Here is a 226,409-nt window from a genome sequence, read left to right as displayed (position 1 = left end):
ACCTATGCCAACATCGTCCGCCTTGTCAGACAGGCTCAGGAAAGCAAGGCGCCGAGCGTTCGGATCGCCGACCGCTACGCGATCTGGTTCCTGCTGTTGACGCTGCTCATTGCTGGAGCGGCATGGTGGGCGACTGGGGATAGGATTCGGGCGCTCGCGGTGCTCGTGGTGGCCACTCCTTGCCCGCTCATCCTCGCTCTGCCGGTGGCGATCATCTCCGGCATGTCGCGGGCGGCCAAGCTCGGTGTACTCATGAAGAGCGGTGGCGCGCTCGAAGCGCTGGCCAAGGTCCGCACCGCCATCCTGGACAAGACCGGCACCCTGACCTTCGGCAGGGCCGAGATCACCGGCATCAGGACAGCCGACGGCTGGGCGGGCGAAGAGGTGTTGCGGCTCGCCGCTTCGCTCGACCAGGCGTCCAACCACGTCATCGCCGACGCGCTGGTCGTCGGCGCCCATCAACGCGGCCTGCACCTTTCGCCGCCGACCGAGGTCAGCGAAGTGGCGGGCACCGGGGTGTCGGGCACCGTCGACGGACACTCGGTCGTCGTCGGCGGTAGCCGCTTCGTGCGCGACAGGAGCCGGCGCAGCGACCCCTACGCGTTGCGCGAGGGCGTGCCCGAGGGCACGGCGGTGGTCGCCGTTGCGATCGATGGCGAGATCGCCGGGATCGTCATGCTGGCCGACCGGGTGCGGCCCGACGCCGCTTCGATGCTGCATGCATTGCGCGACAGCGGCGTCACCAGGGTGGTCCTGGCCTCCGGCGACCGGCAGGATGTGGTGACCGCGATCGGCAGGCAACTCGGCATCGCCGACGCCTTTGGCGAGCTCGATCCGCAGACGAAGGTCGATATCGTGAAGAAGGAGCGGGTGCAGGCGCCGGTCATGATGGTGGGAGACGGCGTGAACGATGCGCCGGCCCTGGCGAGCGCGGATGTCGGCGTCGCGATGGGCGCGCGGGGATCGGCCGCGTCCTCCGAAAGCGCCGACGTGGTTCTCCTGGTCGATCGCCTCGACACCCTGACCGCTGCCGTCCGGGCCGCGCACCGCACGCGGCGGATCGCCATGCAGAGCGTGCTCGTCGGCCTCGGTCTTTCCGTTGTCGCGATGGTCGTCGCCGCCTTCGGCTACCTGCCGCCGGTGGCGGGCGCACTTGCCCAGGAGGCGATCGATGTCGCGGTCATCCTCAATGCGTTGAGGGCGTTGCGATAGGTCCCGCGCTCCGATCCCCGTTCGAATGCTGGCGCTCCGGACTGCGCCGGTGTACCACCGTCCGCACGCGGCTGCCGCCGAAGCCGCAACATTGGGAGGGTGCCTGCCATGCCGAAGGACAAAGCCGAAACCGCCGCCGCGGAGCGTCCGCTCACCGGGCTCGACGTCGAGCCCGCGCCGCTTTCCGAAGCGATGACGCAGTATTACAGGAAGTGCGACGAGAAGCTCGGCTTCGTTCCCAATGTGCTGAAGGCCTATTCCTTCGACATGGCCAAGCTCGAGGCCTTCGTCCGTATGGTGGACGACCTGATGCTGGCGCCGTCCGGCCTGTCCAAGCTGGAACGCGAGATGATCGCGGTCGTGGTGTCCTCGGTGAACCACTGCCACTATTGCCTCGTCTCGCATGGGGCGGCCGTGCGCTATCATTCCGGCGATCCGCATCTCGCCGAGACGCTGGTCGCGAACTATCGGGCGGCCGCACTCACCGACCGGCAGCGCGCCATGCTGGACTTCGCCTGGAAGATCACCGAGCGCCCCGCCGAGATCGGCGACGAGGACCGCGAGGCTCTGCGCCGGGCGGGCTTCTCCGACCGCGACATCTGGGACGTCGTGCTCGTCGCCGGCTTCTTCAACATGTCCAACCGCGTGGCCAGCGGCGTCGCCATGGAACCGAACGTCGAATACTACGGCATGGCGCGCTGAAGCGGCGCCGGAACCACTTCGTCCGAGTTCAGGGAGGCATTGCCAGCCGTGACGCAAACCAAGTTCGAACGCATCTTCGGCGACACCAAGCCGGTCATTGCCATGGTCCATCTCGACCCGCTGCCGGGGGCGCCGCTCCACGACGCCGCGGCCGGCATCGACGGCATCGTCGATCGCGCCCGCAAGGACCTCGTTGCGCTGCAGGCGGCCGGTGTCGACGCGCTCATGTTCGGCAACGAGAACGACCGGCCCTATGAACTCAAGGTCGACGTCGCTTCGACCGCCGCCATGGGTTTCGTCATCGGCCGGCTGCGCAGCGAGATGACGGTGCCGTTCGGGGTCAACGTGCTCTGGGACCCCAAGGCGTCCGTCGCGCTCGCCGCGGCGACCGGCGCCGCCTTCATCCGCGAGATCCTCACCGGCAACTATGCCTCGGACATGGGGCCCTGGACGCCGAATGCCGGCGAGACCATGCGGTACCGCAACCATGTCGGGCGCCCAGACCTTGCTCTGTTCAACAACATCTCGGCCGAGTTCGCCTATTCGATCGACCGTCGCAGCCTGCCGGAACGCGCCCGCAGCGCGATCTTTTCCAGCCTGCCCGATGCCATCCTCGTCTCCGGCAACATTACGGGTGAAGCCGCGCCGCTGAGCGAGGTAGAGGCCGTCAAGAAGGTGAGCGGAAGTACCCCGGTGCTGGTCAACACCGGCGTGCGCCATGCAACGGTCGCCGACGTCTTTTCCGTCGCCGACGGCTGCATCGTGGGTTCCTCGCTCAAGGTCGACGGCAATACCTGGAACCCGGTCGATCCTGACCGCGCGGCGGAGTTCATGCGCCTGGCACGCGAGGCGCGGAAGTAGAGTATGTCTCCCTGATGTGGGAACGGGTTTCGGGACAAAGACATGCGTAAGAACAAATCCCCAAAGCGCGTAAAGCGAACCTGAAAGATCGCGACGCGCTTTGGGCGCGGGCTCAGGAGGCAGTGGCGGCTGCACGCCTGCGGCCGCCGCCGATGCCTGTCGCCAGCACCGCTCCGCCGATGATGAGCAAGGCCGCTGCCAGAAGCCGGACGGTAGCCGGTGCATTGCCCATCGCGACCAGCAGGGCGGTCGACAGCAGCGGCGCGAGATAGGACAGGGCGCCGAGCAGGGAAATGTGCCCGTGCTTCGTCGCATGATCCCAGGCGAGAAAGGCCAGGCCCGTCGGCCCGACGCCGAGCAGGACGATCGCCAGCCACTGTTCAGATGCCGGCGCGACCGTCGTCTCGAACAGGAGATGACAGGCGCCGCCGGCGACGGCCACCGCGCCGCAGACGCCGACGATCATGCCGCTCGGCGTCGCCCCGAAGCGTCGGTTGAACACGGAATAGGCCGACCAGAGCAGCGCGCACATCAGGGCCGCCGCATAACCCGACAGCGAGGCGTCGGCGGTGGCGGACGGCGCGCGTCCGAGTATGATCAGTGCGGTACCGCCGAGGCCGAGCAATGCTCCAGCGACGTGCCGCGCGGCCAGCCGCTCGCCGGGCAGAAGCGCGGCGAAAAGCACGATCAGCAGCGGCCACAGATAGGCGATCAGGCTGGCTTCGGCCGCAGGCGCCGCCTTCAGCGCGTAGAAATAGAGCGCGTGATAGCCGAAGATACCAAAGAAGGCGGTCATCCAGGGGGCGGCAGGCTGGCGCAGCTCGGCGAGGCTTCCACGAAATCCGAGCAGGACGATCCCGCTCAGGAAGGCGACGGCGAAGCTCAGCGCCAGCAATTCGAAAGGCGGTATGCCTGTCGTGAATACGGTGAGCGGAGCGAGCGCTGCCCAAAGCAGGATCGCGATGCCTCCGATGATCGTCGCCCGCCCTCTGCCGTCGCCCATTCCTTGTCTTCCCGATGTCCCGTAAAACAGGAGACCAATCTGCCCGAGGCGGGCAGGGACGGGATAGTCGAGAAGTCCGGAAGTCTATCCAGAGGCTCCGCGACCGCGCCGCAGCACGGCGGGCGTGACGCCGCGCGAGATGCGCAGCTTCCTGGTGAGCGCGCTCTGGTCGGCATGACCGGTCCTTACGGCGATCTCGGCGATCGGCAGCGACGTCGTGGTCAGGAGGCGGCAGGCCGCATCGAGCCGCAATTCCGCGAGCCGGCCATGCGGCGTATCGCCGGTTCTCTGGCGGAACAACTCGTGAAGCCGCGTCTCGCCCGCGCCCGCCGCGGCTGCGATGTCGGCGACGGTGATCGGTTGCTCCAGCTTCGCCCGCATGAAACGGATCGCCCGTTCGACAATCATGTCTGCGGCGGTGGCCGGCTCGGCTTGCGATGCGTTCAGCGTCTCGACGAGCAGCCCGCACCAGTGGCTTCGCGCGGCCGGGGTAACGATGTCGATCGTCGCCGCCAGATAGTCGATGAGGCTCTGCAGCGGCTGCGTGATGGTGAAGAAGGCGGTACGTCGAAAAAGCTCGGCCTCAGTCCAGAGGGCCGAGTTTCCATCGTCAGGGAGGTCCGCCACCACAAAACGTCCCGAGGGCGGCGCCTGGAAGGCATGCGTTGCATCGGTCGCGATGAAGGCGCCGCGCCCGGCCGCGACGAGACCGCCGCGGCCGTCGATCTCCATGTCCATGACGCCGGAGAGTGGCAGCACCACCTGATGGTAGTCGTGCCGATGCGATTGCACCTCACCGCTGTAGCTCCTGATATCGAGCCGTTCAGAATGCGGCGACATCATCTTTCTCCCGGGCGTCCTCGCCCTCTCGCCTCCGGTTTCCATCAACAGCGTGACGAACTCAAGGCAAAAAGGTCAAAGCGCCATCCGAAGCACGCGATAATCTTGCACTTCGATAAGTCGACAAGCGATCCATTCCCAGCCGAGCCGCCGGAAGACAACTTCCGCTTCGGCGGTGAGGGCATGGACCGCGCGGAAGCGCTGCTCCCGCGCCTTTTCGGCGGCATAGGCCACGAGCGCAGATGCGACGCCGCGCCGACGCGCATCCGGCGCGACCCAGAGCCCGCCGACCCATGGCGTCAGCGTCCACAATTCAGGGCGGGCAAGGCCGGCCCCCGGCAGGATCAGACCGACCGGGTCAGGCCGCCGTCGACGCGGATGTTCTGGCCGGTGATGTAGCCGGCTCCGTCCGATGCGAGAAAAGCGACGGTCGCGGCGATCTCCTTGCTGGTGCCGTAGCGCTTCATCGGCACGCTGTCGCGACGTTCTTCGGTTGCCGGAAGGCTGTCGATCCATCCCGGCAGGACGTTGTTCATGCGCACATTGTCTGCCGCATAGGTGTCGGCGAAGATCTTGGCGTAAGCGGCAAGGCCCGCGCGGAACACGGCCGAGGTCGGGAACATCGCGCTCGGCTCGAAAGCCCAGGCGGTCGAGATGTTGATGATGACGCCCGCCTTCTGCTTCTGCATGACCGGCGTGACCAGTCGCGTGGGGCGGACGACATTCATCAGATAGGTGTCCATGCCCCTGTGCCAGTCCTCGTCGCTGATCTCGATGATCTGGGCACGCGGGCCGTGACCGGCGCTGTTGACAAGGACGTCTATGCGATCCCAGCGCTGCAAAGCGCCATCGATGAGCCGCTTCAGGTCGTCGTTCGACTGGTTGGAGCCGGTCACGCCCAGGCCGCCGAGTTCCGCCGCCAGCGCCTCACCCTTGCCGGAGGACGACAGGACCGCGACCCTGAAGCCTTCAGCGGCGAGGCGTCTCGCCGCTGCGGCGCCCATGCCGCTGCCGCCTGCCGTGACGACCGCCACTTTTTCCACTGCCATAGCTCTCTCCTATGCTCATTTCGCGGGCGGCAGAGAATTCGCCTCCATCTCGCATTTTGCAAGCCGTCGAACAGTGGCAGAGCGTGCGACTTCATCGGCCAAAGTGTGTTCCACGTGGTCATCGCGGCCGTCCAGACCGGGATGGGCGTCGGTTGGCCGGCGCGCGGCTCAGCGCTCGATCCGGGTCGACAGGATGACCGACGACAGGGTCCGCTCCACGCCATCCAGGGCGCCGATCCGGTCGATGAGCTTGTCGAGGTCGGCGACCGACTGGGCCTCGACGATGACGATCATGTCGAAATTGCCGCTCACCGAATGCAATGTGCGAACGTCGCGGATGCGGCGCAGTTCCGCCTCGACCGAGGTCGACAGTTTCGGCAGCACCGTCACCAGCACATGGGCGCGCACCAGATTGGCTTCGTGCTCTGAAGAGAGCCTCACGCCGTAGCCGGTGATGACGCCGCGCCGTTCAAGCCTTTCGAGCCGGCTCTGCAACGTCGCCCGCGACACGCCGAGTCTCCTGGCGAGTTCGGTCGCCGGCATCCGCGCGTTCTCGCGCAACAAAGCGATCAGGGCCTGGTCGGCATCACTCAGCATTCTGTCGAATCCGATCGTCGAAATGCGCAAAATTTACCTTCTCTTTGCACAAACCGCCACTGCTATCCGTCATGGGCCGGGAGTAGTCTTCAGAAATTGAACAGGAATTCCGGGAGCGGTTCGGATGAAGGACGTCGTTGTTATTGGCGCGGGCAAGATCGGATCGGTCGTTTCGGACATGCTGGCCGGCAGCGGCGACTATCGTGTCGCCGTGGTCGACAATTCACAGGCCCAGCTCGATGCGCTTGAAGTCGGCGAAGGCGTCGCGACACACCAGGCGGAGATCTCCGAGCCCGGTGCGCTCGACGGCGTGCTGTCGGGCAAGTTCGCGGTGCTGAGTGCGGCACCCTTCCATTTGACCACCAGCATCGCCGAGGCGGCGGCCCGGTCCGGCGTGCACTATCTCGACCTGACCGAGGATGTGGCGAGCACGCGCCGCGCGAAGGAACTGGCCGTGACGGCGCAGTCGGCCTTCATCCCGCAATGCGGGCTGGCGCCGGGCTTCATCTCGATCGTGGCGAACGACCTCGCCAAGCGTTTCGACAGGCTGGAGAGCGTGCGCATGCGTGTCGGCGCGCTGCCGCAATATCCGTCCAATGCGCTCAACTACAATCTGACCTGGAGCACCGACGGGGTCATCAACGAATATTGCGAACCCTGCGAGGCGATCGTCGAGGGCGAGCTGGTCGAAGTGCCGCCGATGGAGGAGCGCGAGGAGTTCTCGCTCGACGGCATCACCTATGAAGCGTTCAACACCTCGGGCGGTCTCGGCACGCTCGCCGACACGCTCAAGGGCAAGGTGCGCACGCTGAACTACCGCACCATCCGCTATCCCGGCCATGCGGCGATCATGAAGGCCCTGCTCAACGACCTCGGCCTGCGCCACCGCCGCGAGGTGCTGAAGGACATTCTCGAGAACGCCGTTCCAGCGACCATGCAGGACGTGGTCGTGATCTTCGTGACGGTGAGCGGCTACAGGAACGGCCGCCTCCTGCAGGAGACCTACGCCAACAAGGTCTACAGCCGGCAGCTCGGCGCCCATCTGCGCAGCGCCATCCAGGTCACCACGGCTTCCGGCATCTGCGCCGTGCTCGATCTTTTAGCGGAAGGCCGTCTGCCGTCGCGCGGCTTCATCCGGCAGGAGGACATCGCCCTCGACGTTTTCCTGGCCAACCGTTTCGGCCGCAACTATGCGCTGTCCAATATGACTCATCTGGCCGCGTAGGCAGACCGCAGCAGCCTGATCCATGCCATGCCGGCGCCCTCGTGGCGCCGGTCTTGTTGCGCGCCAGTCGTGGCGTGCAGCGCCAGGACTGGCGCTTTTTGGACCGCTGCTCGATCATGCCGAAGATACCGAGAAACCCGCCGCCTTTGCACTTGCCTTGCCACACAAGGCATACATCATGCATATATATGGAAAGCATGGTATCGGATATGGCGGCGGACTGGTCTCCTTCGATCTCCAAGGCGGCAGGGCCGCTCTACCTCGCGATCGCCGATGCGCTGTCGGTCGACATCGCGGCCGGCCGACTGCCCGTGGGAACGAGGCTGCCGCCGCAGCGGACGCTCGCCGACCGGCTGGGCATCGACTTCACGACGGTGAGTCGCGCCTATGCGGAGGCTCGCAAGCGCGGCCTGGTCGAAGGACGCGTCGGCCAGGGAACCTATGTGCGCGCCCGCCGGCCCTCCCGGCCTGAGCCGTCTGCGGGGAGCGGGCTCATCGACATGAGCATGAACCTGCCGCCGCGCTTCGACGATGCCGTGCTGGCGGCCCGCATGTGGGATGATATCGCGGATCTCAAGACGGGCGACGGGCTCGGCCTCCTGATGCGTTACCAGGAGGCGGGGGGCTCCGTTCTCGACAAGGCCGCCGGGGCGGCCTGGCTGGCGCCGCGCCTGGGCGCCGTCGCTCCGGAGCGGCTGCTCGTCTGTCCCGGTGCGCAGGGCGCGCTGCTCGCCTTGCTCGGGTCGCTCGCCGGCCCTGGCGACACGGTCTGTGCCGATGGTCTCGCCTATCCCGGTTTCCTTGCGGTGGCGGATTATCTGCGCATTCGCGTCGTCGGTATCGAGATGGATGACGAAGGCCTCGTTCCTGAAGCCTTCGAGACGGCTTGCCGCCAGGCGGCGCCCAAGGTGCTCTATTGCAATCCGACACTGCACAACCCGACGACGTCGACCCTGTCGCTGGGCCGGCGCGAGCGCATCGTCGCGATCGCGCGCCGCCATCGGGTGGCAATTATCGAGGACGACGCCTATGGCGCGCTGCCGGCCGATCCGGTGCCGCCTCTGGCAGCGCTCGCTCCCGATCTGGCCTATCATGTCGCGGGCCTGGCGAAATCCGTGTCGCCGGCGCTGCGCGTCGCCTATCTGGTCCTGCCGGAGCCGGGAAAGACCGCGCCTCTGGCGGGTGCGATCCGCGCTACGGCCGGCATGGCCTCGCCGCTGACGGCGGCCGTCGCCACGCAGTGGATCGAGGACGGCACGGCGTTGGCGGTGCTCGACGCCATCCGGAAGGAGTCCCGGCAGAGGCAGAAGATCGCTTCCGGCATCCTGCCGGCCGAACTCGTCCGCGCCGATCCCGAAGGGTTCCATGCCTGGCTGGCCCTGCCGGGCCGCTGGAACCGCGGCGACTTCGCCTCGCGGCTCCGCTCGGCTGGCATTGGCGTCGTCACCAGCGACGCCTTCTCCGTCTCGGGCCCGGCGCCGGAAGCCGTCAGGTTGGGGCTCGGTGCCGCGCCCGACCAGCAGGCGCTGGCCGCAAGCCTGAGGGCCGTCGCCGACCTTCTGGCGCAGCCGCCCGGCCTGTCGTCCATGGTGGTCTGAACCGGGCGGGCCCCTCCTGTCCGCCGTGGCCTCAGACGGTGAGGCCGGCGAGGTTCATGAGCAGGCGGAAGACCAGGGCCACGGCGCCCAGCGCCAGCACGCTTGCCGTCCAGATCAGGATCAGCCAGCCGATCCGCTTCGGCCAGGAGGTCTCGGCCGGCGCCATCAGTGATAACCCTCGCCCGGCTTCACCTTGCCGCGGAACACGTAATAGGACCAGGCGGTGTAGGCGAGGATCACGGGGATGATGAACAGCGCGCCGACCAGCGCGAAGCCCATGCTTTGCAGCGGTGCCGCCGCCTCGCGGAGAGAAATGTCGGGCGGGACGATGTTGGGCCAGAGGCTGATGCCGAGCCCGCTATAGCCGAGGAAGAGCAGGAACAGCGCCAGCACGAAGGGCGCGACATGTGGATTGGCGTCGAGCACGCGCAGCATCGCCCAGCCGCTGGCCAGGACCAGCACCGGCACCGGCGAGAAGAGGACGATGTTGGGGAAGCTGAACCAGCGTTCCGCGATGTCGGGATGGGCAAAGGGCGTCCACAGGCTGACGACGCCGATGACGGCCAGGAGAGCGAGCGTCACCGGCCGTGCCAGCGCGACCATGCGCTGGTAGAGCGGACCTTCCGTCTTGATGATCAGCCAGGTGCAGCCGAGCAGGGCATAGGCGACGACGAGGCCGAGCCCGGTGAACAGGCTGAACGGCGTGATCCAGTCGAGCGCTCCTCCGGCATAGGCGCCGTCCTCGACCGGGAAACCGTTGAGGAAGGCGCCGAGCGACACACCCTGGAAGAAGGTCGCGACATAGGACCCGCCGGCGAAGGCCCGGTCCCAGAACGCCCTGTGGTGCGGGTCGGCCTTGAAGCGGAACTCGAAGGCCACCCCGCGCCAGATCAACCCCAGCAGCATCAGCACCAGCGGCAGATAGAGCGCGCTGAGGATGATCGAATAGGCGAGCGGGAAGGCCGCCATCAGGGCGGCCCCGCCCAGCACCAGCCAGGTCTCGTTGCCGTCCCACACGGGCGCGACGGTGTTGACCATCACGTCGCGTTGCTCGCGGTCGCGCACGAAGGGGAACAGGATACCGATGCCGAGATCGAACCCGTCCATCACCACATACATCATCAGGCCGAAGGCGATGATGACGGCCCAGACAACCGGAAGATCGATGCCCATGGCTAGAGCCCTTTCCTGTCTTCGTGAGCCGGAGCGAGGGGGTCCATCCGGCCATGCGCGGCCGACAACGGGCGGGCCGGCCGTCCGGCGAAGCCTTCGCCTTCGGCATGCTCCTCACCCTCATCTTCGGGTCCCTTGGCGACCAGCTTCAGCATGTAGCGCGTGCCGATGCCGAACACGATGAAGTAGACCACGATGAAGGCGACAAGCGTTGCGCTCATCGCCAGCGCGGAATGGTTCGACACCGCGTCGGCCGTGCGCATCACGCCATAGACGACCCAGGGCTGGCGGCCGATCTCGGTCGTGTACCATCCCGCGAGGATGGCGATCAGGCCGGCTGGTCCCATCCATGTCGCGAAGCGCAGGAAAAGCCTGGTGTCGAAAAGGCGGTCCCGCCAGCGAAGCCACAGGCCGAGCGCGCCAAGCAACAGCATGAGCAGGCCGAGCCCGACCATGATGCGGAAGCTCCAGAACACGACGGTCGAGTTCGGCCTGTCTTCGGGTGCGAACTCCTTGAGGCCCGGGAACTGGCCGTTCCACCGGTGGGTGAGGATCAGGCTGCCGAGATGCGGGATTTGCACCGCATAGCGCGTCTCCTCGGCCTCCATGTCGGGCCATCCGAAAAGGATGAGCGGAACCGCCTCCCCCGGCTTGTTCTCCCAATGGCCCTCGAGGGCTGCGATCTTGGCCGGCTGATGCTTGAGCGTGTTGAGGCCGTGCTGGTCGCCGATCAGGATCTGGACCGGCGCCGACACCAGCACCATCCACATCGCCATGGACAGCATGGTGCGCACGCGCCTGTTGTCGTTGCCGCGCAGCAGATGCCAGGCGCCCGCGGCGCCGACGAACAGCGCCGTAGAAAGATAGGCCGCAATCGTCATGTGGGCGAGGCGGTAGGGGAAGGAGGGGTTGAAGATCACCTCGATCCAGTTCACCGGCACGACCACGCCGTCGACGATCTCGAAGCCCTGCGGGGTCTGCATCCAGCTGTTGGAGGCAAGGATCCAGGTTGCCGAGATCAGCGTGCCGAGCGCCACCATGACGGTGGAGAAGAAATGCAGGCCCGGCCCGACCCGGTTCCAGCCGAACAGCATGACGCCCAGGAAGCCCGCCTCCAGGAAAAAAGCGGTCAGGACCTCATAGGCGAGCAGCGGCCCGGTCACGCTGCCGGCGAAGGCCGAGAAGTAACTCCAGTTGGTGCCGAACTGATAGGCCATCACCAGGCCGGACACGACGCCCATGGCGAAGTTCACGGCGAAGATCTTCGACCAGAAATGGTAGAGGTCGCGATAGACGCGGTCGCGCTTCCAGAGCCACAGGCCTTCCAGCACCGCGAGATAGCTCGCCAGTCCGATCGTGATGGCGGGGAATATGATGTGAAAGGAGATGGTGAAGCCGAACTGGATCCGGGCCAGTTCCAGGGCTGTCAGGCCGAACATCGGGGACCCCTCTCGCAGGCGCGATGGTCTGTCGCGCGTCTGTTGAACGATACCGAATATGCGCCGCCCGTTCGCTGGGGATGAGCGCGCCGTGAACAGTGCCCTATCTTGGCCGCCGAGTTGCGAAATGTCGACGCGCTTGCGCGCGATGATCGCAGCCCGAGGGGCGTCAGCTTGATCGGCGATTCCATACAACTCACCAATTCTGCGAAATTGACCGGAGTGTATGCAAATTATATGTCCACGGCCTCCGGTCGGCAAGAGTGGGTGCCCCGGACGGAATGTCGCGCCCCGGTTGCGGCTTCTCTCGCGCGGCGGGCGGATAGTCTCGCCGCTCCGGCGCGCCGCATAGGTGACAAGACCGCGCATCGTAAGCCTGACAACAGGCGGGAGCGGCCGCTGCAGGCGTATGAAGTGCCCGGATAAGGTGCAATTCTGGACGCCTCGCGACCGCCTTGCCGTCTCCGGTCTTCCCGATGAGGCAATTTGAAGCAAGCGGGTTTCCCGCCGTAACATGTCGGGGAACCGAAGAACTGGCCGGCTCCGCCTCCAGGGCTCGTTGCGCGTTGGCCGGCTGGTGGACGAGGGCAAGATGGCGCCGGAGATGATCTCGATCGTGAAGCGCAACAATTGCGGCAAGGCGCTGGACATTGCGCGCCAGGCTCGCGATATGCATGGCGGCAACGGCATCCAGATCGGCTACCACGTGATGCGGCACGCGCAGAACCTGGAGACGGTCAACATCTACGAAGGCACCCACGACGTGCACGCCCTCATCCTCGGCCGCGCCCAGACGGGATTGCAGGCGTTCTTCTGAGGCCGCGCGTCCTCGGCGCGCCAGCATTCAAGCCCGCCGCCCGACCTTCGGGCGGTCCATCGACGAAGCAAGGAAACGAGACGACATGACCTCCTTCTCCTATCCAGATACCCAGCTGCTGATCGACGGCGTGTGGCGCGCCGGTGCCGAAGGCAAGACGATCCCGGTCATCGACCCGGCGACCGGCGAGACCATCGGCACCGTCGCGCATGCGACCGGACCCGATCTCGACGCCGCGCTCGCGGCCGCCGAACGCGGCTTCCGGACATGGAGCGCCATGTCGGCCTTCGAGCGGTCCAAGATCATGCGCAAGGCAGCGGAGCTCCTGCGCGAGCGCCGCGACCGGATCGCCTGGACCATGACGCGCGAACAGGGCAAGCCGCTCGCCGAAGCGACGATGGAGACGCTCGGCGGCGCCGACACGATCGATTGGTTCGCCGAAGAAGCGCGCAGGACCTATGGCCGCCTCATCCCGGCGCGCGCCGCCGGCGTGACGCAGCTTGCCGTGAAGCGCCCGATCGGCCCGGTCGCGGCCTTCACGCCCTGGAACTTCCCGATCAACCAGGTGGTGCGCAAGCTCTCGGCGGCGCTCGCCGCCGGCTGCTCGATCATCGTCAAGGCACCGGAAGAGACCCCGGCCTCGCCGTCCGAGCTGATCCGCGCCTTCGCCGATGCCGGCGTGCCGGCCGGTGTGATCAACCTCGTCTACGGCGTGCCCGCCGAGATTTCGGAATATCTCGTCCCGCATCCGGTGATCCGCAAGATCTCCTTCACCGGCTCCACCCCGGTAGGCAAGCACCTCGCGTCGCTGGCCGGCCGGCACATGAAGCCCGCGACCATGGAACTCGGCGGCCATGCCCCGGCGATCGTTTTCGACGACGCCGATCTCGGCGCCGCGGTGAAGGTGCTGTCGGCCTCGAAATTCCGCAATGCCGGGCAGGTCTGCGTTTCTCCGACCCGCTTCCTCGTCCAGAACGGGTCGTTCGACGGCTTCGTTTCCGGCTTCACTGCCGCGGCACGCGCCATCAAGGTCGGCAACGGCCTGGAAGAGGGCGTGCAGATGGGGCCGCTCGCCAACGAGCGCCGCATCCCGGCGCTCGAGGCCCTCATCGGCGACGCCGTCGACCGCGGTGCGACGCTGGTGACGGGCGGCCGCCGCATCGGCAACAAGGGCAATTTCTTCGAGCCGACCGTGCTCACCAATGTCCCGACCGATGCGCGCGTCATGAACGAGGAGCCGTTCGGCCCGCTCGCCATCATCAACCGCTTCGACGGGCTGGAGGATGCGATCGAGGAGGCCAACCGCCTGCCGTTCGGCCTCGCCTCCTACGCCTTCGCCGGCTCGGCCGCCGTGTCGGAAGAGCTCGGCCGCCGCATCGAGGCCGGCATGACCACGATCAACCACAACGGCCTCGCTTTGCCTGAAGTGCCGTTCGGCGGCATGAAGGATTCCGGCTACGGCTCGGAAGGCGGCGCCGAGGCGATCGAGCCCTATCTGGTCTCGAAACTCGTCAGCACCATGCATCGCCTTTGATCTGATCGGTATCAAGCCGGCTAAATCAGGCGCTTCCGCCGCGCGGCAGGAGCGCCTTTTTCGCGAAGCCACGGTGGCTCACAGCGAGATGCTGATCCCGCCGTCGACATAAAGCGTGTGGCCGTTGGCGAAGCTCGACGGGGACCTCGCGCCAGCGCCTGGCCGGAGTGCGCTTGGTCAGCCAATCCCAGAACTCCGGATCGTCACGAGGGCCTGGTTGGTAAAGGTCACGCGTCCATTGGGATCGAATCTCTGGCCGGGTCAAAGTCCGCGCCGCCGCATGGCGTCGGCGCGTATCTCCGACGGCGTCGTGCCGTAGCGTCGGCGGAAGCAGCGGTTGAAGTGAGAGAGGTCGCAGAAACCCGCCTCATAGGCGATTGCCGATATCCGGCTGTCGCGCGGTTCGGCCTGACGCAGCAGGTCAAGCGCCAGTTCGAGGCGCCGCTCGAGCAGGTATTCCGAGTAAGTCACGCCCTCGGCCTCGAAAAGCCGTTGGATGTAGCGGGGTGTGACGCCGTGGCTTCGCGCAATTGCGCCGATGTTGAGGTCGGGATCGCGCAGGCGCGCCTCGATCTCCTTCTTGACCAGTTCCAGCCGCGCGGCGCGAATGCTGTGCTCGTTGCGGTCCGTGCCGCCTTTGACGAAGCCGCCGAGCACCAGCGCGATCAGTTCGTTGAGATGGTTGTTGGCGGCCTGGGCGAGGGCTTCGTTCTCCGGCGGATATTGCCGCAGGAGGTCCGAATATGCGGTGAAAAGGGCCATGCCCGGGGCGTCTCGTGGGATGTGATAAAAAGGGCTCATGTCGATGCGGGGGATGCGGTTGGCGAGGCCCGGCCATGCGACGGCGACCACCTTCACCTCGGTGGCCGGCAGCCGGAATTCCGAGTCGATGGCGTCGCTCACCAGGGTGAGATCGCCGGGCTCCGGCTTGATGGTCGGCTTCCCGGCGGCGGAGAACTCGTGCGTGGCGTCGTGGATCGTCAGGAGATAGCCCTCCCGGCCATCCGAGAGCAGGTCATGCGAGCGCATGCCGACGATCGGCGTGTAGCGGGCCGCCCCGACGACCGTCTGTCCGTGCAGCGTCAGCGCCGCAAGATCGATCCGGAAGTCGTCGTCGAGCGGTTTGAACCGCCGGCCGGCAACCCGCTGCGAGACGAACTCATGGATGAAAGCGAGCTTCTTTTGCCGAGGAAGGTCGCTGGAGGAGATGCGTTGCATGGACGTCCTGGACTTGCGGCTTGTCTTCCGCGGCGGCCTGTCTCTGAAGGGTGCCGGGGAATCGCGATCGCGAACTTTGATCGAGCAATGTATCCAACCTGTGTCGCCGCGTTCGCGGCCTTGAAACATGAATTACTTTAAGTCGAAAGGTTTTCGATCGGCACCCGTGCTCGGCGGGAGCCCAATGAATATTGAAATTCGAAGGTGAAGTGAAAAAACACTCCAAGAGAAAAATATAGTGGATTCAAAGCATGGTTAGGATAAGGTTGTGCAGCAGATCCGGGTCCATTGGCAGACTTGGGGGCCAGCTGAAGACAGGCAAGGTCCAGGGTCCTGTCCGATAGCCAGGCCGAGGCCATGGAGGCTGCGATGCGTCTTGTTGCGGTCGCGCTTGTCGTCCTGTTGCCGATGGCAACGGCCCGCGCGGACATTGTTCCGTCGGGCGAAAGCTGGACCGTGGTGCCCGAATTCGCCAAGGATGACGACGCACGCCTGTCGATCAGCGGCGCTGCCTGCGTCGCAGGGCATTGTCTCGCCGTAAATGACGAGAAGAAATACGCGCAATTCTTCGATCTCGGCCACGACACGATCGTGCCGACCGAGGTCATCAGGCTGCTTCCCGGCACAATCGGCGGCGTCGAGATGAAGGAGCTGGATGCCGAGGGCGCGGCCTATGTGCCGGCAACGGCAATGGATCCGAACGGCCATTTCTATGTTGTGGGATCCCATGGACTCGGGCGGCAGGGCGCGCTCCGGCTCTCCGCATTCTTCCTGGTGCGGTTTCCGGTCGATCCGCACAGCGGGCGCCCGACATTCCATTTCGACGACGACACGCCGGCCGCCGAAATCCAGCGAACCGATCTGTTGCGGGAGACCCTGAAGGCTGAATTCGCCGACCATGCGGAGAAGCCGCTCGACGAGAACGGCGTTACGATCGAGGGGATCGCATTCCTGAATGGCGACATGCTGCTCGGCCTGCGGGGACCTTCGATCGACGGCGAGGCTTTCGTGATGCGGGTGGCGGCCGCGGACCTGTTCGGAACCACGCCGCCGCCAGCGACCGTCGATCCGCTGCCGCTCGGCGATTGCGTCGGCATTCGCGATCTCGCCGCGGTCTCCGGTGGCGTTCTCGTCCTTGCAGGCCGAAGCGACGACGACAGAAACCCGACCTGCGAGGATCCGCCCTCGCCTTCGGTCTGGTTCTGGACCGGCAAGCCCGGCGAGGCACCGACCGCCCTCGGCGCCCTTCCGGGGCTCGGCCCCGACGACAAGGCGGAGGTTCTGCTGACGCTGCAGGATGAGGGACCTGCATATCGCTTCCTCGTCCTGTTCGACGGCAAGATGAATGGCGGCCCGATGGAATTCAGCGCCGACCCGCCTTGAATGTCGTCAGGTGCGGCGGCCTATCGGTAACCTGTCGCGTCCGCCGGCTTGCCCGCATCCTGGACCTCGACCACATAGCGCCAGGCGTCGGGCCGCGACCCGTCGAGATCCGTGAAGCCGTAGACCTGGGCCAGCCCGCCGCTGGACAGCGACTGGCCGTTCCACCGCGTCCGATCCGGATCGGCGGCGAGTGCTGCGACCGCGCGTCCGACGAAGCGCGGCGTTTCCGAGACCACGAAATGCGGAACCTTGGCGGTGGCATCGCGCCAGTTCTTCTCTTCGACGCCGTAATACCCCAGCATCATCTCCGAACGGAGCCAGCCGGGTGTGATCGATACCGAGGTCGCGCCATGCGGGGCGAGGTCCTTGGCATGCGCCCAGCCCATGCGGTTCACCGCAACCTTGGCAAGATCGTAGAAAGGCGAGAGGCGGTAGTGCTCTGCATTGTAGGCGGCGGTGCCGTCGGTCACCTCGACCAGCAGGCCGCCCGGCCGCTCGATCATCAGCGGCAATGCGTGATGCGCGGTGATCAGATGCGTGTCGATACCGAGCCGCAGCATCCTGAGTCCGTTCTCCAGATTGTGTTCCCAGACCGGCTTGTTCCATTCGAACAGCGTCTCGCCGCCCCAGATGTCGTTGACGAGGATGTCGAGCCGGTGCTGCTCGGCGCGGATGCGCGCGACCAGCTCACGCACCTCTTCGACGACAAGATGGTCGACACGGATCGCGATGCCCTTGCCGCCGGCCGCCGAGACGAGTTCGGCCGTCTCCTCGATCGTCTCGGGCCGGGCATATTCGGATTGCCGGTGGCGCGTCGTGCGACCGGTCACATAGACGGTGGCGCCGGCAGCACCCAACTCGACCGCGATGCCGCGTCCGGCGCCGCGGGTAGCACCCGCGACGAGAGCGATTTTTCCCTGCAGAGTCATCGGAATTCTCCTGGTTGAGCTCGCAAACAGGCTGGCGTCCGCCAGTCAGATCGGATATATAAATGATTATTCGGTTATAAATTGATGTCAAGATGCCCCGTCCGAAGACACTTCCCGACAGAGACGTCCTGGAGGCCGCGCTGAAGATCATTCATGGCGGCGGGCCTGAAGCGCTCACCTTCGCCAGCCTGGCCAAGGCCTGCGGCCTTTCCGCCGCCACGCTGGTCCAGCGCTTCGGCAGCAAGGAGGATCTGAAGCGCGCAGCGCTGTTGCATGCCTGGGACAAACTCGACGGCGAGACCGCCCGGCTTGCCACGGCGCTGTCGAAGACGCCGGCCGGCGCGGTCCGGCTGCTGGTCGGACTGTCGGGAAACTATGGCGGCATCGAGGCCTATGCCGAGGGCCTGCTGGTGCTTCGCGAGGACCTGCGCGATCCGGTCCTGCGGGCGCGCGGCGCGGCATGGAAGGCGGTCCTCACCGGGGCGCTCGACGACTGTTTCGCTGATATCCCTTCCGCCCCGTCAGACGTCGGCCTCATGATGGCCTCGGTATGGCAGGGATCCCTCTTGTGGTGGGGCTTCGATCCGAAGGTCGACGTTGCCGCCTTCGTCGAGGAGAGCCTCGATCGTTTCGTTGCGACCCTTGCCCTTTCGGAGCCCGCGACGGGAGCATAAGGTTCCCGCAGAACATCCTCACTGCTCATGGCTGATAGCGAGGCTTGCGCCGACCAAAGCGTCCAATGTCGCAGGTTGCGGAAGCAATCGTGGAAAAGCGCATCGAAAGCATTGTCCCTGGCGAACCAGCGGCCTTTGGAATCGGCCCGGAAATCGAGGATGGAGGGAATTCGCGCGACCTTTTCGGCGCTGTAGCGGGTCTTTCTCGCGGGATACATCGAAGATCTCCCGGCGCGTGGCGGCCGGCCGTCACCGGCCGCCCGCGGCATATCACTTCGTCGTGTAGCCGCCGTTGACCAGGATGGTCTGGCCGGTCATCCACCAGCCCTCCGACACCATGAAGCGGATATAGGGAACGATGTCCTCGATATCCGTGAGACCGGTCTTCGAGAAGTTCGACAGCGCGGCGGCCGTCTTGTGGTAGGCCACGGCGTCGGCGCCTTCGGCCGGATAGAAGAACGGCGTGTCCATCGGCCCAGGGCCGATCGCGGTCACCGATATGCCGCGCTCGCCGAATTCCTTGGAGGCGGCGCGGGTGAAATGCTCGACCGGTGCCTTGGTGCCGGCATAGGACGAATAGAAGGGCGTGAATGCGCCGAGCAGCGACGTCACCAGCGTGCAGATCTTGCCGTTGTCCCTGACGTGCCTGCCTGCCTGCTTGAGGAAGAAGAACGCAGCCTTGGCGTTCACCGCGCTCATCTCGTCATATTCGGCTTCGGATATGTCGACGATCGGCTTCTTCAGGACCTTGCCGACCGTGTTGATGGCGATGTCGGGCCGGCCGACGGCGGCGACGGCATCCGCAAACAGCTTCTCCATGGCGTCGGCGGTGGTGAGGTCGGCCTGGAAGGCGACACCTTCCGCGCCGGCGGATTTGATCGCGGCCACGGTCGCCTCGGCATCGGCTTTCGCGCCGGGGCTGTTGTAGTGGATCGCGATCGCCTTGGCGCCGTGTGCCGCGAGGTCGAGGGCGATAAGCCCGCCGAGATTCTTCGCGCCGCCGGCGATGATGACTGTCTTGCCCCTGATGCTGTGGTCGGCCATGGCCTCGGCTTCCTTTCGGGTGATGCGGCGGCGCCATGCAGCCGCTTCAATAAAGGAACGATACCGTCTAGGATTTCACGATAAAGCTGGCCAGTCGGACAGGACTTGTCAGTCTGGACGAACAATTGGAGGTCGTCTTGGACCGTATCGACCGGTTTCGCATCTTCACCCGCGTCATCGAATGCTCGAGTTTCACGCGCGCGGCCGACACGCTCGGGCTCCCCCGCTCCTCAGTGTCGGCTGCGGTGCAGGACCTCGAAGGCCGGGTCGGGACACGACTCCTCCACCGCACGACCCGCAAGGTCTCGCCGACGCAGGACGGCGCCGCCTTCTATGAGCGCTGCCAGCGACTGATCGAGGATGTCGAGGAGACCGAGAGCCTCTTCCGGCAGACGACTTCGCGGCCATCGGGCAAGCTGCGGGTGGATGTGCCGGGGCGCGTCGGCCGCCTGATCGTCGCTCCCGCCCTGTCGCAATTCCTCGACCGCTATCCGGAAATCGATATCGATCTCGGCCTCGGCGACCGGCCGGTCGATCTCGTCGAAGGCAGCGTGGATTGCGTACTGCGTGTGGGGCCGCTTGCCGATTCCGGGCTTATCGCGCGCACCATCGGCGAACTGCCGCTGATCAATGTCGCCAGCGCGGCCTATCTGGAGCGTCATGGCGTTCCGGAGCGCCCGACGGATCTGGACGCTCATTGGGCAGTCAACTACGCCTCGCCGGCGAGCGGGCGTGTCGAGCAGTGGGAGTGGCTCGAGAGCGGCATCCGGCGCTCGGTCCCGATGCGCGCCCGCGTCAGCGTCAACAGCGCGGAAGCCTATATCGCCTGCTGCCTGGCGGGCCTCGGCCTGATCCAGATTCCCGCCTATGACGTCAGGCGCCACCTCGAAGCCGGCGAACTCGTCGAGGTCATGCCCGCGTGGCGCGCGGCGTCGATGCCGATGACACTCCTCTACCCCCATCGCCGGCACCTTTCACGCCGGCTTCAGCTTTTCGCGGATTGGCTCGAGACCCTGATGAAGGCGGCCGTCCAGTGAGGGCCGTCGAGATCCGGGTGACGAAGAGCCGATCGGCTTTCGACGCAAGCGCCTGTTCGCGGCGACGAGGGCGGCCAGCATTTGAAGTGCGAAGCGCGCTCGGCACCGCAGGTGAGAATGCCAGGCAACAGCTCGCGAAGCTCGCCGATATCAGGACGCGCGAAGGCTATATGGCGGAGTATCGCGAGCCGAGGACGGCGAAGGCTGGCTGCTGATCGAAAATCACCGTCCGATCTGCGCGGCGGCCAGCGTCTGCCAGGGGTTTCTGCCGGTCGGAGCTCGCCATCTTCCGCGAAATGCTGGGGCCCGATTGCGCCATTGAACGGACGGAGCACATCATCCACGGCGCGCGTCGCTGCGCCTATCGCATCCGCTCCGAGATCGGCTGAGACCCGGCTTGCCGCGAGCGCGAACAACCACGCCTCGCCGACGCAAGCCGGTCCGGCATCAACGGAGGCCTGATTTCGCTCGGCCTGGCGTCGCAAAAGTGTGGAAGACGAAAAGGCTGGTTTCAATGGCTGCGGGCGAATATGCCTGACCGTACCGCCTGACCTTTCCGCCGACCACGCGGTCGTTCAGGCGATCGCGCGGAAACCAAACGCAAAGGACGCCCAATGAAACTCGGCTTCATCGGTACAGGCGCGCTGACATCCGCGATCGTCGCAGGCCTAAAATCCGTCGCGGACAATTCCGTCACAATTCTCCTGTCGCCTCGCAACGAAGAAATCGCCGCCGGCCTGGCGTCCCGCTATCCGGACGTGCGCGTCGCAACCGACAACCAGGCGGTCCTCGACGATTGCGATACCGTCATGCTCGCTGTCCGGCCCCAGATCGCGCATGCGGTGCTCCGGGAGTTGCGGTTCCGTCGCGGCCATCACGTCGTCAGCCTGATCGCCACGCTCTCCCGCGAGGACGTCGCGGCCCTGATCGCTCCCGCGGAGCATGTGACGAAGGCGCTTCCCATGCCCATGGTGGCGCACAGGCAGGGACCGACGATCGTTTTTCCGCCGGACCCGGCCGCAGCGAAACTGTTCGGCAGGCTGGGTAAGCTGATCGAGGTCGAGGACGCGGGCGAGTTCGACGCTCTCGCCGTCGCCACCGCGACATTTGCCAGCTACTTCAAATTTCTCGACACGATCCACGGATGGCTGGAGGGCCACGGCGTGGCGGACTCCAAGGCGCGGGATTATGTGGCCAGCCTTTTCAAAGCTTTGGCGCACGCCCCCGAAACCACACCGCATGCGGGCTTCATGGACCTGGCGGGAGAATATGCGACGCGCGGGGGCATCAACGAGCAGGTCCTGCGCGAACTCACGGCCCGGAACCTGTTCGATGCATTTGCGGAAAGCCTGGACGGGGTGCACAGGCGCATCTCGGGATGCTGAGTCGCATTGTTGCGGCCCGCGAGACAGGCGGCTACGGCGGCACTGGCTGGACCGACCGCTGCGGCCGCCGGGACGGATGGACGGCACATCGCAGTGGTGCGCCGCCGTCCGGCCTCGAGCTCAAGCGACCGCGACGCGTTCGATCCAGGCGAGCAATCCCGGTGCGCCCGGCGCCTTGACGATCATCGGGTGCCGCCCGCTCCGGGCGCCGGGAAACCGGGGGGGCCTTCATTCGTGAGACAGATCGTGACCTTCGCCAGCTGGATCGCCGGTGTCCGACCGGCGCGGCAGCCGAGGGGCTATCTCAGCAGTTTCAGAGAGCCGGTGAGCGATTTCACCCATTTGGCCGGGCCGGCAATGCCGAGCCCGTCGATCGCCTCTTCTTCGAGGTTCCGTCCAGGAAAGGTCGCCTCGTAGTCGGCGTAGTCATGGAGCGATCTTGCGAAAGACGGGAACGGAACGACCGCCCGCTCCTCTGGCCACGCGAGCGCCTTCAGCATCAGCGTCCTGATGGTGGCCGGATCGGCCTGGAGGATCGGGACGGGCCGATTCGAGCTGATGTCGATCGTGTTCTGCCTTTTGTCGGTCAGCCGGCAAGCTCCGAGCACCGGTAGCGCGGCGCCGATGCCTACCGAAATCGCCGCTACCGTGTTGGACAGGATACCAAGCGGAAGGTCGGGATTGACGACGACGGCGAGGCGGATGTCTTGAAGCATGGTGTTCCAGCTGACCCCGAATGTTTCCGGGGAAACTACATCCGATCATGGGGACAATCATACCTTTATCTCCCCATGAGACGGCTGGCGCGGTAGAGGTTTCCGAGAAGCAATGATCGTGAGGTAGAACATGCCGATTTCGCTGGAGCCCGCCGATATCCGCATTCTGACCGCGCTTCAACGGGACGGCCGTCTGACCAACCAGGCGCTCGCCGGCGAGGTGGGGCTTTCGACCTCCCCTTGCTGGCGGCGCGTCAGGCAGTTCGAGGAAAGCGGTGTCATCCAGAGTTACATGGCCGTTCTCGACCGCCGGAAGATAGGCCTCGGCGTCCTGGCGTTCATCAGGGTGAAGATCGACAGCCACAGCGAGACGGAAGCAGAGGCGTTTGCGCGCGATGTCATGGGTCTCGACGAAGTCGTCGCTTGCTACAGCATCGCGGGCGACGCCGACTTCCTCTTGCAGGTCGTCTCACGCGACCTCGACACCTATGCGGATTTCGCCATGAAGGTCGTCCGACGACTGCCGCGCATCAAGGAGATGCAGACGATCTTCGTGCTGAAGGAGGTCAAGCCGTTCCGAGGTTTTCCGATCGGGAACGCCGGCTGAAGGTCAGCATGCTGCCGCCTGCGCCTGCCGGTGGCAGGCGAAAACTGGTCCGGTTCGGCGCCTGGGGCTCTTGTTCCGTCGCTGTGGCACCGCCATATGAACCTGGCGAAACCACTCGACCGGCCTGAGGGATATCGCCTATGCCGGTAGTCAGGTATCGAAAGGAATCATACGAGGAAGGGGCCGAACGCGTGAACCAGCTTCGCCTGCAGCGGAGGCTAGCGGCCATTCTGATGGCCGACATTGTCGGCTACAGCCGCATGATGCGCGCTGATGAAGCCGCGACCTTGGCGCGGCTGACGCATCTGCAGCGCGACATCATCAACCCTCGCCTGCCCGAGTTCGGCGGCCGGCTCGTGAAGTCGACCGGGGACGGTTTTCTCGCCGAGTTCCACTCGGCCGTGGACGCGGTACAGTACGCCGTCGATGTACAGCGCGAGATCGCCGCGAATGGCGGCGGCCCGGACGGCGAGCGTATGTACCTTCGCATAGGCATCAATGTCGGCGACGTGGTGGTCGAGGGCGACGACCTCTTCGGCGACGGGGTGAATGTCGCGGCGCGCATCGAAGGCATTGCCCAGCCGGGCGGCATCTGCATCTCGGCGACCGTCTACGACCAGGTGAAAGACAAGCTCGACCTCGACTTCGAGGATGGCGGCCTGCGCGAGGTAAAGAACCTGGCCGAGCCGGTGAGAACCTTCAGCGTCCGTTTCGGCGAGCCTGCCACCGGTGGCGAAGCGGAAGTCGCCGTCCGGCCGGCACGGCAGGTAATCGCCGAAGCCCCGTCGATCGCCGTTCTGCCCTTCGACAACATGAGTGGAGACGCCGACCAGGACTACTTCTCCGACGGCATCACCGAGGACATCATCACGGATCTTTCAAAGATCTCTTCACTGATGGTGATCGCACGCAACTCCTCGTTCACTTACAAAGGCCGCGCCGTCGATGTGAAACAGGCAGCGCGCGAGCTCGGCGTGCGCCACGTGCTGGAAGGAAGCGTGCGCAAGGCCGGCAACAGGGTACGCGTCACTGCCCAGCTCATCGACGGGCGCACAGGCGCCCATGTCTGGGCCGAGCGCTACGACCGCGTGCTGGAGGACATCTTCGCGATACAGGACGAGATCACCATGAGCATCGTCGGCGAGCTGAAGGTGCGCCTCGACCTCAAGGAAAAGGATCGGCTGGGCAGCACGCCCTCCGCCAATGTCGAGGCTTACGACCTGGTGCTGCGTGGTCGGGAGATGATCATGAACAATCTCGACCGGGTGCACATGGAGACGGCAATGGCGATGTTCGAGCGCGCGCGCGAGATCGACCCGAGGTTCGTCTCCGCCCACGTCGGTCTCGCCTTCTCCAATATCATGGCCTACACCAATGGCTGGTCGGACAGCCCCGACGCCTCGATCGACTGCGCCCTCCAGATGGCCCGCCGGGCTGTCGAGCTCGACGCGAACGATCCGCTCGCCCGCCGGGCGCTTGCGGTGGCGCTGCTCTGGAAGCGCGATATGGAGGCCTGTTGCAAGGAGATAAACCGGGCAACGATGCTGGCGCCCAACGACGCGGAACTGCTGGCTACGCGCGGCAATATTCTGGTCTACATGCATGATCACGACGCCGCCGTCGAGAACCTGGAAAGGGCCGTGCGGCTCGATCCGCGCTATCCGGACATGTGGCTGCATTTCCTCGGCCACGCCTATTTCATGAAGCGCGACTACGAGACGGCGGCGCGTTATCTGCGTGAGCGCATACGGAGGCAGCCGAACACCGATCTTTCGCGCACCTTGCTCGCCTCGGCCTATGGTCATCTCGGCCGCATCGAGGAGGCCCGAAAGCTGTGGGAGGAAGTGCTGGCCGTCAACCCTGGATACTCGCTGGAACAAAAGGCGCGCGTTCTGCCCTACAAGAACCCCTCCGACTGGGACCACTTCGTCGAGGGCCTTGCCAAGGCCGGCCTGCCGAAATAGGCAGTGCCCGTCCGCGCGGATGCCTGCCTCCTGAAGCACGCTATCCACGACTGGATCGACGACCGTGCCGATTCAATTTTGAGGATCTGCCGTCGTCCGACGGCGCCGAGGCCAGGCAGTCGATCATCGAAGGTGTCCACCGCGCATCGACCAGCCGGACGAGAGCCGCGACTCCACCGCCAACGATATCGACGTGTCTGCACTGACGGCCGCCGGCGCGGGAAAGCCGAATTCCGGGGCCTTCGTGAATCGACCGGTTCCAGGCTGACCCGGATCGTACCGACGCAGATGCCAGTCACGGTGATAGAAGGAGTTTCCGGCCAAAGGCGAGTGCGCTAAGCGCGTCCGGCGTCGAGCACCGCCCGGAGCCGTGGGTCGTTCTGGCGGAGGCGTTCCTCGATCCATCGGGCCGTGCCGTGGTAGCTGTCCGAAAACAACTCGGAATGCCGGCTCCAGTCCATGAAGCCGATCGTGCTGGAAAGTTGCGGACAGACCACGACATCCTCTTCGCCGATGGCGATGTCGTGGGGCCGGTGTACCAGCATACTGGCGGCGATGACCTGAAGCATGCTGGGGACTTGAGGCATGCGGGCACGACGCAAAGGGTTCAGCAAGCCGATCGCCAGTTCGGAAGCTCCGGGGATGCGGTCATAGTCTATGTCGTATTTTTGCGGTGCACTCGCCCGCAGGTTCGCGATGACATTGGGTCCGGTCTTGAGCTCCCTCATCTGCTCCAGCGGCAGATTGTTCATGATGGCGCCGTCAACCAGCATATCGCCGTCAGCGGTGAAGAACGGGGGTAGGACACCCGGGATCGAGCCGGACGCCCGAACGGCATGCCAGAGCTTTCCACGACGGTGGATATGGGGCTCACGGCAGCTCAGATTGGTCGAAAGCGCAAAGAACGGCAGCCAAAGATCCTCGATCAGAACCTCACCATATTCTTCGCGAAGGGCCCGATCGAACGCTTTGTGATCCAGAAGCGCGAAATGCGGCAAGGTAAGACGGCGAAACGCTCGGCTCTTGATGAATATGTTGTGCGTGCCTCGATCAATCTGCTCGGCATCGAGCCCTTTTGCGAAGCCCGCCATCATCGCCGCTCCGGAGCTCGTCCCGCCGAGATATTCGAAGCGAGCACCCGCCTCGACGAAGGCCTTGTAGACGCCCAGATGGGCGCTGCCGAGGGCCCCACCCCCGGCCGCGACGAAGCCCCGTGCCTTGCCGGAAACAAATCGAACCAGGCGCTGGAAATCAGACCCGTCGTCAAGCGCAACATGATGATGGTGGCCAACATAGGGACGCTCATCGAGCCATGCGGAGGTACCGGAGACCGCTGCCGTGCGATGTTCGTGAATCAGGACCAGCCGCCCGGCGGATGGTGGATGGACCGATACAGCCAGTTCCTCGGACGGGTTCGGTCGGGGCGAGCAGGACGCGTCGGCAAGCAGGAGGACGCTATCCGCCTGGCGAATGCAGACACGGGTCCATTCACTTGGGTCTTCATCGGCGACATAGATGATGAACTCGGCTTCCGCCTCCAGTTCGTTCAACCAGTTGAGGATCGCCTGGTCGTCGAACGGAAGACCGGCGAACCGAGCGTGGATGTCAAGCCGGGAAACGAAGCGAGCGCGAGCGGTCAGGTCGAATGCTTGCTGCAGGCGCCGGATGAACAGCGGTGAGATGCGACTTCCACCGGCCGCAATGACGGCAAGTGTTCGGATCCTGGCAGGTTTCTTGATGGGCAGCGAACTCGGAAGGGTGGCAAACCGGCGCGCAAGAAATGTCGTGACCGCCGCTCTGAGGCTCGGCAGGGTCTCGGCCGCCTTCTCGAAATGATCGTGGCTGATTTCGAGGACGATCGAATCGCGCGCTGCAAGGACGGTGGCCGTGCGGGGTAGTCCTGCGAAGAAACCGACTTCACCGACCAGTTCACCCTGCGCGATCTCGGCGACCGCGCCGGTCGAGCCTCCTGTGTGTACCGTGAAGCGGCCGGACAGCACGATGAAGAACCTGTCCGATGCATCGCCTTCGCGAACCAGAATTTCGCCGCGTCTCAGGACCCGGCGGTCGGAGTCGGCAGCCAGGGCCTCGAGCGCCAGCAACGACGCCCGATCGAACATCAATGTCGCCGACAACAGCCTCGCTGCGAGAGAATCGACGAATGTCATCTGAGCCAATCCTCGGGACGCGTTTGCTCCTGCGCAATGGTAGCTTTTGAGACTGGTGTTTGCAGCCCTTCGTGATGATCGGCGGACTGGTCCAACGCGATGGAAAGCTCATGCGTGCCCTCGACAGGGCGCGTGCCATCACGGCAATCAAGCGGGATCGAGCAGGAGGATGCCGACGTCCGCTTCGAGGGAGGCTCCGCTCTTTGATTGGACGTCGCATTTTTGGGGTGCAGAGCGCGCTCCGCGCCCCTTCAAAGTCCCTCCGCAAAACCAGATTCCACTGCCCTGGCCGCTCAGGCCTATCTTGTGAAGTCAAATGGGCAATCAGCAGAGATCTGGCAGTCCATATTTCTCCGAGAACCCGAAACCCGCTCGGCAAGTCAAGAATCTGTGCTCTCATGAACGCGCTTCGGGCAAAATCGCTCTGACTTCTTCCAGCATTTTTTGGGTGTCGGCGGCCAGCAGTTCAGCCACCGTGATCGCGATGCGCGGCAGGGCGCGACGGGAGTTTATGGCAAGAGCGATGTTTTGCAGAAGGATGTTCTGGCCGGTCACCGGGATGGCTACGAGCCGGCCTTCGAGCAGTTCCTGCGCAGTGTCGAGTTCGGAGGTTAGGGCGACGTGGCTGCCCGACACCACGAGTTGCTTCAACAGTTGCAGGGAATTGGTGACCACAGGCGGACGATTTTCAGAAAACATCCAGCCGTGCCGGGCGTCCAGGATACGACGGATCGCAAGCGCCGGGCTCTGCACCACGATGGCATGATCGCGTACTTTCGCCAGGCTGATCTGCCGGTGCTCCGCCAGCGGGTGGCCCGGTGCAACAACACAGTGCAATGGCAGTTCCGCGCTCCAGATGACGTGAACGTCCCGCGGCACGCGCAGGTTGAATGTCAGCGCGACATCCGCATCACCTGCGTCAAGCGTGGAGACCGCGTCATCTGGCGTGGCGATCTCCACATCGATGCGGACTTTCGGATAGACCTCGGCGATGTGGTGCAAAAAGCGCGGGAGGACACCGTTCACCAGGCTGTCCATCGTGACGAGCCGGACATGGCCAAGATCGACGCCTTGCATCTGCTTGACGTCCGACCAGATGCGGTTCTCGTCCGCTTTCCAGCGGCGCGCCAGCACGATGAACATCTCGCCCACGGGCGAAAGGGACATGCCGGTCGCCATACGGTCGAAGAGCCGCACACCCAGCCGGTCCTCCAAGAGCTTGATCTGCCGGTCGATGGCCGAGGCGGCGATGCCGGTGGCGCGCGAAGCGGCCTGGATCGAGCCGTGCTCGGCAACCGCCTCGATATATTGCAAACCGCGCGGGACAATATGTAGCGACATGAGCGATCATTCTAAAAAGTAGAATGCACAGTTGTCGATAATGTCATGGAATGCAATGCAGCAATGCGGCTAGCGTAAATCAGGCATAGATGGAGACGGCCAGCTACCCGATGACGTCCACGCTCGACATCCTCAACACCGCACCCCGCACCGCCGCGCTCGCGATAATCGAGCCACTGGTAGAATGTTCGCCCTGGGTCGCTGCGGCAACTGTGGATCAGCGCCCTTTTGCCTGTGACGAGGCGCTGGCCAGGGCTCTGGTCGAAACGATCCTCCGCGCCGAACCCGGTCAACGGGTCGCGCTGTTCAATGCCCATCCTGAACTGGCAGGAAAGGAGGCGGCAGAAGGGCGGATGACTGAGGCTTCGACCGGCGAACAGGGACGCCTTGGCCTGCTGGCCCTGTCGGCCGCCGAAGCCTCGCGGTTGACCCGTCTGAACGCTGCCTACCGGGCCCGCTTCAGCCATCCGTTCATTATTGCACTGCACCGCGTGGAGAACCTGCGCTCGCTTTTCGCCACCTTCGAGAGCCGCCTCGCCGCTACGCCGCTTGAAGAGCACATCACCACACTGGCCGAGATCGCCTCGGTAATCCGATCCCGTGCCACCCGCGCTTTCGGGATAGGCGCGCAGACGCCCAAGAATCTCGCCGCCGCAACCTAGGAGTAGCCTGCCATGAGAATTCTGCTGCCTCTTGTCGCCTCAACCGCCATTGCCCTTACGGCCGTCATGGCCGAAGCGAAGGACACCATCCGCGTCGCCGGCAATTTCGCGACCGAACATTCATCTTCCCTCGCCATGGTGAAATTCGAGGAGGAGCTGGAACGCCTGTCGAACGGGGAGATCGACGTGAACATCTTTCCCGCGCAGCAACTGGGCGGGGCAGCAGAGAATGTCCAGGCCGTCAAGATCGGCACGATCGAACTGATGTGGGTAGGCACTGCCTATCTGACCCGCACCGTGCCCGAGCTGGAAATCGTCGGCCTGCCGTTTCAGTTCGAAAACAGAGAACAGGCCTTCGCTATCGTCGACGGGCCGGTTGGCGCCGCGCTTGACGCGAAAATGGCCGATGAAGGAATGACCCCGATGGGCTACATGGAGCTCGGCTTCCGCCAGCTCACCAACAATGTCCGCCCGATCGCGAAGATCGAGGACATCGAAGGTCTCAAGATCCGCCTTCAGCCGAACGAGACGCATCTCGCCACCTTCCGCGCGCTTGGTGCCAGCCCGGTCGCGATGGACGTCAAGGAGCTCTATTCCGCCCTTGAACAGGGCGTTATCGATGGCCAGGAGAACCCTTTCGCCATCATCAATGTCGCTGGCTACGCTGAAGTTCAGAAGCATGTCTCGAACACCGGGCATTTCTTCGATTTCATCTCCGTCGTCGCCAACAAGAAGTGGTTCGATGCTCTGGACGCCAACAGCCAGGCCATGGTGAAGGAAGCGATGGCGACCGCCGTGGCCTACCAGCGGGAACTGGCAGCGGAACAGGACGCAGCCGGCCTCGCGCAGCTGACCGGGAAGGGTATGACCTATACCGAGGTCTCGCCCGAACTGGCCGCCGCGCTGCGCGAAAAGACTGCGGATGTTGCAGCGGACACCAGATCCCGTCTCGACCCGGAGTTGGTGAAGCTACTCAAGGATGAGATCGCCCGGCTCGGCATGTGATCAGATGGCGCTCTACCGTCCCCTGACCGGACTGCTTGCGCGCGCCGACACCGGCGCGCGTCTCCTCGTTATCCTTGGCGCTGCGGCGATGGTGGTCGTGGTCTCCGCGCAGGTGGTCATGCGCTATGTCTTCAACGGTTCCTTCGACTGGGCCGACGAGGCCAGCCGCATCGCCTTCGTCTGGACCATCTTCCTCGCCATTCCGCTTGGAATCCGCGACGGCACGCATGTCGGGATCGAACTGTTGGTGGCGCGCTTCCCTGATGGTCTTCGCCGCTTCGTTGCCCGGCTGATGTGCGCTCTCGCAGCGGTGATGATGACGGTCGTTTTCTGGACGTCGATCATCGTGGCGCTGGCGACATGGTCAGAGCGGCTCGGCGCAATCAACATGACCTCGAGCGTCTTTTTCTTTCCCGTGATCCTTGGCGCGCTGCATGCGGCGCTGCATCTCGTCCATCTCGCCCTTTTCCCGGCGGAACCTCGCATATGAGCCTCTTCGTCATCGCCACTTTCCTGTTGCTTGCGTTCCTCGGCATGCCGCTCGCCTTTTCGCTCGGCGTCGCGGCGCTGGCGGGGCTGTGGCTGGCGGGTTTCGATCTGCTGGTACTGCCGCCCCGGCTGATGAACGCGGTCAATTCCTTCCCGCTCATGTCGATCCCACTCTTCATGATCGCGGGTGAACTGATGCTCAAGGGCGGGATTATGGACCGGCTCGTCGATTTCTCGAACGCCTTCATCGGACGGGTGCGCGGCGGGCTGGCGCAGGTCACGATCATTTCCGGAGCCGGGCTCGCCTCCGTTTCGGGCGCTGCCGTGGCGGATGCATCGGCGCTGTCGTCCACTCTCGTTCCATCCCTGAAAAAGCAATACGGTCTCGGCTTCTCGACCGGGATCGTCGCGGCAGCGGCAAATCTCGGGCCGATCATCCCGCCTTCCGGGGCGATGATCGTTTATGCCTTCATGGCAGGGTCAAGCGTTTCGGTCGGCGGCATGTTCATGTCCGGTGTGGTTCCGGGGCTAGTCCTTTTCGCCGCCTTCATGCTTCTGTGCTGGCTCATCGCGTGGCGACGGAACTATCCGCTGGCCGGTCGACCTATCACGCTGTCGAACATTCTGCGCGAGACGCAGCGCAGCTTCATCGTCTTCCTGATGCCGGTCTTCGTCATCGGCGGTATCATCGCCGGGGTGTTCACGCCAACCGAGGGCGCGGCGGTCGGCGTCTGCTACGCCCTCTTCCTCGGGTTTTTCGTCACGCGCAAACTCAAGTTCGCAGACCTTCCTGAAGTGCTCCTGAGTGCTGCGAAAACGTCTGCGCTCGTCGGCGCGATGATCGCGTTTGCCTCCACCGTGACCTTTCTGTTCACCATCGACCTCCTGCCGATGAAACTTGCGTCCTTGATGCAGGGAATTACGGACAGCCCATTCCTGTTTCTTTGCCTGATCGCGCTCATGTTGCTGGTGGTCGGCATGTTCCTGGAGTCGAACGCCGCCTACATCATGCTCGTGCCGCTCTTTCACCCGATTGCGTTACAATACGGGATCGATCCGTTGCATTTCGGCTTTCTCTTCGTACTGAACCTGGTGATCGGGATGCTGACTCCGCCTGTGGGCGTGGTGCTCTTCGTCGTCTGTGGTGTTACGGGCGTCAGGATGGGCGAGCTTGTCCGCGAAAGCTGGCCTTTCATCGCCACGATGTATGCGGTGCTGCTGCTGTGCATGATTTTCCCGGGGATCGTGACATGGCTGCCGGAAAGGCTCGGCTACTGATGCGGCTGCTGCTGCTCAACCCGAACACGACGTAGGCGCTGACCGACAGGCTTGCCGCCTCGGCCAGGTCCGTGCTGCCGCCGGACGTGGACTTGCTGCCCGTCACTGCGCGCGAAGGGTTCGCCTATATCTCGTCGCGCGCGGAGGCCGAGATCGCCGGCGCTGCGGTCCTGTCGATGCTCGCAGAGCGGATCGGCAGTTTCGACGCGGCCGTGATCGGCGCCTTCGGCGACCCCGGCCTCGGAGCGGCGCGGGAACTGTTCGACCTGCCGGTCACGGGCATGTCGGAGGCCGCAATGCTTGCCGCGCTGGCGCTCGGTCAGCGCTTCGCCTTCGTCACGTTTTCTCCCCGGCTCGCGCCTTGGTATGAGGAACAGGTGACACGGACTGGCATTGAACGCCGCTTCGCGGGAACCTTCACCCCGGACGCCGATTTCGGCTCCATCTCCGACGTGGCGCAGGATCTGAGGCGACCGCTGGCAGAAACATGCCGTCGCGCTGCCACCCGCGCCGATGTTGTCATCCTTGCTGGCGCCCCGATCGCGGGACTTGCCAGCGACATCATGGATGAGGTTCCCGCCGTGTTGCTGGACCCAATTCAGGCGGCGGCTCTGCAGGCGCTCGCCCTCCATCGGCTTCGCCCGCTGGGCGCGAATGCTGGCAGTTTCGCCCGCCCTCCGGCGAAAGAGAGCACTGGTTTGCCGGAACCGCTGTCCTCATGGATCGCCCGGAAGCCCTCGGAAAAAGGCAAAGAATAGTATCGCGCGCGTGGCTACGGGACTATCAGGTCGACAGGGCGCGTTGCCGGACCAATGACGGCCTTCACGGAGAATTGTGCCTTGGAGGCCTGCATTGGATCAAAACAGCAAGGCAGGGAGTTCCGCGGAAAGTCCGCTCTCCGCTTCGTGGAATTGGGCAGAGTTCCAGCGTTCGGCACGTGCTTCTCCACGACAAGACCTGAAGCGGCTTTAGCTGATACTGTAATCTTCGGGCGCGACGCTTGTCTCCGTCAAAGCCGTCGGGGTGGAGGCAAGACATGATTGCTCCTTCCATCCAATACTGCCGCTTCCCAGGGGTCAATAATCTGAGAGGTCATCTTGCAAGGGAGCGCGGCTGACCTTCCCTCTTGGGGTGCCGATGGGACCCGTTCAAACTTCGAGGATCACCCTTTCCTCAACGTAGCGCGAACCGGGCGGCGATAACTGCGCGGTGTCGGCCTTGGTGTTTAAGTGCAGGAGGTGGGCGCGGTGAGCGGCCTTGAGGATGGTTGATCGATAGCGGGACGGGTTGCTGTACTCGACGGATGCAAGAAGGCTCCGAACGTCCAAGGGACCGGGCACGCTGTACAGAACCGCCAGCGTCTTGTCCTGTGCGGACAACGGGGCGAGGACTCGCGTTAGGCCGCCCACACGCCAGAGGATTGACAGGCTTCGCTCAGTCAAGCTCGCGACCACTTGTGGGCGGCTATCTTGCCGATGGAGACTAGCGAATCCGCAACCGCCGGGGCTATCCGGGGCCCGCTGCTTTCTGTTTGACTCTGGCTCAAATCCCTGCGAGCTTCTTGTCTCATTCCTGAGACAAGAAGCTCGGTAGTCAAAAAAATTGCAACAGGCGTCCGAATCCCCGGTCCTCGTCGGCGTGGAAGCGCTGACAAAAATCTACCGAACGAGAGAGGGCACTGAGGTCGAAGCTCTCTCTCCAGTGACGTTGGACGTCCGCCGAGGCGAACTTATCAGCCTTATCGGCCCCTCGGGTTGCGGAAAGTCGACGCTGCTGCGGCTGCTGGCTGGGCTGGAGAAGCCGTCTGGTGGGCAGATCCGCTGGCGGGACGGCGCGCCTTCCCGGGGAACTGACATCGGCTTTGTATTCCAGGAGCCCGTGCTGCTGCCGTGGCTCAGTATTCAAGATAACGTACGTTTCCCTCTCGACGTGTTCAGCATCGCCAAGTCGGAGGCGAACGAGCGGGCGGCCTCAATGCTCGCCCTTGTCGGGTTAAAGGATTTCGGCAAGGCACTGCCCAAAGAACTGTCGGGCGGCATGCGCCAGAGGGCGTCGATCGCGCGCGCTCTGGTCTATCATCCGCGGCTCGTCCTCATGGATGAGCCATTCGGCGCCCTTGACCTCCTCACCCGTGATAGGATGAACGACGAACTGCTCCGCATAAAAACGGAAACTGCCGCGACAATCATTTTCGTGACACACTCGATCGACGAGGCCGTGTATCTTTCGGACCGCGTCGCCGTCATGTCGCCGCGCCCGGGCCGGATCAGTGCGCTGCATACGCTCGATTTCGGCGGAGCCAGGAACGAATCCGTCAAGGACTCCCCCGACTTTCATCGCTGGCTGTCCGTGCTGCGGCGTGAACTGAAATGAACAATCGTTCCCTCCGCGCGGTTTTCATGATTGCGACGCCGCTCATGCTGGTCGCCGTGTGGTGGGCCTATGTGCGCCTCTTCAAGATACCGCGTTTCGTGCTTCCACCTCCAGCGGAGGTTGGATCGGCCTTCGTGGCACTATTTCGCGACGGCGCGATCTGGCCGCATCTGACGCACACGCTGGGTATCATCCTGGCTGGATTCGCAATCGGATCGGGACTGGGCTTCGCGCTCGGTTTCATGCTGGGCAAGAGTCCACGCGTCGAAAGGATCATCGGCCCCTATCTCTTCGTCTTTCAGACGGCACCCAAGATCGCGCTGGCGCCTCTGTTCATTCTCTGGTTCGGGCTCGGACTAACGTCGCAGATCGTGCTGGTCGTGTCCCTGGTCTTCTTCCCCGTGATGGCCGGCACCATCCTCGGCCTGCGCTCGGTCCCCGCAAATTTCGGCTTCCTGGCGGAAGTCCTGCACCTGACGAGGCGTGACCGCCTCGTGCGCATCGAGCTGCCCTCCGCCGTGCCGGAGATCTTCGCTGGCCTCAAGGTCGGCGCGGTGCAGGCCACGATCGGCGCCATTCTGGCTGAATGGCTCTCAGGTGGCCAGGGACTCGGCTATCTCATGGTCTTCGCCGGCACCACATACAAGACGCCGATGCTCTTCGCGATGGTGCTGATCACCTCGTTGCTGGGTATCCTGATCTACCAGGCTCTGGCCGGCCTGGAGAAATGGCTGCTGTCATGGCGATGACCGACAGATCTGCGGAGTGGCCATGGCGCAGCGGCGTCCCGCCCCACCTGCCGCGCCCAGCCTTGATGCCGAAAGCGTTCCTGCTGCCGGGCGATCCCCGTCGTGTCGATTTTGCCGCGTCGGTGCTCCGCGACTTCGCCATCGTCGGCCAGAACCGGGAGTTTCGGCTGGGCTGCGGCTATTTCGGCGACGTGCTCATCGGAGTGTGCTCGACCGGTATCGGCGGGGCTTCCGCCGAAATCGCAACGGTCGAACTCGCCGCCATGGGAGCGACGATCTTGATCCGAACTGGTGGCTGCGGGGCGCTGGCCGACGACCTGTCGCTCGGGGATTTCCTCATCGCCGATGAGGCAGTCCGCAACAGCGGCGTCGCCGCCGTCTATGAGCCGGACAGGACCCGGCCGGTCCACGCCGATTCCTCCGTCAGCGAATGCTTGATGGACACATGTCGGTCTCTCGGGCTGAAGGGCCGCCGCGGCCGATGCCTTACCGCCGATGGCTACTATCGCGCGCAGGGCCGCCCGACAACCGCATCCGGTCGGGGAAAGCCGGCGTTGCTCGACAGCTTCGCGACAGCAGGTGCCGACGCCGTCGAAATGGAGGCCGAGGTGATCTTTGCAGTGGCATGCGCATGCGGCGTGCGTGCGGGCGCGATCCTGGCCGTTCACGCTCACAGGCGAAGCGACGGCTGGCTCGAAGACTACGAACCAACGCAACGCAACCTCCTACGCGCCGGCGCGCAAGCCGCTGCGGCCGTGGTCAAGACATCCGATCAATAAACAAATCGACAGAGGAGAATGCCATGAGAATTCATGCAAGACTCAAGGCCGCGCTGACCATTCCGCTCCTGATGCTGGCGCTTGTCGCTGGCGCCATCGTCGCCAAGGCGGATGACAAGGTGACCATACAGATCGACGGCGCGGCGGTGCCTTACTACCTGCCGCTCTACGTCGCCCAGAAGGAAGGCTACTTCAAGGAACAGGGACTGGAGGTCGAGTTTCTCTACGCAAACGCAGCGGACATCCTGAACAACGTCGCGGCCGGCAATGTCCAGTTCGGCTTTCCCAATGGCGACGCAGTCATCTCGGCTCGTGCCAACGGCATTCCAGTGAAGGTCGTCCATTCGACCTATCAGCGCGGCATCGGCGCGGTGCTGTTCAAGAATTCGAGCGGCATCAAGTCGCCCGCCGATCTGGTCGGCAAGAAGGTGGCTGTCACCAGCTACGGCAGCCCGAACTACATCCAGCTCCAGGTCATGTTGAGCCAGGCCGGCAAGTCCATCGACGACGTCAAGGTCGAGATCGTCGGCACCGGCGCGATTCTGGACGCGTTGAAGTCGGACCAAGTCGACGCCATCGTCTTCTCGATGCTGCGCTACTACGCGCTGAAGGCCGAAGGCGTGGATGTCGGCATGATTGCTTCGGACGATTTCCTGCCGAGCCACGGCAATGTGCTCGTCACGTCGGAAAGCTATCTCGCCTCCAATCCGCAGCAGGTGAAAGGCTTCATCGCCGCGCTCGACAAGGCGCTGAAGCATATCGTCGAGGGCGACGTCCAGAAGGACGTCCAGATGGCGATCGCCGATTACGCGCCGACTTTCGCGCCGCAGGAGAAGGTCGTGACTGAGATCATCAAGGAGGTCTTCATCAAGACGCTGTGGCAGAGCGAGGACACGCAGAAAAGCGGCTTCGGCTACGGCAATATCGCCGCGTGGCAGAAGACGATCGACATGGCCGCCGAATACAAGGCAATCCCCGAAGAGTTTCCCGCTGCCGACCTCGTAGTCGAGAAGCCGTCCGGGCTCTGAAGCCAATGGCGCTCCGGCCAGAGGCCGGAGCGCCCGGAGATGATCACTTTGCGCACGGCTGTTTCGCTTCTGGTCTTTATTGCGGCATGGTGGCTTGCCGTGGCGCTGTTCGGTGTGCCCGAATACCTTGTGCCGTCGCCGCCTACGCTTGCCTCCAAATTCTGGTTCCTGGCTACACAAGCCGGGCTGTTCGGTCACGTACCAGTCACGCTGATCGAGATCGTGGCCGGCTTTGTCATCGGAGCCGCGATCGGCATCGTCATGGCGGTGCTGTTCGTTCGTCTTCCGCTGCTCGAAATAGTCCTGGACCCGCTCATCATCTTCGTGCAGACGGCGCCGAAGATTGCCATCGCCCCACTTCTCCTGCTCTGGCTCGGGCTGGGGGCGACGCCGAAGGTGGTGCTGGTCGCAATCGTCGTCTTCTTTCCCGTGCTGTCCAATATGATCAGCGCCCTGCGTTCGATCGACCCCAATTTGCTGGCACTGGCAAAGATCCTGCGCATGAACGGATGGAGTCGCTTGTGGCGCATCGAGCTGCCACAGGCATTGCCACTGCTGTTCACCGGCATGAAAGTCGGGGTTACCTTGGCAGTTACTGCGGCGGTGATCGGGGAACTGATGGGCGCGCGAGCTGGCCTCGGCTACCTCCTGAGCCTCGGACAAGAGACAGCCGACATCGGTTTGGTGCTGGTCAGCGTTATCCTCCTGTCGCTGCTGGGTTACGCTCTGTTCCTGGCCGTCGACTATGCGGAGAGGAGGATGCTGCGGTGGCATGAAAGTGCGGCCGCCCGTGAACGTCTCGCGCTTGAGTGAAGCTGAGAGGAAACTTTGCAACCTGCCCCGATTTGCGCTAACTCCGTCTAAATAATGAGACAATGGCGATTTGGGAGGTGTGATGGCGAGCCAGTTCGAGGAAATCGGCCGACGGCTGAAGGCCTACCGGATGGGAAGGGGTCTCACAGCCGACGCGATCGCTGACGATTTGGGTATTTCGCGCGCGGCCGTGTACCGGATCGAGACCGGAGGGGTCGTCAAGATTGAAACGCTGGAGCGGCTGGCCGGCGTGCTGAACACCACGGTGGCCTCGCTGCTCGGGGCGGGGGTTGAGTATTACGCCAATCCGATCAGCTATTTCGAGCGCATGCGCCAGGTTGAAGCCGACGCGGATCAGGTTGTGGCGCATTTTCCGCCCTTGTCCTACCTGCTCACATCCGACGCGTTCTCCAGTTACCTGAAACGCACCTTGCTTGAATCCCTGCCGTCGCATCTCAGCGGCAAGGCCGCCGAGCGCGATATCGACACGATCATCTCCATCCTCGACGAACGCAAACAGTCGAGTCAGCAGCGGCGCCTCAGCGTGGTCAACTTTGTAAACCTGCTGGAGATCGAGCGCTGGCTGAAGCTCGGCATCGTCGGCCGGTTCGATTTGTCCGGCGCCGAATTGGCGGAGCGGCGCAAGGCGGCGCGCGACGAGGTCGAGCACCTGATAACCCTGATCGAAAGTGAGCCGATGGGAATTCAGATCGGCCTTATCGAGGAGGTGCTGCCCAACACGGCTTTTCAGCTCTTCCGAACCGCCGAGAAAACCTATCTCGGCGTCAGCCCGTTCCGGCTGGGCGGCGACCTGCCCAATATCCGCTCCGGCGTGGCGATGATGACGGCCGACGTCGAGCCGGTGCGCCTGTATGAGACACTTGTCGACGATCTCTGGCAACGCGCGCGCAAAGGTAAGGACGCGGCCGAGCTCCTGCATAAAGTGCTGGCACGGTCAGCGATAGCGCCCGCACCCAAGAAACGCGCGACTGCCGAGTGAGCGATAGGCGACGCGTCGCTTTTAGCCTTCCTTGCCGAATTCCGAGATGCCGCCATGCGCGGCGGACCATTTCGCCGGCTCGTTCAGGAATCGCTCCACCTCAGCCAAGACCTTTGGTTCGAAATGGCCGCTCGATTTCGCAACTTCTAGCACGTACCACCAGGTGGTGAGGTAGTGGAGATGAACGCCCAGTTCCTCCATCAACTCTCGGCTCTTGGGGAAAATGTCGTAGTAGAACAGCACGAAGCAATGGTCGACGTGGGCGCCAGCATTACGCAACGCTTGGCAGAAGTTGACCTTGCTGCGCCCGTCCGTGGCCAGATCCTCGACGAGCAGCGTCCGGGCGCCCGAGGCGATCTCGCCCTCGATCTGTGCGTTGCGGCCGAAACCCTTGGCCTTCTTTCGCACATACTGCATCGGCAGCATCAGACGATCGGAAATCCAAGCCGCGAAGGGGATGCCAGCGGTCTCGCCGCCTGCCACACAGTCGATTGATTCGTAGCCGATGTCGCGGACGATGGTTGCCGCGGCGAAGTCAATCAGCGACGACCTCAACCGCGGGTACGAAATGATCTTCCGGCAATCGATATAGACCGGGCTCGCCCAACCCGAAGTGAAGAAAAACGGCTTCTCGTCGTAGAAATGGACCGCCTTGATTTCGAGCAGCATCTTGGCGGCTTCCCTGGCGATCGTCTCCTTGTCGACGGGCGTGTAGAGGCTTGGCATCGGTCGTTCTCCACGGCTGTGCGTCGGCATTCACCGGCACGGTGTTGTCAGAGGTGGGCGCTTGTCGGGTGCAAACGGCCTCTTCTGTCTGCGATGCGGCCGTCCGTCAACGGTGATTTCATGAATTGCGACAAATCTCCACTGTGAGGAACGATATCAGAAATGATGTGATACGTAAAATTATCTAAAAAAAGAGACTACATATTGCAAATGAGATTTGGCTATGTCAGTTTCGCCTTTTTCGCGGTGGCTCCAGGATGCTCCAAAGGTCGGGACAGCAAGTCGAAACGGGAACTGTCAAGCAATGGCAGCCGAAGGCTGCGTCTGAGATCGCGACAGTCGTCGCAAACCAGGCGATCGCGGGCGATTATCGGCACCTCGCCCTGTCGTGCGGACCGCTCGCCGCCGGCGCGCAGCCGGGGCAGTTCTTCCAACTGCTCTGTCCGCAACCGCCGGGCGAAAAGCCGTTCCTGCGCCGCCCCATGAGCATATACGCGACAACTACGGCTCCCTGTCGGATCGAGTTTCTGTACAAGATTGCAGGAGCTGGGACACGCGGGCTGGAGACGCTCGACGTCGGGGATTCGATAGATGTCTTCGGCCCTCTCGGCGTAGGCTTCACCCTCGATCGGCAATGGCGCCACATCGTCGTCGTGGGGCGCGGCGCAGGCCTTGCCACGCTTGCTCCGCTGGCCCGCGCTGCCGCTGATGTGGGTATCCACGTGACGGCAGTTCTGAGTGCGCGCCGCCCGGATCTCCTGGTTTCGGTCGATCTGTTCCACAACTATGGAGCGGACGTCATCGGTGTTACGGACATGGAGGCGACCAGCGGTCCCGCCAATGTCGAGAAGATTCTGCGCGGGCTCATCTCCCGACAAGCCTGTGACGCCTTCTTCACTTGCGGCTCGTCGCGGCTGATGCGTGTCCAGCAGCGCCTTGCGGCCGAGTTCGGGATTCCTGGTCAGGTTGCACTGGAGCAGCAAATGGCTTGCGGGATCGGCCTTTGCTATTGCTGTGTACGCGACTTCAACGTCGAGGGCGAGATCCTGAGCCGGCGCGTCTGCTGGGATGGTCCCGTCTTTGACCTCGCGGAGGCGATGCCATGAGCGTCGACCTTTCCGTCAATGTTGGTTCGTTGCGCCTCCGAAACCCCGTCATGCCCGCGTCCGGCACCTTCGCCGAAGGCCTCGACCGAGTGATCGATTTCGACAGGTTGGGGGCGCTGGTCACCAAGACCATCACGCGCGAGGTCCGCGCCGGCAACCCGCTGCCGCGTGTGGTCGAGCAGCCGGATGGCATGATCAATTCGATCGGCATCCCATCCAAGGGATTGGATCACTTCGTCGAGCAAACACTTCCCCTCTATGCGCGCCATTCGACGCCTCTCGTGGTCAGCATCTCGGCACCGACGGTGGAGGGTTTCGCTTCGCTGGCAGAGGCGGTTTCGGTGCCGGGCGTCGCGGCGATTGAGGCCAACATATCCTGTCCCAATATCGAGGAGGACGGAAAGGCCTTCGCGATGAGTCCCGACTCGGCCGCACGTGTGACTGCGGCCCTGCGTCAGGCGACGACGTTGCCGGTTTGGGCGAAACTCACCCCCAACACCGGAGACATCGCTTCGGTGGCACGCGCCGCCGAAGACGCCGGCGCCGATGCCCTCGTCGTCGCCAACACCATCCTCGCTATGGCCGTTGACTTGGAGACGTTCAGGCCATGCCTTGGCAATATCATGGGCGGTCTTTCGGGGCCTGCGGTGAAGCCGATCATCCTTCGGCAAGTCTACCAGTGTGCGCGAGTGGCAAACATCCCGATCATCGGCTGCGGCGGTATTTCCAACGCGGAGGACGCGGTGGAATTCATGCTGGCCGGGGCGAGTGCCGTGCAGATTGGCACCGCGACCTTCATCCAGCCGGACGCGATGCTTCGCGTGATCGAGGGACTCGAGCAATTCTGCATGCACAGAGACATAGCGAGGATCAGCGATCTATCCGGAGCTCTGCTTGTGGAAGAGAGCGACGAGCCCGACATGGCATGGATGGAGCCCGCGCAATGATTGCAGCGGCGGCTCGCGATCCCGACTGCAGGCCAACCGAGCGCGATGAGGTGGCGGGCCTTTTCGACGCGCTCAGGCGGGCGGCATTCGATGGCGTCGGTATCAGTCGTCTCGCCTATACCGAAAAGGAATCCCAAGCCCTCGACATGATCGAGGCGGAGGCCCAGCGCATTGGTCTTCACACCGAGCGCGACGTTGCTGCCAACCTCGTTGCCACGCTTCCCGGTTTGGAAGACCATCTGCCCTTCATCGCCTGCGGCTCACATGTCGATTCGGTGCCGCAGGGCGGCAATTTCGACGGGGCCGCCGGCGTGATCGCGGCGCTCACCGTCATGCGCAGGCTGAAAGCGGTGAACGCGCCATTGCGCCGAACCATCAAGCTCTATGCGCTACGGGGCGAGGAGAGCGCCCGGTTCGGCAAGCCCTATCTCGGGTCAAGTTGTCTCTTTGGAAAGCTGACGCCATCCGACCTGGGCACCAAGGCCGAGAATGACGGTCGTCAGTTGCGCGACTGCATGCGCGGCGTCGGGATCGACGTCGACCGGATTGCGGCGCGCGAAGTCTTGCTTGACCCGAAATCAGTCGCTGCCTGGGTCGAACTCCATATCGAGCAGGGGCCGGTGCTCGCCGCGCGCAACCTCCCGATCGGCATCGTCACGGGCATTCGTGGGAACATCAGGCATCGCGCCGTCGAATGCATCGGCCAGGCAGGTCATTCCGGCGCCGTGCCAAGATGGCTGCGCCACGACGCGGTGTTCGGGATGTGCGAACTGATCACGCATCTCGATGCGCACTGGCGAACGCTGCTCGAGCGTGGGCACGACCTGGTCCTCACGTCGGGCATCGTCGCGACGGATGCGAAAGTGAATGCCATCGCCCGCATACCCGAACTTGTCCGTTTCGCCTTTGAGGTGCGCAGCCAGAGCAAGGCCACACTCGATGCGGCCTACGAACTCTTCCTGTCCGAATGTGCCGCCGTCTCGAAAGAGCGCGGAGTCACCTTCCGTTTCGACGAAAAGGTGGAGGCCGCCGGCGCGGCGATGGATAAGGAGTGGGTTGAGCGATTGACAGCGTCGGCAGCCAGCCTGCACTTGCCCTCGGAGGCGATTGCCAGCGGCGCGGGCCACGACGCCGCGGTATTCGCGAATGCAGGCGTTCCAAGCGCCATGATCTTCGTGCGCAACCAGAACGGCTCTCATAATCCGCGCGAAGCGATGGACCTGCCCGACCTGATTGCCGGGATCGATGTGATGCACGCCGCGATCCGAGAGGCGGCGATGCAATGAACACTGAAAAGATGTTTGGTCAGCTTGGAGCCAGCGCCGTTACGACCCTGACGATCAGACGTCCGGATGATTGGCACGTCCATCTGCGCGATGGCGACATGATGAAGGCGGTCCTGCCCTTCACGACGTCGCAGTTCGCCCGCGCCATCGTCATGCCAAATCTGACTCCGCCGATCACGACCGTGGCAGCCGCTCGGGCATACCGTGACCGCATCCTGGCCGCGCGACCGGAAGGGTCGGACTTCACGCCATTGATGACCTGCTATCTGACGGAAGAGACGTCCGCCGACGAGGTGGAAGCCGGGTTCCAAGAGGGCGTCTGGGTGGCGTGCAAGCTTTACCCGGTTGGCGCAACCACGAATTCCAGTCATGGGGTGACGGACCTCGCCCGGATCGGACCGGTGCTGGAGCGGATGGAGAGGATCGGAATGCCCGTTCTCATCCATGGCGAGGCGACAGACCCGGCGGTCGACATCTTCGACCGCGAGAGCTTCTTCATCGAGAACAGCCTGCAGCGACTCATCAAGCGACATCAGGGTCTCAAGATTGTCCTCGAGCACGTCACGACGGTGGAAGGCGTGGCCATTGTCCGCGAGAATGCGACCCGTATGGCGGCGACAATAACGCCCCACCACCTGGTGCTGAACCGCACGTCGCTCTTTCAAGGCGGCCTGCGACCCAATTTTTACTGCCTGCCAGTCGCCAAGCGCGAGCACCATCGCCAGGCACTGAGGCGCGCCGCGGTTTCCGGCGAACCTTGCTTCTTCCTTGGCACGGATTCGGCGCCGCACCTGCGGGAGGCCAAGCAGGCAGAGTGCTGTTCGGCCGGCATTTTCTGCGGGCCCACCGCTCTCCAGACCTATGCACAGGTCTTCGATGAAGAGGACTCCCTTTGCAGACTGGAATCCTTCGCGTCCTGCAACGGGCCAAGCTTTTACGGCCTGCCGGTCAACCACGATACGATCACGCTGCACCGACGGCGCGACCTCAGCGATCGCTCTCTACAGGTCGGAAGGAGTGAAGTCGCGAAGTTTCGTGGCGGTGAATGGCTGGCCTGGTCCATTGGAGAAGTCAGTGAGTGACGATCCGCAACTGGAAGGGATTGCAAAATGAACACCGAACGAGCCGCGGACGTTGAATGCGAAATCCGGTCGCAGCAGAAATTTTCGGATCTGTTGCAATGGTTGGAGATGCAGAAAGGCGGCGTTGCCACCTTCTACGAGTTCCAGCATAGATCTCTCGCGCTTCGATCCCAGGATGGCCAGCATGCAGGTCTTCTGAGACTGTTGGCTGACCTGGCCGGCCGCTTCGCCGACCTGTACGATGGAGAACCGCTGGATTTGTCCACCGCAAACCAGGCTGTGTACAGTCTTACCGGCTACGTTCGCGAAGCCACCCAACTCAAGCCCGGCGAAGCTGGAGAGCTATTGGAACTGATGAACAGAATCGGGCTCGCGGAACTCGTGCCGGCCGACTGATCGGATCGTCAGCTACCTTCCGAACGGGCGTTGACAGGGTCCTCAATATATGGATCATTTCTCAAAAATTAGACAATCATAAAGAGGGTGAACACAATGGTATCTAGAAGGACAATCCTGCAGTCGGGGACGCTGGCGGCCGCCGTGGCTATCATGCCGAAGGTCGCCTTCGGCCAGACTGCGAGGTATCCGGTCAAGGTCGCGCATCTCGAATCGCCGGCGCAACCGCGCCACAAGGGTCTGGAGAAAGTCGGGGCGCTGGTGAAGGAGCGCACAGGTGGCGAGGTCGAGTTCACACTCTACCCGCAGTCTCAGCTCGGCAATGCGCGCCAGATGATTGAGGGCACACAGTTCGGCGCCATCGAATGCACCGTCCAGCCGGCCGCCTTCCTCGGCGGTTTCAATCCGGTCGTGTCGGTCCTCGACGTTCCCTACCTCCTGCCAACCGATCGCGAAATGTCGCAGAAACTGCGCGAAGGCCCGTTCGGCCAGGCGCTGCTCAAGAGCTTCGAGAAGCGCGGACTGCACGCGCTCACCCAATGGCCCAACGGCCGCAAGAGCCTGACATCGAACAAGTCACTCGACAATCTGGTCGAACTGGCGGGCCAGAAGTTCCGGGTCATGGACTCCAAGATCCTTATCGATCAGTTCGCCGCCTTGGGCGCCACCGCCGTCGCCATCAATTTCGGCGAGCTCTACACCTCGCTACAGACCGGTTTGGTGGACGGCCAGGAAAACCCGCTCGATACCATCACCACCATGAAGTTCCATGAGGTCCAGAAGAACCTCGTGGTCACCGAGCATGGTGCGATGGAAGATTTCGTGCTGTTCAACCCGACCTGGTGGCAGGCGCTACCGGATGGCCATAAGGACGTCATCGCCAAGGCTTTCAACGAGGTTCGTCCCGAGGTCGAGAAGATGAAGGAAGAGTCGGCCAGCACCGCGCTTGAGGCCATCAAGGCAGCTGGTGTCAATGTGCGCGTCGCCAACGAGGCCGAGCGTGACAAGCTACGCGATGCAGCCGCGCCGAAGGCCCGCGATGCCTATATTGCGCTCGCCGGTGCGGAAGGCGAGGAAGTCCTCAAGATTTACGACGCCGAGTACAAGAAGTTCGCTGGATGATGGGCGCGCGCGTTGTCGCCGCCCTCAGGCGCGTGCAGGCCGTGCAGGGTGTCCTGCTCGGCCTGCTTATGTTGGCCACGACCTTCGGCTACGCGGGCAACGTCTTGGTGCGCGAGATCATGCCTTCACTCGCGCCGCGGCTGGCGTGGATTGACGAGATCTCCTTGTTCGGGCTGGTCTGGATCGTCTTCCTGGCGATCGGCTTGGCGCTCGAGGGCGGCCGCCACATCGGCATGCGCATGCTCCTCGACCGGATGCCGCCTCCCGCCCAGCGTGGTGTCAAGACACTCATCAACCTGCTCGGCCTGGTCTTCAGCATTTACATGGTCAAGGTGGGCTGGGAGATCACGCTCTTCGTAGCGCGTAGTGGTCAGGCAAGCCCGACCCTCGGCTTCTCGGTAGCTTGGCTTTACTGGGTTATGCCCGTCGGGTTCCTGCTGATGGCGGCGCAATATCTGGTCGAACTGTTCGGATGGTCGGACCGCTTCGCGCGCGAGATCGATCCCATGCATCACCTGTAGCGATTCCATGGTTGTCTTGCTCTTTTTTCTTGCGGCGATCCTTCTCGCGCTAGCCGCCGAGATCTTCCTGGTTCTCGGTATTCCGGCGGTCCTGACAAAGTTCCTGATGTACCCGATGATGCCCGATCTCATTATCGGGCAGCGGCTGGTTGGCGGCGTTGAGGTCGTCACGCTCCTGGCGATTCCCTTCTTCATCTTCGCCGCCGACTTGATGGCGCGAGGCCGCATGGCAGGGCAGCTTGCCGGCCTGTTCCGGGCCCTCGTCGGCCATCGCCAGGGCGGGCTCGGCCATTCCACGGTCGTTACCTGCATGGTATTCGGCGCCGCAGCCGGCTCGGCTCCCGCCACCGTGGCGGCGATGGGGCGCGTCGCCTACCCCGAACTGAGGCGTTCCGGCTTCAGCGAGCGATTCAGCCTGGGGCTCATCGCATCCAGCGCCGAATGTGCGCTGCTTATCCCGCCCTCCATCACCTTCGTCGTCTACAGCTGGCTGACCGGCACCTCCATTGCCTCGCTGTTCGCGGCCGGCATGATGATCGGCGTCGTTCTCGGCCTCGGCTTCATGGCGCTGGTCGCGTATACCGCCTGGCGCAAGGGTATCCCCGGCGTCGAGCGCGTTGGCTGGCGCGGCAGGTGGTCTGCCTTCGTCGACGCGTTGTGGGCACTTCTGATGCAAGCCATCATCCTCGTCGGAATCTTCAGCGGCATCTTCACCGCGACCGAGGCTGCGGCTGTTTCAGCAGTCTACGCGGTTATTGTGGAAGTCTTCATCTTCCGCTCGCTGTCCCTGCGCAAGGTCTTCTCGATCGCGCGTGACAGCGCTGTCTCGACCGGCGTGATCTTCATCCTGCTCGCGATGGGTGCGCTTCTCGCCTATTTCATCACACTTGCAGGGTTCGACCGCACATTGCTCGCGCTGATCCAGGACAACGACGTCAACTGGGTGGTGTTCATGCTTTGCGTGAACATCCTGTTTCTGGTCTGCGGCATGTTTCTCGATCCGAACTCGATCATGGTCATCTTCCTGCCGACGCTGTTTCCCGTTTCAACCGCTCTTGGAATCGACCCGATCCATTTTGGTATGATCGTAACGCTGAATGTCTGCACCGGGATGATAACGCCGCCGGTTGGACTGGACCTGGCTGTAACCTCAGCGACCCTCGGACGTCCGGTCGAACAGGTCGTTGCAGGAATCATGCCGTTCATCGCCGTCAACCTGCTGGTGCTTGTGCTAGTCAGCTATGTCCCATGGTTGTCGACATTCCTTCCAAATCTCCTGTTCTAGTGAGGACCGAGTGAGACCGTCAGCAATATTCCAAGGAGGTTCGGAAACAGGACAGCGGCCATCTCCACGAAGCTTTGCGGAACGATTTGTTGAACTGTCCCAGGAGCGCTCCCCCCTTTCTCTCGGACTCGATCCTTCCGAGGACCTCATCCGGCACTGGGGGCTCAACGACACGGTGGAGGGAATGCGCTGGTTCTGCGAAACGGTGTTCGATGCAGCGAGTGATCGCATCTCGGTCGTGAAACCACAGTGCGGCTTCTTCGAGCGTCTCGGCCCCGGCGGCATGGAGGTCATGGCGAGTTCCATCGCGCGTGCGAAGAGTCAAGGGTCTCTCGCCCTGATTGATTGCAAGCGAGGTGACTTCTCCAGAACCATGACGGGATATGCGAGCGCGATGCTCGGAGAAGATAGCGGCTTCGGCGGTGATGCAATGACGGTAACGGCTTACCTTGGCCTCGATGCGCTGCAACCGGTGTTCGACAGGGCGGTACATTGCGGTGCAGCGGTGTTTGTGGTGGTGCGCTCGTCAAATACGGATGGCCATTCCCTGCAGAAGGCCAGTCACGGCGACGGCCGAACCGTAGCGGAGACGCTCGCCGACTCCATCACCGCCATCAATGCAAGATCGGGCAAGACGGTCGGACATGTCGGCGCTGTCATTGGCGCGACGATCGATCCAGCGGACAATACCATCCTCGATCGCCTACCCCCCTCACTCGTCTTGGCGCCGGGGGTCGGTGCCCAAGGCGCCGAGATCGCGGATGTGAAAGCAAAATTCGGCAGTGCGATCCAAAGGACGATCCCATCGGTCTCGCGCGCGATCCTTAAACACGGGCCAAGCGTCGCTGGACTGAAGGAAGCGATCGACCGCTACAGAGATCAGGCCTGGGCGGCAGTCTGTTCAACTCCATAAAGCTGCCGGTCGGCTTGGGACGATGCGCGATTCCATTCCCGCCCTTCTGCGCGCGGAAAAGGCCACCAGTTCCTGCTGTATGGCGACTCGTGCTCGGGCGTGCCGCATGCCTTGCACGAACAGACCTTCGCCTCGGTGAACGCCGTCGTCAGGCGGCTACGTCCACGGCCCGAGTTCATTCTGTTTCCGGGCGATGAAATCATCGGTCTCGTACCGGATGCCGCTACCCTGCGGAAACAGTGGCGGCATTGGCTCGACACGGAAATGGGATGGCTTGATCGGACAAAGACCCCGATCTGGCACACCACCGGCAACCATACGACCTACGACACCATGAGCGGAGGCTGTGTTTCGTGAACTCCTCGGGCTTCCGGGCAACGGACCACCAGACCAGATCGGCCTCTCCTATTTCGTGCGGCGCGACGATCTTTTGATGGTCTTCGTCAACAGTTTTCGGCGGTTGGGGCCGCACACTTCGGATTAGTCTGCGGAGGCTGGCTAGGATATTGAAAAGATGGCGCACCCGACAGGATTCGAACCTGTGACCTCTGCCTTCGGAGGGCGCTCCATCGCTTTCGCCGTGGTACGCTGCGACATCCGAAACTACCACGAAATCAAGGATTTATGGATTCGTACACCGCCGACTGTATCCGTTTCTTGCCTTGAGCTTGACCCCGTTTGGTTGCATTATGGTTGCAACTGCCCAATCGCGAGAGAGACATGCCCAAGCTCACCAAACGCGCAATCGAGAGTTTTCGGCCGGATGGCGCCAAGACTGGAACCCTCTACTGGGACACCGAGCTTAGAGGGTTCGGCGTCAGGGTGTTCCCGTCCGGACGAAGGACATTTGTGGTCAAGTTCCGCACCCGCAGCGGACGCCAGCGGTGGCTGAGGATTGGCACCTATGGTCCGCTGACTGCAGAGCGGGCACGCGACCTCGCCAAGATCGAACTTGCCAAGGTCGTGGAAGGCAAGGATCCCGCGACGCTGCGGCATGAGCTGCGAAATGCGATGTCCGTCTCCCAACTCTGCGACCTCTATATGGAGGCAGCCACGGCTGGCTTGGTTCTGGGCCGCAAGGGCTTACCCAAGAAGAAAAGCACGTTGTCAACGGATCGATCCCGCATCGATGCACATATCAAGCCACTGCTGGGACAGCTCAAGGCTAAGGCAGTTACGCGAACAGACATAGAGTTGTTCAAGACAGGCGTCGTGACCGGAAAGAGCATCAGGGACGAGAAACTCGGGCCACGGCGCCGGTCGATCGTGAAAGGCGGCAAGGGTGCGCTAACGCGAACGTTGGGGCTGCTTGGCGCTATCTTCGCCTGGGGCATCGATCACGGGCATGTCGAGCAGAATCCCGTACGCGGGGTTCGCCGTTTTGCGGACGCGCAGAAGAAGGCACTCCTGACCGGCGATCAGTATCGTGCATTGGCAGATGCCCTTCGCACACTCGAGCAGAAGCGGGACCGCAACGGAGCACCCAGGCACAGCCACATTGGTATCGCCGCCATTCGCTTCATTGCGCTGAGCGGCGTCCGGCGTGGCGAATGTCAGCAGCTCAGGTGGGATGAAGTAGATGCTCTGGGAACTTGTCTCGCCCTCGGCGACACCAAGACCGGCGCATCGTTACGGCCGCTCAGCCGGGCTGCATTTGCAGTGATAGATGGTTTGGAGCCGATCTCAGACCATGTGTTCGCTGCTGGGCCTGAGCAAAAGGGTTACCAAGGGCTGCCTGGTCTTTGGGAGACGGTTCAGAAAACGGCACGCCTTTCGGCCGAGACCGCAGCAAAGCGTTGCGGCGAGAAGATCCCTGAGGCTGGCCCGCTTGACGCTGTGACCTTGCACAGCCTTCGCCACAGTTTTGCGGGTATTGCGGAGCAGCTCGGTGCAACACTCCCGACCATCGCTGCGATGCTGGGTCATCGGGTAAACGGGGTGACTGGTGGCTATATCCTGAAACGCGTGGACAGCCTGCTGATCGAGGCGGCGAACCGAGTGGGCGATCACATCGCAGCGCTGATGCGTGGCGAGGCGCCGTCCGCACAAGTGATACAGTTTCGCCCTAGAAGCAGGAGCGTGGGCCCGCTCGCCGAAACCAGCTTATCGAATGGAATTTCAAAATGAGGGGCAAGCCCGGAAGCGATATTCTGTCCTTGGTCCATAAGGTTGTGGCAGAGCTTCACAAAGCTGATCTGGTAGATGAGTCAACGATGCGCGAGTTTGATCTCATGTGTCTTCCGATAGCCAAGCGGCCAAACCTTGTGGGCGTGCGATCCTTGCGCCGACGTCGCCAGGACAGAAAGCGCTTAGTTTGACTGGTGTTAAGTTTACTAACCAGTATGACGCTAACTGACATATCTTCAAACTGGCGCTTGGTTTGAATATGCGCTAAAAAGCTCACCATGAGTGAGCAAAAAGCAGGAAAGCTGAAACAGCTCGAGCGCCTCCTCCCAGAGGGCCTGCTCGTGGACTCTGCTTGGCTTTCCGCTCGCGGCTACTCCACCTCCCTGCGCACCAAATATGTCTCCTCGGGCTGGCTCGAACAGCCGGCACGCCGGGTCTATCGACGACCGCGCGGACAGCTGAGCTGGCAGCAGGTTGTCATCTCGCTGCAGACGCTGCTCGGCCATCGCCTTGCCGTCGGTGGCCGGACGGCCCTCGAACTGCTGGGCTATGCCCATTACCTCTCGCAAGGCAGCTCTGAAATCCACCTTCACGGGCCGACGAAACCGCCGAACTGGCTCGCCACGCTGCCGCTTGGGGAGCGGTTTGTCTACCGCAACAGCGTGCCGCTCTTCGGGAGCGACCTTGAGGAGGTTACCTTCCCTCTCCTCGTTCCGGATCACGCCGGCAAGCAGGACGGTCGATCTGTCCAGGATGCCGGATTGCGCTCGCTTGCCTGGGGACAATGGGATTGGCCACTGACGGTTTCGGCACCTGAACGTGCAATCCTCGAGCTTCTCGACGAACTGCCAGATCATGAAAGCTTCCATCAGGTTGACGTGCTGATGGAGGGACTGAGCGACCTTGCTCCGCGGCGGCTGCAGAAGCTGCTTGTCCGCTGCCGAAGCGTGAAGGTGAAGCGTCTCTTCTTCTTCTTTGCCGATCGGCATCGCCACGCGTGGCTTAAGCACGTCGAACGTGCAGCGATCGACCTGGGTTCGGGCAAGCGCATGCTGGTCAAGGAAGGGAAGTTCGATCCCGCTTACCAGATCACCGTGCCGAAAGAGCTGGACGAGGCACGCTGATGGCTTTTGCTGATGCCTACCGCAACCAGGTCGCGCTCCTGATCCGCACGCTGCCTTCCGTCGCGGCGGAAGAGTGTTTCGCGATGAAGGGCGGCACGGCCATCAATCTCTTCATCCGCGACCTGCCTCGGCTCTCGGTGGATATCGACCTCACCTATCTGCCGGTTCAGGATCGCAGGACCTCGCTGACCGCAATCGATGTGGCGATGCTGCGCATCGCCGAGCGCATCACCGAAGTTGTCCGTGGCGCCCGCGTCGCACCTTCGCGCTCGCGCGAGAATGTCGTCACCAAGCTCGTCGTCCGCGGCGATGGCGCGCAGATCAAGATCGAGGTCACGCCGGTCCTGCGGGGCTGCGTGTTCGAGCCCGAGATGCGTCCGGTCTCACCCAGCGTCGAAGACGAGTTCGGTTTTGCGGAAATGCAGATCGTCTCCTTCCCTGATCTCTACGCCGGGAAGATCGTCGCCGCGCTCGACCGGCAGCATCCGCGCGACCTGTTCGGCGTGCGCGATCTCCTGGCGAACGAAGGTATCGACGAGGCGCTGCGCCTGGCCTTTCTCGTCTACCTCATCAGCCACGACCGCCCCATGGCCGAGGTGCTGACGGTTCGGCGCAAGGACATCAAGGCTGAGTTCGAGCGCGGCTTCGTCGGCATGACGCGGCAAGCGGTCGAACTCGACGATCTTCTGGCGGCTCGTGAAGCTCTGGTCAGCGAGATCGTCGGCTCGATGCCCGATGCTCACCGCCAATTTCTGTTGGCGTTCGAACAGGGCGCGCCCGATTGGTCCGCTATCGGCCTGGGTGCCGCCGCCGATCTGCCCGCCGTGCGATGGCGGCAACAGAATCTCGATGGCTTGGGTGCCGAGAAGCGCGGGACGTTGGTGAAACAGCTTGAAGAGGTCCTAGCCAGATAGGCGAAACGATGGCGGAGATGGCCGGTGACTGGACCGATGAGCAGAACGACGCGATCGTCGCGGACTACTTCGCAATGCTCGCCGACGACCTCGCCGAACGGCCCTACAACAAGGCCGAGCACAACCGGATGCTGCAGGCGGTGATCGGCCGGCCACGCGGTTCGATCGAATACAAGCACCAAAACATCAGCGCAGTGCTCAAGGGGCTTGGGGAGGACTGGATTCCCGGCTACAAGCCCGCCTTCAATTTCCAGATCTCACTCGTCGATGCGGTCGTGCGCTGGCTCGATCGACATCCGGACTGGCTCGCGCGGGTTGCGCGGGTCGGAATTGGCCCAGCGCCATCGACGCTTCAGGAGGAAGCGATCTTGTGGATCGGTCCGCCGCCGACGCACAGCAATGCGCCTCCCCCTGACGAGCTCGAGCAAATGACCGCCATCGCCCGGAAGTATGACGTCGCCGAGCGAGACGTCCGCAACCGGACGCTCGGTCGCGCCGGCGAGGAGCGTGTCCTCACCCATGAGCGCGCCAGCCTGCTCGCTGCCGGCCGGACCGATCTTGTAGAACGGGTCCGATGGGTCTCACATGTCGATGGCGACGGCGCTGGCTATGACATCCGGAGCTTCGATACGGACGGCAGTGATCGGCTGATCGAGGTGAAGACGACCAATGGCTGGGAGCGCACGCCGTTTCACATCACGCGCAACGAACTCGCTGTTGCTGAGGCGCATCGCAAGACTGGCGGCTCGTTGGACTATGGAATTTCTCCCGCGAGCCGCGGGCGTTCGAACCGCGGCCGCCGTCGGAGGCGCGTCATTGATGGCGGTCAGCTATCAGGCGAGCTTCTTATAGGTGGGCCGACTGCGGAGCGGCGGCTACGAGGCTTGGAATGCCAGAAGCGAATCTTAAGGCTCCCTGAGACATCGAAGTGACCCGACTCACCGCAGTCGTTCGGGTCTTTTGCAGGGCGCCCCGAAGAAGGCTACGGAGATGGTACCCGAATGCTCGACCCTACTAGAAGCTGGTCTCAGAGTGGCAGCGCCTTCCCAGCCTGCTCCGCCACCATATAGTCGGCGTACCAATCCGGCCAATTCTCGTCACGCTGCCCGCCCGTCCTCTTTTCGTGCTCGCCGTGCGCCTCCGCCGCACGCCGGAGTGCAGCTGCAAGGTCCGTCGACGAAGCGAATGTGGCGTTGTCGGCATCCACGCGTCCGGGTAAGCGTGCGGTGACCTCCTGGAAAAGCCAGCCGTTCCCATCGGGATCGCTGAACGAAGCCCAGGAGGCATAGCTCCGCCGGGTTGGTTCCGGACCGCTGACGCGGTTGTTGCCGGCATAGTGGTAGACCTCGCTTACCTCGACACTACGTCCGGCGAACTCGGCGCGCGCTGCTTCGATGTCCGAGACCACGAGGTACATGCCCGGTGTCACGCCCTGGCCGAAGATTATCGAGCACGGCGACCCCGGAGGCGTAAACTGCATGACCCGAAACCCATCGCCGGCGAAATCGGCATCGAGCCTCCAGCCGAGGCTGTCGTAGAAACGCTTGGCTAGGTCCACATCTGAGACGGGGATGACCACCACCTCCAGCTTCATGTCCACTCCTCGCTTGGTCGAGGTCCGAATCGCAGCTTCGCTGCCACCGGGAATGTCGTTCATCTTCCGTCTCCCAGGAATAGGTGGCGTTCGGTCGTGCTCGATAGACCGGTGTATGCAACTCCGGTCTATCTGTAGCGGCGTTCCACTGCCCCGTTCGTATCAGCTCGCTTGGCGAAGCTGGCGGAACCCGGCGCGCATGTCAGTGACGAGGAGCGCCGGCTGCTCCCACGCGGCGAAGTGCCCGCCCTTGTCGAGCTTGTTGTAGAAGATAAGCTTGGGGTAGGCCTGCTCGGCCCAGCTGCGCGGGGCCTGAAAAAGGTCGTCGGGGAAGGCGCTCACGGCAACCGGGATAGTGACGCCTTTGACATTGAAGAAGCCGAACCCGGCGCCCTCGGCGAGCCGCTCCCAGTAAAGACGGCCGGAGGAAACCCCCGTATTCGTCAGCCAGGTAAGCGTAATGTTGTCGAGGACATCGTCCCTTGTCAGGCCTTCGACCTGCCCGTCGAATGAGCGTGCGATGAGCTCCAGGCTACGCGCGTCGTGGTCGAGCAAATAGGCGGCCAGGCCGACCGGAGAATCCGCAATGCCATAAAGCGTCTGCGGGCGCAGCCCCATCTGGTATGCGTAGCCGACGCCCTTCGTATATACGAACTTCAACTGCTCGTAGGCATGCTGCTCTTCGGCGGACAGGCCGGACGGCGCAGGCGCGCCGGCCCCGGCAGCCTTGTCGATGTCAGGTGTGATCACGCCCGGCATGTTCGTGTGGATCCCGATCAGTTGCGGGGGCGCTTGTACGCCCATCGTGTCGGTGATGATCGCCCCCCAATCGCCGCCCTGGGCGACATATCTGTCGTACCCGAGGCGCTTCATCAGCACGTTCCAGGAGCTTGCGATGCGCTGGGGTCCCCAGCCTGTCGTCGTCGGCTTGCCCGAAAATCCGTAGCCGGGTATCGACGGGATCACCACGTCGAAGGCGTCCGACGCGCTGCCGCCATGAGCAGTGGGATCGACCAGCGGATCGATGATCTTCAGCTGCTCGATGACAGAGCCGGGCCATCCATGCGTGACGATCACCGGCAGCGCATTCTCATGCTTCGAGCGGACGTGGATGAAGTGGATATCCAGCCCGTCGATCTCGGTGATGAAGTTCGGATAGCTGTTAAGCCGTGCTTCGACTTTGCGCCAGTCGTATTCCGTCGCCCAGTACTGCGCGAGCTTCTGGATGGTTGCGAGCGGCACGCCCTGCGAGAAGTCCGTCACCGTTTCACGGTCGGGCAAGCGTGTAGCGGCGACGCGCCGGCGAAGCTCGTCGAGTTCTTCCTGCGGGATGTTGACTGTGAACGGGCGAATTGCGTCGCCGCTCGCCGCTACACTCAGCGTTCCGGGGAGCGTGCCGATGACTCCAGCGGCAGCTGTGGCTGCGAGCAGTTCGCGCCGTGTGGGGGATGATGCTCCTGACATGACGTCCTCCTCTGTCTACTTGATCGGTTTCGGATGCGTGGACAGAGTTCGACCGTCGACGGGACTAAATCCATTGCACAATGGTGCCGGCGATGCCGATACCTTTGTATCGGCGGCCCGGAGATCGTGGTGGCGGAGGCGCTGGCACGCCGGTGTAGCAAGCGCTGAAGGGATTCTCCGCGGCCGGCGCGAGGACGTCAGGTCATGCTAGCGGCTGGTGCGCTACCAGTGCCTAGAACGACTTGAAATACCGAGCCGCGCGGTGCGTTGGGCGAGACCCAGATCATACCGTCATGTGCTTCTACGATGGAACGGCAGATCGACAGGCCCATTCCCATGCCGCCGGATTTTGTCGTGAAGAGAGGATTGAACAGCTTCTGCCGGTGCTGCGCGTCTATGCCCGTGCCTGTATCGGATACCGAAATCATCGCACCGCCATCATCGCGCAGGCTGGAGCTGACGGTGAGGTCGCGCGGACCGTCCACTGTGGTCATGGCCTCGATCGCATTCGTGATCAGATTTAGAAGCACCTGCTGCACCTGAATTTGATCGCCCAACACCTGCAGCGGCTGCACGCCTGGCTCAACCCTGACGGATATCTGGTGGCGTTTCAGGTCGTCCTGGAGCAATTCGATAGCATCTTTGATGAGGTAGTTGATGTCGAATAGGGTTCTGACGCGATCATCCCTGCGAAAGTTCGCCCTGATGCTCTCGATCACTGCGGCCGCGCGATGCCCGTCGGCGGCGATCCTGGTGAACTCCGTTCTTGCCTTGTCCAGATCGGGATCAGCGCGATCAAGCCAGCGCAGCCCGGTTTCGGATCTCGTTATCATGGCGGCCAACGGCTGCTTGACCTCATGTGCAATCGTGGCGGCGACGGCGTCGCCTGTCATCAGTCGAGCTGCGCGCTCACGAAGCTGCGCATCGATGGCGCGCTGCAGTCTCATGCGCTCGTCCTGCAGCATGGCGTTCGATCGGGCGAGGCCCGCATAAAGACGAGCCATCTCGGTGATCAACACCACCATCACGACAGTGGCCGTCACAAGCTGGTAAAAACGGCCGGCATACCAGGCAAGATTGTAGCGGCCCGCGCTGAGCACGGAGGCGAGCGCCACCTCGAGGAGCAGCGCGCACAAGGCAACGACAAGCCACTGGTCGAGCAGAGAACGCTGGCGCGGCCACAGCAGCGATAGCGCGATACCGCCCAATGCCAGGATCACCATACCGCCAACGATGCGGCGAAATAGGCTGAGAGGACGAACGTCCACGAAGGTTATCGGTAGCAGTTCGTCATGCTGCGTCACGAACCAGAACAGAAGAATGACGAGGGCGAGAATACTCGCAACGCTTGTGCCGATGGCGCGTCCAGTGATGCGGACGTCCGCCGCGCGGCTGCTATCCTTGAGCAGGGCATAGCCGATGATGGCGAGGGGCAGCCCTGAATGCCAAAACCAGTAGAGCCATACCGCCGACTGTAATCCTGAACCGAGGACGCCGGTTGGCGTGAACGCACCGGGAAATGCCAGCGCATGTGCGACAACAATCAGCGCGCTGAACCAATAGCCGCTAGCGATCACCAGGAGCGCCCATTGGCGTAAGATATAGAACTGGGCGAACAGAAGGGCGGCGGTCACGCAGTCGCTGACAAACAAGGCGGCAGCAAGGGTCGGCACGAACGCATGGACTTCAGGCAAGCGGACGGCGGCAATGGGCCATGTGCCGAGAAGAATGATCAACAGGGCTATTAGAAAGGCACGCGCGATTCGGCGCTGACCAGGGGTTGGGGGAACGTTCGCCAGGACCTGCGGTTCGAGGGAGCGCGAGGCCGGCACAAAAGCTAAGCCCTGGCTTTCCGTCATTGGAGCAAGGTCCGTTACGGATATCCTAGCAAATTTCGTGAGAATGCGCGACAGATCGTGTGGTGACAAGCCGTCCGGAACAGGCCGAGGCGTTGTGTATGGTGGCGCGCCCGTCCCTGCCAATTCCGGCCGGCCGCTAAGGCCTCAGGGCCTTTTCCAGGCAGGTCATCAATTCGCGTGTTTTGAACGGCTTTCGAAGCAGGCAGATTGCGCCGCTTTCTGCCGCACGATCGTCGATCCCGGGTTCCGAGCGAGCGGTGACAAGTATCACGGGCATCTTTCGGCGGCGTCCGGCGAGCAGCCGGGCGAGATCAAGACCGCTCATGCCAGGCATGTGAACATCGGTAATGACGCAGTTGGAGGACGCATCCGCCTGCCCGGCCAGGAAGTCGTCCGCAGATGTGAATCCGCGCGCGGCATAACCGAGCGAACCAAGGCTGTCGATGAGAGCCGTGCGGAACGATTCGTCATCATCGACGACCGCGATCAGCAGCTCTCGTGACACATCGTCCTTTCCCTATTCGAGCCAGCGCGAACAGCAAGAATGGCAACTGTGGCATGCCTTGTCTCGATGAGAAACCTATACGGGAGTGTTATCGGTCGCCTACGGCCGCCGCCTGGGATTGATCGCATCAGCCATACGGACGAGGTCCGCCAGCGTCCTCGCGCCCATCTTGCGCATCGCCGCGCCGCGATGGATCTTGGCCGTGATCTCGCTGATGCCGAGGTCGCCGGCCACCTGCTTGTTCATCTTGCCTTCCGTAACCAGCAGCATCACCTGCTGCTCCCGCGCCGACAGAGTAGCAAACCGCTCGCGCATCTTCGAAACGTCGCCATCGATTGCGCGCCGTTGCCGGTCGCGCTCAATCGCCGCCAACACGGCGTCGAGCATATCCTGATCTTTGAATGGCTTCGGCAGGAAGTCCACAGCGCCGTGCTTCATGGCGCGAACCGACATGGGGATGTCGCCATATCCCGTCATCATCACGACGGGCAGCTGGATACCCATCTGCGACAGCTGCGCCTGGAAATCCAGCCCGTTGATATCAGGCAGGCGGATGTCAATGACAAGGCAGCCTGGAGCATCCGGAACCGCCGCGGTCAGGAAATCTTGTGCGGTTGCGTATGTCAGCGCCTCAATCCCGATCGACAGCAGCAGGGTTTGCAAAGCTTCCCGCATCGACGCGTCATCGTCGACCACATGGACAACGGCTTTTTGATCCGAGAGGAGCGGCATCGCGGCTGAACAGCATGTCAGAACTGCGGGTATTCATCAAACAAAAGTGTGACGCCGCGTGGCCGCTCATACCTTGATATAAGCGCCCCTTCCGATCGTTGGATAGCGAATCCGGCGTGGAAATCCCAGAATGATCCAGCAGTTGCTTGAAGAGGTCGACGCGCCGCCAGGCCATACCGCCACCCGGGCAAAGCTCGTCGTCCTACGCTCCCAGCCAGGTTACAGAATGCCGAACTCAGGAGCCTCGCCATGGATAGATTTTGCGAACTCAGGCAGGCCGTTGCCGCCGGCTTTCCATGCGCGCAACCAGCGGGAGATTCCAGAGCAAGGCCGTCCGCGCTGCCGGACACGCCTGTCGTATTCGTGGTCGACGACGACATGTCCGTGCGCGAGTCGCTGGGGTCGCTCATCCACTCTGCGGGCTGGCGCCCTGAAGTCTTTGGGTCCGCTCTGGCCTTCTTCTGTCACCCGCGACCTGATGTTCCCAACTGCCTGATCCTTGACGTCAACCTTCCGGACATTAGCGGGCTTGACCTGCAGAAGCTCATCGCTGTCGAGCGAGCCGATATGCCGATCATCTTCGTCACCGGATTCGGCGACGTGGCGATGACCGTCAAGGCGATGAAAGCGGGTGCTATCGAGTTTCTGTTGAAGCCGTTCCATACCGATGCACTGCTGGCTGCCGTCAGCGATGCGCTGGAACGGAGCAGGGTGGCGCTCGAACTACAACTGGAGATGCAAGCGCTACGCGGTCGTTATGCATCACTCAGCCGACGCGAGCAGGAGGTCATGGCAGGGGTGGTAGGCGGCCTGCTGAACAAGCAGGTCGGCTTCGAACTCGGCATCAGCGAAATTACCGTGAAAGCTCATCGAGGGCAGGTGATGCGCAAAATGAAGGCCCGCTCCCTTCCTGATCTGGTCAATATGGCAGCACGGCTCGGCCTGATTGGCACGTGAAGGTGATTCCGTGCAGCCATGTCCGGTTGTGTGAAGGGTTTCGCATGCCGGCCTGTCGCAGTGATGGCCGCGGCACCGGGGCCGCCTTCTGAAAGCCTTCACAAGGAGCGACCAGGCTGTTGGCACCAATCTACAGCAGGACGGTGACATTTACGCACGATGTCACGTTGGTTTCGGATCCCGGCCAACAGCGAATACTCAGTCGGCGCAGCTCAACTGGTTTTTCAATGTCCGCTCCGATACGTGGCCGCCGTCATGACCAGGACCTTGCCATTGAACCGAATTTGGCGATGAGGACGGCGAGCGTCGCAACGAAAAGTACATAAGCAACCACGGCCTGCCATGCGCCCATGGGCAAACCAATCATCAGCAGCGTATCGTTCCCGCCGGGAATAAGCAGCGCACCCAATCCCATAAGGATACCCGCAAGCGTTCTTCTGACTGCAATCTTGACTGTCGGCCATTTCAGCGTGAAGCGCCGCTTCATAAATCTTGCTGAAGAAAAGGTGCCCGCGAACATGCAGACAGAAATCACGGCGCCGGCGACAGGAATCGAAACGATCGATCCGATCGGTGCTGTGATCGAGAACCCAGGTTCGAAAATGGCCACCAGCGTAAAGGTGATCCCGATTGCTCCCATCGACAAGGTCAACCGCATGAAATTGGACTCGCTCCTTCGTGATACACCGAACCTCAGTGCCAGAACGGCCAACAATGCAAATGCGATGGGCGCCGGCCCAACCGGGAGCGAAGCACTTGTAGGCGGCTGATCCGGAACCAGGTCGAACAGAGATTCGGCGTAAAACACCGCAAGGATGCCGAGAAACGCGAATCCGAAGTCAATTTCGCCATTTCCTATATGCCCAACCGACCCGAACACGCATGCACCGTTCAGATACGTACCAAGCCCGAACAACATGGTTGCCGGAACCAGATAGATGAGTGGCAACCAACCTTGCGGCATCATCGGCGACGCTTTGAGGATTGCGTAGACGAGCGCCGCCAACAAGGCGCCCTCGACAAGCACGATGAATCGCGCCGGCCTCTTCTCCGAAACCAGTTCCCTCGTGGCAATGACGGTGCAAATCGATCCTTGGTTAAGCGCGAAGCCGAGGACAAATCCCAACACCCCAAGTAAAGCAACACCCGCCCAGGTATCCTTGCTTGCTTCCGCAAGGCTCGACCCTGATATGTTCACGAGGAGTTCGCTCATTTGGCAATCGCCCCCGATGAGTCTGCGGAGAAGCCGCGGACGAAGTCGATCACCTTGGCCGAAGACATTTCGCACGGCCGCAGGTGAACCTCGCCCGCCGGGGTACGATAGAGATTGAAGCTGACGATGTCGCGGCCCCCGAGTTCACGGGTGAACAGCCTGGTGCAGCCAGTCGACCGGTCGATGGTGACGCCATAGGCCGATCCGCCATAGCTGCCCCGTGAGAAGCCATTGGGAAGCTTTCCAAGGCTGTCGAGGAAAGCCGAGAGCTCGTCTGCCTTGGTCATCTCTGCCTTTTAACTCTTGCCTCTCCCTCGGCTGGTGTGCTTGTCGGCGAGGAATGTAACTTGGCCTACGGCAAACCTCTTGGCTGAATGCCTTCGCATCGGAGCCGGCCGCATCGACGAAGGACGACGGAATGTGTATCGGCTCCCCGTTCTTTACGGATGCAGACGAGCTTGCCGGCTATTCTGCCGCGGCCCGCCGAGGCAGCACCCAGTCCGAGCGTGGGTAGTGGCAACTGTAGCCGCCGGGATAGCGCTCCAGGTAGTCCTGGTGCTCCGGCTCCGCTTCCCAGAAGTCTCCCGCCGGCTCCACCTCGGTCACCACTCTGCCTGGCCACAATCCCGAAGCGTCCACATCCGCGATTGTATCTTCGGCTATCCGCCTCTGCTCATCGTCCGCGTAGTAGATCGCCGACCGGTAGGAACTTCCGTAGTCGTTGCCTTGTCGGTCTGTCGTGGTGGGATCATGAATCTGGAAGAAGTACTCCAGTATTCGACGATAGCTGATTTTCGATGGGTCGAAGATGATTTCTATGCCCTCGGCATGGTTGCCGTGATTGCGGTAGGTCGCGTTGGGCACGTCGCCGCCGGTATATCCGACGCGGGTGCGGACGACGCCCGGCAGCTTGCGGATCAGGCCCTGCATGCCCCAGAAGCAACCGCCCGCCAGAACAGCTTTCTCGGTCATTCTAGATCTCCCTTTACGAGGTTGAGGTAGGCGCCGTAGCCCTCGGCCTCCATTTCGTCGCGCGGAATGAAGCGCAACGCCGCGGAATTGATGCAGTAGCGCAACCCACCCTGGTCTTCGGGACCATCGGGAAAGAGATGGCCAAGGTGACTGTCGCCATGCACCGAGCGAACTTCGGTGCGGATCATACCATGCGAGTCGTCTCGCAGTTCGTTGACGTTTGCCGCCTCGATCGGTCTGGTGAAGCTCGGCCAGCCGGTTCCGGAGTCGAACTTGTCGGTCGAGGAAAACAGCGGTTCGCCGGAAACGACGTCGACATAAATGCCCGGTTCCTTGTTGTCATGATACTCCCCTGTGAAGGGGCGCTCGGTTCCATGCTCCTGGGTCACGCGATACTGCGCCGGCGTGAGCTTGCTGACCGCTTCCTTGGTCTTTGCGTATTTCATCACCTGCTCCACTATTTCGACGTTGGGTCCAAATTTCGCGGGACGTCACGGGGTTGCCAGGGCGGATGTTCAGCCCTTGCACAACAGATGTAACAACAGCTGCCACGATGCTATTGCACGAAGGTGTTGGCGATACTTTCGCATCGGCTTGCATGACCAGCGGGCGGTCCTGGTATCAAGGATGCACGGCAAATGCCGACCGGAGCAGCCATTGTCTGCAACCAAACATCCCCTCGGGGAGCAGCCTAGCGTTTGGAAGCACCAACTCGCGCTATGGTCAGGTCTTGGGTTCCGGAGGACAGAACCACCACAGCCGACATGCCGGGCCGCAGACGAACGAGGTCCGGTTGCCCTGGATCGAAGGTGATCTTGACCGGTATACGCTGGACGATGCGGGTGAAATTACCGGTCGCATTGTCGGGCGGCAGGAGCGCGAACTGCGCTCCGCTGGCCGGCGACAGGCTCTCGACGCGCCCCTTGAATTCTCTCCCGGGGAGGGCGTCGATCGAGATCGCCATACAGTCTCCAGCCCGTAGCCCCGCAATCTGCGTCTCCTTGAAATTGGCTATGACCCAGAAAATTCGAGGCACGACCGCAACCAGCAGGGTACCCGCGCGGACATATTGCCCGACCCTGGCCTGGCGTTCACTCACCCAACCGTCAGCGGGCGACCGCACGACCGTACTTTCAAGTTCGATCTCGGCCAGTTCAAGAGCCGCCGTCGCTGCGGCAATGTCGGCTTCGATCTGCGGGCGCTGAGTCTCGAGCACCTGCATCTGCTGCCGAGCCGCAGCCAGGTTTGCCTGGAATTCGGCGATCTTCGCGCGCGCCCGTAGATGGTCCGCTTCCGTTTGGTCGCTTATTGACTGCGAGGCCCAACCGCCTGTGGTCAGTTTGTGAACACGCGCGAAATCGCGCGCGGCGCGGTGGGCGTCGGCTTCGGCGCCTTGTAGGGCGGCGATTGCCTGTTCAATAACGGCGCGCTGCAGGTCCATCCGGCTGGTTAGATTGGCGAGCAAGGCGCGCTGCATTGCCACTCCGGCGGCAGCTTGGTCAACCCGAGCGCGATAGTCGCGGTCATCGATCCGGAACAGGATGTCCCCAGCTTTCACCGCCTGGTTATCACTCACGGCGACCTCGATGATGTAGCCGCCGACCTTCGGACTGATGGGTGTGACATCACCGCGTACGTAAGCATTGTCGGTCGACGTCGAACTGAGAACCATGAGCCATCGGCCCGGATGTAACGAAGTCGCCGCAGCGGCGAACACGGCTCCTGCTACGAGAAGACTGCTCAATCCGGCGCTTAGCAGCTTCATGGTTGCGCTCCTGCGCCACCGCTCGGCGGGCGCAAGGGTGGCGAGCGGCCGATCGCGACGGTCGCGATTGCACCGATCAACAACATAGCGACGACCAGAAGGAAGGCCTCATTGAACGCCAGGACCCACGCCTCGCGTCGTGCGGTCGAAGACAAGAGCGCGACCGCGCGGGCTGTCGTGCCGTTGTCGTCAACAAGCCGGTTCCCAAGTGCTCCCGCGACGGCCGTCAGACGATCAGCATCGATCGTGTGGTACAGTGACACATTCTCGGTAATGACGTTGGAGTGAAATTTTTCGCGCTCGGTGACGAAATGGGACACCACGCCGATACCGAGAGTGACGCCGCCGAGCGTCGTCGCGTTGAAAGTAAGGGAGGCTGTCGGAAGATCCGCGGGCTTCAGCAAGGACGTGCCGACGACCATGGCCGGCGTCAGGAACAGCAACTGGCCTACCGAGAAGACCACCAGCATCAGACGGAATTGCTCGGCGGCGACGAGAGCGGTGCTGCCCACCACCAACGCCGTCCCGATGGCGCAGAGCGAAAAACCGAGCCCCATGACTACGCGCATGTCGAGACGATGCATCAACTGCCAGACCAGCGGCAATGCGAGGAGCTGCGGGATTGCCGCCCAAAGCATCAGCTCGGCCACCTCCAAGGGCCGATAGCCTTGAACGACCGCAAGGAACTGTGGAACGAGATAGGAGGTCACGACCAGGCTGACGCGAAACACCAAATTGAGCGCGATCGGGATGCCGAATTTTCGTGTGACCAGCAGCCGGGGCGACATAATCGGCAGCGGTGAGAACCGCACCAGAAACGCGAACCCGACCCACGCTGCGATCGATGCTGCTGTGCCCCAGAAAATCATTTCGTTTTCGAACCAGAAACGCCGCGTACCCTGACTGAGCACGAGCATTAGCGTCGCCAGGGCAAGCGATAGCAGGATCACTGCGATCCAATCGGTCTTGAGGGCCGACCAATCCGGACGTTCCTGATGTGGCATCCAGGCATGGGCCGCGAGGGCCAGCGTCGCGCCGAGTCCGGCCTGGATCAGGAACAGCGTCTGCCAGCCAAAGTTGTCTTCGGCAAACCCCGCGACGACCGGCCCTAGTGAGCCAGGGAACAGAAGCACGAAAGAGAGCAACGTCACGCCGAACGGAAGCCGCGGCCCGCCCGCAACCATGAAGACGGCGACGAATGCCGCAGGACCGAAACCGCCGGCCACGAAACCCTGGATCGTGCGTAGAGCGACCATCACCCAGAGATCGGGCGCGGTGGCGCAAGCCAACGCAGCGATGGCGAAGATGGCGGCGCTCACCTCGAGGTATCGACCGATGCCAAGGAACTTGATGAGAGGGCCCGAGGCGACGATCCCCGCAAAACTGGCCATAGTGTAAACCGTCAAGACCCACGACGCCTCGTCGGACGTGGAAAACAGACCACCTTGGACGTCGGCGATATTGGTCGAGGCGAACTGCGCCGACAGGCTGATGAACAGTGACCCGGCAAGGCCGGTACCAAGAAACAGAATCTTGCTTGGTGTCAGCGCGTTCGGCGTCGTCATGACAGCCACTCTTCAAATTCGCAACGGATGGCGATCCGCAACGCTACTGCCTAGCCGCATGGAGTCTATTGTATGAAGGTGTCGCCAATACTTTGGGATTGGTTGATGCGTGCCGTCAATGAAGACCTCGGGCACCCCCGGGTTGGCCGGAAGCCGATATTTGCTTGCTACCTAGCAGCGGCTTCGTCGTTCGGTGAACGCCCAGCAGTCAAATCTCAATATTCCGCTGTCCCGCAAACAGCACCGGTCCGATAGTATCGCCGATACCATCGAACAATAGATTTGTCTCTGTTGAGAGCCGATTTCTGTACCGCACTCTAAGGAGACGGGTGGACTCAATTCCCTTCCCCGGTACCAATAGGAGATCAACCATGCCCCATAAGATCGCTGTTCAGGTGGGAAGCCTCCGCGCCGATTCGCTTAATCGGAAGATAGCCGACCAGCTTGTCCGGCTGCGACCCAATGACCTCAGCCTGGAGATTGTCGGGATCGCTGATCTGCCGTTCTACAATGAAGACATCGAGGAGAACACGCCGCCGGAGTCGCAGGAATTCCGCGAACGAATCAAAGCGGCAGACGCCGTTCTCTTCGTGACGCCAGAGTACAACCGGTCCGTTCCGGGGGCGCTCAAGAACGCAATTGACGTGGGCTCCCGTCCATATGGGGCGAGCGTGTGGAACGGAAAGCCAGGTGGGGTGATCACGGCTTCACCGGGAGCAATCGGAGGATTTGGCGCCAATCACCACCTCCGCCAGATGTTCGTTTTCCTCAACGTGCTGGTCATGAAGCAACCTGAAGCCTACTTGAGCCACGCAAGCGAAATGTTCGATGAGAGTGGCGCGCTGGCAGATGAGAGGGCTCGAGAATTTCTCACCAGTTTCCTCAACGCGTACGCCCAGTGGGTGACAGCGTGTCTTGGCCATGCGGATGTCCGCCAGAACCGTTTGAACTTACAGGCTACCCGCTCCATGGTCAGCGCCTGAGAGCGCTGGTGTGACCATGTCAGTTAGCATGTATCGAGCAGAAGATGTTTGCCTGTGCTCGTGCCGCCCGCGACCAGGATGTTGCGGCGATCGGCGACGGCCTCGCGCAGGATCTCGGCCTGCTCGGCCGTCATTGTGCCGGCCGCAACGTAGTCCTGCAGCGTGAAGACGGCGACGGCGGGTTTGCGGATCGCGAAGGCCGGCGCCGCCACCACCGGCGGCAGCAGGCCCTCGAACCGCTCTCCGTTTCCGGCAGCTCGGCCGAGACGCGGGGGGTCCCGGCGTGAACCTCGGCGCCGACATGATGCGCGACCAGGCGCACGATGCGCTCGCCGTCGGCGGCCGAGAGCCGCTCACACGTGTCGGACAATCCCTCGGACAGCCGGTCGATCCGAGACGGCCGTCGGGGTTGAGCATCACCTCGACGACGCTGGCGTCTCCGAGGAAACCGGCGATAGCGGGGCCGAGTGCGGTCCGCAGCATGCGGGCCCCGCGAAGTATCGCCTCAGATTTCTCGGAAGAAGCAGCCACGTCGTCCCCGTTCTTTGCGGAACCGCGTTAGGCCGTCCCTGGATCGGGGATGATTAAGAGAACCGGAAATCGGCCCTCGGCAACAGGTTGTTTTGATTGTCGTACAGTGGCGTACAAAGACAGGCGTTCGGCGGAATCTCCGAATACTTGGGTTGCCGCAATCAGTTACTTATTGCGCGTTGCGCGTGAGGTCCTGTCACGGGGGATCCCGCCAAGCCATGACCACGATATCGACGAGAAGTGGTTTCCAGACCCTGGATCGAAAGCAGAGGCTGCGGAATAAGGCCTACCAGGTCGGCAACAAAACCCTGCGAATATGGTGTTACGCGTCCGACCCGGTAAGCCGACGACTTAACTGCCGGCTACCAAAGTCCAGCACAAACATTCTTGCTCTCTCCACCGGGGCAGCTTTGCCTCGGCGCACTGTTGCCATACGCTTAGAGCAGCAACTACAGGGGGCCACCCTCACTGCGGAGACGGTGTTTCCGCCAGACGCAGCGCAGCCTCGACACCACCTTCCAGAATCTGCTCAGCCTGGGCAGTGTCAGGTACTGCTCGCGCGAGCTGAAGAGTTCCCACCATTAGGCCGAAGATAGCCGTCGCGCGGCGGACGCTTGTCGTTGAACTGGCATCCGGAAGCAGCGCGGCCAGCGTCGAAACGTAGCTCTGCAGCCCTTCCTCGTACGTCTGCCGAGTGGGCAGGACCTGGCGGGCGATTTCCGGGAGCAACGCCGCCGAGGGGCACCCCACTGCCGGATCTTCGAGGTGGGCGCGGTTCAGGTACCTCCAAATGGCGCCTTCGAGGTCCAGACCCTTCCGTTGATCCTCATCCAGGCTATGTTGCTGGTTGGCGAGCGCGCTCGCCAGCGCCTCGCGAACGAGCGCCTCCTTGGACTCGAAGTGGGGATAGAATGCCCCGTTGGTCAGGCCGGCCTCGGCCATGATCCCCGCAATCCCAGCGGCCGAGACGCCGCCTCGGCGGAAGCACTTCGATGCTACATCGATTATGTGCTGTTGTGTCGCCGCCTTATGACCTTTTTCGAAACGCATCGTTCTATCAACTCCGCCGATATGCCGCCGCCGTCAGGTTGCAGCTGCTTCCAACAAGGCTTGGAGGTCGCGATCAAGCTGCTGGGCCACGACATTGACCTCATCGTTACCAAACTGGCCAAAAACCGAAGCTGGTCGATCATATTCAAACCCAACACCGCCATCGCCGTCCTCGCGCAGCAGAACGCGGATGGGCGCATAGAGTCCCGCCGACAGTTGATGGCGGGTCATCTTGGATGCGGTGAGCGGATTCCCGATATCGTACTGGATGGATCGGCGCGTCTGCCCAGCAATCGCCAGCAGCGCCCCATGGTCACGCTGGCCGAAAATGGTGAGTGGCGAACTTGCCTCCAACTCTCGAAGCGCGCGCGTGCTTTCACCGTATCGCAGGAGAGTGAAGATCCCGTCGTCGATGCGGGGGGCCAAGGTCGCGAGCTTGGCTCGAACGTCCTTGAAAGGCTTTGTCGAGCGGATGGTCACGTGCTCGACCGTAATGGCACGCGTTGAGTAAAGTGCATTAGCCATCTGTTGATCCTCTATCGGTTGTCGTTGTTTGCAGGTGGCCCCTTCGCCATGCGAAGGGCCCACGGCGTCAGATCGCGGTCGGCTTGGTGCCCAAGACGTCCTCAATCCGGCGGGCAAGGTCCAAAAGCGCCCGGTCGCTTCCTAAGGGGGCGTCCAGCTCAAGGCCGATCGGAAGGCCCGCGCGGGATAGGCCCACAGGAAGGCTGATACCCGGCAGCCCCACGTTGCTCGCCGACACGGTGTGGTTCGCCAAGCCGAGGTAGCTGACTTCCTGCCCCGCGATATGGACGGTCGCCTGCTCCTCAATCAAAGGCGCCGTGCAGGGCGTGGTCGGTTGCAGAATGACCTGCGCACCATGAGAGACGAAGGCCTTATTGAGACGGCGTTGGATTTCCGGCCGGCTCACGTTGAGCGCCGTCTGATAGGCCTCTGCCGAGGTAGCGCCTGCACCGCCCGGCAGTACGGTGTGCCCCCACGCCTGACGAAGTTGGGGCTTCAAGCCCTCGTAAATCGTCTCGAACGTGGTCGGAATGTCGTGGCGGCGAAGGAATTCCGAGATCGCACCCATCGTCTCATGAGCGAAGATGCCCCATGTCGCGGTTTGGATGAGACCATTGAAATCGTCGCCAAGGTCTACCTCAACGACCTCGGCGCCGGCGTCCTGCAGCCGCCGAACTACGTCGCGGAAGCGGGTCTCGACTTCCGAGTCCACCAGATCCAGAAACTGCCGAGGCGCAAAGGCCAGTCGGACTCCCTTCAGGTCGTAGCCGCCGTCGGAGATTTCCGCAGCCTGTTCACCAGTCACGACCTTATCCAGAAGAATGCAGTCCTCGACGCTTCGGGCGAACGCGCCCGTCGTGTCGAGCGTGTGGGAGATCGGCGCAACGCCGTCACGCGGCCACCGTCCGGTAGTTGGCTTGAATCCCACGACGCCACAGAACGATGCGGGCACCCGGATCGAGCCGACCGTATCCCCACCCAAGGAGGCGGGTACAATCCCGGCGGCCACGGATGCGGCAGAGCCGCTCGAAGAGCCGCCTGTTACGCGATCGCGGGCGTGCGGGTTCTTCACTTGCCCGTAACGCTCATTATGGCCGGTCAGCCCGTAGGACATCTCCACCAGATTGTTCTTGCCGAAGACGAGGGCACCCGCCTCTTTGATTGCGCGGACGGCGTCTGCATCTTCCTGCGGAATAAAGTGAGCCAGGTTATCGAGACCAAAGCTCGTGGGTAGCCCTTTCGTCAGATAGCTGTCCTTCACCCCGAGGGGCACGCCCAGAAGCGGCGCCTCTGCCCCGGCCGCGCGCGCTTTGTCCCTGTCTCTCGCGTCCGCAAGCACGGTGGCCTCGTCGATGGTGATAAAGGCATTCAGGTCGGCAAGCGCTCGGGCGCGCCGCAGGAGCGCCGTAACGTAGACCTCCGACGTGATGTCGCCGTTACGAACTGCGGTTGCAGCGGCTGCGAGCCCAAGCGAACTGGGGTCGGCGGTTTCTCGCAATACGGTGCGGTGTGAAGTGGTGGTCGTGTCGTGCATGAGATCCTCGCAAAAACATTTGGGAGCCGGCATCTCTGGAGAAAGCCCGTCGCATCGGCTTCTTCCCACGAAGGTTCGCAACGCTACCGCCGAGCCGAACGGAGTCTATTGTCTGAAGGTGTCGCCGATACTTTGGGATTGGATGGAACAGTTCGGCAATGCAGATCGCGCAGAGAGGCGCGCTCTCAGCTTAACCAGAAGCCAACGTAGCAGCCTTCGTTTTCTCGTTCGATGAACACGAGTGGCATCAGCTGCTCACGGACCAACCGATCCAAAGGTATCGCCGATACCATCGGGCTATAGATTTTGTCTTCGCTGCGAATGATTCCTTCCGCGGACGATTTGCTTTCAGCGGGAGATCAACCATGTCCCATAAGATCGCTGTTCTGGTGGGAAGCCTGGAAGCCTTCGCGCCGGCTCGCTCAATCGAAAGATAGCCGAGGTACTCGTCCGGACGGCACCCAATGACCTCAGCCTGGAGATTGTCGGGATCGGTGATCTGCCGCTCTACAATGAGATCTCGACGAGAATGCGCCACGGGCGTGTCAGGCGTTTCGCGAGCGGATCAAAGCGTCAGATGCTATCCTGTTCGTGACGCCCGAGTACAACCGGTCGATCCCGGGAGCGCTCAAGAACGCAATTACGTGGGCTCCCGCCCCGAAGGGGCCAGCGTTTGGGACGGAAAACCGGGAGCGGTGATCACGGCTCACCAGGCGCAATCGGCGGGTTTGGCGCCAATCATCACCTGCGCCAGACGTTCGTTTTCCTCAATGTCTTGATCATTCAACAGCCTGAAGCCTACTTGGGCCGCGCAGACGAGATTTTCGATGAGAATGGCGCCCTGACGAGTGAGAAAACTCGCAAATTTCTCGCAAATTTCATCGACGCCTATGCACAGTGGGTGGCGGCGTGTCTTAGCCATGCCGACCTCAGCCGGATACACCTTAATTCGCCGGCTGACCGATCCCTTGTCAGTGCTTGAGCGCTGGTAGGTGATGTCGGCGCGTGGTTCGCGCAGGGGTGCAGTTTCCGATCGGATCGATCGGCACGATGTGAACCAGACTGTCTCTCATGCAATGGCTGAAATCGTCAGGCGGCAATCCGCCGGATTCCGGGACGGACAAGTCCGTCGCGAAATCCGTCCAGCCGCCTGCTCAGCCTATTTGCTTTTCGAAGCGTGGCTTTACTTGTTCTTCCAATACAAAGGTATCGCCGATACCAACGTGCAATAGATTTGCTTCGCCTGACGTCGATCTAATACCCGCATCCCAGTGAGTTCCGGGAATGCTGAAGAGGACGTCATGTCAGCAATGTCGCTAACGCCTACTCGACGCGAACTGCTCGCCGCCGCAACGGCCGCCGGAGCGCTCGGGCTGCTCCCGCAGACGCTGCGTGCCGCAGCCGGGGGCGACGCGATCCGCCCCTTTACGCTCGCCATCCCCCAACAGGAGCTCGATGAGCTCCGCCGGCGCATTGGGGCGACACGCTGGCCCAGCAAAGAACTCGTCAACGATCGGTCGCAGGGCGTGCAGCTCGCGACGATCAAGGAACTCGCGCGCTACTGGGCGACCGAATACGACTGGCGCAGGTGCGAAGCACGACTGAACGCCCTGCCGCAGTTCACGACCGAGATTGACGGAGTGGATGTTCACTTCCTTCACGTCAGATCCGGGCATGAGAACGCGTTGCCGCTGATCATGACACACGGCTGGCCCGGCTCGGTGATCGAGCTCCTCGAGACTGTCGGTCTCCTGACCGACCCGACCTCGCACGGTGGCGTTCCCCAGGACGCGTTCCACCTGGTGCTACCTTCCTTGCCTGGCTATGGCTTCTCCGGCGAAGCGACCGACCTCGGCTGGGACTCCGATCGCATCGCACGCGCATGGGCAGTGCTGATGGAACGTCTCGGCTACCGGCGCTATGTGGCCCAAGGCGGCGATGTGGGTGCCAGTGTCACGGACGCCATGGGCCGCCAAGCACCCGAGGGGCTGCTCGGCATTCATCTCAACCTGCTCACCGGGGCGGTGGGGTTCAAGGACCAACTGCCGGCGGCGTCCCCGGAGGAACGCGCGGCACACGATGCGCTCAACGAATTCGCGATGGACGGCTTCGGTTATTTCCTGGAGCAATCCACCCGGCCGCAAACGATTGGTTACTCCCTGCTGGATTCACCCATCGGGTTAGCGGCCTGGTTGCTCGACCACGATACGGACAGCTACTACAAGATCTCCCGCGCTTTCCTCGACCATGAGCCGGTGGGCAATCTCACCCGAGACAACATCGTCGACAACATCACGCTGTACTGGCTGACGGGCACCGGCGCCTCGGCCGCCCGGTGGTACTGGGAACTCGGACGGTCTTTGACCGCAGCCCGTGCGGCCGGGCTGGCTCGCCCGCCGGTCTCCGTTCCCGTGGGTTTCACGACTTTTCCCGGCGAGATCTGGGCCGCCCCGCGAAGCTGGGTCGAGACGGTCTACCCCGGCCTCAAATACTTCAACGAGGTCGACAAAGGCGGCCACTTTGCGGCCTGGGAGGAACCGCAGCTCTTCTCGACCGAACTGCGCGCTGCCTTCAGGTCGGTCCGGCCGGCAGGCTGATCACCAACCCTCAAGGACGAAAGGATACCCGGATGAAGACGATTCGATCGATGGCCGTCGGCCTAGCGGCATTGTTCGCCGGAAGCGGTTTGGCGTTGGACATGGGGCAAGCGCACCAGACCGCAGTGAAGCGCACCGGTCTGCTGCCGCACGAGGCGAACGCCGCATCCATGCTGCGGATGGTCGGGGCCACTCAGGGTACGGTTCCCGGCGAAACCGTCACCGTCGCCGCGGATGAGCCAATTCCGCACCTGCCAGGAACGCGCCTGGTCACCCATATCGTCGACTACGCGCCTGGGGTGAGCTCGGCCGCGCACCATCACCCCCACTCGGCGTTCATCTACGCTTACGTCGTCTCGGGCGCGATCCGGAGCCAGGTCGGTGATGAGCCTGCCCGCGTCTACCGGGCGGGCGAGGCGTGGTTCGAGAAGCCCGGTTCCTATCATCGGGTGAGCGCCAACGCGAGCAACACTGAACCGGCGCGCCTGCTTGCCGTGCTCATCGTCGATGGACCCGACGAGCAGCTGGTGATCCCCGACGCTGACTGAAGAACCGGATGGAAGGACACGAAACGTCATGTCGCAGCGGATGAACTACTACGCGGCCTCACCCGCCGGGATGAAGGCGCTCGGCGCCGTCTACGCACATGTACGCCAGTCAGGGCTGCCCTCGCGGCTGGTCGATCTCGTATTTCTGCGCGTGTCGCAGATCAACGGATGCGCCTATTGCATCGACTCGCATTCGCGCGACCTTCTCAAGGCCGGATTGCCGTTCGAGCACCTCGTCCTTGTCGCCGTATGGCCAGAGGCCGGCGGCATATTCGACGAGCGGGAGAAGGCGGCGCTCGCGTGGGCGGAAGTCGTGACGCGCCTCGGCGACCGAGGTGTCCCGGATGATGCTTACGAAGCTGTAGCCGCGGCCTTTGGCGAGAAGCAGCTGGTCGACCTGACCATCGCGATCAGCCTGATGAACGCCTACAACCGAGTGGCGATCAGCTTCCGTGCGACACCCATGGCGCTCGCCTCGCTTGCACCCGCAGCATGACTGCCGAGAACCAAGTGAAACGAAGCGGATCATCGCGGTAGCGGCACTGATCGTCGCGGGCGCTTTGGCACGGCAGGCAGGGCAGGCGCAGTTCGCAGGATTTTGTGTGCGTTGGCACTGACGGTCGTCGGCGAATCCCAACTTTGCTCAAAGGAGAGAATGCAATGACTATGCTCCTCAAGACGTTTGGCGGCATCGCAGCAGGCGCCGCGCTCGCAACCGGCGCCCTCGCGCAAGACGTTACCCCTACGGCGAAAGAGATCCGTGGCCCGTCACCGTACGTCGCCGTCGAGAACGAGCCCGCACCCAAGCTGATCGTTGACCCTCCGCTTCCCGAAGGGCTCGCGCAAGGCGTCTTCTGGGCCCAGTACCGTGTGGAGAACCTTCGCATCGTGCCGGTGTTCGGTCCGGGCGCCCTCTCGGTATCACCGCGCGTCGGACACCTGCACGTCATTGTTGATGACCTGCCCTGGTGGTGGGCGGACGCAAGTGACAACAACACGATCGACATCGCAGGGCTGCCGCCCGGCGAGCACAAGGTAACCATCGCTTTAGTAGACCCCAACCACAACGTCATTCCCGGACAGGTGGTGATTTTGCCCTTCACCGTGCCTGCTTCCGCGCCAACGCGACATGTTCACGTTGCGAAATAACCCCACTCTGAAACCATTCAACATCAAAGGAGATCGAAAATGAGCGGTACAACTGAGTTGGCACGCAGCGAGGCTGCGAGCGACCCAAAGACCAGGGCGGTGGATATGAAGTTCGAGTTCGTCGTCATCCCTGTCTCGGACGTCGATCGTGCCAAGCGTTTTTACGGCGGCTTGGGATGGAGGCTTGACGCCGACTTCGCCTCCGGTGACGACTGGCGCGTTATCCAGTTCACGCCGCCCGGCTCCGGCAGCTCGGTGCTTTTTGGCAAGAACGTCACCGCCGCGGCGCCCGGCTCCGCCCAGGGACTATACCTCGTTGTCTCTGATATCGAAGCCGCCCGCAACGATCTGCTTGGTCGCGGCGTTGAGGTCAGCCAGGTGTTTCACAATGCCGGAGACGTGTTTGTGGGCACCGACGAGCCCTACCTGTTGGGGCAGCGCCGGCTTAGAGGTCTCGAACCCGATCGTCTCAGCTACCGCTCGTTCATCTCGTTCAGCGATCCAGACGGCAACGGCTGGCTAGTGCAAGAGGTCACAGTGCGGCTGCCCGGACGTATTGACATGGATGTGACGACTTTCACCTCGCCGTCGGAGCTCGCAAGCGCGATGCGACGCGCGTCAGAGGCTCACGGCGAGCACGAGAAGCGGAACGGCGGCCAGCGGGACGAGAACTGGCCGGATTGGTACGCCAAGTACATGGTGGCGGAGCAGGCCGGCAAGGAGCTGCCGTTGTGAGCAGCGGCCAAGGCGTGATCACCACTCTGTGGTGGTGGTCGCGTCTCCTTGAACCTGGTCCGAACCGGATATCGAACGAGCGGCCGGAGTGCGTAGCGCTCCGACCGCTTCTGTGACTCCGGGCATGTCGATTATCCCGTCGCCGACAAAAGGCCGGCGCTGCGCTCCACCGACCCGTTCACGTGCGGAGCGGGAACCGCCTTGGGATTCCCAGATTTGATCGCTTAGTTTGCCCCGACGGCAAGCACGATTTTTCCCTTCTGCCGAGGCCGTACGCCTTCGAGCACTAAATGGGCATCGCGTGCATCCGCGAGGGGTAGGACTGCACCCACACGAGTTTTCAGCTTTCCATCGTCGACCAGGCCTGCGATCTCCGCGAGATGTTGGCTTGTGACGTTGACCAGAAAGAAGGCTGCTTCGACGCCATGGTACTGCGCAAGGCGCTGATCAGGACGGGACACCGCCGAAATCAGCTTGCCGCCTCGCCGGAGGACCTGAAACGAACGCTCTTGTGTCCCGCCACCGACCAGATCGATGACCGCGTCTGCGTCGCGGACCATCTCCTCGAAGCGCTGGGTCCGGAAGTCGATCACTGTGCTCGCGCCGAGCCCCTGCACGTAGGCGATATCCTCCGTTGCCGCGGTCGCGAAGGTTCTCAGACCTGCGCGACGGGCCAGCTGAACAGCATAAGCTCCAACGTTTCCCGCCGCCCCGTGAATGAGCACTGTTTGGCCAGCTTCCAGTTGGGCTTGATCAAACAACCCCTGCCAGGCCGTCACGGCAATGACAGGAACAGAGGCGGCTTCAATGTGGGTCAGCGAGCTTGGCTTCTTAGAGACCATCGCTGCGGAAGCTACAGCATACTCGGCATAGGCTCCGATAAACCGGGGATTCGTAACACCATAAACCTGATCCCCTGGGCGCAGGTCAGAAACCCCAGGCCCCACGGCGATAACTTCACCTGACAGATCAGACCCCAAAGTAAGGGGGAGCGGTTGCGGCAAGACACTCTTTCCGGCTCTGATCCAGCCGTCCCATGGACCGACGCCAGCGGCTTCGACTTTGACAAGAACCTCGCCGGGACCAGGGTTGGGTCGAGGGACCTGCTCGAACCTCATAACGTCTGGGGGTCCAAACTCATGCACGCGCCAAGCCATCATCGACGGATGCGCCCGGTCCTCATTGGCTTCATGAACGCTGCTGCTAGGGGTCATCTTTTGCTCCTTGGGCCAACGAAAGGGTATTCGTAGAGGTCCTCGCCGGCGCGCCCGCCTTGGCAGACTCGTCGCCTCAATTCTCTGAACCGAACTGCGTCGAGCCCATCTGGGCACAAGAGAATGCAGCAGATGTCGTGTTCGCGCGATGGTACGATAGTGTCGTCGATACTTTAGTATCGGTAAGAAACATCCGGTAGGTTCTCGCCGATCGAACAATACAAAAGTATCGCCAACACCATCGTGCAATAGATTTGGTTCCGCAGCCGGTCGATCGTGTGTGCCTGACGGGCGAGATGCCAACGTGCGGGCCGCAGCCGGCCCGGCCTCACCTCGCCAATTTTTGCAGATGCGCAGCACCCGTGGATGACAGGGTCAACAAGCCACGAGGCAAGGAGCGGACGCCATGACCTTCGCCATCAAAATCAACGGTCAAATGCATCGCGTTGATGTCGACGACGACACTCCGCTGTTGTGGGTGCTGCGCGACGTGCTTGGCATGACAGGTACGAAATTCGGTTGCGGCGCGGCGCTCTGCGGTGCCTGCACAGTTCATGTCGACGGCGTCGCCACCCGTTCCTGCGTCACGCCGATCGATAGCGTCGGAACCTCAGAGATCACGACCATCGAGGCGATCAGCGAAACAGCGGAGGGGAAAGCCCTGCAGCAGGCTTGGCTCGACCTCGAAGTAGTGCAGTGCGGCTATTGCCAGTCCGGCCAGATCATGTCGGCGACGGCGCTGCTCCAGGAAACACCGAAGCCGACCGACGCCGAGATCGGCAGCGCTATGTCCGGCAATGTCTGCCGATGCGGCACGTATCAGCGCATCCGCGCCGCGATCCATCGCGCTGCAGCCTGACGGAGGACACGCAAATGCCACACGATCTGCCCGTGGTCCTCGACCGGCGCAGTTTCCTCAAGGTCGGAGCGGCAGTCGGCGGTGGGCTTGCTCTTTTCGTTGCCCTGCCGCCGGCGCTGCGCACCGCTCGGGCGGCCGAAGCCTCGACACCCGCGTTCGCGCCTAATGCCTTCATCCACATCGACCGCCAGGGCGTCGTCACCTTCGTGATGCCCATGGTCGAGATGGGTCAGGGAACCTACACGTCGCTGCCCATGTTGCTTGCGGAGGAGTTGGAGGTCGGCCTCGACCAAGTCCGACTGGAGCATGCACCCGCCGACGATGCGCTCTATTTTAACAACCTGCTCGTCGTCCAGCGGACGGGGCTCTCTTCATCGATCCGTTCCGCGTGGACGCAGCTGCGCCAAGCCGGCGCGGTTGGCCGCACTCTGCTGATCACGGCTGCTGCCAAGCGCTGGGACGTCGATCCTGCGACCTGTCGTGCCAGGCTGGGCGTCGTTTCCGACGCCAGCGCCACGCGCAGCCTGGCCTACGGCGAGCTCGTCGATGACGCCTCCGCCCTGCCGGTGCCGGCACCCGACGGCGTGCAACTCAAAGACCCCAAGGACTTCGTTCTCATCGGGACTCCCGCGAAGCGGCTGGACACGCCGGACAAGGTGAGAGGCAAGGCCAACTACGGCATCGATGTCAGGCTGCCGGGCATGGGAATCGCGGCAATCGCCATCTCGCCCGTCTTCGGCGGCAAGCCGAAAGCCGTCGATGAGGCAGCGGCGCGCGCGATCAAGGGTGTGCGCCAGGTGGTACGCATCGAGAATGCCGTCGCCGTCGTCGCCGATCATCTCGGCGCCGCCAAAAAGGGGCTGGAAGCGGCGGCGATCGAGTGGGACGACGGCCCGAACGCGGCGGTCAGCAGCGCCGACATCGTCCGCCAGCTCGAAGAGGCGTCGCAGCGGCCGGGTGCGGTCGCCCGCCATGAGGGCGACGTCGACAAAGGGTTTGCCGCAGCGGCGCAGCGGATCGATGCCACCTATCAGATGCCCTTCCTTGCACACGCGACCATGGAGCCGATGAATTGCACCGCTCATGTCACAAAGGATGGCTGCGACGTCTGGGTGGGCACGCAAGCAATGCACGAGATGCATGCCGCCGCAGCCGAGCTGACCGGCCTGCCGAAGGAAGCGGTCACGATCCACAATCATCTGCTCGGCGGCGGTTTCGGCCGTCGGCTCGAGGTCGACGGCCCGGTGCTCGCGATCAAGGTCGCGCAGCAGGTGGAGGGGCCGGTGAAGGTCGTGTGGAGCCGCGAGGAGGACATCCAGCACGACATGTACCGGCCCTATTATTACGACCGACTCTCGGCGGGACTGGACTCGAGTGGCAGGCCCGTCGCCTGGACGCATCGCGTCTGCGGCTCGTCTGTCTCAGCGCGTTACGTGCCGGCATTCTTCCAGAACGGCGTCGACGTCGATGCAGTGGAGGGATCGGCGGAGCCGCCCTATGCCTTGCCCAACATCCATGTCGACTATGTTCGAGTCGAGCCGCCTGGTGTCCCGACTGCGTTCTGGCGCGGCGTCGGAGTGACCCACAGCATCTTTGTCGTCGAGAGCTTCATCGACGAATTGGCCGCGGCGGCGAAGCAGGACCCTGTCGCCTATCGCAAAGCGTTGCTCGGCCACAATCCGCGTGCCCTCGGCGTTTTGACGCTCGCGGCGGAGAAGGCCGGCTGGGGCAAGCCCTTACCGGCCGGTCGCGGGCGCGGCGTCTCGCTCTTGGTCGGCTTCGGCAGCTATCTCGCCCAGGTGGCGGAGGTCGAGGTCAGCGACGGGTCGGTGCGCGTCCACCGCATCGTCTGCGCCGTCGATTGCGGCATGGTCGTCAACCCGGACACGGTCGCGCAGCAGATCGAGGGCGGCACGATCTTCGGCCTGACCGCCGCGCTGCACGGCGCCATCACGATCAAGGACGGCCGGGTCGAACAGAGCAACTTCGATAGCTACCCGCCGATGCGCATCGACGAGGTTCCTGTGGTCGAGACTCACCTGGTGAAGAGCACTGAGGCCCCGGGCGGCATCGGTGAGCCACCGACAGCGGTCGTAGCGCCTGCGGTAACGAATGCGATCTTCGCCGCGACCGGCAAGCGCATCCGCACTTTGCCGATCGACACGAACCTGACGAGGTCCGGATGATTGAGTCGCAGCCCGTGCGAGGTTCGCGATCGAATAGGCGCCGCACGCCTAAGCGATCGCGCGGGCTCAGGCGGCTGCGGACGAGGCAGCCGGTTTCCCGACCGACAAGGTCGTCGTCCACAATCACCTGGCCGGGTGCCTTCGACAGGTGGCTGGAGACGGACGGCGCCTTGAAGCAGGCCGAATGAACGAGGATGCGAGAGCAAAGGGAGTATCGTGATGGTCACACGCGGCTTTGTACGCAGGCTGGTCAATCCTGAACAGTCGACCCGTCTTCCACCGGGTCAACATGTCGTCTCGGACTTCCCGGTCTTGTCAGCAGGACCAACGCCCCGGATCAGCACCGAAGATTGGACATTCACCCTGAAAGTCGGGCCACGCACGGTGGCGAAGTGGAACTGGGCGGAGTTCAACGCTCTGCCGCAGACCAAAATGACCCGAGATATCCATTGCGTGACGACCTGGTCGAAGTTCAACACATTCTGGGAAGGCGTGCTGATCGACGATCTTCTTGCAGCGGCCAATCTGGAGGCGCCGACCGCCTACACGCTTGCGCATTCGTACGATGGCTACTCCACGAACGTGCCATCGGCCGATCTCCTCGCGGGCAAGGCGATGGTGGCAACCAGGTACGCCGGCCAGCCGATCACGGCTGAACATGGTGGACCGGCGCGGCTGCTGGTGCCGCATCTCTATTTCTGGAAATCCGCAAAATGGGTGAATGCGCTCCAGTTCGCCGAGCGCGATCAGCTCGGTTTCTGGGAGTTGCGCGGCTATCACCACTACGGCGACCCTTGGCGCGAACAGCGCTACACGAACGATTGACCCACCTATGACCTGGCAGAACGCAATCATCACGCGTATCGAGAGGCTGTCGCCGCGCGTGAAAAGCTTCCTCTTCCGCCTTCCGGAACCCATGTCGTTCCGGCCTGGTCAACACGTTTTGCTGCGGCTGACGGCGCCGGACGGCTATCGCGCCCAACGCAGCTACTCGATCGCTTCTGCGCCCGGGACTGGTAGAGCAGGAGAGCTCGAACTCGCGATCGAAAGGTTCGATGACGGCGAGGTCTCACCCTTCATGCATGATGCTGCGCAGGTGGGCGATGAAATCGAGATAGGCGGCCCGATCGGTGGACACTTTGTCTGGACCCCCGAGGACGGCGGCCCGGTGCTTTTCCTTGGCGGCGGCTCGGGTGTGGCACCCTTCATGTCGATGCTGCGCCACCGGGCAGCGATCGGGTCACGGGATCCGGTAGCACTGGTGTTCTCAGCGCGATCGCGCGAAGAGCTCCTGTTCTTCGACGAACTGTCGGAGTTGGCGGTCTCCGGCAATAGCTTCTGCCTGATGGTGACGCTGACGCGGGAGGCCGGCGCGCACTCATTCCGGGCCGGACGCATTGATGCCGAATTCATTGCCGGCATCGTGACGGCCATGAAGATGCCGGTTCGCCAAGTGCTGATCTGCGGTTCGAACCCGTTCGTGGAGACGGCGGCCGAGGGAACAATCGCGGCCGGAATAGACCCGGCCATCATCAAGACCGAACGCTACGGCGCGGCCGACGTGCAAGCGGAGGGGCACCGCTTGCCGGCCGTAAAGTGCCAACCACGGAGACCGCTATGACCGGATCATCCAATTTCGATTTGATGCCGACCCGCTACGTCGCGGTACTGAGCCCGGTTGGCGCCCTCATCGGTACGCTGGACGGCGCGGCGCAGATCCTCGGAGGCGTGTCATGAACAATAGCTTCGACGCCATCATCATCGGCGCCGGGCAAGCCGGACCTTCCCTCGCCGGGCGCCTGACAGCGGCCGGCATGAAGGTCGCGCTGATCGAACGGAAGTTCTTCGGTGGGACCTGCGTCAACACCGGCTGCATGCCCACGAAGGCCATGGTCGCGAGCGCGTATGCGGCCCATCTCGCGCGGCGCGCCGGCGACTACGGCGTCGCGGTTGGAGGCGAGATCGCAATTGATATGAAGAAGGTCCACGCGCGCGCAGCCAAAGTAACGCTCGATGCCCGTTCGGGTCTCGAGAGCTGGCTGACCGGCATGGAGAACTGCACCGTCATCCGCGGCCACGCCCGGTTTATCGACGGGCACACGGTTGAGGTCGGAGGCGACGTGCTCTCTGCGCCGAGGATCTTCATCAATGTCGGCGGCCGGGCGGCAAGACCGAACATGCCCGGCATCGAACAAGTTAATGTCCTCGACAATGCCGACATGGTCGCACTCGACCAGGTGCCGAGCCACCTTGTCGTGATCGGCGGCAGCTATGTTGGGCTCGAGTTCGCACAGATGTTCCGCCGTTTTGGCGCCGAAGTAACCGTCGTGGAAAAAGGGCCCCGCCTGGTCTCGCGCGAGGACGACGATGTCTCCGCCTCGATCAAGGACATTCTCGAGCGCGAAGGTATTGCGATCAGGCTCGACGCCGAATGCATAAGCTTCGCGCCCGAAGGCGAGTACATCCGCGTCGGCCTTCACTGCGCGCGCGAGCCCCGCGACGTGGTCGGCAGCCACGTGCTCCTCGCGGTTGGGCGCCGCCCCAACACCGATGACCTAGGTCTCGATGAAGCAGGAATCGCGTGGGACGCCCGCGGCTTCATCACGGTCGACGACCATCTCACAACCAATGTCGAAGGTGTCTTCGCGCTAGGCGAATGCAACGGCCGCGGTGCCTTCACCCACACGGCCTACAACGATTTCGAGATCGTTGCCGCAAATCTGCTCGACGGGGGGCGCCGTAAGGTCAGCGACCGCGTACCAGGCTACGCGCTCTACATCGACCCGCCGCTGGGACGCACCGGTATGAGCGAAGCGGAAGCGCGGAGTGCCGGCCTGCCAGTCCTCGTCGGCACGCGGCCGATGACGCGTGTCGGGCGCGCTGTCGAAAAAGGCGAAACGCTTGGATTCATGAAGGTGGTCGCTAATGCCGAAACGGGCAATATCCTCGGCGCCGCGATCCTCGGGCCGGGTGGCGACGAGGCCATTCACGGCATACTCGACGCCATCAACGCCAGCACGCCATATCGCGACCTGCAGTGGGCGGTGCCGATCCACCCGACGGTCTCTGAGCTCATTCCAACCGTGATCGGTTCGATGCGGCAGAGTGGTTAGGCGAACACAACGCCGAGATGCAACCGCGTCACGACCCGAACGAGCGAAGCTCCATGCTCTCCGAGATGTTTGCGCCGCGCCGGGGCGGCGTCCGATGCGGCGTGCATCCTTCGATAATCCTCAAATCCGCTCGCAGAAGGATACCCGAAGCCGGCTGTGAATGGGACGATCAGCACCAGCTCCGTCATGGCGCGAGTCGGCCCGATGCGGCAGCCGGCTCTCAGGTGCTGCGTCGTTCGGTTATGAGGCGCGCGCCGCGATCGAATGTGACATAGGCCCAGGCCCAATCGAGGAAGACGACGATGCGGTTGCGGAAGCCGACCAGGAACCACAAGTGGGCAAACGTCCACAGCAGCCAGGCGATGAACCCGCTCAGCCTGATCCAGCCGAAGTCTGCAACGGCCGCCTAGCGGCCGATGGTGGCAAGATTGCCGTAGTCGACGTAGCGGAACGGTTTTGTCGGCTAGCCGCGCCTTGATGAGCCGGGCGACGTACTTGCCCATCTGTTTGGTCGCGGCCGCTACGCCCGGCACCGGCTTGCCGCCATCGCCCTTCACCAGCGCCGTGTCGCCGATGACAAAAATCTCGGGATCGCCGGACAGGCTGAGATCGTCACCCACGATGACGCGGCCCGCCCGGTGGGCTTCTGCGTTGAGCCACTTCGCTCCACGCGAGGCCTGCACGCCCGCAGCCCACAGGATGCAGGCCGAGGCGATGGTGTGCCCGTCGGCGAGCACGACGCCATTCTCGTTGCATTGCGTGACCGCATGGCCAAGCCGCACTTCGACGCCGAGTTTTTCCAGCTGTCTCTTTGCAGAGGCGGACAGGTCTTCTGGAAAGGCCGCAAGCAAACGCGGCCCAGCTTCGACCAGGATGATACGGGCGGTGGACGAATCGATATGGCGAAAGTCCCCAACTATTGCCTTGCGCGCCAGTTCGACGATGGCTCCGGCGAGTTCGACACCGGTCGGCCCGCCACCGACGATTACGAAGGTGAGCAGCTTCTTGCGTAGGGCCTGTGATCAGTTGAGGAGAATGACGGCTGCGGCGAGGTGTATGGCGCCGAGGAAGTTGGTTGCGCGCTTGTCGTAGCGGGTTGCGATGGCACGGTACTGTTTGAGCTTTGCGAAGAAGTTCTCGGTGAGATGCCTGGCCTTGTAGAGCTCTGTGTCGTAGCGGCGTGGTTGTTTTCGGTTTGATCGCGGCGGAATGACGATCTCGACACCGGCGCTTTGAAGCAGATCGAGCACACGGTGGCGTCGCCGATCGTCTTCAGGCCGGGCGCCACCTGCTCCCATTCGTCATGGCCGAAATAGGCGTGGCGGGCGCCGGTCGCGATGACGAGGTAGTCGTACGGAATCCGGCGGTTGACGATGATCACCAGGCGCGACGCGGTGTCGATGTCCTCGACTTTGTCCATCAGCACTGTCGCGTTGCTCTGTCGCTTGAGGATGTGACGGATCGGCATGGCGATCTGCGCCGGCGACAGCCCGGCCGCCGCCACCTGGTAGAGCAGAGGCTGGAACAGGTAGTAGTTGCGGCGGTCGATCACTGTCACGTCGACGTCGGCTTTTCTGAGGCCGATCGCAGCGTGGGACTGTAAGGAATTCTGTGCGCGAGGCCCGTTTTCGTCACCGACCGACGAACCGTTCGCCGAAGACAATGGCGAATTGGGTCTTGGCCTCGAACCACTCGCGCGGCGGTCGTTTCCATTCCTCGGCCGCGTGGTTCAGAACCAGATATAGCAGCTTCATGGCGGCGTCGTCATTGGGGAAATGGCCCCGGGTTCGGACGGCGCGCCGCAGCTTGGAGTTGAGCGCCTCGATGGCGTTTGTGGTGTAGATGATGCGGCGCACGCCCTCAGGGAAAGCAAAGAACGGAATGACCTGTTGCCAATTGCGCCGCCAGCTCTGGGCGATCGCCGGGTAGCGCTGGCCCCAGTGACCGGCCTCGAACGCCTCCAGGGCCTGCAGGCCGGCCTCGGCGTCCATGGCCCGGTAGATCGCCCTGAGCGCCGGCACGACCGCCTTGCGGTCCTTCCACGACACGAACTCCAGGGAATGGCGGATCAGGTGCACAATGCAGGTCTGCACCACGGTCTGGGGAAAGACGGCGTTGATCGCCTCGGGAAAGCCCTTCAGCCCGTCGACGACGGCGATCAGGACGTCGCCGACGCCGCGGTTCTTCAACTCGTTCATGACGCGCAGCCAGAACTTGGCGCCCTCGGTCTGTTCGATCCAGATGCCCATGACCTCCTTGGTGCCGTCGGGCAGGATGCCGAGCGCGATGTAGACCGCCTTGTTGCGCACGAAGCCCTCGTCGCGGATCTTGACCCGAATGGCATCGAAGAAGACGACGGGATAGACCGCGTCCAGCGGCCGGTTCTGCCATTCGGCGACCTCCTCCAGCACCGCGTCGGTGACCGCCGAGATCAGGTCCGGCGAGACCTCGATGCCGTAGAGCTCCTCCAGATGGCCGCGGATCTCGCGCACCGTCATGCCGCGCGCATACATCGAGATGATCTTGTCGTCGAAGTCGGGAAACCGCCGCTGGTACTTGGCGACCAGCTTCGGATCAAAGGTGCCGGCCCGGTCGCGCGGGATCGCCAGCGTCATCTGTGACGTCCCCGTCAGCACCGTCTTCTTCGAATGCCCGTTGCGGCGATTGGCGTTGCCGTCGGCACCTTCGTCCGCCAGGTGCTCGTCGAGCTCGGCGTTCAGAATGCGCTCCGAAAGCGCCTTCTTCAGGTCGTCGAGCAGACCATCCTTGGCAAACAAATCCCTCGGATCACGACCGGCAAGCAGCTGATCCAGCAGTTCTTTCTCGATAGCCATGTGATGATTCTCTCCTTTCCATCATCATGGCCTCACGCACAAAATTTTCGACACTCCCTCGCAGCGTTGGTGTCGCCGAAGCCGGCGCCGATGATGACGACACGCGGCCTGCGCGCCGGAGCGACTTGCCCAGCACTCATGGCTTGCCCGACCACTGTCGCTCCCACTTCATCGATTGCCGCAACATCGCTCAACCCCGACGGAACGAGCGTCCGGCCAGATAGTCGAACAAAATGAGATTACGCCAGCGCCGCGCGCCGGCACGGAAACGCAAAACGCTGTTGCCAGCCGTGAGGTGAGGACCCGGAGTTTCATGGCACGACCTTCTGATCGATCGTCAACGTGAGCCGACAACGGAAGATGGCATCACGGGCAGCCATAAGTCGATCGCAGTGCCGTGATATGGGGTGCTGGTGATCGACAGCCCACCGCCTTGACTTTCCATAAGTTGGCACACCATCGCCAGGCCGAGCCCTGTTCCGTGACTTTTGGTCGAGAAGTAGGGCGCCCCCGCACTTCGCAGCGTCGCGGGGCTCATGCCGATACCCGTATCGGCAACCGACAAGCGGATCATCGGTTCGCGCGACTGGGAACTGCTACCGGACCGTCGACCAATGGCGGCGGCGATGACAACCTCCCCGCCGTCCGGCATCGCATCGCGGGCGTTGAGCACCAGATTGAGCAATGCCCGCTCCATAAGCTGGCGGTCGATAAAGGCAGGTGGAAGACCGTCGGCAACATCGAGCCGAATGATGATAGGCGCAGGCAACACGCTTGCCAGGACCGGCTCCAGGGACTCGAGGAGCTGGCTGATATCCACCATTGCTGGCTCGATTTTCTGGGGAGTAGCAAAATCGAGCAGCTGCCGTGCCAGTGTTTTGGCGCGGAACGCGCAGAATATCGCGCCGTCGATGCGTTTGAGCTGCGTTGGCGAGCCGACCTTCTGACTTTGCAGCTCCTCCATGATCGTGACGATCGGGGTCAGAAAATTGTTGAAATCGTGGACGATCGAGGCGAGCAGCACTCTCGGATCGGTGCCCGGCAGCGCTTTAGCGTTCTCGTCCATGCCGCGATACCGGGACGTCAGGGGCCGTTGTTCGATCATGTCCTCTCTCCATCGGAGGTGGCCGGACGAACGGGCAAGCGCAAGGTCACGATTGTGCCGATGCCTGGCTCACTTTCGATGTAAAGGCGTCCTCCTGCCTCCTCCGCGAAATGCGTGACCATCGGCAAGCCAAGGCCGCCCAGCCCGGTCGTCTTTGTAGTGAAGAAGGGATCGATGGCCCGCAGCAGTGTATCGGTCGCCATGCCGAACCCGCTGTCGGTTACAAGCACCTCAATCTCCGTCGCGATGTGGCCCTCATAGATGGCGGCAGCGACGAGCGAGATCACGCCGCCCCCCGGCATTGCGTCGCGTGCATTGAACAGCAGGTTCATGATAGCGCTTTGCAGGCCTGCACGACTGCATATCAAGAGCGGCAGGTCCGGGCTGGCCCGCAGATCGAAACGGATCTTGGGCTCCCAGGTGCCTTTGACGAGAACCTCGATCTCGGTCAGGCAGGCCGGGACGCTGAATGCCTCGACCGTGTCGCCATCGAGAGCCAGGGGCATGGTCTGCTTGGCGAGAATCGAGCTGGCTTGTGCAGGTTTCATCATGGACGCGATCCGAGAGGTAGCAACACGGCTCGGGATCGAGCCGTTGCGAGAATCAGAACCCACGCGGCGGTACAAACAGGCAGACGGTGTGCCCGTCATCTGCCCCGGCCACCGAACACCAATGAAACACGCCATCGGGACTGCTTTTGATGCGGCTGTCCGAATAGGTAATCACCTCCCCCGTACCCTTGATTACGTAGCCTTGCGGCCGCTCACCGATGGCATTGTCCGCGACTTCACGGCAATCGTAGCCCGAGCAACAGGAGAAGGGATAAGACCATCCCTGCGGCTGCACAGCGGTTGGCAAGGCATCATGCGCACTCGCATACGGTGCCATGAGGAGCACGCGTGCGCCGACCACAAAGGCGATGCCCAGGACCAGCAGTATGCCTAGGAAGCCCTTGCTGCGCGCGGGTTTGCGACCGTTCTCGACGACGCATCTGGCATGGCAGCGGCAGAACGGATGAAGGCTACAGTCAACTGCTTGCTTCGGTTTCATATCAGAGCTCCTGGACTGGCAGGATTTCGCTCCCGCGATCGCCAAACGCCGCCTGCGAGCTGTGGAAATTCAGCTTATGCAGACACCAAAACGGTACGCTGCCCGCTGCCCTTACCTCGCTGAGGCACCGTCTTGTCATCGACGGTCGGCGCGCGATGTCGGCAATGCGCGTCTCGCATCGACCATGACCATCCGGCGCGCGTAGGCGGGTCCGGGTCCGCGCATGTAGTGGAGCTCCGGCCGGTAGTGGGGCGCGACGAATTCACGAAACGCTGATAGAAGCTGTGCAACGAGAAACAAGTGCTTCATGACGCGATTCCTTTCCATTAAGCCACGCGTGCGTGACGGGATGTCATGGACAGGTTCGATCAAGTGCGGTGGCAAATCTATTGTACGATGGTGTCGTCAATACTTTTGGATCGGATTGCGCAGATAACGCTGCGCAAGCTGATGGCATCGTCGATACTTTTGTATTGGTTAGCCTGAGATAGTGCTTCGTTCGCCGAAGCGCGTAAGCGCCAGAACTGCCGTTCGCTGGAGACCGACCATGGGGATGAGTTGGACGCGGCGCATCCCCGAGCTAGTGAGCGATGCTGAGCTTTGCCGCCATGTTCACTAAGTCGGGGAGAGAGCGAGCCTTCATCTTACGCATCACCTGGCCTCGGTGTGCCTTCACGGTGATCTCGCTGATACCGAGCTCGAAGCCGACCTGCTTGTTCAGCAGACCGGAGACCACCAGCGTCATCACTTCGTGCTCCCGACGGCTGAGTGATGCGTAGCGATCCCGCAGCGCGTGGATTTCAGAGTCTTGGGCAAGCAAATTCCTGCTGCGATCCAGCGCCTGCCCGATGGCGGTCAGCAGCACCTCGTCGCTGAAGGGCTTCATCAGGAACTCGACAGCGCCAGCCTTCATCGCCTTCACCGTCATCGGTACATCGCCGTAGCCTGTGACGAAGATGATCGGCATATCAGTCCGCTCGACGGAGACGAACCGCTGCAAATCGAGCCCGCTCAGATCCGGAAGATTGACGTCGAGGACCAGACAGTTCGGAACCAGCGCTCGCGGACACGAGAGGAATTCCTGGGCCGACTCGAACGTATTCGGTTGCCAGCCGGCGGACCGGATCAGCAATTCGAGAGACTCGCGCACGGAAACATCGTCGTCGACGACGAAGACGACAGGTGTTTCGTCCGACATGAATGCCAACCTCGCTTTATCGCCAGGTGCAGTCGCCAGATCTGTATTCATCGCTCCTACCTCCACGGGATGGCCACAAAGTGGCGTGACGCCTAAGGCGGCCCACTGAGCGCTGAGCTGAGGGCCTCCTGAAGGTCCGCATCGCTGAACGGCTTGAAGAGGCATTCCACCGCGCCCTGCTCGAGCAAACGCGGCCGCACATTGTCGTCCCGGTGCGCAGTGATGAAGATGATCGGTATTGGAAGACCCCGACGCTCGAGTTCCTGCTGCAGGTCGGGGCCTGACATCCCTGGCATGGAGACGTCGAGGATCAGGCATCTGGTCCTGCCGACAATATCGGACCCCAAAAACTCTTCTGCCGACGCGAAAGCCTCGGCGTGGAATCCGAATGCCTTGAGCAGGTCGGGCAGCGACTCGCGCACGGACTCGTCGTCATCGACAACCGACACGAGTGGAAGTGTAATATTCATGAAATCCCCGCTGAACTCTGGGCATTGCTGGCGACCGGCGCGTGCTGGGTGCTCGCGCCGTGGAGAGCCTTCTCATCCCCGGAATAGGCAGGAATGGAAAACGAGAACGTCACACCTGGGCCATCATTTGTTTGCCCCCATAGGCGCCCGCGATGGCTCTCGATGATGGAGCGGCTGATGGACAGCCCTATCCCCATCCCATCGCTTTTGGTCGTGTAGAACGCCTCAAAGAGTCGCTCTGTGCCGTCGGGTCCGAAACCGAGACCGGTGTCCTGCACGCTCAGGCGCACATGATCATCTTTGTCCTGTTCGGTCCTGATCAACAGCCGCCTCGGTCGGTCACCGACGCCGCTCATCGCATCCACGCCATTGCGCAGAAGGTTCATGAAGACCTGCTGGAGCTGAATGCGGTCGCCGCCGACAAGTGGAAGCCCGTCTGCCAGTTCGGTGCGCACAATCACGCCGCTTCGCTGAAGGTCACCCCAGGACAGGGCTATTACCTCTCGGGCTGCCTCGTTCAAATCGATCGGCTCAATGCTTGCGGTCCTCTTGCTGAAAAGCGTACGCAGACGCGCAATCACGTCGGCCGCACGGTTGCCGTCGCGGATCGTGCGCCGCGCGGTCTCCCTGGCTACGTCAATGTTCGGCGGATCCGCGGCCAGCATGCGCAGGCATGTGCTGGCATTGGTGATGATGCCTGACAGTGGTTGGTTGACTTCGTGCGCGATCGACGCCGTCAACGCGCCGAGGCTAGTGACCCTGGTGACGTGGGCGAGGTCGGAACGGGCCTTGCTGAGTGCCTCTTCGGCGAGCCGGCGTTGTGAGATGTCGAGAACGGCACCGATATACTCCATTTGGCCCGGATCGCCTCTAGCCCGATGCGCGATCAGGTGCAGGTGCTTGATTGAGTTGTCGGGCAGGACGATCCGATGCTGGTATTCGAAATCACTTTCCCCACGCGTCGCCCGTTCGATCATATCTGCCATCAAAGGCATGTCTTCAGGATGAACCCGGCTGGCGATCAGTTCGAGCGTCACGAGGACGCCCGGATCAAACTGGAAGATGCGATAGAGTTGCTCGGACCACGTGATCTCGCCCGTCGCGACATGCCAGGAAAAATTGCCCATCCGCGCGAGATGCTGGCCTTCGGCAAGAAATGCCTCACTGCGCCTGAGCGCTGCCTCAGTTCGCGAACGTTCGATGGCGATGCTAGCGAGGTGCGTCGCATGGGCAATGAGACTTTGATGCAGCGGCGACGGGCTTGCGGGCTGGCGCTGATAGAGGCAAAGGGTGGCAAGGACGCGTCCATCCTTTGCATAAATCGGCGTGCTCCAGACCGATCTCAGCCCGTGCTCCAGAACATGGGTTCGGACAGAGGAGTCCCGCCAGCGTAGGTCCGTATCAATATCTTCCGCAACCACCTGTACCTTCTGACGGACCGCTAACGCGCAGGGCAATGCGTCGCCGCTAAGGGAGAGCCCCGCAATCGGGTCGGTGTAACTGGCAGGAAGCGAAGGCGCCACGCTGTATTCGATGGTCGGGCCGCTCCAATCGATCGGGTGGACATCACAATAGCAGCCGGGGCCAGCCTCTTCGACCATCTTGCACAGGGCGCTGAGAACATCACGAAGCGGGCTGCCGGACGCTATCATCTCCAGCAGTTGCTTCTCGCGAGCGAGATTTGTCTCGGCGCGCTTGCGGTCGTCGATATCGGTATTGACCCCATACCATTTGACGATGTTCCCTGATGCATCTCGCAATGGACTAGCGCGGAACAGAAGCCACCGATACTCGCCGTCGAACCGGCGAAGCCGCGCTTCTGCCTCTCCCGGCTTTTCCGAGGCCATGATGGCCTGCCACGTGGCTGTCAGCTCACTCAGGTCTTCCGGATAAACGGTCCCCGCCCAGCCCCAACCCTGCGCCTGCTCGGCGCTGAGACCGACATACTCGAGGTAGTGCTGACTGAGAAATTCGGCTGAGCCGTCAGGATGAGCCGTCCACGCCAGCGCAGGAATCGTGTCGATGGTCAGCTTGAAATTGCGCTCGCTCTCGCGGAGCGCTTGCTCGGCGCGCTTTCGGTCGTCTATGTCGATACTGACTCCGTACCATTTCACGATGTTCGCGGCTTCGTCGCACAGCGGATTGGCACGAATTAGAAACCATCGGTAAATGCCGTCGAAACGGCGAAGGCGGGCCTCCGCTTCCCCCGATTTTCCGGATGCTAGAATGGTCTCCCACTTAGCAGTAAGTCCGTCCACGTCATCTGGGTGGACTGCTGCGGTCAGGTCCCAGTACTCGGACAGCGCAGTTGTCGGTACCCAATCCTTTTCTTGGCCGATAGAGAGACCCACATAGTGAAGATAGTGCTGGTTGAAGAATTCGGCGGAGCCATCTGGGCACGCAGACCATGCCAGCACGGGAATCGTGTTGATGATCTCGTTGAGGTTACGTTCGCGTGCCGTGAGAGCCTCTTCGGCGCGCTTGCGCTCGTCGATATCGGACATCAGACAATACCAGCGAACGATGTTCGCCGCGGCGTCCCGCACCGCATCGCCTCGAACCTGGAACCAGCGATAGACCCCGTCGAAGCGCCGAAGCCGCGTTTCGCAGTCGATCGGAAGGCCAGTGTCGAGGGAACGCTTCAAGGTATCACTGTAACGAACAAGATCGTCGGGATGGACCGTGCCGTTGCTGGCCCAGTTTGCGAACTCCTCCTGGGTTTGGCCCAGATACGCGAGGAACTGCTTGTTTAGGGCTTCGACTTCTCCCCGGGCTCCAAACACAGCGATCTGGCCCGGAATGGTGTCGACGATCAGGCGCAACTGGCGCTCGCTCTCATGCAGCGCCCGCTCCGCGCGTTTGCGGTCGTCGACGTCAATGAAGAGACCGTACCAGCGCACGATACGTCCGTTCGCATCCTTGAGCGGACGTACCCGAGACTCAAACCAGCGGTAGACACCATCGGAGCGTCGATTGCGGGTTTCGTTCTTGACGGGCTGCCCTGACGCCATCGCTTGCGCAAAGATCTCGACCGCGCGCGGAAGATCGTCGGGATGGATCGAATCCCCCGACGCCCAGTTTTGCAACTCCTCAAGCGTTGCACCGTAATACTCGCGGAGCCGATGGTTCACGAATTCCACCTCACCGTTGGGCGAAAAGATCGCGACCTGGCCGGGAATGCTGTCGACAATCAGCCGCGCCTCGCGCTCACTCGCAAGCAGCGCTTCTTCGGCGCGCTTTCTCTCGTCGATGTCGATGAGCAGATTGTACCAGCGAACAATGCGGCCGTCGGTGTCCCTTAGAGGAAATCCACGAGACTGAAACCACCGGTAGACGCCATCGAATCGTCGAGCGCGGACTTCGTCCTCGAAGGGTTCACCCGACGCGATCGATCGCGTGAAGGACTCGACGGCACGCGATAGATCCTCCGGGTGAGTCATGTCGCTGGTCGCCCAGCGCCTCAACTCCTCAAGCGGCTTGCCGAAGAATTCGACGATCTGACGGTTGACGAATTCGAGTTCGCCATCAGGCGTAAATGCAGCGACCATGCCGGGGATGCTGTCCACGATCGAGCGAGCGTAACGCTCGCTCGCGCTGAGCGCCTCCTCAGCCCGCTTGCGATCATCGATGTCGACAAGCAAGTGAAGCCAGCGGAGGATGTCGCCTTGCGAATCCCGCAGAGGCATGCCGAGAACATTGTACCAGCGATAAACGCCATCGGCGCGGCGATGGCGGCTCTCGACGTTGTACGTACTGCCCTTCTGGTGCGCCTCGAGTTGTGCGGCGATCGTTTGCTCCAGGTCATCCGGATGGACGACGTCTGAGGCCTTCCAGCCTTTCAGTTCCTCGAGAGACTTGCCGAAGTAGTCGAGTGTCAGTTGATTGAGGCCCTCGACCTCGCCTGACGGTGTCGTCACGGCGACCGGAATCGGAATGCTGTCGACGATCAGCTGAAAGTCGAGCTCGCGTTGACGCAGGGTCTCCTGAGTTCGGCGAAGATCGTCGACGTCCATGCCGACCCCGCACCATTTGACGATCTGTCCGATGTCGTCGCGCATCGGACTGAAGTGGACGCGAAACCAACGATACTCTCCGTCGAAGCGTCGTACGCGTGCATCCATCTCGCCGGGCTCGCCTGACGCCAAGATCGACCGCCACAGTTCGAGCAACTTGGGCAAATCGTCCGCGCTGACGACGGCCTGCCACTCCCAGCCATGGGCTTCGTCGACGCTGAGACCGGTGTAGTCGGACCAGCGTCGGTTGACGAAATCGATGCGCCCGTCGGGCGCTGCGGTCCACATCATGGCCGGCAGCGCATCGAAGGCGCGGCCGAAATAGCTTTCCATGGCCATACTTTCGCGTGGGCGTGCGCGCGAGCATGCGCTGGGTCGATGCAGAGGTCTATTATGCCTTGGTGTCGGTTTCACCCGACCCAACCGGGCCGCTCACTGCCTAATGAAATCGACAGCACCCTGGACCCGGTCCTATCAGCCAAGCGCCCAATCCGCTCCATCGGCACCGCATTGTTATCGCCGCAGCCACGCTCAAAGGCGCGAAAACGACTTCGTCACCTTTGCACATCGGAGGACTCTGTATAGACCGTCCTTAGTCGGAACGCGCGTCGACACGGCTGCTTCGCCGGATTTGCAAGACCGATAATCACGCGCGTATATATCGTAGAGCATCAGTTTATCTACACGTGCCGAGTGGTGGCGAAGAATGGATCGACGCTCCGATTGAAGGACTCTACCAACCGCCTCACCCGACATTTGCGACACGTTGTGCCGCTCGAGTGCTGCCGCATCACCGGCGAGAATACCCGTTGCAACAAGTACAGCTATCCGGCTCATTGATGCCTTTCCTTCCTGATGCGCTTCGCCGCCGCAGGGGGCATATACAAGCGCCCTGCTCGCCACCGGTGGGGGTCACTTGCTCGTAAACATCTTTGGCACGGGTAAATTCCACTCGTTCCGCCAGCGTGCCGACCAAAGACATGCGTAGAACGCTATGCTGAGAGCGCGCGTGCCGTCGACTGCATGAAGGCCGTGAAGGACCGATACCTCGGCATAGGATTCCCCACACGCGGGTGGACCGCCGACGGTCAAGAGGCATGCCGATGTTCGCCGCGCGAGGCAGCGCCTTCGACGCTCGCGCCAGATCACCCCCTGCGCGCAGCGGGTCTGCCATAGACCTTCGTATTGCCTGACCGACGCTTCCGCTCGATAGCCGCGTGGGTGGATGCGGCGCAATTTCCTGCGCAGAAGCCGGATGGCCTTCCATGAGTACGTGCCAATCCATGGGAGCCAGCGGCGGAGGTGGCCGATACGGCCTTGGCAAGGCGGTCAGCAGGAGACGGACATGAATCTGAACATCACCTCACATCCCTCGGTCAAGCACTGCGCCGACACGGTGAACGCGAGGTACATCCACGGTAGACCGGAGCATGAACTGGTTCCGTCGCGCTACGCGCTCAAGGTCGGCTCGATCGACGTGACGGTGGTCAGCGATGGGGTGCTATCGTTGCCGGGCGCGATGCTGGGCCACAACGCCGACCCGGCTGACCGTGCGGCCTGGCTGGAGGACAAGTTCCTGCCGCCGGACGTGCTCGAGTGGGCGCTGAACGTGGTCCTGGTGCGCAGCGGCGACCGGACCATACTCGTCGACGCCGGGATGGGGATGGAGTTCCCGGACTTGAAGCGGGCCGGGCAGTTGATCCGTCGGCTGGAGGACGCCGGCATCGATCTCTCGTCCGTTACCGACGTGGTGCTGACCCACCTGCACATGGACCACGTCGGCGGTCTGCTCGTCGACGGGGTGAGGGAGCAGCTGCGTCCTGACCTGCGGATCCACGTGGCTGACGCCGAGGCCAAGTTCTGGGAGGCACCCGATTTCTCCCGCGTCTCCATGCCGCCGGGATTCCCGGATGCGCTGCGGCGGACGGGCAAGCGCTTCTTGGAGGAGTACCACGGCCAGATGCGGACCTTCGAGAACGAGTATGAGGTGGCGCCGGGAGTGCTCGTCCAACGCACCGGCGGCCACACCCCCGGGCACAGTGTGGTCCGGCTGGCGTCCGGCGGCGGCCGGCTGACCTTCGCCGGCGACGCCGTGTTCCAGGTCGGCTTCGACCACCCCGACTGGTACAACGGCTTCGAACACGACCCCGAGGAGGCGGCCCGCGTCCGCGTCCGTCTTCTGCGGGAGCTGGCGGCGAACCGCGAGTCGCTGGTGGCCACGCACCTGTCGTTTCCGTCCGTCTGCCATGTGGCCGCCGACGGCGACGTCTTTCGCTGGGTGCCGGGCCCCTGGGAATACTGACCGCCTGTTTTGGTTAGGGCCGTCGAGGAAACGCGCCATGATCGTCTGTTCGTGCAATGTGTTGAGCGATCGGGATGTCTGCTCCGTCGTCGAGGCGGAGCAGCCGCGCTCAATCAGCCAAATCTATGGCTGTCTCGGCTGCAGCGCCAGATGCGGCGGTTGCGCGCGCACCATCCGCCGTCTCATGGACGAGGCGCTCGGCAGCACCCGCGCGTCATCCTGCGGCGGTTGCGCCCGCTCCTCGCAATCCTGACTCTGCCGCCAGCGGCGACAGCCATGCTGACAGGTTCGCTCGCGGGACGGCCTGGCCGATCTACCCGCGCAACGGCATCAGTCGGCCGGGAAGCCCGGCCGAGGACCAGAGGCAATGCGATGAGCGGTGGACATTCTACCTATGTTCCCAGGACCAGGATCGGACACTGGTTCGATGCCCGACTGCCGGTGCTGCGTCTGGTGCATGATCAGTTCATCGTCTATCCGGTTCCGCGCAACCTGAACTACGCCTATTCGTTCGGGGGCATCCTGTCGATGATGCTGGCGGCGCAGATCGTGACCGGAGTGGTGCTTGCCATGCACTACGCGGCCGACACGACGCTGGCCTTCCAATCGGTCGACAAGATCATGCGCGACGTGAATTCGGGCTGGCTGCTGCGCTACCTGCATTCGAACGGCGCATCGTTTTTCTTCATCGCGGTCTACATCCATGTGTCGCGCGGCCTCTATTACGGCTCCTACAAGGCGCCCCGTGAATTGCTGTGGGTTCTCGGCTGCATCAATCTTCTGTTGATGATGGCGACGGCGTTCATCGGCTTTGAGCCGACCCTTCGGCTGGCGATCGAGCGGGCCGTCGACGCGCCTTCTCTCATCGAGGAATGCACCGGCCGGGCAGTGGTCCAAGCAGATCTTTTTTGAAGTCAGAACAGGAGAATGACATGAAAATCGTCGTTATTGGTGGCACCGGCCTCATCGGATCCAAGACCGTCGCAAGGCTGAGCGTGAAGGGCCACGACGTATTGGCGGCGTCGCCGAATTCGGGTGTCAACACGATCACCGGCGAAGGACTTGCAGAGGCTCTGTCGGGAGCGCAGGTCGTCATCGACCTGGCAAATTCTCCGTCATTTGAAGACAAGGCCGTTCTGGAGTTCTTCGAGACCTCCGGCCGGAACCTGCTCGCCGCGGGCAAGGCGGCCGGCGTGAAGCACCACATCGCGCTCTCGATCGTGGGCGCCGAGCGCCTGCCTAAGAGCGGCTACATGCGCGCCAAGATGGCCCAGGAAAAGCTGATCCGGGACTCCGCCATCCCTTACACCATCGTTCACTCAACGCAGTTCTTCGAATTCCTGGGTGGCATCGCCCAGGGCGGAACGGTGGGCGACATTGCAACGGTTTCGTCCGCGTATTTTCAGCCGATCGCTTCCGACGACGTTGCAGACATCATGGCCGACGTAGCCCTCTCCCAGCCGATTAACGGCGTGATGGAGATCGGCGGCCCCGAGCCCTTCCGCATGAACGAGCTGGTCGCGCGTTTTCTGCAGCTCGCCAACGATCCCAGGAGGGTGATCGGCGATCCTCATGCGCTCTATTTCGGGACCGAGCTAGACGACCGCTCGCTTGTCCCGGGCGCGGGCGCCCGCATCGGTTCGAGGTCGTTCAAAGACTGGTTCGACCACGCCTCGCCCCGGCGAAGCGGTGTTGCGGCGTAACGGCACCGTCTGAAGAGAACTCGAAAGGGATTAAACGATGAACCGCAAGCTGCCCTTCGCGCCACCGGCAAGTCGCCGAGCCGTTCTCCTCGGCGCCGTCGCCGCGAGCGTCGCAACTGGATTGCCCAAATTTACGCTCGCGCAAGAGGCAGCCGACCAAGAGCCCAACTTCCGTAGCTCACAGCAAGGATCAAGCAACATGAGCACCATTACCACCAAGGACGGCACCGAGATCTACTACAAGGACTGGGGTCCGAAGGACGCCCAACCGATCGTCTTCCATCATGGCTGGCCGCTCAGCGCCGACGACTGGGACACGCAGATGCTATTCTTCGTCGGCAAGGGGTATCGCACCATCGCCCATGACCGGCGTGGACACGGCCGTTCCGCACAGGTGAGCGGCGGTCACGACATGGATCGCTATGCCGCCGATGTGGCGGCGGTGGTCGAGCATCTCGGTCTGAGGGACGCGATCCATATCGGCCACTCGACCGGCGGCGGCGAAGCCACTCATTACGTCGCCCGCCACGGCAACGGACGCACGGCGAAGCTCGTCCTCATCGGAGCAGTGCCGCCGATCATGGTGAAGACGCCTGCCAATTCTGGCGGCCTGCCCCTCGAAGTGTTCGATGGCTTGCGCAAATCACTCGCCGGCAATCGAGCGCAGTTCTATTTCGATTTCGCGAGCGGTCCCTTTTACGGCTTCAATCGACCCGGCGCGAAGCCAATTTCGGGCGTCATCCAGAACTGGTGGCGGCAGGCCATGATGGGAAGCGCCAAGGCGCAGTATGATGGCATCAAGGCCTTCTCGGAGACCGACTTCACCGAAGACCTCAAGGTTATCGACGTTCCGACGCTCGTGATGCACGGCGACGACGACCAGATCGTCCCGATCGCGGACTCCGCATTGCTTTCGTCAAGGATCCTCAAGCGCGCGACACTGAAGGTCTACGAGAAATTCCCGCACGGCATGTGCACTACGCATGCCGATACAGTGAATCCCGACTTGCTCGCATTCATCAGGTCATAGGCTCGCGCTGCCTCCCAAGCGAGAGCCCGATCGCCGGTCGTTCCCCTCGGCCGGCGATCACCCCGTAAACCAAGCCGCAAGAAATGGAGCTAAACGATGCAAAGGACCATCCTCAGTGCCACCGCCCTCCTGGCCCTCATAGCCACGGGAGCGGTTGCCGACGATCAGAAACACGCCACAGCCGAACAGCCTTTCAAGAACGTGAAGTTGGTCTACGACCATCCGCTTCCCAACGTTCCGGGCAAGAGCATGAGGGGCGTGCTCGTCGATTACGAGCCTGGCAGCAGTTCGCCTGCACACCTCCACCCCGAGTCGGCCTTCATTTATGCCACTGTTCTCGAAGGCGCGATCAAGAGCCAGGTCAATGACGGGCCGGTGACCACTTATCGCGCCGGCGAAAGCTGGTCGGAGTACCCCGGCGATCGCCACAGGGTCAGCCAGAATGCCAGCGAGACCGAGCCCGCACGGCTGCTGGCAGTGTTCGTCGTCGATACCGACGATACAGATCTCGTGCTGCCCTTCGAAGAGTAAGGTCGTGATTTATCGTCCTTTCGAAACGGGAAGCCGCCGCCGAAGCACTGAAGAGCCCGGCGGCACGACAGCAACCGAGGACGGTCGCAATGCTGATCGACAAACTGCATGCCCTCACGTCGTCGCGCCTGGCCGTGATCGACGTCAATGCAACGGTGCAGGCGGCCGCCCTTTCGCTTTCCAGGCCTGGCATAGGCCTCGTCGTGGTGTGCAATGCCGGCGGAGGAGCGGAAGGCGTGCTCAGCAAATCCGACCTCGTGCGCCATCTCACCGGTCCGACGCCGTCGACGCCGCCGGTGTCCGGCCTGATGAGCAGATCCATCATCTCGTGCAGTCCGCAGGACGATGTCCATGGCGTATGGCAGACCATGGCCGCGCGAAGCCTGCAGAACATTCCGGTGATCGACGGCGGCGCCAGGCCTCTCGGCATACTGGACATACGAGACGCGATGAAGGCGCTGTTTGAGCAGGAGGAAATGCAGGAGCGGATGCTCTTCAATTATGTCACCGGCGTCGGCTACCGCTAGCCGCTTGGCCTGTCGCGATGCCGCGCCTGCTCCAGGCATATCCCTGAAAAGGATCGTGAACGTGAAACTATATTACAGCCCGCTGGCGTGCAGTCTGGCCGATCACATCGCCTTGCTCGAGGCGGGCATGCCATTCGAGCGGGTGAGCGTCAACCTGAAGACGAAGCAGACGGCTTCGGGCGGCGATTTCAACGATGTGACGCGGAAAGGTTATGTTCCGGCGCTGGTGCTGGACAGCGGAGAAGTCCTCACCGAGAACATCGCCGTCCTCGATTGGCTTGCCACGGAGTATCCGGCGCTCGGTGTTCCAGGAAACCTTGGCCGCACGCGCGTGCTGGAAGCGCTGGCTTTCATCTCGACCGAGGTGCACCGCAGCTTCAAGCCGATGTGGCATGCGAGCAGCGAAACCCAAAAGGCACAGGCAAGAGCGACGATTTCCAAGCTGCTGGACATTCTTTCGGGCGATCTTGCGGGCGACTACCTGTTTGGCGCAACACCGAGCGTAGCCGATTTCTACCTTTTCGTGATGCTGCTGTGGGCTGAGCGCTTCGATGTCTCCGTTCCGGCGCCACTGGTTGCTCTGCGTCAGCGCATGGCGAACCGTCCGGCCGTGCAGCAAGCAATGCGGCACGAAGGGCTGATTACGGCAAATGACCGGCAAGCATCCACCGTCGCATAACGAAACGACGGCATCTTCGTCGGCCGTCTTCGGCCGTTCCGATCGATCCGACGCCGATGGGAGCGGCCGAGTGGCCGACGAAACGACGCCGGCATCCGAGATCCTGTGCCAGGACGTGCAACTCGGCGAGGCGTTGGAACTGACCTTCCCTGCGAGCGATCCGATCGCGGTGTTCGTTCCCGAGCGTTCGCGACACACCCATCAATCCTACAATTTGTCAGCCCGAAAGCTGCACAGGAGCGAAATCATGTCCACACTGGATAACAAGGTCGTCATCATCACCGGCGGAAGCTCCGGCATCGGCCGGGCCGCGGCGCTGGGCTTTGCCGTGCAAGGTGCGAAGGTCCTCGTCACCGGACGCCGCGCGGCAATTCTGGACGAAATGGTCGCCGGGCACCCGAACGTCACGGGCCTCGTCGCAGATGCCGCGGAGCCCGCGGATGCCGCGCGCACCATCGCGACGGCGATCGACACATGGGGCCGCCTCGACGTGCTGGTGAACAATGCCGGTGCCGGCGCTCTCCTGCCTCTCGCCGATGCAACCGCCGAGCAGATCACCAAGATTTTCGGAGTGAATGTCGTCGGCCCGAGCCTGCTGGCGGCGGCTGCCCTGCCGCATCTGCGCGCCGCGAAGGGAGCAATCGTCAACATATCGAGCACGTTCGGCCACAAGCCCGGGGCCGGGCTTTCTCACTACGCAGCTAGCAAGGCGGCGCTGGAGCACCTGACGCGCTGCTGGGCGCTGGAACTCGCGCCTCTCGGGGTGCGCGTCAACGCGGTTGCCGCCGGCCCGACCGAATCCGGTGCGCTGACGGGCATGATGGGGCTCTCCCCGGAACATGCCGCGGTGATCGAGGAAGCCGAGCGCGAGCAGATACCGCTCAAGCGGCGCGGCGTTCCCAACGACGTCGCCAGGTGGATCATCCATCTCGCCGATCCGGCGTCGGACTGGGTGACCGGCCAGGTGATCGCCGTCGACGGAGGCCTTGGCCTCACGTGAGCGCCTCGACCGGCTGCACACCTCTAGCCAGATCAGATCTCTTGCTCGACTTGGCCGAAACGGCCGGCTCGGCCGTTTCGGCCTTCACCGGCGGCGCGCCGCTCGTCAGGCGCGCCGAGCCCAATTGGACGACGCGGGGATCTGCTCATGCCGCAGTCCTGGCCCCGCCGACCTCGCGCATCGGCGCCGGCAGCGTCTCCCATGCCCGGATCAACTCACCGATGGAAGCCGCCTCCATCTTGCGCATGACGTTGCCGCGGTGCAGCTTAACTGTCACCTCGCTGATGCCGAGATCGAAAGCGATCTGCTTGTTGAGGCGCCCCCGCGCAACCTGACAAAGAACCTCCCGCTCGCGTGGCGTCAGCGTCTCAAGGCGTTCGATGTTGCGCTTGACGACCGCTGATGCAGCCCGCCGCGCTGCATCCATGGCGACACCCTCAATTACGGCGTCAAGCAGCGTCTGATCCCGCACCGGCTTCGTGAGGAAGTCCACCGCACCAGCCTTCATCGCCTGCACGGTCATCGGGATGTCGCCATGCCCGGTCAGGAAGATGACCGGCTTGGGATTGCCCGTTTGAGACAGATGACGCTGCAGGTCGAGGCCGCTCGCTCCCGGCATGCGCACGTCGAGGATCAGGCAACCGGGGCTGTCCAAGATGTCGGCGTCGAGCAATTCGCGGGTTGAGGCAAAACACGTCGGCTCGAAGCCCGCCGACAGGATCAACTCGGACAGCGCCTCCCGAACGGACGCGTCGTCATCGACAATGATGACGAGCGGCTGCTCCATCTCACTCCTCCGCTGCGGTGAAAGCGGCGCCGATCTCCGCTGGAGCGGCTGGTCAATTCTCATGATTACCCTCCATTTTCTCGGTTGCGTAAGGCATCTCCCACGGCCGCAAGCAGGGCCTGGGCATCGAAGGGCTTGCGGAAAAACCCGCTGATGCCCTGTGCGCGGTGCTGATCCGCTATCTCGTGGCGGCCAGTGATCAGGAACACCGGCAGCTCTGGACGCGCCTTCTTCACCACGTCACGAAGTTCAAGGCCGTTCATGCCAGGCATCCCTATGTCGGTGATGAGCACGTCCACGCCGGACAGCCCACTGCTGAGCAGCGACCCCGCCGACGAGAAGCTGCGGGCCATATAGCCTGCGGACTCCAGGAGCTCCGCGAGCGACTCGAGCAGTCTTGGATCGTCATCTACGACTGCCACGACAGATCTTTGCTTGCTCATGCTCAGTTCCCTCCCGCTCGGCGCGAGTGGGTGATCGGTATTTGCAGTCTCTCCGCGATACGCACGAGATCGGCGAGCGATGCCGCTTCCATTTTCTGCATCACGTTCCTTCTATGAATTTCCAGTGTGACTTCGCTGATCCCCAGTTCGGCGGCGGCCTGCTTGTTGAGCAGACCACTCACCACCAGTGGAAGCACCTCGCGTTCGCGCGGCGTCAGCTCGAGATAGCGTTCCCTCAAAACACCAAGGTCGGCGCGCTCTGATCGCTTTTCCCGATCCTGGGCGATCGCCGCTTCGATTGCGGCCATCAGATCCGCATCACTGGAAGGCTTGGTCAGGAAATCCACGGCGCCGTGCTTGATCGCCCGCACGGATGACGGGATGTCGCCATGCCCAGTCAAGAAAACGATCGGCGGATGATCGCCCTGCGCGATCTGCGTCTGCAGATCAAGGCCGTTGATATCCGGCAATTCGACGTCGAGGATGAGGCAGGCAGGGACGTCCGGCTTGTCCGCGCGGACATAGTCGCCGGCCGATCCGAACGTCATGGCGCGCATGCCGTGCGAGGCGAGCAGCTCACTGAGCGCCTCCCGGATACGCGCATCGTCATCGACGATGAAGACGATATGGTCGCCCCTCGTCATGCCGTCGCTTTCGCGTCAACGGGCAACGTGAAGACGAACGTTGCGCCATGTGGTTCGTTCATCTCCGCCCATAGCCGTCCGCCGTGTGACTCGACGATCGAACGGCAGATCGCCAGCCCCATCCCCATGCCGTGCTCTTTCGTCGTGAAGAACGGCTCGAATATCCTGTCGGGAAACTCGACGCCCGGGCCGCGATCGCTGATTTCGGTCTGGACCACATCCCCTATGCGGCGCACCCGCATCCCAAGAACTCTGTCGCCCGCAACAGACTCCATCGCATCCATGCCGTTCCGAATGAGATTGATCAGAACCTGCTGAATCTGAACACGATCCAACGCGACAGGCGGAAGGTTGTTTTCGAGATCAACGTCTACGCGAACGCGCCGCCGCACCGCCTCCTCAGCGATGAGGTTGCGCGCTTCGGCAATGATGCCAGGCAGCGACGTGCTGTTCTTCGATTCCACGGATTGTCTGAATAAAGCGCGGATGCGGCTGACGACGTCTGCCGCCGAGTTGGCGTCCCGGATGATGCGCTCGGCCGTGATCTTCGCACGCTCGACGTTTGGAGGCTCGGCCGACAGCCAGCGGTGGCATGCGTTTGAGTTGGCCACGATCGCGGCCAGTGGCTGGTTCACCTCGTGCGCGATCGAAGCCGAGAGCTCCGCAAGACTTGCAGCCTGAGCCGCTCGTGCGAGCTTGTCGGAGGCTTGCCGCAGCGCCTCCTGCGCGTGCACCTCGTCGTCGACGTCCAGATTGACGCCGTACCATTGGACGATGTCGCCGTCTTCGTTCCGCAGCGGCTCGGCCCTCCCCTCGATCCAGCGGTACACCCCATCGTGTCGACGCTGCCGATAGCGCATAGCGAACGGTTCGCCCCTACTAAAGCTATGCTTCAAAGCCCGGTGGACAGCAGGCCTATCGTCGGGGTGGACGAGGACGCGCACGGATCGGTCCATGCGCGTCTCCCCCGGAACGTCGAATTCCTCCTGCTGAAAGCCATGAAAGTCCGTGAGGCGCTTGTTGGCGTAGATTGGCTCGCCGGCGGGAGTCGCGAGGAAGATCAACACGGGCACTGTGTCGATGACCTGCTGGAGGCTCCGCTCGCTCCGCCGAAGCGCCTCCTGCGCGCGCACCTCATCGTCGATGTCGATAGCGACCGCATACCATTGCACAATAGCTCCGCCTTCACCGCGCAGGGGCTCGGCACGGCCCTGCATCCAACGATATACGCCGTCCGAACGACGCAGGCGATACGTCAGGGAAAAGCTCTCGCCCGTGACGAGGCAGCGGCTGAGTTCGTCCCCGAATGCTGTTGCGTCGTCCGGATGGATAACGGCCGCAATAGCGGCCGCTAGCCGGCTCACGCCCGGCTTGTCCGTCTCCGCTACGTCCAGGCCGAGAAAATCGCTCAAGACCTTATTGAAGAAGGTCGGCTCGCCGTCGGGCGCCAGACGCGAGATAGCGACCGGTACCACGTCGACGAGTTGCGCAAGTTCCCGCTCCCTCTGCCGCAGGGCTTCTTCGGCGTGCACCCGATCGTCGACATCGTGCGAGAGGCCGTACCATTGGACGATGCGCCCGCTCTCGTCGCGCAGTGGCTCCGCGCTGCCATCTACCCAGCGATACACGCCGTCTGCACGCCGCAAGCGATACCTCATGGAGAAGCGCTCGCCGGTAGCGATGCTGCGGTTGAGCGCTTTCGCCACGCCGGCCGCGTCATCGGGATGGGTGACGGTCTCTATAATGGCCGCCAGTCGGCTCGTGTCCGGTTTGTCCGCACCGGCTATGTCCAGGCCGAAAAAGTCGATCAGGCGCTTGTTGAAGAAGTTCGGCTCGCCTTCGGGAGAGAGCCGCCAGAGGTAGCTCGGAACCATGTCCACCAGCTGCGAGAGCTCCCGTTCCCGGTCGCGGAGCGCTTCTTGCGCGCGCACCATGTCGTCTACGTCGAAGTTCACACCGTTCCATCGCACAATCTTGCCATCGCCATCACGCATTGCGGTGGCGTGTGTTTGGACCCACCGATACACGCCGTCGAACCGCAACTCGCGATGCCTGGCCATGAACGGCTCGCCCGTGGCCAAGCTTTGGGCGAACGGAGTTTTCACCAGTTCCAGGTCGTCGGGGTGGATCACCGCGGCGAGAATGCTGGAGAGCCGCGCGTTGTCGGGCTCGTCTTTTGCGTCCATGTTGAAGCCGTAGAACTCGCGCAACTGCTTGCTGAAGTAAAACGGCTCGCCACCCGGTGTCGTGCACCAGATGCGTGCGGGGAGCGTTTCAACGAGGTCGCGTAGCGAGCGCTCGCTTTTGCGCAGCGCCTCCTGCGCGCGCACTTCTTCGTCGATGTCGAGAGACACGCCGTACCATTGCGCAATCGCTCCGGCTTGATCGCGCCAGGGTTCCACCCTGCACTCCGCCCAGCGAAAGGCGCCATCCTTTTCGCGCCAACGAAACCGCATCGCGGAACCGCCGCCTGTTTCGAAACAATTCTGTAGCGTTTGCTGCACCTGGGGAGCGTCTTCGGGATGGATCAGCTCCTGCAGCAACTCTTCGATGCGGGGCTCCTCGATGGCTCCGAAATTGGCGATAACGGAGCGGAAATGGTCTTGGTATCGCTTGTTGAAGTAGACCGGTCCGCCCGTAGGCGTCGCGCTCCAGATGCGGACCGGCACGGCGTCGATCATCTGCTGAAGTTGCCGCTCACTCCGCCGGAGTGCCTCTTCGGCGTGCACCTGATCGTCGACGTCGTGACAGAGACCGAACCACTGGACAAGGCGTCCGTCCTGATCGCGCAAGGGCTCGGCGCGGCTCGACATCCAGCGGTAGACCCCGTCTTCCCGGCGCAAGCGATACAGCAGCGCAAAGACCTCGCCGGTGGCTAGGGAATGGCGGAGCGTGTCCGAGAACGCAATCCTGTCGTCCGGATGGACGCCGGCCTCTATCATCGCCGTCAAACGGCTCGTGCCTGGCTTGATCGTATCCGCCAGGTCCATACCGAGAAAATCGACCATGCGCTTGTTGAAGAAGATCGGCTCGCCGTCGGGCGCGAGACGCCAGACGTGGCTCGGAACCATATCGACAAGTTGCGAGAGCTCCCGCTCGCGGTCGCGCGATGTGACCAGCGCCAACTGACGTTGCCGGGATATAGCCGCCACGATGAGCGCCGAAGATGCCGAGATGGCCAGGAAAAGCTGCAGCATGACCTGCCTTTCCCTCTGGGACTCGGGATCGCCGACAAACTGGCTGTCACCGGATATTGTAAGCGCCATCGTGATCAGGGCGAGGAGCGTCAAAGCGACGGCGGCGCCTCTGAACTCAAAGCGCGCCGCGGCCCAAAGAAGGGGCGGCATGATGATGTAGGGGGTGGGCAGATAGACGTCGCTCAAGGAAAGCGCGGCGACCCCCAGGAAGATCAGACCCAGGACGCCGGCCTCCACCCGCTGCGCGGGAGAGAGTTGGGTTTTGCTGCGCCAATACTGGATCACGACCAATGTCGGTGGCGCTACGAGCAGGATTCCGGTGGCGTCTCCAATCCAAAACAGCGGCCACACCGATCTGAAGGTTTGCGATTCCACGCCAAACCACGCAAGCGTCGCGCTTCCGACCGTCGCGCTGATGAGCGGCGCAGCTCCAGCGCCCAGTACGACGAACGCGAGGACTTCCTGCAAAGTTTCAAGCCGAACCGGGCGCCCGCATGCCCGGTTCACAAGCGTTGCGCCGACAGCCGCGCCAAGGGCGTTGCCCACATAGATCAGAAAGCCCGCAGGCAGCGGACTGTGGAACCAAACGAATTGCGCGAACATCTCCGCCAGGCAGCCCGCCAATATCCACCACGGCCAACTGTAAGGAGAGGTGAGGATGAGCGTCGCGATGAAAACGCCGCCCGGAGGCCAAATGGAAACCGTTATTCCGGGGACGATTGCGAGCGCCTGGGCGAACCCGCAGCCCAAGACATATGCCGCAAAAAATAGCCCTAAATTAAGGAATTGCGGGCGGTGCGACCAGACGGACATCATCGGCTCCTCCTGCTTGGCAAAGAAGGGCTGGGGACTGCCAGTGCTTGATGTAGCACTTCTCCTCGATGTCTGGGCCGGCAAACTCATACCCGCACCCTAGTCCCACCACGCCGCAGCCGCAGCCTATGGAAATCCATGAGGCGCTGCTCCGAGGCGTACCCAGCCTAGCCTTCAGGATGATGCTGCCTAGACCAGGCGAGCGGCGACATGGCCCCTCGCATCATGGCTCGAGCCGGCGCGTCCGAGCATGATTTGCGCGCGATAAACCACCTTCAAGGAGACACTTATGAACATCGCCGCCAAGCCTCAGGCGCAGGCCGGAACCCCGAATGGGCCTCGCATCAACTGGGCCGAGCAATCTCCGGAACTCGTGAAGAAGTTCACCGGGGTTGCCATGGCACTCCGTGCAAGCTCGATCGAGGAATCCATCCTCAATCTTGTCGATATTCGTGCTTCGCAGCTCAACGGTTGCTCCTTCTGCCTCGACATGCATGTCAAGCAGGCCAAGATGCACGGTGAGCGCGAACTGCGCCTCTACCACTTGGCGGCGTGGAGGGACTCGACCCTGTTCACCCCGCGCGAGCGCGCCGCACTCGCATGGACGGAGGTCTTGACCAAGCTGCCGGACCAGGGCGTTGCGGACGAGATCTATGAGCGTGTCCGCACGCAGCTGTCGGAGAAGGAGATCTCCGACCTCAGCTTCGCTGTCATGGTCATCAACGCGTGGAACCGCCTCAACGTCGGCTTCAAGACCGTGCCGGGTTCCGCCGACGCAATGTATGGCCTGGACAAGGCGGGGCTCAATTAACCCCCTATCGATCGGCAGCGCGGCTCTCGCCGTGTCGCCGCGACTCCCTGGCGGTGCCCCTGCGACCCGCCGGGAAGCGCTTTCGAGATGCAGGCGTATCGTTCAGTCGCTTCGGCCGGCTTCCGCCGTCTTTGCCGCCCGCTCCCTTACCCATCTCATGGCAATCCGGGAACTCACCCTTGGCCGACAGGCATCCGCGACCTGGCGGCGACACACATCCAGGACATTTGTCAGGCTGGCGCCTGCGTGTCTTCCACTTGCCTCTGACTCCTGTCGACGAGGACATTCGAGGCTAAGGTTGGAGAGGGCCAGTTCGGGGCCATGTCGGGCGTCGTCGCGATCACCATCGGGACTGCGTTTAGCTCCAGGGACGGCTGTTCTGTACGCTTTCTCATGTATCGCGAGAGGCCGATCTTGATCGCGACCAGCACGGGCGCGGCGATCACAAACAGCAGCGCGACAGCGTTGAACGCGGAGTCGAAGGCGATCACTGTGGACTGACTCGCGACAGCTCTGCCCAGCAGGCTGGTCGCTGCCCGGCCGGCTGCCACGGGATCCATTCCTTTTGCCGCGAGCATGGCTGTCGTCGCCGCCAGACGCTCGCTGACCGCGGGAATGCCTGCGCTGACGTTTGCGCCGAGCACCGTGACGTTGGCGGCAACGTTATTATCGATCAGTGTCTGGAGTCCGGCGACTCCCATAAGACCGCCAAGCTGGCGACCCGTATTGAAGAGGCCTATGCCTGATGCGAGGTTTTGGTCATTGAGCTTGCCGAACGCGATGAGGGTGATCGACAGGAACAGGAAGCCGAGGCCGAGACCACGCAACAGAATGGCCGGCATCATGTCGTCCGCGCCGCTCTCGATCGTCGAGCCGGACAGCATCCACATCGCAGCCATGATCATCAGGATTCCAAAGGGCACAGTGGCGATCGGAGGAACACGAGGGACCTGCATAAGGAAAGCAACGATGAGAAGCGCACCGATGAAAAGCGCGCCGCTCGGCAACAGGAGAAGGCCGGCGTCGGTTGGGGTGAATGCAAGGACGGATACGGCGAACGACGGGATCAGGAACGCGCTCCCGAACAAGGCGGCGCCGGCGACAAAACTGACGATGAACGCGAAGGAGAAATCCTCCGACCCGAACAAAGTGAAATCCAGCAGGCCTTGGCCTTTGGCCATCGCCTGTTGGCCGAGAAACGCCAGCAGCGCGGCCGTGCCGATCACTGTCAGCCACAGGATGCGGGATTCCTCGAACCAGTCCCACCGGCTGCCTTGGCTGAACACATAGGTGAAGCAGAAAAGTGTGGTGGAGACGAGCGAGAAGCCGATCCAGTCGAACCGGCGGCGTGCGACATTGATGGGCGCCGAATAGCCCGCGAGCAGCAGAAGTCCGGCCGCCGCCAACGACACCGGGACGACGCTGAAGAAGATCCAGGTCCACGACTGGCTGTCGAGAAGCCACCCCTGAAGGGCGGGGGCGATCGTCGCGGGGGCAACCACCGAGCCGATTGCGAACAGGGCCTGAAGGATCGGTTGATACCGTCGCGAATAAGCTAGAAAAATGATGGCCTGCCCCGCCACGAGCAGGATGCCTCCGGAGAAGCCTTGCATCAAGCGGAGCACGACGAGCAGGTCCAATCGAGCCGTGATGGCAGCAATGGCGCAGGCAGCGCCCATGACCAGAGTCGAGCCGATGATCAGCCTTCGCGGGTTGATGCGGTTCATCAGCCAGGCAGCGGCCATGAACCCAATCAGCTTCGGAGCGGTATATCCGACATCCAGCCAGGCGAACTCATCGGACGTTGCATAAGTGTCGCCGATGATATCGCCTCGCCCGAGCGACAGGACCGTGCTGGCGATCGCCTCCGTCAGAGCGGCGAGCACTATGCCCGCGACGAGAAGAACCCCTGCCGCAGGTTCCTTGTGAGTCGGCATTGCAACGAGGGCGACGGTCATGACCCGGTCCCTCGATCATTTCCGACACTCATGTCGGCAAGATGGAATCCACGGTTCTTATGTCCTATGTGGAGGCCGCCATTGAGCAGGCTGTCGGCAAGCGAATAAAGTTCGACCGGCTCGAAAAATCCTGTGAGTTCATGGCGGCCGATCGCCATCGCCATTTTAGTATCGAGAAGCTTGGCAAATCGCTCGGACATCAGGATCGAATGCCTGGTCGCGCTGCATACGGTCTGAATCCGGCTAACAAGATTGACGTCAGGCCCTATCATCGTGAAATCGAGCCGCTGGCCTGAACCGATGTTGCCGTAGCCGACTTCTCCGTAGTGCAGCGCGATGCCGGCGTGCAATTCAGCGTCGGGCGGCTTGAACCGGACCAAGCCGTCCTGGGCACTTAGCGCACCTTGCAAAGCCGCAGCGCAGGATGCAGCAGGACTGTCGTGATGAAAAAAGGCTAGCGCCGCATCGCCCATGAATTTGATTACTTCACCGCCTGCCTGGGTGATTGCCGGCACAACCAGATCGAAGTAGGCGTTTAGCAGCTCGAGGACACGCCCTCCGGGCAGTCGGTTGGACAGCTCGGTGAACCCGCGCAGATCACAGAGCATCAACCCGGCCTCGATCGTTTCGAATTCGCCGCGGCGGATGTGGCCCGCCATGACGCGCCGCGCAGTTGTCGCGCCGACATAGGTATTGAGCAGTGTCAGCTCGACTCTCCTAAGAGTCAGGATCTCGCAGGCATTGCGCAAAGCTGGAACGATCCGGCTCAGAACTGCCTGCTCAGATGCGGTGAAGCCGGTTTGTCGCCTGGTCGAGAACGATGCGGCACTGACCAGGCCGTCGGCATTGCGCAAAGGAACAATGGCGAATTCCACGAGATCGCGTCCCTGGAAAAGATCGGTATGGACCCACGGCGGGTCGGCGGAGCCGTCAAGCCGCACGACCAGTGGCTCCCGCGACTCCATGACATGCCGCAACGGGCTCCCGGCGAAGCCTGGTGAGACCTCGATGCCGTGTTCCCTGCTGCGGACTTCCACGGCTTCGTCGGGTGCCCACAATACGCTGCGGCCAAATACTTCCGGGTGAAGCGTTCTTAGGTGGAGCGTCAGTCGGTCAATCGGCAGGCCGGCCGCGCGGAGGCGCTGTCCAAGTCCCGCAGCGAGACCGGCGTCATCGAGATCGTGGCATTCATCCCCCGCCAGCCATTCGATCAGTTCGACCGCGGCAGCCGAATGGCCGCCGGGGCCGTCGCCGGCCGTGGGGCGTGTTCCAGATTTGCCGCATCCTGCAATCATTGTTCCGTCCCTTCGCCTTGGCACGTCCATGGCGCTGGCCGCGATGCTAGCGTGGTAATTCCATTGAGCCGCCGCTCCTGTCATCTATATCGACACGTGCGGACAAGCCTGGGACGAGGCGGCCGTGCAGTGGATTGCCGACCAGCCGGATCTTGACGGGAACGCGCTGGACGACGCGAACGAAGTTCCCTGTCGCATTGTCCGCGGGGAGCAGGCTGAAGGCGGACCCGCTGCCTGGCGAAAAGCTGTCCACAACGCCCTCAACAGTCTCGTCTGGGAAGCCGTCGATTGTAACATGCACACGCTGACCGGCCCGGATACGTTCGATCTGGGTTTCTTTGAAGTTCGCCACGACCCACAGGTCATTGACCGGAACGATATCCAGCAAGGAGGCGCCGGGCGCCACAAGCCGGCCGATGCGAACCTGGCGGTTGCCGATAACGCCGCCGATCGGCGCACGTACTACGGTGTTGTCGAGGTCGATTTGAGCGATCTCTTCTGCGGCCCTTGCTTGCGCCACCGCGGCTACCGCGGCTTCCCGCTGGGCGTCGAGAACGGCGATGCGCTGCCGTTGCGCCTCGAGCGCTGCCGATGCCGCCGCTACGGCCGCCTCGGCCCTCGACCGCGTGGCGTCGCTTTCATCGACTTGGGCCTGACTCACTGCGTTGGTGCGAATAAGTTCGCGGCGGCGGTCGGACGCCTTTGTCGCGAGGTTCAGTTCGGCCTCGGCCGAACGCCTCTGGGCTTCGGCCTGCCTGATGAGGGCATGCTGAAGCTGGATTTCGGCATCGACATTGCCGAGGCGCGCTTGGGCGGCTTCGACGTTGGCCACCGCTTGCGCCAGCCGCGCGCGATAGTCCCGGTCGTCGATCCGAAACAGGACGTCACCGGCTTGGACGGCCTGGTTGTCCCGAACCTCTACCGCAGTGACGTAGCCAGCAATCTTTGGCGCAAGCCCGGTCACGTCCCCGCGAACATAGGCGTTGTCGGTCGAGGTTTTGTCCGAACGGGCCCAAGCCCATCCCGCACCAAGGACGATCACGGCTGAGAGGCACAGCAACAATCCGATCGTCTTTTTCCTGCTATGTTGCGGCATGACGGCCTCCGGTAATAGGCGTTACCATTGACGTTTATGGTAATGATTGTTACCAGTCAAGAGATGCGATGGAGTGAATGAATGGCTGCGGCTGCAAGGACCACGCGGCGCAACGGCCGCCGGGAGGCTCTTCTTCAGGCGGCTGCCGAGGTCTTCTTCGAACAAGGCTACGCCGCGACGAGCATCGACGCGATCATCGAACGCGCCGGCGGGTCGAAACGCAACATTTACAATGAGTTCGGCAATAAGGAGGGCCTGTTCTCCGCAATCGTCAAGGAAAGTGCAAACAAGGTGCTGTCGCCCCTGGTGATTGAGGAAATAGAAGGGCACGATCTGCGGGCGACACTGACGGCGTTCGGCCGGCATTCCATGGACGCCTACATGTCGCCCACCTTGATCGGAATCTACCGAATTGCCATTACCGAAGCCAACCGCTTCCCCGACCTCGTGAAGTCGTTCTACGAACAGGGGCCGGGGCGCACCACGATCCGGCTCGCCGAGGTGCTCGAAGCCGCCAGGGAACAGGGGGAAATCCAGGCGGACGATTGCTTGCGCCTGGCCGGGCACTTTGTAGGCATGACCCGCGACAACCTTCATCTGCAGGTCGTTCTCGGCCTCCGGCCACCGCCATCGGACGAAGAAGCGCAGGAGGCGGTCGCTTCCGCCGTGGAAACTTTTCTGAACGGCGTTCGACGCGGCCAGAAGTAGAAGGGCAATCGTTGCCGTCAGAATCGAACCGTTTGTGCCGCGTTCGACCGGCAGGCCTCGACGTTGACATGCCTCCCGGGCCTCATGAATGCTCCGCCTCACATCGTCAATGATCCGCCTCACATCGTCGGCGCAGACGTTGTCGCGCCTCATCAGAAGCTGAACGATAGGATCGTCCAGCATCTCTTCGAGTGTTGGTTCAGGACTCACAGGATCCATGATCTCTTCCCTTGCCGGCTCGGGCTTGCGGGGTGGGTTCTCACCTGTAACCCGCCGAAGCATCTGAAAGGACGGTCGCAGAAACAGCTCACGCGCCCGTCCCCTAGTGCTTGGCCTTCGATGGCATTACCCGGCGTCGGACTTGGTGCTCGAGAGCATCTGCGCCTTGCTGCCGCTCGAAAGCTGGATGATGGCGATCGTCGCGACGCAAAGCCCAGCCAGGACGTGCGTCCACATCGCCGCCTGCGCCGATCCGAAGCCGAGCAGGAACGGGGCGGCTACCGCCCAGCATCCCAGGGCGAGATTGGACCACTCGGCCCAGGCTCCATAGCGATAAAGCGCCACGGCGGAGCAGCAGGCAATCAGCACGCCGACGATCCCCGCATTCCAGGCCGCGGCAGGCAGCTTGGCGAACGCGAAGGCAGCACAGGCCAGACCTGCGCCCAGAACGAGGTTGGTCCACTCCAACCCCTTGCTCGGTAGTTCATTTGTCATCTTTGTCTCCTTCTCCAGTCCGGCTCCGTACCCACGCCGTCAATGGCTGGGTGGCCGGGTGCGAGGAGAATGAGGCGGTCCCGCGCGACAGCCTATTCTACGCAGGCATCTGTCAGACGATCCTAAGGTCTAGTTCGGCTGAGCGCGGTGCTGGTGAAGAATATCGAAGCGCTTGGGGTCATAGCGTTCTTGGGCGTAGGGAATCCGCCTTTTCTTACTGTCGAGCATGCCCCTGCCGAGCGGAACCCGACTCAGGATGCCCGATCACAGCCGCCGGTCGGCGAATACAGGTCGGTCTTTCCACAGGTTTCCAGCCAGGAAACCGGCGTAGCCGAGGTCATAGACGGCGCGCATATAGCTGGCGTTGAAAGGATCGAGCATTGAGTAAGGGACTTCAGCGTCTATGGTGGCCAGATGGAAACGTGCCCCGGTCAGCTTGGCGTAATTGTACAGGATTGCCAACTCGCTCTGCGTCTGGGACTTGAGGAGGATGGTGTATGCCCTTGCGATCACAGACAAGGTGCTGTTCCGCGTGGTAGCGAACTCCGGTATGAGCGCGTTGTTTACGATCACATGGAAATCGACACTCTGGCGCTCGCTCGGCACGAGAGGATTCGTGCTTGCCAGAATTGCCTGTGGAAGTATCAAGACTTGCGACGTCGACCCTCCATCGGAATGCATTTCCTGGAAGCGACGCCCTCCTGACTCGGCCTCGATCATGACCGCTGGATAAACGCCCGGAATGCTCGCGGACGCGACCATAACGTCCTGGAACAGCTTCAGGGCGTCTGGTTGGCCGCTATTGGCGATGGCGCCCATGTTCCACACGACGGCACGTTGGGTGTCGAGGTTGGTCGTGAGGATCAGGAGGCGACGGCCCTTGCGATGTAGGGCGGCAACCTGCTGCAGGATCGCGGGTGTGATGAGGTCCTCGACCATCCGCCTCATTGGCGTTGATCTCAGCAAGCTCGATCCAAGCAACCCCACGGGAAATTTGGTTGCGACAAGGTCGTCGGCGACGCCGCTCGTAAAGAGATGGACCAGCGTATCGTCATGAGCCGATCCGAGGAACGCGAACGGCGCGATCAGGGCGCCAGTGCTTACGCCGGTGACCACATCGAATTGCGGGCGGGTTCCGGCAGCGCTCCACGCCGAAAGCACGCCGACGCCGAAGGCGCCTCCCGCACCACCGCCGGAGATCATGAGGACATCGAGGCCATCCGGCTCGGTTGCCGGCGTCCAGTCGCGAACGCCTCCCGCTGCGATCCGAGCGTCGCGATATATCCGGATCTCGCCATAGCCGGGGATAGAAGCCCTCTCTGCTTCTGCAGCGTCAAGCGGTATGTCCGTGGCGGCGATCCGACTGTCGCAACCCCGGAACCAAACGAATGTCGCAACCAGTGCCGCCAGCCCAACGAGCACCGATACTTTCAACGGACGCAAACTGAATCTCCAACGTGCTTGGCTTCGTGAACGCCGGAGTAAGTTCGCTCTGCCTGATGGCCGCGGATCTCCGACGTCTCGGTCGAACGCCTGGCTTCCGGTGAATGAGACTCGATCTTCATCAGGCAAGCCATGACGCCGGCAGCACGACACGCCCAACGTATCACGCGTATGGCGTGCTCATCGCTCGGTGATGAGCCGCATGGAGCAGGCTATCTGGAAAGCGCGGTTGTAGTCGATTAATTCAAGGATGATGGCGGGCCATACCGCGGTATAGGTGGTCTGCTGCAGTGACGTCGGGAGACCGCAGTTCTATCCGCTGTAATGATGGCTCCGTGCGCGTTTCCATCGTCTGAAGGGCACGCCTGACCCCCGACAATTCCAACCCGCCAGACTGCACCACGAAGCAGGCGCCGAGCGCGAGGAGATGGAGTGCCAACGCGGCTTTCATGGCTAGTTCAATCGTGAAGGCCCGCAGCCTAGTAACCCTTCGGGGGAACGAAGAGGCAGATGGTCCTGCTGTCGTCGGCCCCGGCCACCGAGCACCAGTGATAGACACCGTCTGGGGAATTCTTCACCCGGCCGTCTCTATAGGCGACGACCTCGCCGGTCCCGTTGATGACGTAGCCTTCCGGTCGCTCGCTGATGGCCTTGTCGCTGACCCGGCGGCAGTCGATGCCGGAGCAGCACGAGTGCGGGTAGCTCCAGCCCAATGGCTTGGCGGTTGTGGGCAGCGCCTCATGTGCACTGACCGGGCGCGAGAGCAGAATCAGCGCGAAGAACACGGCGGCAAGGGAAGCGCGGTGGAACGGCATTGCGGTCGAATTGCGCATTGTTTCCTCCATGGAGGCCTTAGCCAGTACAGAGGAGAATGCGCCAAGCCGCGGCGCTACCCTATTCTTCAGGGGTCTTTGTGATGCTCTGCACAAGTACAGGACACTTGCGCTTGGCGCTTGTGAAACCAGTCAGGATAGGCACTGTACAGCGGCTTCTGGCGCAGTAGCCGATTGCTGTGATGGCGGTGCGCCACTTTGAAAGCGGCGGAGTCCGGGGAGATTGGAACCCGCGGTCCGCACACCTATACCGAGGTCCAGGTCAGCTAATCAAATCGCCAGATCCGATCACCCTTTGTAGTGTTGCGTTGCCCGCCGCGACACAGATACGCAAGACCGGACGTACAGATTACGAAGTGACGGGCATAACCGGCCATCGATAAGTTCCGGCAACCTCGCGTGAGGCGCGGGCCTGGTTGACGTGTGACAGAAGCGCGGCTGATACTGACTGCGTGAGCGCGGCCAGTTCGTGTCAGCTTATGAGCGCTTTTCAAAAGTCCCAACTCTATGATTCAATAGAGAAAAGCTAGGATTGATTCGGCTATGTCTCGTCGTAACTTGGCGCAACCTTCACTCGCCGATGCATTGGTGCGTGACGTGAGCAGGGGTAACAAGTTTCTGGAAGAAGTGCAGAAGTTGATCGATTGGTCGGCTTTCGAGGTGCTGTTCCGGGAAATCCATAACGATGCTCTGGGGGCGCCCGGCTACCCGCCGATAGCAATGTTCAAGATTGCGCTCTTGCAGCAATGGTACGGCCTGTCCGATCCGGCGGCGGAAGAAGCGGTGGCCGACCGGCTGTCGTTCCGCCGCTTCTGTGGGTTTCCGCTCGATCAAAAGACACCGGACCACATGTCGATCTGGCGCTTCCGCCAGAGGCTGGTCGAACTGGCGCTTCAAGATAAGCTGCTTGCCGAATTGAACCGGCAGTTGGAAGGGCGCGGTCTTCTGGTAAGGCGCGGCACGCTGGTTGACGCCACCATCATCTCGGCGGCGGTGGCCAGGCCCGACTACGAGAAGGGCCAGGTGTCGGCGCGCGATCCGGATGCAGGCTTCACGCACAAGCACGGCAAGACCTATTTCGGCTACAAGGCCCATCTCGCCGGCGACGCGGAGAGCGGGCTGATACGCCAGGCGGAGATGAGCTCGGCCGATCTGCATGACAGCCAGATGGGCGCTGTGCTCATTCAAGGTGACGAAGAGGCCTATTACGCCGACAAGGCCTATGACAGTCAGGCGCTGCGCGACGAACTGGCGGATCGAGGCATCAAGGACCGGATTGCCTACAAGGCCAAGCGGGGCAAGCAGCAGCCGAATTGGCAGAAGTGGATGAACAAGGTCGCCGCCAGCGTGCGGGCCGGCATCGAGCGGACCAACGCGACGATGAAGAACTGGTACGGCATGGCCCGGGTTCGCTATCTCGGCCTGGCGCGCAACCACTGCCATCTGCAGCTTGTCGCCTGCGCGATAAATGCCAAACGGGCGCTCGTTCTCGTCAAGGCCGGCACGGCCTGAGGGGAAGGCTGCGTCCAAAATCAGGAAATCGAGGGCAAAATCGGGAGCAAGTGAGCAGAAACTGAGCCGATAGGCTGGAGAAAGTTGCGCGGATCGGCGGCGACGGGCCGCTGATGCCCGCCACATACGGGCGAAGAACGTCTAAGGGCGGGACGCCCCAACTTTAGAAAAGCACTCCTTATCTCCCCGAGGCGAGAGTCATGGGCGTGACAACTTCAGGAATCGCAGACAGTCCCATAACAATTTTGGTCGACGATGATGCAACGGTCCGTGACGCTCTGGAGGAGTTGCTGAATTCGGTCGGCATTGAGACGATGTCGTTTTCTTCGGGCCAGGAACTATTGGACGCCAAACTGCCGGACCGCCCAGGCTGCCTCGTTCTCGATGTGCGAATGCCGGGTTTGAGCGGCCTCGATCTTCAGAATCTCCTTGCAACCAAAGGCATACTAACGCCGATCGTATTCTTGACGGGTCATGGCGACATCGCCATGAGCGTCCAGGCGATGAAGGCGGGGGCAGTGGATTTCCTGACCAAGCCGGTGCGCGACCAGACGTTCCTTGACGCGGTGTCAACCGCTATCGCCAACGACGTCGAGCAAAGAGCGGCATCAACCGTATCGCGCAAGAACCTGGCCCTTTATGAGACCCTTACACCCCGCGAGCGGGATGTGCTGAGGCTTGTCGTCTCCGGTGCGATGAACAAGCAGATTGCATTGGATCTCGGCATCAGTGAGATCACCGTAAAGCTCCATCGGAGCAACATGATGAAGAAGATGAACGCAACGTCCATCACCCATCTCTTCAACGTGTGGCAGTCGCTTCCAGTCGAGAGCCGCTGAGCGGCTTCGGGAGAGGACAAACTTACAATCACGCGTTGGGGCTCCGAAACTGACTCGGACAGCGGCCGCGAGTGAATCGGACGCGGAGGGCGCCTCGAGAGGTCTGAAATGGAGCTGACGTCAACGAGACAGCGCCGCGCCGCGGCATCGGTGATCGGCGCTGCGAGCGTCTTGCTGGCACTATTGGTCAATGAGCCGTACGTTCTGCTGGTCGCCGTCGCAGTCATATGCATCTGCATCGGCTGGGAGGCCGGCTTGGTGGCCGTTGCCGCGGCCGGTCTGCTTTCATCAGTGATCCTGCTTCCGCAGGAGTCAGGGGCGACGAGCGGGGCGGTCCGGTTGGCCGTATTTGTCGTCGCGGCATTGGCCCTGTGGTTCGTGATAAAGATTTTCAGGACCATGAGCTTCTATAGCCGGGTCTACCGTGATGCCGGACCCAGTATTGCCGATATTCCAGGCCTCGGATGGTCGGCCTCACCGGATGGCCGCCTTCGCGCACTCAATCCCGCGGCGCTCGAATATATGGGTGTGACGTCCGACGAGATGCGCAGGATCATGGATGGCGGTGATTATCATTGGACGCAGTTTATCCATCCTGACGATGTCGAGGCGAGCATGGCGCGATGGCGTCACAGCCTGCAGACGGGCGAGCCTGTGATCGACGAGCATCGTGTGCGAAGATTCGACGGAACGTATCGATGGTTTCGCGACACCGGGATTGCCTCGCGCGATGAGCACGGAAGGATAACCGGTTGGTATGGCCATACGGCGGATATCGACGATCAGAAGAAGGCCGAAGCTGCGTTGCGTGAGCGTGAGCGCGAGCTGCGTTTGCTGGTCGATACAGTTCCCACCATGATCTGGCTGATGACGCCGGCGGGACTGCCGTACTATTTCAACAAACGGTTTGTCGACTGGGCGGGCATCGACTCGGCTAAGGAACAACCGCGAGGCACGCGGCAATTTGCCTCGCATGTGGAATTGTTCCATCCCGATGACCGGGCAGCCGTCAAGGCTGTGTTCGAGAAGTCCTTTGCCCGTGGAGAGCCACTCCAGCACAAGGGTCGACTGTGCCGGAAGGATGGCGAATATCGGTGGATTGATTCGCGCTTCGAACCGCTACGCGACGAAGACGGCACCATCCTTCGCTGGTACGTCGTCAACTTCGACATCGACGACGAGGTCCGCGCCCAAGAATCCCTGCGTCTGGCGGACGAACGGCTCGCGCGCGCCTTGCGCGCCGCCAGCTTGTCCGAACTTTCGGTGTCCATTGCGCACGAACTCAACCAGCCGCTTCAGGCGGTCGTGGCCAACGCCGGCGCCTTCCAAAGATGGCTGAACGCCGATCCGCCAAACTTCAATCACGCCAGCCGGGTCGCCCAAAAAATCATCAGAAACGCCGACGCGGCGGCGCAGGTGATCAGCCGCATCCGGGCGCTGTTCAGCAAGACCGAGGGCGAACCGCACGCGATCGATTTGAACGCTGTGGTCCGCGAAGTGTGTGATCTCCTGGGTGACAGGCTCGTATCGAGCAGCGTCAAGCTTGACCTTCAACTCGATCCCGGCCTTCCTGCCACGGCTGCCGATCACGTTCAGATGGAGCAGGTCGTCCTCAACCTCGTCCGCAACGGCATCGAAGCGGTGCAGGACGTCAGCATCGATGCGCGAAGCCTGCGGATCGTGTCGCGTCAAAATGACGGTACAGTCGAGGTCGAAGTGCGAGACAGCGGCCGTGGGTTCAGCGATCCGGAACGGATTTTCGAGGCGTTCTACACAACCAAGCTGGAAGGAATGGGAATGGGTCTGGCAATCTGCCACTCGATTGTCGAGGCACACCGCGGACGGCTTTGGGCGGAAAATGTCGAGACAGGGGGCGCATCCATAACCTTCAGCCTGCCCATCCGCGCTGCCGATTCGACCAAGACATCCACCGGCGCGACAATAAGCGCCTGAATGAGCGCCTTCAGAGGTTGATCCGGGAATCGGCCATCGACTGCGCGATCTCAATGAGTGTGTTGACCAGGATGTACAGGGTTCCGAAAACGATGGCGACGCCTAGCACTGCCGGTAGATCGGCGCTGGCAAAGGCCTGGAGCGTATAAAGACCCAGACCAGGCCACCCGAAAACGCGCTCGACAACAAGCAAATTGCCGAAGAGAAGGCGCACCTGCAGGCTAAGCATCGACAGTGGGGCCGTGGCCGCGTTGCGTAATCCGTGGCGCAACAGTACCTTGGTCTCGCTGAGACCTTTGCCACGAGCGGTCCGGATATATGTCTGCCTCATCACCTCGTGAAGCGCACCGTTCAGGCTTCGCCCGACAGCGATGCCGATTGGCAACGCCAGCGCAAGTGCCGGCAAGATCATGTGCAGCAGGGCGTCGACGCTGACTTCGGGCCGGCCGACCAGTATTCCGTCGATGACGTTGAGTCCCGTAGGGCCCGCGAAGTCGCGGTAGGCAAGTCGACCCGCTCCGGGAAACCAATCGAGCCGGAACCAGAAAAAGTAGGCGAGAAGCAAGGCCGACAGAAAAATCGGCGTGGAGCCCACTCCCACCATGGCGAGCCTTATGCCGCCCGATCCCGGAATCAGGAACTGAAGCGCCGCCATGACGCCGGCGAGCGCCACCCCCAAAGCGATCGCCGCCAATCCGAGCTCAAGCGTAGCGGGAAGGTACTGCCGTACATCATCAGACACCGGCTGCCGGGTCCTCACCGATGTACCCAGATCTCCATGCGCGAGGCGCAATAAAAAGCGCCCATATTGAACGACAGCCGGATCCTCCAATCCGAGTTGCTCGCGCATCGCTTCGACCGTGTCCAGTGGAGCGTTCGGCCCGGCAATGGCCCGTGCTGGATCGGCGGGGATAATGCTTTGGAGGCCGAAAACGATGAAGCTCATCACGAAAAGAACGACGACGGCGCCGACGATGCTTTTGGCGAGATATGCCAGCATCTACGCTCCCCTCAGCGCGGCACGAATGCCGTCACCCGCAAGGTTGGCGAGGAGGCAGAGGAGAAAGATGATCGCGGCCGGCAGGATCGGCAGCCACCAGTGGACGGTGAGACTGTCGAGGGTGCGCGCCGTCATCGCTCCGAGTTCAGGCGCCGGCGCAGGCAGTCCAAGGCCAAGAAACGACATCAGTGACATCGTCATGATGACGTTGGCGACATCCAGCGACGCCCCGATGAGCAGGGCCGGGACCACACCCGGCAACAGATAGCGCAGCAGCAGGCGCGGACCGCGGACGCCAGCGATACGCGCCGCCTCGACATGAGGACGGGCCTTGAGCCGGCGAATTTCATCACGGGATATACGCGCGTACCACATCCACCAGACAACGGCGAGCGCGATCATCGTGTTCACGAGCCCCGGGCCAAGCGAAGCCACGACAGCGAGCGCGATAAGCGTTCCTGGAAGGACCATGAACAAGTCGACGATCCGCTCGATGACCAGATCGACCTTGCCGCCCGCGAGGCCAGAAACCAGTCCGACCAGAGAGCCCACAATGAGACTGAAACCGATAATGGCAAGCCCCGGCAGCCACGTATATTGAACGCCGAGGATAACGCGCGAGAACAGATCGCGGCCGATCTCGTCGGTGCCGAACCAATGTCCGGCCGAAGGCGGCAGGTAGGCCCCGCCGACGCGTAGTTGTGGGTCGAACGGCGTGATCCAGGGCCCCAGCGCGGCCACGATGGTGACAACAGGCACGCCGACAATGCCGACGCTACCAAGCCAGCCGGCACGCCGGAAGAAATCGCGCCAGTTGAACCGGGGCCGCGCAGGCACCGTGTCCGGCCTGCCGGTCATGGTCCGCCTCCCGCCTGCAGGCTCGGCATCGCCGCGATGAGAGACCGCGTGTAGGCGGATTGTGGCGCGGCAATGATGGCATCCGGATCGGCAATCTCGACCAGCTCGCCGCCCTTCAGCACCGCGACACGGTCGGCGATGATCCTGGCGGCCGCCAGGTCGTGCGTGACGAACAGCATCGCCATGTCGAGCCGCCGCCGAAGGTCGCTAAGAAGGTTCAAGGTGGTGGCCGCCAACGACACGTCCATGGCGCTGATAGGCTCATCGCAGAGCAGCAGCCCTGGGGGGACGATTACCGCGCGTGCCAAGACGGCGCGCTGGCACTGCCCGACCGATATCTCGGCCGGCAGCGCGTCCATCAGGACCGGATCGAGTCCGACCAATTTCATTGCCTCTCCGACGCGACGGCGGCCGTAGTCACTGTCCAGCGAAACGGCCCGCAGGCGCTCGCCGATCTGCTCGCCGATAGTGAGCCACGGCGTCAGCGCCGCCACGGGGTCTTGAAACACGACTTGCGGAGGAAGCCTGTCGAACCGGGTGACAGTGCCGCTCTCGGGCACCACGAGCCCGGCAGCAATCCTCAGAAGGGTAGACTTGCCGGCGCCACTCTCGCCCACTAGTGCTACGCACTCGCCAAGCTTGATCGAGAGGTTCACCGACCTGAGAACGGGCTGCGGTTGACGCCGACCCCAAAACGATCGGGTGCCTATCGGATATGTTTTTCCGATGTTGGAGAGCCTCAAGGCGGCGGTCTCCTGGATCGCCTGGGCCGGCCATGGTGTCGCATCGGCGCGCTGCGCCGAGAGAGACGGGGTCTGTTCGTGGTGAAGGCAGGCGACTGCGCCATCGTGGACGGAGGCAGGCGCCAGCGGTGGGCGGATCGCCATGCAATCCGGCTGGGCGATCGGGCAACGCGTCGCATAGGCGCAGGCGTTCTCGATATTGATGGAGGGCCCGCGCTCGGGCAGGAGCGTGGCAAGCGGGCGCCGTCGATCGGAGTCCAGATCGAATCGAGCGGAGAGCAGGCCGGCGGAATAGGGATGCGCGGCATTGCGCGCCACGTCCCGTATGCGGCCCATTTCGACGATGCGTCCGGCGTAGAGGACCAGGACGCGCTCGGCCAGCGAGGCCGCCACACTCAGATCGTGCGTGACGAACAGGATTGCCGTCTGCTGATCGCGGGCGAGATCGCGCAACAGGTCGAGGATCTGCGCCTGCATGGTGACGTCGAGCGCGGTGGTCGGTTCATCGGCGATGAGCAGCTTCGGTCTTGCCATCATCGCCATGGCGATCAGCACACGCTGACGCTGCCCTCCCGACAGGCGATGGGGAAGCCCATCGGCGATGCGGTCCGGGTCGGGCAGGCCGGTTCGGCTGAGCCATTCTTCGATCGATCCCCCATTGGATTCCCGCATCTGGCGGCGGATCGTCATCGTGGGGTTGAGCGCGCCCATCGGATCTTGCGGGATGGCGCGGACGAGGTCGCGGCGGGCCGACTGCCAAGTGCGCCTTCGCGCGCCGACGAGCTCGATCCCCGCCAGCCGGATCGAGCCCGTGATCTGCGGCAGGTATTCGCGCGGCAGCAGCCCCTGAAGCGTCAGCCCGATGCTTGTCTTGCCGGAGCCGCTTTCGCCGACCAGCGCGATGATCTCGCCGGGAAACATGTCGAAGCTGATGCAGTCGAGGACGCGGGAAGGACGGCCTTCGCGGCTGAGAATGACCGAGAGGTCTTTGACGGCGAGGACTGACTCGGTCACGGGCTCGGACATTCGGTACGAAAGGCTGATCATCTGCGGTACGAGCCTGACCTGCTTCCGAAATGGAACCGGATGGCCGGAGTTCAGGGTCCCCGGCGAACGGTGGCGAAGTCGATATTGCCGGGCGGGTTCACGGGGCGGAGTCCCAGGTCCTTCAGACCCTTGGCGTGGACGACTACGTCGTTGACGTCGACAAGCGGGACGATGATGCCGGCATCGAAATACATCTGCCCCGCCCTCTCATAGAGAGCGTCGCGTTCCTTGACGTCGGTCGCCTGCCCGGCCTGGTCCACGATGGCGTCGGCCTCCGGCAGCGCCCGGCCAAAAAAATTGAGGGGAGCGCCTTTTGTGAAGAACGCCTTGGCCTGGCTATCCGGGTGAGCGGCGTCCGGGCCCGCGATCGTGAGTAGCAAGTCGGGAGGGTTCGGGTCATCCTTCAACGTGTAAGCAGCGCCGGAGGGCAGCACGTAAGCCGTCGCCTTTACGCCGATCGACGCCAGTTGCGCTATCATCAGGTCGGCGATACGGGCGTAGCTCGGGGCCGCGCTATGCAGGCCAATGACCAGATTGACCGGGCCATGTCTGGCGATCGCGGCTTTCGCTGCCTCGAAGTCGGTCGGGAACCGGATCGGATTGACCGGATCGAGCATCACCTTCGGATAAACCGACTTCGAGAGGCTTGCGAACTCTCCAAAGGCGTCCTTGACCCACAGCGCCGGGTTGATCGCTGTCAAAACGGCCTTGCGGACCTCCGCGTCGTCGAGCGGCGAGTTCGGCTTAACGAACAGATGGTACGGTATCATGCTCGGGGCGGCGGTGATCTCGAGACCGCCCGGCAGGCTGGTGAGTTGCGAGAATGGATAGTTGAGCGGCACGGCATCGATCACACCCGCCTGCAATTGAAGGATCTGCTGGCTGATGTCGGGCACGACCGAAATCAGGATCTGCCGGAAGAACGGTCTGTCACCCCAATAGTCGTCGTTGCGTTCGAGCACATAGCGCTGACCGCGTTTGAATTCAGCCAGTTTGAATGGACCCGTGCCGACCGCGTGCTCATTGAGCCAGGTCGTTGCGAAGTCCCCGTTGTCATGCTCGGCGAGCGCTACCGGACTGATGATCTTAGGCCCCCATGGACTGGAAAGGGCATCCAGAAGCGAAGGCTGAGGATGGCCCAACCTCAGCACAACCGTCGAATCGTCGGGCGCCCTCATGTCCCTGACGTTGGCTAGGGTGTAGCTCTGGTTAAGCCCACGATCGCGGCGGCGTTCGAAGGAATTTATGACCGCCGCCGCATTGAATGGCGTGCCATCATGGAACTTGACGCCGTCGACCAGGTGGAAGGTGTAAGTCAGCCCGTCGTCGGAGATCTCCCAGCTCCTGGCGAGCCGACCAACGATCCTGGTCGAACCCGGCTCGTATTCGACGAGACCCTCGTAGACGTTGTTCATAGCGCTTATCGCGCCGGTCTCGAATCCGTTGTCCGGATCGAAAGTGCCGATATCGGCCACGTAAGGTATGCGCAGCACCTCTTGCGCATAGACCGGCGCAATCCAGACCAGCAAACCGAGAACGAGTCCCAGGATGCCCAGTCCGAAGCTGTGCTTGTAAGGTCGTTGGGTCCGGTACGCGAAAATCTGCATCAAGGATTCCCCGCTGGCCTGGTACTCACTAGCGACCGCAGGAAGGCCACCCGCAGTCATTTCTTGGCCAACGAGGCATTTCACACTCTTGTCCAAACCCAGCGCCCCACCGAATGCCGTCAAGATCGTCTTGCAGCGCTCGGTATCGGTGCGGAAACCCAGACATTCTTGCCACGATACCTCAGCCCACAAATGGCGGTCTATGAGCATCAAGCAGAGGTCACCCTATTCTCAGGGTATAGATCGTGGCGCCGCCGAACAGGTATGTGGACGCTTGCAGGCGCGCATTCTCCGATATCCGGCTGTCAAGGCGGACGCGGTCGCGCTCATCCGCGACAGAGTGGAGGCAGGCGATCCCCATCGCCAACTCGTCGAAGTAAAACGGCCCTTCCTGGTGAATATCGGATATCCAGCAGGTCTCTCGATGATTGTCCGAAAATGACCCGCTTGCGGCGCAGGGGGCCTAGCCGTCGCATCCGACCGCGCTGAGCGTCCTACAGGGAGGTCATAGTACCCCATACTTCGGCATCGTCCAACCGATCCTACCGTTTGATAGGCTGGCGCTCCGGGTTCCACGAACATTTGCCTGCATCGGAAGGCGGCCCTTGCCGGATTGGCAGGTGAGGTGCGTCAGCCACCCTTGCCCTGAACCTTCCGACCACCCGGAGGCCGTCGATGAGCACCGTCTCGTTCCTCAACATCGGCATGCACGGCTACATTAACCCGACGCTCCCGGTCGTGGCAGAGCTCGCCCGGCGTGGTCACACGGTGACCTATCACACCTCCCCTGCGTTCGCGGCCCAGATTGAGGCCGCTGGTGCGAAGGTCCACCTCTACTCCGGGGGCGACCTGCCCCTGCCGGATCCGCCGATCCCCCTCGCGATGCTGGAAGAGCTCGCGCGGACAGCCCTCGGCCTGCTGCCCGGCGTGCTCTCGGACCTCAGCGGCACCCGGCCCGACCTGATCGTGCATGGGGCAGCCTGTCCATGGGGCGCGGTGGCCGCGCGGGAGCTCGGTGTGCCGGCGGCGGCCACGTTCACCACGTTCGCGTTCAACAGGCAGGTGCCCAGCCCTACCGGCATCTCCCGCGAGTTAGTGGCCGCTGCGGCGGCCCGTCCTCGCATCGGCTGGGGGTACGTCCGTGCGCGCTGGGCCCTGCACCGCCGCTACGACACCGGCGAGCTGCCCCTGACGGACCTGATGAACGCGCGCGAGCCGTTGAACCTGGTCTTCACCTCCCGCGCGTTCCAGCCTGGAGCCGACGCGTTCGACCCCTCGTACCGGTTCGTCGGGGCGAGCGTCGGTTCCCGCCTGATCGATCCGGGATTCGACGCCGTCCGGCTGGAAGAGCCCGTGCTATACGCGTCGCTGGGCACGGTGTTCGATGCAGGGCCCGCTCTGCTGCGGACCTTCGCCACTGCGCTGGCACCGCTGGGCGGCACTGTTGTCGTCTCGACCGGACATACTGAACCGGCAGACTTGGGTCCGCTGCCGGCCAACGTGCTGGCCCGCCGATCCGTGCCGCAGCTACAGGTGCTGGATCGGGCGGCTCTCTTCGTCACGCACGGCGGCATGAACAGTATCAACGAGGCGATGCGGGCCGGGGTGCCGACGCTCGTCGTGCCACAGGGCGCGGACCAGCCGCTGGTGGCCCGGCGGGTCGTCGAGCTCGGTGCCGGCCTCGCGCTCCGTACGGACGACGCCACTGCTGAGACGGTGCACACGCTCGCCCGGAGTCTGCTGGACGAGCCGCGCTTCCGGGAGGCGGCAGCCGCACAGCGCGCCGCACAGCATCAGGCCGGCGGCGCCCGGCGTGCCGCCGACGAGCTCGAGCGGTACCTCAACGACGCGCCTGGTGGCACCGCGACCGATCGAGCACGAGGGCGCTGAACCGTGTCGACGACCGTCGTCGTCCTGCTGGTCCTCGCCGGGCTGTCCGAGAGTGCCGGGCGCGTGCTGCCCCTCGCGGCGCGCAGACCCAAGCTGTCCCCGCGGCTCGTGGCCGGGCTGATGGTGACCGGCACCGTCGTCGAGGGTACGGTGATCGCGCTGTGGCCCCTCGCCGCGTGGATCGTCGCCGACCTGGTCCAGCCGGTCGTGGCGTCTGACGCGGCCCCGCTGCCCGGCACGACCGGGCTGGCTTGGACACCCTCCTTGGTCGCCCCGCTGCTCCTGGCCGCCGTCCTCGCGTTCCCGCTCCTCGGCCCGTTCCTGCACATCCTGCTTGTGGCCGGTGTCGGGGCTGGGCTGGCCGGCCCGCTCGCCACGGCGTCGGGACTGGGCTGGTGGACGGCGGCCGGGTGCATCGCCGTCGCGGGGGTCGGACTCGCGGCCACGGTCGATCTGGTCCGACGGCTGATCGCCAGGATCATCGCCGGCGCGCGGGAGCCGGAGGTGATTGCGTGAGCGAGCTCATCCTGCTCGTCGTCCTCCTGGCGCTCGGCCCGTTCCTGCTCGCCGAGGGCTTGCTCGCCCGCTACGAGCTCATGGTCTACACCATTGGCCGGCGCGCACCGGCCGCCACGCTCCCACCGGAGGTGCCCTACGCCAGGGGTGCCGATCCAGGGCGACCGCCAGACGCGTACGTGGTCTACCTGGACGGGATCGGCAAGCGCCGCTTCACCGATACGCGCGACGGCGGCCAGCTCGTCAAGGCTGTCATCGCCGGAGCACCGGAGTTGCGCGTACTGAGCCAGGTCCAGCCCTACTCGCCCCTGGCGGACCCGCTCGTAGGGCGCCCGATGTGGGACTGGCTCCGGCGGCACGTCGGCATCACGCTGTTTCTGCACAACGGCATGCAGACCTTTGTGGCCGCCGACCGCCGGTACCGCCTACTGTACAACCGGGCAGTGGGCGCCCAGATCGCCGACCAGCTACGGCTCGCAGGCTACGAGCCCGCCAGCGGCATACCGGTCGTCCTGCTCTGCTACAGCGGTGGCGCCCAGGTGGCCACCGGCGCGGTCGAGGAGCTGTTCACCCAGCTCCGCGCTCCGCTGTGGCTGATTACCCTCGGCGGTTTCCACAACGGCGCCAACGACCTCTCGCATGCGCTCCATCTTTACCGGCTCACCAGCGCGAACGACTGGATCGAGCGGGTAGGCATCGGACTCTTCCCTCAGCGCTGGCGCCTGTTTCGGCGCAGCGCTTGGAACCGGGCCCTGGACGCCGGGAAGATCACGGTGCACTCGCTCGACCCGGCAGCCCACGTCGGACCGCAGAGCTACATCAGCCCGACGGCGCGGCTCGCCGACGGGCGCAGCTATCTCGACCGCACCACCGAGACCGTGATCGAGATCATCCGGCGCGACTGCAAACGGCACTGCACCTGTGGACGCAGATCGTGGGCAAGTATCGCCTCGCGCACACGCCTTGGGTGAACCACCCCTGGCACGCCACACTCTACGTGACGCCGCGCGGCCTGGGTGCTGCGGACCAGCGCTGATCCGAAGGCGACCTCATGATGTTTCTGCAATCGACCTATGAGGCGGCTGCGGAGACGGCGAAGTGGGACCGGCAGGCGCTTGAATGCGGCGTCGGCGTACCGCGTGAGTTGCATGTCTAGCAGGTGGAGCGTCGATCAAGTCTCGTGGTCCCTCGTCGCTTCCAATGAAAAGTCGCAGCGCCGTTGCAATGGGGCGGGCCGAAGAATCCGGCGCGCAGCCTGTACAGATAACCGTTTGATTCTAAATAGATTTTGGCGCACCCGACAGGATTCGAACCTGTGACCTCTGCCTTCGGAGGGCAGCACTCTATCCAGCTGAGCTACGGGTGCCCGGCCGAAGCAGATGAGCGCTTCGGCGCGCGACCGGGCGAGCCCGATCACGCGCTTCATAGCCGATGCGTTCGCAGGCTTCAACGGTGAAATGGCGATAGCGCCGCACGTGGGTGCGCCGATGCGTTTCGGTCTGTTCGGGCGAGCGTCATCGCCTTATGTTCTTCGAGGACAGTGGAAGGAACGATCCCCATGGATATCAAGCGTTGCGGTTCGCGGCCGTCGGCGAAGCCGTCGCCGGACTATTTCACCGGTGCGGTGCGGCAGGATCCGCTTATCGAGACGCCGGAACCGGCGCGGCTGCGCGCCGTCAGTGTCACTTTCGAGCCGGGTGCGCGGACCGCATGGCACACCCATCCGCTTGGCCAGAGCCTTGTCGTCACGTCCGGCTGCGGCTGGGCGCAGTCCTGGGGCGGCCCCGTCAAGGAGATCCGCGCCGGCGACGTGGTCTGGTTCGGACCCGGTGAAAAGCACTGGCACGGCGCGGGCGCCACGACGGCGATGACCCATATCGCGCTCCAGGAAGCGCTGGACGGCAAGGCGGTCGATTGGCTGGAGCACGTCTCGGACGAGCAGTATACAGCGCCTCGGTAAGGGATCGGACACGGAGATGGATACCGGTCTCGGCGAAAACACGATACCTGGAGCACACAAAGAGGCAGCGCCGTTGCCGGCGGCACGCCGGCCGGTCTAGGGGGCTGCCCGAGTTTGCCCGACATGTTCACGCTCGAGCGCGTCGAAACCGCCGGCCAGGAGGTGAAGAAAAGCCGTTTCCGCGCGGTCGCCGGCCCGGTGTCGAGCGAAGACGAAGCGCGAGACTTCGTCGCGCGCCACGCCGAGGCCGCGGCGAACCACAATTGCTGGGCGTGGCGTGTCGGCCAGAACTGTCGCTTCTTCGACGACGGCGAGCCGAGCGGCACTGCTGGCAAGCCGATCCTGCAGGTGATCGACGGCCAGGCCCTCGATCGCGTCGCCGTCTTGGTGACGCGCTGGTTCGGCGGCATATTGCTCGGCAGCGGCGGGCTGGTGCGGGCCTATGGCGGAACGGCGGGCCTTTGCCTCAGATCGGCGACCAAGTTGCCCCTCGTCGCCACCGTCAAGGCCAAGGTAGGCTGCGGCTTCGGCGATCTGGCAACGGTCAAGGCGCGGCTTTCCGCCGTGCCGGGCGTCGCAGTCGTCGAAACGCATTTCGTCGCCGCCGGTGCGGACCTGGTGCTGTCGCTTCCCGAGGCGGAAGCCGAAGCGATCCTGCGGCAGGTCGCCGACCTCACCAGCGGCCGCGCATCGACATCGGTGCTGCCCTGACCGTCTTCCAATCCCCGGTCGGATCGGCATAGATGCCCGCCGACGAAAGCAGGAGGGCAGTGGCATGAGCACACGCAGGACCATCGTTCCGGAGGCCTTGAAGGGTGTCTATGAGGGTTGGCACTTCGCGCCGGCCGTGGCCTCCAGGGGCATGGTCTATTGCTCCGGCATCATCGGCACAAGCGTCGACGGCGAGGCGCCGGGCAAGGCGGCGCTCGAAGGCGCGCGCTCGACGACGGCGGCTCCCGATGCGGGCATCGCGGCGCTGCGCGCGGTGCGTGACCCCGAGGCGCAGTTCGCCACCGCCTTCGAGGCGCTGGCCGCGATCCTGGCCGAGGCCGGCGCGGGCCTGGGCGACATCGTCGAGATCACCACCTATCACGTCGACATCGGCCGTCACATGGAGGCCTTCGTCCGCGTCAAGGACCGCTATCTGAAGGAACCTTATCCCGCGTGGACCGCGATCGGCGTCGCCGAACTCGTGGTGCCCGGCGGCCTGATGGAGATCCGCGCCATCGCGGCCCTGCCGGAATAGATGGGCCCCGGATTTGTCCCGCTGCCCGCTTCCGTCAGCTGCTTGCTGCCGGCAGGTAACGCTGGATCAGCTCCTCGACATGGTCGTTGCGGCTCCTGGCGGTGTCGCCGCCCATGACCACGATGATCAGCCGGCGTCCGCCGTCGTTCACCGAAGTGACGATGTTGAAGCCCGACGCCCTGACATAGCCGGTCTTGATGCCGTCGACGCCGCGCACCCTTCCGATCAGGTCATTATGGCCGCGTATGGTCCTGCCGCGGAAGACGAAGTCCTGCTCGCCGAAATAATGATAGTGATGGGGGAAGCGCTGGCGCAGCGCCATGCCGAGCACGGCCATGTCGCGCGCCGTCGTGCGCTGGTCGCCGTCGGGCAGTCCCGACGCATTGCGGAACACGGTGGCGCGCATGCCGATGACGCGTGCCTTGGCCGTCATCGTCGCCGCGAAGGCGTCCTCGGTGCCGCCGAGATATTCGGCCACCGCCACCGCGACGTCGTTGGCCGATTTGGTGGCGAGCGCATGGATCGCCGATTGGACGTCGATCGTCTCACCGCGCCGGAATCCGATCTTGCTCGGCGGCTGCGAGCGCGCATGGTCGGAGACCGGGATCTCCGTCGTCTTCGAAACCCGGCCCGCGTCGATCGCCTCGAACAGGAGGTAGAGCGTCATCATCTTGGTGAGCGATGCCGGAAAGCGCGGTTCCTCTGCTCCCGACTGATAGAGCATGCGCCCGTTCCTGGCGTCCACCACGATCGCCGCATAACGCGTCGAAGAAAGCGGGGTCGGCTCGATCGGCTCCAGCTCGGTCGTCGTGCAGCCGGCGACGGCAAGGGCAAGAAACAGGAAGACGGCTGCCCGGCGGGTGAGAGGATTGTGAAGCGCGCTCGGCAAGGATGCTACCCGAATGCTTGAAGGTCGTAGTCTGCTTATACGCGGCAACTTTCGCGAAGCTATCGCGACATCGGCGGAATTTTGCTCTCCGGACGTGAAGAAAGTGTTTTTCCCGTGAATAACCCGCACTCGGCCTCGTGCATCTCGGCAATGGGAGGAGCGACCGGTGTCATGACCGGGCGGCAACCGATGCGCCGGGACTTTGCCAACGGTCGACAATATCGACCGTTGGAGCGCGCAACTGCGTGGCCCGCGCCCGTTGGCGCGAAAGCCAAGCGGCCCGGAGGGGCCGCGCCGGCGATTGAGGCCACCGACACCACAGCGTGTCGCGTGGAATAGGATTCAAGCGACACGCTGTATTTCTTGATTTATCGCATGTCTTTTTCCCGAAACCGGTATCCCCTTTCGGGAGACATGCTTTATTTGTCGACGCCGCCCCAGATCGCCTCCGCCGTCCGCACGACCAGGTCGAGCTTGCGCTTCTGGTCGTCCTCGCTGATCTTGTTGCCTTCCTCGGTCGAGGCGAAGCCGCATTGCGGAGCGATGCCGAGTTGGCCGATGTCGGCGAATTGCGAGGCGGCGTCAAACTTCCGCTTGAGATCGTCGAGCTTCTCGAGTTCGCCGGACTTGGTCGTGATGAAGCCCGGCAACACCCGCTTCCTGCCCTTGGGCAGCAGCCTCAGCGGCTCCAGCCCCCCGGCCCGCTCGCTGTCATACTCCATGAAATAGACGTCGATCCCGGTTTCGTTGAACACCGCGTCGGCCGCGGGATCGTAGGCGCCCTCCGCCACCCAGGTCGACTGGAAGTTGCCGCGGCACATATGCATGGCGATCAGCATGTCGTCGGGCCGCGCGGCGATCGCATCGTGCATCACCCTGGCATATTTCGAGATCAGCCAGTCCGGGTCGGTGCCTTCAGCCGCCTTCTGCGCGCGGATCTTCGGGTCGCACAGATAGGCGAAGAAGATGTCGTCCATCTGCAGGTAGCGGCATCCCGCGTCATAGAAGGCCTTCACCGCCTTGGCATAGGTTTTCGCCAGGTCGTCGAACAGGATCTCGACGTCGCGATATTCCTTCGGATGGATGTCGTCCTTGGCCGTCCGGAAATGGCAGCAGCTTGGCCCCGGTATCGATATCTTCGGCGTCACATCGGTCACCGAGGCGAGATACTTGTAGTGGTCGAGCATCGGATGATCATCGGGGAAATCGAGCCAGCCGGTGATGGTGGGGAAGATCGGCCGAAGCTTTGCCCCGTGGAACTGCACACCCTCGTCGCGCTCGACAAGCTCGAAGCCGGTCAGCGCTCCCATGAAGTCATAGTGCCAGAAGGAGCGCCGCATTTCACCGTCGGTGACGGCGAGCAGGCCGGCATTCTGCTGCATGCGTACCGTTTCACGGATGGCCTCGTCTTCGACCGCCGAGAGCTCTTCCCGGTCAATCGATTTGTCCTCGAAGAAGCGCTTGCGCGCCTGCTTCACCCTTTCCGGGCGCAACAGGCTGCCGACATGGTCTGCGCGGTAGGGCGGCTTGGCGGTCGTGGCGCTCGGCATCGGCGTTCTCCTCCGGTCGTGTCCGTCTCGCTGTCCAGCCGTTTCGTACGGCGGCCGGGCTTGTGCTGATTTACCCTATCCGCCCGAAAGCCGGTACCGCTTTCGGGGACGGAAGAGGTTACATCCATATGGAACGCTTCAGCCGTCGAGCACCTCGCGGATCTTCCTCGCGAGCTGCTCGATGCTGAACGGCTTGGCGATGAAGTTGACGCCGTGGTCGAGCAGCCCGTTATGAGAAACGGCATTGCGGGCGAAACCCGTCGTAAACAGGGTCTTGAGTCCGGGATGAGCGGCAAGGGCCTGGTCGGCCAGCTTGCGGCCGCTCACGCCGGGCATGACGATGTCGGTGAACAGCAGCGAGACCGCCGGATGCGTCTCCAGCTTGCGTAGCGCCTCGGCCGCGCTTCCCGCCTGGATCACGCGGTAGCCGAGCTCGCGCAGCGCCTCCACCGTCACGGTGCGCACGCGCTCATCGTCCTCCACGACCAGGATCGTCTCGCTCGGCTTGCGGGCGGGTTCGGCTTTGTCGTCCTTGGGTTCGGCCTCTTCGTTGTCGCCGAAGTGTCGCGGCAGGTAGATCTTGACCGTGGTGCCCTGGCCAGGCTCCGAATAAATCGCGACATGGCCGCGCGACTGCTTGACGAACCCGAATATCTGGCTCAGTCCGAGCCCCGTTCCCTTGCCGGCCGTTTTGGTTGTGAAGAACGGATCGAAGGCCTTGGCCACGATGTCGGGCGGCATGCCGCTGCCCGTGTCCGTGACAGCAACCAGCACATATTGGCCCGCCGGCACTTCGGAATGATGCGAGGCATAAAGCTGGTCGAGGAATATGTTTGCCGTCTCGATGGTCAGCTTGCCGCCATCGGGCATGGCGTCGCGCGCATTGACGGCGAGGTTGAGCAAGGCGTTCTCCAGCTGGCTGGCGTCGACATGCGTCTTCCACAGGCCGCCTGCGAGCACGGTCTCGATCAGGATGCTTTCGCCGAGCGCCCTTCGCAGCAGGTCCGACATACCGGCGACGAGGCGGTTGGCGTCGATCGTCCGAGGCGCGAGCGGCTGCTGGCGCGAAAAGGCGAGCAGCCGCGCGGTCAGATTGGCCGCGCGGTCTGCCCCATCGACGGCGGCATCCAGAAACTTGCCGATATCGGTGTCGCCTCGCGCCAGCTTGCGCTGGATCAGGTTCAGAGCACTGACGATGATGGCCAGCATGTTGTTGAAGTCGTGGGCGATGCCGCCGGTGAGCTGGCCGACCGCCTCGATCTTCTGCATCTGGCGGACCCGCGCCTCCGCCTCCTCCCGCGTCGCGATCTCGTCCGACAGCAGCTTGTTGGCCGCCGTCAATTCGGCATGAGCGGTGACGATCTCGCGGATGCGCCGGCGCGACTGGACCACGCTGAACACGCCGAGGCCAAGCACGGCGAATACCGCGGCGATCGAAGCGTAGCGCAGCCAGTCGGCGATGCGCCCGGCGTCGGCGATGCGCGCCTGCAGCAGGGCATTCTCGTCCTGCCGCATCTCGGCGATCACGACCCGTATCTCGTCCATCAGCACCTTGCCGCGATTGCTGCGCACAAGCGCCAGGGCGCCTGCGGCGTCGCTCGCATTGTAGCGCTCGATCGTCTCGGCGAGTTCGGCCAGCCTGCCGTGAACGGCGTCCGACAGCATCGCTGCCTGGGAAGCGCGTTTGGGGTCGCGGGCCGCGAGTTGCCGGATCGCCTCGATCTCGGCCGGCAGTTCCTGGACCGCACGGGTATAGGGCAGGAGATAGGCGCCCTCGTTGGTGAGCAGGAAGCCCCGTTGGGCGGACTCCGCGTCCTGGATCAGCGACAAGGTCTGCACGATGCGCCGCTCGAATTCGAAGGCCTGGCGCACCGCCGCATTGTCATGCCGCTGGCGCTGGATCAGCAGCCCTTGCGCAGCGATGATGGCGGCAAGGATGATGAAGCCGGCCATCAGCGGAAGCAACTGCACCCGCAATATGCCCTTGATGCGCTCTAACATGCGACGGGACCACCTCAGTCACGACGGAAAACATAGTCATATGGATGCCGACCGGAAGGCAAGGACGTTGACGGGGTCGATTTCCGTGGTCTGCCGTCCGGACTTGCCTTATTAAACCCGGAGGCCGACCGTGCTTGCGAGGAGCCCGCATGTCAGAGATCGCCCATGTCGCTGCGACGCTTTTCCGGAAGGCGGCCGGTTCGAAGCGGTTCATTGTTGCGATCGCCGGCCCGCCCGGCGCCGGCAAGTCGACGGTCTCCGAGCAGCTTGCGGCACTCCTGCCCGAGAACACGGCCATGGTCGTGCCGATGGACGGCTTCCACTACGACAATTTGGTCCTGGAGCAGCTCGGGCTCAGCCATCGCAAGGGCGCGCCCGAGACCTTCGACCTCTCCGGATTCGAGGCCCTTTTGAAGCGCATCCGCGGCGGCGAGCCCGACATCGCCATACCCATCTTCGACCGCAGCGCGGAATTGTCGCGGGCGGCCGCGGCGCTGATCGGGCGCGACAGGAAGTTCATCCTGGTCGAAGGCAACTATCTGCTGCTCGACGAGCCGCCCTGGAACGGCCTCGCCCCGCTCTTCGACTTCACCATCTTCCTCGACGTGCCGCGCGAAGAACTTGAACAGCGGCTGCTGCAGCGCTGGCGGGATCACGGCCGCTCCGACAAGGACGGGAGCGACTGGGTCGCCTCCAACGACATGCCCAATGTCGACCGCGTGCTGGGCAGCAGAAGGGCGCCCGATCTCGTGCTTTGACAGCCGGCTACAGGGTGTGGCGTGGAGAAGGGTTCACGCGACACACCGCAGATGTTGGTTTGATTTGGCGCATGTCCTTTTCCCGATACCGCTGCACTCTCTTGCGTGGGCATGCTCTGGCCCGCGATCTCGGTATCGGCAAAACACCGTCGTAGGCATTGAGCATCGTAACAGGGCAGGCGTTTAACACGCGCTTTGCCGCCGCAGACATTTAACCGGTTGACGATCCCGATCAATGGTGATTGATTGTTGACAATCGATTACCGACAAAAGGGAAGTGTCGTGAGCGAACCTGCTCGGGGTTTTATCCGCATCCCGAAAGCGACCTTTCGCGCGCATATCGTCGATGGGCTTCGCAGCGCTATCCTGAGGGGTGAAATCCAGCCCGGTGCTCAAGTCACGGAGTCGAGCCTTGCAGAGCAATTCGGCGTCAGCCGCGGACCTTTGAGAGAGGCCATGCGTCAGCTCATCGACGAGGGCTTGCTTGTCACCATCCCTTATACGGGGACGCATGTGGTCGAACTGTCAGTCGAGGACATTCGCGAAATCTATTCGATGCGCGTGAATCTGGAAATTTTTGCTTTCGAGATTGTCTGGGACCGGCGCGACCGGTCCTTTCGCGAAGGTCTCCAGGCCCGTCACGCCGCGCTGACACGCTGCATCGATTTCGAGGACGATGTGGCAAGCATCGACGCCGAGCTTCAGCTCCACGGCTTCGTCTACGAGGCTTCCGGGCACAAGATTCTCCTCAAGACCTGGGAAAGCATCCGAGGGCGGCTGCAGCTCTATTGGGCGGCGCATCACCGGGCGCATGGTATTCGCGGGCCCCGGCGCGAGGGGCACGACAGCTATGTCGAAAATGCGCTCGGCGACGACCTCGAAGCCATGCGTGCCGAAATCAGAAAGCATATGGCGCGTGGCGGCCAGCAAACCGAAGATTTTCTGCTCGGATTGGCATCGAAAGCTCCGGAACAATCACATCTTCGCATCGGAGCGTCGGAATGACGGCTATTGGTCATCCCGCACTTTCCATTCTGATGATCGGGTGCGGCAACATGGGGGCGGCGATTGCGAACGGCGCGGTCGCGCATATGCCGGCGATCGATATCACCGCCGTCGATCCCGACGTCGAAAGGGCCCGGCAACTTCTTTCCTCGCAGGCTCCGGTCGAGGTGCTCGCGGATTTCGAGGGGCTGAACGATCGGAATTTCGATGTTTGTATCCTGTCGGTCAAACCCCAGCATGCCGAGGCCGCACTTCAAGCGGCACGGACAAATCTCCGCGATGCGCTGGTCATCTCGATTGCGGCCGGGGTTCTGCTTGCGAGATTGCGAGCCGCCACCCCCGGCCTCCGTCGCTTTGTGCGAGTGATGCCCAATCTGCCGGCCTTGGCGGCGTCTGCCATGAGTGTTGGCTTTGCCGACCAGGACGCTGTTTCCGAAAGGGATCGGCAAGTTGTGGAAGATGTGTTCGGCGCGGTCGGGACGTTCTGCTGGCTGGCGAGCGAAAACGAGATCGATCTTGCGACAGGCGTGACGGGAAGCGGGCCTGGCTACGTATTCGCTTTCACGGAATACCTTCAGCGCGCCGCCGAGCAGATGGGTTTTCCCGGCGACGTGGCACAGCAGTTTGCGCGTCAGACCGTTATCGGCGCCGCGCGTCTCCTCGAGCAGGATCCGCGCACTGCTCGTGATCTGAAAGTTGCTGTGACAAGCCCGGGCGGGACCACCGCCGCGGGGCTTGCAGTTCTGGAAACTCCTGGAGCGCTCCCCACGCTCCTTGTCGAGACAACGGCCGCTGCTGCCGGCAGGGCCGCCCAACTCGCAAACGTCCCACAATAAGAGCCGAAAAGGCCGTCAACCCGGCTACGAACCTCAGAGGAATAGACCCTATGAAAACGACGCGTAGAGCTTTTATTGCCATTTCCGCTGCTGGGCTCGCCTGCATGACTATGCCCGCGCTCGCCCAGGAGGGCTCCACGCTTGATCGTATCAAGCAAGACAAACAGCTTCGGATCGGCGTCACCTCGGCAGAACCGTGGTTCTTCAAGGACCCAATGACGGAAAAGTGGACCGGCGTTGGCGTTGCGATGGGCGAAAAGCTTGCGGCAGACCTCGGCGCCACCCTCGTTCCGGTGGAGACGACCTGGGCCAATGCCGTCGCAGCCCTGCAGGCCAATCAGATCGACCTGATGTTCGTCCTCGATCCCACGGAAGAGCGAAAGAAGGCAATCGATTTCCCGGAGGCACCACTGTTCTACTATGCCATGGGCGCCTTGGTCGCGGCAGATTCTGAGATAAGAAAGTGGGAAGACGTCGACAAGGCGGGCACCCGCATCGGCGTCACGCTCGGCACCTCGCTCGACAAGAACATCACTGCGATGGTGAAGAACGCCGAAATCAGCCGTTTCTCCAACAACGACGAGGCGATCGCGGCGTTCGCGTCCAGACGAGTCGATGTCGTGGTGCAGTTTCACCCGGCATTGGTTGTTCAGTATTCCCGCCTCAAGCTTGGCAAGGTGATCCTGCCTTCCCCCGTCAATCCAGTGCCGACCAGTGCCGGCTTGCGCAAGGAAACCAACCCTGCCTTCCGCGATTGGGTGAGCGAACATTTCGCCACGCTCTATAAGGACGGCGTTCCGGATCAGATTTTCGGGGCCTACCTCAAGTCGAAGAATATCGATCCGACCGGCATTCCGGGGCTCGTCAAAGAGGCTTGGAAGTAAATTCCTTGCCCGCAGGAGGGCGCTTCGCGCGTCCTCCTGCGCACTTCACATCTCTGACGCAAGGATGGTCGCCGGTAAAACCAGCGCGATTACGGCTTTGCATGCGCAAAGGGCTCGCTTCGCATGAACTATCAGTGGGATTTTTCCGGTGTCTGGTCCAGGTGGGACATACTGTTGGTCGGTCTCGTCAACACGATAAAAATTGCCGGCATTTCGATTTTTCTTGGCGTCATCGTTGGTTTGGTCCTGGCTTTCCTCAAGCTTTCGCTGAAAAAATACCTTTCGGTTCCGGCGACTGCCTTTGTCGAGTTCTATAGGAATACACCTCCGATCATTCACTTCTTTTGGTTCTACTACGCGTTGCCCGTACTGGTCAATGTCAGCCTCGACCCGTTCGTAGCGGCGGTCATGGCTCTCTCCACCCAGTCGGGTGCGTTCTATGCGGAAGTCTTCCGTGGCGGGATCGTCTCGATCGAGAAAGGGCAATGGGAAGGCGCGCGGTCGCTCGGAATGCGGCACTCGCAGATGATGCGGCGTATCATCCTGCCTCAAGCAATGACCCGAATGTTCGCCCCCTTCGTAGAGCGCTCTTTCGAGCTGACGAAGACAACCGCGCTTGCATCGACACTCGCCTATGCCGACCTTCTCTATCAGGCAATGCTCGTCAACAGCGAGACCTTCCGGCCTCTCGAAGTCTATACGACGATCGCCGTGATGTACGTCATCCTGCTTGTTGCAGCCAGCACGCTTGCTCGCGTCGCCGAAGCACGCCTGACGGCCTATCGCTGAGGAGCACGAGAATGGACTATCAATTTGATTTCGGACTCGTCCTCCAAAGCATGCCGGTCCTTTTTCGTGGGCTGCTCGTAACTGTTGAATTGTGGGTGCCGAGCATCCTGATTGGACTGACGGCGGGGTTCTTCCTTTCGCTCGCAAGGCTGTCGAAGAGTCCGGCCCTGCATGTGCCGAGCTTGTTGTACATTGAGCTTTTCCGCGACACACCCGTCCTGATCCAGCTCATCTGGTTCTTCTACGCCTTCCCTATCGTCATCGGGGTTCAGCTCTCGCCGTTCACTGCCGCATTGCTTGGGCTGGCGCTCAACACATCGGCCTATTCAGCAGAGATATTCAGGGGCGGCATCCAGTCCATCGCCCAAGGCCAGTGGGAGGGTGCGCGCGCGCTCGGTATGCGTCAGTCGAAGATCTTGCGACGCATCATTCTGCCGCAGGTGTTCAAGCGGATGCTGCCGGCCTTCACGAACCGAGCCATCGAGGTCGCAAAGATGTCCTCGCTCGCTTCGGTCCTCTCCGTGCATGAACTGATGTATCAGGGGCGCCTTCTCAGTTCGACCTACTACCGCCCGCTCGAAATCCTGACGGCGGTCGCCGTCATCTATTTCGTCCTTATTTATCCCGGTACTTGGCTGTCCGCGCGCCTTGAAAAGCGCCTTGCGGCGAAGGCTTAGTGCCGGCCCAGGGAGATACTGCAATGAATGAGCCCGTTCTTGGTGTCTCGAACCTGCACAAGTGGTTTGGAGATCTACATGTCCTCAAGGGGATCGACTTTTCCGTTGGGGCAGGAGAGCGCGTTGCCATAATCGGTGGCAGTGGCTCCGGCAAAAGCACCTTCCTTCGCTGCCTGAACTTCATGGAAATGCCGACCCGCGGCACCATCGCTCTGGACGGAAAGGAAATCGGCAAGCCGCAAGGTAAGGACGGTGCGCGCCGTTATCCCGAAGCCGAACTCTGCACAGTCCGCGAGCGCGTCGGCATGGTGTTCCAGCAGTTTAACCTTTTCCCGCACATGACCGTTCTGGAAAATGCCATGGAAGGCCTCGTGACCGTCAAGGGCATGAAACGTGAGGCCGCCCGTGACAGGGCCGTAAAGGAACTGGAAAAGGTCGGCCTCGGCGACAAGCTGGACGCCTATCCCGGCCGCCTGTCCGGTGGCCAACAGCAGCGCGTCGCAATCGCGCGATCGCTGGCGATGGAGCCGGAGATCCTGCTGTTCGACGAGCCCACCTCGTCGCTCGACCCGGAACTTGTCGGGGAAGTACTGCGCGTCATCCGGCAACTGGCGGAAGAAGGTCGGACGATGCTGCTGGTTACGCACGAACTTGGATTTGCATACCACTTTGCGACGAAGGTCATCTTTCTGGCGAATGGGGTCTTTCACGAAGTCGGCACCCCAGATGAGGTTCTGAAGCATCCGAAGCAGGAACGCACCCGCGCATTCCTCAATCGCTTCACCGAATTTTCCTTCTGAGCTCGCTAAACCAAAAGATTTGAATACTGAGGAAACATCAAAATGAACGCAGTCGCTGCAAGCAATACGAGCTCGCAAGGATATGTCCCAGACAGCCGAAATGACGATGTACTGATCTATGTGAACGGAGAGTTCTTCAAACGGGATGAAGCGAAAGTCTCTGTCTTCGATGCTGGTTTCGTGCTTGGCGACGGGGTGTGGGAAGGCGTCCGCCTCGTCGGTGGCAAGATCATCGCCCTCGATGAGCACCTGGACCGGCTCTACGAGGGAGCGAATTCGATTCAGCTCGATATCGGCATGAACCGCGAGGAACTGACGGCGGCGCTGCGGCACACCTTCGAGAAGAACGCCATGACTGATGGGGCGCATGCCCGCGTGATGGTCACGCGCGGGAAGAAGAAGACACCGAACCAGGACCCGCGTTTCGCGTTGGGCCAAGCCACCATCGTCATCGTAGCGGAATTCAAGATTCCGAAGCCGGAGTCCAAGACGAACGGCCTCTCGCTCCTGACCTCCACGATACGGTGCAGCACGCCCGATGTCTTCGATCTCCGTCTGAATTCCCATAGTCGGCTGAACTTCATCCACGCCCTCATTCAGGCAATCAACGCCGGCGCTGACGAAGCGCTGATGCTGGATCCTCACGGCTTTGTTGCCAGCTGCAATTCAACGAACTTCTTCATCGTTCGCGGAGAAGAACTCTGGACGTCGACCGGGCGGTTCAACTTCAATGGCATTACGCGCAAGAAGGTGATCAAGCTCTACGCGGATGCTGGTTATGTCGTACGCCAGCAGGATTTCACTTTGGCGGAGGTCTATGGGGCCTCCGAAGCCTTCGTCACGGGCACGCTTGGCGGGATCACGCCGGTTACGCGGATCGATGGGCGCAGGGTGGGCAACGGACAACTAGGGCCGGTGACCCGGCGGATCGCCGATCTCTATGCGGCATATATCGCGAGTTGAGAGCAGGAGCCGTTTGAATGGTCGCGCTCGGCCGTTCCGGAGGCGGGTTGCGGCGGACAGGTTTTGCTCCCCGGTCACGCGGCCGTCGCCGAAGGGGCGGCGGCCTGCCAGTCGCGCAAGGTTTCGGCGTAGAGCCGGGCGGTATCGGCCAGTTCGGCGTCGGACGACTTGCCGGCGCGGTAGACCAGGAAGGGTTCGGCCCAGCGCAGCCGGCAACGATGAGCCGCGGCGCGCAACGGACTGAGCAACTCGGCCAAGGGAAAAAGGTTCTGCCCGGCCGGCGAATAGGCCTCCGGCACATTGCTGGCGGTGGCGGCGATCAGGATTGGCCGGCCTTCGAGGCGGCTGCCTTCGGTCTCGTGGAAGACGTAGTACATGCGTCAGGACGACATCCATCCATGCCTTCAGAAGCGGCGGCGTCGAGTACCACTGCACGGGGAACTGCAGCACGATCCGGTCGGCCGAGAGCAGCCTTTCGGCCTCCATGGCACCGCCGTCATTCGACTTAGCAACGCATTGCCGGACGATGTCCGTGCGCCAGATATTGGAGTAGTCCCAGTCCGACCGGGCCCTTTGGAACATGAAGCCGGCAGTCGTCGAAGACCTTCCCGCGCGAGCGCTCTCGTCCTCCGAGTTCGCCACCACCATGTCGCATTTCCACCGTGCGGAGATCGGCCGCATGGCGGGTTGGCGCGACCGGCTCGACAGGACGACCAACTGGGCGATCACGGTGGTGGCGGCGATGTTATCGGTGTCGCTGTCGACGCCGAACGCCCATCACGGCGTGCTGCTCTTCGCCATGCTGCTCATCCTGCTTCTGTTGTGGATCGAGGCGAGGCGTTATCGTTTCTTCGACGTCTATCGTTTCCGCGTTCGCCAGTTCGAGCGCCATTATTTTGCCCAGATCGTCGCTCCGCAGCCGAATTTCGCGTCGGATTGGCAGTTGATCCTGGGCGAAAGCCTGCGCGCCCCGCAGTTCCTGATCTCCCATCGGGCCGCATTCGCGCGTCGGTTGCGGCGGAACTACATCTACATGTTCCTGATCCTGTTTCTCGCCTGGGTGGTCAAGCTCTCGACGCCGAGCCTGCAGGCCGGGACGGCCGATACCGGCTTCGTGCAATCGCTACGCGGCGCCATCTCGGCCGCGGCGCTCGGACCTCTGCCGGGCTGGCTGGTCGTCGGGATGGTGGCCTTCTTCTTCGCCGGGCTGTTCGGTGTCGCCTTCCTGACCCAGGCTCACGATGGCGAGTTCGCCTACGGCGACGCGCATGTGTGAAAGCGCGACTGAGTGGCCCACGCCCGGCGGCGGCTGACTTCGCGTGGATGCGTCGGCATCCCCGCCTGGGTGTGTCGACTACCAGGTAAGCTGGTATGACCGGCTCAGAACGGCCCGAACATCTCCGCCGCCTCGGCAGCCGTGTAGTAGCCCAGCGACACGTCGCGGCGCACCAGCTCGCGGTCGCGAAGATGCGGGTCGCCGTAGCCGCCGCCGCCGGGCGTGCCGACCTTGACCCGGTCGCCGGCCTTGAGCGGAATGTCCTGCTCCTTGGAGAGATGGGGCGGGGTATGCGCCTGGCCGTCGCGGAACACCGTGACCATGTTGACCGCCCCATCGCCCCCGCCGCACGCGCCCTGCGGGCCGAAGCGGCCGTGATCCATGACGAAGGAGGCGCGTGCCTCGCCGCGCAGCAGTTCGACCTCGTAGGAAAGGCCGAAGCCGCCGCGATGCCGGCCGGCACCGCCGGAGCCCTCGCGCAGCGCATAATGGCGATAGAGCACCGGATAGGTCTGCTCCATCACCTCGACCGGGGGCGATTTCGAGATACCGATGGTCGAGCAGCCGTTGGAGAGCCCGTCATGCCGGGAATTCCCGCCATAGCCGCCGCCCGAGATCTGGTACATGACGAAGTCGCGGCGACGCGCCGGATCATGTCCGCCGAGCGCGAAATTGCCGCTGGACCCGGCCGGCGCGGCGGTCACCTTGTCCGGCAGGGCCTGCACCATGGCGGCAAACACCGCTTCGGCGATACGCTGTGATACCTCGGCGGCGCAGCCGGAGACCGGCCGCGGATAGCGCGCGTCGAGGAAGGTGCCTTCCGGCCGTTTCACGACAAGGGGTTCGAAGGCGCCCGCGCTGATCGGAACGTCGGGAAAGATGTGGCGCATGGCCAGATAGACCGACGACAGGGTCGTGGCGATGACGCTGTTCATCGGCCCGGCGCAGGGCGGGCTCGAACCGGCGAAGTCGAAGACCAGTTGCTCGCCCGTCTTTTCGACGGCGAGCGCGATGGTCAGCGGCTGGTCGACGACGCCGTCGGAATCGACATGGGCCTTCGCGCGATAGACCCCGTCGGCGATGCCGCGGATATGGGCCCTCATCTGCGCGGCGGCGCGCCGGCGCAATTCCGCGATCGCCGCGGAAACGGTTTCGTCGCCATAGCGGTCGAGAATGGCCGAGAGACGCTCCTGGCCTACCAGCAGGGCCGCGGCCTGCGCCTTGATGTCGCCGATGCGCTGGTCGGCCACCCGGATGTTGGAAGTGATGATGGCGAAGATCTCCGGGTCCATCGCACCCTTCTTGAACAGCTTCACCGGCGGAAGGCGCAAGCCTTCCTGTTCGACCGCCGTCGCCGAAGCGGAGAAGCCGCCGGGCACGGCGCCGCCGATATCGGGCCAATGGCCGGTATTGGAGAGCCAGCAATAGATCGCGCCATCGCGATAGACGGGCATGACGAAACGCACATCCATCAGATGCGTGCCGCCGAGATAGGGGTCGTTGACGATGTAGATGTCGCCTTCTTCGGGCGGCAGGCAGCGTCCCTCCCGGATCATGTCGATGAGCGTCCGCGTGGAATGCTGCATCACCCCGACGAAGACAGGCAGGCCCTGCGCGCCCTGCGCGATCAGCGACCCGTCGACGGCCGAATAGATGCCGTCGGAGCGGTCGTTGGCTTCGGCTATCACAGGCGAGAAGGCCGCCCTGGAAAAGGTCAGGTCCATCTCGTCGCAGACCTGCTGCAGCGAGGCCTGGATGACGGAAAGCGTGATGGCGTCGAGTTCGGCCATGCCTATGCCGCCGGGTCTGATGGTTGGTGCCGGCTTCGCGGGTGAGGGGGCAACACGGGTTCATCCAGGGCCATGCTTCAGCCTTTCCCGATCTCGATGAGGATGTTGCCGTCGGCGTCGGAACTCGCCCGGTCGGACGGTTCGATGACCGTGGTGGCGTCGAGCTGTTCGAGGATCGCCGGGCCGGCGACCAGGGCGTCGAGCGGCAGTTTCTCGCGATCATAGACCGGCGTGTCATGCCAGCCGCCGTCGAACCAGACCGGGCGGCGCCCGCGCAGCGCCCCGGCGATAGTCGTCGCCCGGCCTCCGGGATCGATCAGCGCCGAGAGGTCGACGTCGGGCCGCACGCCTGACACCGACGTGTTGAGATTGACGAGGTTCGCCCTGATCTCCGGCAACGCCACCTTGAAGCGGGCGAAGTAGGCCTTCTCGAACAGGTCCTGGAGAACGGCGCGGCTGACGGCGGCCGAAGGTAGCGGTACGTTGAGGATATGGGTCTGGCCGACGAACTGCATGTCGGCCGAATGGGCGTAGCGGATCGTGCTCGGCCGGACCGCCTCCTTGGCGATCAGCGCTGCGCCGTCCGCACGGTGTTGTTCCAGCACGGCCGTGGCTTCGGCCTCGTCGAGGGTAGCGACCGGCCGGTTCAGCGTGTTGACGAAATCGTGCCTGAGATCGGCCACCACGCAGCCCAGCGCGTTGGTGATCCCCGGCCGCGCCGGCACCAGCACCTTCGGCAGGCCGAGCTCGCGGGCGAGCGCCGTTGCGTGCAGCGGCCCTGCGCCGCCAAAGGCGAAGAGCACGAAATCGCGCGGATCGTGGCCGCGCGAGACCGACACCATGCGGATCGCCCCGGCCATCTTCATATTGGCGAGCCGCAAGGCCGCGCCCGCCGCGGCCACGCCGTCGAGGCCGGTGGCGCGGCCGATGCGTTCGGCGAAGATGTCCCGCACCTGGTCGACCCCGACCGGCACGTCGACGGCGAGCAGCCTGGCCGGATCGAGGCGGCCGAGCACGAGATTGGCGTCGGTGATGGTAGGCTCGGTGCCGCCGCGCCCGTAGCAGATCGGCCCGGGCACCGCGCCCGCGCTTTCGGGTCCGATCTGTATCAGGCCCGACGCGTCGACGCGCGCGATCGAGCCGCCGCCGGCGCCGACGGTGTGAACGTCTACCATCGGCACATGGATCGGCATGGCATATTCTATCTCGGTCTCGTTGGAGACGGAGGGCTGCGCGTTGCGGATCAGCGCCACGTCGGTGGACGTCCCGCCCATATCGTAGGTCACGAGATCGCAAAGGCCGGCCCGGCGGCCCGTATAGGCGGCCGCAATCACCCCGGACGCCGGTCCGGACATGACGGTCTTGGCTGCCTCCCGTGCCACGAAGCGGGCGGAGATCATGCCGCCATTGCCGTTCATGATCAGGAAGTCTCTGATATAGCCGCGCGTTTCGAGCTCGCGCCGCAGCCGCTCGACGTAGCGTTCCAGGATCGGCTGGACAGAGGCGTTGACGGCGGCGGTGACGCCCCGCTCGAATTCGCGCGCCTCCGACAGAAGCGCATGGCCGGTCGTGACATAGCTGTTCGGCCAGATCTCCGCGGCGACCTCGGCGGCGCGCCGCTCATGAGCGGGGTTGGCATAAGAATGCAGGAAGTGGATGACGAGCGCCTCGCAACCTTCCGCGAGCAGCCTTTGCACGGCTGCACGCACGCCGGCCTCGTCGAGCGGCGTTCGTATGGCGCCGGAGGCTAGGACCCGTTCGTCGACTTCGAGTCTGAGATTGCGCGGAATGACAGGCACGAAGACGCCGGTCATGCCATAGGGCTGCGGCCGGGTGCGCCGGCCAAGCTCGATGATGTCGCGGAAGCCGCGTGTGGTGATCATGCCCGTCCGGGCCAGCCGGCGTTCCAGGACGGCATTGGTGGTGGTCGTGGTGCCGTGGACGATGAGGTCGATCCGGTCGACAGGCGGTCCTGCCTCGGCCAGCGCCGAGACGACGCCGAAAGCCTGGTTGGCGGGCGTGGTCGGCGTCTTGGCGATCCGCACCTTGCCGCCGTCGCGCCCGTCGATCAGGATCAGGTCGGTAAACGTGCCGCCGACATCGATGCCGGCCACGACACCGCCGTCTCCTGCGCGATCGTTCTCCGCCATGCGCGAAACCCGAAATGCCGAGCCTAAGGATACGTCACTGATTGGAAAGGTGTTTCCTGTCCCGATCTTGACGCGATATTCATTTGTATACTAATAACTTTACCTGACAAGTACTCCCTCGCTTCCAAGCTGTCAGCCAGGCGCGCCGGATGAACGCTTCCGCGTGCTGTGGTCCGCTCGGGCGAAAATTGCCACCGAAAGGTTCGGATTCGATGCAGCCCGCAGCCACCGCCCTGAAGACGACGGACGCCGAGGTCAGGCAGTTCCCGATCCCGGCCAACGTCCATGCCGAGACGGTCGTGTCGGTCAAGCACTACACCGACCGGCTCTTTTCCTTCCGTATCACGCGGCCGCAGTCCTTCCGCTTCCGTTCGGGCGAGTTCGTGATGATCGGCCTGCCCAATGCCGAGAAGCCGGTTTTCCGCGCCTATTCCATTGCCAGCCCGGCCTGGGACGACGAGATCGAGTTCTTCTCGATCAAGGTTCCGGACGGTCCGCTGACCTCGGAGCTGCAGAAGATCCAGCCGGGCGACACCGTTCTGATGCGCCAGAAGGCGACGGGCACGCTTGTTGTCGATGCGCTGACCCCGGGCAAGCGCCTGTTCATGATCTCGACCGGAACCGGCATCGCGCCCTTCGCCAGCCTTGTGCGCGATCCCGACACATATGAGAAGTTCGAAGAGGTCATCCTCACCCATACCTGCCGCGACCATGCCGAACTGCGTTACGGCGAGGAACTGTTCGACCAGGCCGCCAACGACCCGCTGATCGGCGAGGTCGCCGCTGGGCGCCTGACGCACTACTGCACGACCACCCGCGAGATCTCGCCGCGCATGGGCCGCATCACCAGGCTCATCGAAAACGGCAAGCTCTATGCGGATCTCGGCATTCCGCCGCTCGACCCTGCGACCGACCGCGTCATGATCTGCGGCTCCATGTCGATGCTGAAGGACGTCAAGGAACTGGTCGAGAGCCTCGGCTTCACCGAAGGCTCGCTCAACCATCCGGCCGAGTTCGTCGTCGAACGCGCCTTCGTCGGCTGAAATTTTCGCATCGGCCGGAGCCTGGGGAAACCCAACCCGGCATGTCGGCAGTCGAGCTGGTCATTTGCGCGCCCTGATCGGATGGGTTCGTGCCGGTCGTCCCGAGTCGTTTTTTCTCCATCCAGCTTCCTCGGGACTCGTGAAGCGGCGCCTCGCGGGCTATCCTCCCTTCGCTGCAGCGGTCGACCACGCCGCATGAGCGCAGGAGGAAAGTGCGCATGAGCACCAGGATTCGCGAAGCCGAGATCGGGACGGCGACGGTTACGCCGCTGCCGCTGGTGGCGGCCAATGTGCCCGATGTCTCCAGCCATGGCATCGCCCGCAACCCGGGCATGCCGCTCGACCTCGGTTTCCTTGAGGCGATGCGCTACGTCAACCGCAGCGCGCTGGAGCGGCGCGTCGCCAGCATGACCAAGAGGCGCAGCATCAAGGCCGACAACCAGGCTGCCTGGCTGTTGCGCGCCATCGCGCTGATGGACCTGACAACGCTCAACAGCAACGACACCGACGAGCGCGTGCGCCGGCTCTGCGCCAAGGCTCTCAATCCGCTCCGGCCTGATATCGCCGAGGGGCTGGGGGTCGCGGAGGCGAAGATCCGACCGGCCGCGGTCTGCGTCTATCACCCGTTCGTCGCGACCGCCGTCGACGCCTTGAAGGGCTCCGGCGTCCATGTCGCCGCTGTGTCCACGGCCTTTCCACATGGCCTCGCGCCGCTGTCGACCAGGCTCCAGGAGATCGAGGCCTCGGTGAAGGATGGGGCCGACGAGATCGACGTCGTCATCCCGCGCGGGTTGGTCTATGGGGCCAGATGGCAAGAGCTCTACGACGAGATCGTCGCCATGCGGGCGGCCTGCGGGGAAGCGCATCTCAAGGTGATCCTCGGCACCGGCGACCTGTCGACGCTGCGGAACGTGACGCTGGCCTCCATGGTGGCGATGATGGCGGGCGCCGATTTCATCAAGACCTCGACAGGCAAGGAAAGCGTCAACGCCACGCTGCCCGTAGGCCTCGCCATGGTTCGCGCGATCCGCGCCTATTTCGAGGCGACGGGCTATCTCATCGGCTTCAAGCCGGCCGGCGGCATCTCCACCGCCAAGAGCGCGCTCGACTGGCTGGTGCTGATGAAAGAGGAACTCGGCCGGCCGTGGCTGGAGCCGGAGCTTTTCCGCTTCGGCGCGTCGAGCCTGCTCACCGACATAGAACGCCAGCTGGAACATCACCTCACCGGCCATTACTCGGCCGGTCACCGCCACGCCATGGCGTGACCGCCGACAAGTCTCGGAGCTCTCCTAGCGTGCGTGCCCCCTCACCCGGCCTCCGCTTCGCTCGGCCACCCTCTCCCCAAGGGGAGAGGAGATCGTGGACCGCCACGGCCAGTCGTCATCCCAGCCGGCTGAAGCGTCAACGTCCGAAAACCTCCTCTCCCCTCGGGGAGAGGGTGGCCGAGCGAAGCGGAGGCCGGGTGAGCGGGCGCCACCGCGCGGAAGTTGGCTACGGATTCATTGCTGGACCCTGCAGGTTGCCAAAACGGAATTTCCCCTTTCTCGGGAGACACCCATCATGAACATCCTCGAACGCTACAACGCCATGGACTACGGCCCGGCGCCGGAAGCACGCAACGAGGCCGATGCCTGGCTCGCCGGCAGGGATTTTTCCAGAGCGCTCTTCATCGGCGGCGTCTGGGCGGCGGCCGCCGGCGGCAGGACCTTCGACGTGACAGAGCCGTCATCGGGCAAGCTCCTGGCCAAGGTCGCCGATGCGGGCACTGCCGACATCGACGCGGCGGTTGCCGCCGCAACCAAGGCGCTGCCGAAATGGCAGGCCTCTTCCGGCTTTGCCCGCGCCAAGGTGCTCTACGCCGTCGGCCGCGCCATGCAGCGCCATCAGCGCCTGCTCGCGGTGCTGGAATCGATCGACAACGGCAAGCCGATCCGCGAGAGCCGCGATATCGACGTGCCGCTGGCAATCCGCCACTTCATCCATCACGCGGGCTGGGCGCAGTCGCTCGACCGCGAATTCCCCGGCCACAAGGCGGCGGGCGTGGTCGGCCAGATCATCCCCTGGAACTTCCCGCTGCTGATGCTGGCCTGGAAGATTGCGCCGGCGCTGGCTGCCGGCTGCACCGTGGTGCTGAAGCCGGCCGAGTTCACGCCGCTGACGGCGATCCTCTTTGCCGAGATCTGCGAGCGCGCCGGCGTGCCGAAGGGCGTGGTCAACATCGTCCAGGGCGGCCCTGAGGCGGGCGCGGCGATCGTCAACCATTCCGGCATCGACAAGATCGCCTTCACCGGCTCGTCCGAGGTCGGCAAGATCATCCGCAAGGCGACGGCCGGATCGGGCAAGAAGCTGTCGCTGGAACTCGGCGGCAAGTCGGCCTTCGTCGTGTTCGAGGACGCCGATCTCGACAGCGCCGTGGAAGGGCTGGTCGACGGCATCTGGTTCAATCAGGGCCAGGTCTGCTGCGCCGGCTCGCGCCTGCTCGTGCAGGAAGGCGTCGCCGAAGCCTTCCTCGCCAAAGTCAAGACGCGCATGGCGCGCCTGATTGTCGGCAGCCCGCTCGACAAGAACACCGATATCGGGCCGCTGGTCGACCAGACGCAGCTCGACCGGGTCCGTGGGCTCGTGGCCGAAGGCGCCAGACAGGGTGCGGTGTGCTGGCAGCCCGATGCCCGACTGCCGGAGACGGGCTATTTCCATCTGCCGACGCTGGCGACCGGTGTGTCGCCCGCCAACATCCTCGCCCAGGAAGAAGTGTTCGGCCCGGTGCTCGCCGCCATGACCTTCCGCAACACGAAGGAGGCGGTCGAACTCGCCAACAACACGCGTTACGGCCTCGCCGCCTCGGTGTGGAGCGAGAACATCAATCTGGCGCTGCATGTCGCGCCGCAGCTCAAGGCCGGCGTCGTCTGGGTCAACGGCACCAACATGTTCGATGCCGCCTGCGGCTTCGGCGGCTATCGCGAGAGCGGCTTCGGCCGAGAAGGCGGGCGCGAAGGCATGTATGAATATCTCGTGTCGAAGCTGCCTTTCGGCGCCGTGATCAGGCCGGCGGCAGCAAACGTGGCCATTGCCGAACGCCCCGAGGCCGAAGCGCCCGCGATCGACCGCACGGCCAAGCTGTTCATCGGCGGCAAGCAGGTCCGTCCCGACGGCAACTATTCGCTGGCGGTGGCGGACCGGAAGGGGCGTTTCGTCGGCGATGTCGGCCTCGGCAACCGCAAGGACATACGCGACGCCGTCACGGCCGCGCGCGCGGCCACCAGGAGCTGGGGCGAGGCGACGGCCTTCAACCGCAGCCAGGTGCTCTATTTCCTCGCCGAGAACCTGTCGATCCGCGCCGAGGAGTTCGCCGGCCGCATCGCCGTGCTCACGGGAGTATCCGCCAAGGCCGCACGGGCGGAGGTCGAGGCTTCGATCGAGCGTCTGTTCGACTATGCCGGCCAGGCCGACAAGTTCGAGGGCCGGGTCCATCAGCCGCCCGCTCGCGCCGTCGCGCTGGCGCTGCACGAGCCGGTCGGCGTCGTCGGCATCGTGGCGGGTGACGACATGCCCCTGCTCGGGCTGGTGTCCCTGGCGGGAGCGGCGCTCGCCATGGGCAACGCGGTCGTCGCAGTGCCGTCTCAGAGATATCCGCTGATCGCCACCGACCTCTACCAGGTCATCGAATATTCCGACCTGCCGGCAGGCGCCATCAACATCGTGACGGGCCGCTCGGCGGAGCTCGCGGGCGTGCTGGCCAAGCACGACGATGTCGACGGCCTGTGGATCGTGGCCGATGCCGAAACCTGCGCGAAGGCGGAGGCCGATTCGACCGGCAATCTGAAGCGGGTCTGGACCACGAACGGCCGCTCGCTCGACTGGTACGCGATGGGGAGCGAAACGCTGCTCCGCCGCGCCATCGAGGTGAAGAACGTCTGGGTGCCCTACGGCGATTGAGCGAAGTGGGATGACATCCGCATGTGAGACGCGTCGTTGACGCGGCCGGCGCGGAAATCTAGGAATGCGCGGGCATTGGAGCGCCGCGCTTTCTTGGAACGTGCAAGGAACGTTCCAGGATTCGTGTCGATGCGCATTGCTTCGCGAAGATCGATCGTGGGGCCGACGCGGTAGGGAGAGAGCATGTCCGGTTCTTTGGAAGGCAAGACAGTCGTCGTGACGGCGGCTGCTCAGGGCATCGGCCGGGCCTCGGCCCTGGCATTCGCGCGGGCCGGCGCCAAGGTGGTCGCGACCGACGTCAATCTGGTGCTGCTGCGCGAGCTCGACGGCGAATCCGGCATCGTCACGGCCAAGCTCGACGTGCTGAAGGATGCCGACGTCGAGGCCTTCTTCAAGGAGATCGGGCCGGTCGATGTCCTGTTCAACTGCGCCGGCTTCGTTCATGCCGGCACGATCCTCGACATGAAGGACGCCGAACTCGACTTCGCCCTCGATCTCAATGTGCGCTCGATGGTCCGCACCATCCGCGCCGTGCTGCCCGGCATGCTCGAGCGCGGCGGCGGCTCGATCATCAACATGTCGTCGCTGGCCGGTTCCATCAAGGGCGTGCCCAACCGTTTCGCCTATGGCCTGACCAAGGCGGCCGTCGTCGGCCTGACCAAGGCGGTCGCCGCCGATTTCGTCGGCAAGGGCATACGCTGCAACGCGATCTGCCCCGGCACCGTGGAGAGCCCGTCGCTCGAGGACCGCATGCGTGCCCAGGGCGACTATGACGCCGCGCGCGCCGCCTTCATCGCGCGCCAGCCCATGGGCCGGCTCGGCACCCCTGAGGAGATCGCCGACCTGGCGGTCTATCTCGCCGGCGCCACCTACACGACCGGCCAGACCTACAATATCGACGGCGGCTGGTCGATCTGACCTGACATCACGGAGAAGCTCTCATGAAATTGCTGCGTTATGGCGAGCCGGGCAACGAGCGCCCGGGTCTGATCGATGCCGACGGTGTGATCCGCGATCTTTCGGAGCATGTCCCCGATTTTGCCGGAGCCGCCCTCGACCCGGCTACGCTGGCGAGGCTCGCCGCGCTCGACCCGAAGGCGCTGCCCGCCATTGCCGGCACGCCGCGTCTCGGGCCTTGCGTCTCCGGCACGGGCAAGTTCATCTGCATCGGGCTCAACTATTCCGACCACGCGGCCGAGACCGGCGCGACGGTCCCGCCGGAGCCGATCATCTTCATGAAGGCAACCTCTGCGATCGTCGGCCCCGACGACGACGTGCTCATTCCGCGCGGCTCCGAAAAGACCGACTGGGAAGTCGAGCTCGGAGTCGTCATCGGCAAGACGGCAAAATATGTGAGCGAAGCCGATGCGCTCGATTACGTCGCCGGCTATTGCGTGGTGAACGACGTTTCCGAACGTGCCTTTCAGACCGAGCGCTCGGGCCAGTGGACCAAGGGCAAGTCCTGCGACAGCTTCGGACCGACCGGCCCCTGGCTGGTGACGAAGGACGAGGTTCCCGACCCGCAGGACCTGAAGATGTGGCTGAAGGTCAACGGCGAGACTGTGCAGGACGGCTCGACCAGGACGATGGTTTATGGCGTCGCCTTCCTGGTCTCCTATCTCAGCCGGTTCATGAGCCTGAGACCGGGCGACATCATCTCCACCGGCACCCCGCCCGGCGTCGGTATGGGCATGAAGCCGCCGCGCTACCTGAAGGCGGGCGACGTGATCGAGCTCGGCATAGAAGGCCTGGGCACGCAGAAGCAGAACGTCCGGCCGGACGCCTGACCGGCGCCGCGACGGCTTATTCGTCGACCGCCGACGCTGACCCACATCTGCCTGCCCGTCCTCCGCAGCTGCTGCGGAGGACGGGCAGGCAGATGAGGGGCCCAGCCCGGCGCAACAGAGGACAGGGTCAGGGATCGCCTGTCCCCGGCCCGACACCATCGACGGCGGGAGCGCCCGCTCTTTCACTTCATCGTCCTGCCGTCGGCGTCGAAGCGATAAGTACGCGCCGGATCGGGCGTGACGAACAGCGTCGCGCCCGGTTCGGCATCGTAGACGCCGAAGATGCGCACCGTCAGCAGTCCGGCCTTCTCGCAGTCGAGATAGAGATTGGTGTCGGCGCCGAGATGCTCGGCATGGATCACGGTGCCCTTCCACGCACCTGACGCAGTGTCGACCGTCAGATGTTCAGGGCGCACGCCGATGGTCCTCGCCGTCTCGCCGAGCCGGGCGCCGTCGATGAAGTTCATCTTCGGCGAGCCGATGAAGCCGGCGACGAAGTCGTTGGCCGGGGAATTATAGAGCTCCATCGGCGCGCCGACCTGCTCGATGCGGCCGGCATTCAGAACCACGATCTTGTCGGCCAGCGTCATCGCCTCGACCTGGTCGTGGGTGACGTAGATCATCGTCGCCGACAGGCGCCGGTGAAGCTGGGCTATCTCGAGGCGTGTGTTGACGCGGAGCGCGGCATCGAGGTTGGACAGGGGCTCGTCGAACAGGAAGAGCTTGGGCTCGCGCACCACCGCGCGGCCGATCGCGACACGCTGGCGCTGGCCGCCGGAAAGTTCGGCCGGCCGCCGTTCCAGATAGGGCTCCAGCGACAGCATGGCCGACGCTGCCTTGATGCGCGTGTCTATCTCCGCCGCCGGCGCGCCCGCCTGCTTGAGGCCGAGGCCCATATTGTTCCTGACCGTCAGATGCGGATAGAGCGCATAGGTCTGGAACACCATGGCTATGCCGCGCTTGGCCGGCGGCGTGGCGTTCACCGCCTGGCCGTCGATACGCACATGGCCCGAGGTCGCGTCCTCAAGCCCGGCGACGATCCTGAGCAGGGTCGATTTTCCGCAACCCGACGGGCCGACGAAGACGACGAACTCGCCGTCGGCGACATCAAGATCGATGCCTTTCAGCACGTCGACCTGGCCGAACGACTTCTTCACATTCTCGAGCTTGAGTGAACCCACAACCTGTTCCTTTGGGCTAGAGCTTGATCGGGCGGCCGCTGCGCACGCTTTCGTCGGCGGCCAGGCAGACGGCGAGCGAACGCACCGCATCGTCCATATGCCGGCTAAGGTCGATGTCCTCGCGGATCGCTTTCAGCAGGAACGCCTGCTCGCGGTCGCACAGATCCTGGTGGCCCGGCTCGCCTTCCATGGACAGGTCCCGGTCGGGCACCGCGAAGCGGCCGTCAGTGCCGGTCGCGGCCTGATGGACGCGGATCACCGAGGTCTTGGTGTGCATGTCGATGTCGTCGGACTTGCCGCCGTCCTCCATCACGATCGACACACAGCCCCTGGGCGAAATGACGTCCTTCACGAAAAAGGCGGTCTCCGACATCATCGGCCCCCAGCCCGCCTCGTACCAGCCGACGGAGCCGTCGTCGAACAGCACCTGGAGGTGGCCGTAATTGTACATGCCGTCATCGATCTCGTCGGTGAGCCGCACGCCCATGCCGCGCACCTCGACCGGCGTACCGTCGGTGATCTGGCACATGACGTCGAGATAGTGCACGCCGCAGTCGACGATCGGCGAGGTCGTCTTCATGAGCTGCCTGTGCGTGGCCCAGGTCGCGCCGCTCGACTGCTGGTTCAGGTTCATGCGGAACACATAGGGACCGCCGAGCTTGCGGGCTTCCTCGATCAGCCGGATCCAGGAGGGATGGTGGCGCAATATGTAGCCGATCACCAGCTTGCGGCCGTTGGCCTTTGCCGCCGCGACCACGCGGCGGGCGTCGGCGACCGTCGTCGCCAGCGGCTTCTCCACGAAGACGTGGCAGCCTGCCTCCAGTGCCGCCACCGCATAGTCGGCATGGCTGTCGGAATAGGTGTTGATCGATGCGACGTCGGGCTTTTCCTCGCGCAGCGCTTCCGCGAAGGACAAGCGGCGGCGATAGGCTTGCAGCGCCTCGGGCAGCGCGATTTCCGTGCGGTTGACGAGAGCCGCGATCTCGAAGCCGGGATTGGCATGATAGGCGAGCGCGTGGCCGCGGCCCATATTGCCCAACCCGGCCACAATGACGCGCAAGGGTTTGGCGGAATTCACTTGACTGCCCCCGAAGTGATGCCGCGGATCAACTGCCGCGAAAAGACGAGATAGAGGATGAGCACCGGCAGGATGGCGAGCGACAGGGCCGCCAGCACCGCGTTCCAGTTGGTCACGAACTGGCCGATGAAGATCTGGGCGCCGAGCGTGACGGTCTTGGTGGCTTCGGCGGGCGCCAGGATCAGCGGGAACCAAAGGTCGTTCCAGATCGGGATCATGGTGAACACGGCGACCGTTGCCATCGCCGGCCGCACCAGGGGCAGCACCAGTCGGAAGAAGATCGTGTATTCCGACAGGCCGTCGATGCGGCCGGCGTTCTTGAGGTCGGCCGACACCGACTTCATGAATTCCGACAGGATGAAGATGCACAACGGCAGGCCCTGCGCCGTGTAGACCAGGATGAGGGCCGTCAGCGTGTTGACCAGGCCGCTCGCCACCATGAGCTGCAGGATCGCGACCGTTCCGAGCCGGATCGGGATCATGATGCCCAGCGCCAGATAGAGCCCCATCAGAGTGTTGCCCCGGAAATTGTATTCCGACAGCGCGAAGGCGGCCATGGCGCCGAACAGAAGCACGAGGAACAGCGATACCACGGTGACGATCAGGCTGTTCTGGAAATAGAGAACGAAGTCGCCCTGCGCCATCACGGTCGTGTAGCCGACGAGATCGAAGGTTTCCGGGGTCGGGAAGGACAGCGGCGAGCGGAAGATCGCGTTGCGCGACTTGAACGAGTTGATGACGATGACGACGACCGGGAACAGCGCGATCACCGTATAGGCGATCAGCACGGCATGGGCCGCGAAGCTGCGCGAAAGGGAGGAGCGGGCCTGGCTCATCGTTCGCCTCTTAGAACTGGTACCGACGCAGCCGCGTCTGGATGGCGAAGAGATAGATGCAGACGCCGGCGAGGATGATGAAGAACATCATGGAGGCGATGGTCGAGCCCATATTGGGGTCGCCGATCTGCAGTTGGAAACCGAAGAAGGTGCGGTAGAGGAAGGTGCCGAGGATGTCGGTCGAGAAGTTCGGCCCCGCCAGCGCGCCCTGCGCGGAGTAGATCAGGTCGAAGGCGTTGAAATTGCCGACGAAGGTCAGGATCGAGATGATGCCGATCGACGGCAGGATCAGCGGCAGCTTGATTTTCCAGAATTGCGCCATGCCGGTGACGCCGTCGCATTCCGCCGCCTCGATCACCTCGTCGGGAATGGACAGCATGGCCGCATAGATCAGCATCATCGGTATGCCGATGAACTGCCAGACGGAGATCAGGCTCAGCGTGGTCAGCGCATATTCCTCCTTGCCGAGCCACGGCGAGAACAGGCTCTTCAGGCCGACGAGGTCGAGCAGGTTGGGCGCGACGCCCCAAAGCGGCGAGAGGATAAGCTTCCACGCGAAGCCGACGATGACGAAGGAGAGGATGGTCGGGATGAAGATCGCGGTGCGGTAGAAGGCGGCGAAGCGCAGCCTAGGGCTGGACAGAAGCGCGGCCAGCATGACGCCGATCGGGTTCTGAACCACCATATGGATGATGAAGAACCAGAAATTGTTGGCGAGTGCGTTCCAGAAGCTCCTCGACAGCGTCGGGTCGGTGAACAGCCGCCGGAAATTTTCGAGGCCGACGAAGATCTGGGTCTGCGCCTCGGCCCTGAACAGCGAAAGCTGGAGTGTGCCGAACAGCGGCAGGATCATGATCGCCGTATAGATGAGCACGGCTGGCGCGAGGAACACGCCGATGTGCCATCGAACGGGTCGCCTTGCTGTCGTCTCCGCCGTCATTGCTGCTTTCCCTTGCTGCCGATGGCTCTGCCGCGCAAATGGCTGCGACGAAGGGACCGGCGACTTTCTCCATCGGGATGGAGCGCCGAGCCCGGTTCCGAGCCGGAAAAGGAGGTGCGCGCCATCATGCAGCCTCGCATTGGCCGGCCGTTCCGGCGCGCCCCGCTCTCGCCGGGCGCGCCGCGATGCACGGTGCTTACTTAGCCGGCTTGAACCAGGCGTCCAGGCCGTCCTGGAGCTTTTTGGCCGCGACTTCGGGCGTGTCGGTGCCGTTGATCACATTGGCCGATTCCACCCAGGTCTCGTTTTCGAGATTGGGCGTGCCGCGCGACAGGATCTGGTAAGTCGAGCGGATCGTCGGCTTGCACTTCTCGCGCCAGGAGACGAATTCCTGGGCCAGCGGGTCCTCCATCTTCACCGGCTCCGACGACAGGCTGAAGAAGCCCGGCAGCGCATTGGCGTAGATGGTGGCGAACTCGGGCGAGGCGACCCAGGACAGGAAGGTCTTGGCCGCTTCGGCGTTCGCGCTCTTCGGATTGAGGCCGATGGCGATGTCGTTGTGGTCGGAGATGTAGCAGGTGTCGCCGGCATTCTTCACCGGCGGCGGGAACGCGCCCATCTTGAACTGCGCCTGGGTGTTGAAGACGCTGATTTCCCACGAGCCGGCCGGATAGATCGCGGCGCGGCCGAGCGTGAACAGGTTCTGGCTGTCCGGGTAGCTCTGCGCCTCGAATCCGTCGCCCAGATAGGGCTTCCACTTGGCCAGCGTCGCGAAGGGCTCGACCCATTGCGGGTCCGTCAGCTTCTGCTCGCCCTTGATCAGCGCCAGACGGCCTTCCTCGCCCTTCCAGTAGTTCGGCCCGATATTCTGGTAGCCCATGGTCGCGGCTTCCCAGAGGTCCTTGGTGCCCATGGCCATCGGGACATAGGTGCCGTCGGCCTTGATCTTGTCGAGCGCCGCGAAGAACTCCTCTTCGGTGGTCGGCACGGCGATGCCGAGCTTGTCGAAGGCTTCCATGTTGTAGATGAAGCCGTGGATGACCGAGGCCATCGGCACGCAGAAGGTCGCCTTGCCGTCGTCGGTCTGCCAGGCCGACTTGGCCACATCGGTGAAGTTCTCCATGCCTGGAAGGCTGGTCAGGTCGGCGAGATGGCCCTTCTTGTAGAGTTCGAGCGAGGCGTCGAACGGACGGCAGGTGATGAGGTCGCCGGCCGAGCCCGCATCCAGCTTGGCATTGAGCGCGGCATTGTACTCGGTCGGCGCGGAGGGCGCGAATGTGACCTTGATGCCGGGGTGCTTGGCCTCGAAGGCCGGGATCAGCTTCTCCTGCCAGATGGTGAGGTCGTCATTGCGCCAACTTTCGATCGTGAGCGTGGCGTCCTGCGCGGCGGCCATGCCGGCTGAGCCGAGAATGGTCGTGCCGAGCAGAAGGGCCGTCAATGCTTGTCTGGTCATGGTCATGCTCCCTGTTTGACCTTTTCTATCTGCGTCCGTGCCGAGAGCGGGTGCCCGCTCCGAAGCTGCACTCCGGGCGACGGGCCTTCCCGGCATCCGCCTGATGCCGGCCGTTCCCTGTGCCGACGGCGGAACCCCTTGCGGGGCGCGTCTCGGCGCGAAGATGGAAAATCGTTTGCGGCGCCTTGCAATCGGGCCCGGCTGCGTTTCCATGCGGCAGCCGTCGACGCTTCGGTCCTCCGATGTTCCTCCTTGACCAGGAACAATACCAAAAAAATACCACTTGTCCAGCGGCGCAAGTGGATATTGTCACAAAGGCGCAGCGATGTCTTTATAACATACTGAAAATGCTACATAAAAACTGAACCGATGGCGAGGGATGAAATTCACCCTTGGCTATTGGTATTTTACTGGTATTATTCCGGCAGGAGGACGCGAGACAGTGGACATGGTGCTCGGCATAGATGGCGGCGGCACGAGTTGCCGGGCGGCGCTGGCGGACGCGGCGGGAGCGGTGCTCGGCCGCGGCAGGAGCGGTCCGGCCAACATCATGTCCGACCTCGAAGGCGCGCGAAAGAACATCGTCGAGGCGGCGAGGCTGGCTTTCGTCGACGCCGGCCGCGATCCTGCCCTCATCCCGACCGTCGGCGCCGTGCTCGGGCTCGCCGGAACCAATGTCGGCGGCTACAAGCAGCAACTGCTCGACGTCCTGCCCTTCCGCGAGAGCCTGGTCGAAAGCGATGCGCTGATCGCGCTCAACGGCGCGCTGGGCGACCATGACGGCGCGATCGCCATCATCGGCACCGGCTCCATCTTCATGTCGCGCAAGGGCGAGCGCCTGCAGACCATCGGCGGCTGGGGTTTCCTGCTGGGCGACCATGCCAGCGGAGCGCGCATCGGCCGCAGCCTTCTCCAGGAGACGCTGCTCGCCCACGACGACATCCGTCCGGGTTCGAAGCTGACGCGCGCCATGATGGAGCGTTTCGAGGGCGATCCCCGCGCCATCGTCAAATTCGGCGCCGTCTCGAAACCCGGAGACTTCGGCACCTTCGCGCCGATGGTCTTCGAATTCGCCGCGCAGGGTGATCCTGTCGCCCTGCGCCTCGTCGGCCGTGCCGCCAACGATATCGAAGAGGCGGTCGCCGCCCTGAAGCTTGCCGACGGGGACCGGCTCTGCCTGCTCGGCGGCCTCGCCGGCCTCTATGTCCCGCATCTTTCCGAAAAGTATCGTGCCATGCTGCGGCCGCCCTTGCAGGACGCGCTCGGCGGCGCCGTGGCCATGGCCGCCCGCCTGTTCGGCGGCGCCGGGACGGTGGCCAATGGATGATGCGGCCCAGGCGCTCTTTTCCGGGCTGAAGGAAGCAGGCCCGGCGGGCGCGCCGCTCTATCTGAAGCTCAAACGTTCGATCGAGGAGGCCGTGCGTCGGGGCGTCATCGGACCCGGCGATGCGCTGCCTTCCGAACGCGACATCGCGGTCAGGGCCGACGTCTCGCGGGTGACGGTGCGCAAGGCGGTGCAGGACCTCGTCAAGGCCGGCATCCTCGTCCAGCGTCACGGTTCCGGTACTTTCGTCGCGCCGCGCCTGGAGCGGGTCGAACAGTCGCTTTCGGGGCTGACCTCCTTCTCCGAGGACATGGCGCGCCGCGGCTGGACGGCGCGTTCGGAATGGCTCGACCGGGGCATCTATCCGCCTTCGCCGGAGGAGATGATGGTGCTCGGCCTGTCGTCGCGCGAACTCGTCGCCCGCATCGCCCGGCTCAGAATCGCCAACGACACGCCGCTCGCCATCGAGCGGGCGTCGCTCTCCGCTTCGGTCCTGCCCGACCCCGGCCTGATCGGCGCCTCGCTCTACGCGGTTCTCGAACGGACCGGCAACCGCCCGGTGCGCGCCGTGCAGCGCATTTCGGCCGCCAATCTGGCCGGGGCCGACGCCGCCATATTGGAGGTCGCGCCGGGCTCGGCCGGGCTCAACATCGAGCGCGTCTCCTATCTGTCCACCGGCAAGGTGATCGAATTCACCCGCTCGCTCTATCGCGGCGACGCCTATGATTTTGTGGCCGAGCTCAGGCTCGGCGAACCCGAAGAAGCGGCAGGAGGCCGACCATGACGCCCACGCATATGCGCCGAGAAATCGAGGAGATCCCGGAGGCCGTCGCTCGCCTGCTCGATGGCGGCGAGGCGGTGCTCGCGGCGGCGGGGCGCGACATCCGCGAGCGCGATCCGCGCTTCGTCGTCACCGTGGCGCGCGGCTCTTCCGACCACGCGGCCTCCTTCATGAAATATGCGGTGGAACTCACCGCCGGCCTGCCGGTCGCCTCGGTCGGGCCTTCCGTGACCTCGATCTATGGCGTGCGCCTCAAGCTCGCGGGCTCGGCCTGCCTGGCGATTTCGCAGTCGGGCAAGAGCCCCGACATCGTGGCCATGGCCGAGGAGGCCAGGCGCGGCGGGGCGCTGACGATCGCGATCACCAATACGCCGGATTCGCCGCTCACCCATGGGGCCGACCACGCCATCGACATATTGGCCGGCGCCGAACGCAGCGTCGCCGCGACCAAAACCTTCGTGAATTCGGCGGTTGCCGGGCTCGCTTTGATGGCGCATGCGACCGCCGACGAGGCGCTGCTCTCCGCGTTGCGGCAATTGCCGGAGCATTTCCGCGCCGCCATCGGCTGCGACTGGATGAAGATCGCGGCAGCACTCGACGGCACGAATTCGCTGTTCATCATCGGGCGCGGGCCGTCCATGGCCATCGCCAACGAGGCGGCGCTCAAGCTCAAGGAAACCTGCGCCATGCATGCCGAATCCTACAGCGCCGCAGAGGTCATGCACGGGCCGCTGGCGCTGGTGAAGCCGGGCTTTCCGGTGCTGGCACTGGCCGCGCGCGACCGATCCGAGCCGTCCATGGCCGAGGCCGCCGATCATCTGGTCGGCAAGGGAGCGACGGTTTTCACCACCACCGCGTTGGCCAGGGCCGCGGCACCGCTTCCCTTCGCCTCGACCGGCCATCCGATGACCGATCCCCTGGCGCTCGTCGTCAGCTTCTACGCCTTCGTCGAGGCCTTCGCCCGGCACAGGGGGCTCAACCCGGACCAGCCGCCCAATCTGCGCAAGGTGACGGAGACACTGTGACCATGATCCACGCAATCAAGGCCGCCGCGATCTTCGACGGCGAGAGCTGGCACGACGATGCGGTGCTCGTTCACCGTGACGGCATCGTGGATGCCGTGGTACCTGCGGCCGATCTGCCGGGTTCGGCCGACGTGGTCGAACTCGACGGCATGCTGGTCCCGGGCTTCGTCGATTTGCAGGTGAACGGCGGCGGCGGCGTGATGCTGAACGACCGCCAGGACGTCGAGACCATCCGTACCATCTGCACGGCCCATGCCCGCTTCGGCACCACAGCGCTGCTGCCGACGCTGATCACCGACACGCCCGAGGTCACGCGCGCCGCGGTGGAAGCGGGCGCCGGGGCCCTGGCCGCTCGCGTCCCGGGTTTCCTCGGACTTCACCTTGAAGGCCCGCATCTCTCGCTCAGCCGCAAGGGCGCGCATGATCCAATGCTGATCCGCCCGATGCTCGATGCGGACGAGGCGGCGCTGATCGCGGCGCATGAAAAGGTACCTGTGCTGCTGACCACGGTGGCGCCGGAGTCGGTGGAGCCCGCGCGCATCGCCAGGCTGGCGCAGGCTGGCATCGTGGTCAGTCTGGGCCACAGCGACACGAGCTACGGCAGGGCGGTCGCCTGTGCCGAGGCGGGCGCCTCCATGGCGACCCATCTGTTCAATGCAATGAGCCAGATCGGCAACCGCGAGCCCGGCCTCGTCGGCGCGGCGATCGATGCCGGCGCCTTCAGCGCCGGGCTGATCGCCGATGGCATCCATGTCGACGCCGCCACCATTCGCATTGCCGTCAAGGCCAAAAATGGGCCAGGCCATATCTTCCTGGTCACCGATGCCATGGCGACCATCGGCACGGAGATGGCCTCCTTCACGCTGAACGGCCGCAGGATCACCCGCTCGGGGGGGAAGCTGACCCTCGACGACGGCACGCTTGCCGGCGCCGATCTCGATATGATCTCGGCCGTGCGCTTCATGCATCGCACGATCGGCCTCGAACTCGGGGAAGCATTGCGCATGGCCTCGCTCTATCCGGCACGGGCCATGAAAGTCGATGCCTCCCACGGCCGCTTCGTGAACGGCGCGCGCGCCGACATCGTGCATCTCACGGATGGCCTCGACATCGGCAATGTCTGGATCGGCGGCGAGAAAGTGTTCGCCGCCTGATCGGAACTGGAGCAATTCCAGTAAAGTGCGTAGCGATTTTGCGTCCGGAATTGCGTGAAAACATTGGAGCAATTCCAGCAAAGTGCGCAGCGGTTTTGCGTCCGGAATTGCGTGAAAACATTGGAGCAATTCCAGCAAAGTGCGCAGCGGTTTTGCGTCCGGAATTGCGTGAAAACAAGGAGATAAGCATTTCCGCGATTCGGAGAAGCCCGGAGAAAAGCGGAATTGCTCTGGTCAGGCGATCCTGCCGACCGCGAGGTCGGCAGCGTTGCGGATCGCATCGATATTCTTGCGGTAGGCCTCGACGCTGCTACCCTTGAAGACGGCGGCACCCGCGACCAGAACGTCGGCGCCCGCCGCGGCCACCAGCGGCGCCGTTTCGGGCGTCACGCCGCCGTCGATCTCTATGCGGATCGGACGGCCGCCGATCAGCGCCTTCACACGCCTCACCTTCTCCACGACCGCGGGAATGAAGACCTGGCCGCCGAAGCCGGGATTGACGGTCATGATCAGCACAAGGTCGAGCCGGTCCAGCACATATTCGATGGCGCTTTCGGGCGTCGACGGATTGAGCGACACGCCGGCCTTCTTGCCGAGATTGCGGATCGCCTGCAGCGAGCGGTCGAGATGCGGCCCGGCCTCGGCATGGATGGTCATGCCGTCGCAGCCCGCCTCGGCGAAGGCGGCGAGATAGGGATCGGCGGGCGCGATCATCAGATGGCAGTCGAAGAACTTGTCGGTCCGCCCGCGGATCGCCTTGATGACGGCAGGGCCGAAGGTGATGTTCGGCACGAAATGCCCGTCCATCACATCGAGATGGATCCAGTCGGCACCTGCGGCCGCCACCGCCTCGACCTCGTCGCCGAGCCTGGAGAAGTCGGCGGCGAGCACCGAGGGCGCCATAAGGGTTCTTGCGCTCATGTATCGATCCTCGCGGTTTCGTCGAGGACGCCCTAATGCCTTGGCTTCGGATTGTCGAGTGCGCTTTCATTGGGTGATCATTGGGTGCACCTCGTGTGGTGTTGCCGCACTGCAACATGGCCGGACCGATCATCGGCGACCCTCGGTCCGTTGTTGCGGCAAGGCAGCGAATGTCACACAACCGTTATGCGGCGATTCTACGCCGCCCGGTGGATGCGGTGACTCCCAAGAACCGTGTTTGCATGAGGGCAGGGCCCTTGCCCGTCTCGATGGAGACGGGTGCTGGCTCAGAACGGGTTTGTGCCCGGGGCCAAGAACAACAAGCTGGAGCTACTTTAATGAAACTGAAAAGCCTTCTTCTCGGCTCGGCCGCGGCGATGGTCGCGGTGACCGGTGCCCGTGCCGCCGACGCAGTGGTCGTGGCCGAACCCGAGCCGGTCGAATATGTGCGCGTCTGCGACACCTTCGGCACGGGCTACTTCTATATCCCCGGTACCGAGACCTGCCTGAGGATTTCCGGTTATGTCCGCTACAGGGTCGGCGCGACCAACGACGATGGCTTCGACTTCGACGCGGAAGGCAATCCGGTGGGCGACACGCCCAACTTCAACGGGTTCATCGGCGGCGGCTGGAACAAGAGCACGCGCGCCCGCGTGAATTTCGACGCCCGCTCGCAGACCGAGTGGGGCACGCTGCAGGCCTTCATCCGCTTCCAGGCGGACTGGGGACAGGCCAGTGTGACCCGCAATCCGTTCGCCGATGGTCCGGTTTCCACCGATCAGGCGTGGCTGTCGCTGGGCGGCTTCCGCGCAGGCTACACCCAATCGGCCTGGGCCGAGACGATCCACGGCGTGACCAATGGCGGCTCCTTCTCCGACGGCGCCCTCTGGTACGGCGACCAGCAGCGTCACCTGCTCCAGTACAACTTCGGCGGCGACACCGGCCTGTTCGCTGTGGCCTCGCTCGAAGACGACGCGCTGCAAGGTAATGGCTATGTTCCGGACGCCGTCGGCGTCATCGGTTATCAGCAGGGCTGGGGCGCCGTCTGGGCGCGCGTCGGCTATGACAATTCCATCGATCCTGAAATCGATGGCGATGATGACGCCGGCTTCGGCGCGCAGCTTGCCACGCAGATCAACATCCCCAACACGCAGAATGCGATCCGCCTGATGGGCTGGTACGCCAATAACGACACTGTCTATGGCACCCAGAGCCCTTATGCCGGGGTCAGTGGTGGCAACGGCGCAGCCGAGTGGTCGGTTCTGGCGGCCTACAATCATACGTTCACCGAGAAGTTCAGTGCTTCGACCGGTTTCCAGTACTTCAACAACTTCTATGAGGCGTACAGCGACGTGAAGACGGGCCTCGACGGCTACAGCGCGGACCTGTCGTTCGTCTACGAGCCGGTTCAGAACTTCGAAATCCGCAACGAATGGAACTACGACAAGGTCGACGGTCTCGACGGCTCGGTTTCCGGCTGGATGTGGTTCCTGCGCCGTTTCTGATTTCGGCGGCCTGACCAGACAATTTCGGACCCGGCGGCTCTGTCCGCCGGGTTTTTTCTTGGGTGCGCCAGGCATGGGCGCACTCTTGCGGGTGAAAGTCCCCGCCGTGACGATGCGGCCGGGACCGACGATAGAGACCTTGTATCGCGCGGTGTGAAAGCGTATATACGGCGGCGTATGTACGAGAGGTTGCCATGCCGCATATCGCCAAGGTCTTCCAGTCCGGCAACTCTCAGGCCGTCAGGCTGCCGAAGGATTTCCGCTTCACGGTCGATGAGGTCGAGGTCTCGCGCGAGGGCGACGCTGTGATCCTGCGCCCGAGGCCGGACGCCTCCCGCCCTTGGGCCTCCCTGCGCGCGGCCGTCGAGCGCGGTTTCAGTGCCGACTTCATGGCCGAGGGCCGGGAACAGCCCGAGGTACAGAAGCGTCCCGATCTCGACCAGGCGTTTCGATGACGAACTGGCTTCTCGATACCAACGCGGTCATCGCCCTTGTAACGCGCCGCTCGGAAGCCCTGATGCGCCGGGTCGAATCCACCGAACCCGGCGCGCTCGCCGTCTCCTCGATCGTCGCCCATGAACTCTGCTTCGGCGCCTATCGTAGCCAGAAGGTGGACTTCAATCTCGAAACGCTCCGTCTGCTCTTCGCCGACATCGTGATCCTCGACCTCGACCGCGAGGACGCGCGGGCCGCCGGCGAGATCAGGGCTGACCTCGCAAGGCGGGGCACGCCGATCGGCCCCCATGACGTCCTGATCGCCGGCCAGGCGCTTGCGCGCGGCATGCCGCTCGTCACCAACAATACCGCCGGGTTCGCGCGTATAGCCGGATTGCGGCTGGAAGACTGGACCAGGGGCTGACATGCATAGTGAAGTCGTTCCCGGCATCCGTCCCACCCACCATCACAGCTTCGGGCGCTTCGCCTTCTCTCCGTACCAGCCGCCGACCGCTTTCTCATAGGCCATGCCGGCGCGGAACACGTCCTCGTCGCAATAGGTGCGGCCGATGATCTGGATGCCCGTCGGCACTCCGCTCCTGGCGTGCCCCGACGGCAGCGACAGCACCGGACAGCGGCTCATCGTGTTGAAAGGGGTGGTCATCACCCAGCCGAGCATCGGGTCCACGACCTTGCCGTTGATCTTCACTTCTTCCTTCGTCTGGTCGAAGTCGGCCGAGACCGCCGGCAGCGCCGTGGTCGGGCAGATCAGCACGTTGTATTTCTCGAGCAGCGGCCCGAGCGTCAGATACATCCTGCCGGCCACTTCCAGGCTGTTGACGAAGTCGGTCGCCTTGGATCGGGCGCCTTCCTCGGCGAAACGCCTCGCATAGCTCGTCATCTGGTCGCCGTGCTCGGGCAGCATCTTCGACAGGAAGGCGCCGAACAGGTGCTGAAGATAAGCTTGCCCGGCTTCGAGCACCTCCGGGCCCCAGCCGAGATCGACTTCCTCGACCTCCGCGCCGAGCGACCGGAACACGTCGAGCGCCTTCCTCGTGTTCTTCACCACTTCCGGGTCGACCTCGAATGCGCCGAGCGTCATCGAATAGGCGATCTTCCAGCCTTTGATCGGCCGGAACTTGGTCGGCAGCGTCAGCTTGGGGCGCAGCGACGCGATGTCGAGCGGGCTGGGACCGGTCATGACGTTCTGCAACAGGATCGCATCCTCGACCGTGCGCGCCAGCGGTCCCGTATGACAGTAGAAGTCGAGGTTGAAGGGCGGGTCGTCGGGGTTGCGGCCGTAAGGCGGCTTGTAGCCGACGACGCCGCAGGTCGATGCGGGGATGCGGATCGAGCCTCCAATGTCGGAGCCGGTGGCGATGGGCGACGTTCCCGCGGCGAGCGAGGCGCCGGCGCCGCCCGACGAGCCGCCCGGCGTGAACTTGGTGTTCCACGGATTGCGGGTCACACCCCAAAGCCGCGACCAGGTGAAACCCGCGCAGGAGAATTCCGGCGTCGCGGTGCGCGCATGCACGATGCCGCCAGCCTGGATGATCCGTTCGTTCATCGTCGAGGTGTGTTCAGCAATGTAGTCCTTCATGATCAGCGAGCCGCCGGTCGTCGGCTTGCCCTTGATGTAGCTCTCATCCTTGATGCCGACCGGCAGGCCCTCGAGCGCGCCGGTCTTCTTGCCCTTGGCGTATTTCGCCTCGGCCTTGCGCGCGAGGCCCATCGCCTCGTCGAAATGGGTATTGGTGAAGGCGTTCACCGTCTCCCTGGTCGCTTCGGCGCGGCGGATCACCGCTTCCATCAGTTCCACGGGGGAGAGCTTCCTTGCCTTGAAACGCTTGAGAGCCTCGCTTGCTGGCATGTAGCAAAGGTCGAGATCGGACATGACGAAACTCCGGCGGCGCCTGCGATCGCCCGGCACCGGCTCTTGTTGCTGGAATCGGTGTGCGAAAAGAGAAGACCCGGGGGTTGCCCGCCGGGTCGCCGTTGGCGCTACTTCAGGAGGTCGGTCCAGATCTTGGTGTAGAGCGCCTGCACGTCGGGCGGGCAGGCGAGGTTGAACTGACCCTGCTCGGCGAATTCGACCGGGATGTTGACCTCGGGAGCCGTCTTCATGTCCTCGGGCATATAGGCTTCCGAGCCCGTGATGCCGTTGGCGTAGCGGGCGAAGGACGAGATCATCGCGGCGTTCTCGGGGTCCATGATGAAGTTCATGAACAGCTTGGCGTTTTCGACGTTCTTGGCGTCCTTGAGGATGGAGACGTTGTCCATCCAGATCGGATAGCCTTCCTTCGGATAGCCGTACACGATCTTGTCGTTCTGCAGGCGGGCTCGGAAAGAAGCGCCGTTCCAGTTGACACCTGCCGCGATGTCGCCCTTGCCGTAGCGGTCGACATTGCCGTAGTCCATGGACAGCCATTTCGGCTTGGCCGCGACCAGCAGGTCGCGTGTTTTCTTCAGGACCTCCTTGTCGCCGGTGCAGGGCTCGCCGCCGGCGAATTTGATGGCGAGATGCATCACATCGCTCATCTCGGGCACGACATTGACCTTGCCGACAAGCTCGGCCGGCGGGTCCATGAAGATCGCCGACGTGTTCGGATCGCCCGAATAGACGGAGGTGTTGACCGTCACGCCGGTCGTGCCCCACTGCCACGGCACCGAATAGTGGCGACCCGGATCGAAGGGCACGTCGACCCATTTCGGGTCCATGTTCTTGAAGTTCTCCATCTGGTCGGGACGGGCCTCGAGCAGCAGCCCTTCGTCGATCCAGACATTCATCACCGAGGCCGACGGCACGACGATGTCGAAGCCGTGGCCGCCCTGGCGGACCTTGGCGAGCGCGGTGTCGTTGGAATCGTAGTCGGTGATCGAGACCTTGACCTTGTAAGTGTCTTCGAACTTCTTGATCAGTTCGGGGCTGGTGTAGTTGCCCCAGTTGTAGATGTTGAGCTCACCCTCGGCTTTCGCCACGCCCATCGACGCCATCAGCGACAGCCCGACGGCCGTCGCGGTCAGTTTCCAGTGCATGCTTTCGACTCCCATTTTGGGGACCGGCTGCTTCGAGCTCAGGTCCGCTTCCTGCTGACGAAGAAGAAGATTGTGACGATACCGACCGACAGCAGCAGGAATACTGTCGAGATCGCATTGATTTCCGGCGTCACGATGCGCCGGAGCTGGCCGAGCATGTAGGTCGGCAGCGTGTCCTGTCCGCCCGACTTGACGAATTCGGTGATCACCACGTCGTCGAGCGAGACGACGAAGGCGAGCATCAGTCCGGCGAGGATTCCCGGCCAGAGAAGTGGCAGGGTCACATGGCGGAAAGTCTTCCATCCCGTCGCGTAGAGGTCGGCCGCGGCCGTCTCCAGCGACAGGTCCATGCTTTCGAGACGGGCACGGATCGGCAGATAGGCGAAGGGAATGCAGAAGGCGCTGTGCGCGGCGATCAGATAGCCGAGGCCCGAATAGCCTGTCGCCACCTTGATTCGCGAGAAGAACACCAGCAGCGCGACGGCAGTGACGATCTCAGGCACCATCAGCGGCTGGTTGATGAAGGCATATTTGAAAGTCAGGCCACGATAGGGCTTGGTCCGGGTCGTGGCGAGCGCTGCCATGGTCGCCGCGATCGTCGCCAGGACCGCCGCGGCGGTGGCGATCTGGAACGAGCGGATCGATGCGTCGATCACCTGCGTATTGTTCCAGGCCGATTGGAACCAGCGCAGCGAGAAGCCTTTCCAGATGGCGACGGAATCGTTGTCGTTGAAGGCGTAGACGACGAGCGTCGCGATCGGCAAATAGAGCAGGAAGAAGCAGATCATCGCGACGGTCGCGAAGCCGGTCTGCCGGCGGACGTCGAAGGTGGCGCGCTTAGTGACCATGGCCCGTTCCCGACTTGCTGGCATTGCGGACATAGAACAGGAGCGTAATCATCACGATCGCCATCAGCGTGATCGAGAGCGACGCCCCGAGCGGCCAGTTTCGGCCTTGTCCGAACTGGAGTTCGATCAGATTGCCGATCATCAGATTGGTGCCGCCCCCCATGACGCGCGGCGTCACATAGGCGCCGAGCGAGGGGATGAACACCAGGATCGAGCCGGCGATGATACCCGGCTTGACCAGCGGCACGATGATCTTGCGCAGCACTTGGAAGCGCGTCGCATAGAGGTCGTAGCCCGCCTCGACGAGACGGAAATCGATCTTCTCCATGCTGGCGTAGAGCGGCAGCACCATCAGTGGCAGGAAGACATAGGTCATGCCCACCAGCACTGCAAAGTCGGTGTACATGAACTGGATCGGCTGATCGATGATGCCGAGCAGCCTGAGCACGGAGTTTATCAGCCCCTCGTTGCGCAGCACTTCCATCATCGCGAAGGTGCGGATGAGCAGGTTCGTCCAGAACGGGATCGTGATCAGGAACAGCCAGATCTCGCGCCGGCCCTCGGGCCGCGTGGCGATGAAATAGGCGGTGGGGAAGCCGAAGATCAGCGTCAGCACCGTCGTCATCAGCGACAGCACCGCCGAGCGCGTGAAGATCGACATATTGGCCTTGGCGATCGACAGCGTGTCGTCGAAGATGTCGCGCTCGAACAGCACGCTCGTCCAGGCGTCGGTCGAGAATTCCCACTTCACGTCGCCATAGTTGCCCGGCGCGAGGAAGGAATAGACGAGCACGATGAAAAGCGGCCCGATCCCTGCGAAGAAGATGATGAGCAGCGCCGGGGCCGACAGCAGCCAGCGCCGCCTGATGTCCTCGCGTTCCGCCTTTTCGGCAATCTCTCGAGCGGTCGCCACGATCTAGTCCCGCAGAACCTGCGCGGCTTCGTCGCCAATGACGATGCCGGCGCGTTCGCCCTGCTCGAAGCCGCAGGAGGCGCTGCGGCTGTTCTGCTGGCGCACCGTGAACAGGCCGCCGTCGTCGAGCCGCACATGGATATGGGTGTCGGTGCCGAAATAGACGATATTCTCCACCGTTCCGGCGAGGTCGCCCTGACCCTTCACTGCCCTGGCATGCTCGGGCCGCACCACGATCGTGGCCTCGGCATGGGGCTTGAAGCCTTCCGCGATGGTGGCCGGGATGGTCGCGCCCGACTTGAGCCTGACGGTCGCCTTGCCGTCCGCGACGTCGCCGACCGATGCGGTCAGGAAATTGGTCTCGCCGATGAAGTCGGCGACGAAGCGCTCGGCCGGCTTGTCGTAGATATCCCAGGGAGAGCCGACCTGCAGGATCTTTCCTGATGACATCACCGCGATGCGGTCGGACATCGTCAGGGCCTCTTCCTGGTCGTGGGTGACGAAGATGAAGGTAATGCCGGTCTCGTGCTGCAGGCGTTTCAGCTCGATCTGCATCTCCTTGCGCAGCTTGTAGTCGAGCGCCGACAGCGGCTCGTCGAGCAGCAGCACCCTGGGCTGCGGCGCGAGCGCGCGGGCCAGCGCCACGCGCTGCTGCTGGCCGCCCGAGATCTGGCTCGTGCGCCGCTTGGCGAGCGCTTCCATCTTGACCAGCCTCAGCATCTCGGCGACGCGGGCGTCGATCTCGGCCCTGGGCTTGCCCAGCATCTGCAGTCCGAAGCCGATATTCTCGGCCACGGTCATATGCGGGAAGAGCGCATAGTTCTGGAACACCGTATTGACCGGCCGCTTGTAGGGGGGCAGCGGCGCGATGTCCTGGCCGTAGAGCAGAATCCCGCCGTCCGTCGGGAAGTCGAAGCCGGCGATGAGCCTGAGCAGGGTCGTCTTTCCGCACCCCGAAGGGCCGAGCAGGGTGAAGAATTCGTTTTCACGGATGGAGACGGAAACATTGGCGAGCGCCGCGACCTGGGCGTCTCCCGTTCCGAAAATCTTGCTTACTCCGTGGACTTCAATCGCATTCCGATCCGGTCTATCCGGCACGATCAGCCTCGCTGTTGGCCCCGCTCTTTTCGGCGGGGTTTTTCCCCGTTTTCATGTGACCACATGGCCGGTTGCTTGGCAACAGGGCAATTGAATCACAGTTCAAGATGCTGTTCCCGCAGGATTTTTACGCCTGGTAGGTCACCTTGCCACCGCAGATCGTGGTGACCGGGCGGACCGTATGGAGCTCTTCGGGATCGGTCTTTTCGAGGTCGCCCGAAAGGATCAAAAGGTCGGCCAGATAGCCCGGCCGCAACCTGCCCTTGCGGTCTTCCCGAAACTCGGCATAGGCGCCTTCGACCGTGTAGCCCGCGAGCGCCTCGTGCAGCGAGAAGCTCTGGTCCGGGTCGGTCTCGGCCCAGCGCTTGCGGGTGACCGCGGCCTGGATCCCCGCAATCGGGTCGATGGGCGAGACCGGCCAGTCGGAGGCGAAGACGACCCGGGCGCCGGCATTCTTCAGCGTGCGCCACGCGTAGGCGAGTGGCCAGCGCTTGCGGCCGATGCGAGACACCGTCGGCTCCAGCGGCAGGCCCATCGAGCCGGGTGGGTGTGGAGGCTGCATGGAGGCCAGAACGCCGAGCTTCGCCAGGCGCGGTATGTCGGCTTCGGTGATCACTTCGATATGCTCGATGCGATGGCGGCTGTCGCGCCTGCCGTTCTTCTTCTGTGCGGCCTCGTAGCCGTCGAGCACGGAACGTACGGCGCCGTCGCCGATCGCGTGCACGGCGATCTGCAGGCCGCGCCGGTCGGCCTCGATCGCCGCCGCATTGAATTGCTCTTGGGTGAAGAGCGGCTCGCCGACCCAGTCCGGCCGGTCGGCATAGGGCTCGACCATGACGGCCGTCCAGCTGTCAAGCACGCCGTCCATGAAGACCTTGACCATGCCGGACGATAGCCATTCGGAGCGGTAGCGCTCGGCCATCAGCGAGGCCTTCTCCAGCGCGTCGGGCGTCATGAAATTCTTGTAGTGGAACGGGATCTGCACCCGGCACAGAAGCCCGCCTTCGGCCTCGATCTCGGACAGCAACTCGAGCTGATGCAGGTTGCCGTCCATGTTCTGGATCGAGGTGATGCCATGTCTGGCGCACCATTCCAGGCCGCGTCGCATGATCGCGCGGTCGGAAGCCTGTTCCTCAGGCGTCGGCTTGGGATCCGGCTCGCCGCCGGTCGCCAGGCCGAGCCTCACGCGGCCCTCGCCGGTCAGGTCGATCAGCGGGCCGAAGGCCTCGCCCTCGCGCAACTCGCCCGCGGCCAACCCGTCGGCGTCCATGACGATCTCGTTGCCCGGGCCAAGCTGCTTGCCGTGCAGCAGGCCGCCCAGTTCCAGCGCCCTGGTGTTCGCCCACACCGTGTGGTGATCCGGCGCCGACATCATGAAGGGCCTGTCGGGCAGGATGCGGTCGAGGTGGTGGCGGGTGACGCGCTCGGTGTCGGAAAGGATCGTGTAGTCGGCGCCCTGCGCCTGCAGGATCTTCTTGTCCGGCCGGCCGGCCGCGTAGTCGCGCACCGCCTTGGCCAGCGCGTCGAAACCATGCACCCCGGCGAGTTGGAGATGGTCGAGCTCGGCCCCGCCGCCGAAGAGGTGCATATGCGCCTCGATGAAGCCCGGCACGACGGATGCGCCGCCGGCGTCGATGATGCGTGTGCCTTGGCCCTTGCGTTCGAGGACTGTGGCCCGGTCCCCAACCGCCATGATCTCACCGCCCTTGATCGCGATCGCTGCGGCGTGGGGGGTGTCGGGATCCATCGTCAGAATGCTTGCGTTCTCGACGATAAGATCGGCCGTTTGCGGCATCATGGTCCTCCGATTGCCTCCTGAGGCTAGCAGAGTATTGGCGTCTGGCAAGCGGGAGAATGTTATACAGAATAACTATATTCCCCACCCTCTTGGCCTCGGGCGGACTCTCTGCCACAAAGCGCGACGATCCGAGGATGCGTGGGCAGAGGAAGCGAGCCGGTACCGATGAAGACGATCTTTTCACCTTTGCATGCCGGGCACTCCGGCCAGACGGAACTGGTGGCCGGAGCCATCGTGCCGGGTTTCGAGAAGCCCTCGCGCGCAGAAATCATCAAGGCGCGGGTCGAAGCGGTGAAGCTCGGGCCGATCGCCGAACCGGAACCGCACGACCTGTCGGCGGCCAAGCGCGTGCATGACGCCGCCTATATCGACTTCCTGCCGACGGTCTGGCCGGAATGGGAAGCGTCAGGGCGCGGTGGCTCGGCTATGCCCTTCACTTGGCCGACGCGCGGGCTGCGCGGCGACGTCGTGCCGAAGACGATCGAGGCCAAGCTGGGGTTCTACTCCTTCGACGCGGGCGCGCCCTTCGTCAGGGGCACCTGGGATGCCATCAAGTCGTCCTGCGACACCGCGCTCACCGCTGCGCGGCTGGTGAAGGAAGGGCAGCGCGCGGCCTTCGCGCTCTGCCGCCCGCCCGGCCACCACGCGGGCAGCGCCTTCATGGGCGGCTATTGCTTCATCAACAACGCCGCCGTCGCGGCCCAGTGGTTCCGCGACCAGGGGGCGTCGCGCGTCTCCATCCTCGACGTCGACTACCACCACGGCAACGGCACGCAGGAGATCTTCTATTCGCGTCCCGACGTCCAGGTCATCAATCTCCATGGCGACCCGATGACGGAGTACCCCTTCTTCCTTGGTCATGCCGACGAGAAGGGCGCGGGTCCGGGCGAGGGCTTCAACATCAACTACCCGATGCCCTTCGGCACGACCTTCGAGGCCTGGAATGCCTCGCTGGAAGATGCCTGCCGCAAGCTCGCCGCCTATGCCCCCGATGTGGTCGTCGTCTCGCTCGGCGTAGACACTTTCGAGAAGGATCCGATCAGCCATTTCAAGCTGGTGAGCGAAGACTATCCAAGGATCGGCGGCCGCATCGCCAGGCTTGGTCTGCCGACGCTCTTCGTCATGGAGGGCGGTTACGCGGTCGACGAGATCGGCGTCAACGCGGTCGGCGTGCTGACCGGCTTCGAGGAGGGCTGACATGACGAACGAGGTCACGCTTGCTGTCGTGCAGTTCGCCTGCAGCGACGACGCAGCCGAGAACGTCATCACGGCGACGCGGCTGGTGCGCGGAGCGGCCGGCCGCGGTGCCAATATCGTGCTGGTGCAGGAACTGTTCGAGGGCCTGTATTTCTGCCAGGAGGAGTCGCCCGCCCATTTCGTCCGGGCGCGGCCGTTGGACGACGACCACCCGACGCTCTCGACCATGCGCCGGCTGGCGGCAGAACTCGGCGTCGTCATTCCCGTCTCGCTGTTCGAGGCCCGCAACCAGGCCTATTTCAATTCGCTCGCCATGGTGGACGATGCCGGCGCGGTGCTCGGCATCTACCGCAAGTCGCACATTCCCGACGGCCCGGGCTATTCGGAGAAGTTCTATTTCAATCCCGGCGACACCGGCTTCCGGGTGTGGGAGACCCGCTTCGGAACGATCGGCGTGGGCATCTGCTGGGACCAGTGGTTCCCGGAAGCGGCACGCGCGATGGCGCTGATGGGAGCGGAATTCCTGCTCTATCCGACGGCGATCGGTTCGGAGCCGGGCCGGCCGGACTTCGATTCCATGGAGCACTGGCGCATCACGATGCGCGGCCATGCCGGCGCCAACCTGATGCCGGTCGCAGCGGCCAACCGCATCGGCACCGAACATGTCGGGGGAAAGGAGCAGAGCTACTATGGCTCGTCCTTCATCGCCGGTCCGTCGGGAGAACTGGTCGCCTCGGCTGGCCGCGAGGGCGAGGCGGTGCTGACCGCCGGCTTCGATCGTGCGAAGCTGCGCGCCGACCGTGCCGCATGGGGCCTGTTCCGGGACCGTCGCCCGGAGCTCTACGGCGCATTGGCGACCCTGGACGGGACGGACCCGCGATAGGGCCCGTCAGAAGCGAAAAACCATTCCGAGAATCGGGCCCTGTTGCACGACATCGAAGACAAAATCGTCGCTGCTGTAGTCGACGCCCAACGCCCGATAGCCCGCCACGGCTGAAATCCGGTCGTTGAAACGGTAGCCGATCGCGCCTGCGACATCCCAGTCGACATCGGCCCCGCCGGCGCCGACATACCCCCATCCGGTCAGATAGACATTCGACGTGATCGAGTAGTTTCCGCGAAGGCCGGCGACGGCATCCGCCCAGGTCGCGCTGTCGCTTCGCGAGACACCGTCGAGAATTCCGCCGCTGAGGGAGATTTCCGTGCTCGCCGACCATATCCGTACGCCGCCGATGATATCGAGGCGTGCCGAGGCGTTGTCGACGATCGAATAACCGGCGCCGACAAGGCCGGCGAACGTCTCGGACGTCACTTCCGCGCTCGTCGCGAGAATGCCTAGCGGCGTCCCCTTGCTGCCGGACAGTTTCGTGTACATCACGTCACCGAAGATGCTGTAGGGACCATAGCGCGCCTCACCGATCGCCATGGCGCCGAATTTGAGATGATCGAAGATCTCGGCGAAATCGGCATCCACATGGACCGGCGGAAGCCCGAACGAGGCGACGTCGCCGGACAGCCCGGCCGCCCAGAAATAGGGGGCGACCGCGAACGTCCACCCGCTTTCAGTCGTGATTTGCTCTGCCGCGGGAGCCACAGGCGAAACCATGTCCGCAGCCAGGACGTTGCCGGCGAACAGCACGCTACCGACAGAGGCTACGACAGTCGCAGCTACCGATTTCATGCTACCCCTCCAGGTATTATGTCTTCTTTCTCCAGTCGCCAGCGGCGCCATTAATCATGATCATGGCCGAACTCTTTGATTCCTTCAAATGTTTTCCCTCTTTGACTGACTTGTCTTCCTATGCCGCCTGCTGTTCCGATCCTGGCTCGGCAAGGGGCAATGTCGGCAGGTGACAGTTGCCCAAGGCGCTTGCATTGCCCCGACGCAGTGACGATAGTCACGGCATGATGCCGCCCGGTCGATCGGCTGGGCGTGACGTTGGGGGGCTTCACGATGCCGAAGCGGTCGATGGTCGGACTGGGCGGTGTGGCGCTGGTCGTCGCGATCATGCTCGGCGGGACGGCGACGGCGGACGATCAGCCCTCCCCCGAAGATCTCAGGATCGCGCAAAGCCTGGCGACCATGCTGCAATCGGCGCGTGCGGTGATCTCCGCGCATCAGGCAGAAATCAACGATCCGTCCAGGGGCGATAAAGGGCTTACGAGCCGCGCCGTGCTTGACCAGGCGCTGGAGAATTACCGCAGCCGTGCCGGCGTCGATCCGCTGGCCATCGATCCCGCGACCTATGAGGGCCGGCTTCTCAGGGCGCAGATGGATGCCGTCGTCGAGGTGATGGACGCCAATCAGGCGACGATCAATGCAGAGGGCGTCGGCTTCAAGGGATTCATTCCCGCGACCTTCGCGCGGCTGGTCAACGAGGCGTTCGGCCGGCGCGTCGGCACGGAGGCCGCCATCAAGGTGACCGCTCCGCCTGAACTCGTCCGCAACCGCCAGTCGCGGCCGGACGCATGGGAGATCGCGGCGATCCGCAGCTATCTAGAGCAGGCCGACTGGCCGACGGGACAGACCTATGCCGCGGCCGACGCCGGCAAGGTCAGGGTGATGGTGCCGGAATATTATGCGCCGTCCTGCCTGAGCTGCCATGGCGAGCCCAAGGGCGAACTCGACATCACCGGCTACCCCAAGGAAGGAGCCCATGAAGGCGATCTCGGCGGCATCATCAGCATCACGCTGACGCCGCAATGAGCGGGGCAGTTGGCATGAGCGGGTGGCTGCGGCGTTTTTCCATCCGAACGCGGCTTGTCCTGCTGGCGGTCGTCCTGCTGCTTGCCATGAGCATCAGCAGCCTCTTCGTCCGCTGGGCGCTGCACAACGCCAGGGTGACAGCCGAGACTGCCAGCCACATCGGTGCGGTCGTCGAGGTCGCATCGGGCGTGCGTTCGGCCTTCAACGATCTGCGCTACTGGCAGACCGATCTGGCCGTCAGCCTGCTGGCCCTGACCGAAGCCCGGGTCGGGGAGGCGCGGACCAGACTCGGCGAGCAGATCGCCCTGCTCGAGCAGACCGAGCCCGACGCGGCCCGCACGATCCGGGAAGAGGCTGCGCGCTTCGACGACCTCGCCAGCCAGGCCGTCGACGCCTACACCGACAACAACAGGGTGATCGGCAACACGCTGTTCGCGCAGGCGCGGCAACATGGCGTCGTCGTCGACCAGCGTCTCTCCGAGGTGCTCTCCGGGCTGCGCGGCAAGGCGAGGGCGGCGCGCGCGAACACCATCCGCCAGTTTTCTCGTGCCGCCAATGTGTCGCTCGGTTTGACGCTCGCCGCCATCCTGGCCGGCGCAATCCTCACGATCGTGATCCTGCGCTCCATCCTGAAACCGCTCGGCGGGATCGTCGGTGCGGTCCGCGGCCTGACGCAGGGCGATACCGGCGTGGCCATTCCTGCCGGCGCGGGCGATGAACTCGGGCGTGTCGGCGAAGCGCTTTTCCTGCTGAGGGACAGCATGGCCGAACGCGATCGGCTGACCCGCGAGGGCGAGCGCCAGCGCAAGACTTTGTCCGACGCCATCGAAAGCATCGCCGAGGGTTTTGCCCTCTACGGGCCGGACGATCGGTTGCTCGTCACCAATGAGCGTTTTCGCGCCATGCATCCGAGCCATGTCGACCAGGCCGCCCGCCAGGCGAATTTCGCCGAGGTCATAGAGACCGCCGGCCGTCACGTTATCCGCACCGAGGTAAGTCCGGAGCAATGGATCGCCGAGCGGCTGAAGAGCCACGGCCATAGCTCGAGCCGCGTCGCCCAATTCCGGGACGGGCGCTGGATGCAGATCAGCGAGCGGCAGACGCATGAAGGCGGATTCACCGTCGTCTACACCGACATCACCGAGCTGCGCCGCCGCGAGGAGGCGCTGGAGGCGGCGCGCGACGAGGCCCAGCGCGCCACGCAGGTGAAGTCCGAGTTCTTGGCGAATATGAGCCACGAGCTGAGGACCCCGCTCAATGCCATCATCGGCTATGCGCAGATCCTGCAGGAGGACGTGCAGGACGCCGGCCAGAAGGATTTCCTGCCCGATCTGAAGAAGATCGAAACGGCCGGCAACCATCTGCTGGGGCTCATCAACGATATCCTCGATCTGTCCAAGATCGAGGCCGGGCGCATGGAGGTCTACAACGAGACCTTCGACGTGGCCGGACTGGTTGGCGAAGTCGAAATGCTGGTGCGGCCGCTGGCCGCGCGCAACGACAACAGCCTCGTCGTCAGATGTCCCGATGACATCGGCGCGATCGAGTCCGACATCACCAAGGTCAAGCAGACCCTGCTCAACCTTCTCAGCAACGCGTCCAAATTCACCCAGCAGGGGACGGTCGAGCTAGCCGTCGAGCGCTGCGTCATGGACGGCGCACCGATGCTGGCCTTCGCCGTCTCCGACACCGGCATCGGCATGAACGAGGAGCAACTCGGCCGGCTGTTCCAGGCCTTTTCGCAGGCCGACAATTCGACCACCCGCAAGTTCGGCGGCACCGGGCTCGGGCTCGCCATCAGCCGCAGCTTCGCCAAAATGCTCGGCGGCGATCTGACCGTGACCAGCAGACCTGGCGAGGGATCGCGATTCCTGTTCACCCTGCCCGCCTCGACGGCTGCTCCCGAGCCTTCAGCCGCGGGCTCGCCCCAGGCCGACGCAGCCGAAAGCGCATCGCGGCCTGTCGTGCTCGTCGTCGACGACGATGCCTCGGCGCTCCACATCATCGGCGCGCATCTTACCCGTGACGGTTACAAGGTCATCTATGCAAACAGCGGGGCCGAGGCGCTGGAACAGGCCCGCGCCCACCGCCCGGCAGCGATCACGCTCGACATCATGATGCCTCAGATGGACGGCTGGTCGGTGCTGGTGGAACTCAAGAAGGACCCTGATCTCGCCGACATTCCCGTCGTGATCGTCAGCATCAGCAACGAGAAGGCTCTGGGCTTCAGCCTCGGCGCCGCCGGCATGCTGGCGAAGCCGGTCGATAGGGGCGAGCTGAGCGACTTCGTGGGCCGCGTGACGCGGTCGCATGCCTCTGGAACCGTGCTGGTGGTCGAGGACGATTCGGCGACCCGCCAGCTCATGGAGCGCGCCATCGAGAAGCTCGGCTACGGCGCGGCACTGACCGGCAACGGCAAGGAAGGCATCGATTGGCTCTGTATCAATTCGATCCCGATCGCCATACTGCTTGATCTGCAGATGCCGGAGATGAACGGCTTCGAGTTCCTTACCCGGCTAAGGAACGATGAACGCTGGAAATCCATTCCCGTACTCGTCGTTACCGCGCAGCAGCTTTCCGTCTCGGAGCGCCAGCTGCTGATGGAGCGCACGGAGCAGATCATCGCCAAGGGCGCCGGCAGCTATCTGGAACTGTCCCAGGCATTACGCAACGTACTCGCCACCCACGAGCCGAGGAACTAGAGGAGCCGGCCATGGCGCGCATTCTGCTGGTCGAGGACAACGAGATGAACCGCGATATGCTCTCGCGACGCCTGACGCGCAGCGGTCACGAGGTCCTGATCGCCGAGGATGGAGAGCAGGCGGTGGCGATGACATCAGGCGAGAACCCAGACATCGTCCTGATGGACATCGGTCTGCCGGGGATCGACGGCTGGGAAGCCACGCGACGCATCCGCGCGGAGGAGACCACCGTGCCCATTGTCGCATTGACCGCGCATGCCATGAGCGGTGAGCGCGAACGCGCTTTGGCCGCCGGCTGCGACGACTTCGACACCAAGCCCGTCGACCTGCCGCGCCTGCTCAGCAAGATCGATGCCTTGCTGGCGAAGCAGCGATGACCCGGCCTCGTTGCCAGCCTCCGAAGCGCCGCTGAGGAATTGTCCTTTATCCTGACCCTCGGCGCCGCCCCTCATACGCCTGCCGGCCCCTTCTCCCCGTAAACGGGGAGACGACCGACTGCCACTATCGCAGCCCTCGTTCTGCAGCGTGGAGATTGGCGAAAGCATGGGAGACAGCGGTCTTCTCCCCGCTTGCGGGGAGAAGGTGGCGGCAGCCGGATGAGGGGCGGCACCAACGGTCAGTTGTTTTCGCTCAGCTGAGAAGAGCATATCGGCCTGATCCAAATTCAAGCAAGCCGGCGAAGCGCGAGCATGGTGATGTCGTCGAATTGCGGGGCGTCGCCGGCGAAGGCACGGGCTTGATCCACGACATGGCGGATCAGCTCTTCCGCCGGCCGGCCGGCGGCGACGCCAACCTCGACAAGCATCCGTTCGGTGCCGAAACTGTCCATGGCGCCGTTCTGCATGTCGGCGACGCCGTCCGATGTGAGCACGAGACTGTCGCCGACATCTATTGCGAGGCTGTGGTCTGTGAAGGTCATGCCGTCGATCACGCCCAGCGCCGGCTCCGGGGGATTGGCGATCTCCGCCACGCCGCCGCTGCCAGCGAGCAGCGGAAAGAGGTGGCCGGCGTTGCAATAGCTGAGTGCGCCGGTCGGCACGTCGAGGAAGCCGATGAACAGCGTCACGAACTTCGAATGCGGATTGTTCTTGCAGAGCTCGTCATTGACCAGGGCGGCGATCTCGGAGGGTCGGGGGTCCCGGCCCGCAATCGCCTGGAACTGCAGGGTTCCAGCCCGCAGCAGGCTGCGGGTGCGGGCCATGAACAGGGCCGCGGCCGTTCCCTTGCCGGCGACGTCTCCGAGCGCGATGCAGAGCAGGCCAGGCCGGATCTCAAAGACGTCGTAGAGGTCGCCGCCCACCTCGAAGGCCGGATCGATCAGCGCATCGATGTCGATCACGGCGGGATCGACCGGGAACTCGGTCGGCAGCATGGCCTGCTGCTGCAGCCAGGCCTCCGCCATCTCGCGTTCGAGGCGGACGAGCTGTGCCTTGTTCTCCGCGCGCAGGAACTTCTTCTCCAGCACCGCCTTGACGCGGGCCGTCAGCAGCGCCGGGTTGAACGGTTTCGGCAGATAGTCCTCCGCGCCGAGTTCGATGCAGCGCGCCACAGTATCGATCTCCGAGGCGGCCGATATCATCACCACGGGCGTGTCCTCCAGCCGGCCTTCGGCCTGCATCGCCTGCAGCACCTCGACGCCATTCATGCGCGGCATCATCACGTCGAGAAGGACGAGATCGAAGGATTTCCCGCGCAACGCGTCGAGCGCGTCGATGCCGTCGGCCGCCTCCGTCACGTTGGTGAGCGACAGCCGTCTCAGCCGACGGATGAGCACGTCGCGATTGTCGGCATTGTCGTCGACGACGAGGATCTGCGCTGCCGAAAGGTCCACGGCACTGCCCGAACGTTGTTCTGCCCAAGCCGTAACAGATTCTCCCCGCGAGGCAATCTCGGGCAGGCACGCTACATCTTCCGGAGCCGCCGGAAAGACCGATTGACAGCCGCATGACGGCCCGTTAAAAGGTGCTTGAAATGAATATCGCATGATGAAATTTATTTCAACAGCGCGGAGGAGGAGGTCCACGCGCAGCAACCGGGAGGAACCCATGGGCATGAAAGCACTGATGTTGGGTCTGGCCGCGGGCGTGTCGCTGATGGCCGCGACGGCTCAGGCCGAGGAAAGCAACTTTCGCTGCAAGGATGGCGAGACCTACTACATGAACGTCATGGTGTCGGGCGTGGAATACTGGTTCCCCGTCTACGAGATGTTCAAGCAGGCGGCCCAGTCACTGGGCTGCAAGACGGCCTATACCGGCACGCCGGAATATGACGTCAACAAGCAGATCGCGAGCTTCGACCAGGTTCTTGCCAGACAGCCGGCCGGCATCCTCGTCCACCCGATGAATTCCGATCCCTTCATCGAGCCGATCAACCGCGCGGTCGATTCCGGCGTGCCGGTCGTCACCTTCGCCGCCGACTCGCCCAACAGCAAGCGCATCTCCTATGTCACCTCCGACAATGGGCGCGAAGGCGCTTATGCCGCCGACGTGATCGCCGAGGCGCTGGGCGGCAAGGGCGAGTACGGCATCCTGGAGAATCCTGGCCAGGACAATCACGACAAGCGAGTCGCGGCCTTTGTCGGCCGGATGGAAGAGAAGTACCCAGACATGAAGCTGGCGGCCCGGGCTGCCTCGAACCAGGATCCGACCAAGGCCTACAACGCCGTGCTGTCGATGGCGCAGGCGCATCCGAACCTCGGCGCCCTGTTCATGCCCGAGGCCAATTCGGCCCTCGGCGCGGCCCAGGCCGCGCAGGAGCTCGGCGGCAAGATCAAGATCATGAATGCCGACGTGAACGGCAAGATCCTCGACATGATCAAGGCCGGCCAGGTCTTCGGCGCCATCAATCCGAACCAGGGCATGCAGGGCTTCATGGGCTTCATGCTGCTGTTCATGGCGGCCCATCCAGATCTCATCGATCCGATGAACGACTACAAGCGCGCCGGTTTCAATCCGATGGGCCTGCCCGTCGTCGACAACGGCTTCGCCGTCGTCACCAAGGACAATGCCGACGACTTCTACTGGGACGCCTATCTGAAGCGTCGCGGCACCAAGGGAATAGAGGAATAGCCTCCGCCCTTCGCCTAGAGCAATTCCAGCAGAAGTGCGCAACGGTTTTTGCGTCCGGAATTGCGTAAAAACAAAGAGTTAGAGCATTTCCGCGATTCGAAGAGGAGTGGAAATACTCCAAGCGGGACGGCTGAGTTCGTCCCGCCGTCTGACACCTCTAGATCGGTGAAGTTCGATGCAGGAAGCGCTTTCCCTGGAGGTCAGGGGCGTGAGCAAGGCCTATGGCGCGATCCAGGCCCTCAGCGACGTCAGCTTTTCGCTGCGCAAGGGCGAGGTCCATGCCATTGCCGGCGAGAACGGCGCCGGCAAATCCACGCTGATGAACATCATCGACGGGATCGTGCGGCCCGATCGCGGCGACATCCTGCTCGGTGGCGTCAAGGTCGTCATCTCCTCGCCCGAGCGCGCCCAGGCGCTCGGCATAGGCTTCGTCCATCAGGAGATCGCTCTGTGCGGCGACATCTCGGTGTCCGAGAACATCTTCATGGCCGCCACCAACCGGCGTCGCGCCTTGTTCATGAATTTCGCCGAGATTCGCGACAAGGCGCGCGCCGTGCTCGCCACGCTGGGCGACATCGATCCCGACCTTCTCGTAGGCGACCTGTCGATCTCGGAGCAGCAGATCGTCGAGATCGCCAAGGCGCTGACGCTCGACTGCAGCATACTGATCCTAGACGAGCCTACCGCAGCACTCACCGAACGCGAGGCCGCAAAGCTCTTCGCCATCATGGCGGGGCTCAAGCGGCAAGGCATCAGCATCATCTATATCAGCCATCGCATGGCCGAGATCTTCGCCCATTGCGACCGCGTCACGGTGTTGCGCGACGGCCGTTTCGTCTGCACGGAAGAGATCGCCGACATGACGCCTCAGACGGTCGTGGCGCGCATGGTCGGCCGCCATCTCGACGCGCTCTATCCCGCCAAGAATCCCGGAAGCGCCGAAGCCGGGGTGCTGATGTCGGTCGAAGGCCTGGGCGACGGGCAGCGTTTCCACGAGGTGAGCTTCGCGCTGCGGCGTGGCGAAATCCTCGGCGTCGCCGGCCTGATCGGCGCCGGCCGCACGGAGATCGCGCTTGGTATCTGCGGCCTGGGTCCGCGGACATCCGGGCGTGTCCTGCTCGACGGCGACGACGTCACCCCTGACGGCTATCACGAGAGCATCGCCAACGGCATCGTCTATCTGTCCGAGGACCGCAAGGGCACGGGCCTCTTCCTCGATCTGCCGATCGCGGCCAACGTCTCAGCGCTCGATGTCGATCAGGTCTCCACTGCCTACGGTTTCATCGACCGGGCCGCCGAACTGCGGCAGGCGGGAGGCCTTGCCGATTCGCTGCGGCTGAAGCGCAGCGGCCTCGACGCCGCCGTGTCCAGCCTGAGCGGCGGCAACCAGCAGAAGGTGGCGATCGCCAAGATGCTTTCGGTCGCGCCGCGGGTCATCCTGCTCGACGAGCCGACGCGCGGCGTCGATGTCGGCGCCAAGGCCGACATCCACCGCATCCTGCGCGATCTGGCGGCCAAGGGTACCGGCATCGTCGCCATCTCGTCCGAGCTGCCCGAGCTGATCGGCCTCTGCGACCGGGTGGTCGTCATTCGCGAGGGCAGGCTCGTCGGCGAAGTCGCCGGAGAGGACATGACCGAGGAGAACATCCTCGGGCTCGCTTCGGGACTCGCCCCATTTCCTGGGAGGAGGATATGAGCGCCGTGAACGAAACGACTGCACGCAACGCCGGCAAGCCCGCGGCCGAAGCATTGTCCGGAGGCTGGCTTCGAGGCCTCGGCAACATGCGCGAGTTCGGCCTCCTTCTCATCATCCTCGCGCTCTGCGTGGTGATGAGCTTCGCTTCGCCCTACTTCCTGACCTGGACGAATTTCCGGGCCATGCTCCTGTCCTTCTCGATCGAGGGCATCGTCGTGGTCGGCATGACGGTGCTGCTGATCGTCGGGGCGATCGACCTCTCGGTCGGCTCGGTTGTCTGCTTCGCCATGGTGATCGGCGGCTATTTCTTCCTGCTCGGCCTCGACCCCTGGTCGGCCAGCCTGATCGCCATTGCCGCCTCGGCCGGCATCGGCGTACTGATGGCGCTGTGCGTGACGCGGATCGGGCTGCATTCCTTCATCGTATCGCTGGCCTTCATGGTCATCGTGCGGGGCCTGTGCCTGGCCATAACAGGCGGCACGCCGCTGTCGCTGTTCTCTTTGCCGCCGAGCTTCAAGTTCATCGGACAGGGCACGCTTTACGGCATTCCCTTCGTCATCATCATCTTCGTGGTCGTGGTGGCGGCGTTCGATCTCTTGTTGCGCAAGGCGACGCTGTTCCGCCGCGTCTTCTACACAGGCTCCAATGAACGCGCCGCCGCCTATTCCGGCATCCGCACGCAGCGGGTGAAGGCCCTCTGCATCGTTCTCTGCTCGACGCTGGCGGGAGTGGCTGGCGTCATCTACATGGCCCGTTTCGGCGCCGCCACGCCGACCTTCGGCATGGGCATGGAGCTCAACATCATCGCTGCCGCCGTCATCGGCGGCGCCAGCCTGAACGGCGGCTCGGGCAGCATCCTCGGCGCCATCCTCGGCATCGCGCTGCTCTCCGTCGTGTCGAGCTCGCTGATCCTGCTCGACGTCTCTCCCTACTGGCAGGACACGATCCGGGGCTTGATCCTGCTTGGCGCGGTGTCGTTTGATCACGTCCTTCACAAGCGCAAGGCCGCGGCCAGGGGCCGTGGCGGCAAGTAAACAGGAGCCTGAGGGATGGCCGCGCTCAGCCAGATCGACGACTACGAGCGGATCCGCAAGATCCACAGGGTGCTGGTCATGCACTACGTGGAGGGCCTCAGCCAGGCGGAGATCGCCAGGAAGACCGGGCTTTCACATCCGACCGTGAATCGCCTGGTCAAGGAAGGCCATGAGCGTGGTTTCGTCGAGATCACGGTGAAGTCGCCGTTCCAGTCGCTCTTCGATCTCGAGAAGCGGCTGGTCGAGGCCGGATCGCTGCGCGAGGCCCTGGTCGTACCTTCGGCGAGCGAGCAGGAGGAGGTCAATCTGCGCGCCGTCGGCAAGTCGGTCGCCGACTATCTGCTCGCCACGCTGAAGGACGGCGACACGATCTGCGTTTCCGGCGGCCTCGGCGTCAGTGCCGTGGTCGAGGCGCTCGCCCCGTCGCGTGCCTATGATGTGACCGTGGTGCCGGCGACAGGCGGCGTACAGGGCAAGCATTTCATCGACGTCAATCATGTGGCCGCACAGTTCGCGTCGAAGCTCCAGGGCAAAGCGTTCCAGATCCACGCCCCGATCTTCGCCGCGTCGCGGGAGGAGCGCGACGTGCTGCTCTCCCTCCAGTCGGTGCGCGAGGTTCTGGCGCGGGCGCGCGACGCGGCAATCGCCCTGGTCGGCATCGGCTCCGTCCTGTCGGAAAAATCCACCTATTTCAGCCTGGGGCCCTCGGCGCCGGCCGACCCCGATGGCCTGGCGCGCAGCGGCGCCGCCGGCGAACTCGTCGCCCATCTCATCGGCGCGGACGGGGCCTTGAGCGACTACGGCCTCAACCAGCGCGTCGTCGGGCTGACGCTCGACGAGTTCCGTTCGATCCCCCTGTCGATCGGCATCTCGGCCGGCGCGCGCAAGGTCGAACCAATCGCCAGCGTGCTGCGCGGCGGGTTCCTCGACGTGCTGGCGACAGACGAAAGAACGGGCACGCGCGTGCTCGAAAGCCTGAAAGGATAGATCGATGGTCAATCTGATGCCCGTCCGCCCCATGGGCAATTCCCGGATCGATGCCGGCGTCATCGGGCTCGGCACCTGGGCCATGGGCGGCTGGATGTGGGGCGGCACCGACGAGGCCGAAGCGGTCGCGGCCATCCGCGCGTCGATCGACCAGGGTGTCTCCTTGATCGACACCGCGCCGGCCTATGGTCTCGGGAAGTCGGAAGAACTGGTCGGCGAGGCGATATCAGGCAGGCGCGACGAAGTGGTGCTGGCCACCAAATGCGGGCTGGTCTGGCACACCGACAAGGGCAACCATTTCTTCGACGAGCACGGGCAGCGTGTCCATCGTTATCTCGGTCGGGAATCGATCTTCTTCGAGGTCGAGCAGAGTCTGAAGCGGCTGCGCACCGACTACATCGACCTCTACATCACCCATTGGCAGGACCCGACGACCTCCGTCTCCGAAACAATGGACGCGCTGCTCGACCTCAAGCAGCAGGGCAAGATCCGCGCGACCGGCGTCAGCAATGTCAGCCCGGACGAACTGGAGGCCTACGTCGCCGCCGGGCCGGTCGACGCGATACAGGAACGCTACAGCATGCTCGACCGCGAGATCGAAGCGACATTGCTGCCGATATGCCGGCGCCACGGCATCGCGACGCTCAGCTATTCGTCGCTGGCGCTCGGGCTGCTGTCCGGCAGGATCGCGCCCGGTCGGGTCTTTTCCGGCGACGACCAGCGCAACGACAATCCCCGCTTCGCGCCGGAGAATCTGGAGCGCGTCGCCGCCTTCATCGCCGCGATCGAGCCGCTCGCCGCGGCCAGGCAGGCCACACCGGCGCAGGTGGTGATCGCCTGGACGATCGCACAGCCCGGCATCACCTATGCCCTGTGCGGCGCACGCAATCCTGGCCAGGCGACGGAGAACGCCCGAGCCGGGACACTCTCGCTCTCGGATAGCGAACTGGCCGAGATCGACCAGGCGATCGCCGCTCACCTTGCCGGCATCGGCGCCTGAAACAGAGCCCCACTCATGAGCCAGACACGCGCCCGCAGGCTGGAGAAGCTGCGCCGCAAACCGGCGGTCGCCGTCCTCGTCGTGGGCGGCGGCGTCAACGGTATCAGCACCTATCGCGAACTGGCCCTGCAGGGCATCGACGTGCTGCTCGTCGAGAACAGGGATTTCATGAGCGGTGCGAGCGCCGCTCCGTCCCGCATGATCCATGGCGGGCTGCGCTATATGGAGAACGGCGAATTCGGGCTGGTGAAGGAATCGTTGCTCGAGCGCAACCGGCTGCTGTGCAACGCGCCGCACTATGTGTCGCCGCTGCCGACGCTCATCCCGCTCGGCGATCATTTGTCGGGCATCGTTCCGGCCGTGAAACGGTTCTTCGGCGGCAAGGCGCCATCAGGCGCGCGCGGCTCGCTGATCGTCAAGCTCGGCCTGACGCTCTACGATCTCTATTCGGGCCGCCAGGCCGGCATGCCGCGCCATCGATTTTTCGGGCGACGCGCCATGCGCGCCGAGGTGCCCGATCTCGCCGCCGGCATTGCCTGCGCCGCACTCTATCATGACGCCCGGATCAGCTATGCCGAAAGGCTGGGGGTGGAGATGATATTGGATGTCGAACAGCGTTGCCCCGAAGCCCTGGCGCTCAATCACCTCGGTTTCGACGGGATCGAGGATGGCAGAGCCCTGCTGTCGGATCGGTTGACCGGCGAGCGCTTCGTCATCGCTCCCGGCGTCGTCGTCAACGCGACGGGCGCCTGGGTCGATATCACCAACGGCAAGATCTCCTCGGGTGCTCCGCGGTTGATCGGCGGCACCAAGGGCTCGCATCTGGTGATCGAGAATGCCGAGCTGCTGGCCGCGCTCGGCGACAGGATGGTCTATTTCGTCAACCACGACGGCCGCGTCTGCATCCTCTTCGCCCATCTCGGCAATGTGCTTGCGGGCTCCACCGATATCAGCGTCGAGACGCCGGAAGGCGTGCGCTGCGAGCCGGAGGAGGTGGACTATATTCTGGGCTCCATCCGTGAGGTCTTTCCCGGCATCCGGATCGATCGGGAGGAGATCGTCTTCCGTTTCGCCGGCGTGCGTCCGCTGCCGTCCAGCACGGCAGGCGTCAATGCCGAGATCTCCAGGGACCATCGGTGCGAATGGCTGCGGCCCGAGGGCGCCGTGCCGGTACTCAATCTCGTCGGCGGCAAATGGACGACCTTCCGCGCCTTCGGTGCCGAGGCCGCCGACCTCGTCCTGTCGCGTCTCGGGCTCGGCCGCACCGTCTCGACGGAGGCGATGCCGATCGGCGGCGGAGACGGTTTTCCCCGCGACCCATCGGCAAGGGCGGAATGGGTGCGCACCCACGCTTCCGACAGAGGCCTCGCCGAAAGCCGGGTGGCGCTGCTCCTGTCGCGCTACGGCACCCGCGCCGCCGGCCTGCTCGCCCGGCTCGACGCGGCGCGGGACCAGCCGCTCGTTTCCCTGCCGTCCTTCAGCCGCCAGGAGATCGAATGGCTGGCCGAGGAGGAGCATGTCGCCACGCTGGCCGATCTGGTTCTGCGCCGCATGGCGATCGCCTTCACGGGGGAGCTTTCGCTCGATGCGCTGCACGAACTGGCTTCCATATCGGGCGCCTTGCTGCAATGGGATGCCGACCGGATCGAGCGCGAGGTCGCGTCGTTGCTCGAGCATCTCGAATCCGTGAACAGCCTCGACGCCGCGATACTTGCGCGGCGCACCAACCATCCGGAGGAGACCCATGTATCAAAGCAAGAAAGTCCGCATGAACCGCCTGTTCGGCAACGGCAGGTGTCTTGATGTCGCGATAGACCATGGCGTCTGCAACGAGCCGTCCTTCATGGACGGGTTGGAGGATATGGAGAAGGTCGTTGCCTTGCTGGCAGCCGCCGGCCCGGACGCGATCCAGATGAACTACGGCCAGTCCGATCTGTTGCAGAACCTGCCCGGTAGGGAGAAGCCGGCTCTGGTGATGCGGCTCGATATGGGCAACCCGTACAACCGTTTCAGGCACCGCGACATGTGGGCTGTGCTGCAGAATGCGAGCGACCCCATCGCGCCGGCATTGCGCATGGACGCGGCCTGCGTGGTGGTCAACCTGTTCATGCTGCCCGACGAGCCCGGCCTCTTCAAGCAATGCGTCGAGAACATCGCGCGTGTTGGACAGGATTGCGAGAAATTCGGCATGCCGCTGATGATCGAACCTCTGGTCATGCAGCCCAACAGCGAGCGCGGCGGCTATCTCGTCGACGGCGATGCCGAGAAGATCGTGACCCTGGTTCGGCTCGCCCGCGAACTTGGCGCCGATATCGTCAAGGCCGATCCGACCTCCGACCCTGCCGATTTCCACCGCGTGGTCCAGGCTGCGCGCTGCCCCGTTCTCGTGCGCGGCGGCGGCAAGGCCGACCTGCGCCAGGTGTTCGCCAATTCCTACGCATTGATGCGGCAGGGCGCGCACGGCATGGTCTACGGGCGCAACATCTATCAGCACGACAATCCCGCCCGCGTGGTCAAGGCATTGATGGCGATGATCCATGACGGCGTCGACGATGCCGAGGCGTGGCGGATCTACGAGGCCAGCGGTCGATGAAATCGGGCGCTGGAGCGCGCGACTGCGCGCCGCGCCTGTTGGCGCGAAAGCAACCGCATCGGCCCGAAAATCGTGTTCGATTTTCGGAAAGCACGATGCGTCGACCGAAAGTCTTAGAGCGTCCTTGCGCGTCCATATGGACGCGCGGCGCTCTAAACGGCCCGGATGGTCCGCGCCGGCGACTGAGGTCGCCCGGATGCGCCAGCATCCGGGCCTGCAAACAGGAGAGCGCGGCATGAGCCGCTATCTTCTCGGCATCGATGCCGGCAATACCGTCGTCAAGGCGGTGCTGTTCGACCTCGACGGCAATGTGCTGGCCGCCTCGGCGCGCGACGGCCGCTCAAACCGCCCGCAGCCCGGGCATGTCGAGCGCGACATCGCCGAGTTCTGGCGCAACGCCGCCGAGGTGATCGCCGACTGCCTGCGCCAGTCCGGGGTCACCGGGCACGACGTCGCGGCGATCGGCACGGCCGGCCACGGCAACGGCCTCTATATGCTCGATCGCGACGATCGCCCGCTGATCGGCATCCAGTCGCTCGACACCCGCGCCGTCGATTTGGCGGCCGAAATGCGTGGCGGGGAGCTGGGCGACCGGCTTTATCCGCTCTGCCTGCAGAAGCCGTGGCCGGCGCAGACCGCGACCTTGCTCGCCTGGGTCAGGCTCCATCGACCCGAACTCTACGAGCGTGCGGGCACGGTCTTCCTGTGCAAGGACGCCATGACCTTCATGCTCACAGGCAACAAGGTTTCCGACTATTCCGACATAACCGGCTGCGGCCTGCTGCGGTTGCCCGAGCGCGGCTATGATACGGAGCTGCTCGAAGCTTATGGCCTGGCCGATGCCATGCGGCTCCTGCCGCCGCTGGTCGAGTCCGACGCGGTCGCCGGCAAGGTAAGCGCCGAAGCCGCGGCCACGACCGGCCTTGCCGAGGGCACGCCGGTCGCGGGCGGGCTTTTCGACGTCGTCGCGAGCATGATCGGCGCCGGCTCCCACGCCGTCGGCGAAGCGGCGATCGTGGCGGGCACCTGGAGCATCAACCAGGTCGTGCTCGAACGCCCCCTCGTCGACGATCGCATCTTCCACGCCTCGACCTGGCGACCGGACCGCTACGTATCGATCGAATCCAGCGCGACGTCGGCCGTCAACCTCGAATGGTTCGTGCGCGAGATCTCCGGCGCCCATGACGCCGACGCCTTCGAGGCCTGCAACGCCTTGGTCGCATCGGTACGCCCCGGCCCTGATCTTCCGCTTTTCCAGCCTTTCCTCTACGGTTCGGCGACGCAGCCGGACGCGCGCGGGGCCTTTCTCGGCCTCGCAGGGTGGCACGGCAAGGCGGAACTGCTCTATGCGCTCTATGAGGGTGTCGTGTTCGAACATCGCCGGCATATCGACAGGCTGAGGGCTGCGGGCGCGACCTTCGACACGGCATCGCTGTCGGGCGGTGGGTCGCGTAGCGAGGTCTGGTGCCGGATGTTCGCCGACATCATCGGCGTGCCGGTCACTGTCGCCGACTGCAGCGAGACGGGCGCGCTCGGCGCTGCCGTGGTCGCCGGCGTGGCCGGTGGCCTTTTCCCCGATATAGAGCATGGCATCGGCCGCATGGTCCGTATCAGCCGCAGCTACGCTCCGAACCCGGGCGCGGCTCGCCTGGCGGATGCCCGCTACCGGCTTCATTGCGAGCTTGCCGAAACGATGCCGGCCCGATGGCAGCGCTACAGGCGGGAGACTTCAGCATCGTGACCGGCAGGCTTGATCTTGGCAGTTACGACTATGTCGTCGTCGGGGCGGGTTCCGGCGGCTGCGTGCTCGCCAACCGGCTGAGCGCCGACCCACGCAAGCGCGTGCTGCTTCTCGAGGCCGGCGGCTCCGACAACTACCACTGGATCCACATCCCGGTCGGCTATCTCTATTGCATGGGCAATCCGCGCACCGATTGGGGGTATCGGACGGCATCGGAGGCCGGGCTGAACGGCCGGGCGCTCGCCTATCCGCGCGGCAAGGTGCTGGGCGGCTGCTCGTCGATCAACGGCATGATCTATATGCGCGGCCAGGCGGCCGACTACGATCACTGGCGCCAGCTCGGCAACCCCGGATGGGGCTGGGACGACGTGTTGCCCCTGTTCCTCAAGTCCGAGGACCATCACGCGCTGTCCGGTCCGTTCCACGGCCAGGGCGGCGAGTTGCGGGTCGAGCGCCAGCGTCTTTCCTGGCCGGTCCTCGACGCCGTGCGCGAGGCGGCCGAGGAACTCGGTGTGCCGAAGGTCGACGACTTCAATTCCGGCGACAATGAGGGATCTTCCTATTTCGAGGTGAACCAGAAGGCCGGCATCCGGTTCAGCGCCGCGCGCGCTTTCCTGAAGCCGGTGCGGCACCGGAAGAACCTGCGCGTGCTGACCGGCGCGCTTGCCGAACGCATCGTCTTCTCGCAGAACCGCGCCACCGGGCTGGAATTGAGGCTCGACGGCCGGCCGGCCCGCGCCAGCGTGGAAGGCGAGCTGCTGCTCGCAGCCGGCGCCATCGGTACGCCGCAGATCCTCCAGCTCTCCGGCGTCGGGCCCGGAGGGCTCCTGCAGGAGCACGGCATTCCAGTCGTCCACGAGCTCGACGGCGTTGGCGAGAACCTGCAGGACCATCTCCAGATCCGGACTGCCTTCCGCATATCGGGGGCCAGGACGTTGAACGAGCGCCAGGCAACGCTGGCGGGCAAGGCCGGCATCGCTCTCGAATATGCCCTGTGGCGCTCCGGCCCGATGTCGATGGCGCCGAGCCAGCTCGGCATCTTCATGCGCTCCAATCCGCGCTTTGCCACGCCCAACATCGAGTTCCACGTCCAGCCCTTGTCGCTGGAGCGTTTCGGCGAGCCGCTCGACAGCTTTCCGGCCATCACCGTCTCGGTCTGCAATCTTCGGCCGCAATCGCGCGGCCACGTCCGTATCGCCTCGCCGGACCCGGAGGCGCATCCCGCCATCGCGCCGAACTACCTGTCGACGGGCGAGGATCGCGAGGCGGCGGTCGATTCGATCCTGGCCGCGCGCCGGCTGATGGCCACCAACCGCATGGGGGCTTTCGATCCCCGCGAGTTCAAGCCGGGCCCGGCGGTCGATACACCTGAGGAACTCGTCCGCGCGGCCGGCGACATCGCCACCACGATCTTCCATCCGGTCGGCACCGCAAAAATGGGCCGGGACGCCAAGGCCGTGGTCGACCCCGAGCTCAAGGTGCGCGGCGTCTCCGGCCTGCGCATCGCCGATGCCTCGGTCATGCCGACCATCGTCTCGGGCAACACCCACGCCCCCGTCGTGATGATCGCGGAACGCGCGGCGCAGCTTGTTGCGGGGGCTTGAAGCGGACGGCCCCGTGGCCTCTTGTATCCGCCTGCGTCACACTCTCCCCGCTCGCGGCCAGGGTACGCACACGTCGCGAAGGTACCCTAATCCGAGCGCGCTTTCGCGAGGCCACCTTTTCCCACAAGGGGAGAAGGCCGGAGCCCGGTTTAGCCGGCTCTGCAAATCACCGGCGCCCGTGATTGGCCGAGACGTTGCGGAAGCCTTCCCTTCTCCCCTTGTGGGAGAAGGTGGCCTCGCCCGCCAGGGCGAGGTCGGATGAGGGGTACTTCCACGATGTGGGCTTGCCCTGGCCGCAAGCGGCGAGAGAAGGTGCCGGCAGGCGGATGAGGCGGCGCCGACGTTGCAGGAGACGGTGAGTCAGTCTGTCATAGCAGGCTCTTCAGATCCGCCGCGAGGTCGGCCGCCATAACCTTCGGCACCGACAGGCCCCTGTCGAAGAGACGCCGCGCCACCATGTGGTCGGCCGCGCTGTTGATGCTTTCCACCGCGACCAGTTGCTCGCCGCGATAGAGGAACAGCGAGAATTTTCCGCTGCCGGGGTCGCCGCGTGTCACCACTTCCTCGTCCCCGGTGGCGATGCCGGCGATCTGCAGCCGCTGCGTGCCCTGGTTGGACCAGAACCAGGGGGCGGCGCGATAGGGGGCATCCTCTCCGGTCAGGCGCGCAGCGATGTGCTTGCCCTGGTCGACGGCGTTCTGCACCGATTCCAACCGCGCCAGACCGCCCGTGAAGGCGTTCGGATAGATGGCGCAGTCGCCGAAGGCGGAGATCGCAGGATCTGATGTCAGGAGGCGGTCGCTGGTGACGATGCCGTTGTCCACGGCGAGTCCGGCTTCGGCGGCGAGTTCGGTGTTGGGCACGACGCCCGCGGCCACCAGGAGCGCGCTTGTCTCCAGCGTCTCGCCGCTCGACAGCGCTACCTCATGGCCGTGTTTCGAGCGTTGGATGCCGCGCACCAGCGTCTCGAAATGCAGCCTTGTGCCCAGCCCTTCGTGGAAGAAACGGAAATGGGCGGACATCTGCCTGGACAGGACACGGCCCATCAGCCTCGGCGTCGCCTCGATCACGTCGACGGCAATATCGCGGGCGCGCAACAGGGCAGCGACCTCGAGACCGATGAAGCCGCCGCCGATGACGGTGACATGGCGGAGCTCGCCGAGCTTGGCGTTCAGGCCGCGGGCGTCGGCCAGTGTCCTGAGTTCGAGCATGGAACGGTGTTCGAGGCCCGGGATCGGCGGAATCCGGTTGCGTGCGCCGGTCGCAAGCGCCAGATGATCGTAGGCAAGCCGCTCTCCACCCGCCAGCACCAGCTCGCGATTGGCGCGATCGATGCTCTCGGCGCGGATGCCGAGGCGCAGCGCAATGTCCTTCTCGGCGTAGAATGCCTCGCCCTTGAGCGGCAGGCCCGTATCGTCCGGTTTCTTCAGGAACTCCTTGGAGAGCGGCGGCCGCTGATAGGGCAGGAAGGGCTCGTCGCCGACGATGGTCACGGCGCCCTCGAAGCCACGCTGGCGCAGCGCCGCTGCCAGCTCCACGCCCCCATGGCCGCTGCCGGCGATCACCACACGCCTCAATCCGCTCATCGCGGAAACCTCGGGTCGGCTTTGTCGGCAAGGGTCATGACGTCGTCGGTCGCTGGCATGCACTGGCGGGTATCGCGATCCTACCCCCCGGCGAGGTGCGGGAGTTGGTCGCTGGGCGGCATATAGTGTCGGGCTCGGCAATGCCGCAAGGCGCTGGCCGAAGCCGCTGTTGCGGCTTGGAGCAATGATCTTCGTCCCGACCGGTGTCGCTCTACCCCTTGCGCGGTCGTCCGCGCTGCTTCAGGGGCGCCAGGGAGACAACGTCGTCGTCGGGCTCGCTGTCGTCGAACTTGAATTCGACATAGCCGAGCTTGGTCTCGAGTTCCTCCAGCAGACTTTGCAACTGATGGAGTTTCTCGCGGCCCATGGCCCGCTTGATCTGCCCGTAGATGACCTCGCAATCGGGAGTGAGCAGTTGGACCAGGCGCCGGCCTCGCTCCGTCAGCCGGACCTGCATGCACCGCATGTCGCGCGGATCGGTCTCCCGCTCGACGTAACCGCGCTGTTCCAGTTCGCGCACGATCCGCGAGAGAGACGGCACCAGCAGCGCCGTAACCCGCGACAGTTCTGTGAGTTCGATGTCGGCCAGTTCGTCGACGGTGCGCAACACGCGGAACTGCGGCTCGGTCAGGCCGTGGCGGCGCAACAGGTTGCGGAACGGCATCATGATGCTCTCCCGCGCACGCACCAGGGCGAGCGGGAGCACATTGACGATGCTTTTCCTCCCTTTGCGGGCCGCTTCCAGCGGCTCTGGTTTTTTCAGGTTTCCCATCCGCGAACGAGCCCCGTCCGGCGTAGTCTCCTTCATCTTTCATCCCATAGGGGTCGGGACGATTCAATGCGCTTTTTCTTGGATCATCCGGCCGCTTGCCGCTCCCGGCGGGCATTGCCGATGCGGGACAGGATGAAGGCCGCCACGAAGGCGGCGCTCATCAGGAGCACGATGGTCGGCGCGGGCGCCGAATCGATGAAGAAGCTCAGATACACCCCGAGGAACGACGCAACGACCGCGACGGCGATCGACATCAGCATCATGCGTTCGAAACGCGTCGTGAGCAGATAGGCGATCGCGCCGGGGCCGATCAGCATGGCAATCGCCAGGATGATGCCGACGGCCTTCAGCGCGCCGACGATCGTCAGCGATAGGATCGCGAGCAGGCCGTAGTGGAGCAGCCGCACCGGCAGGCCGATCGCCTGGGCGTGCTGGGGATCGAAGGCATGCAGCAGAAGGTCGCGCCGGAAGATGCCGACCGAGCCGAGCACGAAGGCGGCGATCACGCCGCTTTCGAGCACGTCGCCCCAACTCACGCCCAGCATGTCGCCGAACAATATGTGGTCGAGATGAACCTCGGTCTGGATCTTGGTGTAGAGCACCAGCCCGAGACCGAACATGCCGGAAAAGACGATGCCCATGACCGTGTCTTCCTTGACCCGGCTGTTCTCCTTGAGAAAACCCGTGGTGAGCGCGCAGGTCATGCCGGCCGCGAAGGCGCCGATTGCGAGCGGCAGGCCGACGATATAGGCGAGCACGACGCCGGGCAGCACGGCATGGCTGATGGCGTCGCCCATCAGCGACCAGCCCTTGAGAACGAGGAAGCATGAGAGCAGCGCCATCGGGGCCGCGACGAGGATCGCAATGACGAAGGCCTGCTGCATGAAGCCGAACTGGAAGGGCAGGAGAAGCGTGTCGTTCATGACGCAACTCCCCTGCAAGCCCGCAGCAACGGGGTGGGATCGATCGCCATCACAGGCCCTCCTGCAGCGCCTGCCGGGCCCTGCGACGGGCTGCCAGCATGCCGTGCTTGGGCGCAAAGGCGAAGACGACCAGGAAGATCAGCGTCTGCAGGACGACGATGATGCCGCCCGTGGCGCCGTCGAGGAAATAGCTGGCATAGGCGCCGGCGAAGCTCGTCGCCGTGCCGATGGCCACGCTCACCGCGATCAGGCGCGGAAACCGGTCGGTCAGGAGATAGGCGGTCGCTCCCGGCGTCACGACCATCGCGATCACGAGGAAGGCGCCGACCGTCTGCAGGGCAGCCACCGTGCAGGCCGAGAGCAGGGTGAAGAACAGCACCCTCAACCGGTCGGGATTGAGGCCGATGGAGCGGGCATGGTTCTCGTCGAAGAAGGTCACCATAAGGTCGCGCCAGCGCAGGAGCAGGACCGCCAGCGATACGCCGGCGATGATGACGAGTTGGACCGTGTCCTCGGTCGTGATGGCGAGGATGTTGCCGAGCACGATCGTCTGGATGTTCACAGCGGTCGGCGACAGCGACACCATGAACAGGCCGAGGCCGAAGAAGGAAGTGAAGATCAGGCCGATGATGGCATCTTCCTTGAGTTTGGTCCGCTGGTTGAGGAAGAGCATCGCACCTGCCGCCAGGCCGCCGGAGAGGAAGGCGCCGAAGGCGAAGGGCAGGCCCAGCATATAGGCGCCGGCCACGCCGGGCACGATCGAGTGCGAGAGCGCGTCGCCGATCAGCGACCAGCCCTTGAGCATCAGATAGGCGGACAGGAAGGCGCAAACGCCGCCGACGAGCGCCGAGACCCACATGGCGTTGACCATGTAGCCGTAGGAGAAGGGCTCGATGAGAGTGGCGATCATTTGCGCGGACCTCCGTTCTGTCCTTCGCCATTGTCGCCATAGATCACGAAGGGCCGCTCGTCGTCGGTCAGGACGGTGACCTTCCTGGTGTCGGCATCGGCATGAAGTTCGGCGCCGCCGAGGATGAACTGGCGCAGGACCCCGCCGAAGGCCTGTTCCAGATTGGCCTGGGTGAAGACTTCGCTCGTCGGACCTGCCGCCAGGACCGTGCGGTTGATCAGCACGGCACGATCGCAGAAGCGCGGCACGCTGCCGAGATTGTGGGTCGAGACGAGCATGATGCGGCCTTCCGCCCGCAGCGCCTGCAACAATGCGATGATCGCCTCCTCGGTGCGCACGTCGACGCCGGTGAAGGGCTCGTCGAGAAGGATGACTTGCCCTTCCTGGGCGAGCGCCCGGGCGAGGAAGACGCGCTTCTTCTGGCCGCCCGACAATTCGCCGATCTGCCGCTTGCGATAGGCGCTCATGCCGACACGCTCCAGCGCCGCGTCGACCTTCTCCCGATCTGTCGCCCGCGGGATGCGCAGCAAATTCATATGGCCGTAGCGGCCCATCATCACGACGTCCTCGACCAGGACAGGGAAGTTCCAGTCGACATCCTCGGCCTGCGGCACATAGGCGACGGCATTGCGCTTCAGCGCCGTCGCCGCCGGGGCGCCGAACATCGAGACGGAGCCGGCGGCGAGCGGCACGAAGCCCATGATCGACTTGAAAAGGGTGGACTTGCCGCTGCCGTTGACGCCGACGAGCGCGGTGATGGAGCCGCGCGGAATGGAAAAGCTGGCGTTGCGCACAGCAGTGTGACCGTTGCGGTAGGTGACGGTGATGCCGTCGACCGAAAGGCCGTCTGCCTTGGCTCGCGCGCTGCCGGCGCTGGCTGGGGGAGAGTTCATTCCGTCAAGCCCTTGGCGATGGTTTCCGTGGTGACGCGCAACAGGTCGAGATAGGTCGGAACCGGGCCGTCGGCGTCGCTCAGCGAATCAACATAGAGCACGCCGCCATATTTGGCGCCCGTTTCCCGGGCCACTTGCTTGGCCGGATCCGCCGAAATCGTGCTTTCGCTGAAGACGGCGGGGATGTTGTTGGCCCGCACCACGTCGATCACCTTGCGTACCTGCTGCGGCGTGCCCTGCTGGTCGGCGTTGATGGGCCACAGATAGAGCTCCTTCAGGCCGAAATCATGGGCGAGATAGCTGAAGGCGCCTTCGCTGGACACCAGCCAGCGCCGCTCGGCCGGGATCGCCGACAGCCGGGCGCGGATCGGCTCCACCGTCGCCTTGATCTTCTCGGCATAGGCGGCCGCGTTGCGGTCGTAGGTCGCGGCGTTCTCGGGGTCGTGCTCGACGAGCGCCTTGCGGATGTTCTCGACATAGATGAGCGCCGCCTCGGGCGACATCCAGGCATGCGGGTTGGGCTTGCCCGTATAGGGGCCCTCCGCAATGCCGATGGGCTGAACGCCCTCGGACACGACTACGCCTGGCACATCCTTGAGGTTCTGGAAGAATTTCTGGAACCACTGCTCCAGGTTCAGTCCGTTCCACAGGATCAGTCCGGCGTCCTGCGCGCGGATAAGGTCGCCCGGCGTCGGCTGGTAGTTGTGGATCTCGGCATTGGGTTTGGTGATGGATTCGACGTCGGCCGCGTCGCCTGCGACGTTGCGCGCCATGTCGGCGATGATGGTGAAGGTCGTCACCACCTTCAGCTTCTCGCTCTTGCTCGCCTCGCCGGAGCAGGCCGCGAGGGTAAACGCGAATAGCAGGGCCAGGGCGGCACGGAACGCCTTCATGATCACTCCTGTGGCATAAGTGAGGGCCGGCGCGGATCGCGCCGTTGCCGCCAAGAGATAGAGGCTGCGTTGCGGCCTGTCAATGCAATTGCAAATCGTTTGCAACAAAGTCCGGCAAAATGCGTGGAAATGGTCGTCATGGGGAGGGCATTCTTTGCAACTGGTTGTCATCTGGCGCATAATCCAGCCATGACGACAGTGACTCGCAAGCCCGACTACGAGAAGGAACTGCGGCGCGCCGGCGTACGCATCACGCGCCCCCGCCGCATCATCCTCGGCATCCTGACCGAGTCCGACGGCCACCCCGATGCGCTCGAGATTTTCCAGTGTGCGGCGGCCCTCGACAGCAGCATCTCGCTCTCGACGGTCTACCGCACGATGAAGCTGCTGGAGGGCATGGGTGCCATCCATCGCCACGCCTTCGAAGGCGGCCCCTCTCGCTTCGAGCAGGCCGGCGGCGATCATCACGACCATCTGATCGATATCGAGACCGGCGACGTGATCGAGTTCAAATCGGACAGGATCGAGCAGCTCCAGGACGAGATCGCAAAAGCGCTCGGTTACGACATCGTCCATCACAGGCTCGAGCTCTACGGCCGCAAGCGTCGCGCAGGCTGAGCCGATCTCCGGAACGCAGCGGATTTCCTGGTATCCGATGTCGAAGGCATGTCACCTGGCGGTACCTCTCAGATCCCGTTCTTCGAGGCGAGCGCAACAAAGACCAGGCCGACATAGGTGAGTTGGTGCAAGCACTGGTCTGCCCCATGCAGCGCCCAGTATGCAGCCGAATCGGGTCCGGCACCGCTGCGTCCCGACAGCCCGTCCTTGGTATGGTCGGTCGCGTAGTGGACCGTGAATTCCGCGGCACAGAGCAGGAGGATCGCACCGGGTTCGAGCCCCGCGATGAGGAAGGCCGGCAGCGAGCCGAAGGCATGCAGGCCCGCGTGAGCGTAGCCGCCGAAGCAGCGCATGTCGCCCTTGCCTCGCCGGATCCAGCCCGGCTGGAGCAGATAGTCTGCGACGAAATGCTTGAGCTGGAAGCAAAGAAGCATTGCGAGCGTCACAGTCGTCATTTGCATGATCATCCTCCGTGGCCGCGTGGTTGTTCAGGTCGCGAGCGTGTGTATCTGGACGGGGACTGCCTTGCCCCGGACATTCGTTATGCCGAGCGGCTGCGCGAGGATCTCTCCGCCGGTGCGCGCAAGGGTCATGTCGCTGAGGACGATTTCGACACCGTGTTCCTTGGCGACCCCGACCAGCCGGCTTGCGAGATTGACCGTGTCGCCGATCGCCGTATAGCTCAGCCGCTCTGCCGATCCGATATTGCCGACCAGTGCGGTGCCGGTGTTGATACCGATCCGCACCCGTATGTCGGAGCGGTCAGGCGAGACGGGGGGGAGAGCATGCATGGCCGCCCGGATCGCAGCGGCCGCGCGGCATGCCCGGATAGCGTGATCAGGCACGGCTGTCGGTGCGTTCCAGATCGCCATCACGGCGTCGCCGATGAACTTGTCGACCGTGCCGCCCTCCGAGTGGATAGCCTCCACGGCAAGCGTCAGGAAATTGGTCAGATGCGGCTGGACGGCCGGCCCGAGCCGCTCGGTGAGTTCGGTGAAGCCCGGCAGATCGGCAAACATCACCGTCACTTCCGCGAACTTGCCGCCGGGCGCCGGTTCGAGGCCGGCCGCGACAAGAGGCCGGACGACATCAAGCGGCATATATTTCGCGAAGGCCGACAGTCCACCTGCCATGCGCTTCATCGCCAGTGAGAAATCATTGAGTTCGGCGAGGAAGGTCGGATCGTGACGCACCTGGTCGAGCGCGAACCGTTCGATCTGGCGGAGCTGAAGCGCAAGCTGGCGGACTGGCCTGGCAAAAAGCAGATTTGAAAAGAGAACAGCCGTTATCGCTGCAAGCACGACCAGCCCGGCGACCACGAGCACCACCCGGCGCGTGTTGCGGTCGATCTCTTCGGCGAATGCGGAGCGCGGTATCGCGGTGAGAAGCCGCCATCGTTCGAAGGGCAGCGCGAAGGACGAGACATAGACCGGACCGACATCGCCGCTGTCGACCAGGGTGCGGAATTCGTTCCCTTTTGCCATCGAAATCGCGGCGCCTACTGCGGCCGCAAGGGCATCGCCCTTTGGAAAGTCACGGAGATGCGCCGGCATGGGGTCAGCGGACGCATCCGAGGCGGCAATTACCTTGTCGCCGCTGCCCAGCACGAACGTCTTGCCATGGCCCGACGCCCGCAGGCCGCTCAGCATCGCGGATAGATCGGCAAAGCTCACCGCCACCATGACGACGCCCTGGTACTTGCCATAGAGCTCGACCCGCTTCGAGACGACCACCGATGGCTCAAAGCCGTTGGGCAAGATATCGATCATGCTCCAGACAGCTTGCGACGACTTCATGGCCTGCCGATACCAGGGCGCGCCGAGCGCAACGTAAGCGCTCTCGCCATGGATGCGCTCCTCGAACATCACGTCGCCGGGAATGGGCCGATAGATGTCGCGGCGCAGCGGGCGCGGCTTGCCCGGCTGCCCTACGCCGATTTCGACCATCTCGATCCTGTCGCCGGGTGCGGCGTGGGAGCCGAAGAACCGTCCGTCCGGAAAGCCGAAGCCGATCCAGCCGATCGCCGGCTGTTCACGCAACAGCGACAGGAAGAGGAACTCCCGTTTCACTTCGTCATCGGCCTTGATCGCTCCCTGGAACAGGATCGACCGGATGATCTCTGCCGTGCCGGCCACGAGCGCCAGCGTCGATGCCAATTCGGCGCGGACGGAATCGGCGCTCTGAGCATCGAGACTGGCAACGATCTTCTCGACATTGCGGGTGGCCGTGCGCTGCCAGATGAGATGCACGGATGCCGCCGTCGACATGACCGCGACGAGAAGGAGTGCGGTCATCGCCCGGCCAAGCGCGATGCGCGGCAGGCGGGGCCTAACGCTCGCGGCGTCCGGTGATGAGGCGTGCGCTGCGGTCAAATGTTGCATAGGCCCAGGCCCAGTCGAGGAAGACGACGATGCGGTTGCGGAAGCCGACCAGAAACCACAGATGCGCGAGGCTCCACAGCAGCCATGCAGGCAAACCGCCGAGCTTGACGCGACCGAGATCCGCGACCGCGGCCCTACGGCCGATGGTGGCCAGATTGCCGTAGTCGGCGTAGCGGAAAGGTGCGACCGCCTCTCCCGACAGACGAGCCTCGATCAGGCTGGCCACATAGCGCCCCATCTGTTTCGCGGCAGGGGCAACACCCGGGACCGGACGACCGTCCCTGCCCTTCACTGCGGCCGTGTCGCCGATGACATAGACGCCTTCGCGGCCAGGCACATGAAGGCGTTCGTCGACAATGACGCGACCGGCGCGATCGGACGGGACGCCCAGCCATTTCGCGGCGCGCGAGGCCATGACGCCGGCCGCCCACAGGATGCAGACGGAAGCGATATGCCGCCCGTCGGCCAGCATGACGCCGTTGTCGTCGCATTCGGTAACGGCAGCCCCGAGCCTGACCTCGACGCCAAGCTTTTCGAGCTGGCGCCTCGCGGAATCCGAGAGCGTCTCTGGAAATGCAGTGAGCAGCCGCTTGTCGGCCTCGACGAGCACTACCCTTGCGGTCGAGGAATCGATGTTGCGAAAGTCTCGAACGATCGCGTTGCGTGCCAGTTCGACGATGGCGCCGGCAAGTTCCACGCCGGTCGGCCCACCGCCTACTACCACGAAGGTCAGGAGTTTTTGACGCAGTGCCGCATCCTCGGTCGCTTCCGCCCTTTCGAAAGCGGTCAGGATACGGCCGCGAATTTCGGTTGCGTCGGCAATGGTCTTGAGACCGGGCGCGGCCTCTTCCCACGCGTCGTGACCGAAATAGGCGTGCCGCGCTCCTGTGGCGACGACCAGATAGTCGTAGGGCATGCGCCTGTTGGTGGTCCGCACGGTCCGCGTGGTGGTGTCGATGCCTTCCACCTTTTCCATAAGGACAGTGGCGTTCTTCTGACCGGCGAGGATGCGCCGGATCGGCGTGGCGATCTGCGCCGGCGACAGGGCGGCTGTCGCCACCTGATAGAGCAGCGGCTGGAACAGATGGTGGTTGCGCCGGTCGACGACGGTCACGTCGACCGGCGCATTGCGCAATCCGATCGCCGCATTGAGACCGCCAAAGCCGGCACCAAGTATGACGACCTGCGGCCGGCGAACCGCAGGCGTGCCTGCTTTCTCTTGCTGACCTTCGCGTTCCGTCACGGTTATCGCCGCCGCTTCGATGGATTGCCGCAGCATCGTCATGCTCCGCGATGGAAATAGCTTGCGGCCAGGTGGTCCAGGGACAGAGCGCCCGCGCCTCGGGCCAGAACGAGCAGCAACACCGAGCTCCACATCAGATGTTCGGCCCAATGTCCCGGGAAGACGAAGATCTGGATCACCGCGACGACACCCAGCAGCATCAGTGCGCCGACACGCGAGAACAACCCGAGGAAAAGCAGCGCGGCGCCGGTGATTTCAGCAAGCGTCGCAAGCGGGGCCGCGATCGCCGGATCGATCAGCGGCAGATTGTACTCCAAGGCGAAAAGCTGCAGCGTCACCGGCCAGGAAGCGATCTTGGTCTGCGCCGACTGCCAGAAGACGTGAGCCACCGCGATGCGGCCGGCCAGTTGAACGAGCGAGAGCGGCAAGCGGTCGGCCATCCTCAACAGACTGCGGTAGCGTCCGATAAGGCCGCCCTCTCGGGGCATCGACATTTCCTGCGACATCGTCATGGAACTCTCCGTTGGTTGCTAACAGGCGTGCGTCATGCGCACTTCGGTCACCAGCCCCTCGCCGAACAGGCCCACAAGGGTGCCGAGGAGATCGAACATCGGGTCGTGCCGGAGGGCTCGGGATACCGCCTTCTCCAGGCCAAGACCGGTCTTCAGCGAATGGCGGAAGGCGAGCTGGGCGGGACTCAGGGCAGCGAAGCGCACATTGTCGCCATGCCTCCAGAGCGCGATGCGCTCGATGCCGCGCTGCCAGCATCCAGCCTCGATCGGATTGCCACCGTCCTGGTGCGCGGACCAGATCGACAGCACCGGCCAATGCGAGATGACGAGACGCAAGGACGGCTGCAGGGTCAGTTCCGGGATTGAGCCCGAACCGTCGAGAGCCGCCAGGCTCAAAGGCGGCAGCGATGCCGCGTCGAGCGCTTCCGCGATCGCCCATTCGAGCCGCGCCGTTTCCGCGACGAAGGGCATTTCGGCCAGTCCCTTGAAGGTCCTGAGAAAATTCGGGAAGCCGGAGCCGAAGCGGACGAGCCTCGGCTCGGAAGGCGGACTCCGGCGAATGAACTCGCTTGCGGCATAGCGGAAGAAGCGCTCGTCGATCATGCGCACGGTGACGGGGAACACCGCCATCAGCGTCGCCGTCAGCGACGTGCGCGCATTGTTTTCATAGATACCCAAGCGTCTCAATGGACTGGCGCGGCCCGCCGAAACCAAGGACGAGAGGCTGAGCTGCGGCTTGCCGAGGACAGCCCGCGCGACGGTTTTCTGAAGGTGTTCAAGCGGCAACATGGCGCTTTGTCCATGCGTGGTGGTCTCCAGCCGGGCGTGCAGGTTTGATCGCGTCGAAAGCGGCAAGCACCGGCATCCGGCCCCGCGGGGCTTCGCGTTCGAACGGAAGGACTTTCCCCTGGATGGATGTCCCCGTTTGCCCGCCAGGTGCGAAGGCATCCCGCCGCTTGCGGAAGGCGATCATGGCGGCGAGCATGTCTGCCCACATGGCCTCGCCGAGCAGCACGTCGAGAGCCGGCACATCGGTATCCCATTCGATGAGCGTCGGGCGCGGGCCGAATTTCTCGATCGCGCCGGCGTAAAGCGACCAGACAGCTGGGGGGACGCGCGAGCCATGGTCGTCGATCAGTACGGTGTCATCGCCAACGTCGTTTGTGGCGTGGCCGGCGAGATGGACTTCGCCGATCGCCTCGGCCGGCAGCACATTGATGAATTCGGCGGCGTCGAAACCAAGGTTATGTGCGGAAACGTAGACGTTGTTGACGTCGAGCAGCAGACCGCAGCCGGTGCGTTTGACGAGTTCGGCCAGGAACTCGGCTTCGGTCATCGTCGACCCGCTGAACTCGATATAGGCGGAAAGGTTCTCGATCAGGATCCGGCGCTTCAGCTTGTCCTGCACCTGCTCGACATTGCGCGAGACGATCGCAAGCGCCGCCTTGTCGTAACGGAGCGGCAGGAGATCGTTCAGATAGGCGCCATCGGCCACGCTCCAGGCGAGATGTTCGGACACGAGGTCCGGCTCGAAGCGCACGCAGACCCTGCGCAGGCGCTCCAGATGCTCGAGGTCCAGGCCGGAGGCGCTGCCGAGCGACAAGCCGACGCCATGGACCGAAAGCGGGTAGATCCGGCGAAGCGTTTCGAGCGCAGTGACTGCGGCTGAATCGCCCATGTAGTTCTCGGCATGAACCTCCAGCCAGCCGGCCGATGGGCGGCGCGAGAGCATTTCGGCGATATGCGCCGAGCGAAGACCGATGCCCGCTGCTTGTGGGATCGGAAGGGTCGGAAGCGTGTCGGGCATCGGTCGTCTCCATGGTTGGAGTGAGGGGTCGGATCAGGCCTTGGGCTCGGTGCTGCCGCTGGCAAGCTTTGCGCAGGTGCCGGCGGGCACGTAGATCCACGCGTCGGACTGATTGTCGGCGGTCGAGGTCCCGGCGCAGGAATGCGTAGCCGTCTGGCAGTCGTTCTGGCCGGCCTTGACGACGCCGTAACACTTCTCGAACGAGTACTCCGGCTGGCTCGCCGGTCCGGCGAAGGCTGCGGCTGCGGCGAGCGTGGTAGCCGCAGCGAGGGCCGAGCCGATGAGCGATTTGGTGGCGATCATGATTTTCCGTCTCCTGGGTCTTGGCTTGGGTTTGGGGTCCTGGTTTGGGTCGGACCGGCGTCTCCGCCTGTCCGCATTCACTCTCCCCGATCGCGGCCGCCGACTGAAATGCTCTCTCAGCATGGTTTCGATAGGCGCGCCCTATGCACGACGGCGGCAAAAAAAAGCCCTCCGGCAAGGCGCGCCGGAGGGCATTCGGCAGCAATCCAGGATTATGGATTCTGCCCGCGGGGAGCGTGTTCAGAGATAGCGGTCGCGGATATCCACGGTCGAACGTTGTCCGATCTGGTCGTAGTTGGCTTCAAGCCATTCCTCGGCGCGCTCGCGGCCGCGGTCGCGCAGGTCCGTTAGCAAGCCCCAATCCGCATTGAGCTTGCTTGAAACGCCAAGCTTCTTCATCGTTTCATCGTCCGAGATGCCATGGACGAAGACTCGCTTGAGGTCGAGCGTCTTGCCGGCTTCGGAATCGATCAGCTGGGTGACGAAGGCGATTGCCCGCATTTCCCTGAGAAGTGACGAATTGAAGCTTATCTCGTTGATACGATTGAGGATATCCATCGCGGAGCGTGGTAGCTCGGCGCGCTCGATCGGGTTGATGTGCACGATCAGCACATCAGGCGTCTCGCAGGAGTAGATCAGCGGAAAGATCGCCGGATTGCCCATGTAGCCGCCATCCCAATAGGCCTCGCCATCGATCTCGACGGCCTGGAACAGGAACGGCAGGCATGCCGATGCCATGATCGCGTCGACCGATAGCTCGTCGTTTGAGAATACCTTGACCTTGCCCGTCCGCACATTGGTCGCGCAGATGTGCAGCTTCAGCGGGCAGCGCGACATGCGGACCGCCTCGAGGTCGATCGACTGTTCGAGAACGCTCTTCAGCGGATTGAAATTCAGCGGGTTGAACTGGTAGGGCGACATCAACCGCGTCACCAGGTCGAGCATCAGGAACGCTGGCGAATATTCGAGTGAACGCGAACCGGTCATCCGGTCGAGAAGGCTCGGCTGCAAAGGACTGAAGGCCGCTGCGTGGCTGACGCGGCGCCAGAAATTCGCAAGCGCCTTCTGGGCGCCGCGCCGTCCGCCTTCGGCAAGCCCGTAGGCGAGCACCGCCGCGTTCATGGCGCCGGCGCTGGTGGCGACCACCCCTTCCAAGGTGAGATTCTCCTCTTCCAGCAGCCGGTCGATAACGCCCCAGGTAAAGGCGCCATGCGCTCCTCCGCCCTGGAGGGCGAGGTTGATCGTCCGCGGGCTGCGCGGCGCCCTTGCCGTTCCTGAATCGGTCCGGTTGCGGGCGAACTTCACAACGTCGGCATGGGTATTCATGCTTGCCTCCTCAGGACGCCATTCTGGATGTTTGCCGCGAGCGTGCTCAATGTGCGGTCCAGCCACCATCGACCGGCAGCGCGGTGCCGGTCATGGAAGCTGCGCAGTCGCTGCACAGGAAGACGGTGAGCGCGCCCATCTCTTCCACAGTCGCAAAGCGTCGGGTCGGCTGGTTCTTCAGGAACACGTCACGGATGACGGCATCGCGGGCGACGTTGTGGGACCTCGCCTGGTCCTCGATCTGCTTCTCGACAAGCGGCGTCCACACATAGCCCGGGCAGATCGCGTTCGAAGTCACTCCATACTCGGCGCCTTCCAACGCGACGACCTTGGTCAACCCCACCATGCCGTGCTTCGCAGCGACATAGGCTGCCTTGAAGGGCGAGGCGATCAGGCCGTGTGCGGATGCAACATTGATGATGCGACCGTATCCGCGGCTCTTCATCGGCTCGAACGTGGCCTGGATCAGATGGAACGCGGATGACAGATTGATTGCCAGGATCGAGTCCCATTTGGCGGCCGGAAATTCGCTGATCGGCGCCACATGCTGAATGCCGGCATTGTTGACGACGATGTCGACCTGGCCGAAGCGGGCAACGGCGCGTTCGACCATCATGCGGATCGCATCGCTGCTCGACATGTCGGCGTTGTCATAGGCGACGTCGACGTCGTTTTCATCGGCGATCGCCGCACGCTGGGTTTCGATTTGGGCCGGATCGCCGAAGCCGTTCAGCATCACCGCCGCGCCGTTCTGCGCAAGGGCCTGCGCTATCCCGAGTCCAATGCCGCTGGTCGAGCCGGTTACGATCGCGGTCCTGCCTTCAAGCGGACGTCGCGAGGCCAAGTTTGCTTCCGGTTTGCTGATGTTGAGCATTTGCGGTCTCCGTTGACGCGCCGCGACATGCGGCCGATCTGCGGAGAACACTGGGTCATGCCCGCTCAACAATAAAATGCCGGTGTGCTATCGAATTCATAGCCGGATGGCATTGGCTCAGCGGGATAGGACCGGGTTAGAGGACGGGCATGGACATCCATCACATCCGATATTTCCTTGCCGTGTGTGAGACCCGCAACTTCACGCGGGCAGCGGAGAAGTGCAACGTGACGCAGCCGGCGCTGAGCCGCGCGATCCAGCAACTCGAAGACGAGGTCGGCGGCCTTTTGTTTCGCCGCGAACGCAACCTCACCCACATCACAGATCTCGGCGCGCTGTTGCGGCCCCGGTTCCAGCAGGTCCTCGATGAGCTGACGGGTGTGCGTCAGGAAGCTTCCCGCTTCCTGTGCCTGAAGGACGCGCATCTCAAGGTCGGCATCATGTGCACGATCGGGCCGCGCCGCTTCACCGGCCTGCTCACCGACTTCAACATGCGTCACAAGGGCATTCAGCTGCAACTCGTCGAAGGCGTGCCAAGCCGGCTCTCGCAATTGCTCGAGGAAGGCGAGATCGATGTCGCGATCATGTCGTCGAGCGAGAAGTTTCCGGAACGCTTTGACGTCACGCCGTTGTTTCGAGAACGTTTCGTCCTGGCGTTTCCAGCAGGCCACAGGCTGGCGAAGCACGACGCCGTGCCGATCAGCGCCATCGACGGCGAGATCTACCTGAAACGGGTCAATTGCGAGTATTGGGACCACCTGTCCGAGATTTGTGTCACTCAGGGGGTGCGGCTGCGCATTTCCTATTCGAGTGAGCGTGAAGATTGGATCCAGAACATGGTAGCCGGCGGCCTCGGCATTTGTTTCATCCCCGAATACAGCGCGGTCATCCCCGGCCTGCAGGTGCGCCCTGTCAGTGAGCCCGAAGTGACGCGGGAAGTTTGTCTGGTGACCGTCGCGGGCCGCCGCTTCTCGCCTGCGGTATCGACCTTCGTCGGCGCGGTGAAATCCTACGGCTGGGCGGAAGGCGCGTCGCCGGTCTCCATGCGTCGCTCGGCGGCATAGATCAGGAAATCCATCGATTGCAAAAGAAGTCGGACTGCAATTCATGCGGTCCGGCTGAATCACGTTTACCGATGGCGCCATAGCCTCGGGCTATCAAATCGAGAATCACGCGGCATTTCTCTTCGCCGTCGCAGCCGGCCAATCTCCACATCACGCCCGCATGAATTCACGTCACCGGGCTGGACAAAGGAGAAACCGCAAATGTCTTTGAAAGCCATCCCGTACCGCATGCCGCTCAACCTCCCGCTGGCATTCGGGCTGCTCGCCGCGGCGGCCGCCTTCTACGCCTCGCCCAGCCACGCCGGACAGTGCCCGGCCGATCAGGTCGCCACCAACGCCGCGCAGTCGATGCCGAACCAGCCGGAGGGCGTCACCGACGAGGTTATCAGTTCGATCGACCTCTCGTCGAAGGGCGATGCCTGGAAGGGCAATATGTTCAGGCTGCGCAAGCTCGTTGTTCAGCCTGGCGGAGTCGTGCCGTGGCACGAGCACACGGTCCGTCCCGCTAACATCCTCGTCATCGAGGGCGCGATCACCGAGTACAGCAACAGCTGCAGCGTGCCGATCGAACACAAGGCAGGCGAAGCAACGGCGGAATTCGGCCAGCTCTCGCACTGGTGGAAGAACAACGGTCCGGTGCCGGCCGTGCTCTATTCCGCCGACATCCTGCCACCTGCAACGGATGACCACGGCGCGATGTGATCGGGCTGATGCCAGCGGTCGATGACATCGACCGCCGGAGCGCGACCGCGTGGGCCAAGCCCGTTGGCGCGATAGCCATGCGGCACGGAGCGGCGCCGGCGGTCGAGGCCGGGTGGATGCTCAGCATCCACCCCACTGGACGCGTCGGCATCCGGTGCCACTGGTATGAGCGGTCCCATTGCTGACCACCACCACCTTCACTCGATGTTCCCGGTCCCGTCGGGAACGCCGGGCCACGCGGAGGCGCGTTCCAATGACCAGTTCCGACGGCACCTTTCCCATCAGATTCCGCATGGTTGCGGCAGACAGCCTGCGCTTCGGCATCATCGCGCTCATCGCCTTCCTGACGCTGGTCGACCTGTTCGCCGCGCAAGCGATTCTGCCCTCGCTGGTCGTGAAATTCGACGTCAGCCGGGCGACGATGGGCGTCGCGGTCAATGCCAGCACCTTCGGCATGGCGATTGCCGGCGTCGCCGTCGCGCTGTTCGGTCGCAATATCGACCGGCGCAACGGTATCTGGATCACCCTTGTGCTGCTTGCGATCCCGACCACGCTGCTTTCGGTGACCGATGACATAGCGACATTCGCCTTGTTGCGCGTCGCGCAGGGCCTCTGCATGTCGACGGCATTCACGCTGACGGTTGCTTACCTCGCCGAGCATTATTCTGCCGGCCAGACGACCGCCGCGCTTGCCGCTTACGTGACCGGCAATGTCGCCAGCAACTTCTTCGGCCGCATCCTTTCGGCGGCCGTCGCCGACAGCTTCGGGATCTCTGCCAACTTCCTGACCTTCGCGGTCCTCAACATTACAGGCGCCTTGCTCGTCTGGCTGACACTCAAGAAGACCGGGCGCATGATGCAGGCCGAGGCCGGCAGGGAACCCGCGGGCCAAGCCTGGAGGGTTCAATTCCTGAATAACGAACTAAGGAACTGCTTCGCAATCGGCTTCCTTATTCTGTTCGTCTTCATCGGCACCTTCACCTATGTGAACTTCCAGTTGAGTGCTGCCCCGATCAGCCTGTCGCCAATGGCGCTCGGACTGGTCTATTTCGTGTTCCTGCCCTCGATGCTGACAACGCCGCTCGCCGGCCGCGTGGCCAGGGGGTTCGGTCCAGGCCGCGGCATCGGCATTACGTTGGGGATCGCAATCGCCGGGCTCCTTGCGCTGATCAGCTCAAACCTTCCGGTCGTGCTGGCAGGCATGACGCTGATTGCCGTCGGCACGTTCCTGGGCCAGGCAATCGCGACCGGTCATGTCAGCCGCGTGGCCGCCTCCGACAAGGCGGCAGCCAGCGGGACTTACCTTGCTTCGTACTATTCAGGAGGTCTGGTGGGCAGTTTCGTTCTCGGCCAGGCGTATGACAGGCTCGGCTGGACGGCTTGCGTCATTATCCTCGTCATGGCGCTGATTGCGGCGATGACGCTTGCTCGCGCCCTGACCACGCCGCGGAACTGACCCTGCTTCCGCCAGGAAGCCGGACCCCTTGGGCGGTCGCGTCGCCGAGACGATCTCGTGCTGCATCACCAGCAAAGCCAACGGCCGACAGGATCGACCGTCGGAGCGCGCGACCGCGTGCCGCGCCCCTTGGCACGAAAGGCCAGGCGGCCCGAATAGGCCGCGCCGGCGGCTGAGACAAGGTGGATGCGTGAGCATTCACCAGGCCAGGTTGCGTCAGCATTCAGGCGCGGCGAGATGGGCCATAAGCGCCGCTCATCAACTCAGGCAGCAAACGGCATTATCAATCCGCCGCGACCGCCGGCATGCTTCTCCCAGCCTTGTCACTCGACGGGCCTCACCCATGGAGAAAGAGAAATGATCACCTTAGTCAAATCGATACTGGCCGCGACGGCCGGGGTGGCGCTGGTGTTCCCGGCGAATGCCGACACCGTTTCCGACGGAGTCGTCACCGTCAGAAGCAGCTATTCGGTTGCCGAGACGGTGTCACGGATCGAGAAGGATGTCGTCAAGAAGGGCATCATGTTCTTCGGCGTGATCGACCAGGCGAAGCTCGGAAACGCCGCCGGCAACATCGTCCAGCCGTCACGGCTCGTCATGTTCGGCAACCCGGCACTCGGCACGACCTTCATAACCGCGAACCCCAAGGCCGGACTCGACTGGCCGGTACGTGTCGTCGTCTACCAGGAGCCCGACGGCTCGGTCTACGCGGCCTACACCGACTTCGACTACATCGCCAGGCGCCACGGAATTGAAAACCGCGCAAAGGAATTCAAGATGGCGACCGAGGTAATCCAGTCGATCACGTCCAGCATCAGGAAGTGAGGGAAACCGATCGATCGAAGGTCCGCTAGGGGTCGATCCACTGCAGACCTTCAATCACGGGCGCGGCGTCGAGCGCGATGCCCGGGCAGACTGAAAGTCGTCATACAAATCATGAACGCTGAGGTTTGACATAGTATCTATTCAGCTCTAGAAAACTGAAATGCCTCCGGGGAGGGAGGCGATGTGGGGGGAGATCGCATGCCGTTGGATGACGATCGCCTGTTCCCGACCGATCCGTCGGTCCGTTCGCTCGCCCGCGCTTTGTTCGCGGAGATCCGCGATCTGCCGATCGTCAGTCCGCATGGCCATACCGACCCGCGCTGGTATGCCGAGAACGAGCGTTTTCCCGATCCTGCCCGGCTGCTGATCGTCCCCGACCACTATATTTTCCGCATGCTCTTCAGCCAGGGCCTGCCGCTGGAGCGCCTCGGCATCCCGCGGAGCGATGGTGGCCCGGTCGAGACCGACGGGCGCAAGATCTGGCGTCTTTTCGCCGAGCATTTCCACCTGTTCCGCGGTACGCCGACGAAGCTCTGGCTGGAACACACTTTCGAGACGCTGTTCGGCCTCGACGCGCCGCTTTCCGCCAGGACGGCGGACCTCTTCTACGACCGGATCGACGAATGTCTCGCGCAGGACGATTTCCGCCCGCGCGCGCTGTTCGAGCGGTTCGACATCGAAGTCATCGCCACGACCGAAGGGGCGCTCGATGATCTGCGCTGGCATCGGGCGATCGGCCAGTCCGGCTGGGGTGGGCGGGTGATCACCACCTACCGTCCCGATTCCGTCGTCGATCCCGATTTTGACGGCTTTGCCGCCAATCTCGATGCCTTCGGCGAGATCACCGGCTGCGACACCGGCACGTGGAAAGGCTATCTCGACGCCCATCGCACGCGCCGCGCCTTCTTCAGGCAGCACGGCGCGACGGCGAGCGACCACGGCCATCCGACCGCCGATACGGCGGACCTCTCTGCGGTCGATGCCGAAGCCCTCTATGTGCGGGTCCGGGCCGGCGGCGCCGGGCCGGCTGAGCGCAACCTGTTCCGCGCGCAGATGCTGACCGAGATGGCGAAGATGAGCCTGGACGACGGGCTTGTCATGCAGATCCATCCCGGATCCCGCCGCAACCATTCGCCCGACATGCTCGCCCGCTTCGGCCGCGACAAAGGCTTCGACATCCCCGGCCGCACCGACTATGTCGCCGCGCTGAAGCCCATGCTCGACGCGGTCGGTCTCGAGCCGGGGTTCACGATCATCCTGTTCACCCTGGACGAGACCTCCTACGCACGCGAACTCGCGCCGCTCGCCGGCGTCTATCCCTGCCTGCGGCTCGGGCCGGCCTGGTGGTTCTTCGACAGTCCGGAAGGCATGCGCCGTTTCCGCGAGCTGACGACCGAGACGGCCGGCTTCTACAACACCGTCGGCTTCAACGACGACACCCGCGCCTTTCCGTCGATCCCCGCCCGCCACGACGTCGCGCGCCGGGTCGACTGCGCCTATCTCGCCGAACTTGTGCTCACCGGCCGCCTCCGGGAGGAGGAGGCGGCCGAGCTTGCCGGTGAGCTCGCTTATGGTCTCGCCAAGCGCGCTTACCGACTTTGACCGAGGAGACCGAAATCAGGGAACAGAGGGAGGAAACCATGAACCTGATCCGGAAATTGGCTGCCGCGGCGTTTTCGATGGCGCTTGCCGGCGGTGCGGCGATCGCACAGGAAGTCACGTTGAGATCGTCCGATACGCACCCGGACGGCTATCCGACCGTGGAGGCGGTCAAATATCTCGGTGAACTCGTCAAGGAGCGGACCGGCGGCCGCATCGGCGTCGAGGTCTATCATTCGGCCCAGCTCGGCGAGGAGAAGGACACGATCGAGCAGACCCGCGCCGGTGTCATCGATATGAACCGCGTTTCGCTCGGACCGTTCAACAACATCGTCGAGGAAACCCAGGCAGTCTCGCTGCCCTACATCTTCAAGTCGATCGACCACATGCACAAGGTCATGGACGGGCCGATCGGCGACGACATCCTCAAGGCCTTCGAGGCTCACGACCTGGTCGGCCTGGCATTCTACGATTCCGGCTCGCGTTCCTTTTACAATTCGAAGAAACCCATCAAGTCGATCGACGACCTGAAGGGCATGAAGCTCAGGGTCATCCAGTCCGATGTCTTCGTCGCCATGGTCAATGCGCTTGGCGCCAATGCGGTGCCCATGCCCTACGGCGAGGTCTACTCGGCCATCCAGACCGGCGTCATCGACGGCGCCGAGAACAACTGGCCGAGCTACGAATCCTCGAAGCATTACGAGGTGGCGAAAAACTATACGCTCGACCAGCACCTGATCGTGCCCGAAGTGCTGGTCATGTCGAAGACCTCCTGGGACAAGCTCTCGCCCGAGGATCAGGCGATTATCCGCGCCGCCGCCAAGGAGAGCGTGGGCAAGATGCGCGAACTCTGGACCGCGCGCGAGGCGGAATCGGAAAAGACGGTGCGCGCGGCCGGATCCGAGGTCGTCGTCGAGATCGACAAGCAGCCCTTCATCGACGCGATGAAGCCGGTCTACGAGCAGTTCGTGAAGAGCGACAAGCTGAAGGACCTCGTGTCGCGGATCCAGGCGACCGATTGACGGCGTGGAGCGTCGCGCGCCGCACCGGGCACGCGACGCAAACCATAGTCTGCAACGATCGAATCCGAGGTTATCGATGCGCGCAACCTTGCCGCAGATCGCACGTTTCCTGACGTTCCTGTCGACGCTGGCCTTATGGCTGGCGGGCTTCGGCCTCGTTCTCATGACCGGCTTCGTCGCGTGGCAGGTCTGGGGCCGCTACGTCCTCAACGCAAGCCCGAGCTGGACCGAGCCTGCCTCCGTCATGCTGATGAGCTGGTTCATCTTCCTGGGCTCCGCCGTCGGTGTGCGCGACAACTTCCATCTCGGCTTCGACGTGCTGCTCTATGCTATGCCCCGGGCGCGAGGGGTGTTGCGGACGATCTCCGACGTCATGGTGCTGGCTTTCGGCATCGGCATGGTGGTCTATGGCGCCAAGCTCGTCGCCCTCACCTGGGATTCGACCATGCCGGCGCTCGGGCTGCCCGGCGGCTTCGACTATGTGCCGATCGTCGTGGGCGGAGCGCTCGTCTCGTTGTTTTCCCTGGAGCGTATGGCGCTCCGTTTCTCGGGCGCTCCGGTCGATGCTGAAATAGATGCCGCAGCCGAAGGAGCCGCGTGATGGAGCTCTGGATCCTCTTCGGCGTCTTCACCCTGCTCATGCTGATCGGCACGCCGATCGCGTTTTGTCTCGGCGTCGCCAGCTTCGCTACGGTGCTTTACATGGGGTTGCCGCCGCTTGTGGTCTTCCAACGCATGAATTCGGGCATGAACGCCTTCTCGCTCATCGCCGTGCCCTTCTTCATCTATGCCGGCGACCTGATGGTGCGCGGCGGCATCGCCCAGCGCATCGTGGCCTTTGCCGGCGCGCTGGTCGGGCATCTGCGTGGCGGGCTCGGCCAGGTCAACATAGCGGCATCGACGATGTTCGGCGGCATCTCCGGCTCGGCCGTGGCCGAGGCAGCGGCCGTCGGCGGGCTGATGATCCCGCAGATGAAGGCGCGCGGCTACGGCGCCGGCTACGCCGTCAACGTCACGTCGATGGCCGCGCTGATCGCGCTGCTCCTGCCGCCGTCGCACAATATGATCATCTATTCGATCTCGGCGGGCGGCAAGATCTCGATCGCGGACCTGTTCACGGCCGGCATTGTCCCGGGACTGCTTTTCGCGGCGTCGCTGATGGTCACCGCCTATTTCGTCGCCCGCGCCCGCGGCTATCCGACCGAGCCGTTTCCCGGCCTGTCGACAGCCCTGCGCCTGGGCGCGGTCGCCGTGCCCGGCCTGCTCCTGATCGCGATCATCTTCGGCGGGGTGCGTTCCGGCGTCTTCACGGCCACGGAAAGCTCCTGCATGGCCGTCATCTACGCGCTGCTGGTCACCATCTTCGTCTATCGCCAGATGAGCTGGCGCCATTTCGTCGATTCGACGCTGGGTGCGGTGAAGACAACCTCGATGGTGCTCTTGATCATCGGCACGGCGGCGGCGTTCTCCTGGCTTCTGGCCTTCCTGAAGGTTCCGGCCGCCTTGATCGCGGCACTCAACGCCGTCTCCGAGGATCCGCTGACGATTCTGCTTCTGCTCAACCTCTTGATGCTGTTCCTGGGCACCTTCATGGATATGGGGCCGATGATCATCATCACCACGCCGATCTTCCTGCCGGTCGTGCAGGCCTACGGCATCGACCCTGTTCATTTTGGGGTCATCATGATCCTCAATCTCGGCATTGGGCTGAATACGCCGCCGGTCGGCTCCGTCCAGTTCGTCGCCTGCGCGGTCGGCAAGATCTCGGTCTGGGAGGCGATGCGCTCGATATGGCCGTTCTACGGCGCCGGCGTGCTCGTGCTCCTGCTGGTGACCTATGTCCCGGCGATATCGCTTTGGCTGCCGTCGATGTTCAAGTGACTCCCGGGGAAAGGCGAACAGACATGAAACCGGAAGAACTGGCGCTCGATAGCGATGTTCAGAGACGCCCCAAGCTCGCAGACCGGCTGGTCGAAACGCTCAGGCGTCAGATCGCGTCGGGCCAGCTGTCGCCCGGCAGCAAGCTGCCGACCGAACATCAACTGAGCGGCGAGTTCGGCGTCAGCAGGACCGTGGTGCGCGAGGCGGTGACGCGCCTCGCGGCCGACGGGCTCGTCGTTCCTCGCCAGGGTGCCGGCGTATTCGTCAACGACAACGCCCCACTGGCCCTGGAGAGCCTGGTCGCGGATCTGAGCGGCAAGGTCTCGCTCGTGCTCAACGTGCTCGAAGTGCGCATGGCGATCGAGATCGAGTCGGCCGCGCTCGCCGCGCAACGCCGGTCGCCTTCGCAGATGGCGGAGATCAATGAAGCCTTCGGCGATTTCGAGAACCTGTTGCAGCGGCGCGAGCCGACAGGCGCCGCCGACTTTGCCTTCCATCGTGCGATCGCCCAGGCTACCAACAATCCCTTCTACGTCGAGATACTCGACGTGCTCGGCCGGCGCACGATCCCGCGCGATCTGGTCACGTCGTTCTCCTCCGGGCTGCTCCAGTCCGAGGAATACCAGGCCAGGCTTCAGTCCGAGCATCGGGCCATCATGGACGCGATATCGGAGAGCGACCCGGGTGCCGCGCGTGACGCCATGCGCCGCCATCTCTCGGCCAGCCAGAAACGCTATCACGGACTGCTGCAGAGCGGCGGCGATCTCGAGCGGCTGTTCCCGGGCAAGCTTTGAGCGCGCGACAGGATACGATGGAGAGCAACGGCATGATGCTTGTGGAGACGCGCCACGCGATCGATCCGAAGACAGCCAAGGCGTTCGACACGGCCGGACTGCGCGCGGCATTCCTGGTCGAGACGCTTTTTGTGCCTGGCGAGATCAGGCTTACCTATTCTCATCTCGACCGGCTGATCGTCGGCGGCGCGATGCCCGCTGCAGGCGCCATCGATCTTCGGCAGGTCAGGCAAGCCGGCACGCCGGATCTGCTCGACCGCCGGGAAATGACGGTCGTCAATGTCGGCGGCGAGGGCAGCGTGACGGCAGGCGGGCGATCCTACCCGCTGAGCCATCGCGACATGCTCTATCTGGGCAAGGGTTCCGGGCCGGTGCGCTTCGCGAGCGTCGACGGGCGGAAGCCGGCAAAGTTCTATCTGCTCAGCGCCCCGGCCCACAAGGAGATCCCGCCGCGGCTCATCCGCATCGGCGACGCCCGGCGGCTCGACCTCGGCGAGCGCGCCACCGCCAACGAGCGTTCGATCCACCAGTTCGTCCACCCCGACGTGATGGAATCCTGCCAGCTCGTCGTCGGCATGACCGTGCTGGCCGAAGGTTCCGTCTGGAACACCATGCCATGCCATGTCCACGATCGTCGCTCGGAGGCGTATCTTTATTTCGGCCTGCCCGAGCAGGGCCGCGTCTTCCATTTCATGGGCGAGCCGGAGGAGACCCGCCATCTCGTGGTGGCCAACGAACAGGCGGTTCTGTCTCCGGGCTGGTCGGTCCACAGCGGGGCTGGCACGTCCAGCTACAGTTTCATCTGGGCGATGGCTGGCGACAATGTCGACTATGCCGATGTCGACATGGTGCCGATGGAGGACCTGCGATGACCGGCTTCGGGCGCGGATGATGCCAATGGTCGATTTATCGACCATTGAAGCGCGCGACGGCGTGGCCCACGCCTGCAGAGCGCCGCGCGTCTACTTGGACGCGCAAAGGACGGTCTGCCACTATTAGTTATGCATCGTGCCTTCCGAAAATCGAGTTCGATTTCGGGCCGATGCGGTAGCGCGAAGCCAAGCGGCCCGGATGGGCCGCGCCGGCGATTGAGGCCGGGGCGGATGCGCAGCGTCCACCCGGATGGCAGAGAGGAGCAGATGATGGCGAGCCCCATTTTCGTGAAACCTTCCGAACACGACTGGACGCCGGCCGAGCCCGGCATACGCAGGCGCCTGCTCGCCCATGACGACCGAATGATGTTGGTCGAGGTCGCCTTCGAAAAGGGCGCTGTCGGTTCGCTCCATTCCCACCCGCATGTTCAGGCGAGTTATGTGGCCGAAGGCGCCTTCGAGGTGACGATCGGCGCCGAGACGACGACCCTCGATGCTGGCCAGAGCTTCATCGTGCCTTCCGGCGTGGTGCACGGATGCAAGGCCTTGGCCCATGGGCGGCTGATCGACTGCTTCACCCCTGCGCGGCTCGAATTCCTGTCCTGACGTCAGGTTGACGAATGGCGGCCGGCGGTCGATCATCGCCGCCCACGTCAGACCTGCCACGCGATCCGAAGGAAAAGACAATGGAAAACAAAGCCGATATCGGTTTGATCGGCCTTGGCGTCATGGGTTCCAATCTCGCGCTCAATATCGCGGAAAAGGGTCACCGGGTCGCCGTATTCAACCGCACGACGTCGCGCACCGATGCCTTCTATGGGCAGGCGGGCAGCCTCAAGGAGAGGATCGTGCCGTGCCATACGATCGAGGCGCTGGCCGAGGCGATCCGGCCGCCGCGGCCGGTCATCGTCATGGTGCAGGCGGGCCAGGCGGTCGACGGGCAGATCGCGCTGCTGCGCAGCGTTCTTTCGGCGCGCGATATCGTCATCGACGCAGGCAACGCCAATTTCCGCGACACGATGCGACGCTTCGCCGAGTTGAAGGATTCCGGCCTTACCTTCATCGGCATGGGGGTCTCGGGCGGCGAGGAAGGCGCGCGCCACGGGCCGTCGATCATGGTCGGCGGAACAGAGGAATCCTGGCGTCGGGTCGAGGACGTGCTCACCGCCATCTCGGCGAAATATGAAGGCGAACCCTGCGCGGCGTGGCTGGGCACCGACGGCGCCGGCCACTTCGTCAAGACCATCCACAACGGCATCGAATATGCCGACATGCAGATGATCGCCGAGATCTACGGCATGCTGCGCGACGGGCTCGGCCTGTCGGCCAAGGAGATCGCGCCAGTCTTCGACGACTGGAATCGTGGCCGGCTGAATTCTTACCTGATCGAGATCACCGCGACTGTTCTGGCCGCCGATGACCCCGGGACGGGGTCGCCCGTCGTCGACATCATCCTCGACCGCGCCGGGCAGAAGGGTACCGGCAAATGGTCCGTCATCGAGGCGCAGACGCTCGGTGTGCCGGCGACGGCCATCGAGGCGGCTGTTGCGGCACGCGTGCTTTCGGCCATGAAAGGCGAGCGAACGGCTGCGGAGGCTGTCTTCGGCGTGCCTGCGACGCGGCTCGCCGGCGATCGGAAGGCGCTACTTGCCGATCTCGAGCTTGCGCTTTTTGCCGGCAAGATAGCGGCCTATGCGCAGGGCTTCGCCGTGATGGACGCGGCCTCGAAGGAGTTCGGCTGGAACCTCCCGCTGCCGACCATCGCGAAGATCTGGCGGGCCGGCTGCATCATCCGTTCCCAGTTCCTCGGCCGCATCGCGGAAGCCTTCGGAACCAGCGACTCGGCCGCCAATCTGCTCATGGCGCCGGCCTTCGTGGAGATGATGAAAGAGGCGCACCCGTCGCTGCGCCGCATCGTGGCACAAGCCGTTGAGGCCGGTCTGCCGGTTCCGGCGCTGTCTTCGGCGCTCGCCTATTTCGACGGCTACCGCCAGGGACGCGGCACGTCGAACCTGATCCAGGCCCAGCGCGACTTCTTCGGCGCGCATGGCTTCGAGCGTGTCGACGCCGAAGGGGCCTTTCACGGGCCGTGGGGAAGCGGAGGTTGATGCGCCTCTCTGCGTACTTGCTGCGTGATATGAAGACGCATTCGGGAGCGCTAGGGCATATATGGAAATCTCTCGGCAAGACACGACTGAACACCATCTCGGGAAATCTGACGGGCAGAGGCATCTGGCGCAGATCGTCGAGCGAGTAGCCGCATGGGTCGGCAGCGAGGAACAAGCCATTGCTTGGTATCAGGCCGTGCCATTGGCTCCCTTCGGTGGTCGAACTGCCGAACTGTTGGTCGAGCACGGCAAGGCCAACGCGGTACATGAATATCTGGATCATCTCGCCAACGGTGGCTTTGCGTGAAGCCTGCCGTCACCTGCCGGATCAACACATCCGTATAATCTCGTCCTGGCCGTGCAAAACGGCGACGGACCCCGAAATACGCCATTAGCTAGTCCGATTGATCTTGATTTGATTTTGACCCGTCGCCGCGCCTCTGCCCCGAGGCAGCGCCGCACCATCGGTCGAAGATTGGGCCTATTGCTGGTCGATCGCGCGCGTGCTCGCCCGCACCACCAGTTCGACGTCGAGCACCCTGGTGCGGGCCGGCGTCTCCAGCCCGGCCTTGCCCTCGCCGATGCGTGAGATCAGCGCGGCTGCGGCGGTTTCGCCGATGTCGTTGCGCGGCTGATGGACCGTCGTCAGCGCCGGGATGAACTGCTCGGCGATGTCGATGTCGTCGAAACCGACGACCGAGACATCCGCCGGCACCGAGACGCCATGGCGGTGAAGCTCGGCGATGAAGCCGCAGGCCATCTCGTCGTTGGAAGAGGTGACCGCGGTGGGGCGCTCGGCGAGCGCCAGCCAGGCCCGGCCGGCCTGTGCTCCCGCGGCCAGCGAGAAGTCGCCGTCGAAGACCCAGTCCGGCCGCAGCGCGAGTCCGAGCTTGGCCAGGGCGGCTTCCGTGCCACGCCGTCGCTCATGGGTCAGCACATTGTCCCGGGGTCCCAATATGTGACCGATCCGGCGATGGCCGAGCTGGTGGAGATGGCGGACGGCGAGTGCTGCTCCCCCGGAATTGTCGCATCGCACCGAGGGCAGCCCCGCATTGTCGTTCCACTCGCAGCAGAAGACGACCGGCGGCGTGGCGCGGCCGGGGCGCGAGAAGAAATCCGCCGACAGCGATCCGTCGAGGACGATCATGCCGTCGGCGCGGTTGTTGTGCAGATATTCGCCGAGCCGGTCCGCGCCCGCATGCGGCTGGCGCGTATCCGCGATCAGCACGTTGAGCCCCGCCTTCGACGCCGTCGCCTCGATGCCGGCAAGGATCTTCGAGAAGAACGGATTGCCGAGGTTGGGCACCAGGACGACCACCGCGCCGGTCTGCTTGCGCCTCAGATTGCGCGCCGTCTGGTTGACGGCATAGCCGGTCCGCTCGATCGCCTCGATCACCTGGCGGCGGGTGTCCTCCGACACCCGCTCGGGCGCCGACAGCGCACGGCTCACCGTAGCCGTCGACACTTTGGCCGCGCGCGCCACGTCCTGGATCGTGGGAAAAGCCTTGTTCACAAGCGGGGCTCGGCGGCGTCGGGCTTGCTAAGGCTCTGCAGCGATTTCACGCCCGCGCCCCCGATGCTTGAGGTGACCGCGCGCGCCAGTTCGAAACCGGCCAGCCGGACGTCCTCGTTGACGACATGGAGCGCCGGGCGGAACAGCTGCAGCAGCCGCGAGGTCTGCTTCGACACGATGTCCACCTCGCGTCCGAGCGCCAGCCCGGCATCCTCCAGCCCGGCGACCAGGGCGAAGGTGGCTCCGCCGCCGCCGCTGACGATGCCGTCCGGCGGCACGGCGCGGCGCATCAGCGCCACGGTGCGCTCGCGGATCTCGTCGATGGAATGGTCGACGGTCACGCCAGTCAGCGGGATCTCGGACAGGCCGCACTCCATGAGCGCGTCGAGAAAGCCTTCGCGCATATGGTGATGGTAGCTCAGCGAGGAGGGCGGCGCGAGCAGCGCGATGCGCTTGCGGCCGAGCTTGTGAAGCTTGCGCACCGCGGCAGCCGCGAAGGCGGCATTGTCGAAATCATGGAACGGGTGGTCGATGCCCATCGCGGTGCGGCCATGCGTTGCGAAAGGCATGCCGCGCTCGACCATGTAGCGCACCCTGGGGTCGTCCGGCTGGGTTCGCGAGATGATGATGCCGTCGGCCGAGCCGGTCTCGACGATGTAGCGGACTGGTTCGAGCGGATCGTTGCTGCGCGAATAGGGGGTGACGATCAGGTGGTATGGCGTGCCTGCGAGGAACTCGGAGATGCCATAGATGATGTCGGACACGAAGCCGCCGATCTGCTCTTCCGTGTTGAGCACCAGGCTGATGACGTTGGTCTTGCCGGTGCGCAGGCGCACGCCGGCCCGGTTTGGCCGGTAGCCGATCTGCTTGGCCACGAGTTGCACCCGCCGACGGGTCTCGGCGCCGATCTCAGGTGCATCCTTCAGCGCACGCGAGACGGTAGTGACGCCAAGTCCCGTCATGAAGGCGAGCGTCTTCAGCGTCGGTCGCCCGCCTTCAGCTGGCGCCTCCGCTCCTATATCGTCCTGCCGGAGCCGTCGGTTCATGAGTGTCGCTTAGCGATGGTCCTGCGAATCCGCAATAGATCGGACAATGCATCGGGAGAACAATCCGATGCAATAGCCTGTAACGTTTCAGATTGTGATCGCGTCACGGCGAGACACCGTCAGGCGTCACAGGATGCTGGAGCTGACATAGGAGACCCCCCTGGATTTCGACCGCGAATTTCATGCTGCGCTGCCCGCATCCATGTTGCAACGCAGCGTTTCTTGGTGCCTTTTCTTCGAGCCTCGAAAAAAAACCTGACGAGGACCCTGACAAGGGTTGCGTGGGCTGGACATTTCGCCTACACAAAATCTGTAACGTTTCAGATAGGGAGGAACGTCTATGCGTTATAGAATGACGGCTCTTGCCGCGGCGGTCGCCATGCCTTTCGCCGTTCCGGCCGGCGCCACGGATCTCGAGGTCACGCATTGGTGGACGTCGGGCGGCGAAGCAGCCGCCGTCGCCGAACTCGCCAAGGCTTTCGACGCGACAGGCAACAAATGGGTCGATGGCGCCGTCGCCGGCGGCGGCAATACTGCCCGTCCAATCATGATCAGCCGCATCACCGGCGGTGACCCGATGGGCGCGACCCAGTTCAACCACGGCCGTCAGACCGAAGAACTGATCCAAGCGGGACTGCTGCGAGACCTCACCGATCTCGCCAACAAGGAAGGCTGGGCCAACCTCGTCCAACCCAAGAGCCTGCTCGATAGCTGCACCGTTGACGGCAAGATCTATTGCGCGCCTGTGAATATCCATTCCTGGGAGTGGCTGTGGCTTTCGAACAAGGCCTTCGAGGATGCCGGAGTGCCGGTGCCCAAGAACTGGGATGAGTTCGTCGCGGCTGCGCCGGCGCTCGAAAAGGCCGGCAAGATCCCGCTCGCCATCGGCGGTCAGCCCTGGCAGTCGGGAGGCGCGCTGCGCGTTCTTATGGTCGCGATCGGCGGACCGGACGTTTACCAGAAGGTCTATGGCGACAAGGATGCCGAAGTGGCCGCGGGCCCGGAAGTGGCCAAGGTTTTCGCGGCTGCCGACAATGCGCGCAAGATGGCCGCCAAGTCGAATGTGCAGGACTGGAATCAGGCAACCAATCTGGTGATCACCGGCCAGGCGGGCGGGCAGATCATGGGTGATTGGGCGCAGGGCGAGTTCCAGGTCGCCGGCCAGGTCGCTGGCAAGGATTATACCTGCCTGCCGGGCTTGGGCATGCACGAGGTCATCTCGACCGGCGGCGATGCCTTCTATTTCCCCAAGCTCGCGGATGAGGGGAAGTCGAAGGCGCAGGAGGCGCTCGCTTCGGCCCTGCTCGATCCGAAGACGCAGGTCGCGTTCAACCTCAAGAAGGGGTCTCTGCCGATCAGGGGTGACATTGACCTGGGGGCCGCGAATGACTGCATGAAGAAAGGTCTGGCCATCCTGGCCAAAGGCGGCACCATTCCGTCCGGCGAGCAACTCATGAGCCAGGACTCACTCAACCAGATCAATGATCTGTTCGTGGAGTTCTTCAATACGCCCAGCATGACGCCTGAAGCCGCACAGAAGCGGTTCGCTGAGATCGTCGGCACCGCGGACTGAGCAAGCATAAGAACGACGGAACTCGCCAGCTTCATCGTCGCGGGGCTGGCGAGTTCGGGATTTCGTGACCTTTCTGCGGAGGCAGCCAGTGGCGGAAGATCCGACTGGACGACCAAGCCAGCTTTTCCGGAACCTGAACTCAAAAATCGCCTCGATTCCAATGATACTGACGGCGGTCGTTATCTTCGTCGGCGGGACAATCTGGACGGTCTTCTACTCCTTTACCAATTCCAAGCTGCTGCCGCGGCTCACTTTCGTGGGCCTCGACCAGTATGAGCGGCTTTGGTCGACGCCGCGATGGCTCGTCTCGATCCAGAACCTGTTCGTCTACGGCATTTGCACGTTGGTCTTTTCGCTGGTCGTCGGCTTCATCCTGGCCGCTCTGCTCGACCAGAAGATTCGCTTCGAGAATACCTTCCGGACCATTTTCCTCTATCCTTTCGCCCTTTCCTTCATCGTCACCGGCCTCATCTGGCAGTGGCTGCTGAACCCCGAGTTCGGCATTCAGGGCGTGGTTCGCCGCCTCGGCTGGGAGAGCTTCACCTTCGATCCTCTCTACAATCCTGACATCGTCATCTACGGCGTCCTGATTGCCGGACTGTGGCAAGGCACCGGCCTGGTCATGTGCCTGATGCTGGCCGGCCTGCGCGGTATCGACGAGGACATCTGGAAGGCCGCCCGGGTCGACGGCATACCGATGTGGAAGACCTATCTTTTCATCGTCATACCGATGATGCGGCCGGTCTTTGTCACGACCCTCGTGATCATCGCGTCCGGTATAGTCAGGGTCTATGATCTCGTCGTCGCGCAAACGAGCGGCGGTCCGGGCATCTCATCCGAAGTACCGGCCAAATATGTCTATGATCACATGTTCT

Annotated in this window: 209 protein-coding genes, 1 tRNA gene and 8 pseudogenes (2 of these 218 running past the window's edge); 123 read left to right on the top strand and 95 right to left on the bottom strand. The window is 63.5% G+C overall.

The genetic code is table 11. The annotated features are described in order from the left end of the window. The 3 genes from JN280_RS04115 to JN280_RS04105 all read left to right on the top strand — a co-directional run. Window positions 1-1,212 carry the 3' portion of a heavy metal translocating P-type ATPase gene (locus JN280_RS04115; RefSeq protein ID WP_244742934.1) on the top strand. It extends 624 nt beyond the left edge of the window, so only the last 1,212 of its 1,836 coding nucleotides appear in the window; its start codon lies beyond the left edge, outside the window; the stop codon is at window positions 1,210-1,212. Between the two features lie 108 nt (window positions 1,213-1,320). Next, on the top strand, window positions 1,321-1,914 hold the full coding sequence (locus JN280_RS04110) for a peroxidase-related enzyme (RefSeq protein WP_202310240.1): 594 nt from the start codon (window positions 1,321-1,323) through the stop codon (window positions 1,912-1,914). A gap of 48 nt (window positions 1,915-1,962) precedes the next feature. Further along, window positions 1,963-2,775: a BtpA/SgcQ family protein gene (locus JN280_RS04105; protein ID WP_202310239.1), complete on the top strand. Its 813-nt coding sequence runs from the start codon at window positions 1,963-1,965 to the stop codon at window positions 2,773-2,775. Between the two features lie 112 nt (window positions 2,776-2,887). On the opposite strand, the gene yddG is transcribed toward JN280_RS04105, so the two are convergent. The 5 genes from yddG to JN280_RS04080 all read right to left on the bottom strand — a co-directional run bounded on the left by yddG (window position 2,888) and on the right by JN280_RS04080 (window position 6,264). Continuing rightward, window positions 2,888-3,778, bottom strand: a complete 891-nt coding sequence (gene yddG, locus JN280_RS04100) for an aromatic amino acid exporter YddG (protein ID WP_202310238.1) — start codon at window positions 3,776-3,778, stop codon at window positions 2,888-2,890. An 84-nt stretch (window positions 3,779-3,862) separates the two neighbouring features. Beyond that, window positions 3,863-4,618, bottom strand: a complete 756-nt coding sequence (locus JN280_RS04095; RefSeq protein ID WP_202310237.1) for a helix-turn-helix domain-containing protein — start codon at window positions 4,616-4,618, stop codon at window positions 3,863-3,865. A gap of 75 nt (window positions 4,619-4,693) precedes the next feature. Further along, window positions 4,694-4,930: a GNAT family N-acetyltransferase gene (locus JN280_RS04090; RefSeq protein WP_202310236.1), complete on the bottom strand. Its 237-nt coding sequence runs from the start codon at window positions 4,928-4,930 to the stop codon at window positions 4,694-4,696. Between the two features lie 32 nt (window positions 4,931-4,962). Further along, window positions 4,963-5,667, bottom strand: coding sequence for an SDR family oxidoreductase (locus JN280_RS04085; protein WP_202310235.1), 705 nt, complete (start codon window positions 5,665-5,667; stop codon window positions 4,963-4,965). A 168-nt stretch (window positions 5,668-5,835) separates the two neighbouring features. Further along, complete coding sequence (locus JN280_RS04080; RefSeq protein ID WP_202310234.1) at window positions 5,836-6,264, bottom strand: Lrp/AsnC family transcriptional regulator; 429 nt, start codon at window positions 6,262-6,264, stop codon at window positions 5,836-5,838. A gap of 124 nt (window positions 6,265-6,388) precedes the next feature. Between JN280_RS04080 and JN280_RS04075 the strand changes: the two genes are divergently transcribed. Both JN280_RS04075 and JN280_RS04070 read left to right on the top strand, forming a co-directional pair. Continuing rightward, window positions 6,389-7,489: a saccharopine dehydrogenase family protein gene (locus JN280_RS04075; protein WP_202310233.1), complete on the top strand. Its 1,101-nt coding sequence runs from the start codon at window positions 6,389-6,391 to the stop codon at window positions 7,487-7,489. A 209-nt stretch (window positions 7,490-7,698) separates the two neighbouring features. After that, on the top strand, window positions 7,699-9,087 hold the full coding sequence (locus tag JN280_RS04070; protein ID WP_446720835.1) for an aminotransferase-like domain-containing protein: 1,389 nt from the start codon (window positions 7,699-7,701) through the stop codon (window positions 9,085-9,087). 31 nt (window positions 9,088-9,118) lie between these two features. Here the strand turns inward: JN280_RS04070 and JN280_RS04065 are convergent, their stop codons facing one another. From JN280_RS04065 to JN280_RS04055, 3 genes are read right to left on the bottom strand one after another with little or no spacing between them, the layout of a single operon-like run. Continuing rightward, complete coding sequence (locus JN280_RS04065) at window positions 9,119-9,253, bottom strand: DUF2474 domain-containing protein (RefSeq protein ID WP_202310231.1); 135 nt, start codon at window positions 9,251-9,253, stop codon at window positions 9,119-9,121. Further along, window positions 9,253-10,260: a cytochrome d ubiquinol oxidase subunit II gene (gene cydB, locus JN280_RS04060; RefSeq protein WP_202310230.1), complete on the bottom strand. Its 1,008-nt coding sequence runs from the start codon at window positions 10,258-10,260 to the stop codon at window positions 9,253-9,255. The genes JN280_RS04065 and cydB overlap by 1 nt, the downstream gene beginning before the upstream one ends. A 2-nt stretch (window positions 10,261-10,262) precedes the next feature. Continuing rightward, a complete protein-coding gene (locus JN280_RS04055; RefSeq protein WP_202310229.1) occupies window positions 10,263-11,699 on the bottom strand; it encodes a cytochrome ubiquinol oxidase subunit I in 1,437 nt (478 codons plus the stop codon). 541 nt (window positions 11,700-12,240) lie between these two features. Here JN280_RS04055 and JN280_RS04050 point away from each other — a divergent pair. Both JN280_RS04050 and JN280_RS04045 read left to right on the top strand, forming a co-directional pair. Then, window positions 12,241-12,516: pseudogene (locus JN280_RS04050) on the top strand (acyl-CoA dehydrogenase family protein); the annotation flags it as partial. Window positions 12,517-12,601: 85 nt separating this feature from the next. Beyond that, entirely contained in the window at window positions 12,602-14,050 is a 1,449-nt protein-coding gene (locus tag JN280_RS04045) for an NAD-dependent succinate-semialdehyde dehydrogenase (protein ID WP_202310228.1), read from the top strand. Window positions 14,051-14,311: 261 nt separating this feature from the next. On the opposite strand, the gene JN280_RS04040 is transcribed toward JN280_RS04045, so the two are convergent. Next, window positions 14,312-15,268, bottom strand: a complete 957-nt coding sequence (locus JN280_RS04040; protein WP_202310227.1) for a helix-turn-helix transcriptional regulator — start codon at window positions 15,266-15,268, stop codon at window positions 14,312-14,314. Window positions 15,269-15,637: 369 nt separating this feature from the next. Between JN280_RS04040 and JN280_RS04035 the strand changes: the two genes are divergently transcribed. Further along, on the top strand, window positions 15,638-16,651 hold the full coding sequence (locus tag JN280_RS04035) for a DUF3616 domain-containing protein (protein ID WP_202310226.1): 1,014 nt from the start codon (window positions 15,638-15,640) through the stop codon (window positions 16,649-16,651). A 20-nt stretch (window positions 16,652-16,671) separates the two neighbouring features. Here JN280_RS04035 and JN280_RS04030 read toward each other — a convergent pair whose 3' ends face one another. Then, window positions 16,672-17,580 (bottom strand): SDR family oxidoreductase, encoded by a 909-nt coding sequence (locus tag JN280_RS04030; RefSeq protein ID WP_202310225.1) that lies wholly within the window; start codon window positions 17,578-17,580, stop codon window positions 16,672-16,674. A 92-nt stretch (window positions 17,581-17,672) separates the two neighbouring features. Here JN280_RS04030 and JN280_RS04025 point away from each other — a divergent pair, with 92 nt between their 5' ends. After that, a complete protein-coding gene (locus JN280_RS04025) occupies window positions 17,673-18,254 on the top strand; it encodes a TetR/AcrR family transcriptional regulator (RefSeq protein ID WP_202310224.1) in 582 nt (193 codons plus the stop codon). 270 nt (window positions 18,255-18,524) lie between these two features. Here JN280_RS04025 and JN280_RS04020 read toward each other — a convergent pair whose 3' ends face one another. Continuing rightward, complete coding sequence (locus tag JN280_RS04020) at window positions 18,525-19,298, bottom strand: SDR family oxidoreductase (RefSeq protein ID WP_202310223.1); 774 nt, start codon at window positions 19,296-19,298, stop codon at window positions 18,525-18,527. A gap of 137 nt (window positions 19,299-19,435) precedes the next feature. Between JN280_RS04020 and JN280_RS04015 the strand changes: the two genes are divergently transcribed. The 3 genes and pseudogenes from JN280_RS04015 to JN280_RS04010 all read left to right on the top strand — a co-directional run bounded on the left by JN280_RS04015 (window position 19,436) and on the right by JN280_RS04010 (window position 21,720). Then, complete coding sequence (locus JN280_RS04015; RefSeq protein ID WP_202310222.1) at window positions 19,436-20,335, top strand: LysR family transcriptional regulator; 900 nt, start codon at window positions 19,436-19,438, stop codon at window positions 20,333-20,335. A gap of 140 nt (window positions 20,336-20,475) precedes the next feature. Beyond that, window positions 20,476-20,724, top strand: a pseudogene (locus JN280_RS39275) (helix-turn-helix transcriptional regulator); the annotation flags it as partial. A 225-nt stretch (window positions 20,725-20,949) separates the two neighbouring features. After that, window positions 20,950-21,720: a pyrroline-5-carboxylate reductase gene (locus JN280_RS04010; protein ID WP_202310221.1), complete on the top strand. Its 771-nt coding sequence runs from the start codon at window positions 20,950-20,952 to the stop codon at window positions 21,718-21,720. Between the two features lie 299 nt (window positions 21,721-22,019). On the opposite strand, the gene JN280_RS04005 is transcribed toward JN280_RS04010, so the two are convergent. Further along, window positions 22,020-22,436, bottom strand: a complete 417-nt coding sequence (locus JN280_RS04005) for a DUF2000 domain-containing protein (RefSeq protein WP_202310220.1) — start codon at window positions 22,434-22,436, stop codon at window positions 22,020-22,022. Window positions 22,437-22,566: 130 nt separating this feature from the next. On the opposite strand from JN280_RS04005, the gene JN280_RS04000 reads away from it, so the two are divergent. The 3 genes from JN280_RS04000 to JN280_RS40210 all read left to right on the top strand — a co-directional run bounded on the left by JN280_RS04000 (window position 22,567) and on the right by JN280_RS40210 (window position 25,346). After that, window positions 22,567-23,043, top strand: a complete 477-nt coding sequence (locus JN280_RS04000; protein WP_202310219.1) for an Lrp/AsnC family transcriptional regulator — start codon at window positions 22,567-22,569, stop codon at window positions 23,041-23,043. A 233-nt stretch (window positions 23,044-23,276) separates the two neighbouring features. Beyond that, the gene (locus JN280_RS03995) at window positions 23,277-25,007 is read left to right on the top strand and encodes an adenylate/guanylate cyclase domain-containing protein (protein WP_244742931.1); all 1,731 of its coding nucleotides are present in this window, start codon (window positions 23,277-23,279) and stop codon (window positions 25,005-25,007) included. Between the two features lie 3 nt (window positions 25,008-25,010). Beyond that, window positions 25,011-25,346, top strand: coding sequence for a methyltransferase (locus tag JN280_RS40210; RefSeq protein WP_202310217.1), 336 nt, complete (start codon window positions 25,011-25,013; stop codon window positions 25,344-25,346). On the opposite strand, the gene JN280_RS03985 is transcribed toward JN280_RS40210, so the two are convergent. Together JN280_RS03985 and JN280_RS03980 are read right to left on the bottom strand one after the other, a co-directional pair. Continuing rightward, window positions 25,343-27,175 carry a patatin-like phospholipase family protein gene (locus JN280_RS03985; protein WP_202310216.1) on the bottom strand — a complete coding sequence of 611 codons (1,833 nt, stop codon included), beginning with the start codon at window positions 27,173-27,175 and terminating at the stop codon, window positions 25,343-25,345. The two genes, JN280_RS40210 and JN280_RS03985, sit on opposite strands and share 4 nt — an antisense overlap. 396 nt (window positions 27,176-27,571) lie before the next feature. Next, the gene (locus JN280_RS03980; protein WP_202310215.1) at window positions 27,572-28,516 is read right to left on the bottom strand and encodes a LysR family transcriptional regulator; all 945 of its coding nucleotides are present in this window, start codon (window positions 28,514-28,516) and stop codon (window positions 27,572-27,574) included. A gap of 89 nt (window positions 28,517-28,605) precedes the next feature. Here JN280_RS03980 and uraD point away from each other — a divergent pair, with 89 nt between their 5' ends. Genes uraD through JN280_RS03955 form a run of 5 tightly spaced genes read left to right on the top strand, consistent with a single transcriptional unit; the run spans window position 28,606 to window position 32,708 of the window. After that, entirely contained in the window at window positions 28,606-29,178 is a 573-nt protein-coding gene (gene uraD, locus JN280_RS03975) for a 2-oxo-4-hydroxy-4-carboxy-5-ureidoimidazoline decarboxylase (RefSeq protein ID WP_202310214.1), read from the top strand. 12 nt (window positions 29,179-29,190) lie between these two features. Beyond that, the gene (locus tag JN280_RS03970) at window positions 29,191-30,183 is read left to right on the top strand and encodes a TRAP transporter substrate-binding protein (RefSeq protein WP_202310213.1); all 993 of its coding nucleotides are present in this window, start codon (window positions 29,191-29,193) and stop codon (window positions 30,181-30,183) included. A gap of 4 nt (window positions 30,184-30,187) precedes the next feature. Then, window positions 30,188-30,673, top strand: a complete 486-nt coding sequence (locus JN280_RS03965; RefSeq protein WP_202310212.1) for a TRAP transporter small permease — start codon at window positions 30,188-30,190, stop codon at window positions 30,671-30,673. Continuing rightward, complete coding sequence (locus JN280_RS03960; protein WP_202310211.1) at window positions 30,670-31,950, top strand: TRAP transporter large permease; 1,281 nt, start codon at window positions 30,670-30,672, stop codon at window positions 31,948-31,950. Before JN280_RS03965 ends, JN280_RS03960 begins: the two co-directional genes overlap by 4 nt. Window positions 31,951-31,988: 38 nt before the next feature. After that, entirely contained in the window at window positions 31,989-32,708 is a 720-nt protein-coding gene (locus tag JN280_RS03955) for an aspartate/glutamate racemase family protein (protein WP_274609089.1), read from the top strand. 390 nt (window positions 32,709-33,098) lie between these two features. Here the strand turns inward: JN280_RS03955 and JN280_RS39145 are convergent, their stop codons facing one another. Then, window positions 33,099-33,329 (bottom strand): hypothetical protein, encoded by a 231-nt coding sequence (locus tag JN280_RS39145; protein WP_210387831.1) that lies wholly within the window; start codon window positions 33,327-33,329, stop codon window positions 33,099-33,101. 223 nt (window positions 33,330-33,552) lie between these two features. Here JN280_RS39145 and JN280_RS03950 point away from each other — a divergent pair, with 223 nt between their 5' ends. The 6 genes from JN280_RS03950 (at window position 33,553) to JN280_RS03925 (ending at window position 38,692) form a co-directional block, all read left to right on the top strand. Further along, window positions 33,553-34,323 carry an ABC transporter ATP-binding protein gene (locus tag JN280_RS03950; protein ID WP_202310210.1) on the top strand — a complete coding sequence of 257 codons (771 nt, stop codon included), beginning with the start codon at window positions 33,553-33,555 and terminating at the stop codon, window positions 34,321-34,323. Beyond that, window positions 34,320-35,072 carry an ABC transporter permease gene (locus tag JN280_RS03945; protein WP_202310209.1) on the top strand — a complete coding sequence of 251 codons (753 nt, stop codon included), beginning with the start codon at window positions 34,320-34,322 and terminating at the stop codon, window positions 35,070-35,072. The genes JN280_RS03950 and JN280_RS03945 overlap by 4 nt, the downstream gene beginning before the upstream one ends. Further along, a complete protein-coding gene (locus JN280_RS03940; RefSeq protein ID WP_210387830.1) occupies window positions 35,051-35,851 on the top strand; it encodes a nucleoside phosphorylase in 801 nt (266 codons plus the stop codon). The genes JN280_RS03945 and JN280_RS03940 overlap by 22 nt, the downstream gene beginning before the upstream one ends. A gap of 23 nt (window positions 35,852-35,874) precedes the next feature. Then, window positions 35,875-36,879 (top strand): ABC transporter substrate-binding protein, encoded by a 1,005-nt coding sequence (locus JN280_RS03935; protein ID WP_202310205.1) that lies wholly within the window; start codon window positions 35,875-35,877, stop codon window positions 36,877-36,879. A gap of 39 nt (window positions 36,880-36,918) precedes the next feature. Beyond that, window positions 36,919-37,692: an ABC transporter permease gene (locus JN280_RS03930; RefSeq protein WP_202310204.1), complete on the top strand. Its 774-nt coding sequence runs from the start codon at window positions 36,919-36,921 to the stop codon at window positions 37,690-37,692. An 82-nt stretch (window positions 37,693-37,774) separates the two neighbouring features. Beyond that, window positions 37,775-38,692 carry a helix-turn-helix domain-containing protein gene (locus JN280_RS03925; protein WP_202310203.1) on the top strand — a complete coding sequence of 306 codons (918 nt, stop codon included), beginning with the start codon at window positions 37,775-37,777 and terminating at the stop codon, window positions 38,690-38,692. Window positions 38,693-38,713: 21 nt separating this feature from the next. Here the strand turns inward: JN280_RS03925 and JN280_RS03920 are convergent, their stop codons facing one another. After that, entirely contained in the window at window positions 38,714-39,418 is a 705-nt protein-coding gene (locus JN280_RS03920; RefSeq protein WP_202310202.1) for an orotate phosphoribosyltransferase, read from the bottom strand. A gap of 257 nt (window positions 39,419-39,675) precedes the next feature. On the opposite strand from JN280_RS03920, the gene JN280_RS03915 reads away from it, so the two are divergent. From JN280_RS03915 to JN280_RS03855, 13 genes are all read left to right on the top strand, one after another. Then, entirely contained in the window at window positions 39,676-40,524 is an 849-nt protein-coding gene (locus tag JN280_RS03915; protein ID WP_202310201.1) for a dihydroorotate dehydrogenase electron transfer subunit, read from the top strand. Then, window positions 40,521-41,471, top strand: a complete 951-nt coding sequence (locus JN280_RS03910) for a dihydroorotate dehydrogenase (RefSeq protein ID WP_202310200.1) — start codon at window positions 40,521-40,523, stop codon at window positions 41,469-41,471. Before JN280_RS03915 ends, JN280_RS03910 begins: the two co-directional genes overlap by 4 nt. Then, on the top strand, window positions 41,468-42,757 hold the full coding sequence (locus JN280_RS03905) for a Zn-dependent hydrolase (protein ID WP_202310199.1): 1,290 nt from the start codon (window positions 41,468-41,470) through the stop codon (window positions 42,755-42,757). The genes JN280_RS03910 and JN280_RS03905 overlap by 4 nt, the downstream gene beginning before the upstream one ends. Next, window positions 42,754-43,839 carry a dihydroorotase gene (gene pyrC, locus JN280_RS03900; protein WP_202310198.1) on the top strand — a complete coding sequence of 362 codons (1,086 nt, stop codon included), beginning with the start codon at window positions 42,754-42,756 and terminating at the stop codon, window positions 43,837-43,839. Before JN280_RS03905 ends, pyrC begins: the two co-directional genes overlap by 4 nt. 27 nt (window positions 43,840-43,866) lie before the next feature. Continuing rightward, window positions 43,867-44,235, top strand: a complete 369-nt coding sequence (locus JN280_RS03895; RefSeq protein WP_202310197.1) for a hypothetical protein — start codon at window positions 43,867-43,869, stop codon at window positions 44,233-44,235. A gap of 96 nt (window positions 44,236-44,331) precedes the next feature. After that, window positions 44,332-45,357, top strand: a complete 1,026-nt coding sequence (locus JN280_RS03890) for a TRAP transporter substrate-binding protein (protein WP_202310196.1) — start codon at window positions 44,332-44,334, stop codon at window positions 45,355-45,357. Next, window positions 45,354-45,878, top strand: a complete 525-nt coding sequence (locus JN280_RS03885; RefSeq protein ID WP_202310195.1) for a TRAP transporter small permease — start codon at window positions 45,354-45,356, stop codon at window positions 45,876-45,878. The genes JN280_RS03890 and JN280_RS03885 overlap by 4 nt, the downstream gene beginning before the upstream one ends. 7 nt (window positions 45,879-45,885) lie before the next feature. Further along, window positions 45,886-47,163, top strand: coding sequence for a TRAP transporter large permease (locus JN280_RS03880; protein ID WP_202310194.1), 1,278 nt, complete (start codon window positions 45,886-45,888; stop codon window positions 47,161-47,163). Next, window positions 47,120-48,076, top strand: coding sequence for an orotidine-5'-phosphate decarboxylase (pyrF, locus tag JN280_RS03875; protein ID WP_244742925.1), 957 nt, complete (start codon window positions 47,120-47,122; stop codon window positions 48,074-48,076). The genes JN280_RS03880 and pyrF overlap by 44 nt, the downstream gene beginning before the upstream one ends. A 720-nt stretch (window positions 48,077-48,796) precedes the next feature. Next, window positions 48,797-50,203: a tyrosine-type recombinase/integrase gene (locus JN280_RS03870; protein ID WP_202310192.1), complete on the top strand. Its 1,407-nt coding sequence runs from the start codon at window positions 48,797-48,799 to the stop codon at window positions 50,201-50,203. 278 nt (window positions 50,204-50,481) lie between these two features. Continuing rightward, window positions 50,482-51,327, top strand: a complete 846-nt coding sequence (locus JN280_RS03865; RefSeq protein WP_202310191.1) for a type IV toxin-antitoxin system AbiEi family antitoxin domain-containing protein — start codon at window positions 50,482-50,484, stop codon at window positions 51,325-51,327. Next, on the top strand, window positions 51,327-52,241 hold the full coding sequence (locus tag JN280_RS03860) for a nucleotidyl transferase AbiEii/AbiGii toxin family protein (RefSeq protein ID WP_202310190.1): 915 nt from the start codon (window positions 51,327-51,329) through the stop codon (window positions 52,239-52,241). The genes JN280_RS03865 and JN280_RS03860 overlap by 1 nt, the downstream gene beginning before the upstream one ends. Before the next feature lie 8 nt (window positions 52,242-52,249). After that, complete coding sequence (locus tag JN280_RS03855; protein ID WP_244742921.1) at window positions 52,250-53,173, top strand: DUF3883 domain-containing protein; 924 nt, start codon at window positions 52,250-52,252, stop codon at window positions 53,171-53,173. A gap of 95 nt (window positions 53,174-53,268) precedes the next feature. Here the strand turns inward: JN280_RS03855 and JN280_RS03850 are convergent, their stop codons facing one another. From JN280_RS03850 to JN280_RS03830, 5 genes are all read right to left on the bottom strand, one after another. After that, window positions 53,269-53,898 (bottom strand): VOC family protein, encoded by a 630-nt coding sequence (locus tag JN280_RS03850; RefSeq protein ID WP_202310189.1) that lies wholly within the window; start codon window positions 53,896-53,898, stop codon window positions 53,269-53,271. Window positions 53,899-53,997: 99 nt separating this feature from the next. After that, window positions 53,998-55,299: an epoxide hydrolase family protein gene (locus tag JN280_RS03845; protein WP_202310188.1), complete on the bottom strand. Its 1,302-nt coding sequence runs from the start codon at window positions 55,297-55,299 to the stop codon at window positions 53,998-54,000. Window positions 55,300-55,496: 197 nt separating this feature from the next. Continuing rightward, entirely contained in the window at window positions 55,497-57,158 is a 1,662-nt protein-coding gene (locus JN280_RS03840) for an MASE4 domain-containing protein (RefSeq protein ID WP_202310187.1), read from the bottom strand. 136 nt (window positions 57,159-57,294) lie between these two features. Then, window positions 57,295-57,663 carry a response regulator transcription factor gene (locus JN280_RS03835; protein ID WP_202310186.1) on the bottom strand — a complete coding sequence of 123 codons (369 nt, stop codon included), beginning with the start codon at window positions 57,661-57,663 and terminating at the stop codon, window positions 57,295-57,297. A gap of 99 nt (window positions 57,664-57,762) precedes the next feature. After that, complete coding sequence (locus JN280_RS03830) at window positions 57,763-58,395, bottom strand: response regulator transcription factor (protein WP_202310185.1); 633 nt, start codon at window positions 58,393-58,395, stop codon at window positions 57,763-57,765. 249 nt (window positions 58,396-58,644) lie between these two features. Here JN280_RS03830 and JN280_RS03825 point away from each other — a divergent pair, with 249 nt between their 5' ends. Then, a complete protein-coding gene (locus tag JN280_RS03825) occupies window positions 58,645-59,352 on the top strand; it encodes a response regulator transcription factor (protein WP_202310184.1) in 708 nt (235 codons plus the stop codon). Between the two features lie 253 nt (window positions 59,353-59,605). On the opposite strand, the gene JN280_RS03820 is transcribed toward JN280_RS03825, so the two are convergent. From JN280_RS03820 to JN280_RS03795, 6 genes are all read right to left on the bottom strand, one after another. Then, entirely contained in the window at window positions 59,606-60,565 is a 960-nt protein-coding gene (locus tag JN280_RS03820; protein ID WP_202310183.1) for a YeeE/YedE thiosulfate transporter family protein, read from the bottom strand. After that, the gene (locus tag JN280_RS03815; protein ID WP_202310182.1) at window positions 60,562-60,852 is read right to left on the bottom strand and encodes a hypothetical protein; all 291 of its coding nucleotides are present in this window, start codon (window positions 60,850-60,852) and stop codon (window positions 60,562-60,564) included. Before JN280_RS03815 ends, JN280_RS03820 begins: the two co-directional genes overlap by 4 nt. A gap of 178 nt (window positions 60,853-61,030) precedes the next feature. Then, complete coding sequence (msrA, locus tag JN280_RS03810) at window positions 61,031-61,537, bottom strand: peptide-methionine (S)-S-oxide reductase MsrA (protein ID WP_202310181.1); 507 nt, start codon at window positions 61,535-61,537, stop codon at window positions 61,031-61,033. After that, window positions 61,534-61,983: a peptide-methionine (R)-S-oxide reductase MsrB gene (msrB, locus tag JN280_RS03805; protein WP_202310180.1), complete on the bottom strand. Its 450-nt coding sequence runs from the start codon at window positions 61,981-61,983 to the stop codon at window positions 61,534-61,536. Before msrB ends, msrA begins: the two co-directional genes overlap by 4 nt. Window positions 61,984-62,228: 245 nt before the next feature. Then, on the bottom strand, window positions 62,229-63,302 hold the full coding sequence (locus tag JN280_RS03800) for an HlyD family secretion protein (RefSeq protein WP_202310179.1): 1,074 nt from the start codon (window positions 63,300-63,302) through the stop codon (window positions 62,229-62,231). Further along, window positions 63,299-64,867: an MFS transporter gene (locus JN280_RS03795; RefSeq protein ID WP_202310178.1), complete on the bottom strand. Its 1,569-nt coding sequence runs from the start codon at window positions 64,865-64,867 to the stop codon at window positions 63,299-63,301. Before JN280_RS03795 ends, JN280_RS03800 begins: the two co-directional genes overlap by 4 nt. A 371-nt stretch (window positions 64,868-65,238) precedes the next feature. Between JN280_RS03795 and JN280_RS03790 the strand changes: the two genes are divergently transcribed. Further along, window positions 65,239-65,850 (top strand): NADPH-dependent FMN reductase, encoded by a 612-nt coding sequence (locus JN280_RS03790; protein WP_202310177.1) that lies wholly within the window; start codon window positions 65,239-65,241, stop codon window positions 65,848-65,850. Between the two features lie 38 nt (window positions 65,851-65,888). Here JN280_RS03790 and JN280_RS03785 read toward each other — a convergent pair. The 4 genes and pseudogenes from JN280_RS03785 to JN280_RS03770 all read right to left on the bottom strand — a co-directional run. Beyond that, window positions 65,889-66,333, bottom strand: a pseudogene (locus tag JN280_RS03785) (P-type conjugative transfer ATPase TrbB); the annotation flags it as partial. Window positions 66,334-66,846: 513 nt separating this feature from the next. After that, complete coding sequence (locus JN280_RS03780) at window positions 66,847-67,431, bottom strand: TetR/AcrR family transcriptional regulator (RefSeq protein ID WP_202310176.1); 585 nt, start codon at window positions 67,429-67,431, stop codon at window positions 66,847-66,849. A 33-nt stretch (window positions 67,432-67,464) separates the two neighbouring features. Further along, window positions 67,465-67,956 (bottom strand): DUF302 domain-containing protein, encoded by a 492-nt coding sequence (locus JN280_RS03775; RefSeq protein ID WP_202310175.1) that lies wholly within the window; start codon window positions 67,954-67,956, stop codon window positions 67,465-67,467. A 67-nt stretch (window positions 67,957-68,023) separates the two neighbouring features. Then, window positions 68,024-69,490, bottom strand: coding sequence for an amidase family protein (locus tag JN280_RS03770; RefSeq protein WP_202310174.1), 1,467 nt, complete (start codon window positions 69,488-69,490; stop codon window positions 68,024-68,026). Between the two features lie 564 nt (window positions 69,491-70,054). Here JN280_RS03770 and JN280_RS40205 point away from each other — a divergent pair. Further along, window positions 70,055-70,189, top strand: a complete 135-nt coding sequence (locus JN280_RS40205; RefSeq protein ID WP_446720834.1) for an NAD(P)H-dependent oxidoreductase — start codon at window positions 70,055-70,057, stop codon at window positions 70,187-70,189. A 7-nt stretch (window positions 70,190-70,196) separates the two neighbouring features. Here the strand turns inward: JN280_RS40205 and JN280_RS40200 are convergent, their stop codons facing one another. Continuing rightward, window positions 70,197-70,412 carry a hypothetical protein gene (locus JN280_RS40200; RefSeq protein ID WP_446720809.1) on the bottom strand — a complete coding sequence of 72 codons (216 nt, stop codon included), beginning with the start codon at window positions 70,410-70,412 and terminating at the stop codon, window positions 70,197-70,199. A 379-nt stretch (window positions 70,413-70,791) separates the two neighbouring features. Here JN280_RS40200 and JN280_RS03760 point away from each other — a divergent pair, with 379 nt between their 5' ends. The 5 genes from JN280_RS03760 (at window position 70,792) to JN280_RS03740 (ending at window position 74,519) form a co-directional block, all read left to right on the top strand. Next, window positions 70,792-72,087 carry an epoxide hydrolase family protein gene (locus JN280_RS03760; protein ID WP_202310173.1) on the top strand — a complete coding sequence of 432 codons (1,296 nt, stop codon included), beginning with the start codon at window positions 70,792-70,794 and terminating at the stop codon, window positions 72,085-72,087. A gap of 32 nt (window positions 72,088-72,119) precedes the next feature. Beyond that, window positions 72,120-72,635: a cupin domain-containing protein gene (locus JN280_RS03755; protein WP_244742918.1), complete on the top strand. Its 516-nt coding sequence runs from the start codon at window positions 72,120-72,122 to the stop codon at window positions 72,633-72,635. Window positions 72,636-72,663: 28 nt separating this feature from the next. Continuing rightward, window positions 72,664-73,131 carry a carboxymuconolactone decarboxylase family protein gene (locus JN280_RS03750; RefSeq protein WP_202310172.1) on the top strand — a complete coding sequence of 156 codons (468 nt, stop codon included), beginning with the start codon at window positions 72,664-72,666 and terminating at the stop codon, window positions 73,129-73,131. A 164-nt stretch (window positions 73,132-73,295) separates the two neighbouring features. Continuing rightward, window positions 73,296-73,784 carry a DUF6130 family protein gene (locus JN280_RS03745; protein ID WP_202310171.1) on the top strand — a complete coding sequence of 163 codons (489 nt, stop codon included), beginning with the start codon at window positions 73,296-73,298 and terminating at the stop codon, window positions 73,782-73,784. A 39-nt stretch (window positions 73,785-73,823) separates the two neighbouring features. Next, window positions 73,824-74,519, top strand: a complete 696-nt coding sequence (locus JN280_RS03740) for a VOC family protein (RefSeq protein ID WP_202310170.1) — start codon at window positions 73,824-73,826, stop codon at window positions 74,517-74,519. A 224-nt stretch (window positions 74,520-74,743) separates the two neighbouring features. Here JN280_RS03740 and JN280_RS03735 read toward each other — a convergent pair whose 3' ends face one another. Next, window positions 74,744-75,733 carry an NADP-dependent oxidoreductase gene (locus JN280_RS03735; protein WP_244742915.1) on the bottom strand — a complete coding sequence of 330 codons (990 nt, stop codon included), beginning with the start codon at window positions 75,731-75,733 and terminating at the stop codon, window positions 74,744-74,746. A 406-nt stretch (window positions 75,734-76,139) separates the two neighbouring features. On the opposite strand from JN280_RS03735, the gene JN280_RS03730 reads away from it, so the two are divergent. The 5 genes from JN280_RS03730 to JN280_RS03710 all read left to right on the top strand — a co-directional run bounded on the left by JN280_RS03730 (window position 76,140) and on the right by JN280_RS03710 (window position 81,891). Continuing rightward, window positions 76,140-76,592 carry a (2Fe-2S)-binding protein gene (locus JN280_RS03730; protein ID WP_202310169.1) on the top strand — a complete coding sequence of 151 codons (453 nt, stop codon included), beginning with the start codon at window positions 76,140-76,142 and terminating at the stop codon, window positions 76,590-76,592. A 14-nt stretch (window positions 76,593-76,606) separates the two neighbouring features. Then, on the top strand, window positions 76,607-78,778 hold the full coding sequence (locus tag JN280_RS03725) for a xanthine dehydrogenase family protein molybdopterin-binding subunit (RefSeq protein ID WP_202310168.1): 2,172 nt from the start codon (window positions 76,607-76,609) through the stop codon (window positions 78,776-78,778). A gap of 219 nt (window positions 78,779-78,997) precedes the next feature. Next, a complete protein-coding gene (locus JN280_RS03720; RefSeq protein ID WP_202310167.1) occupies window positions 78,998-79,603 on the top strand; it encodes a sulfite oxidase-like oxidoreductase in 606 nt (201 codons plus the stop codon). Window positions 79,604-79,610: 7 nt separating this feature from the next. Then, window positions 79,611-80,399 carry a ferredoxin reductase gene (locus JN280_RS03715; RefSeq protein WP_202310166.1) on the top strand — a complete coding sequence of 263 codons (789 nt, stop codon included), beginning with the start codon at window positions 79,611-79,613 and terminating at the stop codon, window positions 80,397-80,399. A 112-nt stretch (window positions 80,400-80,511) separates the two neighbouring features. Then, window positions 80,512-81,891, top strand: a complete 1,380-nt coding sequence (locus JN280_RS03710) for an FAD-containing oxidoreductase (protein ID WP_202310165.1) — start codon at window positions 80,512-80,514, stop codon at window positions 81,889-81,891. A gap of 220 nt (window positions 81,892-82,111) precedes the next feature. Here the strand turns inward: JN280_RS03710 and JN280_RS03705 are convergent. The 9 genes and pseudogenes from JN280_RS03705 to JN280_RS03665 form a co-directional block, all read right to left on the bottom strand. Further along, a pseudogene (locus JN280_RS03705) lies at window positions 82,112-82,915 on the bottom strand (NAD(P)/FAD-dependent oxidoreductase); the annotation flags it as partial. A 228-nt stretch (window positions 82,916-83,143) separates the two neighbouring features. Further along, window positions 83,144-83,485, bottom strand: a pseudogene (locus JN280_RS39265) (NAD(P)/FAD-dependent oxidoreductase); the annotation flags it as partial. A 37-nt stretch (window positions 83,486-83,522) separates the two neighbouring features. Beyond that, window positions 83,523-84,725 (bottom strand): IS256 family transposase, encoded by a 1,203-nt coding sequence (locus tag JN280_RS03695; RefSeq protein WP_202310163.1) that lies wholly within the window; start codon window positions 84,723-84,725, stop codon window positions 83,523-83,525. 337 nt (window positions 84,726-85,062) lie between these two features. After that, a complete protein-coding gene (locus JN280_RS03690; protein WP_202310162.1) occupies window positions 85,063-85,830 on the bottom strand; it encodes an ATP-binding protein in 768 nt (255 codons plus the stop codon). After that, window positions 85,827-86,480, bottom strand: coding sequence for a sensor histidine kinase (locus tag JN280_RS03685; RefSeq protein WP_244742912.1), 654 nt, complete (start codon window positions 86,478-86,480; stop codon window positions 85,827-85,829). The genes JN280_RS03690 and JN280_RS03685 overlap by 4 nt, the downstream gene beginning before the upstream one ends. Then, complete coding sequence (locus JN280_RS40085; RefSeq protein ID WP_202310160.1) at window positions 86,434-86,880, bottom strand: hypothetical protein; 447 nt, start codon at window positions 86,878-86,880, stop codon at window positions 86,434-86,436. The genes JN280_RS03685 and JN280_RS40085 overlap by 47 nt, the downstream gene beginning before the upstream one ends. Window positions 86,881-87,460: 580 nt before the next feature. Further along, on the bottom strand, window positions 87,461-88,078 hold the full coding sequence (locus JN280_RS03675; protein ID WP_202314514.1) for a response regulator transcription factor: 618 nt from the start codon (window positions 88,076-88,078) through the stop codon (window positions 87,461-87,463). A gap of 92 nt (window positions 88,079-88,170) precedes the next feature. Beyond that, on the bottom strand, window positions 88,171-88,548 hold the full coding sequence (locus JN280_RS03670) for a response regulator (protein WP_202310159.1): 378 nt from the start codon (window positions 88,546-88,548) through the stop codon (window positions 88,171-88,173). After that, window positions 88,545-92,894, bottom strand: a complete 4,350-nt coding sequence (locus JN280_RS03665; RefSeq protein WP_202310158.1) for a PAS domain-containing protein — start codon at window positions 92,892-92,894, stop codon at window positions 88,545-88,547. Before JN280_RS03665 ends, JN280_RS03670 begins: the two co-directional genes overlap by 4 nt. A gap of 1,012 nt (window positions 92,895-93,906) precedes the next feature. Here JN280_RS03665 and JN280_RS03660 point away from each other — a divergent pair. The 8 genes and pseudogenes from JN280_RS03660 (at window position 93,907) to JN280_RS03625 (ending at window position 100,333) form a co-directional block, all read left to right on the top strand. Further along, window positions 93,907-94,863, top strand: a complete 957-nt coding sequence (locus tag JN280_RS03660) for an MBL fold metallo-hydrolase (protein ID WP_202310157.1) — start codon at window positions 93,907-93,909, stop codon at window positions 94,861-94,863. A gap of 372 nt (window positions 94,864-95,235) precedes the next feature. Then, a pseudogene (locus JN280_RS03655) lies at window positions 95,236-95,676 on the top strand (cytochrome b N-terminal domain-containing protein); the annotation flags it as partial. 119 nt (window positions 95,677-95,795) lie between these two features. After that, window positions 95,796-96,566 (top strand): SDR family oxidoreductase, encoded by a 771-nt coding sequence (locus tag JN280_RS03650; RefSeq protein ID WP_202314513.1) that lies wholly within the window; start codon window positions 95,796-95,798, stop codon window positions 96,564-96,566. 199 nt (window positions 96,567-96,765) lie between these two features. Further along, a complete protein-coding gene (locus tag JN280_RS03645) occupies window positions 96,766-97,596 on the top strand; it encodes an alpha/beta fold hydrolase (protein WP_202310156.1) in 831 nt (276 codons plus the stop codon). A gap of 96 nt (window positions 97,597-97,692) precedes the next feature. After that, window positions 97,693-98,127, top strand: a complete 435-nt coding sequence (locus JN280_RS03640; protein WP_202310155.1) for a cupin domain-containing protein — start codon at window positions 97,693-97,695, stop codon at window positions 98,125-98,127. Window positions 98,128-98,216: 89 nt separating this feature from the next. After that, on the top strand, window positions 98,217-98,654 hold the full coding sequence (locus tag JN280_RS03635; RefSeq protein WP_202310154.1) for a CBS domain-containing protein: 438 nt from the start codon (window positions 98,217-98,219) through the stop codon (window positions 98,652-98,654). Window positions 98,655-98,709: 55 nt separating this feature from the next. Next, window positions 98,710-99,333 (top strand): glutathione binding-like protein, encoded by a 624-nt coding sequence (locus tag JN280_RS03630; protein WP_244742902.1) that lies wholly within the window; start codon window positions 98,710-98,712, stop codon window positions 99,331-99,333. A 70-nt stretch (window positions 99,334-99,403) separates the two neighbouring features. Then, on the top strand, window positions 99,404-100,333 hold the full coding sequence (locus JN280_RS03625; RefSeq protein ID WP_244742899.1) for an SDR family NAD(P)-dependent oxidoreductase: 930 nt from the start codon (window positions 99,404-99,406) through the stop codon (window positions 100,331-100,333). Window positions 100,334-100,478: 145 nt separating this feature from the next. Here the strand turns inward: JN280_RS03625 and JN280_RS03620 are convergent, their stop codons facing one another. The 4 genes from JN280_RS03620 to JN280_RS03605 are packed head-to-tail and all read right to left on the bottom strand — an operon-like array spanning window position 100,479 to window position 106,220. Further along, on the bottom strand, window positions 100,479-101,183 hold the full coding sequence (locus JN280_RS03620; protein ID WP_202310153.1) for a response regulator transcription factor: 705 nt from the start codon (window positions 101,181-101,183) through the stop codon (window positions 100,479-100,481). A 2-nt stretch (window positions 101,184-101,185) separates the two neighbouring features. Next, window positions 101,186-101,563, bottom strand: a complete 378-nt coding sequence (locus tag JN280_RS03615; protein ID WP_202310152.1) for a response regulator — start codon at window positions 101,561-101,563, stop codon at window positions 101,186-101,188. Window positions 101,564-101,565: 2 nt separating this feature from the next. Further along, complete coding sequence (locus JN280_RS03610) at window positions 101,566-102,207, bottom strand: response regulator transcription factor (protein WP_202310151.1); 642 nt, start codon at window positions 102,205-102,207, stop codon at window positions 101,566-101,568. Further along, window positions 102,204-106,220, bottom strand: a complete 4,017-nt coding sequence (locus JN280_RS03605) for a PAS domain-containing protein (RefSeq protein ID WP_202310150.1) — start codon at window positions 106,218-106,220, stop codon at window positions 102,204-102,206. The genes JN280_RS03610 and JN280_RS03605 overlap by 4 nt, the downstream gene beginning before the upstream one ends. A 286-nt stretch (window positions 106,221-106,506) precedes the next feature. On the opposite strand from JN280_RS03605, the gene JN280_RS03600 reads away from it, so the two are divergent. After that, a complete protein-coding gene (locus JN280_RS03600; protein WP_202310149.1) occupies window positions 106,507-107,028 on the top strand; it encodes a carboxymuconolactone decarboxylase family protein in 522 nt (173 codons plus the stop codon). A 230-nt stretch (window positions 107,029-107,258) separates the two neighbouring features. Here JN280_RS03600 and JN280_RS03595 read toward each other — a convergent pair whose 3' ends face one another. From JN280_RS03595 to JN280_RS03585, 3 genes are read right to left on the bottom strand one after another with little or no spacing between them, the layout of a single operon-like run. Further along, window positions 107,259-108,986 carry a DHA2 family efflux MFS transporter permease subunit gene (locus JN280_RS03595; RefSeq protein ID WP_202310148.1) on the bottom strand — a complete coding sequence of 576 codons (1,728 nt, stop codon included), beginning with the start codon at window positions 108,984-108,986 and terminating at the stop codon, window positions 107,259-107,261. Continuing rightward, on the bottom strand, window positions 108,983-110,281 hold the full coding sequence (locus JN280_RS03590; RefSeq protein ID WP_202310147.1) for an adenylate/guanylate cyclase domain-containing protein: 1,299 nt from the start codon (window positions 110,279-110,281) through the stop codon (window positions 108,983-108,985). Before JN280_RS03590 ends, JN280_RS03595 begins: the two co-directional genes overlap by 4 nt. Before the next feature lie 46 nt (window positions 110,282-110,327). Then, the gene (locus tag JN280_RS03585) at window positions 110,328-111,377 is read right to left on the bottom strand and encodes an HlyD family secretion protein (protein ID WP_202310146.1); all 1,050 of its coding nucleotides are present in this window, start codon (window positions 111,375-111,377) and stop codon (window positions 110,328-110,330) included. Window positions 111,378-111,458: 81 nt separating this feature from the next. Between JN280_RS03585 and JN280_RS03580 the strand changes: the two genes are divergently transcribed. Further along, window positions 111,459-112,085: a TetR/AcrR family transcriptional regulator gene (locus JN280_RS03580; protein ID WP_202310145.1), complete on the top strand. Its 627-nt coding sequence runs from the start codon at window positions 111,459-111,461 to the stop codon at window positions 112,083-112,085. A gap of 345 nt (window positions 112,086-112,430) precedes the next feature. Here the strand turns inward: JN280_RS03580 and JN280_RS03575 are convergent, their stop codons facing one another. The 3 genes from JN280_RS03575 to JN280_RS03565 all read right to left on the bottom strand — a co-directional run bounded on the left by JN280_RS03575 (window position 112,431) and on the right by JN280_RS03565 (window position 115,075). Further along, window positions 112,431-112,799, bottom strand: a complete 369-nt coding sequence (locus JN280_RS03575) for an SPW repeat protein (protein ID WP_202310144.1) — start codon at window positions 112,797-112,799, stop codon at window positions 112,431-112,433. Between the two features lie 264 nt (window positions 112,800-113,063). Further along, window positions 113,064-114,242: a patatin-like phospholipase family protein gene (locus JN280_RS03570; RefSeq protein WP_202310143.1), complete on the bottom strand. Its 1,179-nt coding sequence runs from the start codon at window positions 114,240-114,242 to the stop codon at window positions 113,064-113,066. 479 nt (window positions 114,243-114,721) lie between these two features. Next, complete coding sequence (locus tag JN280_RS03565) at window positions 114,722-115,075, bottom strand: hypothetical protein (RefSeq protein ID WP_202310142.1); 354 nt, start codon at window positions 115,073-115,075, stop codon at window positions 114,722-114,724. 597 nt (window positions 115,076-115,672) lie between these two features. Between JN280_RS03565 and JN280_RS03560 the strand changes: the two genes are divergently transcribed. The 3 genes from JN280_RS03560 to JN280_RS03550 all read left to right on the top strand — a co-directional run bounded on the left by JN280_RS03560 (window position 115,673) and on the right by JN280_RS03550 (window position 119,379). Continuing rightward, window positions 115,673-116,587: an IS5 family transposase gene (locus JN280_RS03560; RefSeq protein WP_202304624.1), complete on the top strand. Its 915-nt coding sequence runs from the start codon at window positions 115,673-115,675 to the stop codon at window positions 116,585-116,587. Between the two features lie 200 nt (window positions 116,588-116,787). Next, a complete protein-coding gene (locus JN280_RS03555) occupies window positions 116,788-117,426 on the top strand; it encodes a response regulator transcription factor (protein ID WP_202310141.1) in 639 nt (212 codons plus the stop codon). Window positions 117,427-117,534: 108 nt separating this feature from the next. Continuing rightward, on the top strand, window positions 117,535-119,379 hold the full coding sequence (locus JN280_RS03550; protein ID WP_202310140.1) for a PAS domain-containing sensor histidine kinase: 1,845 nt from the start codon (window positions 117,535-117,537) through the stop codon (window positions 119,377-119,379). Between the two features lie 10 nt (window positions 119,380-119,389). Here the strand turns inward: JN280_RS03550 and JN280_RS03545 are convergent, their stop codons facing one another. The 4 genes from JN280_RS03545 to JN280_RS03530 form a co-directional block, all read right to left on the bottom strand. Further along, a complete protein-coding gene (locus JN280_RS03545) occupies window positions 119,390-120,379 on the bottom strand; it encodes an ABC transporter permease (RefSeq protein ID WP_202310139.1) in 990 nt (329 codons plus the stop codon). Further along, window positions 120,380-121,237 carry an ABC transporter permease gene (locus JN280_RS03540; protein ID WP_202310138.1) on the bottom strand — a complete coding sequence of 286 codons (858 nt, stop codon included), beginning with the start codon at window positions 121,235-121,237 and terminating at the stop codon, window positions 120,380-120,382. Continuing rightward, window positions 121,234-122,994, bottom strand: a complete 1,761-nt coding sequence (locus tag JN280_RS03535) for an oligopeptide/dipeptide ABC transporter ATP-binding protein (protein WP_244742895.1) — start codon at window positions 122,992-122,994, stop codon at window positions 121,234-121,236. The genes JN280_RS03540 and JN280_RS03535 overlap by 4 nt, the downstream gene beginning before the upstream one ends. An 83-nt stretch (window positions 122,995-123,077) precedes the next feature. Further along, window positions 123,078-124,844 carry an ABC transporter substrate-binding protein gene (locus tag JN280_RS03530; RefSeq protein ID WP_244743466.1) on the bottom strand — a complete coding sequence of 589 codons (1,767 nt, stop codon included), beginning with the start codon at window positions 124,842-124,844 and terminating at the stop codon, window positions 123,078-123,080. A gap of 465 nt (window positions 124,845-125,309) precedes the next feature. Between JN280_RS03530 and JN280_RS03520 the strand changes: the two genes are divergently transcribed. The 4 genes and pseudogenes from JN280_RS03520 to JN280_RS39240 all read left to right on the top strand — a co-directional run bounded on the left by JN280_RS03520 (window position 125,310) and on the right by JN280_RS39240 (window position 128,196). Further along, the gene (locus JN280_RS03520; RefSeq protein ID WP_202310136.1) at window positions 125,310-126,524 is read left to right on the top strand and encodes a macrolide family glycosyltransferase; all 1,215 of its coding nucleotides are present in this window, start codon (window positions 125,310-125,312) and stop codon (window positions 126,522-126,524) included. Window positions 126,525-126,527: 3 nt separating this feature from the next. Next, window positions 126,528-127,040 (top strand): hypothetical protein, encoded by a 513-nt coding sequence (locus JN280_RS03515; RefSeq protein ID WP_202310135.1) that lies wholly within the window; start codon window positions 126,528-126,530, stop codon window positions 127,038-127,040. Window positions 127,041-127,941: 901 nt separating this feature from the next. Then, window positions 127,942-128,055 (top strand): annotated as a pseudogene (locus JN280_RS39245) (DUF5996 family protein); the annotation flags it as partial. Window positions 128,056-128,091: 36 nt separating this feature from the next. Then, window positions 128,092-128,196: a DUF5996 family protein gene (locus JN280_RS39240; RefSeq protein ID WP_244742888.1), complete on the top strand. Its 105-nt coding sequence runs from the start codon at window positions 128,092-128,094 to the stop codon at window positions 128,194-128,196. A gap of 133 nt (window positions 128,197-128,329) precedes the next feature. On the opposite strand, the gene JN280_RS03505 is transcribed toward JN280_RS39240, so the two are convergent. Continuing rightward, a tRNA-Arg gene (locus tag JN280_RS03505) sits at window positions 128,330-128,406 on the bottom strand. Window positions 128,407-128,598: 192 nt separating this feature from the next. Here JN280_RS03505 and JN280_RS03500 point away from each other — a divergent pair. From JN280_RS03500 to JN280_RS03490, 3 genes are all read left to right on the top strand, one after another. Further along, window positions 128,599-129,000, top strand: a complete 402-nt coding sequence (locus JN280_RS03500; RefSeq protein WP_202310134.1) for a (R)-mandelonitrile lyase — start codon at window positions 128,599-128,601, stop codon at window positions 128,998-129,000. 123 nt (window positions 129,001-129,123) lie between these two features. After that, window positions 129,124-129,711: an IMPACT family protein gene (locus JN280_RS03495; RefSeq protein ID WP_202310133.1), complete on the top strand. Its 588-nt coding sequence runs from the start codon at window positions 129,124-129,126 to the stop codon at window positions 129,709-129,711. 64 nt (window positions 129,712-129,775) lie between these two features. Beyond that, window positions 129,776-130,246 carry a Rid family hydrolase gene (locus JN280_RS03490; protein ID WP_202310132.1) on the top strand — a complete coding sequence of 157 codons (471 nt, stop codon included), beginning with the start codon at window positions 129,776-129,778 and terminating at the stop codon, window positions 130,244-130,246. Between the two features lie 34 nt (window positions 130,247-130,280). On the opposite strand, the gene JN280_RS03485 is transcribed toward JN280_RS03490, so the two are convergent. From JN280_RS03485 to JN280_RS03475, 3 genes are all read right to left on the bottom strand, one after another. Further along, window positions 130,281-131,135 carry a D-alanyl-D-alanine carboxypeptidase family protein gene (locus JN280_RS03485; RefSeq protein ID WP_202310131.1) on the bottom strand — a complete coding sequence of 285 codons (855 nt, stop codon included), beginning with the start codon at window positions 131,133-131,135 and terminating at the stop codon, window positions 130,281-130,283. 419 nt (window positions 131,136-131,554) lie between these two features. Beyond that, window positions 131,555-132,685: a 5-methyltetrahydropteroyltriglutamate--homocysteine S-methyltransferase gene (locus JN280_RS03480; RefSeq protein ID WP_202310130.1), complete on the bottom strand. Its 1,131-nt coding sequence runs from the start codon at window positions 132,683-132,685 to the stop codon at window positions 131,555-131,557. A gap of 138 nt (window positions 132,686-132,823) precedes the next feature. Beyond that, window positions 132,824-134,686, bottom strand: coding sequence for a CHASE3 domain-containing protein (locus JN280_RS03475; protein ID WP_244742885.1), 1,863 nt, complete (start codon window positions 134,684-134,686; stop codon window positions 132,824-132,826). Window positions 134,687-134,835: 149 nt separating this feature from the next. On the opposite strand from JN280_RS03475, the gene JN280_RS03470 reads away from it, so the two are divergent. The 8 genes from JN280_RS03470 to JN280_RS03435 all read left to right on the top strand — a co-directional run bounded on the left by JN280_RS03470 (window position 134,836) and on the right by JN280_RS03435 (window position 141,398). Beyond that, window positions 134,836-135,444 carry a nucleoside triphosphate hydrolase gene (locus tag JN280_RS03470; RefSeq protein ID WP_202310129.1) on the top strand — a complete coding sequence of 203 codons (609 nt, stop codon included), beginning with the start codon at window positions 134,836-134,838 and terminating at the stop codon, window positions 135,442-135,444. A gap of 282 nt (window positions 135,445-135,726) precedes the next feature. Then, window positions 135,727-136,449 (top strand): GntR family transcriptional regulator, encoded by a 723-nt coding sequence (locus JN280_RS03465; protein WP_202310128.1) that lies wholly within the window; start codon window positions 135,727-135,729, stop codon window positions 136,447-136,449. Beyond that, window positions 136,446-137,285 carry a pyrroline-5-carboxylate reductase gene (gene proC / locus JN280_RS03460; protein WP_202310127.1) on the top strand — a complete coding sequence of 280 codons (840 nt, stop codon included), beginning with the start codon at window positions 136,446-136,448 and terminating at the stop codon, window positions 137,283-137,285. The genes JN280_RS03465 and proC overlap by 4 nt, the downstream gene beginning before the upstream one ends. Window positions 137,286-137,335: 50 nt before the next feature. Further along, entirely contained in the window at window positions 137,336-138,169 is an 834-nt protein-coding gene (locus JN280_RS03455; protein WP_202310126.1) for a transporter substrate-binding domain-containing protein, read from the top strand. Window positions 138,170-138,343: 174 nt separating this feature from the next. After that, window positions 138,344-138,958, top strand: coding sequence for an amino acid ABC transporter permease (locus JN280_RS03450; protein WP_244742882.1), 615 nt, complete (start codon window positions 138,344-138,346; stop codon window positions 138,956-138,958). Between the two features lie 11 nt (window positions 138,959-138,969). After that, a complete protein-coding gene (locus JN280_RS03445; RefSeq protein ID WP_202310124.1) occupies window positions 138,970-139,635 on the top strand; it encodes an amino acid ABC transporter permease in 666 nt (221 codons plus the stop codon). A gap of 23 nt (window positions 139,636-139,658) precedes the next feature. Then, entirely contained in the window at window positions 139,659-140,435 is a 777-nt protein-coding gene (locus tag JN280_RS03440; RefSeq protein WP_202310123.1) for an amino acid ABC transporter ATP-binding protein, read from the top strand. A 42-nt stretch (window positions 140,436-140,477) separates the two neighbouring features. Further along, window positions 140,478-141,398 (top strand): aminotransferase class IV, encoded by a 921-nt coding sequence (locus JN280_RS03435; RefSeq protein ID WP_202310122.1) that lies wholly within the window; start codon window positions 140,478-140,480, stop codon window positions 141,396-141,398. Between the two features lie 74 nt (window positions 141,399-141,472). Here the strand turns inward: JN280_RS03435 and JN280_RS39235 are convergent, their stop codons facing one another. Further along, the gene (locus JN280_RS39235; protein ID WP_244742878.1) at window positions 141,473-141,775 is read right to left on the bottom strand and encodes an NAD(P)H-dependent oxidoreductase; all 303 of its coding nucleotides are present in this window, start codon (window positions 141,773-141,775) and stop codon (window positions 141,473-141,475) included. A gap of 52 nt (window positions 141,776-141,827) precedes the next feature. Beyond that, window positions 141,828-141,884, bottom strand: a pseudogene (locus JN280_RS39925) (hypothetical protein); the annotation flags it as partial. Between the two features lie 94 nt (window positions 141,885-141,978). On the opposite strand from JN280_RS39925, the gene JN280_RS03425 reads away from it, so the two are divergent. After that, window positions 141,979-142,674, top strand: a complete 696-nt coding sequence (locus JN280_RS03425) for a DUF2270 domain-containing protein (protein ID WP_202310121.1) — start codon at window positions 141,979-141,981, stop codon at window positions 142,672-142,674. A gap of 104 nt (window positions 142,675-142,778) precedes the next feature. On the opposite strand, the gene JN280_RS03420 is transcribed toward JN280_RS03425, so the two are convergent. Both JN280_RS03420 and JN280_RS03415 read right to left on the bottom strand, forming a co-directional pair. Continuing rightward, window positions 142,779-144,464 carry a hydantoinase B/oxoprolinase family protein gene (locus JN280_RS03420; protein ID WP_202310120.1) on the bottom strand — a complete coding sequence of 562 codons (1,686 nt, stop codon included), beginning with the start codon at window positions 144,462-144,464 and terminating at the stop codon, window positions 142,779-142,781. 77 nt (window positions 144,465-144,541) lie between these two features. Continuing rightward, window positions 144,542-146,614, bottom strand: coding sequence for a hydantoinase/oxoprolinase family protein (locus JN280_RS03415; RefSeq protein ID WP_202310119.1), 2,073 nt, complete (start codon window positions 146,612-146,614; stop codon window positions 144,542-144,544). A 212-nt stretch (window positions 146,615-146,826) separates the two neighbouring features. Here JN280_RS03415 and JN280_RS03410 point away from each other — a divergent pair, with 212 nt between their 5' ends. From JN280_RS03410 to JN280_RS03390, 5 genes are all read left to right on the top strand, one after another. Then, complete coding sequence (locus tag JN280_RS03410; RefSeq protein ID WP_202310118.1) at window positions 146,827-147,657, top strand: ferredoxin--NADP reductase; 831 nt, start codon at window positions 146,827-146,829, stop codon at window positions 147,655-147,657. A 218-nt stretch (window positions 147,658-147,875) separates the two neighbouring features. After that, window positions 147,876-148,922 carry a deoxyribose-phosphate aldolase gene (deoC, locus tag JN280_RS03405; RefSeq protein ID WP_202310117.1) on the top strand — a complete coding sequence of 349 codons (1,047 nt, stop codon included), beginning with the start codon at window positions 147,876-147,878 and terminating at the stop codon, window positions 148,920-148,922. Between the two features lie 295 nt (window positions 148,923-149,217). Continuing rightward, a complete protein-coding gene (locus JN280_RS03400; RefSeq protein WP_202310116.1) occupies window positions 149,218-151,593 on the top strand; it encodes an aldehyde dehydrogenase family protein in 2,376 nt (791 codons plus the stop codon). A 183-nt stretch (window positions 151,594-151,776) separates the two neighbouring features. Further along, window positions 151,777-152,511, top strand: coding sequence for an SDR family oxidoreductase (locus JN280_RS03395; protein ID WP_202310115.1), 735 nt, complete (start codon window positions 151,777-151,779; stop codon window positions 152,509-152,511). Window positions 152,512-152,534: 23 nt separating this feature from the next. Then, window positions 152,535-153,380, top strand: coding sequence for a fumarylacetoacetate hydrolase family protein (locus tag JN280_RS03390; protein ID WP_202310114.1), 846 nt, complete (start codon window positions 152,535-152,537; stop codon window positions 153,378-153,380). 182 nt (window positions 153,381-153,562) lie between these two features. Here JN280_RS03390 and JN280_RS03385 read toward each other — a convergent pair whose 3' ends face one another. From JN280_RS03385 to JN280_RS03365, 5 genes are all read right to left on the bottom strand, one after another. Further along, on the bottom strand, window positions 153,563-154,561 hold the full coding sequence (locus JN280_RS03385) for an ABC transporter ATP-binding protein (protein WP_202310113.1): 999 nt from the start codon (window positions 154,559-154,561) through the stop codon (window positions 153,563-153,565). 16 nt (window positions 154,562-154,577) lie between these two features. Further along, window positions 154,578-155,639 (bottom strand): Gfo/Idh/MocA family protein, encoded by a 1,062-nt coding sequence (locus tag JN280_RS03380; RefSeq protein WP_202310112.1) that lies wholly within the window; start codon window positions 155,637-155,639, stop codon window positions 154,578-154,580. Further along, window positions 155,636-156,475 carry a carbohydrate ABC transporter permease gene (locus tag JN280_RS03375; protein ID WP_202310111.1) on the bottom strand — a complete coding sequence of 280 codons (840 nt, stop codon included), beginning with the start codon at window positions 156,473-156,475 and terminating at the stop codon, window positions 155,636-155,638. Before JN280_RS03375 ends, JN280_RS03380 begins: the two co-directional genes overlap by 4 nt. Window positions 156,476-156,485: 10 nt before the next feature. Continuing rightward, window positions 156,486-157,415, bottom strand: a complete 930-nt coding sequence (locus JN280_RS03370) for a carbohydrate ABC transporter permease (RefSeq protein ID WP_202310110.1) — start codon at window positions 157,413-157,415, stop codon at window positions 156,486-156,488. A gap of 196 nt (window positions 157,416-157,611) precedes the next feature. Then, complete coding sequence (locus JN280_RS03365; RefSeq protein WP_202310109.1) at window positions 157,612-158,871, bottom strand: ABC transporter substrate-binding protein; 1,260 nt, start codon at window positions 158,869-158,871, stop codon at window positions 157,612-157,614. A 442-nt stretch (window positions 158,872-159,313) separates the two neighbouring features. On the opposite strand from JN280_RS03365, the gene JN280_RS03360 reads away from it, so the two are divergent. Genes JN280_RS03360 through nagA form a run of 4 tightly spaced genes read left to right on the top strand, consistent with a single transcriptional unit; the run spans window position 159,314 to window position 163,155 of the window. Further along, window positions 159,314-160,198 carry a BadF/BadG/BcrA/BcrD ATPase family protein gene (locus JN280_RS03360; protein ID WP_202314508.1) on the top strand — a complete coding sequence of 295 codons (885 nt, stop codon included), beginning with the start codon at window positions 159,314-159,316 and terminating at the stop codon, window positions 160,196-160,198. After that, on the top strand, window positions 160,191-160,979 hold the full coding sequence (locus JN280_RS03355) for a GntR family transcriptional regulator (protein ID WP_202310108.1): 789 nt from the start codon (window positions 160,191-160,193) through the stop codon (window positions 160,977-160,979). The genes JN280_RS03360 and JN280_RS03355 overlap by 8 nt, the downstream gene beginning before the upstream one ends. Further along, on the top strand, window positions 160,976-162,001 hold the full coding sequence (locus JN280_RS03350; RefSeq protein WP_244742875.1) for an SIS domain-containing protein: 1,026 nt from the start codon (window positions 160,976-160,978) through the stop codon (window positions 161,999-162,001). Before JN280_RS03355 ends, JN280_RS03350 begins: the two co-directional genes overlap by 4 nt. A 2-nt stretch (window positions 162,002-162,003) precedes the next feature. Then, window positions 162,004-163,155, top strand: coding sequence for an N-acetylglucosamine-6-phosphate deacetylase (nagA, locus tag JN280_RS03345; RefSeq protein ID WP_446720808.1), 1,152 nt, complete (start codon window positions 162,004-162,006; stop codon window positions 163,153-163,155). A gap of 234 nt (window positions 163,156-163,389) precedes the next feature. Here nagA and rpe read toward each other — a convergent pair whose 3' ends face one another. Next, complete coding sequence (gene rpe / locus JN280_RS03340) at window positions 163,390-164,076, bottom strand: ribulose-phosphate 3-epimerase (protein WP_202310106.1); 687 nt, start codon at window positions 164,074-164,076, stop codon at window positions 163,390-163,392. 338 nt (window positions 164,077-164,414) lie between these two features. Between rpe and JN280_RS03335 the strand changes: the two genes are divergently transcribed. The 3 genes from JN280_RS03335 to JN280_RS03325 all read left to right on the top strand — a co-directional run bounded on the left by JN280_RS03335 (window position 164,415) and on the right by JN280_RS03325 (window position 166,440). Then, a complete protein-coding gene (locus JN280_RS03335) occupies window positions 164,415-165,581 on the top strand; it encodes a porin (protein WP_202310105.1) in 1,167 nt (388 codons plus the stop codon). A gap of 194 nt (window positions 165,582-165,775) precedes the next feature. Continuing rightward, window positions 165,776-166,036: an antitoxin gene (locus JN280_RS03330; RefSeq protein WP_202310104.1), complete on the top strand. Its 261-nt coding sequence runs from the start codon at window positions 165,776-165,778 to the stop codon at window positions 166,034-166,036. Beyond that, window positions 166,033-166,440: a type II toxin-antitoxin system VapC family toxin gene (locus JN280_RS03325; protein WP_202310103.1), complete on the top strand. Its 408-nt coding sequence runs from the start codon at window positions 166,033-166,035 to the stop codon at window positions 166,438-166,440. Before JN280_RS03330 ends, JN280_RS03325 begins: the two co-directional genes overlap by 4 nt. 42 nt (window positions 166,441-166,482) lie before the next feature. On the opposite strand, the gene JN280_RS03320 is transcribed toward JN280_RS03325, so the two are convergent. From JN280_RS03320 to JN280_RS03295, 6 genes are all read right to left on the bottom strand, one after another. After that, on the bottom strand, window positions 166,483-167,910 hold the full coding sequence (locus JN280_RS03320) for an amidase (protein ID WP_202310102.1): 1,428 nt from the start codon (window positions 167,908-167,910) through the stop codon (window positions 166,483-166,485). Between the two features lie 107 nt (window positions 167,911-168,017). Beyond that, on the bottom strand, window positions 168,018-169,052 hold the full coding sequence (locus JN280_RS03315) for an extracellular solute-binding protein (protein WP_202310101.1): 1,035 nt from the start codon (window positions 169,050-169,052) through the stop codon (window positions 168,018-168,020). Between the two features lie 38 nt (window positions 169,053-169,090). Then, window positions 169,091-169,900: an ABC transporter permease gene (locus JN280_RS03310; protein ID WP_202310100.1), complete on the bottom strand. Its 810-nt coding sequence runs from the start codon at window positions 169,898-169,900 to the stop codon at window positions 169,091-169,093. Further along, window positions 169,890-170,813 carry an ABC transporter permease gene (locus JN280_RS03305; RefSeq protein ID WP_202310099.1) on the bottom strand — a complete coding sequence of 308 codons (924 nt, stop codon included), beginning with the start codon at window positions 170,811-170,813 and terminating at the stop codon, window positions 169,890-169,892. The genes JN280_RS03310 and JN280_RS03305 overlap by 11 nt, the downstream gene beginning before the upstream one ends. A 3-nt stretch (window positions 170,814-170,816) precedes the next feature. Continuing rightward, window positions 170,817-171,911, bottom strand: a complete 1,095-nt coding sequence (locus JN280_RS03300; RefSeq protein ID WP_202310098.1) for an ABC transporter ATP-binding protein — start codon at window positions 171,909-171,911, stop codon at window positions 170,817-170,819. A 127-nt stretch (window positions 171,912-172,038) separates the two neighbouring features. Further along, window positions 172,039-173,706 (bottom strand): amidohydrolase, encoded by a 1,668-nt coding sequence (locus JN280_RS03295; RefSeq protein WP_202310097.1) that lies wholly within the window; start codon window positions 173,704-173,706, stop codon window positions 172,039-172,041. 168 nt (window positions 173,707-173,874) lie between these two features. On the opposite strand from JN280_RS03295, the gene JN280_RS03290 reads away from it, so the two are divergent. Further along, window positions 173,875-174,906: a histone deacetylase family protein gene (locus JN280_RS03290; protein WP_202310096.1), complete on the top strand. Its 1,032-nt coding sequence runs from the start codon at window positions 173,875-173,877 to the stop codon at window positions 174,904-174,906. Window position 174,907: 1 nt separating this feature from the next. Further along, on the top strand, window positions 174,908-175,789 hold the full coding sequence (gene aguB / locus JN280_RS03285) for an N-carbamoylputrescine amidase (RefSeq protein WP_202310095.1): 882 nt from the start codon (window positions 174,908-174,910) through the stop codon (window positions 175,787-175,789). A gap of 6 nt (window positions 175,790-175,795) precedes the next feature. Here aguB and JN280_RS03280 read toward each other — a convergent pair whose 3' ends face one another. Next, on the bottom strand, window positions 175,796-176,587 hold the full coding sequence (locus tag JN280_RS03280) for a hypothetical protein (RefSeq protein ID WP_202310094.1): 792 nt from the start codon (window positions 176,585-176,587) through the stop codon (window positions 175,796-175,798). 273 nt (window positions 176,588-176,860) lie between these two features. Between JN280_RS03280 and JN280_RS03275 the strand changes: the two genes are divergently transcribed. Genes JN280_RS03275 through JN280_RS03265 form a run of 3 tightly spaced genes read left to right on the top strand, consistent with a single transcriptional unit; the run spans window position 176,861 to window position 180,692 of the window. Beyond that, a complete protein-coding gene (locus JN280_RS03275) occupies window positions 176,861-177,613 on the top strand; it encodes a Tll0287-like domain-containing protein (protein WP_244742871.1) in 753 nt (250 codons plus the stop codon). A gap of 14 nt (window positions 177,614-177,627) precedes the next feature. Next, on the top strand, window positions 177,628-180,315 hold the full coding sequence (locus tag JN280_RS03270; RefSeq protein ID WP_202310093.1) for a response regulator: 2,688 nt from the start codon (window positions 177,628-177,630) through the stop codon (window positions 180,313-180,315). Window positions 180,316-180,326: 11 nt separating this feature from the next. Continuing rightward, window positions 180,327-180,692 carry a response regulator gene (locus tag JN280_RS03265; protein WP_202310092.1) on the top strand — a complete coding sequence of 122 codons (366 nt, stop codon included), beginning with the start codon at window positions 180,327-180,329 and terminating at the stop codon, window positions 180,690-180,692. A gap of 287 nt (window positions 180,693-180,979) precedes the next feature. On the opposite strand, the gene JN280_RS03260 is transcribed toward JN280_RS03265, so the two are convergent. Beyond that, window positions 180,980-182,146, bottom strand: a complete 1,167-nt coding sequence (locus JN280_RS03260; protein ID WP_202310091.1) for a PP2C family protein-serine/threonine phosphatase — start codon at window positions 182,144-182,146, stop codon at window positions 180,980-180,982. 232 nt (window positions 182,147-182,378) lie between these two features. Between JN280_RS03260 and JN280_RS03255 the strand changes: the two genes are divergently transcribed. From JN280_RS03255 to JN280_RS03215, 9 genes are all read left to right on the top strand, one after another. Beyond that, window positions 182,379-183,383, top strand: a complete 1,005-nt coding sequence (locus tag JN280_RS03255; protein WP_202314502.1) for a substrate-binding domain-containing protein — start codon at window positions 182,379-182,381, stop codon at window positions 183,381-183,383. A gap of 175 nt (window positions 183,384-183,558) precedes the next feature. Beyond that, complete coding sequence (locus tag JN280_RS03250) at window positions 183,559-185,079, top strand: sugar ABC transporter ATP-binding protein (RefSeq protein WP_202310090.1); 1,521 nt, start codon at window positions 183,559-183,561, stop codon at window positions 185,077-185,079. Then, a complete protein-coding gene (locus JN280_RS03245; RefSeq protein ID WP_244742868.1) occupies window positions 185,076-186,113 on the top strand; it encodes an ABC transporter permease in 1,038 nt (345 codons plus the stop codon). Before JN280_RS03250 ends, JN280_RS03245 begins: the two co-directional genes overlap by 4 nt. 15 nt (window positions 186,114-186,128) lie before the next feature. Continuing rightward, window positions 186,129-187,100, top strand: coding sequence for a sugar-binding transcriptional regulator (locus JN280_RS03240; RefSeq protein ID WP_202310089.1), 972 nt, complete (start codon window positions 186,129-186,131; stop codon window positions 187,098-187,100). Window positions 187,101-187,104: 4 nt separating this feature from the next. After that, window positions 187,105-188,100, top strand: coding sequence for an aldo/keto reductase (locus JN280_RS03235; RefSeq protein WP_202310088.1), 996 nt, complete (start codon window positions 187,105-187,107; stop codon window positions 188,098-188,100). Between the two features lie 15 nt (window positions 188,101-188,115). Next, window positions 188,116-189,903: a glycerol-3-phosphate dehydrogenase/oxidase gene (locus JN280_RS03230; protein WP_202310087.1), complete on the top strand. Its 1,788-nt coding sequence runs from the start codon at window positions 188,116-188,118 to the stop codon at window positions 189,901-189,903. Next, window positions 189,845-190,693: a class I fructose-bisphosphate aldolase gene (locus JN280_RS03225; protein WP_202310086.1), complete on the top strand. Its 849-nt coding sequence runs from the start codon at window positions 189,845-189,847 to the stop codon at window positions 190,691-190,693. The genes JN280_RS03230 and JN280_RS03225 overlap by 59 nt, the downstream gene beginning before the upstream one ends. Before the next feature lie 235 nt (window positions 190,694-190,928). Continuing rightward, a complete protein-coding gene (locus JN280_RS03220) occupies window positions 190,929-192,434 on the top strand; it encodes an FGGY-family carbohydrate kinase (RefSeq protein WP_202310085.1) in 1,506 nt (501 codons plus the stop codon). Beyond that, entirely contained in the window at window positions 192,398-194,038 is a 1,641-nt protein-coding gene (locus JN280_RS03215; protein WP_202310084.1) for a GMC family oxidoreductase, read from the top strand. The genes JN280_RS03220 and JN280_RS03215 overlap by 37 nt, the downstream gene beginning before the upstream one ends. A gap of 368 nt (window positions 194,039-194,406) precedes the next feature. Here JN280_RS03215 and JN280_RS03210 read toward each other — a convergent pair whose 3' ends face one another. The 6 genes from JN280_RS03210 to JN280_RS03185 form a co-directional block, all read right to left on the bottom strand. Continuing rightward, window positions 194,407-195,624, bottom strand: coding sequence for an NAD(P)/FAD-dependent oxidoreductase (locus tag JN280_RS03210; protein WP_202310083.1), 1,218 nt, complete (start codon window positions 195,622-195,624; stop codon window positions 194,407-194,409). 211 nt (window positions 195,625-195,835) lie between these two features. Next, complete coding sequence (gene hpaR, locus JN280_RS03205) at window positions 195,836-196,432, bottom strand: homoprotocatechuate degradation operon regulator HpaR (RefSeq protein WP_202310082.1); 597 nt, start codon at window positions 196,430-196,432, stop codon at window positions 195,836-195,838. Window positions 196,433-196,479: 47 nt separating this feature from the next. Then, complete coding sequence (locus tag JN280_RS03200; protein ID WP_202310081.1) at window positions 196,480-197,319, bottom strand: metal ABC transporter permease; 840 nt, start codon at window positions 197,317-197,319, stop codon at window positions 196,480-196,482. Between the two features lie 49 nt (window positions 197,320-197,368). After that, window positions 197,369-198,229 (bottom strand): metal ABC transporter permease, encoded by an 861-nt coding sequence (locus JN280_RS03195; RefSeq protein ID WP_202310080.1) that lies wholly within the window; start codon window positions 198,227-198,229, stop codon window positions 197,369-197,371. Next, on the bottom strand, window positions 198,226-199,122 hold the full coding sequence (locus JN280_RS03190) for a manganese/iron ABC transporter ATP-binding protein (protein WP_202310079.1): 897 nt from the start codon (window positions 199,120-199,122) through the stop codon (window positions 198,226-198,228). Before JN280_RS03190 ends, JN280_RS03195 begins: the two co-directional genes overlap by 4 nt. Next, window positions 199,119-200,015, bottom strand: a complete 897-nt coding sequence (locus JN280_RS03185) for a metal ABC transporter substrate-binding protein (RefSeq protein ID WP_202310078.1) — start codon at window positions 200,013-200,015, stop codon at window positions 199,119-199,121. The genes JN280_RS03190 and JN280_RS03185 overlap by 4 nt, the downstream gene beginning before the upstream one ends. A 189-nt stretch (window positions 200,016-200,204) precedes the next feature. Here JN280_RS03185 and JN280_RS03180 point away from each other — a divergent pair, with 189 nt between their 5' ends. Further along, window positions 200,205-200,633 (top strand): Fur family transcriptional regulator, encoded by a 429-nt coding sequence (locus JN280_RS03180; protein ID WP_202310077.1) that lies wholly within the window; start codon window positions 200,205-200,207, stop codon window positions 200,631-200,633. 68 nt (window positions 200,634-200,701) lie between these two features. Here JN280_RS03180 and JN280_RS03175 read toward each other — a convergent pair whose 3' ends face one another. From JN280_RS03175 to JN280_RS03135, 9 genes are all read right to left on the bottom strand, one after another. Continuing rightward, on the bottom strand, window positions 200,702-201,094 hold the full coding sequence (locus JN280_RS03175) for a DUF3307 domain-containing protein (protein WP_202310076.1): 393 nt from the start codon (window positions 201,092-201,094) through the stop codon (window positions 200,702-200,704). Window positions 201,095-201,121: 27 nt separating this feature from the next. Then, a complete protein-coding gene (locus JN280_RS03170) occupies window positions 201,122-202,927 on the bottom strand; it encodes an adenylate/guanylate cyclase domain-containing protein (protein WP_202310075.1) in 1,806 nt (601 codons plus the stop codon). 34 nt (window positions 202,928-202,961) lie between these two features. After that, the gene (locus JN280_RS03165) at window positions 202,962-204,293 is read right to left on the bottom strand and encodes an NAD(P)/FAD-dependent oxidoreductase (protein ID WP_202310074.1); all 1,332 of its coding nucleotides are present in this window, start codon (window positions 204,291-204,293) and stop codon (window positions 202,962-202,964) included. Window positions 204,294-204,295: 2 nt separating this feature from the next. Then, window positions 204,296-204,769: a DoxX family protein gene (locus JN280_RS03160; RefSeq protein ID WP_202310073.1), complete on the bottom strand. Its 474-nt coding sequence runs from the start codon at window positions 204,767-204,769 to the stop codon at window positions 204,296-204,298. An 18-nt stretch (window positions 204,770-204,787) separates the two neighbouring features. Next, a complete protein-coding gene (locus JN280_RS03155; RefSeq protein WP_202310072.1) occupies window positions 204,788-205,558 on the bottom strand; it encodes an HvfC/BufC N-terminal domain-containing protein in 771 nt (256 codons plus the stop codon). Beyond that, complete coding sequence (gene bufB / locus JN280_RS03150; RefSeq protein WP_202310071.1) at window positions 205,545-206,576, bottom strand: MNIO family bufferin maturase; 1,032 nt, start codon at window positions 206,574-206,576, stop codon at window positions 205,545-205,547. The genes JN280_RS03155 and bufB overlap by 14 nt, the downstream gene beginning before the upstream one ends. 33 nt (window positions 206,577-206,609) lie before the next feature. Next, a complete protein-coding gene (locus JN280_RS03145; RefSeq protein ID WP_202310070.1) occupies window positions 206,610-206,879 on the bottom strand; it encodes a BufA1 family periplasmic bufferin-type metallophore in 270 nt (89 codons plus the stop codon). Between the two features lie 240 nt (window positions 206,880-207,119). Continuing rightward, window positions 207,120-208,205 carry a patatin-like phospholipase family protein gene (locus tag JN280_RS03140; RefSeq protein ID WP_202310069.1) on the bottom strand — a complete coding sequence of 362 codons (1,086 nt, stop codon included), beginning with the start codon at window positions 208,203-208,205 and terminating at the stop codon, window positions 207,120-207,122. A 46-nt stretch (window positions 208,206-208,251) separates the two neighbouring features. Then, entirely contained in the window at window positions 208,252-209,079 is an 828-nt protein-coding gene (locus JN280_RS03135; RefSeq protein WP_202310068.1) for a 3-hydroxybutyrate dehydrogenase, read from the bottom strand. Between the two features lie 149 nt (window positions 209,080-209,228). On the opposite strand from JN280_RS03135, the gene JN280_RS03130 reads away from it, so the two are divergent. From JN280_RS03130 to JN280_RS03070, 13 genes are all read left to right on the top strand, one after another. Continuing rightward, window positions 209,229-210,143, top strand: a complete 915-nt coding sequence (locus JN280_RS03130; protein ID WP_202310067.1) for a LysR family transcriptional regulator — start codon at window positions 209,229-209,231, stop codon at window positions 210,141-210,143. Between the two features lie 201 nt (window positions 210,144-210,344). After that, window positions 210,345-210,845, top strand: coding sequence for a cupin domain-containing protein (locus tag JN280_RS03125; protein ID WP_202310066.1), 501 nt, complete (start codon window positions 210,345-210,347; stop codon window positions 210,843-210,845). Between the two features lie 253 nt (window positions 210,846-211,098). Beyond that, window positions 211,099-212,301, top strand: coding sequence for an MFS transporter (locus JN280_RS03120; RefSeq protein WP_202310065.1), 1,203 nt, complete (start codon window positions 211,099-211,101; stop codon window positions 212,299-212,301). 357 nt (window positions 212,302-212,658) lie between these two features. Further along, on the top strand, window positions 212,659-213,126 hold the full coding sequence (locus JN280_RS03115) for a DUF302 domain-containing protein (protein ID WP_202310064.1): 468 nt from the start codon (window positions 212,659-212,661) through the stop codon (window positions 213,124-213,126). Window positions 213,127-213,324: 198 nt separating this feature from the next. Continuing rightward, window positions 213,325-214,728 (top strand): glucuronate isomerase, encoded by a 1,404-nt coding sequence (uxaC, locus tag JN280_RS03110; protein ID WP_202310063.1) that lies wholly within the window; start codon window positions 213,325-213,327, stop codon window positions 214,726-214,728. A gap of 38 nt (window positions 214,729-214,766) precedes the next feature. Further along, window positions 214,767-215,747 carry a TRAP transporter substrate-binding protein gene (locus JN280_RS03105; RefSeq protein WP_202310062.1) on the top strand — a complete coding sequence of 327 codons (981 nt, stop codon included), beginning with the start codon at window positions 214,767-214,769 and terminating at the stop codon, window positions 215,745-215,747. A 76-nt stretch (window positions 215,748-215,823) separates the two neighbouring features. Further along, the gene (locus JN280_RS03100) at window positions 215,824-216,348 is read left to right on the top strand and encodes a TRAP transporter small permease (protein ID WP_202310061.1); all 525 of its coding nucleotides are present in this window, start codon (window positions 215,824-215,826) and stop codon (window positions 216,346-216,348) included. Next, window positions 216,348-217,628 (top strand): TRAP transporter large permease, encoded by a 1,281-nt coding sequence (locus JN280_RS03095; RefSeq protein WP_202310060.1) that lies wholly within the window; start codon window positions 216,348-216,350, stop codon window positions 217,626-217,628. The genes JN280_RS03100 and JN280_RS03095 overlap by 1 nt, the downstream gene beginning before the upstream one ends. A gap of 23 nt (window positions 217,629-217,651) precedes the next feature. After that, window positions 217,652-218,422, top strand: a complete 771-nt coding sequence (locus JN280_RS03090) for a FadR/GntR family transcriptional regulator (RefSeq protein WP_202310059.1) — start codon at window positions 217,652-217,654, stop codon at window positions 218,420-218,422. 35 nt (window positions 218,423-218,457) lie between these two features. Further along, complete coding sequence (gene kduI, locus JN280_RS03085) at window positions 218,458-219,294, top strand: 5-dehydro-4-deoxy-D-glucuronate isomerase (RefSeq protein ID WP_202314498.1); 837 nt, start codon at window positions 218,458-218,460, stop codon at window positions 219,292-219,294. A gap of 267 nt (window positions 219,295-219,561) precedes the next feature. Beyond that, window positions 219,562-219,900: a cupin domain-containing protein gene (locus JN280_RS03080; RefSeq protein WP_202310058.1), complete on the top strand. Its 339-nt coding sequence runs from the start codon at window positions 219,562-219,564 to the stop codon at window positions 219,898-219,900. Window positions 219,901-219,980: 80 nt separating this feature from the next. Continuing rightward, complete coding sequence (gene gndA / locus JN280_RS03075) at window positions 219,981-221,402, top strand: NADP-dependent phosphogluconate dehydrogenase (protein ID WP_202310057.1); 1,422 nt, start codon at window positions 219,981-219,983, stop codon at window positions 221,400-221,402. Window positions 221,403-221,463: 61 nt separating this feature from the next. Next, window positions 221,464-221,709, top strand: coding sequence for an antitoxin Xre/MbcA/ParS toxin-binding domain-containing protein (locus JN280_RS03070; protein WP_202310056.1), 246 nt, complete (start codon window positions 221,464-221,466; stop codon window positions 221,707-221,709). 174 nt (window positions 221,710-221,883) lie between these two features. Here JN280_RS03070 and JN280_RS03065 read toward each other — a convergent pair whose 3' ends face one another. Both JN280_RS03065 and JN280_RS03060 read right to left on the bottom strand, forming a co-directional pair. Continuing rightward, window positions 221,884-222,915 (bottom strand): LacI family DNA-binding transcriptional regulator, encoded by a 1,032-nt coding sequence (locus JN280_RS03065; RefSeq protein ID WP_202310055.1) that lies wholly within the window; start codon window positions 222,913-222,915, stop codon window positions 221,884-221,886. Then, window positions 222,912-223,961, bottom strand: coding sequence for a LacI family transcriptional regulator (locus JN280_RS03060; protein ID WP_202310054.1), 1,050 nt, complete (start codon window positions 223,959-223,961; stop codon window positions 222,912-222,914). The genes JN280_RS03065 and JN280_RS03060 overlap by 4 nt, the downstream gene beginning before the upstream one ends. A 340-nt stretch (window positions 223,962-224,301) precedes the next feature. Here JN280_RS03060 and JN280_RS03055 point away from each other — a divergent pair, with 340 nt between their 5' ends. After that, window positions 224,302-225,534, top strand: a complete 1,233-nt coding sequence (locus JN280_RS03055) for an ABC transporter substrate-binding protein (RefSeq protein ID WP_202310053.1) — start codon at window positions 224,302-224,304, stop codon at window positions 225,532-225,534. An 88-nt stretch (window positions 225,535-225,622) separates the two neighbouring features. Then, window positions 225,623-226,409, top strand: partial view of a carbohydrate ABC transporter permease gene (locus tag JN280_RS03050; RefSeq protein WP_244742860.1) — the 5' portion only. The gene runs 113 nt beyond the window's last position; the window shows 787 of its 900 coding nt (coding positions 1-787); it begins with the start codon at window positions 225,623-225,625; the stop codon falls past the right edge of the window.

Source organism: Mesorhizobium sp. L-8-10, from assembly GCF_016756635.1.
GTDB lineage: Bacteria > Pseudomonadota > Alphaproteobacteria > Rhizobiales > Rhizobiaceae.
Note: the sequence above shows the minus strand (reverse complement) of the source record. Positions and strands in the feature narration are given on the sequence as shown.

What these genes read in the sequence shown, in the direction of transcription:
- JN280_RS03920 (WP_202310202.1), bottom strand. Translation starts at nt 39,418, where the DNA reads ATGCCAAGCCTCTACACGCCCGTCGACAAGGAGACGATCGCCAGGGAA.
- JN280_RS04075 (WP_202310233.1), top strand. Translation starts at nt 6,389, where the DNA reads ATGAAGGACGTCGTTGTTATTGGCGCGGGCAAGATCGGATCGGTCGTT.
- JN280_RS03400 (WP_202310116.1), top strand. Translation starts at nt 149,218, where the DNA reads ATGAACATCCTCGAACGCTACAACGCCATGGACTACGGCCCGGCGCCG.
- JN280_RS03865 (WP_202310191.1), top strand. Translation starts at nt 50,482, where the DNA reads ATGAGTGAGCAAAAAGCAGGAAAGCTGAAACAGCTCGAGCGCCTCCTC.
- JN280_RS03660 (WP_202310157.1), top strand. Translation starts at nt 93,907, where the DNA reads ATGAATCTGAACATCACCTCACATCCCTCGGTCAAGCACTGCGCCGAC.
- JN280_RS03600 (WP_202310149.1), top strand. Translation starts at nt 106,507, where the DNA reads ATGAACATCGCCGCCAAGCCTCAGGCGCAGGCCGGAACCCCGAATGGG.
- JN280_RS03770 (WP_202310174.1), bottom strand. Translation starts at nt 69,490, where the DNA reads ATGCACGACACGACCACCACTTCACACCGCACCGTATTGCGAGAAACC.
- JN280_RS03230 (WP_202310087.1), top strand. Translation starts at nt 188,116, where the DNA reads ATGAGCCAGACACGCGCCCGCAGGCTGGAGAAGCTGCGCCGCAAACCG.
- JN280_RS03425 (WP_202310121.1), top strand. Translation starts at nt 141,979, where the DNA reads ATGAAGCCGGCAGTCGTCGAAGACCTTCCCGCGCGAGCGCTCTCGTCC.
- JN280_RS39240 (WP_244742888.1), top strand. Translation starts at nt 128,092, where the DNA reads ATGATGTTTCTGCAATCGACCTATGAGGCGGCTGCGGAGACGGCGAAG.
- JN280_RS04070 (WP_446720835.1), top strand. Translation starts at nt 7,699, where the DNA reads ATGGCGGCGGACTGGTCTCCTTCGATCTCCAAGGCGGCAGGGCCGCTC.
- JN280_RS03500 (WP_202310134.1), top strand. Translation starts at nt 128,599, where the DNA reads ATGGATATCAAGCGTTGCGGTTCGCGGCCGTCGGCGAAGCCGTCGCCG.
- JN280_RS04010 (WP_202310221.1), top strand. Translation starts at nt 20,950, where the DNA reads ATGAAACTCGGCTTCATCGGTACAGGCGCGCTGACATCCGCGATCGTC.
- JN280_RS03670 (WP_202310159.1), bottom strand. Translation starts at nt 88,548, where the DNA reads ATGAATATTACACTTCCACTCGTGTCGGTTGTCGATGACGACGAGTCC.
- JN280_RS03910 (WP_202310200.1), top strand. Translation starts at nt 40,521, where the DNA reads ATGAGCGTCGACCTTTCCGTCAATGTTGGTTCGTTGCGCCTCCGAAAC.
- JN280_RS03970 (WP_202310213.1), top strand. Translation starts at nt 29,191, where the DNA reads ATGAGAATTCTGCTGCCTCTTGTCGCCTCAACCGCCATTGCCCTTACG.
- JN280_RS03325 (WP_202310103.1), top strand. Translation starts at nt 166,033, where the DNA reads ATGACGAACTGGCTTCTCGATACCAACGCGGTCATCGCCCTTGTAACG.
- JN280_RS03115 (WP_202310064.1), top strand. Translation starts at nt 212,659, where the DNA reads ATGATCACCTTAGTCAAATCGATACTGGCCGCGACGGCCGGGGTGGCG.
- JN280_RS03790 (WP_202310177.1), top strand. Translation starts at nt 65,239, where the DNA reads ATGCCCCATAAGATCGCTGTTCAGGTGGGAAGCCTCCGCGCCGATTCG.
- JN280_RS03105 (WP_202310062.1), top strand. Translation starts at nt 214,767, where the DNA reads ATGAACCTGATCCGGAAATTGGCTGCCGCGGCGTTTTCGATGGCGCTT.
- msrA (WP_202310181.1), bottom strand. Translation starts at nt 61,537, where the DNA reads ATGACCGAGAAAGCTGTTCTGGCGGGCGGTTGCTTCTGGGGCATGCAG.
- JN280_RS03960 (WP_202310211.1), top strand. Translation starts at nt 30,670, where the DNA reads ATGAGCCTCTTCGTCATCGCCACTTTCCTGTTGCTTGCGTTCCTCGGC.
- JN280_RS03200 (WP_202310081.1), bottom strand. Translation starts at nt 197,319, where the DNA reads ATGAACGACACGCTTCTCCTGCCCTTCCAGTTCGGCTTCATGCAGCAG.
- kduI (WP_202314498.1), top strand. Translation starts at nt 218,458, where the DNA reads ATGCTTGTGGAGACGCGCCACGCGATCGATCCGAAGACAGCCAAGGCG.
- JN280_RS03635 (WP_202310154.1), top strand. Translation starts at nt 98,217, where the DNA reads ATGCTGATCGACAAACTGCATGCCCTCACGTCGTCGCGCCTGGCCGTG.
- JN280_RS03335 (WP_202310105.1), top strand. Translation starts at nt 164,415, where the DNA reads ATGAAACTGAAAAGCCTTCTTCTCGGCTCGGCCGCGGCGATGGTCGCG.
- JN280_RS03610 (WP_202310151.1), bottom strand. Translation starts at nt 102,207, where the DNA reads ATGACGAGGGGCGACCATATCGTCTTCATCGTCGATGACGATGCGCGT.
- JN280_RS39235 (WP_244742878.1), bottom strand. Translation starts at nt 141,775, where the DNA reads ATGTACTACGTCTTCCACGAGACCGAAGGCAGCCGCCTCGAAGGCCGG.
- JN280_RS03330 (WP_202310104.1), top strand. Translation starts at nt 165,776, where the DNA reads ATGCCGCATATCGCCAAGGTCTTCCAGTCCGGCAACTCTCAGGCCGTC.
- JN280_RS03475 (WP_244742885.1), bottom strand. Translation starts at nt 134,686, where the DNA reads ATGTTAGAGCGCATCAAGGGCATATTGCGGGTGCAGTTGCTTCCGCTG.
- JN280_RS03270 (WP_202310093.1), top strand. Translation starts at nt 177,628, where the DNA reads ATGAGCGGGTGGCTGCGGCGTTTTTCCATCCGAACGCGGCTTGTCCTG.
- JN280_RS03170 (WP_202310075.1), bottom strand. Translation starts at nt 202,927, where the DNA reads ATGACCGCACTCCTTCTCGTCGCGGTCATGTCGACGGCGGCATCCGTG.
- JN280_RS03320 (WP_202310102.1), bottom strand. Translation starts at nt 167,910, where the DNA reads ATGTCCGATCTCGACCTTTGCTACATGCCAGCAAGCGAGGCTCTCAAG.
- JN280_RS03965 (WP_202310212.1), top strand. Translation starts at nt 30,188, where the DNA reads ATGGCGCTCTACCGTCCCCTGACCGGACTGCTTGCGCGCGCCGACACC.
- JN280_RS03240 (WP_202310089.1), top strand. Translation starts at nt 186,129, where the DNA reads ATGGCCGCGCTCAGCCAGATCGACGACTACGAGCGGATCCGCAAGATC.
- JN280_RS40200 (WP_446720809.1), bottom strand. Translation starts at nt 70,412, where the DNA reads ATGGCTAAGACACGCCGCCACCCACTGTGCATAGGCGTCGATGAAATT.
- JN280_RS03945 (WP_202310209.1), top strand. Translation starts at nt 34,320, where the DNA reads ATGAACAATCGTTCCCTCCGCGCGGTTTTCATGATTGCGACGCCGCTC.
- JN280_RS04035 (WP_202310226.1), top strand. Translation starts at nt 15,638, where the DNA reads ATGCGTCTTGTTGCGGTCGCGCTTGTCGTCCTGTTGCCGATGGCAACG.
- pyrF (WP_244742925.1), top strand. Translation starts at nt 47,120, where the DNA reads ATGTCCCATGGTTGTCGACATTCCTTCCAAATCTCCTGTTCTAGTGAG.
- JN280_RS03455 (WP_202310126.1), top strand. Translation starts at nt 137,336, where the DNA reads ATGAAAACGACGCGTAGAGCTTTTATTGCCATTTCCGCTGCTGGGCTC.
- JN280_RS03190 (WP_202310079.1), bottom strand. Translation starts at nt 199,122, where the DNA reads ATGAACTCTCCCCCAGCCAGCGCCGGCAGCGCGCGAGCCAAGGCAGAC.
- JN280_RS03160 (WP_202310073.1), bottom strand. Translation starts at nt 204,769, where the DNA reads ATGACGATGTCGCAGGAAATGTCGATGCCCCGAGAGGGCGGCCTTATC.
- JN280_RS03830 (WP_202310185.1), bottom strand. Translation starts at nt 58,395, where the DNA reads ATGCCGCTCCTCTCGGATCAAAAAGCCGTTGTCCATGTGGTCGACGAT.
- JN280_RS03725 (WP_202310168.1), top strand. Translation starts at nt 76,607, where the DNA reads ATGCCACACGATCTGCCCGTGGTCCTCGACCGGCGCAGTTTCCTCAAG.
- JN280_RS03935 (WP_202310205.1), top strand. Translation starts at nt 35,875, where the DNA reads ATGAGAATTCATGCAAGACTCAAGGCCGCGCTGACCATTCCGCTCCTG.
- msrB (WP_202310180.1), bottom strand. Translation starts at nt 61,983, where the DNA reads ATGAAATACGCAAAGACCAAGGAAGCGGTCAGCAAGCTCACGCCGGCG.
- hpaR (WP_202310082.1), bottom strand. Translation starts at nt 196,432, where the DNA reads ATGAAGGAGACTACGCCGGACGGGGCTCGTTCGCGGATGGGAAACCTG.
- JN280_RS03355 (WP_202310108.1), top strand. Translation starts at nt 160,191, where the DNA reads ATGGATGATGCGGCCCAGGCGCTCTTTTCCGGGCTGAAGGAAGCAGGC.
- JN280_RS04025 (WP_202310224.1), top strand. Translation starts at nt 17,673, where the DNA reads ATGCCCCGTCCGAAGACACTTCCCGACAGAGACGTCCTGGAGGCCGCG.
- JN280_RS40085 (WP_202310160.1), bottom strand. Translation starts at nt 86,880, where the DNA reads ATGAAACCGAAGCAAGCAGTTGACTGTAGCCTTCATCCGTTCTGCCGC.
- proC (WP_202310127.1), top strand. Translation starts at nt 136,446, where the DNA reads ATGACGGCTATTGGTCATCCCGCACTTTCCATTCTGATGATCGGGTGC.
- JN280_RS03985 (WP_202310216.1), bottom strand. Translation starts at nt 27,175, where the DNA reads ATGACATTCGTCGATTCTCTCGCAGCGAGGCTGTTGTCGGCGACATTG.
- JN280_RS03155 (WP_202310072.1), bottom strand. Translation starts at nt 205,558, where the DNA reads ATGTTGCCGCTTGAACACCTTCAGAAAACCGTCGCGCGGGCTGTCCTC.
- gndA (WP_202310057.1), top strand. Translation starts at nt 219,981, where the DNA reads ATGGAAAACAAAGCCGATATCGGTTTGATCGGCCTTGGCGTCATGGGT.
- JN280_RS03645 (WP_202310156.1), top strand. Translation starts at nt 96,766, where the DNA reads ATGAGCACCATTACCACCAAGGACGGCACCGAGATCTACTACAAGGAC.
- JN280_RS04065 (WP_202310231.1), bottom strand. Translation starts at nt 9,253, where the DNA reads ATGGCGCCGGCCGAGACCTCCTGGCCGAAGCGGATCGGCTGGCTGATC.
- JN280_RS03565 (WP_202310142.1), bottom strand. Translation starts at nt 115,075, where the DNA reads ATGCGCAATTCGACCGCAATGCCGTTCCACCGCGCTTCCCTTGCCGCC.
- uraD (WP_202310214.1), top strand. Translation starts at nt 28,606, where the DNA reads ATGGAGACGGCCAGCTACCCGATGACGTCCACGCTCGACATCCTCAAC.
- JN280_RS03890 (WP_202310196.1), top strand. Translation starts at nt 44,332, where the DNA reads ATGGTATCTAGAAGGACAATCCTGCAGTCGGGGACGCTGGCGGCCGCC.
- JN280_RS03745 (WP_202310171.1), top strand. Translation starts at nt 73,296, where the DNA reads ATGACTATGCTCCTCAAGACGTTTGGCGGCATCGCAGCAGGCGCCGCG.
- JN280_RS04095 (WP_202310237.1), bottom strand. Translation starts at nt 4,618, where the DNA reads ATGTCGCCGCATTCTGAACGGCTCGATATCAGGAGCTACAGCGGTGAG.
- JN280_RS03695 (WP_202310163.1), bottom strand. Translation starts at nt 84,725, where the DNA reads ATGGCTATCGAGAAAGAACTGCTGGATCAGCTGCTTGCCGGTCGTGAT.
- JN280_RS04085 (WP_202310235.1), bottom strand. Translation starts at nt 5,667, where the DNA reads ATGGCAGTGGAAAAAGTGGCGGTCGTCACGGCAGGCGGCAGCGGCATG.
- JN280_RS03850 (WP_202310189.1), bottom strand. Translation starts at nt 53,898, where the DNA reads ATGAACGACATTCCCGGTGGCAGCGAAGCTGCGATTCGGACCTCGACC.
- JN280_RS03720 (WP_202310167.1), top strand. Translation starts at nt 78,998, where the DNA reads ATGGTCACACGCGGCTTTGTACGCAGGCTGGTCAATCCTGAACAGTCG.
- JN280_RS04045 (WP_202310228.1), top strand. Translation starts at nt 12,602, where the DNA reads ATGACCTCCTTCTCCTATCCAGATACCCAGCTGCTGATCGACGGCGTG.
- JN280_RS03735 (WP_244742915.1), bottom strand. Translation starts at nt 75,733, where the DNA reads ATGACCCCTAGCAGCAGCGTTCATGAAGCCAATGAGGACCGGGCGCAT.
- bufB (WP_202310071.1), bottom strand. Translation starts at nt 206,576, where the DNA reads ATGCCCGACACGCTTCCGACCCTTCCGATCCCACAAGCAGCGGGCATC.
- JN280_RS03940 (WP_210387830.1), top strand. Translation starts at nt 35,051, where the DNA reads ATGGCTGCTGTCATGGCGATGACCGACAGATCTGCGGAGTGGCCATGG.
- JN280_RS04020 (WP_202310223.1), bottom strand. Translation starts at nt 19,298, where the DNA reads ATGGCCGACCACAGCATCAGGGGCAAGACAGTCATCATCGCCGGCGGC.
- JN280_RS03070 (WP_202310056.1), top strand. Translation starts at nt 221,464, where the DNA reads ATGGAAATCTCTCGGCAAGACACGACTGAACACCATCTCGGGAAATCT.
- nagA (WP_446720808.1), top strand. Translation starts at nt 162,004, where the DNA reads ATGATCCACGCAATCAAGGCCGCCGCGATCTTCGACGGCGAGAGCTGG.
- JN280_RS04000 (WP_202310219.1), top strand. Translation starts at nt 22,567, where the DNA reads ATGCCGATTTCGCTGGAGCCCGCCGATATCCGCATTCTGACCGCGCTT.
- JN280_RS03780 (WP_202310176.1), bottom strand. Translation starts at nt 67,431, where the DNA reads ATGCGTTTCGAAAAAGGTCATAAGGCGGCGACACAACAGCACATAATC.
- JN280_RS03800 (WP_202310179.1), bottom strand. Translation starts at nt 63,302, where the DNA reads ATGAAGCTGCTAAGCGCCGGATTGAGCAGTCTTCTCGTAGCAGGAGCC.
- JN280_RS04080 (WP_202310234.1), bottom strand. Translation starts at nt 6,264, where the DNA reads ATGCTGAGTGATGCCGACCAGGCCCTGATCGCTTTGTTGCGCGAGAAC.
- cydB (WP_202310230.1), bottom strand. Translation starts at nt 10,260, where the DNA reads ATGGGCATCGATCTTCCGGTTGTCTGGGCCGTCATCATCGCCTTCGGC.
- JN280_RS03980 (WP_202310215.1), bottom strand. Translation starts at nt 28,516, where the DNA reads ATGTCGCTACATATTGTCCCGCGCGGTTTGCAATATATCGAGGCGGTT.
- JN280_RS03885 (WP_202310195.1), top strand. Translation starts at nt 45,354, where the DNA reads ATGATGGGCGCGCGCGTTGTCGCCGCCCTCAGGCGCGTGCAGGCCGTG.
- JN280_RS03530 (WP_244743466.1), bottom strand. Translation starts at nt 124,844, where the DNA reads ATGCTCATAGACCGCCATTTGTGGGCTGAGGTATCGTGGCAAGAATGT.
- JN280_RS03905 (WP_202310199.1), top strand. Translation starts at nt 41,468, where the DNA reads ATGATTGCAGCGGCGGCTCGCGATCCCGACTGCAGGCCAACCGAGCGC.
- JN280_RS03435 (WP_202310122.1), top strand. Translation starts at nt 140,478, where the DNA reads ATGAACGCAGTCGCTGCAAGCAATACGAGCTCGCAAGGATATGTCCCA.
- JN280_RS03480 (WP_202310130.1), bottom strand. Translation starts at nt 132,685, where the DNA reads ATGCCGAGCGCCACGACCGCCAAGCCGCCCTACCGCGCAGACCATGTC.
- JN280_RS03620 (WP_202310153.1), bottom strand. Translation starts at nt 101,183, where the DNA reads ATGAGAATTGACCAGCCGCTCCAGCGGAGATCGGCGCCGCTTTCACCG.
- JN280_RS03795 (WP_202310178.1), bottom strand. Translation starts at nt 64,867, where the DNA reads ATGACGACGCCGAACGCGCTGACACCAAGCAAGATTCTGTTTCTTGGT.
- JN280_RS03295 (WP_202310097.1), bottom strand. Translation starts at nt 173,706, where the DNA reads ATGCCGCAAACGGCCGATCTTATCGTCGAGAACGCAAGCATTCTGACG.
- JN280_RS03750 (WP_202310172.1), top strand. Translation starts at nt 72,664, where the DNA reads ATGTCGCAGCGGATGAACTACTACGCGGCCTCACCCGCCGGGATGAAG.
- JN280_RS03250 (WP_202310090.1), top strand. Translation starts at nt 183,559, where the DNA reads ATGCAGGAAGCGCTTTCCCTGGAGGTCAGGGGCGTGAGCAAGGCCTAT.
- JN280_RS04055 (WP_202310229.1), bottom strand. Translation starts at nt 11,699, where the DNA reads ATGTTCGGCCTGACAGCCCTGGAACTGGCCCGGATCCAGTTCGGCTTC.
- JN280_RS03820 (WP_202310183.1), bottom strand. Translation starts at nt 60,565, where the DNA reads ATGAGCGAACTCCTCGTGAACATATCAGGGTCGAGCCTTGCGGAAGCA.
- JN280_RS03825 (WP_202310184.1), top strand. Translation starts at nt 58,645, where the DNA reads ATGGATAGATTTTGCGAACTCAGGCAGGCCGTTGCCGCCGGCTTTCCA.
- JN280_RS03650 (WP_202314513.1), top strand. Translation starts at nt 95,796, where the DNA reads ATGAAAATCGTCGTTATTGGTGGCACCGGCCTCATCGGATCCAAGACC.
- JN280_RS03440 (WP_202310123.1), top strand. Translation starts at nt 139,659, where the DNA reads ATGAATGAGCCCGTTCTTGGTGTCTCGAACCTGCACAAGTGGTTTGGA.
- JN280_RS03180 (WP_202310077.1), top strand. Translation starts at nt 200,205, where the DNA reads ATGACGACAGTGACTCGCAAGCCCGACTACGAGAAGGAACTGCGGCGC.
- JN280_RS03495 (WP_202310133.1), top strand. Translation starts at nt 129,124, where the DNA reads ATGTTCACGCTCGAGCGCGTCGAAACCGCCGGCCAGGAGGTGAAGAAA.
- JN280_RS03855 (WP_244742921.1), top strand. Translation starts at nt 52,250, where the DNA reads ATGGCGGAGATGGCCGGTGACTGGACCGATGAGCAGAACGACGCGATC.
- JN280_RS03840 (WP_202310187.1), bottom strand. Translation starts at nt 57,158, where the DNA reads ATGACGGAAAGCCAGGGCTTAGCTTTTGTGCCGGCCTCGCGCTCCCTC.
- JN280_RS03280 (WP_202310094.1), bottom strand. Translation starts at nt 176,587, where the DNA reads ATGAAATCGGTAGCTGCGACTGTCGTAGCCTCTGTCGGTAGCGTGCTG.
- JN280_RS03775 (WP_202310175.1), bottom strand. Translation starts at nt 67,956, where the DNA reads ATGGCTAATGCACTTTACTCAACGCGTGCCATTACGGTCGAGCACGTG.
- JN280_RS03185 (WP_202310078.1), bottom strand. Translation starts at nt 200,015, where the DNA reads ATGAAGGCGTTCCGTGCCGCCCTGGCCCTGCTATTCGCGTTTACCCTC.
- JN280_RS03755 (WP_244742918.1), top strand. Translation starts at nt 72,120, where the DNA reads ATGAAGACGATTCGATCGATGGCCGTCGGCCTAGCGGCATTGTTCGCC.
- JN280_RS03925 (WP_202310203.1), top strand. Translation starts at nt 37,775, where the DNA reads ATGGCGAGCCAGTTCGAGGAAATCGGCCGACGGCTGAAGGCCTACCGG.
- JN280_RS03140 (WP_202310069.1), bottom strand. Translation starts at nt 208,205, where the DNA reads ATGAATACCCATGCCGACGTTGTGAAGTTCGCCCGCAACCGGACCGAT.
- JN280_RS03090 (WP_202310059.1), top strand. Translation starts at nt 217,652, where the DNA reads ATGAAACCGGAAGAACTGGCGCTCGATAGCGATGTTCAGAGACGCCCC.
- JN280_RS03060 (WP_202310054.1), bottom strand. Translation starts at nt 223,961, where the DNA reads ATGAACCGACGGCTCCGGCAGGACGATATAGGAGCGGAGGCGCCAGCT.
- JN280_RS03265 (WP_202310092.1), top strand. Translation starts at nt 180,327, where the DNA reads ATGGCGCGCATTCTGCTGGTCGAGGACAACGAGATGAACCGCGATATG.
- JN280_RS03740 (WP_202310170.1), top strand. Translation starts at nt 73,824, where the DNA reads ATGAGCGGTACAACTGAGTTGGCACGCAGCGAGGCTGCGAGCGACCCA.
- JN280_RS03445 (WP_202310124.1), top strand. Translation starts at nt 138,970, where the DNA reads ATGGACTATCAATTTGATTTCGGACTCGTCCTCCAAAGCATGCCGGTC.
- JN280_RS03880 (WP_202310194.1), top strand. Translation starts at nt 45,886, where the DNA reads ATGGTTGTCTTGCTCTTTTTTCTTGCGGCGATCCTTCTCGCGCTAGCC.
- JN280_RS03585 (WP_202310146.1), bottom strand. Translation starts at nt 111,377, where the DNA reads ATGCCGCAACATAGCAGGAAAAAGACGATCGGATTGTTGCTGTGCCTC.
- rpe (WP_202310106.1), bottom strand. Translation starts at nt 164,076, where the DNA reads ATGAGCGCAAGAACCCTTATGGCGCCCTCGGTGCTCGCCGCCGACTTC.
- JN280_RS03595 (WP_202310148.1), bottom strand. Translation starts at nt 108,986, where the DNA reads ATGACCGTCGCCCTCGTTGCAATGCCGACTCACAAGGAACCTGCGGCA.
- JN280_RS03135 (WP_202310068.1), bottom strand. Translation starts at nt 209,079, where the DNA reads ATGCTCAACATCAGCAAACCGGAAGCAAACTTGGCCTCGCGACGTCCG.
- JN280_RS03350 (WP_244742875.1), top strand. Translation starts at nt 160,976, where the DNA reads ATGACGCCCACGCATATGCGCCGAGAAATCGAGGAGATCCCGGAGGCC.
- JN280_RS03730 (WP_202310169.1), top strand. Translation starts at nt 76,140, where the DNA reads ATGACCTTCGCCATCAAAATCAACGGTCAAATGCATCGCGTTGATGTC.
- JN280_RS03930 (WP_202310204.1), top strand. Translation starts at nt 36,919, where the DNA reads ATGATCACTTTGCGCACGGCTGTTTCGCTTCTGGTCTTTATTGCGGCA.
- JN280_RS03710 (WP_202310165.1), top strand. Translation starts at nt 80,512, where the DNA reads ATGAACAATAGCTTCGACGCCATCATCATCGGCGCCGGGCAAGCCGGA.
- JN280_RS03895 (WP_202310197.1), top strand. Translation starts at nt 43,867, where the DNA reads ATGAACACCGAACGAGCCGCGGACGTTGAATGCGAAATCCGGTCGCAG.
- JN280_RS03195 (WP_202310080.1), bottom strand. Translation starts at nt 198,229, where the DNA reads ATGATCGCCACTCTCATCGAGCCCTTCTCCTACGGCTACATGGTCAAC.
- JN280_RS04005 (WP_202310220.1), bottom strand. Translation starts at nt 22,436, where the DNA reads ATGCTTCAAGACATCCGCCTCGCCGTCGTCGTCAATCCCGACCTTCCG.
- JN280_RS03555 (WP_202310141.1), top strand. Translation starts at nt 116,788, where the DNA reads ATGGGCGTGACAACTTCAGGAATCGCAGACAGTCCCATAACAATTTTG.
- JN280_RS03225 (WP_202310086.1), top strand. Translation starts at nt 189,845, where the DNA reads ATGTATCAAAGCAAGAAAGTCCGCATGAACCGCCTGTTCGGCAACGGC.
- JN280_RS03315 (WP_202310101.1), bottom strand. Translation starts at nt 169,052, where the DNA reads ATGCACTGGAAACTGACCGCGACGGCCGTCGGGCTGTCGCTGATGGCG.
- JN280_RS03095 (WP_202310060.1), top strand. Translation starts at nt 216,348, where the DNA reads ATGGAGCTCTGGATCCTCTTCGGCGTCTTCACCCTGCTCATGCTGATC.
- JN280_RS04040 (WP_202310227.1), bottom strand. Translation starts at nt 15,268, where the DNA reads ATGCAACGCATCTCCTCCAGCGACCTTCCTCGGCAAAAGAAGCTCGCT.
- JN280_RS03390 (WP_202310114.1), top strand. Translation starts at nt 152,535, where the DNA reads ATGAAATTGCTGCGTTATGGCGAGCCGGGCAACGAGCGCCCGGGTCTG.
- JN280_RS03275 (WP_244742871.1), top strand. Translation starts at nt 176,861, where the DNA reads ATGCCGAAGCGGTCGATGGTCGGACTGGGCGGTGTGGCGCTGGTCGTC.
- JN280_RS03220 (WP_202310085.1), top strand. Translation starts at nt 190,929, where the DNA reads ATGAGCCGCTATCTTCTCGGCATCGATGCCGGCAATACCGTCGTCAAG.
- JN280_RS03055 (WP_202310053.1), top strand. Translation starts at nt 224,302, where the DNA reads ATGCGTTATAGAATGACGGCTCTTGCCGCGGCGGTCGCCATGCCTTTC.
- JN280_RS03210 (WP_202310083.1), bottom strand. Translation starts at nt 195,624, where the DNA reads ATGAGCGGATTGAGGCGTGTGGTGATCGCCGGCAGCGGCCATGGGGGC.
- JN280_RS03215 (WP_202310084.1), top strand. Translation starts at nt 192,398, where the DNA reads ATGGCAGCGCTACAGGCGGGAGACTTCAGCATCGTGACCGGCAGGCTT.
- JN280_RS03615 (WP_202310152.1), bottom strand. Translation starts at nt 101,563, where the DNA reads ATGAGCAAGCAAAGATCTGTCGTGGCAGTCGTAGATGACGATCCAAGA.
- JN280_RS03995 (WP_244742931.1), top strand. Translation starts at nt 23,277, where the DNA reads ATGGCCGACATTGTCGGCTACAGCCGCATGATGCGCGCTGATGAAGCC.
- JN280_RS03125 (WP_202310066.1), top strand. Translation starts at nt 210,345, where the DNA reads ATGTCTTTGAAAGCCATCCCGTACCGCATGCCGCTCAACCTCCCGCTG.
- JN280_RS03290 (WP_202310096.1), top strand. Translation starts at nt 173,875, where the DNA reads ATGAAGACGATCTTTTCACCTTTGCATGCCGGGCACTCCGGCCAGACG.
- JN280_RS03470 (WP_202310129.1), top strand. Translation starts at nt 134,836, where the DNA reads ATGTCAGAGATCGCCCATGTCGCTGCGACGCTTTTCCGGAAGGCGGCC.
- JN280_RS03370 (WP_202310110.1), bottom strand. Translation starts at nt 157,415, where the DNA reads ATGACGGCGGAGACGACAGCAAGGCGACCCGTTCGATGGCACATCGGC.
- JN280_RS03365 (WP_202310109.1), bottom strand. Translation starts at nt 158,871, where the DNA reads ATGACCAGACAAGCATTGACGGCCCTTCTGCTCGGCACGACCATTCTC.
- deoC (WP_202310117.1), top strand. Translation starts at nt 147,876, where the DNA reads ATGAGCACCAGGATTCGCGAAGCCGAGATCGGGACGGCGACGGTTACG.
- JN280_RS03605 (WP_202310150.1), bottom strand. Translation starts at nt 106,220, where the DNA reads ATGATGTCCGTCTGGTCGCACCGCCCGCAATTCCTTAATTTAGGGCTA.
- JN280_RS03675 (WP_202314514.1), bottom strand. Translation starts at nt 88,078, where the DNA reads ATGTCGGACGAAACACCTGTCGTCTTCGTCGTCGACGACGATGTTTCC.
- JN280_RS03590 (WP_202310147.1), bottom strand. Translation starts at nt 110,281, where the DNA reads ATGATTGCAGGATGCGGCAAATCTGGAACACGCCCCACGGCCGGCGAC.
- JN280_RS03410 (WP_202310118.1), top strand. Translation starts at nt 146,827, where the DNA reads ATGCAGCCCGCAGCCACCGCCCTGAAGACGACGGACGCCGAGGTCAGG.
- JN280_RS03690 (WP_202310162.1), bottom strand. Translation starts at nt 85,830, where the DNA reads ATGATCGAACAACGGCCCCTGACGTCCCGGTATCGCGGCATGGACGAG.
- aguB (WP_202310095.1), top strand. Translation starts at nt 174,908, where the DNA reads ATGACGAACGAGGTCACGCTTGCTGTCGTGCAGTTCGCCTGCAGCGAC.
- pyrC (WP_202310198.1), top strand. Translation starts at nt 42,754, where the DNA reads ATGAACACTGAAAAGATGTTTGGTCAGCTTGGAGCCAGCGCCGTTACG.
- JN280_RS03395 (WP_202310115.1), top strand. Translation starts at nt 151,777, where the DNA reads ATGTCCGGTTCTTTGGAAGGCAAGACAGTCGTCGTGACGGCGGCTGCT.
- JN280_RS03100 (WP_202310061.1), top strand. Translation starts at nt 215,824, where the DNA reads ATGCGCGCAACCTTGCCGCAGATCGCACGTTTCCTGACGTTCCTGTCG.
- JN280_RS03415 (WP_202310119.1), bottom strand. Translation starts at nt 146,614, where the DNA reads ATGGCGGAGAACGATCGCGCAGGAGACGGCGGTGTCGTGGCCGGCATC.
- JN280_RS04030 (WP_202310225.1), bottom strand. Translation starts at nt 17,580, where the DNA reads ATGACTCTGCAGGGAAAAATCGCTCTCGTCGCGGGTGCTACCCGCGGC.
- uxaC (WP_202310063.1), top strand. Translation starts at nt 213,325, where the DNA reads ATGCCGTTGGATGACGATCGCCTGTTCCCGACCGATCCGTCGGTCCGT.
- JN280_RS03255 (WP_202314502.1), top strand. Translation starts at nt 182,379, where the DNA reads ATGTTGGGTCTGGCCGCGGGCGTGTCGCTGATGGCCGCGACGGCTCAG.
- JN280_RS03080 (WP_202310058.1), top strand. Translation starts at nt 219,562, where the DNA reads ATGATGGCGAGCCCCATTTTCGTGAAACCTTCCGAACACGACTGGACG.
- JN280_RS04110 (WP_202310240.1), top strand. Translation starts at nt 1,321, where the DNA reads ATGCCGAAGGACAAAGCCGAAACCGCCGCCGCGGAGCGTCCGCTCACC.
- JN280_RS03420 (WP_202310120.1), bottom strand. Translation starts at nt 144,464, where the DNA reads ATGGCCGAACTCGACGCCATCACGCTTTCCGTCATCCAGGCCTCGCTG.
- JN280_RS03870 (WP_202310192.1), top strand. Translation starts at nt 48,797, where the DNA reads ATGCCCAAGCTCACCAAACGCGCAATCGAGAGTTTTCGGCCGGATGGC.
- JN280_RS03490 (WP_202310132.1), top strand. Translation starts at nt 129,776, where the DNA reads ATGAGCACACGCAGGACCATCGTTCCGGAGGCCTTGAAGGGTGTCTAT.
- JN280_RS03520 (WP_202310136.1), top strand. Translation starts at nt 125,310, where the DNA reads ATGAGCACCGTCTCGTTCCTCAACATCGGCATGCACGGCTACATTAAC.
- JN280_RS03845 (WP_202310188.1), bottom strand. Translation starts at nt 55,299, where the DNA reads ATGTCAGGAGCATCATCCCCCACACGGCGCGAACTGCTCGCAGCCACA.
- JN280_RS03545 (WP_202310139.1), bottom strand. Translation starts at nt 120,379, where the DNA reads ATGCTGGCATATCTCGCCAAAAGCATCGTCGGCGCCGTCGTCGTTCTT.
- JN280_RS03575 (WP_202310144.1), bottom strand. Translation starts at nt 112,799, where the DNA reads ATGACAAATGAACTACCGAGCAAGGGGTTGGAGTGGACCAACCTCGTT.
- JN280_RS03640 (WP_202310155.1), top strand. Translation starts at nt 97,693, where the DNA reads ATGCAAAGGACCATCCTCAGTGCCACCGCCCTCCTGGCCCTCATAGCC.
- JN280_RS03815 (WP_202310182.1), bottom strand. Translation starts at nt 60,852, where the DNA reads ATGACCAAGGCAGACGAGCTCTCGGCTTTCCTCGACAGCCTTGGAAAG.
- JN280_RS03145 (WP_202310070.1), bottom strand. Translation starts at nt 206,879, where the DNA reads ATGATCGCCACCAAATCGCTCATCGGCTCGGCCCTCGCTGCGGCTACC.
- JN280_RS03120 (WP_202310065.1), top strand. Translation starts at nt 211,099, where the DNA reads ATGACCAGTTCCGACGGCACCTTTCCCATCAGATTCCGCATGGTTGCG.
- JN280_RS03165 (WP_202310074.1), bottom strand. Translation starts at nt 204,293, where the DNA reads ATGCTGCGGCAATCCATCGAAGCGGCGGCGATAACCGTGACGGAACGC.
- JN280_RS03915 (WP_202310201.1), top strand. Translation starts at nt 39,676, where the DNA reads ATGCTCCAAAGGTCGGGACAGCAAGTCGAAACGGGAACTGTCAAGCAA.
- JN280_RS03540 (WP_202310138.1), bottom strand. Translation starts at nt 121,237, where the DNA reads ATGACCGGCAGGCCGGACACGGTGCCTGCGCGGCCCCGGTTCAACTGG.
- JN280_RS03760 (WP_202310173.1), top strand. Translation starts at nt 70,792, where the DNA reads ATGTCAGCAATGTCGCTAACGCCTACTCGACGCGAACTGCTCGCCGCC.
- JN280_RS03375 (WP_202310111.1), bottom strand. Translation starts at nt 156,475, where the DNA reads ATGAGCCAGGCCCGCTCCTCCCTTTCGCGCAGCTTCGCGGCCCATGCC.
- JN280_RS03235 (WP_202310088.1), top strand. Translation starts at nt 187,105, where the DNA reads ATGGTCAATCTGATGCCCGTCCGCCCCATGGGCAATTCCCGGATCGAT.
- JN280_RS03310 (WP_202310100.1), bottom strand. Translation starts at nt 169,900, where the DNA reads ATGGTCACTAAGCGCGCCACCTTCGACGTCCGCCGGCAGACCGGCTTC.
- JN280_RS03130 (WP_202310067.1), top strand. Translation starts at nt 209,229, where the DNA reads ATGGACATCCATCACATCCGATATTTCCTTGCCGTGTGTGAGACCCGC.
- yddG (WP_202310238.1), bottom strand. Translation starts at nt 3,778, where the DNA reads ATGGGCGACGGCAGAGGGCGGGCGACGATCATCGGAGGCATCGCGATC.
- JN280_RS03550 (WP_202310140.1), top strand. Translation starts at nt 117,535, where the DNA reads ATGGAGCTGACGTCAACGAGACAGCGCCGCGCCGCGGCATCGGTGATC.
- JN280_RS03685 (WP_244742912.1), bottom strand. Translation starts at nt 86,480, where the DNA reads ATGACGGGCACACCGTCTGCCTGTTTGTACCGCCGCGTGGGTTCTGAT.
- JN280_RS03715 (WP_202310166.1), top strand. Translation starts at nt 79,611, where the DNA reads ATGACCTGGCAGAACGCAATCATCACGCGTATCGAGAGGCTGTCGCCG.
- JN280_RS03665 (WP_202310158.1), bottom strand. Translation starts at nt 92,894, where the DNA reads ATGGAAAGCTATTTCGGCCGCGCCTTCGATGCGCTGCCGGCCATGATG.
- JN280_RS03175 (WP_202310076.1), bottom strand. Translation starts at nt 201,094, where the DNA reads ATGCAAATGACGACTGTGACGCTCGCAATGCTTCTTTGCTTCCAGCTC.
- JN280_RS03245 (WP_244742868.1), top strand. Translation starts at nt 185,076, where the DNA reads ATGAGCGCCGTGAACGAAACGACTGCACGCAACGCCGGCAAGCCCGCG.
- JN280_RS03860 (WP_202310190.1), top strand. Translation starts at nt 51,327, where the DNA reads ATGGCTTTTGCTGATGCCTACCGCAACCAGGTCGCGCTCCTGATCCGC.
- JN280_RS03580 (WP_202310145.1), top strand. Translation starts at nt 111,459, where the DNA reads ATGGCTGCGGCTGCAAGGACCACGCGGCGCAACGGCCGCCGGGAGGCT.